Genomic DNA, 230,686 nt, shown 5'->3' on the forward strand with positions numbered 1-230,686 from the left:
TGAGCGTTCCAAAAACATTGGCTGAATTAGAGCAAATTGCCGAAACCATCAAAGCCGACGGCAAGATTCCGTTCGCGCAATCCTCCAAGGATGCTTGGATTCCGCTCATGACCACGAATAACTTGTGGAGCTATTACGCGGGGCCAGAGGTTACTTACGGCTTCAAGACCGGAGAAACGAAATGGACGGATCCGAAAGTCGTTGAAGGTGTGAAGAAGCACCAAGAATGGGTTGAGAAAGGGTACTTCAAAAAAGGCGAGCTTGGATTCGAATATGCGGACATGAGAAACCAAATGATTACCGGCGAAGCCATCATGATGATGGACGGATCGTGGGCGAACTCCGTATTTAGAGATCCGGCTCAAGCGGGTGACATGGTAGGCAAGGTCGGATACTTCAACCTGCCTCCGGTTAATGAAGGCGACCCAGTCATAGTCATGCAGGACGCAAACAACGGATATGGATTTTCGGCAGCGGTTGCGGAAGATCCTCGTAAACTTCAGGCGGTTAAAGAGTTCATCAAAAATATGTGGACAGATGAAATGCAGCTTCGCGGACTGAAAGAAGATGGTGTACTGCCGGCGATGAAGATGGATCTGGCCACCATGAACTCCACTTCGGACGACCCGCTTATGCAAGACATTTTCAAAGGCGTAAGTGAGATCAACAAATCCTTCCCTGCCTTTGATGCACTTGTTCAAGCAGACGTGAACACCGCACTGAGCATGGGAATTCAGCAAGTCATCGGCGGCGAGCTTGATGCCGAGAAGATGCTCGAGAATGTGCAGGCAGCGCAAGAAGCGGCCAATGCTTCAGAGGAATAACTACAATCCTAGACGGAAGGGCACCACCCGCTGGGGTACTTGGGGGTGCCCTTTCGCCTAAACAACATCAGACATAAATACGGAGGTTACCATGAACAAAGCGCTGAGAAATCCTCTGATTTACATCGTTTTTGTGCTGCCGGCATTCTTGCTGTTTCTGGCTTTTTTCATATACCCGATCTTTACTGCATTTGACAACAGCTTTACGAGCTGGAACGGCATCTCCAAAGATGTGAAGTATATTGGGTTCGATAACTATGTAACAGCCTTGAATGACGATGCTTTTTGGAAAGCTGTCAGGAACAACGTTTATTTCATTCTCTTTTCCTGTTTGATCCAGGTTCCGACGATCATAATCTTTTCCCTGTTAATCGCAAACGTAAAGCGTTTGAAGGGGCTTTATAAAACGGCGGTTTTCGCGCCGTCCATCATGTCGACGGCTGTCATCGGCATTTTATGGGGATTCATTTACAATCCGGACTTTGGTCTGATGAATGAGATTTTAGGGCTGGTTGGCATTGAACCCATCTATTGGTTATCGGATCGCAAATGGGCCATGATTGCCATCCTGATTACAAACGCGTGGCAATGGACCGGCTTTTACATCGTGATGGTGCTTGCCGCAATTTTATCCATACCGAAGGAGCTTGATGAGGCTGCGGCAATCGATGGAGCGACAGGCGTCCAAAGAGCAACCAAAATCACGCTTCCCTTAATTATGCCAATTATCTCTGTTGTGATCATGCTGTCGATCGCGGGAGCCATGAAAGCGGCGGACATTATTCTGGTTATGACCAAGGGTGGGCCGGCCGGCTCAACCGACGTTATGGCGACATATATGATTCGATATGCAATTACGAGCTTCAAGCATGGCTTTGGCAATTCGATCGCCGTGCTGATCTTTCTCTTTACGATTATTGTAACGGTGCTCTACCAGGTGCTGGTCGCAAGACGCAACGAAAGGATTGAATACTGATGAGAGCAATAAAGAAACTGATCCCGCACATTTTTCTGATGGCCTACTTGCTCGTCATACTATATCCATTCCTGTTCGTCCTGTTCTCTTCCGTGAAGGTGGATAACCAGTCCATTGCTACGAACCCATTTGGTTTGCCAAGCACGTTGGTATTTGATAACTATGTGAACGCATGGGTGAGCGCCAAAATTAGCACGTATTTCTGGAACAGCTTATACATCGGCGTGCTGTCAGCCTGCTTGTCGATTCTATTTGCGGCGATGCTGGCTTTTGCCGTGACGCGGATGAGATACAACCGGATCAGCGCGATTGTCTTTCAATGTATTTTGATAGGTATGCTGATTCCAAATAACTCTCTCATGCTGCCGATATATGGCATGATGAGGCAGTTGGATATTTTGAACACGCATATGGCCCTGATTCTGCCGTATGTCGCCAATGCCATCCCGTTCTCGGTTATTATACTGGCTGCCTTCATGCGGTCGCTGCCCGGTGAAATCGAAGAAGCCGCGGTTATTGATGGATTGAGGTCCGGAGGGTTGTTTGCTAGAATTATCTTACCTCTGACCGTTCCGGCCATCGTTACCGTATTTATCATCAACTTCCTGGGTAACTGGAACGAATTCTTGCTTGCTAACTATTTCCTATCGAATGATGAACTGAGAACGCTGCCTGTCGGAATGGTCGGATTCAGGGACGCCTACAATATGAACTACGCACAGATGTCCGCGGGTATCGTATTCAGCGTGCTGCCGGTCCTTATCATTTATGCCGTGCTGCAAGAGAAGATCATTGAAGGCGTTACCGCAGGAAGCGTCAAGGGGTAATACCAGGAGCAGGAGCATGCGTATGAATTTGCGGAACAAACTATTCACGGCCTTTTTGGGGCTTATTATTATTCCGTTATTTGTGCTGGGCCTATTTACATTCTTTATTACGTACAATTCGATTGAGAAAAAGTACAGCCAGCAGGCTGAATATTCGCTAAAAGCGATCAGCTACAGCATTCTGAGCGTGTTCAAGGAGATGGAGTATGTCACGGATAACGGGATTGCCACCTCCGTCTTTGCCATGGCGCTGAATGCCAAGAATCCCGATGATCAAAACCTGATTAAGGAATCCAATGCGGAACAGCTGAAACTGAACGACAGACAGCGAAACTTTCGGAATCTACTATACAATCACCCAGCCATCAGTTATGCGTTTTTATATCATTTCAATAAAGAGTCATCGCCGATTCCGATATTCAGTAAAGAGGATTTCAGAACACTGCCCTATGAGCAGTTTAAGAACAGTCCTTTATACGAAGAGGTTGTGCAGCTTAACGGAATCCCCAAATGGCTGGCTCCGCACGAATTTCCGGAATTGACGGGGGCGGAGCCGGTATTTACCCAGATCAGGCTGATTAAGGACGTGACGACACTCCGCAAGCTGGGGATCCTGGTCGTCCAGATCAAGAGGTGGGAGTTTGAAGAAATTTTCCGTCATCTGACACTGCCTAACAATCTGCAGAATACATCGTTTATGTTGGTCAACAATGAAGGCTTCATTTTATTTGATCCAAATAACGATATGGATGGCCAAAATATTAGTCAATATATGAAGCGTGACGTTGAATTTAAGCAAGGCTACCAAAGTTTTAAAGCCAAGTTTAACGGTAAGGAGAATATTGTCTCCATCTATCATCTGAATGATTACGGCTGGAATCTCGTCTCGGTGACCAGCTGGAACTCGCTCTCACAAGAAGTGACTTCTTTTGCCAAGTGGTTCTTCGTCATTATGGGCCTCTGTCTGGTTACGGCGATTGTGTTCAACCGCCTGTTCATGAATCGGATTACCGGGACGATCGCAGTCATCGTACGGTTTATGCGCCGCGTGGAAGATGGGGATTTGAATGCGAGAGTTGAAGAGAAGGGAGAGGATGAGCTGCTGCTGCTGTCGAAAGGGTTCAACAATTTGATGAACCGGATCAACAATCTGTTTGCGCAGATCAAAAAGGAGCAGAGGCAGAAGACCGACGCGGAGATGCGTGTGCTGCAAGCGCAGATTAAGCCGCACTTCCTCTTTAACACCTTGGAATCGATCAACGTTCTCGCTGTACAGAATGAAGGACGCAAGGTCAGCGAAATGGTATACCGGCTTGCCAGCATCTTGCGGATCAGTATACAGGAGAAGGAAGAAATTACGCTGGATGAAGAAATCAAGCACTTGCAGAGCTACCTTGAAATCCAGAAGTTTCGGTTCGAGGACCTGTTCGAATACGAGATTGACGTGCCGAAAGAGCTTATGCACAGCCGCATCTTGAAGCTGACGCTGCAGCCGCTGGTTGAGAACAGCATACAGCATGGCTTTGAAGGGATTTCTTATACAGGATGGATACGCATCTCTGCATGGAAGGAACTCGGTAATGTCATCATTCGGGTAGAGGATAACGGGCTCGGCATGACCTCAGAGCAGTTGTCCATGTTTGAATATATGGTGTCCGAGGATAACGGATCGGAACAGACGACGATGCAGAATCTCAAAGTGAACCAGGAACGACGGGGACTTGGACTGCGGAGCGTGGCTGACCGGCTTCGCATTCAGTACGGGGATTATTACGGTCTATTCATATGCTCAAGCCGCCCCGGCGGCACCGTTATACAATGCGTCATACCCAATTATGACAGGGGGGAAGGGCAGCATGTTGAAGGCATTATTAGTTGACGATGAGGCTCCAATCCTGAACAATCTCAGCAAGGTTCTGCCTTGGGAAGAGATGGGCATGAAGGTTGTCGGACTTGCCCGAAGCGGGATGGAAGCACTTGAAGTAGCGGATCAGTATAACCCGGATCTGATTCTGTGTGATATCCGGATGCCCGTCATGGACGGACTGACCTTTATTACGAAGATTCGGGAGAAAGGAAGCCGGGCGGAAATTTTTTTGTTAACGGGATATCAGGAGTTTGAATATGCCCGGGAAGCAATTAAGCTGGGCGTCAAGGATTATATCAGCAAGCCGATTCATTACGGTGAGCTTGAAATGAAGATTCGAGAGATCGGGGAGGAGATCCGCAAGAAGAGGGCGAAAGAGAAGTATTACAATACCGTTTCGCTAATCGATGAGGCTCCGAATCCTGAAGCGGTTAAGAAAACGCCGGAGCAATTGGTAACGTCTGCTCTGGAGTATATCAATACCCATATGGGACAGGATTTGGGGATTGAGGAGCTTTCGGAGCATTTAGGGATCAGCTCCAGTTACTTCTGTTTATTGTTCAAGAACCATGTAGGGTTTACCTTCGTGGAGTACTTGACGAGACAGCGGATGGAGGCGGCCAAGTTCCTGTTAGTGAACAGCGACAAGAACATAGCGCAGATCGGCTCCTTTGTCGGTTATCATGAGCGTCGGTATTTTACCAAGGTATTTCAAAAAGCCACCGGCATGACGCCATCCGAATTCCGGGAAATGTCCGGAGAGGCAACGGTATAGGTTTTGATAGGGCCCATGCAGGCTGCTACAGTCATCGCTAGATTAACCCGCTTGGCTTGCAAAGTCCTTTAAATGGATAGAAAGTAGGTATGAGATCAATGAAATGGACGGCAGCAGATTTATCGTTAGAACAAAAGGTAGGACAAATGTTTATATGCGGCTTCAACGCCTTGACGCCGAATGAGCACGCCAAAATACTGATCGAACAATATCAGGTCGGGGGCATCTGCTATTTTCGCCGGAACGTGAAAACGCTGCCTCAGCTTGCCGAACTGTCAGAGTCCTTGCAGCAGCTCGCATCGGACCGCCAAAAGTTCCCGCTTCTGATCTCAATAGATCAGGAGGGCGGTATGGTTGCCCGGATTGATCATGAAGGCATCAGCCGCATTCCGGGAAATATGGCGCTTGGAGCAGCGGGCAGCGCGCAGGATTCGTACAGGGTAGCGCAAATCGGGGCGCGCGAATTGCGTTCACTCGGCGTGAACATGAATTTCGCTCCTTGCCTCGACGTGAACAACAATCCTCGTAATCCGGTCATCGGCGTGCGTTCCTTCGGCGAAGATCCCCAAGCTGTTGCCGCGCTTGGGGCTGCGGCCATTAAGGGATATCAGGAAGAAGGCGTGTCCGCTACGGCCAAGCACTTCCCGGGACATGGCGATACGAGCGTCGATTCACATCTCGGGCGGGCTTCTGTACCGCATGATCTGGAACGGCTCCGCAGCGTGGAATTGTATCCGTTCGCGCAAGCGATCCGGGACGGTGTGGACGCCATTATGACGGCTCACGTCAGTTTCCCGGCGATAGAGCCGAGTGATCTGCCGGCAACGCTTTCTCATGCCGTGTTAACGGGTTTGCTGAGGGAAGAGATGGGGTTTGAAGGGCTGATCATAACGGACTGCCTTGAGATGCATGCGATCTCCAAAGAGTACGGGATTCCGGAGGGCGCGATACGCGCGATCGCAGCGGGTGCGGACTGCGTACTGGTCAGCCACAATCTATCCGAGCAGACGGCGGCGATTACGGCCGTCATTGAAGCTGTCCGCAGCGGAAGGCTTTCAGAGAATCTGATCGATACGGCTGTAGAGCGGATATTGGCGCTTAAGCAGCGTAATGCGATGCTCGCAGAGGAGCTTCCGGTCTACCCGATTGGCGAGGTGGCGGAAGAGACCAAACAATTGCTGGCTCAAATCGCAGGCAGAGGCATCACGCTGGTGAAAGACGAAGGGCAGCTGCCTCTTAAGCCGGCGCAGGCTGTGGCCGTGATCTGGCCGGAACTGCTTTCGGCAACCCAGGTTGATGAAGCATGGAGCATGAGCTATACCTTGGGGGATGCCTTAAGATGTTACGGGGTTCCGGCAGACGATCTGCGTGTCGGAACCGATATGTCCGATGAAGAGGTCGAGCAGGCCGTTAAGGCAGCCGAAGGATATAAACAGATTGTGGTAGCCACGTACACTTCCGAGAGCCGTCTTCCCGCCGGCCAGCAGAAGCTGGTGAACAAGCTGGCTGAACTTGAGGATGTGGCCCTTGTTATCGTCGCTACCCGTAATCCTTATGATATCAATGATCTTCCCCCGGTTCCGACGTATTTGTGCAGCTACGAGAACACGCCTTATTATATGAATGCAACCGCGGGCGTCTTGATAGGACAGGTTAAACCGGAGGGTAAGCTCCCGGTAGGGATCAGCGAGGCTTATCCGCTAGGTTGGAGCGGTAATCAGGACTATGTCAACAATTGAATAAGGGTTGCTCAAACCGGAGTCTTCCTACCCAGGAATGCTCCGGTTTTCCTATTTTCCAGCCATTTCTGAGCAACTTTTCGGGAAACTTCGCGTCTAATAGTATGTCCAATAGAGGCAGACAGACTATACTGAGTGTTTTAAAGGAGTAGAGAATGAATTTCAAGAGAATCTCGATGATTACAGTCCTTGCCGCGGCACAGGTATCCATGGCATTTCCCGCGGCAGCTGAATCACCGGATATTACAGCTCCGGCGCTAAATAGCCAATCAGCGCTGCAGTCCCCGGTGGAAGGACAAAGCCAGCAGAGTGGAGAACAACAGACGGACATGCAGCAAGCGGAGGAAACATCGGCAACGCCAAAGGAAACACCTTCTGATTCAGTTGAAGGCATGATTAGCGATCCGAATGCCGAACCTTCTGCCCCAAATGAACAGCAGGAGCAGGAGGACACGGATAACGATCCTTCCGATAATGAGGTATCAGAGAACGAAGAGGGCAGCCCATCCGGAGACAAGCCCGAAGTCAGCACTTCCCATGTTTCGGCTAACGAACTTGTGCTGCTGATGAACAGCAATGTGATGTACCATAACGGCAAGAAATACAAAGCGGGTCAGCCGATGGTTGTGAAGCAAGGGGTATCCTATGTCGCCATTCGCGCCATGGTTGAACGTGCAGGACTGAAGCTGTCTTACGATAACAAAACGAAGGAAACCATCATCCTTAAGGATGGCAATGAACTTCGGTTTACGACAGGAAGCAGCAATTATAAGGTCAACGGACAGGTACGCCCAATGAAAGGCCCTGCTTACCAGAGCAGCAACGTGTTTATGGTTCCGTTAACCGCGATCACGCAAGCTCTTGATATTCCATACCGGGTAAACCAGCCCGAGAAGAAGGTTGTTCTTGATTTATCCGGTATGGGCAACGGTAACGGCCAACAGCCAGGCGGAAATAACGGCGGGGGATCTGGCAGCGAGGTTCCGAATATACCGAACCTGGGTCCGAATGACCTCATCCTGATGATGAACAGCAACAAGATGTATCAGAACGGGAAAGCTTATACGGCAGGTCAGCCAATGGCAGTCAAGAATGGCGTATCCTATGTTGCTATTCGCTCCCTCGTTGATCGTGTCGGCCTGAAGCTGACCTATGACGGAAAGACAAAGGAAACGATTATTATCCGCGGTAACGATGAGCTTCGTTTTAAGACGAACAGCAGCGTATACACCGTGAACGGGGTCAGAAAATCAATGAAGGGACCGGCTTATCAGTCCAACAATACATTCATGGTGCCGCTGACCAGCATTACGCAGGCGCTGGACATTAGTTATCGGGTGGACCAGCCGAACAAACGGGTTATCCTTAGCCTGAGCTCAAAGCCGGTAGCTTCCTTCACGGTGCAGCCTGGCGAGATTCTTGCCGGACAAACAACGGTTACGTATAAGACGAATGCCTATTCTCCGACGGGACTGGCTATTGTTGACGAGCATTGGGAAGGCCGGGAAGAGATTTTTGACGAACCCGGCGTGCATACGGTTTCCTACTCGGTACAGGATTCCAGCGGGGAGTGGAGCGACCCGTATATATTGAGCATTCAAGTAACCGCACCGAATACGCCCCCTGTTGCCATGTTCGAAACGGACAAACAGGAATATAAGATCGGTGAGAAAATAACGTACATGAATATGAGTTATGACAACGATCCTGGCGATGAGCTTACGTATAAGTGGGAAAACAACGATCAGGCCTTTTTTACGGCAGGAACGCATAAGGTGCTGCTCATTGTTACCGATAAACATGGAGCGACCAGCTCATACGAGAAGATCATCAACGTAACGAGTGAAGTGTTGTATACGCGCGATCAATTCAATCAATTATTTACGGGCATCGGCGACAAATACACCTTTGACGGATCAGCTGTGCCGACATGGAAACTGATGCCGATTACGAGAAGCTCCGAACCGTATCTGTTGATTCGCAGCAACTCTCCGGAAACCGTCTATCAAGAGGGGATTGTCTACCGTGAGGTCGGCAATGCCAGCACGCGATTCATGATTCACCACTTGAACGCTACCGGGAAGAATATGAAGATGTATGTCGTCGCTACCAACATCAACACGATGACGGCGCGTCTGACCACCGAATATACCGGTTTGGGCGGTCCGATCAATATCCCGACAGCCACGGGTAAAGCGGCTGTCCAGCGTTACCTCGAGTCCATGCAGTCAGCGGATGCATTCAAGACGATCTCGCTCGCCCCTGGGGAAAGCCGGATCATTTTGCAAGACTTGAGCGCGCAAACCTTGAAGAATCAGCAGGTGCTCTCCATGTTTGCTGATCTCTATTCCGACTCGCCGATCCGATATGATGTCATCATGATTGATGAAGCCAAGGATCCGATTCAAAAGCTGCCTTACCTGAAACTCCATCCGAGCGATGGCGTGCATAACCGGGGAACGTATCCGGACTCGACGCGGATTATTGAATCCTATGACTTGGTTGGCGACACGCCTACCCGTCTCGCGCTCGGCGACAAGACAAACGATCCGAATCTGGAAGGGTATGACGGCATTAACGGTTCATATCAATCCAATGCCGGGAACTTCGGTGTGCTGTACAAAATCAAGCTGCACCGCGTAGCACCCAATACGCTGATCACGCTGAATCCGCGCGGAGGCAAGTACATGGGTGCGATGATGGTGAACGGAAATATCATTCAGACGCCGAATACAAGCGGTGGCGCCGTATCTGCGCCGAATGAAGCTGCCGTTCTCTATCGTACGGGGAATTACGAGCAGACCGTGGAAATCCTGTTTACGGCGGCGCCGGGAAGCAGTCTGCCAATCAACATCCTGCTCCAGCCGCTTCCGCAATTAAAGAACTAATCCATTCATCATGTATAGCAACGGGACAGCCTTCTTAGCCAGAACATGGTTAGGGCTGTCCTTTTTGTTGGTTCTTGCTGAGGGATCATGTCATATCCCAGGCATCTATTTTCCACTGGCGGGTACCTTGCAGGCGTTTAGCCTATACAGAACCGCTTTCATTGACGCTGCCTTATTTTTCAGGCATTATAAGAAGAGAGTATCTTCAAGTAGAGGAGGTTACCTCCGTATGCTTACGACGGAACAGATCATCGACGCCATGTCGGAACATGGGCTGCGCATTACTGATCAGCGCAAGACACTTGCCAAATTGTTTGGGGAACATCCTGGATATTTGACGGCCAAGGATGTGTACGAATATATGGGCCGGAAGTACAGCGGTTTGAGCTTCGATACGGTCTATCGGAATCTTCGGGTATTGTACGAGCTTGGCGTATTGGAGCAGGTTGTGTTCGAGGAAGGCATCAAGTTTCGAGGACGCTGTAGCGAAGAACATCACCATCATCACATGATCTGCCTGCAGTGCCAGAAGACGTACCCGATTACGTTTTGCCCGATGCAGTTGACCGATGCGCCGGATGATTTCCAGGTGGTTCAGCATAAATTCGAAGTGTTCGGCTACTGCCGGGACTGCGGCAAGGACAATGCGGATAATGAAACTTCATCAGCCAGTGCAGGAAAGCGGGATAGCCGGGCATGAGCACAGCGCGCAGGGTGGTGAAGGTGCCGATACACTTCTATCGGAAATTCATCTCTCCGTTGAAACCGGCGACTTGCCGATTCTATCCAACCTGCTCGGCCTATGCTCTTGAAGCGATTGAGGTGCACGGCGCGCTCAAGGGCTCCTGGCTGGCGGCCAAGCGAATAGCAAGATGCCATCCGTTTCATCCAGGCGGCATTGATATGGTTCCGCCGCGCAAGGATAAGATGTCGTCTTCATGGACAGAGAAATAGCGTTTTTTGGGGTATCCTAGCGGATACGAAACGGAATGCATCCTGTCTTATAGGTCATAGCCATTCGACGGACCGCGGCTCATCTTGACACGCCGCAGCCCGTTTGATTAAAATGTAAGAAATTATAGGTATATCCGAGGAAGAGATAAGTACGGAAAGCTTGCCTTGAACAGAGAGCCGGAGCTGCTGGAAACCGGTCTTGGCGAATTTCGGAAAATGGTCTTGGAGGATCCGCTTTTGAGCGCTGCAGTCGGGGTATGAAGGCTGCCGTAAAGGAGCGGCGTGAGCCAGCGTTAATGGACGGCCGGATGACGGCAGATGAGCCTGTTACCCGTAAGGGGACAGGGAATTTGGGTGGTAACACGTGAGAACAACTCTCGTCCCATGGGGACGGGGGTTTTTTGCTATTTACTGCTGTTTTCGTAAAGAGATTGCCTGATACAAACAATCCATTTCACGGTAAAGGAAGGTTACAATGGCAGACAAAAAGACGTTTTATATTACAACGCCAATCTATTATCCAAGTGATAAGCTGCATATCGGGCATGCTTATACTACGGTGGCCGGCGACGCGATGGCCCGCTACAAACGGCTTCGCGGATACGATGTCCGTTATTTGACGGGGACCGATGAGCACGGACAGAAGATTGAACGCAAAGCGGCGGAGGCTGGAAAAACCCCGCAGCAGTTCGTCGACGATATCGTGGCCGGCATCAAGGACCTGTGGAAGAAGCTGGACATATCGAACGAAGATTTCATTCGCACCACGGAGCAGCGCCACACCACGGTTGTACAGGAGGTATTTGAGCGTCTGCTGAAGCAGGATGACATCTACAAGGGCGAATACGAAGGCTGGTACTGTACGCCTTGTGAGTCGTTCTTCCTGGAACGTCAGCTTGTAAACGGCAACTGCCCGGACTGTGGGCGACCTGTTGAGCTTGTGAAGGAAGAGAGCTACTTCTTCCGCATGAGCAAATATGTGGACCGCCTGCTCCAGTATTACGAGGAGAATCCGGATTTCATTCAGCCGGTATCCCGCAAGAATGAGATGATCAACAACTTCATTAAGCCGGGTCTTGAGGATCTGGCTGTGTCCCGTACGACCTATGAGTGGGGCGTGAAAGTGAAGAGCGATCCGAAACATGTGATCTATGTGTGGATTGACGCCCTTCTGAACTATATAACGGCACTCGGTTACGGTACAGAGGACACCAGCCTGTATGACAAATACTGGCCGGCCGACGTACACCTGATGAGTAAGGAGATCGTCCGTTTCCATACGATCTATTGGCCGATCATTCTGATGGCGCTTGATGTACCGCTTCCGAAAAAGGTGTTTGCCCATGGCTGGCTGCTGATGAAGGACGGGAAAATGTCCAAGTCCAAGGGGAATGTGGTTGATCCGGTTACGATGATTGACCGGTATGGTCTTGATGCGCTTCGTTATTACCTGCTGCGTGAAGTTCCATTCGGAGCGGACGGCACCTTTACGCCGGAAAGCTTCGTGGAACGGGTGAACTCCGACCTGGCCAATGACTTGGGTAACTTGTTGAACCGTACCGTGGCCATGGTCGATAAATATTTTGACGGAGTCGTTCCTGCGTTCTCCGCCGGCGTAACGCCGTTTGATGCAGCGATCGAGGAAGCGGCTAAGTCGGTTTATGAGAAAGTCGAAACCGCTATGGAAAATATGGAATTTTCCGTTGCGCTGACGGCCATCAGTCAGTTTGTCAGCCGCAGCAACAAATATATTGATGAGACCCAGCCTTGGACACTGGCCAAAGACGAGAACAAACGGAATGAGCTGGCATCGGTCATGAGTCACTTGGTGGAGACGCTCCGCGTAGCATCAATCCTGCTTCAGCCGTTCCTGACCCGAACACCGAAGAAAATGTGGGATCAGCTTGGCCTGGCGGAAGGCGAATGGACGACTTGGGAGAGCGGACGCCAGTTCGGAGCTATACCGGCTGGAACGAAGCTTCAAAAAGGCGAGCCGATATTCCCTCGCCTGGATACAGAGCAGGAAGTGGCATACATCGCCGAGGCGATGACAGGCGGTACGAAGGCCACTCAGGAAGAGACTTCGAGCGCAGCAGCAGATTCGCCGGCCGAGAGCTCGGCGGAGCCTGTAGAGCTTAAAGAGGAAATCGGCATTGAGGATTTTGCCAAGGTCGAGCTGCGCGTAGCGCAGGTGATTGCAGCCGAGCCGGTGAAGAAAGCGGACAAGCTGCTTAAGCTGCAGCTTGACCTCGGATTCGAGCAGCGGCAAGTGGTATCCGGTATAGCGAAGTTTTACACGCCGGAGGAATTGGTTGGACGGAAAGTGATTTGCGTAACGAACCTGAAACCGGTGAAGCTTAGAGGCGAAATGTCGCAAGGCATGATTCTGGCCGCATCCCACGGCGATCAGCTGACGCTTGCAACCGTACCGGACGGCATGCCTAACGGCGCAGTTGTCAAATAAAATGCTCTCTCATTGAATTAAGTCGCGATAGACGGTGTACCCTGTTAAAGGGTACGCCGTTATTTTTTCCTTTAATACGGAGGATACAACATCTCTATTGAAAATTAATAGTAAATTTTACGATTTGGTTGACAACGGGCTTTACCTGCTTTTATAATCTTGTTAGTAAAGATTACGATTAATTGATCGGAGCGGATATGGGGAGATGAACATGAACAAGAGAAAGAGAGAGAACAAACTTACCGGTTGGACCTGGAGTGTAACCTCTATCTTATTGGCGGTACTCATCCTGTCGGGATGCGGAAGTAAATCCGGCGGCAGCATTGTAGAGGGCAAGGTAAACGTCATTACGACCTTTTATCCAATATATGAATTTACGAAGGAGATTGGCGGGGATGACGCCAATGTCGTAAATCTTCTGCCAACGGGCGTGGAGCCGCATGATTGGACACCGCGCAGCCAGGATATCGTGAATACTTCCAAGGCCCAGCTGTTTCTCTATAACGGTGCCGGGCTGGAAGGCTGGGTACCGGGATTTTTGAAGGGACTTGATAAAGACACGCAAGTCAAGCCGGTTGAAGTCAGTCACGGCATCCAGCTGATTGATGCTGTGGGAGACGATGGTCATGGACACGGGGAAGCAGCCCACGAAGAGGAACATGATCACAGCCATGAAGAAGGTGCCGAAGCGGAGCACGATCACAGCCATGAAGAAGGTGCCGAAGCAGAGCACGACCACAGCCATGAGGAAGGCGCTGAAGAAGATCATGCGGGCCATGACCACGCAGAAGAGCCCGCCGAGACTAGCACCGACACACATCATACGGACCCGCATACATGGGTAAGCCCAAAATCCGCGCTGGTCATGGCTGAGAATATCAAGAACAGCCTTGTCGAGGTGGATCCTGAACATAAGGACGGTTACGAACAGCGCTTTGAAGCCTTGAAAGAGAAGCTGGTCAAACTGGATAAGGATTTCACAAGCGAGTTATCCAAAATGCCGAAAAAAGACATAGTCGTATCCCACCAGGCGTTCGGATATCTGTGCCGGGATTACGGTTTGACGCAGCATGCGATTATGGGGCTGTCGCCAGACGCGGAGCCCAGAGCGCAGGATATTGTGAACCTCACCAAGACGGTGAAAGAGAAGGAAGTTAAATATATTTTCTTCGAAGAGCTCGTATCGGATAAACTTGCCAAAACGCTGGCAAATGAAGCAGGCGTGGAAACCTTGGTATTGAATCCGGTGGAGGGACTGACTAAAGAGCAGGCGAGCGGCGGCGAGAATTATTTCACGTTGATGGAGAAAAATTTGCAAAATCTAACGAAGGCTTTACAATAAGGAAGATGGGGGAGCATATCCCCCTCTTCTTTCGTGTTATGAATGTTTATGAAGTTCATATATTAGATAGAAAGACTACAGAGAGAAAGGCGGCCTGGTTATGGAGCCGGCAGCACAGGATTGCCACCAACCTATTGTACAAATCAAGGATGTATCCTTTCATTACCGCGAGCAACAGGTGATCAAGGATCTCAATTTCACCATAAAAGAGCGGGACTTCGTAGGTATTGTCGGGTCGAATGGGGCAGGCAAAACGACGCTGCTCCGCATGATCGTTGGATTGCTGCCTGCCGCCGAAGGTTCTATCGAACTGTTCGGTCAGCCGATCCGTAAGTTTCAGGACTGGGAGCGAATCGGGTACGTTCCGCAGAAAAATTCGTTTAATCCGCTGTTCCCGGCCACTGTGCGTGAAGTTGTCATGTCCGGGCTATATAATCGGAAGAAAATGTTTCGCCGTTTGAACCGCCTGGACCACCAGAAATGTGAGGACGCGCTGGAAGTGATGCGCATTCAGGATATTGCCGACAAGCGGATCGGGGCTCTGTCCGGGGGACAGCAGCAGCGCGTGTTTCTTGCTCGGGCGCTCATCAATCGTCCGGATCTGCTCATACTGGACGAGCCTACGATCGGCATTGATGCCGAGACCCAGGCCGGATTCTTTGAACTGATTACCCATATGCATGCCCATCATCACATGACGTTTTTGATGGTCACCCATGATTTGGACATGGTCAAAGACTATCTGGGAGAATCGCCGGTATCGCAGAACGGAAAAATTCAGTTTTTTGTAAGGCATTCTCATGAAATCGAAAACTGCGCGGAAGTGGATTTGCAGCATTCGCTCGTATAAAGTATAGAAACAAACTTTTTGAAGCAGGAGAAGGGGACGTTATCATTGCTTGATATATTGTTTAGCGATTTTTTTCAGCGGGCGCTGATCGGAGGGATTCTGATCGGCATTACAGCCCCGCTTATCGGGATATTCCTCGTGCTGCGCAGGCTGTCCATGATCGGCGATACGTTGTCGCACGTCACGATTGCGGGCGTGGCGCTCGGATTTCTGATCGAAGTATATCCGCTTGCCGCTGGACTTGTGTTCGCGGTGCTGGCCTCATTTGCGATTGAGAAGCTGCGAAAGGCATATAAAAGTTATGCCGAGCTGTCAATCGCCATTATTATGTCTGGCGGCGTTGCGCTTGCTTCGCTGTTTTTCACCCTGGGAATGGGCTATAATACGGATGTTATGAGTTATTTGTTCGGCAGCATCTACACGCTGGATTCCACGGATATTTATATGGTGGGCGGTGTAACCATCGTTGTCATTGCGGTTGTGGTGATGTTCTTTAAAGAGTTCTTCCTGCTCAGCTTCGAGGAGGATGCCGCCAGTGTCAGCGGACTGCCTGTCAAATGGATGAACATGATCATTACGGTACTGACGGCCCTTGTCGTAAGCACCGCCATCAAAATTGTGGGCGCACTTCTGGTATCCGCATTGTTAGTGATTCCGGTAGCGATCAGTTTACTGCTGGCAAGAAGCTTCCGAAGCTCTATCGTATTATCGGTCATCATCTCCGAAATTGCCGTAATCGGGGGATTGATGCTTGCGGGCGTATTTAATCTGGCACCCGGCGCGACCATCGTGCTGCTGCTGATCAGCCTGCTTATCATTACGCTTGTCGGCAAAAAGGGCTTTACGACATAAGGGGGTTCTGAAATAAAATGGCTGATATTAATATCGGCATCGCGTTTGCTGCCGGTTTTGCTTCTTTTATATCTCCATGCTGTTTACCGCTGTACCCGTCCTACTTATCGATTATTACAGGCATGTCGGTTAATGACTTGAAGAACGATCAGAACCGCAAGGAGGTCCGATTCCGGACCATGACGCATACACTTGCGTTCATCCTTGGGTTTTCTGCTGTTTATTATACCCTCGGTTGGGGGGCTGGCCTGTTCGGGGAGTTCTTCACGGAATATCAAGACTTGATCCGTCAGCTGTCTGCGCTGCTGATCATCGTGATGGGACTTATGCTCATTGGCATTTTCCAGCCCAAGTTTTTAATGAAGGACCGGAAATTCAATTTTAAATCCAAACCGACCGGATACATAGGAACATTTCTGTTTGGCATCGGGTTTGCTGCAGGCTGGTCGCCATGCGTCGGCCCGATTTTAACGGCCATCATCGCGCTGGCAGCTTCCGATCCGGGAACCTGGTTCCCGTTGATTACCTCGTACTCCCTGGGTTTTGCAGTGCCTTTTTTCATCCTGGCTTTTTTCATCGGCTCGACCCGCTGGATTCTCAAGTATTCAAGCACGCTGATGAAGGTCGGCGGCGTCTTGATGATATTGATGGGGGTTCTGCTCTTTACAGATCAAATGTACAAAATTACGATTTGGCTGCAAGGCATTACGCCGGAGTGGCTTAAATTCTAGAATCGATCGGAAGACTGGTTCAATTCATAAGTCATTATTGACATAGGATTGGGCCAGGACTTGCCAACCGGTCTCCAAAACATGTATCATTACTAGTGCAGGTAAAACAGTGTTTTGCACGGGTTATGTAATTATAGAAAAGAGGGAATAAGATGCCGACACCTAGCATGGAGGATTATTTGGAGCGCATCTACAAGTTGATCGACGAAAAAGGATATGCGCGCGTTTCGGATATTGCCGAAGGCTTGGAGGTTCACCCCTCATCCGTCACGAAGATGATTCAAAAGCTGGACAAAGACGAATATTTGATCTATGAAAAATATCGCGGTTTGGTTCTGACCAGCAAAGGCAAAAAAATGGGCAAACGGCTCATGGAACGTCATCATTTGCTTGAGGAATTCCTTGAGATGATAGGTGTACAGGATGAAAATATTTATAGGGATGTTGAAGGAATCGAGCATCATTTAAGCTGGGATTCCATTACGAGAATTGAGACGCTTGTGGAGTATTTCAAGCGCGATGAGAATCGACTTCAGGATTTGCGTGACGTTCATAACGAATTAGTCAACGAATCGTAATGTGGCATCTGTCCGCTTGTGACAGATGCTTTTTTAAACTGAACCGTCATATTTCCAGTGTTATATTAATAAGTTAGATTACCTGCAAATTTCATATTTTCGGAGGATTAATAGAAATGAAGCTTCGTAGATGGTTGTTGGTGCTGATTATGTTACTATTGTGTCTCCCGTCGGTGGTCCCAACTGCGCAAGCGAAGGCAGCTCCTATCCGTATTCAGTTGGACGGCGTAACCTTAAACAGTGACGTATCTCCTTACATATTGCCGAAGGTTAATGTAACCATGGTTCCTACGCGGATTATCAGTGAAGGCCTGGGCGCTTCGGTAGCTTGGAATCAGAAGTTAAAGACCGTAACGATCGGGCTGGACGGCTCGAATCTGCAATTGACATCCGGCAGTAAAACCGCGCTTGTGAACGGCTCATCCGTAGCACTTGATGCATCGGTTGAAATTAAGAGCGGCCGGGTTATGGTTCCGCTGCGGTTTGTCAGCGAGAACCTGGGTGTGCAAGTCGAATGGAACCAAGCGGCACAGCGTATCTCGCTGACCACAGGCACGGACGTTGTTCTTCCACCACCGGTATCCAATGGGGATGAAGTCAGAGGGGCCTGGATATCCACCGTGTTTAATCTGGATTGGCCGAAAACAAAGACCAGTGCTGAACAGCAAAAGGCATCTTACATCGCCTTGCTGGATTCGCTCCAGGAAGTCGGCATCAATACCGTGTACGTGCAGGTACGTCCGGCTGGCGATGCATTATATCCGTCCACTATGGTGCCATGGTCCAAAGTGCTGACAGGCATTCAAGGAGCAGATCCGGGGTATGATCCGGTAGCTTTCATGGTGGAGGAAACGCATAAGCGGAATATGGAGTTCCACGCATGGTTTAATCCTTTCCGGGCCAACACCGATATTTTGACGGCATCGCTTGATCCATCCCATGTTGCGCTCAGCCACCCGGATTGGATCGTGAACACAGGCAAGCAGCTGTACATCAATCCAGGGATCCCGGAAGCTCGTCAGCATATCATCGATACCATTATGGAGGTCGTGAACGGATACGATATTGACGGTATTCACCTGGATGATTACTTCTACCCATCGAATACGGTCTTCAAAGATGATGCGGCATACCGCCAATACAATCAAGGTGCTTACGCAAACCTCGCAGATTGGCGTCGCGGAAACATCAATGCATTTGTGCAATCGCTCGGTGAGAGCATTCACCGTGTGAAACCGGACGTTGAATACGGAATCAGTCCTTTCGGCGTATGGCGTAACCAGTCCATGGATAAGACGGGATCGGATACGAAAGCCGGCGTGACGGCTTATGACAGCATGTATGCTGATGTGAGGGCCTGGATCCAGAACGGCTGGATCGATTACGTGGCTCCGCAAATCTATTGGAGCATGAGTAATCCGGCCGCCGACTATGATAAGCTGGTGGACTGGTGGGCCGGCGAAGTACAAGGAACCGGCGTAGATCTCCTGATCGGGCATGCCCCCTACAAATTGGGAACCAGCGAAATCGGTTGGCAGAGCGCATCGGAGATCATCAATCAATTGAAGTACAATCAGAATTATGCCGAGGTTAAAGGCAGCATTTTCTTTAGAGCAGAGAATATTTTAAGTAATCCGTTAGGCATTAAAGATCAATTGCAATCATATTATAGATAAATCGGCACGTCCCATAGGTATGAAACATCCCCCGCGCTCATACATAGTCATTAGACCATGTGAGGCGGGGGATTTTATATGCAAATTAATGCGGTATTTGAAGGTGGGGGAGTGAAGGGGATCTCGCTTGCCGGGGCTGTCAAGGCGGCGGAGAATGCCGGCATGGAATTCAGCCGTGTTGCCGGAACGTCCTCCGGTTCGATCGTGGCATCCGTGCTGGCAGCAGGCTACCGGGCAGACGAGATCAAGCGCATTATTGAGGAGACGCCCTTTCATTCGTTTCTCCAGCGAGCGCCGATTTTTAATACGAAGTTTATCGGTCCCGCCTTGCGGGTGTTGATTAAGAAAGGGTTGTATTCCGGAGAAGCCCTGGAGAACTGGATTCGGGAAATCCTGCTTGCCAAAGGGATATTTACGTTCTCGGACATCCCGGCAGGCAAGCTGTATATCGTGGCTTCGGACATTACGAATGGAAGGCTGCTGGTGCTTCCGGATGACCTTCGCCAATATGGCATAAACCCTGCGACATTTCCCGTGGCCAAGGCTGTGCGCATGAGCTGCAGCATTCCGTATTTTTTCGATCCCGTCATTCTTCGCTTATTGGGCAGGGCCGCCAAAGGCAAGTCGTTCGGCGAACAATTTGTATACATTGTGGATGGGGGACTGCTCAGCAACTTTCCGTTATGGCTCTTTGATCGCGAGTCGAAGGGGGGACCTAAGCCGCTGCCAGTGCTTGGCTTCCAGATGGTCGGGAAGAATAGTAACTTGCCCCATTTGATTGATGGCCCGATCGGCATGTTAACCGCCATGTTTGAGACGATGCTTTCCGCTCACGATGAACGTTATATTGAACAGCAAAACCGGAATCGAACGATTAAAATTCCGACACTTGGCATTGGTACCACTCATTTTAATCTGACCAAGGAGGAAAGCGAGAATTTATACAATTCGGGGTTAACGGCGGGTACGATGTTTTTCGCCCGCTGGAAATCCGAACATTAAAAAACCGTCCGGCCGGCATGAGTTTGCACGGTTGGACGGTTTTCTTCTTAGTGATATTTAGGAACATCATCGGATGGGTCCGGTTTTCCTTTTTGCCCATCGATAACCTGAAACGGGTACTGTTTACGTTTTGCAGCTGGATTGCTCTTCCGTGCGGTGCTATGTTTAGCCGCCAGCTTAGCTGCCGTTCGCTTGGAAGGTTTCACCTTAGGCCGCTTGTTAAAACGACGAGGCGGGAACTTATAGAGCACATACACGACAGCTACAATAATGAGTGGAATCATAATATTCATTCTTGATCCAGGATCTAACAGGAATACCAGTAGCCCTATGGCGGCTAACGTGATCGCCGTCCAAAAAATGATCGCATGCCTTCTCATGGATTATCACCCTTTCGCGGGATCCAGCACACTTCCTGTCACAGATTGGTGAACTGTAACATTCTCGTATTGAGCATCTAACTCACGCATTCTGTTAAAGGATGCGATGGATACTTCAACTTGATCATCAGTAGGTTCCTTCGTCGTTAAAAGCTGCAGCCACAGACCGGGATATCCGAGGAAACGGAGTACCGGCATGTCTCGCATGGCATTGGTAAGTTTCAGGAACTCAAAGGAAACGCCAAGCACGACCGGAAGAAGCGCGATTCTTTGAATGACCCGCTGCGTCATGGTATCCCATGGCACCACCGAGTAGACGACAACGCCGAGAACAATGGTCAGCATCATGAAGCTGCTGCCGCAGCGATAATGCAGTCGCGTATATTTCTGAACATTCTTCACCGTCAGCTCTTCACCGGCTTCAAATGCGCTGATGACTTTGTGTTCGGCACCGTGGTACTGGAACAGTCTTTTAATGACAGGTGTCTGGGAGATGGCCCATAAATACACGAGCAGCAGTATTAATTTAATGACGCCTTCAATCAGGTTATGCACAATATAGTGATCAAATGTATCGCCAAAAAAGAAATCCTCTACAAAAACAGGAACGAGTGTAAACAGCAGCTTACCGAATACGAAGGAAAGCACGCTGACGGCGGCCACACCGATAATCATGCTTAGACTCCAGCCGGAGTCTTCTTTCTCCTTCTGTTTTTCACGTTCTTCCGGCTCCAGGGTATCGTCAGCATAAGCATCCGCAGAGTAATTCAAATGTTTGGAACCTTTAATTGTAGAATCTATGAGACTGACGATGCCGCGAAGAAGCGGAATCTTCCGCAGCTTTCGAACCCAAGCCTTGTCTTCGCGAGGCACCTCGAGAAACTTGATTTCGTTATTTTTACGCCGCACGGCCGTCACATTCACATGCTTGCCGCCGAACATAACGCCTTCGATTACAGCTTGGCCTCCATAGCTGATCGGGGTTGACTTATCGGACAACCAGTTCACCCTCCCTGACATGTTTTTCGTTCTATGAACTATTGTATCGAATTTTGAAAGTAATTTCTAGTTGGATTAGGGCAGGGGAAGAAGAGCATACTACGTTCAGAGATGAAATGGAGTAACAGCGGGCATTCGATAATTGAAAAAGAGGAGAATCAATAGATGCATGAACATCAATTTCGCAAGCAGAACCAAGTCACCAATCCGTTTACGTTTGCCCTGGAGCTGGGCTATTTTGCAGGTCTGATCTGGGGGGCCGTGCTTTGGATATTTTACTGGCTAAAATTCACGAAGGTGCTGCCAGGCTTTTTGCTGGAGCCGTTCTTCAAGCATGAGTTCCTGACGACGACAGCAGGCCAAATTGCCGGTTGGCTGTCCTTTATCGCGTTTTCCGTCATCGCTTCCCTCATATATGTCACCTTGTTCAGGAAGCTGAGGGGCCCATGGCCCGGGATTGCATACGGAATCGTATGGTGGGCGGTGCTGTTCGTCGCGCTCAATCCATGGCTTCGGCTGACGGATCCGGTGAAGAAGCTGCCTTGGGATACAAACATCTCTGAGTTTTGTATTTTTATATTATGGGGACTATTTATCGGTTATACGACTGCGCAGGAATTCACCGATGAGAAACTGCGCGAACCGAAGAAGGTGACGGGCTAGCCAAGAAAAACTTCTCAACCCTATCCCGCCTATGGTAAAATAGCTTTTGGTTATTTGACGAAAAGGTGGGAAGCCCTATGAAATCCATACGGGTGATAAACGGACCGAACTTAAACCTGCTCGGCTTCCGTGAACCGGGCATTTACGGTTCACTCAGCCTGCAGGCGATCGAAGATAATTTGCGTAAACAGGCGGAACTCGCCGGTATCGGTATTACCTTCTATCAGTCTAATCATGAGGGTGCTATCATCGACCGTATTCATGAAGCTATTGGACAGGCGGACGGCATACTTCTTAACCCGGGAGCACTGACTCACTACAGCTATGCTGTACGTGATGCCATCAGTTCTGCCCGTATTCCGACAGTGGAAGTTCACCTATCGAACATTCATGCCAGGGAGGAATTTCGTCATACCTCCGTCATCGCACCTGTTGCTGTCGGACAAATCGCGGGTTTTGGCGCAGCGAGTTACACACTGGGCTTGTCGGCCCTTTTGCAAGTCCTGAACGACCAAGAAGGATAGCTAATCCGATCAGATATTAGAAAGCTTTAACCGAGAGGTTGCTTTTTGTTATCAGAAGAATTACAGCTAACCGTAACTGGCTGCTTAGAAATACGTCGAAGATGTTTTTCTTGTGCCGGCTTGGACATGGGTGAGAGGAGAGGTTAGAATGAGTAACAAACGAGTGGTTAAACTGCGCGAGAAACTTCAGACTAGAGGCTTAACAGCCATGCTGGTGGCAAGCCCGATCAACCGCAGATATTTGACAGGCTTTACCGGGTCTGCCGGCTATGTGCTGATTACCCGGGATCATGCCTATCTGCTGACTGATTTCCGTTATATGACTCAAGCTCCACAGCAAGCCGTCGGCTTTCAGGTGGTTGAGCATGGTCCGAAGGTTATGGAGACGGTCAAGGAATTGCTATCTTCCGAGGGAATAACATCGCTTGGATTTGAACAGGACCATGTTACATACGGCGTATTTTCGACCTATTCGGAACAGCTAGCGCCAATTAGCCTGGTGCCGGTTTCAGGTCTTGTAGAGGATCTGCGCATATTCAAGGATGCGGAAGAATTGAGCATTATGCAGCGGGCTGCCGATTTGGCTGATCAGACGTTCAGCCATGTGCTGACGATTCTGGCTGCCGGAAAAACGGAGCGAGAAATCGATCTGGAGATGGAAATGTTCATGCGCAAGCATGGCGCAACCGCGTCTTCCTTTGATACCATTGTCGCTTCCGGCGAGCGTTCGGCTCTTCCGCACGGCGTTGCCAGCGAGCGAGTGATTCAAGGGAACGAATTCGTTACGTTTGATTTCGGTGCGCTGCTTGACGGATACTGCTCCGATCTCACCAGAACCGTTGCGCTCGGAAGTCCTGATCCTAAGCTGAAGGAGATCTATGATATCGTGCTGGAAGCGCAGCTACATGCACTGGATCATATTAAACCTGGCATGACAGGACGCGAGGCAGACGCCTTAACCCGTGATATTATTACCCGTTATAGATACGGGGAATACTTTGGTCACAGCACCGGGCATGGATTGGGTATGGAGGTTCACGAATCTCCAAGACTGTCCAAGCTGAGTGATGATGTGCTGCAGCCGGGCATGGTGGTAACGGTGGAGCCGGGCATATACTTGCCTGGGCTTGGCGGTGTCCGTATTGAAGATGATATCGTGATTACGGAATCGGGTATTCATATACTAACAAGCTCGTCCAAAGACTACACTGTGCTTTAGGAGACTGTTCAAAAAGCTAGCTTTTTGAACTTGTACTTTAGGAAAATTGTGTACTATATTAATTAGACCGCATCCTTAGGAGGGAATCTTAGTGATTTCAGTAAACGATTTTAAGACAGGTTTGACCGTAGAAGTAGATGGCGATATATTCACCGTTTTGGATTTTCAGCACGTTAAACCTGGTAAAGGCGCAGCTTTCGTTCGTTCCAAATTGAAAAACCTTCGCAACGGCAACACCGTCGAGAAAACGTTCCGTGCAGGCGAAACGATTGGCCGCGCCATCATCGACAACCGTGGGGTTCAGTATCTCTATGCCAGCGGTCAAGAGCATGTCTTCATGGACAACGAAACTTACGATCAATTCAGCTTGACGAGTGAGCAGCTGGAGTGGGAGCTTAACTTCCTGAGAGAAAACATGAACGTTAACATCATCAGCTACCAAGGCGAGATCCTCGGGATCAACCTGCCTAACAGCGTGGAGCTGAAGGTCGTTGAAACCGAGCCGGGAATCAAAGGCAACACGGCTACGGGCGCAACGAAGAATGCGAAAGTGGAAACCGGCCTGAATGTACAAGTACCGCTGTTCATTAACGAAGACGATGTGCTTCTGATCGATACACGCGAAGGTAAATACATCTCCCGTGCATAGTAGGCTTTAAAACGGGACCCTTCAACGATTCACGGGTGCCAATATCTTCTAAACAACGAGGACTCCTGTACGTAAGTACGGGAGTCTTTTTGCGATGGGCAAAAGCCGGTGCCATAAACCTGAGTCCTTTTTGCCTTGAAAAGCCTTGACGGGATGACTCACTTTCGTATTATACTGTTTTAAAGTGAGAAACCACCTGAATGCTGTTACATACTGATATTAGTGGGGAGTGAAAGAAGCATTGTCACTGTACGTCATGAAATTCGGAGGCAGCTCTGTAGGGGATACAGAACGTATGAAGCGTGTTGCCAGAAGAATTGTAGAGAAACAAGATGAAGGTCATCAATGTGTAGTCGTGGTGTCTGCTATGGGGGATACAACAGACGATTTGATTGACCAGGCAAAGCTGTTGAACGAGAATCCACCGGCACGGGAAATGGATATGCTGATGACCACGGGAGAGCAGATATCCATATCGCTGCTATCCATGGCTATTCACGGTCTCGGACGCAAGGCAAAGTCTCTTACCGGCTGGCAGGCGGGGTTCCGTACGGAAGCGGTGCATGGCAAAGCCCGTATCACGGATATTATGCCTGAACGCGTGTTTAAAGCGCTTGATGAAGGGAATGTCGTCATTGTAGCGGGATTCCAGGGAATGTCGGAAGACGGAGAGATTACAACGCTTGGACGCGGGGGATCAGATACCACGGCGGTTGCTCTTGCGGCTGCCATTCAAGCGGATGTATGTGAAATATATACGGATGTGGACGGGATTTACTCCACGGATCCGCGGGTTGTCAAATGTGCGCGGAAGTTGAAGGAGATTTCCTATGACGAGATGCTGGAGCTAGCCAATCTTGGTGCAGCTGTTCTTCACCCGCGCGCGGTTGAGTATGCGAAGCATAATCAAGTGAAGCTTGTCGTCAGATCCAGCTTTAATCATAACGAGGGTACGGTTGTTAAGGAGGAAGCAAGCATGGAACAAGGTGTGGTTGTCAGCGGAATTGCATTTGACAAGAATGTGGCAAGAATCAGTATTCTGGGCGTTTCCGATACGCCGGGCGTTTTGGCTCAAGTGTTCGGTGAGCTTGCGAAAGAAGCGATTGATGTTGATATTATCGTACAGAGCGGTGTCCAGAACGGCGAAGCAGACTTTTCCTTTACCGTTTCCTTGGCCGATCGGGAGCGTGCGTTGTCGGTTATCGAACAAATCCGCGGCAAGATTCCGTATCGTGACGTTACCTCGGAAGATCATCTGGTGAAAGTATCGATTGTTGGTGCCGGAATGGTCAGCCATCCGGGTGTGGCGGCGCAAATGTTTGATGTCATCTCCCGGCAAGGGGTCAGCATCAAGATGGTCAGCACGTCCGAGATCAAAGTATCCTGTGTCATTGAAGGAACCAATCTGGAAGGTGTCGTACAAGCGCTTCATACCGCGTACGGACTGGATACGGATCAGCAGGCTTCCGTTGGCGGACCGCAGGTGCGTCGATAACCTGTTTTTAATGGAATAATTTATGCAATCATATCGATATTAAATAGAGTTAATCCCGGTCCATATCGACCGGGATTTTTTGCGTTGTCCGAAAGATTCAAAGTTCGCTTCTATGAAATTGAAAAAATAGAGATAAAACGAGAGTGGCTCGCATATTTTTAAACATCACACTTGTGAACAAGGAAGAAGGAGGATATAGAGCATGCTGGACAAGTTTGTCGCTAGTATGGCCACGCTTCGTTTTTTCTCCGGCAGTCTCGAGATTGTGGCGGCCATCATCATGCTGCGCCTGAACCAGGTCGATAAAGCGCTGGCTGTGAATTCCGCTCTGGCTTTTATGGGCCCGCTGATCTTGATTCTGACAACAACGATCGGACTCGTGGGAATGGCGGATAAATTGTCGTGGGGGAAGATCGGCTGGATTTTGTGCGGCGTTTCCTGTCTCTTATACGGCGTTTTAAAAAAATGATAGATTCGCTGCATATTTTTCAGGTACAAGCATACACATGGGATATGAAGTTCTCTTATTAGAAGATGATCAAAAAGGACAACCTGGGGGAAATTGATATGACATTGAACTGGTTAGACCTGTTTCCCGAGACCGTAAAACGGATGCTGCTGAACCTGTCGAAAGAGCTTCTCGATCATGTGGAGGAGGTACGTATCCGGGAGGAACGTCCGCTGGAGATTAATTCGGCGGGCAAGCATCATTTTCTGGACCGGCGCGGCGGGCTCACTTTGCGGCCTGATGAAGCGTATAAGCCGACGCGTGAAGATACCCATAGGTTGCTGGATCTAATCAGTAACCATTCCCTCTACACCATGGAAGAGGAATTGCGAAAAGGGTTTATCACGATACCTGGGGGTCATCGGGTCGGGCTCACCGGCCGGACGGTGCTCAGCGGTGGTAAGGTTGAACACATTCGGGATATTAGCGGATTTAATGTCCGGATTGCCAAGGAAGTTCAGGGTGCGGCGGATGACATCATCCCGCATTTACTCGACCGGAAACGGAAAAGGGTAATGCACTCGCTGATTTTATCCCCGCCCCAGCAAGGCAAGACCACGCTGCTTCGGGATCTGGCGAGGCAGATCAGTTACGGCAAATGGGGGAAATCGGCCGTGCATTGGCCGGGAATGAAGGTAGGCATCATTGACGAACGTTCTGAAATCGCCGGTTGTCTGCGCGGAGTCCCTGGATTCGACGTAGGTCCGCGTACGGATGTGCTCGATGGCTGTCCGAAAGCTGAAGGGATGATGATGATGATCCGTTCGATGTCCCCGGATGTGTTGATTGTGGACGAGATCGGTCGGCCGGAGGATTCGGAAGCCGTCATTGAAGCCTTGCATGCGGGAATCAGCGTCATAGCAACGGCACATGGCTCGTCCATACAAGATATGCGGGGGCGACCAGCACTCGCCGGTCTTCTGGAGAACCGGATGTTTGAAATGTATGCCGTTCTTAACAGAACGGGCGACCACAGATCATTCAAGCTGTTTGACGGAGGTCAGCGAACGCTTCAGACGGCTGCAGCCGGTCCGCCGGGCGGTGATGCCTATGCTTAAACTGGTCGGGGCTGTGCTCGTGCTGGGAGCTGGAACTTTAGCCGGATTTTATCAGGCCCAGCAATTCGCGGCAAGACCCAGGCAGCTGCGAGAACTCATTCTCGCGCTTCAACGGCTGGAAACGGAGATCAGCTACGGCTTGACGCCATTACCCGATGCGCTGGAGCGAATTGGCGATTCCCTTCGTGAACCGCTCAGATCATTATTTGCCGCAGCCGCGCTTTACATGAGGCCCGACTACGGGTTATCCGCACAGGAAAGCATCCGCAAGGCACTGGGCGAATACTGGAAACGAACATCGATGAAAAGTGCCGAGCGTGAGGTGTTGGAGCAGCTAAGCGGCGTTCTTGGCACCAGTGACAGGCAGGACCAGATCAAACATATCGCTCTGGCCGTGGGACAGCTCAAGCATGAAGAAGCAGCGGCAAGGGATGACCAGGTCAAATATGAAAAAATGAGCAAAAGTCTGGGACTGCTCATTGGAGCATTGATCGTCATTTTGATCTTTTAGCGAGGTGCCAAGGGAAATGAACATTGAAGTGAACGCCATCTTCCAGATCGCCGGCATTGGGATCATCATTGCCATGATCCATACGGTCCTGAAACAGATGGGGAAAGAGGATATGGCACATTGGGTGACCCTTATCGGGTTTGTGGTTGTGCTGTTTATGGTCGTCAGACTGCTTGACGATTTGCTCAAGGAAATCAAAAGTATTTTTCTATTCCAGTAGGTGGACCTTTATGGAAATTATCCAGGTGGTAGGACTGGGCATCATCGCTACCGTGCTGATCTTGGTTGTCAAGGAACAGAAGCCGCTCTTTGCCTTTCTTCTCGCAGTGGCGACCTCGCTCCTCATCTTCCTGTTCCTGATCGGGAAGATCGGAAATGTCTTATCCATGCTGGAAGATTTGGCGGAGAACTCCGGTGTCCAGATCATCTATTTAAAGACCGTTCTGAAAATTATCGGAATTGCCTATATCGCGGAGATGGGGGCCCAGATCGTACGAGATGCCGGACAGGAATCGATCGCATCCAAAATAGAACTGGCGGGAAAAGTGCTCATATTGGTGCTCGCTGTACCGATTATCGGGATCATCATCGAGACGGTCCTGAAGCTCCTCCCGGCTTGAAAAAGGTGGGGGGACATGGTTACAGGAGTAATACTTCGAAAAGGCTTGGCCGTGTTTCGTCTACTGATCCTGATGTTGTTTATGACCGGATTGTTCTGCGGAACGGTAAGTGCGGCTGACGTGGCCAATCCAGCCGATGAGTGGGTTGAGCAGCAGACGCAGCAGCTGCCGACAGACCAGGTCGAGAAATACTGGGACCGGCTCATGAAGGATTACGGCGGTTTCTTCCCGGATGGAAAGACGCCGTCCCTGATGGATATGCTGCTTCCGGGCGGCGACGGTCTTAGCTTCAAAGGGGTTATGTCCGGCATCGGAAAATATTTGTGGCACGAGGTACTCTATAACGGCAAGCTGCTGGCAACCATCGTGATGCTGAGCATCATGAGCCTGATCCTTGAGAATCTGCAGACGGCCTTTGAAAAAAGCACCGTGAGTCGGGTTGCCTATACGATCTGTTACATGGTTGTCCTTGTCATTGCCGTTAACAGCTTCAGCATCGCGATAGGATATGCCCGGGACGCCATTACCCAAATGATCGATTTCATGATGGCGATGCTTCCCCTGCTTTTTGCACTGATGGCTTCGATGGGGAATGTGGTGACCGTCTCGGTGGCTCATCCGCTAGTCATCTTCATGGTACATACGGTAGGTACGCTGATCAGCACGGTTGTGTTCCCTCTTCTGTTCTTCTCGGCTTTGCTGCACCTGGTTAGTTCGCTATCCGAAAAGTACAAGCTAACCCAGCTTGGCAACCTGCTTCGAGGAATTTCGATGGGTGTTCTGGGCGTGCTGCTTACCGTGTTCCTGGGTGTCATCTCCGTCCAGGGACTTACCAGCTCGGTGACGGATGGGGTGACGATCCGGGCAGCCAAATATGTAACCGGCAATTTCGTCCCGGTAGTCGGCAAGATGTTCGCAGACGCAACGGATACCGTGATCTCGGCCTCATTACTCGTCAAGAATTCCATCGGGCTGGCAGGGGTCATCATTATTTTGTTCCTATGCGCATTCCCTGCGATCAAGATCTTGACGCTTGCCTTGATATATAACATCGCGGCGGCCGTCATGCAGCCGCTAGGAGACACCCCGATCGGCACCTGCCTGCAGACGATCGGGAAGACGATGCTGTATGTTTTTACAGCCTTGGCCGCAGTCAGTATGATGTTCTTCCTGGCCATAACGATTCTGCTCACGGCAGGCAACATTACCGTCATGATGAGGTGAGGCAGAACATAGAAGGCGGCCAATGCTTAGGAGGAATGGCGAATGGACTGGCTTGGAGGTTGGTTGAAAAGCGTCATCATGGTGGTTCTCTTTGCAGCCTTCGTTGATTTGATACTGCCCGGCAAGGCGCTTGAACGGTACGCCAGATTAGTCTTGAGCCTGTTGATTCTGCTTACGCTGCTTAGCCCGATTATCGCATTGATAACGGATCCCCCCGAGAATCAACTGGCGATGGAGCTGGAGCGGCAGGAGAAAGGGCTGCCGGAAGAGGTTCAGCTGGAGCATATTTTGGCACAGGCCGAGAAGCTGAAGGAAACGCAGCAGAGCCAAAGCCTTCAGTGGGCAGGCAATGAATTAGCCCGGGTGATGAAAGAAGAGATTGCGGCAGAAACGGGGGAAGCGGTCCAGGAGGTCAAGGTGGTGCTGGCTGCAGTTGCTGGACAGGACAAGGGATATGCAGGCGCTGCGATACGCTCCGTTGACGTAAGGCTGGTTGGAGGTGAATCGGAGAATGCAGAGGTAGACAAAAGGGAGGGTAAGGAGCCCATCAGCATAGAACCCGTGGATTCCGTTCAGGTGAATGTTGAATCCATGCAATCGGAACGGGATGAAAAGGCAGCGGTGAAAGAGAATGCAGAAGCAGTGAGCAAGGCCGAAGAAGCAAGAGCAGACCCGGTTCGGGATTACATTAGCCGCCGGTGGGATTTAGAGCCGGATCTGATCACGATATACATGCCAGGGCAGGAGCAGGATAAAAAGCTGTAGCGGAGGTGAGGATGATGGGAAATTGGTTGAAGCGGTTGGAGCAATGGCTTGGCGGAGGAGCTGGCGGAGCAAGAAAAATGCAAACCTTCAGATGGTTGATCATTCTAGGTCTGATCGGCGTCGCGATTATGCTGTTCAACTCCTTCGTCAATGTGAAGAAGCTGGATCATGAGAATATCGGCCGCGAGCCGCCGCCGGAGTCTGCAGCGGTCTCAACGCCCCAAAGCGGGACTTCAACCAGCGGCGGCGGTGAGTTCGAAAGTATCGAGCAGGATTTTGAAAGTCGCACCAAAACCATGCTGGAACAGATTGTTGGGGTTGGGGCCGTCGATGTCATGGTGACTGTGGAATCTACAGAAGAGCTGGTCGTCCAGCGAGATATGAAAGATACCCAGGAGCTGACGGAGGAAACCGATGCTAACGGAGGTAAGCGCCATGTAACAAGTTATCAGCGAGACGGCCAGATTGTCACCTATGAATCATCCGGGGAAGAAACCCCAATCGTCACCAAGAAGATCAAGCCTCAAGTCCGGGGTGTGCTCGTCGTAGCCAAGGGAGCCGAGAATGATGTTGTAAAGAGCTTGATCGTGGATGCGATCCAGCGAGGCCTCAATGTCCCGTCTTATCGTATATCCGTTGTCCCGCGTAAACAGGAATAACCGCAGCCAATCGAATGATCCGATCATTCGTGCCAAGGTTTTCATTTAAAGGAGGAAACGTTCAGATGAATAACAAAAGACAAACCATATGGTTAGTATCCATGCTTAGTTTGATGGTCATCCTGTCAGCTTATTATTTATTCACCGACGATTCGGGAACGAAAGCGCCGCCGGTTGCCGAGAGCACGCAAGTGGACGGTCAGAAGCCGGGCGCTGGACAAGAAGCAAACGGAACCGCAGGCGCTGGCGACGAGCTGGTTGTGAACGAAGTGCTTGAAGAAGGCACTGACGGTGACTCCGGTGCCAATGAGCAAGGCACTGATACGAGCGATACAGGTGCGGCCGGCACGGAAGATCCTGCAGAAGCAACACAAGGTGAGCAAGGGGATCAAGGAAAAGCCAGCGGTGAAGCTGGAAAAACGGAAGAGCCGGAAGTGAAGGAATCCCAAGAGGGGGCCGAGAACTCCAAAGACGCTAGCAGCACAGGCAAAGAGGGAGCCGAGGAATCCAAAGACACAAGCAGCACCAGCAACGGAAAGAAAACGGATGAAGAAGTGCTGGAGCAAGTGGCGGCCAATGCAACATCCGCAGCAGCTCAGTTGGAGTCCTATAAATTGGACCGCTCTCAAAAAAATATGAAATTATACGATGAGTTAATGACAAAGATCGACAATCATGAGAACAAGCCGGAGCAAACAGCTCAAGCAACCGAGCAGCTGAAAGCGGCCGAAGCAAAAGAGGAAGTGATTCTAAGCATCGAAGAAGCGCTGCAGCAGCAATACGGCAACGCCGTTGTGAAGGAAGAGAGCGAGAAGTATAATGTGGTCGTTCTGAGTGAAAAACTCGATGCCAAAGGTGCAGCCGGCATCGTGAGTCTTGTGATGAAGGAATTGAAGGTTTCGCCGGATAAAGTAACCGTTCAATATGTTGCGCCATAAGCTTGTCTGCAGATTTCAACATAAATCACGGATATACGATAAACCGAAAGAGTCTAAGGATTGCCTTGGGCTCTTTCTATTTCGCTCGATTGTGATATAATACTCTAAGCTATTGACTGACTGTCCTAAGCAAGGGCTTCCAAGAAAGTGAAGGAGTGAACGTCGATAATGTTTAAATTAAACGAAATCAAGGAACTTATTAAGCTGGTGGATCAAACTTCCGTGCATGAACTGGAAATTGAGAGCGAAGGTACACGCTTATCCATTAAGAAACCCAATGCAGCCGAGGTTGTTAACAACTATCAGGCAGCGCCGCAAGCGTATATACCGGCACAGCAAATGATGGCACCACAGATCGTACAGCCGAATACGGCAAATCAAGCACCTGCAGCGGCACCACAGCAGGATTCAGTGGAAGATAGCAACAGCTCATTACATAAAATCGTATCACCGATGGTAGGAACCTTCTATCGTTCCCCATCGCCTGAGGCCGGGCCGTTTGTCAGTCCCGGGGACAAGGTGACTGAGAAATCGACGGTCTGCATCATTGAGGCCATGAAACTGATGAATGAACTGGAAGCAGAGATCAAAGGCGAAATCGTAGAGGTTCTCGCTCAGAACGGTCAACTTGTAGAATTCGGGCAGCCTCTGTTTCTGGTGAAGCCGGAGTAATATGGAGGGACTCGCCAAGAACGAGAGTCGCAAGAGTCCGAAGGAGGTTACTGCATGACATTTCAAAAAGTGCTTATCGCGAACCGGGGAGAGATTGCCGTCCGTATCATCCGGGCTTGCCGGGAACTTGGCATCGCAACGGTTGCCGTATATTCAGAGCCGGACCGGGAATCCCTGCATGTTCGCTTGGCGGATGAGGCCTACTGCATCGGCCCTACGTTATCGAAAGACAGCTATTTGAATTTTACCAATATCATGAGCGTGGCCACACTGACCGAGTGTGACGCCATACATCCCGGTTACGGCTTTTTGGCCGAGAACGCGGATTTCGCGGAGATTTGTGAATCCTGCAACATTACCTTTATCGGTCCTTCCGCTGACGCGATCAACCGTATGGGAGACAAGGCTGTTGCGAAGCAGACGATGAAGGATGCAGGTGTTCCGGTTATTCCGGGATCCGACGGATTGGTCGAGGATCTGAATGAAGCCGTTATGCTTGCACGCGATATCGGATATCCCGTCATTATCAAAGCTACTGCAGGTGGCGGAGGTAAGGGTATTCGGATCGCCGAGGATGAAGAAACGCTGGTTAAACAGATTACAAACGCACAGCAGGAAGCTCAGAAGGCCTTCGGCAATGCAGGCGTATATCTGGAAAAATATCTGACCGGCATGAAACATGTAGAGATTCAAATTATCGCCGACAAACATGGCAACGCCGTGCATCTCGGGGAGCGTGACTGTTCTGTGCAGCGCCGGAGACAAAAGCTTGTTGAGGAAGCTCCTTGTCCGGTGCTAAGTGAAGAGGTACGCAGCCGGATGGGCGAAGCCGCCGTTCGTGCCGCGAAGGCCGTTAATTATTCCGGTGCAGGTACGCTTGAATTTTTGCTCGGCCAGGACGGTCAGTTCTACTTCATGGAGATGAACACGCGGATTCAGGTAGAGCATCCGGTGACCGAGATGGTGACCGGGGTTGATCTGATTCAGGAAATGATCTCCGTTGCCGAGGGCAACACGCTCTCTTTCACTCAAGAAGAAGTCGTTATTAACGGCTGGTCCATTGAGTGTCGGATTAATGCCGAGAATCCGGACAAGGGCTTTATGCCTGCCCCTGGAACCATTCAGTTCTATTTGCCGCCAGGAGGTCCTGGCGTGCGGGTAGACAGTGCGGCATATCCCGGTTATACCATTTCGCCTTATTATGATTCGATGATTGCCAAGCTGATTGTATGGGCGCCGACCCGCGATGAAGCCATCGCCAAGATGAAGCGCGCTTTGGCCGAATTCGAGATTGAAGGGATCTACTCAACCATCCCGTTCCATCAGAAACTGATGAACCATCCTACCTTCTTGAAGGGTGACTTTGATATTAAGTTTTTGGAAGAAAATGAGATTTGAAACCTTTGGCCAAGTTTGTCATAAACTTGGCCAAATGGTATAGTATGAGTAATAAGAGCGCATGCCTTATGCAGTTCAGGTGCATCCGCTAACTTATTCCGAAAGGTGTGTTGAGACAATGGCGGAAACTTTGCCTACAGAATTTGAACGTACAGATATCGGTGAGATTCAGATTGCACCGGAGGTTATTGAAGTCATCGCTGGACTTGCTACGGTAGAGGTGCGTGGGGTTGCAGGGATGAGCGGAGGCTTTGCAGGCGGCATTGCCGAACTGCTCGGACGCAAGAATTTATCCAAGGGTGTCAAAGTGGAAGTTGGACAACGGGAGGCTGCTGTTGACGTATCCGTTATCGTGGAGTATGGCCATCGTCTTCCTGAAGTAGCCGGAGAAATCCAGCGCAACGTGAAACGTTCGATCGAGAATATGACAGGGCTTACGGTAATTGAAGTCAATGTACATATTCATGATGTCCATTTCATGAAAGCCGTGGAGAAGACGGAAGAATTGGATCTTGCTCAACGCGTGAAATAGAATAGTTTCAGGCTAGCCCTGGGCAGCGATGTCGAGGGTTTCATCTAATTTTAAGGAGGCTGTGCTGAATCGTGGCCAAAATAATGGACAGACTTTTGCTGTTTATCTACAGCTTAAGTATCGGTGTTATATCCGTAGTTGCCATCCTCCTGTTGAGTGGCGCTGTTCCGTATGAATTAACGAGTGTTCAGGAACAACGCCTTTTCTGGGCTGGAATTATCGTAGCTGCGGTTTTGTTTTTACTGAGCATCCGTTTCTTCTTCATCTCCGTAAGGCGTGATCGCTCGAACTTGAATTCCATCGATCAGCGCACGGAATTTGGCGACATCCAAATCTCTGTGGAGACGATCGAGAATCTCTGCCTGAAGGCGGCTTCGCGCGTCCGGGGAGTCAAGGATTTGAAATCCCGGATCAAGGTATCCCAATCGGGTCTTGATATTGCGATTCGTGCCGTGGTTGATGGTGAGGAATCCATTCCTACACTGACAACGGAAGTGCAGAAGCAGGTGCATGACTTTGTTGAAGATACAACAGGAATACCCGTGTCATCCGTATCCGTATATATTGCTAACGTGGTTCAGGCACCAAGCTTCAAGAGCCGCGTGGAATAGAGGTGAGCTTCCCCAATGCCTTGGAAAGAAATATGGGAGAGTCACAGAGGAAGAATTGCCGGGGTGACCGGCGGGCTTGTGTGCGGACTGATTTACTTATTATCCGGTTTTTGGGATATGCTGTTCTTTGCATTAGTGGTATTTATCGGCTATATATTTGGCAAGCGCAAGGATCTGAAGGAAGGTTCCATGTTCCACTTTCAGGAATGGGGACGATGGCTTTCCGAGCGCTGGCGGCCGTTTAAATGAACCCTGTGATATGCTTTCTCCGGAAAAAATGCTGAGGACAGGTGTCGTGCGCCTTTTTTGCGGAGAGAGATATTCACAGGTTTTTTTTTGGCGTTTTAATTGTTGTCAAGTCTTGACGGCAAATGGATCATACTAATTAGAAAAATGGATTCAGCAGGGTCCACAGGAGGAACATAATGAAAAGACGTGTAGCAAGAGAGATTGTCGTTCAAAGCCTGTACCAGATGGAGATGAACGAAGTCGACAGTGTGGAAGCCGTGTCGATGCTGCTCTCGGAAGCGGCCGAAGAAAATGAGACCGAGCGGGTCATCGGCGACGAAGTTCAAATGAAGGAGTATGTGCTGCAATTGGTCAATGGAACATGGGAATCCAAGGATTCGATTGATGCACTGCTCGCTCATTATTTGAAAGGCTGGCAGGTAAGTCGTCTTTCCCGTGTGGATCGTCAAATCCTGCGTCTGGCTGTATATGAACTGACATCCCGTGAAGATGTGCCTGGCAAGGTAGCTGTGAATGAAGCGATTGAGTTGTCCAAGCATTTCGGAACCGAGGAATCAGGGAAGTTCGTCAACGGTGTACTTGGCCGGATGATTCAGGAGCTGGATCAAGTCAAGGTGAAGCTGCGTCAGTCTTAATCTGTACGCTTAAGCTAAGCTTGAATCGGCATCATTCAATCATAATGGAGGAGAGATTAGGATGACAGCAGCAACGATAATTAGCGGGAAACAGATTTCCGAAGAAATTCGCAAGGGGATTGCGTTAGAAGTAGAACAATTGTCCAAGCAGAATTTACGTCCTGGTTTGGCTGTTGTACTTGTAGGTGATGATCCGGCTTCGCATGTTTACGTACGCAACAAGGAGAAGGCATGTCAGGATCTGGGCTTTTATTCCGAGGTGCACCGTCTTTTCGCGGAATCCAGCCAGGAAGAAGTGCTGGCGCTCGTGGACAAGCTTAACGCACAGGAATCCATTCACGGAATTTTGGTCCAGCTCCCATTGCCAAAGCACATCCATGAGAAGGCCGTCATTGATGCGATCGCAGTGGAAAAGGACGTGGACGGTTTCCATCCAGTTAATGTGGGTAACCTCGTAATAGGCGATGACAGTCTGCTGCCGTGCACGCCTGCCGGCGTGATTGAAATGATCAAGCGGACTGGCATCGAGATTGCAGGCAAGCATGCGGTTGTAATCGGGAGATCCAACATCGTTGGCAAACCGGTATCACTTCTCCTCCAGCGCGAGAACGCCACCGTTACGATGTGTCACTCCCGCACGGGGAATATGGCTGAAATCGCTCGCCAAGCGGATATCCTAGTCGTTGCAATTGGCAGAGCGAATATGATTGATGCCAGTTATGTGAAGCCGGGTGCTGTTGTAATTGATGTCGGCATGAACCGTTTGGAGAACGGGAAGCTTGCCGGGGACGTGGACTTTGAGAGCGTGAAGGAAGTGTCCGGTCCGATTACTCCGGTTCCTGGAGGCGTGGGCCCTATGACCATCACGATGCTCATGCAGAATACCTTGATAGCCGCCAAAAGGCTCAATGGGTTGAGCTGATATGAAGTCGGCAGATCCAGGACGAGTATTATCCGTTAAGGATTTAAACCGTTATATCCGCATGAAAATGGAAGGCGATTCGAGGCTCTCCGACGTATGGATCCGCGGTGAAATTTCGAATTTCACCCATCACTCCAGCGGACATATGTACTTTACCTTAAAGGATGAAGGCAGCCGGATTCGTGCGATCATGTTTGCGACTCATAACCAGAGGCTCCCTTTTATACCGAAGGAAGGCTCGCGCGTCATTGCCCGGGGCAATGTGTCGGTATATGAACGAGATGGTCAATATCAATTCTATGCGGTTCAAATGCAGCCCGACGGGATCGGCAGTTTGTACCTTGCTTATGAACAGCTGAAGTCGAAGCTGGAGGAAGAGGGCTTGTTTGCAGCCGAGCGCAAGCGGCCTCTGCCGCGTTATCCCAAGACAATTGGTGTTATTACCTCACCGACGGGTGCCGCGGTTCGGGATATTATGATTACGATCCGGAGACGGTACCCACAGGCGAGAGCCATTCTTTATCCGGTGCTGGTTCAAGGCAAAGGGGCTGCTCCTTCGATCGTGAAGGGTATTCGGACGATGAATGACATGGCTGAGGCGGATGTGCTCATCGTTGGGCGCGGCGGCGGATCACTGGAAGAGCTGTGGGCGTTTAATGAGGAGATCGTTGCAAGAGCTATTTATCAATCCGATATTCCCGTCATTTCGGCCGTTGGACACGAAACGGATTTTACGATCGCCGATTTTGTTGCAGATTTACGAGCCGCAACGCCGACGGCCGCCGCTGAACTTGCGGTACCGAGCAGCGCGGAACTGAGAGGGCAGCTTGTTCAAAGACAGCGTCAGCTGAACCAGGGACTTCAGCAGCGTCTTCAGCGGAGTCGTGAACGTTTATTTTCGCTCCAGCGTTCCCCGGTTCTGGTTCATCCCCGCCGGTATATGCTTCAACATGCCGAACGTTTGGACATGCTGTCCCAGCGGCTGCAGGGGAACCTCAAATCCCGGCTATCCCTGGTCCGCCAGCGACAAAAATCACTGCATCAGGGATTAATCCGGTATAATCCGCGAACCCAAGCGGAGTTTGCCGCGAGAAGAAAAGATCAGGCCAACCGGCAGTTAATGAATGCGATGCAGTCGATCATGAAATCCAAGGTATCTCAGCTGCAAACCGAAATGAGGCATCTCGATGCGCTCAGTCCGCTGAAAATTATGTCCAGAGGATATAGCCTCGTGTACGACGAGGCAGAACAAAAGCTTGTCAAATCCATCGAAGATGTTCAGTTAGGCGATTTGGTTAACGTGAGGGTCAGCGACGGACAGCTGCAGTGTCAAGTGTGGGGAATGAAGGAGGATGAAGAGAATGGCGAATGAAACATTGGAGATCAGCTTTGAAGAAGCGATGGCGCAGCTCGAGACGATTGTAGAGCAGTTGGAAGATGGAGATGTGCCGCTGGAAAAAGCAATCGATTTATTTCAACAGGGCATGAAGCTGTCGCAGATGTGCAGCAAAAAGCTGGAGCAGGTTGAGCAAAAAATCGAAATGATCGTGGAAGAAGGCGGAGAACTGAAGCGTAAGCCTTTTGGCGGGACGCTGGATGAGACAGGTGAACTGGGTGAATAACAGACTTCCGATTCATCAATATATGAATGAGATTTGGGACAGACTGGATAGCGAGTTAACAAATCTTTTTCCGCCAGGTTGGAAAGTTCCTGAAACCCTTCGCCAGTCCATGTCGTATTCTTTAATGGCAGGCGGCAAGCGAATGCGTCCGCTGCTTGTCATTGCGGCATGCGAGGCCGGAGGCGGCAACCGTTATGCTGCTCTTCCAGTCGCTTGCGCCGTTGAGATGGTCCATACATATTCCCTTATCCACGACGATCTTCCAGCGATGGATGATGACGATTATCGCCGCGGCAAGCCAACGAATCATAAGGTTTTTGGCGAAGCGAGCGCTATTTTGGCCGGCGATGCCTTGCTGACGCATGCCTTTTACAGCGTAATCCAGGCTGCCAGAAAGCATGGTGTTCCAGCTGAGCGCGTGCTGTCGATTGTGGAGGATCTTGCGGAGTATGCAGGTCCGCGGGGGATGGTAGGCGGTCAGGTTGCCGATATGGAGGGTGAACAAGGGATAACGACGCTGGAGCAGCTTGAGTATATTCACCTGCATAAGACGAGTGATCTGATTATGTTCTCGCTTATGGCCGGCGGGCATATTGCCGGGTGCTCGGAATCCCAGATTGAATCCTTGCGAACTTTCGGGCATCATATCGGCCTTGCTTTTCAGATTCAAGATGATATCCTGGATCTGGTCGGGGATGAGTCCAAGCTTGGGAAGCCGGTACAAAGCGATGTGAAACAGGAAAAAGTAACGTATCCGTACTTCATCGGTTTGGACGCATCAAGGCGTGAAGTTGAGCGCCTGACAGCAGAAGCCAAGCGGGTCATTTCCGAAGGGAAATTCAATGATCCCTCCAGATTGCTGGAGATCGCCGATTTCCTGATGGCGCGGGATCACTAAGCACGCTTTACATGCAAACGGTTTTTTTGTGATATAATGTCTGTTAATGGCTGATTTCATATCAGCTGAAGAACGTAAACTTAATCAAGGAAAGCGGGGAGATTCTTCGTGCTTCTTCCAAATATCAAGCATCCCGAACAACTTAAACATCTATCGGTGGACGAACTCGAGGATTTAGCAGGACAAATCCGTCATTTTCTAATCGAAAAGCTGTCCGTTACCGGTGGCCATCTTGCACCGAATCTGGGAGTGGTTGAACTCACGCTGGCCTTGCACTATTGCTTTGACAGCCCTCGTGACAAGATCATATATGACGTGGGCCATCAAGCCTATGTACACAAGATATTGACCGGACGAATGGATAAATTTGATACGCTCCGTAAATACAAAGGCTTGTGCGGCTTCGTAAAGCGTTCCGAAAGCGAGCATGATGTCTGGGAAGCCGGGCACAGCAGCACCTCGCTGTCTGCCGCAATGGGTATGGCGATGGCGCGTGATTTGAAAGGTGAGAACAACCGGGTGATCGCCTTGATCGGTGACGGTGCCCTTACCGGCGGCATGGCGTTTGAAGCGCTCAACCATATTGGCCATGAGCAGAAAAAGCTGATGGTCATCCTGAATGACAATGAAATGTCGATTGCACCGAATGTGGGTGCCATGCATAACTACTTAAGCAAGATCCGATCTGATCGTTATTATCTTCGTGCCAAGGACGAAGTGGAAATGCTCCTGAAGAAAATTCCTGCCATCGGCGGCAAACTGGCCAAGACGGCAGAGAAGATGAAGGACAGCCTTAAATATATGATGGTTCCCGGCGTTTTATTCGAGGAACTCGGATTTACCTATCTGGGCCCTGTAGACGGACATGATCTGAACAAACTGATCGATACGTTAAAGCAGGCCGACAATGTGGATGGACCCGTTCTGATTCATGCCGTAACAACCAAAGGCAAGGGATACCGACCGGCTGAATCCGATTCTCATAAATGGCATGGGATCACGCCTTATAAGATTGAATCCGGCCAAGTCCTTAAAGCGGTAGGAAATCCGATGTACACGGAAGTATTCGGACAGACGCTGGTTGAGCTGGGGGAACAGGACGAGCGAATCGTGGCCGTTACGCCGGCGATGCCGGGCGGCTCCGGCTTGATCCCGTTCAGCAAGAAATTCCCTGATCGTATGATCGATGTGGGGATTGCCGAGCAGCACGCCGCGACCTTGTGCGCAGCATTGGCAATGGAAGGCATGAAGCCTGTATTTGCGGTGTATTCCACGTTTATGCAGCGTGCGTACGACCAAATCGTGCATGATATTTGCCGCCATAACGCCAACGTGATGTTTGCGATTGACCGTGCCGGCTTTGTTGGTGCAGATGGCGAAACCCATCAAGGGGTATACGATGTAGCCTTCATGCGTCATATCCCGAATATCGTCATTATGATGCCAAAAGACGAGAACGAGCTTCGTCATATGATGAAAACAGCGCTCGATTATAATGAGGGACCTATCGCTTACCGATACCCCCGGAACAATGTGCGCGGCGTTCCAATGGACACCGAACTGGTGCCGATTCCTATCGGGACTTGGGAAGTCGTTCGTCCTGGCGAAGGATACGCGATTCTGGCATCCGGTCCTATGGTTCAGTTGGCCGAGGAAGCTGCGGAGCAGCTCAAGCGGGAAGGCATTACGGTGGAAGTCGTAAATGCCCGATTCCTTAAACCGCTTGATGGAGGCATGCTGCGGAATCTGGCAGAGACGGGGACATCCATGCTGGTTCTGGAGGAAGTTTCGCAAGCAGGTAGTATGGGCAGCGCGGTACTGGAGTTCTTTGCGGAGCAGGGAATCCATGATGCGGTCGTATCTTTAATGGGGATCGAAGACCGGTTTATCGAGCATGGCAGCATACCGCAGCAGCGCGAAGAAGTAGGGCTGACATTGGAATCGGTTTGTCAGGAGATCCGGAGCTTGAAGAATGCCCGGACAGCCGGGCTCGGCAAGAGAAGTTTTATGTCTTAGTAAACCATCGGGAGTATAATATGGATTCATCTCAGAAAGAACGAATTGATGTCCTGCTCGTGGAGCAAGGATATTATGAGAGTCGCGAAAAAGCCAAGGCCGCGATTATGGCGGGTCTGGTCTATGCCGGAACCGAGCGGATCGAGAAAGCCGGCATGAAAATTCCGAGGACGTCCGAATTGAAAGTCAAAGGCTCGGTTCATCCCTATGTCAGCCGTGGAGGATTAAAGCTTGAGAAAGCGATTCGTTCATTCGACATCGATATGAAGGGGCGCACGATGCTGGATATCGGCTCTTCGACTGGCGGCTTCACGGATTGCGCGCTCCAGCACGGGGCAAGTTATGTGTATGCGATCGACGTCGGTTATAACCAGTTGGATTGGTCGCTGCGTAACGATGAACGCGTGTGTGTCATGGAGCGAACCAATTTCCGCTATATGACACCGGATGACCTGAATGGCCCTCAGCCTGATTTTGCCAGCATTGACGTCTCGTTTATATCCCTTCGCATCATTTTACCGCCTTTGAAGATGCTCCTGGGTAAACCAGGAGATGTAGCTGCTCTGATCAAGCCTCAATTTGAGGCAGGGCGGGAGAAGGTGGGTAAGTCCGGCGTGGTTCGTGATCCGAAGGTTCACAGGGAAGTCTTGACGCAAGTGCTGACTTTTGCTGATGAAATTGGGTTCAAATTAAAAAACCTGACATTCTCTCCGATTACGGGTGGAGAAGGCAATATAGAATTCCTGGCCCACTGGCGATTAGAGCCGGAGGTTTCTGAAAGCTCGGAAGAACCGACTCAAGCAGATGGACAAGAACCTGTCCATTTGAGTCAATGGATTGATACCGTCGTAACGCAAGCGGCTCATACATTCACAGGAAACTCATCGAAATGATGGGTTTCTTTTGCTGAAAAAGAGGAATTTATGTTCTCATACGCGAATACAAAATTCGAGGTGAGAGGATGAATGAGCGTTATGATTGGTTATTAATGATATTGCTTGGTGTCGTCATAGCCTTGCTTATCGGTTATAGGCTGAATCGTTGGCTAATGTCGCCATCACCGGATCGACTGCCGGGCATCCCGATAAATGAACACATTCCAGAACACCCAGCGATTGGGATGCTCGAACAAGAAGGATATGACGTCGTTGGGGGTAAAGTAAAAATAAACTTGTCATTTGAAACGGGGCATAGACCCATCTTGAGTCGGTTGTTTATCGATTACATTGCATCCGATGACAGTGGTGAGCTGTACATGGTGAAGCTGGCACGGGAACGGATGCCGGTCGACTGGACGGGCTCGGGCATTCGCGATCGGTTGATGCCGTTTTTGCTGCTGTATCCCGAATGTGCCGGGCTGCTCTACATTAATGTGAACGAGAAGTCGATTCACCGTTTAAGCATGGATTGGTCGGACGAAGAATGGATTGGTCAGGATGATTACAACAGTTAATACTCAGGAGGCTCTTTATGAAGGGACAACGCCATATTAAAATCAGGGATATTATTACCCACCAGGATATTGAGACACAGGATGAGCTTGTGGACGCATTGCGTGCGGAAGGTTTTCAGGTTACTCAAGCTACGATTTCACGTGATATCAAAGAACTGCTGCTCATTAAGGTGCCTACAGATGATGGGCGATATAAATACTCCATGCCGACAGATCAGCGTTATAACCCTGTACAGAAGCTCAAAAGAGCGCTTGTCGATAATTTTGTTTACATTGACCGTACCGGTAATCTTGTCGTCATGAAATGCTTGCCTGGAACAGCCAATTCCGTTGCCGTGCTGCTCGATAATATGGAGTGGACCCAGATCATGGGGACCATTTGCGGCGATGACACGATATTGCTGATTTGCCGAACGGAAGATGACGGAGAACATGTGGTTACCCAAATCAAAAATTTCATTTCGTAATAAATATTTGTGACTCATTGGCAATTTTAAGCAGTAGCGGAGGTGGGAAACATGTTAAACACGCTATCCATTCGGAATCTTGCGGTTGTAGAAAGCGTGGATGTGCATTTTTATCCGGGATTTCACGTACTGACGGGGGAAACCGGAGCAGGTAAGTCCATCATTATCGATGCGCTGGGATTAATTGCCGGCGGCCGCGGCTCGGCTGAGCTGATTCGCTACGGGTGCGACAAAGCGGAGATTGAGGCTCTGTTTGAGCTGCCTGCGCAGCACCCCGTATGGGAAACACTGAAGAAGCTGGGTGTTGAAGCGGATCCGGAAGAGCATTTATTGATTCGGAGAGAACTGACATCTCAAGGGAAAAGCACGTCGCGTATTAACGGACAGCTGCTGAATTTAAGCATGCTGCGTGAAGTTGGAGAAAAGCTCATTAATATTCATGGCCAGCATGAGCATCAAAGCTTGCTGCGTTCAGAGCAGCATATGAGTCTTCTGGACACATACGGAGATAAAGTCATCGGGCCTGCCAAACGGAAATATCAAGAATTGTACGGCGAATTCAGCAAAGTGGAGCGGGAGCTCAGGGACCTGCAGGAGACCAGCCAGAAGGCCTATCAAATGCTGGATATGTATCGGTTTCAGCTCGAGGAGATCGCGGCCGCGGAGCTAAAATCCGGTGAGGATGAGGAATTGTCCGAAGAAAGAACCAAGCTGTCCCACAGCGAGAAGATGATGGATTCCGTTGCCGGAGCATACGACCTATTGTACGGATCTTCGGGTCTGGAATCCGTCAGCCGTGCCCTATCCAGATTGGAGGATGTGTCCGGCTACGATGAGAAGGGGTTAAAGCCGCTTGTTGAGCAGCTGCAATCCGCGTATTATCAGCTGGAGGATGCGGTTTTCCAGCTGAGGGATTATCGCGACAGCATTGAATTCAATCCGGAACGGCTGAATGAAATTGAACTTCGTTTAGATATGATCTCCGGATTGCGACGAAAATATGGGGATAATGTTGAGCAAATTCTGGAATACTACGTGAGAATTCAGCAGGAAACCGATATGCTGGAGAATAAGGACGAGTTTATACAAGCGATGGAACAGCGCCGTGACGAGTTGTTAAGCGTGCTGCTGGTTAGCGCGAAAGAGCTTAGTATTGCCCGCAAGCAATGTGCGCAAGATTTAGCACGGCAGGTGGAGGGAGAACTAAAGGATCTTCAAATGGAACGCACCTCGCTTGAGGTTCGCATGGAACTGCAGCTGGATCCTAACGGTTACGAATATGAAGGACATAAAGTAAGGTTGACCAGACAAGGTATGGATACGGCCGAATTCCTCATATCCGCCAATCCGGGTGAACCTCTGCGTCCGCTTGCCAAAATTGCTTCGGGTGGAGAAATGTCCAGAATTATGCTGGCGATGAAGAGTATATTTGCCCGTCATGATCAAATACCGGTCTTAATCTTTGATGAAGTCGACACAGGTGTCAGTGGAAGGGCTGCCCAATCGATTGCGGAGAAGCTGTTTTTGCTGGCTAAAACCTGTCAGGTGTTCTCCATAACGCATTTACCGCAGGTCGCTTGCATGGCGGATCATCAGTATTTAATCGAGAAGAAGCTGGAAGCCTCCAGAACGATGACGCAAGTAGAAAACCTGACTGAAGAGGGGCGTGTAAAAGAGCTTGCACGAATGCTTGGCGGAGTCGAGATCACTCAAAAGACACTTCATCATGCCCAAGAAATGCTCAATCTGGCGGCAGCGCAAAAGGCTTCCAGAACGGCTCTGGGTCAATGATTGACAGTTATAAATCCTTAAGGGCAGGGTAACTTAAAGGTACGCAATTGGCGACCACCTTTTCGTCAAGCGAAAGAAGAAAAAGGGAGCGTGACAGCCATTGAAGCCCAACCTCAGGAGAAAACTGCTCGGTTTCGTTCTTGCTTTCCTTCTTTGTTTCATTGGAACTGCTGATCCAGTCCAGTCTTTTGCTTCATTGCCTAATGAGCTGAGATTGATTTCCGGTCAGCAGTCCCGCCTTGATGTAGCCATGCCTGTTCAAGCCCTCGCTTCAGTTGATCGCCCGGATGTCCTGCAGCTCAACGGCTCCCGCGAGTCAAAACTTCAAGTATCGCTAAAGCATCCACTGCAGCTGAACCCCCAGCAAAGCGGAAATGCGGAAGTAACCCTGAAATTATTTGGTAAAATTCCTCTGAAGACAGTTCATGTGAAGGTGATCCCGGAGCTCAAGGTCATTCCTGGAGGCCAAACCATCGGTGTCAAAGTGAAATCCTCCGGTATACTGGTCGTTGGACATCATCTGGTACGCGTTCAAAACGGTGCTAAAGTGTCTCCTGGAGAAGCAGCTGGCTTGAAGGTTGGCGATCTGCTGACCACGATGGATGGAATGCCGCTTAATGATGTGACTAAGGTTGCTGATATCGTCGAGAAGGCTGGTAAAGCTAATAAGCCACTGGATATCTCCTTTAAGCGGGGCGGCAAAGTAATGGCAACAAAACTGAGTCCGGCATATGATCAAGAAGATCAAAGCTGGCGTCTTGGTCTGTATATCCGTGATTCTGCAGCAGGGGTAGGAACCTTAACTTTCTATGCGCCTCATCAGAAAGTTTATGGAGCTTTAGGCCATGTTATCACCGATATGAATACTCAAACACCCATTGATGTCGGAAGCGGACAGATTGTTCAGTCCAACGTTACATCCATTAGTCGAAGTGAAGAAGGCGAGCCGGGGGAAAAACGGGCCACCTTCACAAAAGACGGCAAGATTTTGGGCAATGTCGAGCGCAATACCCATTTTGGCATCTTCGGTAAAATGAATAATCTTCCTGAACACGGTCTGTATCAGGAGCCCATTCCCGTAGCCTTATCCCATGAGGTCAAGGAAGGACCGGCAGAGATTTTAACTGTCGTTGAAGGGCAGGATGTTGAACGCTTTACAGTGGAGATTGTTCATGTGTCCAAGCAGGATGCTCCTGCAACGAAAGGGCTTGTGCTTCGTATCACCGACCCGAGACTGCTTAAGAAGACAGGCGGGATCGTACAAGGCATGAGCGGTAGTCCGATCGTTCAGGATGGCAAGCTGATTGGAGCGGTAACGCACGTTTTTGTTAATGATCCTAAATCGGGGTATGGATGCTTTATTGAATGGATGCTTCAGGACTCTGGCATACTACAATCTACAGAATCAACTCCTCAAAATCTTAAGGCAGGTTAATGCCTTGAGATTTTTTGTCGTAAAATAACGAATTAGAGATTAATTTGAAACAAAATATTTAATTATAAATCAACTTCAAAAAAAAATAAAGAAAAATAATTTTCGACAGAAGGAATTTAAATAAGCATGTCGAAAACTTTATACACAAGAAAATGTTCTAAAATAACAACTGATCTGATAAAGGAGGAGCACGAATTGCAAAAGATCGAGGTATTATTGGCAGACGACAACCGTGAGTTTACAAACCTGCTTGGTGAATACATTTCGGATCAACAAGATATGGTGGTTTCCGGAATCGCTTATAACGGCGAAGAAGTACTGAGCATGATTGAGGAATCGGGAAAAGTACCGGATGTGCTGATCCTTGACATTATTATGCCTCATTTGGACGGCCTTGGCGTACTTGAGCGATTACGCGATATGAATTTGTCTCCGCAGCCGAAAGTCATTATGCTTACGGCATTTGGTCAGGAAAATATTACGCAGCGAGCCGTACAATTGGGGGCTTCCTATTATATTTTGAAGCCGTTTGATATGGAGGTGCTCGCCAGCCGTATTCGTCAACTCGTTGGCTCGTCCAGCAGCATTTCGTCAGGCGCTTCATTTACAAGTATGAAATCCAATGTGGTTCCCATGGGCAAAGGCAAAAATCTGGACGCGAATATCACTTCGATTATCCATGAGATTGGTGTCCCTGCTCATATCAAGGGTTACCAATATTTGCGTGAAGCCATTACGATGGTATACAACAATATCGAAATTCTTGGTGCGATCACCAAAACGTTGTATCCGGCAATCGCAGAGAAATTCAAAACAACGCCTTCCCGCGTGGAACGTGCGATCCGTCATGCAATCGAAGTGGCCTGGACACGCGGTAACATTGATAGCATCTCGCATCTGTTCGGCTACACCATCAACATCAGCAAATCCAAGCCAACCAACAGCGAGTTTATCGCGATGGTCGCTGACAAGCTGAGAATTGAGCATAAGGTATCTTGAAAGGGTAAGGACTGAGGAAGGGATTTAGGGTAATGAAAGAGGTTATCCTGAATGTCTACTTGCGCGGAACATTGAAATCACTCCTTTATTGGTTGCGATGTCGTAATCTGTGAAGGAGTGATTTTATGTTTGCCATGGACTTTGAGCAAAACAAACCAGCCGCTAATCCGGCTGGTTTGTTTTTATTTAGGTAACTTAACAGGTGAACAATCTTCGGTGTTATCTACCTTCGATTGGCCTCACAGATAATACATTTTGAACTGGATATCCTGCTCGTGGTTTCCGAACTTCTTGCCGAATAAGGTGGCACCTCCCACGTGCTTTGCATCTTCCTTCACTTCAATTCGAAAGGTCCAGCGATCACAGGTTGCATCCAAATCATCTATGGAGACAGCAGAGAGCGGGTCGCCATCGATATAAGTACCATGGCTTGTAATTCGTATCGTTTTTAGCAGACCGTATTGGTTGATGTTGTGCGGCCACCATGCAGGCGTATACTTCCCCCTCGTATCCGCGAAATCCCCCGGGCTTGTCCACGTCCCAAGTTCGATCCCGTTTAAGGAGAAAGTGATGTCGGAAGGCCAAACATCATTCGAAAAAGGAAATTCCGAGGAAATCTCCAAGCTGATTTCGAACTGCTGCAGCTTTTCATCCTTTTGAAGGAAGTTCGCGATGTTGTATTGGATAAAGCCCTCCGTAAACCACAGGATTTCTGCATCCACACGTTTAGGATCCATGAAGTATTTGGGTTCGTCAACCCGCCCGATAAATTCCTTCTCGGTAGCAAGGCCGCAGGTAGGTTTCAGGTCATAGTCCGTATAATGCCCGATCGGCACGGAAGCCTCATATGAAGCAAAGGAATGAAAAATCTTTTTCGGGAAGTTGATTTCGATATGATCCACCTTCAGGATCGAGATTTTTTGCTGTCCCGATTTTCCCGGTACTTTTTCTGTCCGGATAATGCCTGCATCTTCGAGCTTTTTAATATGTTTTGTCACAATCGGACTGCTGATTTGAAGTTCTTGGGCCAAATCTTTGATATTCATTTTGTTTTTGGAGAGCAGCTGAATAATCTTGATTCGAACTTCGCTGGCCAAAGCCTCGTAAACCACAAGCGATGACTTGTCTATTTCCAATTGCATATGACCACTTCTTTCAACAAGTTTTTCATAAACCAGGTTCATTAACTTATATGCATCATAACACATGCTTTATTAACCTGTATATAAATCTAAGCATTTAATACAACAAATTTTCAATTATATGATTAATTTAAATGTTAATTAAACTAAAAATAAGTAACAAAGATTTATATATATGTTATTGACACCGTTTTCAAAACGAGTGTATACTGAACCAAAGTTAATCGTTTTCATGATCCATGTCGGTAAATGATTAACCAAATGATTAGTAATAGGAGGAGAGTTTGTTGAAGAAAAAAATGGGGGTTTCACTAATACTTGTATTGTTAGCGGTAGCGGTACTAGGGGGATGTGGCAACGGGGACAAGAACACCATTACCTTCTGGACGCCTTTGACAGGTGATGACGGGGCTTACATGGATCAGCTAGTGAAAGATTACAACGCCACCAATCCTGAATATAAAGTGAAGCACGTGATTACTTCGGATATGTATACAAAAATTTCTACCGTCCTGAATTCAGGCAAAGGCGTTCCTGATCTGTCCATTATTCACGCAGACCGCGTTCCTAGCTTCGTTAAGCAAGGTGTGTTGGAGCCGATGACGGCAGTCATGCAAGCTCAGCCAGAATTGAAAGCGGATAATTACTTGCCGCAGGCCTGGGCAACAGGAAACGTCGAGGGCACCCAATATACAGTACCCCTTGATATTCACAGCAATGCGATGTATTACAATAAAAATTTGCTCAAAAAATACAATGTTGAAAGCTTCCTGGATGATGATGTCGTGACCATTGATGAAATTTTGTCGCTGCAAGGCAAGCTGGATGAAGGCGATTACGTGATCAATGACGCTCTGTTGGGCTGGGTTGTGCTGGCGCAAATCCAGAACCTGGGCGGCGACATTCAACAAGACGGCAAGCCGGCCGTAAATACAGAATCCATGAAGCAAGCATTTACGGAGATTAAGAAAATATCGGATGCAGGCTTGATGACCCCTTTTGGTGAGGACGGCTATCTGATGTTCCAATCTGGAAACGTTTTATTTTCCACAGACGGCACATGGAGCTCGACGGCACACGCAACCGTCGATGGATTGGACTTTGGCGTTACGAACATTTATTCGACGAGTGCTGATAAGTATACGAACCGGGCCTCTTCGCACTTATTCTCCATGCTGAAGAACGATAAGAGAACGGACGAGAAAGAGCAGGCTATCGGCCAGTTCCTGGAATTCATTCGCCAAAACTCGATTGAGTGGGCAAAAGCGGGACAGATTGTAGCGAGTAAACAGGTCATTGAGAGCCCGGAGTACGGTAATTATATTCAGTCATTCTTTACCGCCAACGAAAAAGAAATCGAATCCTTGTACATTTACACCTACGAATACTATCCATACGTAGCGGAGGCTGTGGATACATATGCAGCGGATATCGTACGAGGCAATGTCGATATCGACGAGACCCTGGCGACGATGCAGAAATTTGTAGAGGATAAAATCGCGGAAGGCAACAGTGCTGCAAAGTAAATAACAGCAGAGCAGATTGAAAAAAAGAAAAGTGTCCTTCCTTAGAAGACACTTTTCTTTTCCAAAGGAGAAATGAAAGGGTATGAATAAGAAGTCGTTGACGCCTTATTTCTTTGTAGGTCCCCATCTGATACTTTTTATCGTATTTATTCTATTGCCGACCCTATACGGGATCTATGCTTCCTTTACGCAATGGAATCTGATTAATGACCCTGTATGGGTTGGCTTGGCCAACTATAAAACGATTCTGTTTGACACGGAGTCTACCTTCTATACCCAATTTATGAATGGATTAAAAAATACGCTCATCTTTGTTGTGCTAAGCGTCCCTATATTAATCATCATTCCGTTAATGATTGCCGTATCGCTGGAACACAAAAAAGTGAAAATGAAAAATGTGATTCAGTCCATCCTCTATATTCCCGGACTCATCTCGATTTCCGCAGCGGCACTGATCTGGTCTTTAATCTTCAATAAGCAGCTCGGGATTACGAATAATATTTTCGGCTCAGAAACGGTCTGGGCGGCCAACCAGCCCTATGCCTGGCTGATTATCATTGTCATTACGGTGTGGGGCGGAGTCGGTGGCAACATGATTATCTACCGTGCTTCCATAAGCGGAGTGTCGAAGGATTTGTATGAATCGGCCGAGATAGATGGAGCGGGGCCTGTCCGCAGATTTTCAAGCATTACACTGCCTTCCATTCGTTTTCCGCTGATCTATACCTTTGTTATGACGACAGCCGGAGCCTTTAACGTATTCGGTCAGCCATTAATGATGACGGACGGAGGACCCAGACAGAGCACGACGGTATTGATGATGTATATCCGGCAGCTGGCCTTCGGTCACGGGGAATCGATTGCGGGTATGGCATCCGCGATGGCGGTTTTGCTCGGACTGGTCATTCTCGTCATTTCAGCCCTTCAGTATTATGTGATGAACCGAAACGCGTCCTAGCGGCATGATCAGCTTGCAAACGACGGAAACGATAAAAGGTAGGTGTACTGTGCAATGTCGAACCCGGTAGTACATGAAGTAAACGCGGATTCCAAGCTTGGTCGCTCTGGTCCGAAGAAGGCTTCATCCAACATAAGCGTGTCAAAATATATAGCTTACGCATTTCTGATCATCCTGTGTGTGATATGGGCAATTCCGGTCATATTTGGCATTACCACATCTTTTCGGTCCCAGGCTGAGGTGGTTTCCAGCGGTTTCAGACTGCTGCCCGATAGCTGGATTTTTGATAATTATGTCACGATTCTGCAAAACACGTCGACCGCGCCCATTCTGCGCTGGTTGATGAACTCCGTGTTTATTGCAACGATGCATACGCTGCTCGTGATCGTTGTCATTTCCATTACAGGTTATGGATACTCGCGCATGAACTTTAAGGGAAGAGATACCTTGTTCTTTACCTTGCTTGGAATATCCTTCTTTCCTGGGGTAGTGAATCTGATCCCGTCTTATAAAATCATTGATGCGCTGGGATGGGTTAATACATCTTGGGCAATGATCATTCCCGGTTTGGCCGGGATGGGGAACATTTTTTTGGTCAGACAATTCATGATGGGCGTTCCCAAGGATTTGGATGAATCGGCACGCGTGGATGGAGCGGGAGATTTTAGAATCTATTACTCTATTATTTTGCCGCTCATGAAACCTGTACTGATTGTATGCGGCCTGTTTTCATTTACGGGTTCCTGGAATGATTTCCTCTGGCCCGTCATCGTGTATACCGATGTGGAGAAGATGCCGGTCACAGCAGGTTTGCTGTTGTTACAGGACATTTACGGCAATTACCGCATGATCGGACAATTGATGGGTTCTGCGATCCTGGCCATCATTCCGACGCTGCTGTTGTTCCTGTTTGCCCAGAAATACTTTGTGCAGTCGATTAACTTAAACGCAGGCATCAAAGGATAGCAAGAAGATTGGATTCAAAGAAACATTTAAAAATAGAAAGCTAGCGGAAGTCAAACTATAAGGTATAGGAGTCGTCACCATGTCTGAATTATATATAAAAAATCCCCTGATTGAACAAAGGGCTGATCCCTGGATCTATAAACATACCGATGGTTATTATTACTTTACCGGTTCCGTGCCGGAGTATGACCGTATTGAGCTTAGACGCTCGCAAACGATACATGGGCTTGCGGATGCTGAAGGAATTACGATCTGGCGCAAGCATGAGTCAGGCCTGATGAGTGCCAACATATGGGCACCCGAGATCCATTATATGGATGGAAAATGGTATGTGTACTTCGCCGCTGCCCATACTTCAGAAACGAGGGACGGATTGTTTGATCATCGCATGTTCGTACTGGAGAACGCTTCGGCGAACCCGCTCGAAGGGGAATGGGTGGAGAAGGGGCAAGTGATCACGAAGTGGGAATCTTTTGCCTTGGACGCAACAACCTTTGAGCATAGAGGCAAACGATATTATGTATGGGCTCAGAAAGATCCGGGCATTCCAGGCAATTCCAATCTGTACATTTCATTGATGGAAAATCCATGGACCCTTACAGGGGAACAGGTATGCATCTCGGTTCCTGAGTACGACTGGGAGAAGATCGGGTATCTTGTGAACGAAGGGGCCGCCGTTCTGAAGCGAAACGGGCGAATATTCATGACCTATTCCGCGAGCGCCACGGACCACAATTATGCGATGGGGCTGCTGACAGCCGATGAGGACAGTGATCTGCTGAATCCGAGCTCCTGGGTCAAGTCGCCAGTACCCGTGTTTACGACATCGGAAGCCAATGGCCAATATGGACCAGGGCATAACAGCTTCACGATTTCCGAGGATGGCTCGCAGGACATTCTGGTGTACCATGCAAGAAGTTACAAGGAGATTGTGGGCGATCCTCTATATGATCCGAATCGGCATACGCGCGTACAGGTCATCCGGTGGAACGAGGACGGGACGCCGAATTTCGGGGTGCCGAGAGCGGATGATGAACCGGTCTCCAAGCTATGATGCAATTTGTAATTGGGGTTATAGAACGAATCGATTTACAAACATCAGACCGACTGAGCTTAACAGCTTGGTCGGTTTTTTACATTACAGGAGATAAGCAGCATAATATAAAATAGGAAAAAAGAAGGAGTCTTCGATATGGATGGAGAAAAGAGGACTGATCGTTTTATGCAATGGTTAAGGATGTATAAAGTACGGTACTATTAACGATATTCTTATTTCCCGGTAAGGAGGAATTATAAATGGCAAAGATATTAGTATTGGGCGGTACCCGCTTTTTCGGTAAAAGGCTGGTTAACCGGCTGCTGGCTAAAGGCGATGCCGTTACGATTTTAACGCGCGGACATCACCAGGATTCATTCGGGGGTGCCGTTGCGCGGCTTACCGTGGATCGAAAGGATCCGGAAGGTTTAAAACAGGCAGTGGGAAGCCAGGACTTTGATATCGTGTATGATAATATATGTTATACTCCGGAAGAAGCGGGACAAGCTGCAGACATCTTTGCCGGACGGATTGGACAATACGTGCTGACCTCTACGTTATCGGTCTATGATTTTGCGGATCATCCGGTGAGGGAAGAGGACTTTGATCCTTACAGATACCCTGTCATGATGAACGAAAGCAGGGACTACAGCTATAAGGAAGGCAAGCGCCAGGCGGAGGCGGTATTATTCGGCTGCCACAACCTGAACGTTACCGCTGTCCGGCTGCCGATTGTGCTGGGACCGGATGATTATACGCGAAGACTGCATTTTCATATTGAGCATGCAGCCAGCGGAGAAGCTATTGGTTTGCCTGATCCTGACGCGCAAATCTCGTTTGTGCATGCCGAGGAAGCGGCAGCGTTCCTGGAATGGGCAGGTCAAGTTCAATTGGAGGGCCCAGTCAATGCTTGCTCCAGCGGAACGATTTCGGTCCGGGAATTGATGAGCCTGATCCAGCAGGAAGTTGGAAGGTCGGCACCGCTGCAGTCTTCCGCAGCACCTGACCACATGTCCCCGTTCGGAATTCCGGGAGATTGGACGATGGATCATGCCAGAGCGGCAGCTGCCGGCTTTAAATTTTGGGATTTGCACGATTGGATGCCGAAATTGATTGCTGAATTGTCCGCCGATTTGAAGGTTCGCTAGCGAAAGCGGCAGGATCATTATCATTTAGAAGAAAGATAGAGGGAAGTGCCCTGAAAGGAAGATCAGCATGAGCGACAAGATGGCAGCATGGAAAGAGCGTATTCGAGAGGTAGAAGCCATGGAAGGCTTATCTCCGGAAGCCCTGACGTTAATCCATGCGATGTATGACGAATTGGAAGTTTTAACGAAGCAAAATTTCAATCTGCGGAAAACCGCGCTGAAAGCGACGTCCAGAGAAACGAGAATGTCGAGTAAACTGAAGGATGCATTGATGGAATAAACGGCGGAGTTCAGAACATATGATAAACACCGGGGAGGGCTCCCCGGTGTTTTTTTGATAGGATTAGCTTTTGGATGGCGTTCCTGATTTCGGCGCTTGGCGCTTCTTTTTGAATCTTGGTCCAACGTAATTTCGCTTGCGGTCCCGGAACAGAATCCAGCCGCCCAAGAATCCGATACCAATGACAAACAGAGCTAGCCCGCCTAGAAAAGATAGCCAACCGAAAGCGGGGTTTGCCACACTGTCATCCCCATGAACGGAAATATATAGAAAAACCGCATCTTTCATCATTAAGAAACCCTTCATTGCCATAAAACCCGGGATAACCAAAATCAAGATGGCAATAAAGCGGGAAATTAACATTTTCATAGAAGATTCCTTCCTGCGACTGATGTAATGAACTACCGTTTATCATACCTTTTTCATAGGGCAATGTCTATTTCCATTATGGATGCTGATTTTGTAATCCGAAAAAAAGAGAGTACAATGAAAGTGTAAAACTGGACTTATTATGGAGGTGCCGTTTGTGGCTATAACATGTGATGTAGCAATTCTTGGCGGGGGAACCGGTGGATATGTTGCGGCCATCCGCGCAGCCCAGCTTGGTAAAAATGTGGTCATCATCGAGCAGGACAAACTGGGGGGGACCTGCTTGCACCGCGGCTGTATTCCGAGCAAATCTTTGCTTCGGAGTGCCGAGCTGTATGCAGAAATGAAGGATAGCGAGAGCTATGGCATCGAGACGGACGGGGTCCGGCTAGCGTTTGACAAAGTACAGAAGCGTAAAGACGGTATCGTCGCTCAGCTGCACCAGGGCGTTCAATATTTGATGCGCAAAAATAAAATTACCGTCGTGCAGGGCAAAGGGAGAGTTATCGGCCCGTCCATTTTCTCTCCGCGCAGCGGGGCAGTGGCGGTTGAGCTTCCGGACCGCGAGATGGAAACCGTGGTTCCCACTCATCTGATCATCGCAACCGGTTCGCGTCCGCGTCACTTACCGGGGCTAGAGCCTGACGGCATACATATACTGACAAGCGACCATGCGCTTCAACTGGATGAGCTCCCTGCATCCATCATCATCGTAGGAGGCGGCGTAATCGGCGTGGAATGGGCCTCGATGCTGAATGATTTTGGCGTTCAGGTCACGATTGTTGAAGCTTCGTCCCATCTGCTGCCAGCCGAAGACGAGGAAGTTGGACGGGAGCTGACAAAGATGCTCACCGCCAGAGGCGTAGAGGTTATCACCAACGTTTCCATTCAAACCGATAGCTGTGAGATCCGGAATCAAAGCGTGTCCATCACGATTGAGCAAAAGGACGATACCAGAACATTGTCAGCGGACAAGCTGCTCCTCTCTGTCGGGAGAATCGGTAACACTGAAAATATCGGGCTTGAAAATACCGACGTTCGGGTTGCGAACGGCGTCATCGTGGTGAATGCCAATATGCAAACAACAGAACCCCATATTTACGCAATCGGCGATTGCATCGGGGGTCTTCAGCTTGCCCATGCAGCAAGCCACGAAGGGATAGCCGCGGTGAACCATCTGGCAGGCGAGAAGACGGAAGCCTACAGAAGCGAATGGATCCCTCGCTGCATCTATACCCGTCATGAGGTAGCCAGCGTCGGACTAACGGAGAAGCAGGCCAAAGAACGCGGACATGAGATCAGGATCGGTAAATTCCCGTTCTCGGCGATAGGCAAATCTTTGATCCACGGAACGAAGGAGGGTTTCGTGAAGGTTATTGCCGATCAGAAGACGCAGGATATTCTGGGCGTGCATATGATGGGTCCGCATGTTACGGAGCTGATCGGCGAAGCGGCACTGGCGCAAGTACTGGATGCGACTCCATGGGAAGTGGGAGCGGCGGTGCATGCCCATCCATCCTTATCCGAAATCATCGGTGAAGCGATGCTTGCGGTGGATGGACGAGCCATTGGATTATAAGGATAAGTACATCCTTTTGTGGAATCCCTCATTTCTTTTTGCCGAGAAAGGGATTATAATAACATTAAGCCAAGTCTTAGTACCAGGTTTTAATACTTGATCAAATACGCCTTTAAACTTAGGTTACAAGGCGCGAAGGATCAAGCCTGAAGTCATGGCTCACATAAAGGAGGGATCTCCATGAAAGAACATGAAACGGTTATGGCAAACAACAATAGGCATGAGCAGCTTGGACTGAGCGACGGACAAGTGCTAGACATGTACAAATATATGGTGCTGGCGCGAAAATTCGATGAGCGCAACCTGCTGCTGCAGCGTGCGGGCAAAATTAATTTTCACGTATCCGGGATCGGGCAGGAGACGTGTCAGGTTGCTGCTGCGTTTGCCCTCGACCGGGAGAAAGATTACTTTTTACCCTATTACCGCGACTATGGATTTGTATTGGCAGTGGGCATGACGCCTCGCGAATTGATGCTGTCGGCTTTTGCCAAGGCAGAGGATCCGAACAGCGGCGGACGGCAGATGCCTGGACACTTTGGGAGTAAACGCCTGCGAATTGTGACGGGCTCCAGCCCTGTAACCACACAGCTTCCGCATGCAGTGGGTATCGCACTGGCGGCGAAGATGCAGAAGAAGGATTTTGTATCGTTTGTTACGTTTGGCGAGGGCTCAAGCAATCAGGGGGATTTTCACGAGGGCTGCAACTTTGCGGGCGTTCACAAACTTCCTGTCATTATCATGTGCGAGAATAACCAATACGCCATTTCGGTGCCGCTTCATAAACAGATTAGCGGGAAGGTAAGCGACCGCGCGCTCGGTTATGGATTCCCTGGCATTCGAGTGGATGGCAACGATGCGCTCGAGGTCTATGCAGCCGTAAAGGAAGCGCGTGAGCGTGCGATTCGCGGAGAAGGTCCAACACTGATCGAATCCATGATGTACCGTTTGTCTCCGCACTCCACATCGGATAACGATTTGGCGTACCGGACAAAAGAAGAGGTCGAAGAGAACTGGAAGAAAGACGGCGTCGCCCGCTTTAAGAACTATTTGGTCGACTGCGGGCTCTGGGACGAAGCACGCGATCAGGATCTGATTGCGCAATTAAACCTGGAGATCAAAGAAGCGACGGATTCTGCAGACTTGGCTCCATTTCCGAAGCCTGAAGATACGCTTCTTCACGTATATGCCGATGATGAAGGGGGCGTGTAAAAGATGGCGGTAATGGAATATATCGATGCAATTCGCCTGGCCATGAAGGAAGAGATGGAGCGTGACGAGTCCGTATTCGTGTTAGGCGAGGACGTAGGCGTCAAAGGCGGCGTGTTTACAACAACCAAGGGTTTGTTGGATCAGTTCGGCGAAATGAGGGTGCTTGATACCCCGCTCGCGGAGTCCGCGATTGCCGGTGTCGCTATCGGAGCGGCCATGTATGGCATGAAGCCGATTGCCGAGATGCAATATTCGGACTTCATGTTCCCGGCAACCAATCAGATTATTAGTGAAGCAGCGAAAATCCGCTATCGTTCCAATAACGATTGGAGCTGTCCCGTCGTGATTCGTGCGCCGATCGGCGGCGGAATATTCGGGGGATTGTATCATTCCCAGTGCCCGGAATCGGTTTTCTTCGGAACGCCGGGATTGAAAATCGTTGCGCCGTACTCGGCCTATGATGCGAAGGGGCTGCTGAAAGCTGCGATACGCGACCCGGATCCGGTACTGTTCTTTGAGAACAAAAAATGCTACAAGCTGATTACTGGCGATGTACCGGAAGATGATTACGTTGTACCGATCGGCAAAGCGAAATTGCTGCGCGAAGGGTCGGATATTACGGTGATCAGCTACAGTCTGCCGCTGCACTTTGCCATGCAGGCTGTCGAAGAGCTTGAGCAGGAAGAAGGCATCAGCGCGCATGTTCTGGATTTGCGTACGATACAGCCGCTTGACCGGGAAGCGATTATTGAAGCGGCCCGTGCAACGGGTAAAGTGCTGATCGTTCATGAAGATAATAAGACCGGCGGCGTCGGCGGGGAAGTAGCCGCGATTATTGCGGAGCACTGCCTCTATGATCTGGATGCCCCGATCATGCGCTTGTGCGGTCCGGATGTACCAGCTATGCCAATCAGTCCGCCGATGGAGAAATTCTTCATGCTTAACAAGGACAAAGTCAAAGAATCCATGCGTCAATTGGCGCTTTATTAAGAACAGGGAGTGTGAGCATGTCACAAAATCAGAAATTGACCGATGTTACAATGCCTCAGCTGGCGGAATCCCTTGTTTCGGCGACCATTGCCAAGTGGCTGAAGAAGCCGGGGGATGCCATCGAGCAGTACGAACCGATCTGTGAAGTCATTACCGACAAAGTCAATGCCGAGATTCCATCCACCTTGGACGGCGTCATGGGAGAGATTCTTGCCCAGGAGGGCCAGACCGTCAATGTTGGCGAGATCATTTGCCGGATCTCTGTCGCTTCCGGTCAAGGGGCAGATCCTTCTCCCCAGCCGGCTGCAAGTGCTCCCGTGAGTCAGCATCAGGGAAGCGGCAGCGAAGAAGGTTCGATGCGTTTCCGGTATTCCCCAGCTGTGCAAACACTGGCAGCCGAGCATCAGATTGATCTTTCGCGAGTACAGGGATCAGGCATGGGCGGCAGAATCACTCGTAAAGACGTACTGGCTTATATTGAAAAGGGAGGAGCAGCCCAAGGCCAAGGCGCTCCTGCCGGAGCAGCACCAGCCCAGAGCGCCCAGGCACCGAAAGAAACGATACAGCCTAGCGGGACTTCGCCGTTTCAAGGGCTGCAGCATCAGACGCCTGCGGAACCGTCGCCTCCACTTGGCACAGCTATTCCGGATGTGCGTCATTCCGGGCTGCATTTGACGGAATTGCCGAAAATTCCAACCATCGAAGTGGAAGGAATGGAAGGCGGCAGATCGGAATACTTTATCGATGTTACGCCGATGCGTAATGCGATCGCCAGAAATATGCGTCAAAGCGTGACGGAGATTCCGCACGCGTGGACGATGATTGAGGTCGACGTGACCAATATCGTATTGCTGCGTAATCAGCTGAAGGACGAGTTCAAGCGTAAGGAAGGGGTTAATCTGACCTACCTGGCCTTTTTGCTGAAAGCCGTTGTGAACGCAATTAAAGATTATCCGATCATGAATTCGTTCTGGGCCGTGGATAAAATCGTGGTGAAGCGCGATATCAATCTGTCCCTGGCCGTCGGAACAGAGGATTCCGTGCTGACGCCGGTCATCCACCGTGCCGACCAGAAGAATATTGCCGGCTTGGCTAGAGAGATCGAAGAGCTTGCACGTAAGACCCGTGAAGGCAAGCTGAAGCTAGACGACATGCAGGGCGGTACCTTTACGGTGAACAATACGGGATCCTTCGGTTCGATTCTGTCTTATCCGATCATCAACTATCCGCAGGCTGCGATTCTAACGTTTGAATCCATTGTTAAAAAGCCTGTGGTCATCAATGATATGATCGCTGTTCGTTCAATGGCGAACCTGTGTCTATCCCTCGATCATCGGATTTTGGATGGGGTTATCTGCGGAAGGTTCCTGCAGCGGGTTAAGGATAACCTGGAAGGTTATACCCTGGATACGAAGCTGTATTAATGTTCTTCTATGCATCTGCGGACTGATTCTTCGGAAGAAGGTTCGCAGACGCCACTCATACCAAAGTCAATTACAGGAACATTCATTGGTTAGTGGGAACCCTATGAAAGAAGGCGTTAGCACATGAATAAACCGTTAGATGTATCGTATACGCCGGTTGTAGATTATGGCATGGCTTGGGAGCTTCAAAAACAACATGTTTCCGCCATCGATCAGGGGGAGCAGCATGAATGCTTGATGCTCCTTCAACATCCTCCGACCTATACCATGGGGTCGCAGCGTCATCCGGAGCACTTGCTCTTAAGCAAAGAGGAATTGGAGAAGCAGGGCATCGGCTTGTTTGAAATAGATCGTGGCGGTGACATTACATATCATGGTCCTGGACAGCTTGTCGGGTATCCGCTGTTACTGCTGGACGGCGGCAAGAATTTGAATCTGCACGGTTTTCTGCGCGATGTGGAACAGGTCATCATCGATTACTTGGCATCATACAACATCGAAGCCGGCCGCAAACCCGAGTACACCGGGGTATGGGTAGGGGATCTGAAAATTTGCGCCATCGGCGTTAAATTCAATAAAGCCCGCCAGCATCGCGGATTTGTGACAAGCCATGGTTTTGCGTTTAATATTAAATCCGGGATCGCAGACGCGGGATTCGCTGGAATCATTCCATGCGGCATACAGGAATATGGTGTAACTTCATTGGAAGACTGTACGGGGCGGGTTTTTGAAGTAGAGGAAGTAGCCCGGGAGATCGTGCCATTCTTCACCCGGGTATTTCCATATGAGGCACGTTGGTTGTAACAGCAGGCGCTCGTAAATGCAGGGTGTCAGCGAAGGAACAATGGCTCAAGGATAACCAGCAGTGTTGATCCGATCATCGCAATCAGCATGAGGTAGATAACAATTCGAAACCACTTTTTACGTTGCATTGTGTAACTCCTTTGAAATAGGTTTAATGATGAACATACATGCAGCAGCATCATTCATTGTGATATAGATATAAAGACATTGTATCGTATCTGCGAAAGAGAGGGAAGTCCAGTGATCTCAGAAGAGCGTATCATCCAAGAGTTTATGGAATTGGTTCGTGTCGATAGTGAAACCAAGCATGAAGAAGAGATCTCCAAGGTTCTCAAACATAAATTTTCCGTTCTTGGCTTTGACGTCATCGAAGATGATGCCAAAGAGAAGACAGGGCACGGAGCAGGAAATCTGATTATTACCTGGAAAGCGGACGAGGCGGCCTCGCAAGCACCTAAACTGCTATTCACCTGCCATATGGACACCGTAACGCCCGGTAAAGGCATTAAGCCGACCTTAGGTGATGATGGCTGGATTCGAAGTGATGGAACGACTATCCTCGGTGCTGATGACAAAGCGGGCATCGCCGCACTGCTGGAAGGTATTCGGGTTATCCGGGAAAATAACATTCCCCACGGACAAGTCCAGTTTGTCATTACGGTAGGTGAGGAATCGGGTTTGGTGGGAGCTCGTGCGCTTGACCCTGATGTTTTGGATGCCGATCTCGGCTTTGCCCTGGATTCCAACGGTGAATTAGGCTCCATTGCAGTTGCCGCACCGACCCAAGCAAAAATCAAAATGATTATCAAGGGCAAGTCGGCTCACGCCGGAGTGAACCCGGAGGATGGCATCAGTGCCATTCAAGTCGCTTCAAAAGCGATAGCCAAAATGAAGCTGGGACGCATCGACAAAGAAACCACGGCAAATATTGGCAAGTTCCAGGGTGGAGGCGCAACCAACATCGTCTGTGACCATGTTCAGATTGATGCTGAAGCACGCAGTATCGTTCAAGAGAAAGTGGATAAGCAAGTAAATGATATGCGTGAGGCGCTCGAAACTACCGTGCGGGAGTACAATGCCAATTGTGAGTTCATTAGCGAGATAGTCTACCCGGCTTTCAGTTTTAATGAACATGATGAGGTCGTTCAGCTTGCGCAGCGTGCCATCGGCGGTTTGGGCTTGCCCACCCGCACGTTCCGCTCCGGAGGCGGTAGTGACGCCAACATTTTTAACGGTCTTGGAATTCCAACCGTCAATTTGGCGATTGGATATCAAGATATTCATACGACGCAGGAGCGCATTCAAGCTGCAGATTTGGTCAAGGCGGCGCAGATCGTTGTGGGGATCATCCAGGAAACAGCTAAGGCTTAGTCGACAAACAGGCAGAAGAAAAAGAATAAAGCCCGCGACGGACATTTGACGTCCCTGCGGGCTTTTAGATTTTCTATTAATTCAAGGTTGCCATGGGCGATTGGTTCTCCCGTCTTTTTTGGGCAGGCGACCAACTGGTATGCCAGTTCGTGTTCTCGACCACATGCAATGCGGCATTGATGTTGTCTATGTATGGTTCAATCTCTTTTCTCGCCACTTCCGAGGAATACTGTTCCTCAAGACGGGCAGAGAGGGAGATCAAGGCTGACTGCAAATAACAAGCAGCTTCGCCGAATCGTATCTCTGTACGCCCGGGATAAGCCACTCTAAGCTGCTCGAACAGGGATGCAGCCTCATCATATTTTCCTTGATCATATAAATGCTCTGCCGCTATAAAACATACTTTCATACAGTTGCTGTCCTGCTCTTGTAGCGGCAGCGCTTCCAATTGGTTTAATTTTGAAATTGCGAGTCCTCTGTAGCCTTCATCATAAAGAAAACAGATCAGAGCATAATAAGCATGCTCGCCGCTATGGGTAAGCAGATGTTCGGCTAGGGATATCATATTAAGCGTAACGGCAGCACGTGCTAGTTCTAAAGTATCCGACATGGCGATAAATCGGTCAGGGATCGAATGGTTTATGTTCCACTCGCAGAGCTGCCTGATTCTGGCCAGCTGAGCTCCTTCAGACGGCTTTGGACGTGGCAGTTCGCGCAGGTGGCGAGTCGAGTCGCGAAGGTAACTGTCGATGAGCTGCATGGCTTCAGATACTTGACCCGTCATGATCAGGCAAGCTACATACTGGATACAGGTATCTGGATATAAACTCCCCTGTTTAGCAAAACAATGGGCAGCTTCCGGATAAGCTCCGATGTAGAATAGTGATCTGCCAACCATGATGTTGGAAGCCGGAAAGCTCCTTGTTTCGTCCAGGAGTCGTTCACAAATCGTGTGGTCTGAAATCCCCTGCATGTGCAGGAGTGCAGCCCACTGGTTCAGAGCCTCTTGGACGTAGGTACCGGAATGCTGTACGACGGTTCTGAAAGCTTCCTCCGATTTGCCGAAGGAACGCATCCGCATGCTCAATAACCCGTATTCGAGCCAGCTTAGATCAACTTCCTTCCAGCCCGAACTCGTCTTGTCGGTCGGGGCGGATTGCGCAGCTTCCTTGAAGCTCTTTAAAGCCTTCTCAAGATACCCGCGTCTTTTGTACCACTTACCGCGCTCATATTCAGTTGAAGGTGGATTAGTGATTGGTTCGGTTTCAATAATAGGTATATGTCGCATGTCGAAGCCTCCCAATGTTATAACACCCATATAGGTGTAAAGGTCATGGTCCGTATTCGAAAAAAATAGAAAAAAGTCGAAAATCAGGTCGTAAGACCTAATTTCACCCCTTGTTTTCGTAAATATTTTTAGAAGACTTAGAAATTATATCCATAATCTTTGTTTCCGAGCCCCATTGCTGTTGCCACTGTTTCAGCATGATCCGTATCTGCCAAGCCTGTCCTACCATATGTACGGAATGATCCCCTTTGTAGCTTTTCATGGGCAGGTTCCTTCTTTCTTGTAAATTTTGATATAATACACCTTATGCAATAGCATGGTCAGTCATGCCGTTTTTAAACAAAGGAGGTCATTTTGTGAGCGATATCGGCAGTAAGAACCGAGAAGCCTCGGATAAATTGCTGGAAGAAACCACCCTATCTACCCAATCGATTTTTGAAGGGAAGATTATTTCACTGCAGGTCGATACGGTGAAACTGCCAAATGGTGAGACTGCGAAACGTGAAATTGTCAGACACCCCGGAGCAGTAGCAGTGCTTGCTATAAAAGGCGACAAAATGTTGGCCGTCAATCAATTTCGTCAGCCGCTTGGGCGCTGTGAGGTTGAAATCCCTGCAGGCAAGCTGGAGCGGGGGGAAGATCCGCTGGAAGCGGCGAAGCGCGAACTACAGGAAGAAACGGGTTATTCATGCGGTTCCATTCGTAAACTGCATTCCTTTTATACCTCCCCGGGATTTGCAGATGAGATCATTCACTTATATCTGGCAGAGGATCTGGTCAGCGGCGACATGAACCCGGATGAGGATGAATTTATAGAGATGATGGAAATCTCGCTGGAAGAGGCGTATTCACTCATACAAGAAGAAAGAATCAGCGATGCGAAGACCATTCTCGCCGTTTATGCTTGGAATATGTATAGCCTGACAGGAAAAATCTGATATGCTGCAGCCTGAAAAGAACATGTCAACCGGGGAGGAGCTTCAGTCCTATTACTGCGACATGCACATTCACATAGGGCGCACAAGCAGCGGACAAGCTGTGAAAATTAGCGCAAGTAACAATTTGACCTTTGAGAATATAGCCGTGGAGGCCTCGGAGCGCAAAGGCATCCAAATGATCGGTATCATCGATTGCCATTCTCCTTCGGTACAGCAGGATATTCTCCAATGTTTGGACAGCGGCGTCATGCAGGAGATAGATGGAGGCGGCATCGCGTATCAGGATACGGTGATCCTGCTTGGAAGCGAGATTGAAATTCGCGAAAGCGGCCGTGGGGCAGCCCATGTGCTGGCCTATTTCCCTGACCTAAACACCATTCAGGAGTTTTCTGTCTGGATGGCAAAATACATGAAGAATGTGCAGCTTAGTTCGCAGCGCATCTATGTCAGCCCTCGTGAGCTGCAGCAGGAGATTTTGGATCGCGGCGGGCTGCTAATACCTGCACACGTCTTTACGCCTCATAAAGGGCTGTACGGCAGCATGGCGGATCGTATGAGCGAGGTGCTGGACCTGAACGGGATTGCGGGAATAGAGCTTGGACTCAGTGCTGATTCCTCGATGGCGGGGCGGATAAGCGAACTGGATGCCTACTCCTTTCTGACAAATTCGGATGCGCATTCGCTTGGGAAAATCGGCAGGGAATACAACCGGATTGATATGGCGAAGCCTTCATTTACCGAATTTCGCCAGGCGCTTGGAACAAGTAACGGTCGAAGAATCAGCGCGAACTACGGGCTTAATCCCAGACTCGGAAAATACCATCGTACTTACTGCGGCGGCTGTGACAGCATTCTGGAGGAGGGCAGCGATATTCATGAATTGGTGCGCTGTCCTTACTGCGGGAGTACCAAGCTGGTGCAGGGCGTGTTTGATCGGATTCTGAACATCGCTGACCGCAAAGAGCCCATGGTACCGCAAAGCCGGCCGGCATATCACTATCAGGTTCCGCTAGAGTTCATCCCGGGCCTTGGCAAATCGTCGATGTCGAAGCTGCTGGGGGCTTTCGGCACCGAAATGCACATCCTTCACCAGGCTACGGAAGCAGAGCTTGCCGCTGTTGCTGGAGAAGGGCTCGCTGCCAGCATTGTGATGGCTAGAAACGGGACATTGTCCTTATCGGATGGCGGGGGAGGCTCTTACGGGAAGGTTCTCCGCTAAATCGATCAACTCTTTCAATCGCTAGGTCATACAAGAAGGGTGATGGTCATAGAGTAGAGTAGAGACACAGAAAGGAGACTCTATTCTATGCAATCATTCCGCCAAGCCTTTAAGGATCAGACCATGCTCTATGTGTTCGTGGGCGTCTTGTTTTTAGTTGGCGTCCTGTTTGGAGCGTTGATGGTCAATGCACTTTCATTGGAGCAGCAGCAGGAGATGGCCCGATATTTAAACCACTTTTTTGTAAACGTGCAGGACGGTGGAGAAACCATGAGTCAGTCTTCTTACTGGAGCATCGCAGCCCTTCATCTGAAATGGATCGGTTTGATATGGATTCTGGGATTGTCCGTTATCGGGCTTCCGGGAATATTGATATTGGACTTCTTAAAAGGAGTGCTTATTGGGTTTACGGTCGGTTACTTGGTCGGACAGTATTCTTGGAAAGGACTGCTGTTCGCCTTGGTATCGATTGCACCGCAAAATTTGTTCATCATCCCCGTGCTCATGATGTGCAGCGTAGCGGCGATAACCTTCTCCCTATACATCATCAGGGACCGGTTTATTATGAATCGCGGCGGGAGCATGGTAAAGCCCTTTGCTTCGTATGCGATGCTGACCTTTTTCATGGTCCTGTTAACGCTCGGAGTCGCTTCTTTTGAAACCTGGGTAACCCCGGTCATGATGCGCTGGGTCACGCCAATGTTGCTATAATCCGCGAATTTTTCCATAAAGCAAAACCGTTTGACTTTGTTTGTCAAATCCCCCTATAATGAAGGAAGTGAACAATAACGTGCAGTGATTTCCAAGGGGGAGGGAAACGATGGAAGCGCGGATCGACAAAATTAAGCAGCAGCTACAATCCCAAGGATACAAATTAACGCCCCAACGGGAAGCCACGGTAAGCGTATTGTTGGAAAATGAAGACGACCACCTTAGCGCAGAGGATGTATTTATGCTCGTGAAAGAGAAGGCTCCGGAGATCGGTCTGGCAACCGTGTACCGTACCCTAGAGCTGCTCAGTGAGCTTCATGTTGTCGAGAAGATAAATTTTGGCGATGGTGTCGCCCGTTATGACTTGCGGACGGATACTTCGAAGCATCACCATCATCATTTGATATGTACTCAATGTGGAAGCATGGATGAGATACGCGAGGATTGGCTCGGTCCATTGGAAGAGCGGTTAGAGCGAGAGTTTAACTTTACCGTTCATGACCATCGGCTTGATTTCCATGGCATATGCTACCGTTGCAAAGAGAAGGGCAAGAATGACCAGGACAAATCATAATTTTATATCATTCAACAAACCGCAGTGATGACCATCACGGCAAGCCCTCTACGGCGGTAAGCCGGGAGGGTTTTTTAGATGGTAACCAAAATATATATGGAACATGCACGAGTTCGTATCGTTCACGCAAGAACAATCTATCATTCTACATCATCCATGTACGTCGATAAGACGTTTTTTTTATTCTATCCCAATAACCGCCAAGTCCAATGACTAAAGAACATCAGAGGAAAGCGTCATAATCCAGCAGCTTGTATCATAGGATATACGTGAAGTATACCTGTAATACCCACTTTCACTTGGTGATCAAGCAAAGATGAAAGAGAGGCGCTGCCAGTGATTATATCGATCCGAAAAATAGGCTCAATGATCCGATTTATTACGATGTTTGCCGTTCTGACGATGTTTTTTTACTTTGTGCTGGGTTGGGTGGGAGATTGGCTGACCCCAGTGGATCCTTACCGTGCGCCTTCCGGTCAAGCGGTTAAGGCTTTTCAGCCTGAAAGCACCATGGACTCCCGATTTTCGCCGGCGGAACGTCTGCGATTGTACTACTGGTATGGGGAGTGATCGTGCTTGTAACGGGCACACGGGAATAGGAGCAAAAAGATCATGAAACAATATCTGGACGAATATGTAACCTATCTGGAAGACGTGAAGGGATTGTCCCGAAGTACGATTGAATCGTACCGGGCCGACTTACTAGGATTCATTGCTTTTGCAGAGGAAAGAGACGTTATCCATCCGCAGGAAGTTACACGTACCATGCTTGGATTATACATGGGAAGACTGAGGCAGCAGGGCAAGGCGGCATCAAGCCAGCTTCGCTGCACGGCTTCCTTGCGTTCCTTTTTTCAATATTTGGTGCGTCAAGCCGTTATAGGACAAGATCCGACCCAGCTGCTGGATAATCCGAAGCCGGAACGGAAGCCGCCCAAGTCGCTAACCATTGAGCAGGTGGACAAGCTGCTGTCGGCCCCGGATTCCGGCACCCCTCAGGGGGCCCGGGACAAAGCAATGCTGGAGCTGCTATATGCTTCAGGTATTAAGGTGTCGGAATTGGTGAATTTGAATACGCATGACATAAATATGGAGATGCGATTTCTTCGCTGTGCCGTTTCCGGAGGGAAGGAGCGAATTCTTCCAATTACCCAGATCGCAGCCGAGAGCGTGGCTATTTATATGCAAGACATGCGGGACAAGCTGATTCGTGATGCGGATGAGGATGCATTATTCCTGAATTCACTCGGTACGCGCTTGACACGGCAGGGATTTTGGAAAATCATTAAAAAGTATGGCAAATTGGCCGATATCGATGAGGAGATCACGCCGCATACCCTTCGCCATTCGTTTGCCATTCATTTGCTGCAGAACGGCGCCGACTTGCGTTCGGTTCAGGAGATGCTGGGTCACTCGGCATTATCCACCACCGGCATGTATCAATCCACCAAGAAAAGCATGAAGGAAGTATATGATCATTTTCACCCGAGATCTTAGCGAGACCTGCTCGACTAAGATCTACAACTTATTCTCAGTTAGGAGAGGTATGAACATGAGTTCAATTCATCAGGAAAGCATTAAGGAAGCAGCGGCATACATACGCGGGCAGAAGGGTGTCGAGCCCCAGGTCGGCCTGATTTTGGGTTCAGGACTCGGCGTGCTGGCAGAATTAATTGAGAACCCGGTCTCCATCCCGTACACGGACATTCCTCATTTTCCCGTGTCCACAGTAGAAGGCCATGAAGGAGAACTGCTGCTGGGTACGATTCACGATCGACCTGTCGTTCTGATGAAGGGCCGTTTCCATATGTATGAAGGCTATGGTCCGGAAGTGACGGCTTTCCCAGTGCGCGTCATGAAAGAGCTGGGTGTGAAAAGTCTGCTGGTTACCAATGCGGCGGGCGGCATCAACACGTCCTTCGAGCCGGGTGACCTCATGCTGATCTCCGATCATCTGAACATGACAGGCACCAACCCGCTGATCGGGCCGAATGATCCGGAGCTTGGCGTTCGGTTCCCGGACATGTCCCAGGCTTACAGCCGTCAGCTTCGCCAATTGGCAAAAGAAGTCGCGGTGGGTCAGGGCATTGCGCTGAGAGAAGGGGTCTATGCAGGTTTGCTCGGACCAACCTATGAAACGCCTGCCGAGATCGTCATGCTGCGTACGCTCGGTGCGGATGCGGTAGGCATGTCCACGGTGTCTGAGGTCATTGTGGCCAGACATGCCGGTCTTGAAGTGCTGGGCATCTCCTGCATCAGCAACATGGCAGCCGGAATATTGGATCAGCCGCTATCCCATGACGAGGTTATGGAGACCGCCGAGAAGGTCCGGGAGAAATTCCTTGCGCTTGTCATGGCCATTATTCCAAAAATGTAATAACCCATTTTAGCAAGGGGCTGGGCTCCGGCGGATTTATATCTGCCGAGTCCAGCTTTTTTGCTATAAGTTTTCAGCGAAGCTGAACCATTCTGCATTCGCATTTATACGTGTTTGGGGTCCCCGCAAAGGATTTGGAATAAGCATCGAAGCATAGGCTCCACTTTGTGGGGTTATTCTGTGTTCCTTTAAGATCAAGGTGATAATATTTCCGTAAAATACTGGAATAATTTGTTTTCATCCTGACGACAATGAATAGCAGACCCGTTATTTTCGGGATGCCATTACGAATGTCAGGAGGGGATGGAAGTGAAAAAAGCGTTAATCGCTGGATTGCTGGTTCTATTTGTAGGGTTGTCCAGTGCGGCTGTACCAAGTTATGCAGAAGAAAAAAGCAAACCCGGCGAAGGATCATCTCAAGAGGAACTGGCACCAGGTGCTCGTTCTGCTATATTGCTGGATGCGGATACCGGAACCATTATTTACGAGAAAAACAGCCATGATAAGCTGCCTCCGGCGAGCATCACCAAGATCATGACGATGCTGCTTACGATGGAGGCCATCGATGAAGGACAATTGCAGTGGACGGATAAAGTGCGTACCAGCGAATATGCGGCCTCCATGGGCGGGTCGCAGATCTTTCTTGAGCCCGGCGAAGAGATGACGGTGGATGAGATGCTCAAAGGCATAGCCATGGCATCAGGCAATGATGCCTCCGTCGCGGTGGCGGAGAAAATTGCCGGCTCAGAGGAAGCGTTTGTGAAGCTGATGAACGAGAAAGCGGCCGAGCTGGGAATGAAGGATACACATTTTGTGAACTGCAACGGACTTCCTGCAGAGAATCACTATACTTCGGCCCACGACATTGCGGTCATGAGCCGGGAGCTGCTGAAATATGACCAGATCACCAAATATACGGGAGCATATCAGGATTATTTACGTAAAGATTCAGAAAAACCGTTCTGGCTGGTCAACACAAACAAGCTGGTTCGATTCTACACGGGTGCTGACGGATTGAAAACCGGATACACGTCAGAGGCCAAATTCTGTTTATCGGCAACGGCCAAACGGGACGGACTGCGCGCTGTAGCCGTTGTCATGGGAGCTCCGGATACAAAGACTCGGAATAATGAAGTATCTCGCATGTTTGACTATGCCTTCTCCCAGTATTCGATGCATTCCATCTATAAGCCGGGTGAAGTGTTAGGTATCGTGAAGGTCCAGAAGGGGACCGTGCCAGAGATCTCGATTCAAGCGGATAAAGATTACAGCGTGCTGGTTAAGAAGGGCGTAAAAAGTCCGGATATCCGTCATGAAATTCAGATGGACCCGAATTTAAAGGCGCCGGTAGCCGCCGGACAAGTCGTCGGCAAGCTAACGGTGTATCAAGGCGATCGGGTAGTGAAGGAGTTCGAGCTGACATCTCCTGTCGAGGTGAAGAAGGCCGGATTCTGGAAGCTGTTCAAACGGACAACCGGCAAGTTGTTTCATGTAGATTAATAGGAGTTTTCTTCTAGTTTTGTCGGGATGCAGGAATGTCTTTTTCAAATGTAGAAATCTTTGTTCATGTCAGGGAGGAGAGTGAGCAAACATGAATCTGCATGTTGATATGGAGCATCACAGGCATGTACTGATTGTCCGTCTGTCCGGGGAACTGGATCATCATACGGCCGATCATGTCCGGATGCAGCTGGATGAAGCTATTCAGAGACGTCAAACAGAGCACTTGGTGCTGAGCTTAAAGGACTTGGACTTTATGGACAGCTCGGGACTTGGGGTCATCCTGGGACGCTATAAATTCATCAAGCAAAAAGGCGGAAAGATGGCGGTATGCGATGTCAAGCCGCAGGTTTACCGCTTGCTTGAAATGTCGGGGCTGTTCAAGATCATGCCGATATATGAGAACGAGAGCACGGCACTCTCGGGTTTGGAGGTAGTGTCATGAGTGAAGGAAAAGCACAGCATAATTTTATGACTCTGCAGTTTGCCGCAAAGTCGGAAAACGAATCCTTTGCCCGTGTCGCCGTGGCTGCGTTCATCTCCCAGATGGATCCCAACATGGATGAGCTCAGTGACCTGAAAACGGTAGTCTCCGAAGCGGTCACAAACAGCATTATCCACGGTTACGATAGTGATCCGGATGGGGTTGTCAAGATTGAAGCCTCCATAGACGGGGATATGATCACGCTGTGCATTGAAGATTCCGGCCATGGGATCGAAGACTTGGAGATGGCCAAGCAGCCGCTTTATACATCAAAGCCAGAGCTGGAGCGATCCGGCATGGGATTCACCATCATGGAAAATTTCATGGACGAATTTGAAGTGGTCAGCGAACCAGGCAGCGGTACTTCGATCAAAATGAAAAAGAGGATCGAATCTAAGAAAGCTTTATATAATTAGGGGTTGGACAAATGGATGCCGATGTGAAGAAAACTTCGCAGACTTATTTGGACGACGCGGAGGTCAAACGACTCATTGCACTTAGCCAAAGCGGGGATAATGTCGCCCGGGACACGCTCGTCAACTGTAATATTCGTCTTGTCTGGTCTGTCGTTCAGCGGTTTATGAACCGGGGGTATGAGCCTGATGATCTGTTTCAGATCGGCTGTATCGGTCTCCTCAAATCCGTGGACAAGTTCGATCTCAGTTATGACGTAAAGTTCTCGACCTATGCCGTACCGATGATCATCGGAGAAATTCAGCGCTTCTTAAGGGACGACGGGACCCTGAAGGTCAGCCGTTCGCTTAAGGAAATGGCCAACAAAGTCAGGAAGAAGCGAGACGAGCTGTCCAAGCAGCTCGATCGGCTTCCAACGGTGAAAGAGGTTGCCGAAGAGCTTGGGGTAACCCCCGAGGAAGTGGTGTTTGCCCAAGAGGCGAACAAACCGCCAACCTCGATTCATGAGACCGTATTTGAAAATGACGGGGATCCCATAACGCTAATGGATCAGATAGCTGATGAATCGCAGGAACGATGGTTCGACAAGCTGGCCTTGAATGAAGCGATAGGCGGCTTGACCGAACGGGAGCGGCTCATTGTATATCTGCGGTATTACCGGGATCAGACGCAGTCGGAAGTTGCCAGCCGGCTGGGCATATCCCAAGTACAGGTATCGCGACTTGAGAAAAAAATATTGCAGAGCATACGGAACGAGATCGCGCAGTAGCGGCTCGCAGCCGTTATTCTAAAGAAATGCTCAAACTGACGCCGCCCTTAGGGGACGGCGTCTTTTCATTTTTCAACAACCTCCTTGTTGATGTGCCGGATAAAGAAAGTATGGTAAATCCGAGTAGAAAGGAGAGACATTTCCCATACTAACGGTAATTTAGCAGTAAAGGAGTGTTTCGGATGAAGGTTAATCCCACTCCGACGGTGTTTCTGCAGCTAAGGAGCCGCATACAGTTACCAAGAAACCAGACCGTCAAACTAGGTGATGTCGCCTTCATTGTCTGCGAGCCCGAATGGGAGAAGCGGCTTAGAGCCCTGCCGCTTACGCAGCCGAAGGATATCGATGGCAACCGCCTTGTCATGGATCTGATACAAATCATCCCGAAGATTCAAGCATTGATTCCTGGCGCCCATATTGAACCGATGGGAAACCATCATACCCTGGTGGAGCTTATTGGTCCGGAGAGCAAGCGGTCCAAATTGTGGTTCCCGCTCATTTGGCTGCTCTTGTTTTTCGGTTCGGCGCTGACCATTATGAATTTCCATGCCGACGTCAACATGCTCGAGGTACAGATCCGAATCGTCGAGATGGTGACGGGGAAAAGAGACGAGCATCCCTATTTGTTCCAGATTGCATACTCGCTCGGGCTCGGATTCGGAATGACGGTGTTCTTCAATCACTTATTCAAGAAAAAATGGAATGAAGAACCGACCCCGCTCGAGGTGGAAATGTACCTCTATCAGGAAAATCTGGATCAGTTCGTGGTCGCCGAAGAATATCGGAAAATGAACGCCGGAGCGGATACGACAGGTAAGGAACCATGATGATGACCATTCTGCAAGGGATATTCACCTGTGTTCTTGGCGTAGCTGGGGGCATCGCCGTCGGCGGCGGAGTCATTGCGCTCATCATCGTGTTGGACATCATTCCGAGATTGTCCCAGCTGACGGCAACGTACAACCGGGTCCATTGGTATGAAGGGGCTTTAATTGCCGGATCTTTTATCGGCACGGTGGCCGATTTCTGGCGATGGTCCGTTCCTTTGGGACCGGTTGTGAGTACCGTGATCGGATTGATGTGTGGGATATTCATCGGCATGCTGGCAGCCGCATTGACCGAAGTATTGAATGTATTGCCGATTCTGGCCAAGCGGCTCCGGTTGACGGGGTATTTGTTCGGTCTTCTTATGGCCATGGTCGCAGGCAAGGTAGCGGGCTCTCTGTTCGACTGGTTTGTTTACAGCAAGTGATAGTTGAGGCTAGGAGGTAGGTTATGGACGAGAAAACAACATATAACGGCGAACGGGAGACCGATATTCCGATCATTCCACCATCGGAGATCAAAGCATTGGAGGAACAGGAGCTGGCTGAGAAGAGGGAGGCCGAGACCTCCAACAGCACCGAGGAATCCGTCATCTACTGGCAGCATACAGACCATGTCCCCGCAAAGCTGAGTGATCTGAAAAAAGTGCTTAAGGAAGTTATCGGTCTTGGGGTTTCTTTTGATGTGGTATTCCGTGAAATGAACTTTGCCGGCAGAAACGCGGGACTTCTCTTCTTAAACGGCTTCACGAATGATGCCGTGGTGACGGATATACTGACAAGGCTGACGTATCTGACACCGGAGGATGTGAGCAATCAGGCACTTACCGAGATGATGACCCGCTATATTCCCCATGTCCAAGTGGAGCGGGATACAAGGCTCAGCAAAGTGATTAACGAAGTGCTCTCGGGTATATGTGCGCTGTTCATTGAGGATGCGCATTCCGCCATCTTGTTGGATACCCGGAAATATCCTGTGCGCGGGCTCGAGGAGCCTGCGGTGGAACGTGTCGTTCGCGGCGCAAGGGATGGTTTTACGGAGACACTCGTTACCAACGTGAACCTGGTGCGAAGACGGGTTCGTGATCCGGGACTTCACGTTGAGGTCATGAAGGTCGGAAGGCGGACGAGAACGGATGTGTGCCTGGTTTTCATAGATGACATCGTGGACCGTACGCAGGTTGAGGCGATTCGCGATAAAATCAAGGAAGTGGATTTAGAGGGGCTTCCACTTGGAGATAAACAGCTCGAAGAAGCAATCGTGAACAAAGGCTGGCACCCATTTCCGCTGGTCCGATATTCGGAACGGCCGGATGTTGTATCCTCCCATCTGCTCGAAGGCCGAGTTGTTGTCATGGTAGATACTTCACCGAGCGTGATGATTATGCCAACCACGTTTTTGGATCTGTGTCAGCATGCCGAGGAGAATCGCCAAACCCCCTTTATGGGGACATATCTCCGCTGGATACGTTTTATAGGCATTTTTGCATCCATGTTCCTGCTCCCGCTGTGGATGCTGCTTGTTGTCCATCCTGAACTGAAGCCGCCGGGACTCGAGATCATCGGTCCGCAGGAGAATGCTAAAATTCCGATTATCCTGCAGTTTCTGATCGTTGAATTCGGCGTGGATTTGCTCCGCTTGGCTGCCGTTCATACGCCGACACCGCTTGCGTCGGCGATGGGGCTGATCGCCGCGATTTTGATCGGCGACATCGCCGTTAAGACCGGATTGTTTGTCAACGAGGTCGTCCTGTATATGGCGGTTGCGTCCATCGGGATGTACGCGACCCCGAGTTATGAGTTGGGACTTGCCAACCGGATGTTCAGGCTGCTCCTTCTGCTTGCAACAGCCCTGTTCGGGGTGAAGGGTTTTGTCATCGGGACGACGCTTCTGATTCTGCTCCTGACGACACACCGTTCCTATAACTCGTCTTACTTGTGGCCATTTATACCGTTTAGTGCAAAAGCGATGGGCGAAGTTTTGTTCCGCAAACCGCTGCTTCTATCAAGAAGACGCCCGGCCCACAATAAAACACGCGACAACACCAAAATGGGCCCTGAAATGAATCCGAGAGGCGAGCAATAACAATAACACAAATGTTGTGTTGAAAAATCCATTTTGATTACCTTCCGTTGTCTGCTATACTGTGAACAATTATTCGATTACCCTATTTTGAATCAATGGATCGGAGGAATTGTAAGCATGTTTTTACACGGTACAAGCAAGATTAACGATCAGGGGCATTTGGAAATCGGCGGGTGTGACACATCCGATTTGAAAGCTCAATATGGAACACCACTATATATTGTAGACGAGCAGTCTGTTCGCAATCGTTGTCGGGAATACATCGAGGCCTTCAAGGCGTCCGGCTTGAAGTTCCAAGTCGCGTATGCAAGTAAGGCGTTTTGCGTGATGGCCATGTGCCAATTGGCCGACCAGGAAGGTATGTCGCTTGACGTCGTATCAGACGGAGAGCTGTACACCGCACTTGAGGCCGGATTCCCGGCAGACCGGATTCATTTCCACGGAAATAATAAAACCCCGGAAGAAATTGAGATGGCGCTGGATGCCGAAATTGGCTGTTTCGTTGTCGATAACGTAGTTGAACTGCATATGCTGCAAGCGATTGCTGCCGAGAAGAATCGGAAGGTCAACATTCTGCTACGCGTGACACCGGGTGTTGAGGCTCATACGCATGAGTATATCTCAACAGGCCAAACGGATTCGAAATTTGGCTTTGATATCGGCAACGGCTCTGCTTATGAAGCGGTGAAGCTTGCCGAGGCTCAAGCGAACATTCATCTGATGGGTATTCATTCCCATATCGGCTCCCAGATTTTTGAGGTGGAAGGCTTTCAGATGGCTGTTCAGCGCGTAGCTGAATTCGCGGCTTCCGTTAAAGAAGGTTTGGGGGTTGTGTTCAAGGTTGTAAACCTTGGGGGTGGTTTCGGTATCCGTTACGTGGATGGCGATACGCCGCTTCAAGTATCCCAGTATGTAAAAGCGATCACGGATGCCGTGAAGACCCATTTTGCGGGCCTTGGCTCCGAACTTCCTGAAATTTGGGTGGAACCGGGCCGGAGCATTGTTGGTGATGCAGGCACCACCCTGTATACGGTGGGCACAAGCAAGGATATTCCCGGAGTGCGTAAATACGTTGCCGTAGACGGCGGAATGACGGACAACCCGCGCCCGGCGCTGTACGAGTCGAAATATGAAGCGCTGCTGGCGAACCGGGCGAATGAGAAACCGGAAGAAACGGTATCCATTGCCGGCAAGTGCTGTGAGAGCGGAGACATGCTCATCTGGGACTTGGAGCTTCCGAAGGTAGCAACAGGCGATTTGCTGGCCGTATCCTGCACAGGCGCATACAACTATTCCATGGCTAGCAATTACAACCGCATCCGCAAACCTGCAGTCGTGTTCGTGAAGGACGGACAGAGCAAGCTGGTCGTACGCCGTGAGTCGCTTGCGGACATCATCAGTCATGATGTGGTGCCGGCAAGTGTAACCAAAGAAACCGTAACCAATTAAACTGAAGTTTGTTTTACGGCTCTAAAACCCAAGAGGGCCCGCCACTGCCTCCGGCTGCGGTCAGGGCTCTTTGGTTTGCCTTGGACTTGATATAGGATGTGTAAACGGGGGACAAGATCGTTTTTGCTTCGAAGCTCATTTCATAGTAAACTATAGAATGCATTGTAAAAAAATCGATTAAAGCGTTCTAATAACGGAAGGAGATAACACATATGGCTAAAAAAGCGAAGATCACATTAGAGAACGGCAAAGAGGTAGTGCTTGATCTGTTCGAGAATGATGCACCGAATACGGTAGCTAATTTTGAGAAATTGGCGAACTCCGGTTTTTATAACGGTCTTGTATTTCACCGCGTAATTCCTGGGTTCGTTGCTCAAGGCGGCTGCCCACAGGGAACGGGAACCGGCGGTCCTGGCTATACCATCAACTGCGAGATCAACCCTAACAAGCATGAGCGTGGAAGCTTGGCCATGGCGCATGCCGGCCGCAACACGGGCGGAAGCCAGTTCTATGTATGCTACGAGCCGCAGCCGCATTTGGACGGACAACATACGGTGTTCGGTAAAGTTGTAGAGGGCATGGAGTATGTGGATGCATTCAAAGGCCGCGACAAAATGGAAAAAGTAGAAGTATACGAAGCGTAACCATTAGCTTCTGGTCAGGACAGGCTCACTCATAAGGGTGAGCCTGTTTTTAATATTCCGGGGAGGGGTTAGGCAGGGTCAGGGAATAATTGGCGGAGCTCCTCCGGAACAGGCCGGCTTTTTCGAGTATGTACATCCATCGCCACACTGGTAACGGCGGCATCCGCGCACAGCTCTCCCTGTTCGTTGTATATCGTCTGAATCAGCACATAACTCGTACGACCCATAGTCTGCGGTTCGGTCACGATCGTCAGCCGTTCGCCCTGGCCGCACTCCTTGCGGTAATTAATATTGATATTGACGGTAACGGTCTGGACGCCGATCCGTTTCAATAGGTCATATTGAAGATTTCCTGCTTCGTACCATTCCTCACGGCCCCACTCCAGATATTCCAGGTATTTGGCGTTGTTTACATGTCCGTTGACGTCGATCTCCGTAGGACGGACGACAATGTCCAGCGATGTTTTCATCGTTGCGTGCTCCTTTTCAACTGTATCTAGTTCCTGTGTTTATCCTATTTAACTGTTCTCCCTTGGGGGAGGATTCTCCTTCTACATTCAATAGACATATTGGCATTAAGTTATAAACTTTAAAAAAGTTAGTTGTTTTTCTTGCAATTTTCAAAAGGTGGTGATAAGATTCTTGATAAGATCAAACAATTTCATATGTTTAATCCTTCGGGGCAGGGTGAAATTCCCTACCGGCGGTGATGAACGCAGTGATTGAGCTTTAGAAAGCAGATGGCTGCGTCTTAGTCCGTGACCCGGATATGCGTGTGTTGTGACACACCGTATGCGGTGGACCTGGTGAAAATCCGGGACCGACAGTATAGTCTGGATGGGAGAAGGAGTGAAAGACACATAAGCAACATGTGCTATTTGTGTCTGTGCACACAACGCGATATGCGTTATGTGCAGGTTTTCACATGCAATTCAAACCTGTGCTTGCGATGATTTGATGTCGTCGGTAACGGATTTGAATCGTTTGTTATAGGCAAAACCTGCGATCATAACGGTTATTTAGTATGTCGATTATTAACTTCCATCAAGCCCTGTTAAGGATTCCCCGAATCTTTGGCAGGGCTTTTTTGTGTGAACGTTGAGAAAGGGGCATGTTTAGCATGGATATCGTCAACGATGAATTCTATATGTCACTTGCGCTGGACCTGGCTGAACGTGCTCAGGGCCAAACCGGGATTAATCCGGTTGTGGGCTGTGTCGTCGTTAAGGATGGCGCGCTTGCAGGGGTGGGAACACATCTGGAGCGCGGAACACCGCACGCTGAAATTCATGCCCTGAATATGGCTGGCACCAAGGCAGCGGGCAGTACGGTGTACGTGACACTGGAGCCCTGCAGTCACTACGGTACGACGCCGCCATGCAGCGAGAGGCTGATTGCCGAGGGTGTTCAGCGAGTGGTTGTTGCTTGCGAGGACCCCAATCCTCTTGTTGCGGGCAATGGGATCCAAATGCTGCGCGCAGCGGGAATCCGGGTTGAGATCGGTGTCCTTAAGGAACGTGCTCTTCGCTTGAACGAAACCTTCATTAAATTCATTACGACGGGTCAGCCTTTCGTAACGTTAAAGACAGCCAGCACGCTGGACGGCAAGATCGCTTCGAAAACCGGTGATAGCAAGTGGATATCCAATGAGGAATCAAGAGAGCTTGTGCATACGCTGCGTCATCGTCACCAGGGCATCATGGTAGGCGTGTCTACCGTAATCGCGGATAATCCAAGCCTGACGACAAGACTTGGCGTGGAAGGCTTGCATCCGGTTAGGATCATTGTGGATTCCAGCTTACGAATCCCGCTCGACAGCCATGTCGTGACAGACGGTTTGGCGCCGACATGGGTCTTGACGACGGAGCAGGCGGATGAGAAGAACCGGTCCGTGCTGGAAGAGCAAGGAATTCAGGTTATCCCCTGCGGGCCAGGACCGCGTGTGGATCTGAAGGCTGCACTGGTGAAACTGGGGCAAAAGGGGATTGCCTCCATTTTGCTGGAGGGCGGGGGCACGCTGAATGGCTCAATGCTGGAACAGAAGCTGGTGGATCGGCTCATCCAGTTCATCGCCCCTAAGATTATTGGTGGATACGATTCCCCGGGAAATTACATGTTCAGCGGGTATGAGCAGATGAATCAAGCGATTCAGCTGACAGGACTTGAGACCGAAAGACTTGGCGACAATATTTACGTCACCGGGATTCCGGTCTGGAAATAAGGAGAAAGAAAGGAGGGAAGCCTGTGTTTACTGGATTGGTTGAGGAGATCGGCGAGATGAGGCGGATCGGACGGAAGGGCGAAGCCATGCTGCTGAGCATTTCCGCGAGCCGGATTATGGATGATTTAAAGCTGGGGGACAGCGTATCCGTTAATGGCGTTTGCTTGACAGCTACAACCATTGACAAAGGTATATTTACGGTAGACGTGATGCCGGAAACCTATAGAAATACCAATCTTAAGGAACTGCAGCCAGGCGGAAAGGTGAATCTGGAACGGGCGATGGCGGCCGGAGGCAGATTCGGAGGCCATATCGTTCAGGGGCATGTGGATGGCGTAGGCGTCATTCGCAGCGTGCAGGCAGATCAGAATGCCGTGGTATACGAGATTGCGCCCGCGAATGGGGACATATTCAAATATATCATTCCGAAAGGCTCCGTCACCCTGGATGGAATCAGCTTGACCGTTGTCAAAACGACAGATTCCTCCTTTACGGTATCCATCATCCCCCATACGCTGGCGGAGACGGTGCTGGCTTATAAAAAAGCGGGCGATACGATTAATATCGAATGCGACATTTTAGGGAAATATGTAGATCACCTGCTGCATTACGGCTCAGAAGGGGCCGGCAGCAAAGGCGGAACAAAACCGGGGATCAGCAGGGATTATCTTGCGGAACACGGATTTGCCTAAGCCTGGTGATTCACATAGAGTCTCCATGAGGAAGAAGGAGGAGTAGCGATGGATGAGCGCTTTTCATTTCATACAATCGAAGAGGCGTTAACCGATTTGAAGGAAGGCAAGGTCGTCATTGTCGTCGATGATGAAGACCGTGAGAATGAGGGTGATTTTATCGCATTAGCAGATAAGGCAACCCCGGAGGTCATTAATTTTATGATCACCGAAGGCCGTGGGCTCGTATGTTTGCCCATGACGCAGGCCAGAGCCCAGGAGCTCGACCTCAAACCGATGGTTACCCAAAATACGGACTTTCATGGAACGGCCTTTACGGTTTCCATTGATCATAAGGACACTACGACAGGCATATCGGCCTATGAGCGGTCCATCACCGTCAAAGGCATTTTGGATTCGAATGCATCTGCGTCCGATTTCCGAAGACCAGGTCATATGTTCCCGTTGATCGCAAAAGATGGAGGCGTCCTGCGCCGGGCAGGACATACGGAGGCCGCTGTCGATCTTGCCAGATTGAGCGGCTCCTATCCGGCCGGCGTCATCTGCGAGGTAATCAAGGAAGACGGCACAATGGCACGGCTGCCGGACCTTGTGGAGATTGCGAAGAAGCATGAGCTGAAGCTGATTAGCATCAAGGATCTGATTCATTACCGCAATGAAAAAGAAAAGCTTGTCCAGCGAGAGGTAGCTGTGCGGATGCCGACCGACTTCGGCGTGTTTCAGGCCGTAGCCTACACCAACGACGTGGACAATAAAGAGCATGTTGCCTTGGTAAAAGGGGAGATCGACGGGAATGAGCCTGTCCTCGTGCGCGTGCATTCCGAGTGTCTGACAGGAGATGTGTTTCACTCCCATCGCTGCGATTGCGGTCCCCAGTTCGAGGCGGCACTCCGCCAAATCGATGAAGCAGGCAGAGGCGTTCTTCTCTACATGCGCCAGGAGGGGCGGGGCATCGGCTTAATCAACAAATTGAAAGCCTACAAGCTGCAGGAAGAGGGACTCGACACCGTGGACGCCAACCTGAAGCTCGGTTTTGCGGCGGATCTGCGCGATTACGGCATCGGAGCCCAGATCCTGAAGGATCTGGGGATCAGAAAAATCCGCTTGCTGACAAACAATCCGCGCAAAATCAAAGGCCTTGAGGGTTACGGTCTTGAGGTTGTGGAGCGCGTTCCGATCCAAATGCCGGAGAACGAGGATAACACGGGCTACCTGCATACAAAGCAAGCCAAGCTCGGTCATATGCTGAAATTCAGCGATATTGAGCAGAACGAGAGTGCCAACTAATCACCATATAACAAAAGGTCTTATTTGAGAAGACGGATTTGCCTGAGCATAATAAGCAGAGGAGCAAATCAGTTCTGGAGAAGCGGTAGCGGTCGCCTTTAAATCCTGATTTCCACCTTGAAAAAATAGATCATGAAATCAGGATTTAACAGCGATCGGAAGAACGATTTGATCCGGCAGCGACTTGTTGCGAAGCAATGCCTATGATCACCTTAAGACCTTATATAAACTCCAAACCGAAAGGAAGTCATTCATCATGACAACAATATTTGAAGGTAAATTAGTATCCGAGGGTCTAAAGTACGGGATCGTCGTAGGTCGATTCAACGAATTCATCACCAGCAAGCTGCTGAGCGGCGCACTGGACGCACTGAAGCGTCACGGCGCACAGGAGAACGAAATCGATGTGGCCTGGGTGCCGGGTGCGTTTGAAATCCCGCTGATTGCCCAAAAAATGGCAGAGAGCGGCAAATACGATGCCATCATCACCTTGGGAACCGTCATTCGCGGATCCACCACGCACTATGATTATGTATGCAACGAAGTGGCCAAAGGGGTATCCGCAATTAACCTGAAGACCGGTGTACCAACGATCTTCGGTGTCGTGACGACGGAGAATATCGAACAAGCCGTGGAGCGTGCGGGAACGAAGGCTGGCAATAAAGGCTGGGATTCCGCCATGGCAGCCATCGAAATGGCGAACTTGACGAAAAGCCTAAAATAGTGCTTATTTAATGTAGTGCTCTTTTTTTGGAGCACTGCATTTTATTTTTTTGGCGGGAGGATTCACCGTGACCGTATTATACAAGCTGGAAACGTTTGAAGGACCGCTCGATCTGCTGCTGCATTTGATTGATAAAGCGGAAATCGACATCCAGGATATTCCCGTCAGCGAGATTACCGAACAATACATGGCCTATTTGCACAACATGCAGGAGCTGGAGCTGGAAATTACGAGCGAATTTCTGGTCATGGCTGCAACGCTGCTGTCTATAAAGAGCAAGCTATTGCTTCCGAAGCCTCCGGTTATCGAAATGGACGAGTTCGATTTTTATGAAGAGGATGACATGGATCCCCGAGCAGAGCTCATTGCGAAGCTGATCGAATATCGTAAGTACAAAGGCATCGCACGCCACCTGCATGAGAAGGAATGGGAGCGCAGTCTGATTTATTCCAAGGAAGCGGAAGACCTGACGCCTTACATGCCGGAAGTGGAAGAGAATCCGGTGCAGGGATTACATATTTCGGATTTGATCGCTGCTTTTCAAAAAGCGTTAAGCAAAGCAGTCAAACGTACATCGTATGCCCGCATTCAGCGGGATGAAATATCGGTTAAGGACCGGATTCGTCAGGTCATGAATGCATTGGAGGAGGTTGGGCCTGGAGGCAGAATCCTGTTCTCCAAGCTGCTACACGAAGAGATGGTACGGCATGAAATCGTGGTGACCTTCCTGGCCATTTTGGAGCTGATGAAAATGAAGCAAATTTTGTGCTACCAAGAGAAGTTGTTTGAAGATATCGTCATGGAGTGGAGAGGGGAAGGACGCATTGATGGATTATCCGAAGCTGAAATCGATTATTGAGGGGCTTCTGTTCCTGTCGGGAGAAGAGGGCTTGTCGGTTAGGCAAATTGCTGAGATCACCGAGCAGTCGGATGGCCTGGTTGGCGAAGCGCTTGAGGACATGAAGGAGGAATGGGAGCGTCATGAGCGCGGGATTCAGATCGTACAGATTGCGGGGAGTTACAAAATCGCGACGCTGGCCGAGCACGCTCCCTATTTTGAGCGCCTGGCGTATTCGCCTTCCCGCTCCTCCTTGTCGCAAGCCGCACTCGAAACACTTTCCATCGTGGCTTATCGTCAACCGATTACGCGCGTAGAGATTGAAGACATCCGCGGCGTCAAGTCCGAACGGGCTATCCATACGCTGGTAAGCAAAGGATTGATCGAGGAAGTCGGACGCGCCGAGGCCATTGGCAGACCGATTCTGTATGGAACAACCAAGTCCTTCCTGGAATATTTCGGGCTTGCCAATATCAAGGATTTGCCGGAGCCGTCGCAATTCGAGGATAACGATAGTTTAGAAGAGGAAACGCAGCTGTTGTTCGATAAGCTTGACGGTCGTCAGCTTACGTTTGATGATGTAGAGGAAAGCTAGCCATTATACAATATTATAGGTTGCAGCAAAAAGTTGATCCTGGGCATGGTGAAATCCATCGTCCGGGATTTTTTTATGCGGCTAGCGAAAAAATTTGAATTGAAGGACTTGGAACAATTTCGCATCATTTGGAGGCGCTTTTGCCATACTAAGCCAAGCGGATTACATTTGACTAAGTTCGTGCTGGGGGTTACTTCGTGAGGATATGGATCTTTCTGGCGGCTGGTCTGGTCGTTCTCCTCATCGTATTGCTGATCGTTGTGCTGAGCTCCAAGGTAACGATTAAGCTGGATGTGGTTCTAAAAAAAGATGAATATAAAGTGTTGGCGGAAATCAAAATGATCTTCGGATTGATTAAGCGCAAGTATGCAGTCCCCTTTCACCTGGCGAACGGTGGGATCGAGTTTAAGAAGGAGACCGTTGGTGACGACGGAGAACAGGGAACTGCACACGATTCAAAAGAGGCGAAGGCTTCGAGCAGAACGATCAGATTTAAGGACTACGGACGGGCCATGCTTTCAACAAAAGGTTTCAAAAAGTGGTTGAGACAGACCATGTCGGCCGTTCATCTCATAGATGTGCGCTGGTCAACCCGGATTGCCTTGGAGCATGCGGCCGATACGGCGGTAGCGACTGGGCTGCTGCATGGCATCAAGCATACATTACTTGGATGGATGTCGTATCGCCTGGTCATGGAAGAGCTGCCCCGAATTGACGTGGTGCCGCTCTTTAACGGTCCGCCGCAAATTTCCACAGAGCTTAACTGCATAGCGAAAATCTCTTGCGGAAAAGCTATGTATGCTGGACTGGTACTTATAGTTCGCGTGTTAAAGGTGAAAGGAGGAATTAGATCATGGCAGAACACCCTATTCAAGGCTTGATGCAAACGGCTATGGAAAACATCAAGGGAATGGTGGACGTTAATACGATTGTGGGCGATCCGGTGAATACGCCGGACGGCAGCGTTATCTTGCCAATCAGTAAAGTGGCGTTTGGTTTCGCGGCCGGCGGTAGCGACTACAACGTTGAGGCGGGAGGCGCACACGCATCTACCACCGCTAACGGGACGCACAACGATCATAGTGCCCTCCCTTTTGGCGGCGGCAGCGGCGGTGGCGTGTCCATTCGACCGATTGCTTTCCTGGTCGTGGGTAAAGAAGGCGTGCACATCGTGCCGCTGGACAATCAAACCCATCTGTTTGAACGGATTATTGATGCGACCCCGTATTTACTCGATCAAATCCAGTCGATGTTTCAATCAGGAAGCAATGCCGCGAATAGCACCACGCCTCCGCCTGCGTACTGATTGGAGCAAGCAAATCCCTTTCGTCCATAACGGAAGGGATTTTTGCTGTGAAGAGAAGTGGATATATGAGCATTCAGCGAAGCTGAACTCATTCGATAATTATGAAATGGACATACCTTTAGCGCAGACGACATATACTTGTACAAGATTTCTGAACACCGGAGGATAAAATGATGAAAATGAAATGGACGAACTGCAAGTCTTTGTTATCCATGTTGATTGCCATAAGCTGCTTGCTGGTCACGGCCGTCCCCGTGCATGCAGATCATGAGAATGGCCCCGCCAACCATGCGCAGGCAGCTGCACTGATTGATGTCACTTCCGGTAGAATGCTCTACAGCAAAAACGGGGACGAGCGTTTAAGAATCGCAAGCCTGACCAAGATCATGACAGCCATTGTGGCGATTGAACACGGCAAGCTGGACGATCGCGTTAAGGTCTCCAAGAATGCTTTTGCCAAAGAGGGCTCCTCTCTCTTCCTGAAGCTAGGTGAGGAGATGACACTTGAGAATCTGCTGTACGGCTTAATGCTGCGATCAGGCAACGACGCTGCGACGGCCATTGCCGAGCATGTCGGGGGTACGGAAGAAGGCTTTGTGCTGCTGATGAACGAGAAGGCGGCCGGACTCGGTTTGACGAACTCACATTTTATGAATCCTCATGGTTTGGATCATGATGATCATTATTCTTCCGCTAATGACGTTGCCAAACTGACGGCTTATGCCCTCAAGAACCCTGTCTTTAGCGAAATTGTCAAAACGCCGACCAAGAAAGCACCGAATCCAAATGAAGCGTGGGACTACAAATGGGATAACAAAAACAAGATGCTTCGTTTCTACGAGGGGGCGGACGGCGTCAAAACCGGTTACACCAAAAAAGCATTCCGCTGCCTAGTAAGCTCTGCCACCCGAAACGGTCAGCAGATTGCGGCGGTTACGCTGAACGACGGCAACGATTGGAATGATCATTCCAAGATGCTGGATTACGGATTTAACCATTTTCCATTGAAAAAGGTTACGGAGAAAGGGCAGAAGATCCAGGGCTATCCACTGGTCACGGGCAGCTCCTTTACGTATGCGTTCGCGCATGATGAGGAAGCGCGTCTAGTGAAGAGGCTGGTCCTGCATAAAGCGAGCACACCCGACTTGTCTTTCGGACTCCGGGGTCATATTGAACTGCTGCTCGATAATGTCAGCATCGGCAAAGTTCCGGTTTATGCCGAAGGAAGCAAGTTACCTGAAGTCCCTGAGGTTTTGCAGAAGTCCAGAAGCACATCCGGACCCATCGGTTCGTTGTCGCTTTGGCAGTCTGCAGGAGAAGTGCTAAGGCATCTGTTCAGGGCCAAATCATAACTAGCCTTCGCTAAAGAGATCGTGTATTCTCACGCGAGCGAGGCAGCAAACGGGGGCGAAGAGATGATCAATTTGATTTGGATGGGGATGATACTGATCGGCTTTATCTTTGCGGCATTTAACGAGAACATCGAAAGTGTTACAAAAGCCGCATTTGACGGAGCCCAGACGGGAGTAACCGTCTCCTTCGGTCTCATCAGCATACTGGTATTCTGGCTAGGCATGATGCGCCTGGCAGAGGACGCGGGCCTGCTGAAGAAGGTTGCCAAGCTGCTGGGCCCGGTTGTCCGCTTCCTGTTCCCGGATGTACCGAAGAATCATCCCGCTATGGGTTATATATTGTCCAACATGAGCGCCAATTTGTTCGGTCTGGGGAATGCGGCGACTCCGATGGGGATTAAGGCGATGCAGGAGCTGCAGAAGTTAAACCCGGATAAAGAAACAGCGTCTCCGGCGATGTGTACCCTGCTGGCATTAAATACGGCCAGCATTACGCTCATACCGACAACCCTAATCGCGATCAGGCTGAATTATGAGTCCGCTAATCCTTCGGAAATCGTTGGGACCACGCTTTTGGCCACTGCGATTGCGACGGCGGCCGCCATTATGGCTGACCGATGGTATCGAAGAAGGACGATACGCCGCCAGAAGCCGCCGGGAGTCGGTACAAGCCTGAACCCGGATGTGAAGGGGTGATGAATCTTGCTGTCATGGATTAATCTCGTTTCCGCCTGGTCTATTCCCATTATTATCGCATTCATTCCGCTTTATGCTTATACCCGCAAAGTGCCCGTATATGAATCGTTTGTGGATGGAGCCAAGGACGGCTTCTCCACGGCGATTGGGATCATCCCGCACTTGGTGGGCATGATGGTCGCCATTAGCGTGTTCCGGTCTTCCGGCGCGCTGGAGTTTTTTGTGGGGTGGACGGGCCCTTTTCTGCAATCGCTAGGCGTGCCGAGCGAGATTTTGCCTTTGGGAATTCTCAGGCCGCTGACAGGTACAGGCTCTCTCGCTTATACAACGGAACTGATCCGGGCATACGGTCCGGATTCCATGATTGGCCGAATCGCTTCGACCATCCAGGGAAGCACGGATACGACTTTGTACGTGCTGACCGTCTACTTTGGCGCCGTCGGAATCCGCAATGGCCGGTATGCGCTGAAGGTGGGGCTGTTCTCTGATGTGATCGGTTTTATTGCGGCGATCGCCGTCTGCCTGCTGGTGTTCGGTTAATTGAGATCATTCGGACGGTCTGAGTAAGACGGAGCGTTTTTTCTATGTAACAGGACGTGTGCCCATACCCTCGATTCCCTCGCGTCATATACTGCTGCAATTACAAATTGTAGTAGGGGTGATGAAATGGAATTCGAGGGTTTTGTTATTCATCATACCGTGTGCGAGCGGGAACCGCGGAACTGGGATTTTAAAATCCATCCGGACGGCTCGGTTTCTTCTTCATCCGTGCTGGTTCACCCGGGCCAGATTCACATCTGTCTGGAGGGCGACTTTAATACCGGCTACGAGTCCATGTCGCTGGACCAGAAAACACAGCTGTTTACCGCCAGTAAAATCATTTTGGAGCTATCCAGACTCCATGATATTTCCCCGTTATACTTGTTTCCTCACTCCGACTCCTGCCCTGGGGCACATTTTCCATGGAACGCGCTTGTGATTTATCCTGTCGATGGTTATCATTAGGAATGAGGTGACCTAACGAACATGGAGAGATTACAGAAAATTATGGCACAGGCCGGAGTCGCTTCCCGCCGCAAGTGCGAGGAATTGATTCTTGAAGGCAAGGTGCAGGTAAACGGAGAGACCGTTACCGAACTCGGCACGAAGGCCGATCCAGCTCAGGATATCATTACGGTTTCAGGCAAACCGATTAAGAATGAGAAAAAGGTATACATTATGCTGAACAAGCCGAAGGGAGTTATTACAAGCGCTTCTGATCCCGAAGGCCGAAAAATTGTATCGGATTATCTTAAGGGCATCAAAGAGCGGGTATATCCGATTGGACGTTTGGACTACGATACGGAAGGACTCCTGCTGCTGACCAATGACGGCGAGTTTGCCAATCTGCTCAGCCACCCTAAATATCATGTGCCCAAAACATACTTGGCTACCGTGAAAGGGGTGCCCCATGGCACCGAGCTGGACAAGCTTCGCCAAGGGATCATGCTGGAGGATGGAATGACGTCTCCTGCCGAAGTGGAATATAAGGATGTGGACCCGGATAATAAACAATCCGTCATATCGATTACCATCCATGAAGGCCGCAACCGTCAAGTGAGAAGAATGTTCGAAGCGATTTCCCATCCGGTAACGCGTTTGAAGCGGATATCTTATGGAGATCTGCTGCTGCAAAATTTAAAACGAGGTTTGTACCGCCATTTGACAGCGGATGAAATCAACCAGCTTTTGCAGATGGCGAAAGCCGCTAAGCCGGGCGGGAAACCGAAGAGAAAACGTTAAACCCGACACATAATATTCAAAATGGCGAGCGGCGTTTATGACAAATTTCGTTATAATTGTTCATAGGATGTTCACACCCGTAGTAAACGATATGATGAATGTCATAGAAAGGAAGCTGCTGCTTTATGGGCAAATCAAAGAAAAGCGTACAGATTGTGATTCTGCTTGCCATCATCCTGGTCGGAGTTTACGCCGTTGCAACTGTTGTATTCGGCTCTGATAAGGTTCCCAAAGTGGGTCAAAAGGCAGCGGACTTTGAACTTCTAGGCATGGATGGCAGCGTACATACCATGAGCGAATACGAAGGCAAGGCCAGGGTGATTAATTTCTGGGGCACCTACTGTCCGCCATGCGTGCGGGAAATGCCGGCTCTTCAAGCCCAGTGGGAGAAATGGAGCAGTCAAGGCGTTGAGATCATCGGAATTAATGTGGGCGAGAACAAAATGACCGTTGAGAATTTTGTTGCTCAAACCGGCGTGAAGTTCCCCATACTGATGGATCCTAAACGGGATGCTGTTGCCAGCTTCGGGGTTGGGCCGATGCCGACCACCTTTTTTGTTACGGCCTCTGGCAAAATTGATCATATCCGTATAGGCGAACTGGATTTGAACACCCTTGACAAACAAATTGAACAGTTGGTGAATGCGAAATGAGTCAAGGTTCCAAGCCTTTGATCCAGAATACGAAGTGTGATTGCGGACACCAGAATCCAACGGGGACGGTCCTCTGCGAGGCATGCGGAAAGCCGCTGACCGAGGAAGCAGAGGCCCAGCCGATTCTGGAAATGCGGTATGACGGCGTTGCTCGTCGATCACAGAAAGAAAATCCCGGTATTATCGATCGGGTATGGAATTTCTTTTCTTCGGTAAAAGTAGCAATATATCTGATATTGCTTACTCTGATTGGCTCCTCACTAGGGACCATCTTTCCGCAGGAAAGCACATTCCTTAATATTGACCCCTCGGTCTATTACAAAGAGGAGTACGGGCAGCTGGGGCATATTTATTACTTGCTCGGTCTGTCCCATACATACACGTCATGGTGGTTCGTGCTGCTGCTTGTCATGATCGGCGCATCGCTTGTCATTTGCAGTCTCGACCGGGTCCTTCCACTGTACAAAGCGCTCAGCAGACAGCGGATTCCGAAGCATATGTCCTTCCTTACCCGCCAAAAGGTGGTATACCAAGGACAAGTCGAAGAGGACGGTGCCGACTGGGTTGAACGGGTGAAACCGATCATTAAGAAGAAGGGCTACCGCGTGCGAACGGATGGCGGAACCCTACTGGCGGAGAAGCAGCGGTTCAGCCGCTGGGGCCCCTATGTTCTTCATATCGGCCTGATTATTTTCCTGCTTGCGGTTCTTGGACGGAATCTTCCTGGACTGCATATGGACGAGCACATGGCCTTCCCTCAAGATGAGCCTGTGCGTATCAAGAACACTAGTTATTATTTATTGAACGATGGCTTTAAGGTGGAGTTCTATACCGAGGACGATATGCCGGAGGAATTTAAAGGCAAGAATAAAGTACTGCCGAAGGAGTTCCAAACGCAGGCGATTCTGTATATGTGCGAGGCCAATTGTGACGATCTCGGTAAAGAGCCCGAGCTCGTGGAAGTGATGCGTCATAACATCGAGGTGAATCATCCACTCAATTACAAAGGGTTAAAAGCTTATCAATTCGATTATGATCTGACCCCGATTCTCCGTTCGGTTTCGCCGGTGCTGGTTGACAGTAAGAGCGGGAAGGAATACGGCAAAATTACATTGTCTATCGACGATCCTCAAAGAGAGTATCAGGCGGGAGAATATACGTTAACGCTTACACAATCCTTTACCGATTTTGGACTTGGCGATAACGGCAAACCGGTAAATCTGTCACCTAACCCGAATGCGCCTGCATTCTTATTTCTGATAAAGGGACCTGAACTGCCGAAGGAAGGCATTCAATATTTCTACTTCCCGAAACAGATCGATAAGGAACGCTTTAACCAGGAAGCGATCAATGCACAACTGGCGGGTGGGGAAGCGCTCGTACAACTGGATGTTCTCAGCATGGACGATGTGGACTTTTCGGAATCTACGACTTATCTGAATATTCGTGTGGATAAAGCCATGCCGTTCATTTGGATTGGTTGTTTTATCGGTATGATCGGCCTGATCATGGGCTTTTATTTCACCCATCGCCGGATCTGGCTGCGTATTGATGACGGAACGCTGACGCTTGGCGCACATACGAACAAGAACTGGTTTGGGATCCGCAAGGAGGTCTCCGCGATCCTCAAGCAAATGAATATCGATGTCGATGAAAAGTCATTGGAGAATAACAGGGGGACTAAGGATGAATCTAATTGATTTTAGCGGCAACGCGTTTATCGTTGCCTTTACCTTGTACTGTGCGGCATTTATCATGTATGCACTTGCCGTTATGGGACGACGGTTCCGCAAGCGGGACCCTGAAGCCCATTTGGCTAAATGGGGGAAGATCGCATTTGTTACGGCATCGATCGGTTTGATCGGACATCTGCTCTACTTCTTTACGAGATGGGCAGGCTCTGGTCATGTGCCTGTCAGCAATATGTATGAGTTTATGACCTTCTTGTCGATGGCAATCATGATTGCCTTCCTCGTACTTTATTTTATCTACAAAAAATCGCTGCTCGGATTGTTTGCCCTGCCGCTGGCGATTCTGATCATGGCATATGCAGCCGTGTTTCCGCAGGAAGTGCAGCCGCTGATTCCATCGCTTCAGTCTTATTGGCTGGGGATTCACGTAACCTTGGCTGCGCTGGGCGATGCATTTTTTGCGGTCGGTTTTATTGCCGGCTTGATGCACCTGCTCCGTACCGTTAACTTTAGCAGGACAGACAAGGGCGCACGCAGAGAACAGCGCTGGCTTGAACTCTGCATGTTTGCCATCGTGATACTGATCGGATTTATTTTGTCGGTGTACAGCTTCCGTGCAAGCGGATATCAGGCTGAGTTTAACCAGACTTTGGTTGACCCGAAGACAGAAAATAGTACAATAGTAAAAGTGGAATATAACATGCCACCGCTTGTTGCACCTTATAAAAGCGAGACGGAGAGCATGCAGTCCTTCTTGGGCATGAAATCTCCACTCATGGAAGCTCCGTCCTGGATGCACGGCGTGAATGCGGGGCGTAAGCTGAATACGGTGATATGGTCGCTGATCACGGGGGTGATCCTGTACGGATTGCTCCGCCTGATTCTGCGTAAGCCGCTGGCAAAATTCATTCAGCCTGCACTGAATAGATTGGATCCGGACGATCTGGATGAAATCAGCTATCGCGCCATTGCGATTGGTTTCCCGGTATTTACGCTGGGTGGTCTCATATTCGCCATGATCTGGGCAGAAATTGCATGGGGCCGGTTCTGGGGCTGGGATCCGAAGGAAGTGTGGGCGCTTATTACATGGTTGTTCTACAGCGTGTACCTTCATCTACGGCTATCGCGCGGCTGGCAGGGGAAACACTCGTCCTGGCTGTCCGTTATCGGCTTTATCGTGGTCATGTTTACGCTGGTCGGCGTCAACTTGATTATCGCGGGTCTGCATTCCTATGCGGGAACCGATTAATTGTCAATAGAATAGCAGTGAATGATCAATCAGAAGGGCCCTTTCTTAACCAAGAGGGCCACTTCTGATTTTCCCTATAAAAATGAAGGAGTTGGCCGCCAATGTCAGAGCACGGAAATCGTATTCTTGTTGTTGATGATGAAGAACGGATTCGCCGCTTGTTAAAAATGTATTTGGAGAAGGAAGGTTATGAAATCGAAGAGGCGGAAGATGGAGAAACTGCACTTCGCAAAGCAAGCTCGGAAGATTACGGGCTCGTTATTCTGGACGTCATGCTGCCCGGCATGGACGGCGTCGAAGTGTGCACCCGTCTCCGCCAGGTGAAGTCTACCCCCATTCTCATGCTGACTGCCAAGGGTGAGGAGATAAACCGCGTACAGGGATTTGAAGTGGGAGCCGACGATTATGTTGTGAAGCCGTTCAGCCCGCGCGAGGTGATCTACCGCGTGAAGGCGATTTTGCGCCGCTCATCCGCTACGGCCTATTTGAGCAAGGAACCAAACCCAAGCAACAGCATTGTTTTCCCGCATTTGATCATTGAACATGATGCTCACCGCGTGACGGCCGGCGGGCATGAAATCAGTTTGACGCCGAAGGAGTATGAGCTTCTGCACTACCTGGCCTCGTCCCCGGACAAAGTATTCTCCCGGGAAGAACTGCTTAAGGACGTATGGAATTATGAATTTTTCGGCGATCTTCGCACAGTCGATACTCACGTGAAGCGGCTGCGCGAGAAGTTAAATAAGGTATCCGCGGAGTCCGCAGCGATGATTACTACCGTATGGGGAGTAGGCTACAAGCTGGAGGTCCCGAAGTAACGTGAGTTTCTGGAGATCACTCGTCGGCAAGCTGTGGATTACGATAACCTGTTTAGTCGCGTGCGTGCTGCTGACGCTCGGATTATTTTTGCTCCCCTATATCGATACCACGTTTGCGAATTCGGATGCCATCAAACGTTTATTTACTTATGTAGCCATTATCGGTTTTTCGATGACCACCTTTTTCGGGTTGTTTCTGTTAACGAAGATTACCCAGCCCATGCAGCAGCTCATTGAGGCCGCCAATGACATCCGTAAAGGGAAATATGGCACTCGGCTAAATCTTGTGACCAGTGACGAGATTGGCGAGCTGGCCAATACGTTCAACCATATGGCAGCAGAGCTGGAAACGAATATCCGCAACTTGAACCATGAGAAGGAGCATCTGTCCAGTGTGCTGAGAAGCATGAGCGACGCGGTGATTACTTTTGATAATCACGGTCAGGTCATTCTGGTGAACCCGCCAGGGCAGGAAATCATGAAAACCTGGAAAGGGCTGGAGTGGGATGATGAGCTGCAGGGCGGAGGCTGGGCGGCCGATGTCATGCCGAAACCGCTCAGTGAGCTCTATTATGCCACCGTGAACGAAGGGAAGGACCAAAGCGCTGACCTGCATGTGAAGCAGGGAATTTGGTCAGCACATATGGCTCCCTTATATTCGGATGAAGTGATCCGCGGCGCCGTTGTTGTATTAAGAGATATTACCGAGCAGGTCACGCTGGAGAAGATGCGTACGGATTTCATTGCCAACGTGTCGCACGAAATCCGGACGCCGCTGTCCATGATGCAGGGCTACAGTGAAGCGCTGCTTGACGGGATGGCGGCTTCACCGGAGGAGAGCAGGGAGCTGATACAGGTGATTCATGAGGAATCCCTGCGGATGGGCCGGCTGGTGAAGGATCTGCTTGATTTAACACGTATGGAAGCAGGGCACGCAGAGTTGTCCCTGCGGGAGATGGATGCAGGTGAATTGTGTGAAAGGGTATACCGGAAGTTCACCGTTCGTGCGAAGGAACGCGATATTGATCTTCAGCTCAACAAACTTCACCCGAATCTTCTGCTCGAAGCAGCGGATGAAGATAAGCTTGAACAGGTGCTGACCAATCTGCTGGACAATGCTTTTCGTCATACGCCTTCAGGCAAGCAGATCCGAATCATTGCCGATCGGATTACCGTATCGAATACAGAGGCGCTCCAGGTGAAGATTAGCGACCAAGGCGTCGGTATTCCGCCTGAAGATCTGCCTTTTGTTTTTGAGCGATTCTACAAGGCCGACAAAGCGCGTGTGCGGGGGGAGACGGTGGGAACCGGCATAGGCCTCGCCATCGTGAAAAATATCGTGACAGCGCATCATGGCACGATTAACGCAACAAGTGAAGTAGGCGAAGGAACGGTGTTTACGATGATCATTCCTACAAAATCGGCAGAATCTTAGGGAATGTCTCCGCAAAAGACAAAACACGCTCGCAAGGAGCGTGTTTTTTTGTTGAAATAAAGGGGTTAATCTTGTTCTACGTGGAACAATGATTAACCCCTTATTGTTTTATATTTGGCCTGAATTTAGCCCAGCGCGATTTGCTGCGCGGTGTTCAGTTCCGACAGCCCGGCAAGCTTGACCAGAACGTCTTTAGGAACGTCTTTATCGACCGTCAGAAGCATGATGGCTTCACCGCCGATGACTTTACGTCCAACCTGCATGGAGGCGATATTGACATCGTTCTCGCCGAGCAGGGTTCCGACACGACCGATAATGCCCGGTTTGTCGTTATGGGAGATCAGAATCAGATGACCTTCCGGAGAAATATCGACCGGGAATTTATCCAGACGGACAATCCGTTCGCCGTAACCCAGCAGGAGTGTACCTGCGACAATTCGCTCCAAACCGTTTTGCGTTTTAAGCGTAACGGTAACGAGGTTGGTGAAGTCTTTGGTTTTTGGTGTCTGGGACACAACGACGTGAAGATCACGGCTTTTTGCCAAATGCATGGAGTTTACGATATTCACTTCGCTTCCGAGATGGCGTTCCAGCACACCCTTCACGATGTATCGGGTAAGGGCCTGCGTATCGACTTCAGCCAGCTCGCCTGCATAGTCAACGTGAATCTCCTTCACCGCGTGTGCGGTGATCTGAGCCGCTACACTACCCAATTTCTCGCCGAGCGAGAAGTAAGGCTGCAGCTTGTTCATTACGCTGGCCGCTACAAGCGGGAAGTTGACCGCATTTTTAAACGGCTCGTTGCGCAGGATATGAAGCACTTGTTCCGACACGTCAATCGCAACGTTCTCCTGAGCCTCAACGGTAGATGCACCCAAATGCGGGGTCACGATAACCTTTGGATGGTTCAGGAATGGATGATCGCTTTCAGGCGGCTCATGTTCGAATACGTCAAATGCGGCTCCGGCAACGATGCCTTCATCGATCGCTTCCACAAGGGCGCGTTCGTCGATGATGCCGCCGCGGGCGCAGTTCACGATCCGCATGCCGCGCTTCATCACTTCGAATTGCGGTCTTGCGATCATATGGCGGGTTTCCGGCGTAAGCGGAGTATGGACCGTAATAAAGTCGGCGCTGCGGATAATGTTATCCACCGAGGAGAGTGTCACGCCCAGTTTGTCCGCACGCTCTTCCGTCAGGAACGGATCGAAAGCAAGAATGTTCATGCCGAAAGCCTTGGCGCGTTTAGCCACCTCGCTGCCGATTCGGCCCATTCCCATGACTCCCAGCGTTTTGTTACGAAGCTCAACGCCGAGGAAGGATTTGCGGTCCCAGGATCCGCCCACCGTTTTGGCATAGGCCTGAGGGATGTGGCGGGCGAGGGCAATCATCATGGCAAACGTATGCTCCGCTGTTGTAATCGTGTTACCGTCTGGCGCATTGATAACAACGATCCCGCGCTTCGTAGCAGCCTCAAGATCAATGTTGTCAACGCCAACGCCAGCACGGCCGACAACCTTGAGATTGGTTCCTGCATTCATAATGCGTTCTGTCACACGTGTCTGACTCCGTACGAGGAGTCCGTCGTATTCACCGATAATGGCAGTGAGCTCATCCTCGTTGAGCCCGGTTTTTTTGTCTACCTGCACATCGGCGGCATCCATTAACTGCTGGATCCCCAAATCACTGATCGGATCCGATACCAATACTTTAAACATGGTTTCTCTTCCTCCTTAAAATCCTCTATAAAATGCGGTACTGCAATATTGAATAAGGATTACGCGGGGCGTATTCCGTTATACACCAAAGATTCCAATAAAGCTGCAAGAGGTCTATACAGGTTTGACGCGGTGTCGTGGCAAAGAGACAGGAACATAAAAAAACTCCCAATCCGCATACTACCTCCGTAGTAAGGGACGAGAGTTATTCGTGGTGCCACCCTTATTCGCTGCCATGTTGCGGCAGCCTCAAGCGGTCTGTTCAGACCATGATTGGTAACGGATATCATCCGATTTGCGCCTACTCCAAGTTTCAGCGAAATATCTCAGGAACGCTCAAGAATACTTTTACGCCACCGATTTACACCAACCATCGGCTCTCTGAGGACGTTACAGCATCTCTTTTCCATCATCGGTTTTCACAGATTAATTTTTTCATAATGTATCATGGCTCTAACATTGTGTCAATAGGTGTTTATTTCGCTCATAGGCCTTAAAGTAGGGGAAGAAACAAGGGATAGCCTTGAATGTCATGCCGTTAATTTGCTATGATGCATATGCCCGCCTATGATTCAATGATTCTGAAATTACTATGGTTGTATACGATGATAATCTTAAAAATCAAGATGAAAGACAGGCCCATCTTCTATGAAAAAATTTAAAATACGCGTAAAAAGAATCGAAGCCCACCAATTAAACGATCGGCTGCTGCTTATTAATCTGTATCTTACCCAAGCATTGACACTTATTGCAGGGTTGATCTGGATCCTGTTTCAGCAGAGGAATCCGTTTGGGCTCTTTGTCATTCCGAAGGATATCGAGTTCGTTTATTGGGGGCTCGGACTTGCTGCCGCCATGCTCGTAGTGGATTTTGTTTTATCCCGGTTTGTATCAGAGGATAGTATGGACGATGGCGGAATCAATGAAATGCTGTTCCGAAAAAGGCCGGTTTGGCATATTTTTGTTATAGCTTTGGTTGTATCCATCTGCGAGGAGTTATTGTTTCGAGGAGCTATCCAGCATGCGTTCGGACCGTACTGGACGAGTATTTTGTTCGCGCTTATTCATGTCAGATATTTAAAGCATTGGCTTCCAACCGGGTGGGTTTTCCTAAGCAGTTACGGTCTGGGCTACGTCTATATTCAAACGGGTACCATTTGGGCACCAATCCTGTGCCATTTTCTGATTGATTTCATATCAGGAATGTTGATTCGGTTTCGGAGGAAAGAGGAACATGAACGAACTTAGTAGAATGCAGCGACATCAGAGCCGAAATAAAAGCCGCAAAAACAAGTCAACGGCTCAATCAGAAAAAAGAACGGCAGCGAAGCCGCAACAAGCGGATGAAACGCGGAGTCGATCTAAATCGCCACCCCGAGCAAGCTCCGTGGAGCAAAAGCCCCAGAGCAGCACAACAGCGGACGGCTTGAGCCGTTCGAGATCGACCCGGTCACGTCAGCGTCAAACAGAGGAAGAAGCGTCTGCTCCTAAACGCACGAATACATATTCCTCGTACCGCGTAAGAATGAGCAAATGGTTTGTGAACTCATTGATCGTCATTTTCATATTGTTAATGGTAGGTCTTCTGTGGTGGGGACTTATCGGAGCACCTCCATTAAAGGAATTGTTAAAGGAGTTATTATGAGTGTGTTGATGTGGATAGCAGGTGCTGCGGCACTCGGTGCAGGCGCTATCGGCTGGATGAGGGCTGAGGCCAGGGGCTATCGGGTGCGTGAGGAAGAAGTCGTATCCGAACGTATCCCTCACTCGTTTGACGGGTTTCGGATATTGTTCATCACCGATATACATCGCAGACAATTGTCAGAAGAGAAGCTATTATCCAATCTTTCATCGGTGGATTGCGTACTGCTTGGCGGAGATATCACGGAAAGAGGAGTGCCCCTTCAGCGGTTGAGGCATAACATGTCGGTGCTGGTCCGTATCGCACCCGTCTATGCCGTCCTGGGGAATCATGATCTCAATGCAGGCAAGGACGCTGTCCGTAAAGCGTTGCGGGAGAGCGGCGTTATGCTGCTGAATGACAAGACCGTTACGTTACAACGGAGTAACGAGTTAATTGTTCTCAGCGGTGTAAGGCAGCCAGCCAGCCGGAAACACCCTTACACAAGATTTCGGGGGAATGCAGCCGAAGACCAGTATCACATCATTCTGGTGCATGATCCGATATGGATCAAGGACAAGGATGTGGTGCATGGGGATCTGGTGCTTGCAGGACATACCCATGGGGGACAGATCGTGCTGCCGTTGGCCGGAGCCGTTCGTCTGACGCGCTTCTACAAGAAGTTTAAATCCGGATGGTATGCACTGCCGAGAAAGACGGGCGAAACCGAACATTCTTCCAGGATGCTGATCAGCCGGGGATTCGGTACTTCCCATATCCCGCTGCGCTTGCAATGTCCCGCAGAATACCATGTGATTACATTACGCAAAAAACCTTAATTCGATCGTCAGATGGTGACGGCAGAATTAAGGTTTTTGTGTTTTCCCGGATTATCTTATTTTAGGTTCGATTTGTCGCGGATCCACGAAGCCATATCCTTTGGCTTCAAGCTTGGTAAGTAAGGTATCGAGGGCCTCTACGGTCCACGGAAGCTCGTGCATCAGAATGTTGCTGCCGGGGTGAAGCTGCTCGAGCACATTGCTGACTACGGCTTCGGGCTTGTTTTTGCTTTTGCTTTCCCAATCCAGCGAACCGTTGGACCAGGTCATGAACAGCAGGTCATGACTAAGGGCAACTTCCTTGACGATATCTCCGCCTGAGCCGAACGGAGGACGGAAAAACTTCGGTTCCGATCCGGTCGCTTCCTTGACGATTTGCTGCACATCGCCGATCTGTTTCTTTACCGTCTGTTTATTTTCTTTTTTCAGGTCGATATGGTCCCAGGAATGATTCCCAATGATTTGACCGCGGTCATGGATCAGCTTCAGCAGTTCAGGATGTTCCTTTGCGCGGTATCCATTCACGAAGAAAATCGCTTTGGCGTTATGTTTGTCGAGCGTATCGATCATTTGGCTGATCATTTTTTCTTCCTTGGGACCGTCGTCAAATGTGAGCAGCACCACTTTTTCGGGTACGGTATCATCATTGGGGACGATGCGATACACCTTATTCATGTGATACTTCGGTTCAGTCGGCGCCTCGGCATCGGGACTCTTGACAGCTTCATCCGATGGGTCCGCGGGAGTATCTACTTCAGGCTCGGCTTCAGGCTTGTCCGTGTCGGTTGACTTGTCGGTACCTTCTTTCGGAGCGGACGCCTGTCCAGAGGTTTCATTTTGCTGCGTTGCTCTGTCATTACCGACTTCCGTGGCCGTGCCTTGCTTCTGATCAACTCCGTTGTTGCCGCAAGCGCTGAGCATAAGGCAGCAAGCCAGCAGAAGTACTGTTCGTGTTCTAACCATGATTCCATCTCACTTTCCTGTATTTATGTAGCATGAGTTCCTGGCGGTGCGAGAACAATAATCTCGAGTTTATCATAGAAGGAGGTATCATTTGTGAAGACTTCGTCATTTCTATATGGTGTCATTATCGGCGCCGTTGCATGCCGGATGATTTCCCGTAATAACAGCAGGTTCTTCTCCTCAATGATGAAAGATGCGAATCTTGGTCGATTCGCGGATACCGCGATGAGTAAAATTCAGGGCACGAAGAGCCAGCAGTATTCCGGCTCGAGCCAAGAAAGCGTGTCTCCCAGTTCAGGCCGACATGATTCCACTCATTCCAATGGAACTGCAGGGGTACAGACATCGACTCATTCGAAGGCTGCCAACCTGAAGCAAGTCAAGGATTTTATCCGAAACAACCCTGATGTCAAGAACGAAGTCGAACAGATTTTGAAAGAAACCCACACCGTCATACCGGGTTTGTAAACGGCATGAACCATTTTGAATCATTCTCGGGGAGCGGCCACACGAATCCCTGTGAATGATTCTTTTTTCTTCAGTTACATATTTACGTGCATTTGTGGGTATTAAATGATAAAATCAATTATATAAAACCATTTTTATCACGTCATAATCCAGACATCATAATTTGTTATAAACTTTTGTTTACGTAAGGAGGATCCTGTCATGAAAATAGAGCGTTTGAGTCAAGATAAGATACGGATTTTCCTCACGTTTGACGATCTGAGTGAGCGTGGGATCCAGAAGGAAGAGATGTGGCAGGAAATACCGAAAGTTTATGACCTGTTTACGGAGATGATGGATCAGGCATACAGTGAGCTCGGATTTGATGCCACCGGACCTCTTGCCGTTGAGGTGTTTGCACTGCCTGCCCAGGGCATGGTGGTTATTGTGACGAGAGGGAAATACGATCATCATTTCGGCGGCTTGTCCGAAGAAGATATGCCGGACGAGATTTATGAAATGGAAGTAACGCTGGATCAAAGTGATACTATCGTCTATGTTTTTCAGGATTTTGAAGTGCTCATTGAAGCATCGCATATGTTGAAGGACCTTGTAGGCGGAGCGGGTAAGCTCTATCACTATATGGATAAATGGTTTTTGTACTTCGATCCTGAGGAATTGGATAGCGAGAAGCTGCCGGCGGTTATTGCAATGCTGGCTGAATTCGGTGAATCCTCTTCAGTAACGGAGGCTATGCTGGATGAATACGGTAAGAAAGTAATGCCTCAGCACGCGATTGAGGTTATCTGTACACACTTCCAGCGTCAGCAATAATTAAGGTGGGCGTGCGTGCCGGACTTCAGGCCCGCAACTAACGGAAGGGGAATTTTAGTGCTGGTGTTCTCGGTAATTGCGTCAGCTTTGGCGCCGGGAATCGCATTGCTCACGTATTTTTACCTGAAAGATAGGTATGATCAAGAGCCCCTGCACATGGTGATCAAGGTGTTCATGTTAGGGGTTCTGATCGTTTTCCCGGTTATGATTTTGCAGCGGGGAATGATACTATGGCTTGGCGACAATCCGGTAGTCAACTCATTGCTCGTTTCGGCGGGTGTTGAGGAATTTCTGAAATGGTTCGTAATGTATCATATTATTTTTAACCATACGGAATTTGACGAGCCTTATGACGGCATCCTTTATGCAGTGGCGATATCGCTTGGATTTGCTACGGTAGAGAATTTGCTTTACGCTTGGTACAGCCAGGCAGCCTTTGGACCGATGTTCCTGCGGGCACTGCTGCCCGTATCGGGACACGCGATGTTTGGCGTCATCATGGGATACTACATGGGACATGCGAGATTCACGGAAGGAAAACGAAGAAGGTTCTTCCTCGTTCTATCCTTGTTCCTGCCTTGGATGTGGCATGGTTTGTACGACCTGATTCTGAGTCTGCTGACCCACACATGGGTATGGTTCATCGTACCGCTTATGGTGCTGCTATGGTATGGCGGCATGGGCAAAATCTCTAGAGCTAACAACCGTTCTCCTTTCCGATTCATTAAGCGGGAGGAAGAGGTTAACACTTAACAAATCAGGGCACACTTCATTCTATAGACCTCGGCTGACAGCCAGGGAATCATAGAAAGGGAGGTGTCTTTTTTTGCGTGTAAAAGTGAAAATTCTTTGCAAAGATTGCGGTGAACGTTTTGTGCTGCGGGGAAAAAAGGAACAGGGCCGGATCGAAACCGGATTTAAGCAGTGTCTGTGCAACAACCGCGATCACTTCGAGATTGAGGAAGATTTCTGAGGGATGAAGGAATTATACAGAAATGCATAAGACTTCTTTCTTCTAGTCAAACTAACGGCAGTGAGTAGAAGAAAGGAGACTATCGCATCATGTACAAACGATTAAGCGCTATCCTGTTTCCTGTGGCCACAATTTTATTGATCGGGGCTCTGGTATGGGGTTATCAAGAGAATAAAGAGAAAAACGCCATATTGATTAATGCCGAGAACCAATACCAACGGGCATTCCATGACTTGTCGTACAATATGGACAGGATTCATGCCGAGCTCGGCAATACGCTCGCGGTGAGCTCTACCTCCCAAGGGATGCATCGCAAGGGCTTGATGAATGTATGGCGCCTAACCAGCGAGGCTCAAAATGAGATCAGCCAGCTGCCGCTTACGCTCCTTCCCTTCAACAAGACCGAAGAGTTCCTTTCCCGAATTTCTAATTTTGCTTACAAAACAGGTGTGCGTGATTTAACGAAGGAGCCGCTCAGTGAGAATGAGGTCAAAACGTTGAAATCCTTGTACGCCAACTCCGGCGAAATCACGAAGGATTTGCAGCATGTGCAAAACAAGGTTATCACAAACAGTTTGCGCTGGATGGATGTAGAGACGGCACTGGCTACCAATAAAGTCGAAGATAATTCCATTATTGACGGCTTCAAAACGGTGGATAAGAAGGTGGAGTCCTACCCTGAGCTTGACTGGGGACCATCGGTAAGCAGCATCTATAACCGCCGCTCCGTGAAGCAATTGGCAGGCATGCCGATATCGGAAGAGGATGTGAAACGCAAAGCGCTGAAGTTCTCGGATGGAGGCAATGATGCCAAAGTGCAAGTGACGAAGAACGGAAACGGCACCGAGTGGGTATCGTATACAGCAAAGGTACAGCATCCGAATGGTCATATGCTCAGCATGGACTTTACCGAAAAAGGCGGCCAGCTGATCTCCTATACGGATGAGCGGAATGTGGGTGCCAAGCAAGCGTCCGTTCAAACTGCAATCGACAAAGCCCAGCAATTTCTGACGAAAAAAGGCTATTCCGACATGACGGTGGTTTCGGCGGACCAATATGACAACCTGGCTAACTTTTCCTTTGTTCGTGAAGAGGATGGCGTGCTGATTTATCCTGAGAAAATCACGGTTCGTTCGGCTATGGACAATGGGGATGTCATTGGATTCCAGGCCAGCGACTTTGTATACGAGCATCAGATCAAGCGAGAAATCCCGCAGCCGAAACTTAGTCTTGCCGAAGCGGAGAAGGTCTTGAATCCTGAGTATAAAGTGCTCTATCACCGTAAAGCCTTAATCAAAAACGACCGCTCCGAGGATACTCTGTGTTATGAATTCGGCGGGCGGATTAATGGAGCCCAGTATCGGATTTACATTAACTCGGATACCGGCCTTGAGGAAACGGTCGAGGTCGTGAAGGATGCACAGTCAGGAATTAAATAAGTAAAGCACTGTATGATGCAAGCCGGGTTCAGGAGATTTCCTGAACCGGCTTTTTTTGTTTGGATGAAGTAACTAAAAGCAAGGTGGAGAGTCCCGAGTTCCCGAGGATGGACATGAATCGACCTTGATTTGAAGATTTTGTCCTATGGGCCGTGGGATCCCGTGATATAATGGAACATAATGATTATGATGAATTAGTGGGTGAGCGCATTGTATCCAAAGATTAACGATGTCCTCTATATCCAGTTGGATACGGGGGATGAGAAGGAAGCTAATATTGTTTATAAATCCCGCATTTCCGACATGGATGACGAATCGATGTATATGGAGGTTCCGCTGCAGGAAGGGACGGGCAAGCTGAAAAAGCTGTATATCGGGGACGAGCTGTCCGCATTTTTTTTAACGGAAGGCGGAGTCAAGAATTTCTTCAATTCCCACGTCCTTAGCCACCATGAGGATATTATCCGTCTGGTTCGCATCAAGAAGCCGGAGCAGGATCAAATTACGAAGGTGCAGAGAAGAAGCTTCCTACGGGTGCAAGCCGAGCTCGAGGTAGCCGTTATGACCAAAGACGGCGGCCAGTTTTTAGCCAAAACCGACGATGTTGGCGGCGGTGGCGTATCCTTTCATCTGCAGCCGGATCAAACGTTTGCGGAAGGGAGTATATTGTCTTGCTGGATCCTCATCCCGTTTAAGAACGGATCCGTGGAGCATGTCCCGTTTGAAGGCGAGGTTGTAAGGGTGAAGGAGCTCCCAACCAACCGAAGCATCGTAATGCTGAAGTTTAATCAGATTGCAGATATGGAACGCCAGAAGCTGATTCGTTATTGTTTTGAGAGACAATTTGATTTTCGCAACCGTTAATGCATAAAAGGGACAAGCCGGTGGCACACTATCCGAAAATTTTGTGCGGGAGGAACTGTCAGCCATGTCAGAAGTCGTAAACGATCACGACCAATTGCTCGAAAAAACAGGACTGGAAGTTAAGGAATCCGAGCAGGGACAAGCCCTGCATGACCGCTACGGGCACATGCTGCTTAAGCTGCTAATCGGACTAGTGCTTGCTTTGGTGATCACCCAGCTCCTATTGCATTATGAGCCTAGCCGGCCCTATATCTCGCCAATTCAGCAGATGGAGGGTGTTCCCGTTAACGAGCCAAATGTAAACGATTGGATGGGGGAAAACACCCCTTCTCTTTTGCATCACTCTAGCTAGTGTGGTATAATTTTCACGTCGCAGGCGGGCGCCTGCTTTTTTCTTGAAATATAAGATTACGCCTTAGTTTCATCTGCGCTGTCTTATATATTTTCACTAGAGAAACGGTGATCCCGTCCGCAACGGATGGTAAGCCCTTTCGATTTCGAGGTAGATGTTTGAGGAGGAATGCCCCGTTGGTTACGCAGGGGACAGGTTATCGCGACAGAATTAATATTGCCATCGACGGTCCGGCAGGCGCGGGTAAAAGCACCGTAGCGCGTATGGTAGCCAGCAGGCTGCAGTACATCTACGTGGATACCGGAGCCATGTACAGGGCAGTCACCTGGTTCATGCTGAACCAAGGGATTTCTCCAGAAAATCCCGAAAAAGTGCTTCAACATGCACAAAATATGGTGATTGAATTAAAACCGCATGAAAATGGTCAAATGGTCTGGCTGAACGGGGAAGACGTCACGCCGTATATTCGTTCACATCAGGTTAGTGCAGTGGTATCCCAATATGCACGAATCGAGGGTTTGCGGATAAAGCTTGTCCGTTTACAGCAGCAAATGGCGGAAGATAAGGGCGTTGTCATGGATGGACGTGACATCGGCACAACCGTTTTGCCGGATGCTGAGGTGAAGATTTTCATGACGGCCAGTGTCAAGGAACGAGCTCTCCGCCGCTTCAATGAGTTGAGTGATGAAGGCATATCGCTGGAACAACTGGAAAGAGATATCGCAGAACGTGACAGGCTTGACCAGGAACGTGAAGTGTCGCCCCTCCGATGCGCAGAGGATGCCATCATACTGGATACGACACATATGGATATCAATCAGGTTGTGGAGGCAATTCTTTCATATTGCGAAACTTAAGTGGGATGGGGAGAAATGGGCATGATTTATGTTTTTTGCAGAGCGGTGGTCCGCGGTTTGTTCGCTATTCTCTACAGATTTGAATCTGTCGGCGTACATAACATTCCTTCAGAAGGCGGCGTGCTAATCTGTAGCAATCATATTAGCATTCGAGATCCGATATCTGTGGGCATTCACGTCAAGCGCCAGGTTAAGTTCATGGCCAAAGCGGAACTGTTCAACATTCCGGTGTTCGGATGGCTGGTTCGTCAGCTTGGAGCATTTCCGGTCAAGCGCGGGGGAGTAAGCAAAGATTCGATCAAAACCGCCCTCACGATTCTGCGTACGGGCGAGATCATGGGTATCTTTCCTGAGGGTACGCGCAATTCCGATTCGACTGCGGCCAAACGGGGTGCAGCTAGTTTCGCTCTCCGCAGCGGGGCGACGGTCATACCGGCTGCGATCATTGGAGATTACAAGCTTTTTCGCAAAGTGAAAATCATCTATGGTGCCCCTGTGGATCTATCACGGTTTGAAGGTGACAAGTCACCGGAAGCGCTGGATGCAGCAACCGAGTTGATCATGGCCAAGATTCACGAAATGCGCGCAAGCGGCAAGCCAACCGTGAACTGATTTATTTCGTTCCATGCATAAAAAGCATGGGGAGATTGGAAAGATACTACAGCAATTATGTTTTGAACTTCGCGAATGCGAGTTTAAATAAATGGGGTTTGAATTGAGGAGGTTATTTGACATGTCGGAAGAAACAAGAAATGAAGAGGCTGTAGAAAACCAAGAGCAGCTGGACCAAATCGTATCCTTGAAAAAAGGGGACACCGTGAAAGGGACGATCGTCAAACTGGAGGACAACCAAGCTTATGTAAGCATTGGATATAAATATGACGGCGTAATTCCTGTTCGCGAACTGTCTTCTGTACAGCTTGATAACGCATCTGATGCGGTTCAGGTTGGCCAAGAGGTAGAGTGCAAAGTCGTTAGCATTAACGACGATAAGGAAAGCCTGGTTCTTTCCAAGCGCGCGATCGACACTGAGAATTCGTGGGAAGAGCTTGAGAAGCATTTTGCGGATCAGGACGTATTCGAAGTAACGGTGGCTGACGTTGTTAAAGGCGGACTCGTAGCCGATGTGGGTGCACGCGGATTTATTCCTGCATCCATGGTAGAGCGTCATTTCGTTGAAGATTTCAGCGACTACAAAGGCCGCACGCTTCGCGTGAAAGTGAAGGAACTGGACCGCGAGAACAACAAAGTGATCCTTTCCCAGAAGGATGTTCTTGAAGAAGAGTTCGAAGCCAACAAACAAAAAGTGATGTCCGAGCTTCAAGATGGCCAAGTGCTGGAAGGTACAGTACAACGCCTTACGCAATTCGGAGCATTTGTTGATGTTGGCGGGGTAGACGGTTTGGTTCACGTATCCGAGATCGCTTGGAGCCACGTCGACAAGCCTGCCGATGTACTGTCCGAAGGCGATCAAGTGCGTGTGAAGGTACTGAAAGTAGATCCTGAAAAAGGCAAAATCAGCCTCAGTATCAAAGCAGCCGCTCCAGGTCCTTGGGAAACAGCCGGCGAGCAATTCAACACGGGCGACATTGTAACAGGCGTTGTTAAACGTTTGGTTACTTTCGGTGCTTTCGTTGAACTGGCACCAGGTGTTGAAGGTTTGGTTCATATCTCCCAAATCTCCCACAAGCATATCGGTACACCGCAAGAAGTATTGAAAGAAGGCCAAGAAGTTCAGGTTAAAGTGCTTGATATCAACACTTCTGAGCAGCGTATCAGCCTGAGCATCAAAGAAACGGAAGAAGCGCCTGCTCAAGCTCCACGCGCTGAAAAACCGTCCAAAGGTCCTAAAATCGACCTGAAAGACAACCCGAACGTTTCTTTGAACAATCAAGGCATGAGCGTTACGCTTGGAGAGCGTTTCGGCGATAAGCTGAGCAAATTCAAGTAAGCCCGGGAACAGTTTTGTTCGGTCTATTGACCTATCATAACGAAGTCGGCGAACCCAGAAATCTGGGTTCGCCATTTGTTTTTTTAGGGGACGAACGTTTACGGATGTTGTAACATGGGGTAGAGCATAATAGAAATAAAGATGAAAGGTTAGCCAATTGTAACGTTTTTTGCTATGATGATAATCGTAAGAATTGACAGGAGGAGTGACTATGGCAAGACCCGTAGTGGCTATCGTTGGACGGCCTAACGTCGGTAAATCCACCATATTTAACCGATTGATTGGCGACAGATTAGCCATCGTTGAAGATAAACCGGGTATTACCCGTGACCGGATTTACGGTAGTGCCGAATGGAATGGTAAAGCGTTCAGCGTCATTGATACCGGCGGTATCGAAATCGACGGCGATGACATGATATTGAAATCCATCCGCATGCAGGCCGAGCTTGCAATTGAAGAAGCGGACGTCATCGTATTTATGTGCGATGCCAAGACAGGGGTTACCCAATCGGACGAGGAAGTTGCACAGATTCTGTTCCGTTCAGGTAAACCTGTCATACTAAGCGTAAACAAAGTGGATAATTTGAAGCGTGTTGATGATATCTATGAGTTCTATTCCCTCGGATTTGGCGATCCTGTCGGAATATCGGGCAGTCACGGCACAGGGATCGGCGACCTGCTGGACGTTGTGGTCGAGAATCTGCCGGAACTCGAAGACGATGGATATGACGAGGATGTTATTCGAGTTGCCCTGATTGGCAGACCGAATGTGGGCAAGTCCTCTCTGGTCAATGCCATTTTGGGAGAAGAGCGCGTCATTGTCAGTGACGTAGCCGGTACCACTCGCGATGCTATTGACACGCCGTTTGAGAAGGATGGGCAGCGGTATGTGCTCATCGATACGGCTGGTATGCGCAAACGCGGGAAAGTTTATGAGACCACGGAGAAATACAGTGTCATGCGCGCCATGCGTGCCATCGAGCGTGCGGATGTCGTTCTCGTCCTCATCAACGGGGAAGAAGGCATCATCGAGCAGGACAAGCATATTGCCGGTTATGCCTATGAGGCCGGTAAAGCCTCTTTGTTCGTTGTGAACAAATGGGATATGGTCGAAAAGGATGACAAAACGATGCAGCAGTTCGAGAAAAAGATCCGCGATCATTTCTTGTTCATGACCTATGCGCCGGTTGTTTTCCTGTCGGCCAAAACAAAGCAGCGTTTGCAGAAGCTGCTCCCTGTCGTTAAGCATGTGGCTGATCAGCATTCGCTGCGCGTGCAGACGCATCTCCTTAACGATGTCATATCCGATGCGATTGCCATCAATCCGCCTCCAACGGATAAGGGAAGAAGATTGCGTATTAACTATTCGACACAGGTTGCAGTCAAGCCGCCGACCATGGTCGTATTCGTCAACGATCCGGAATTGATGCACTTCTCATACGAGCGTTACCTTGAGAACAAGATTCGGGCCGCGTTTGACTTTGAAGGTACACCCATCAGGATATTTACTCGAAGAAAGTCTGATGAGAGTTAGGGGAGAATAGCTTGATTTTGGAGATCGTAGCGATAGTAGTGAGTTATTTACTCGGATCAGTAAGCTTCAGCGTACTGCTTGCCAAAATCCTGAAAGGGATTGACATTCGTCAGCATGGCAGCGGCAACGCCGGGGCAACCAATACCCTTCGCGTCCTGGGAAAGGGACCTGCCATACTGGTATTGGCTTTGGATGTAATTAAGGGCATCGCTGCGGTTTGGATCGGACGATGGCTCGGGGGAGACAATGCGTGGCTGCCGGGATTGTGCGGTATTGCGGCCATTATCGGTCATAACTGGCCTCTATACTTCCGCTTTCGAGGCGGCAAAGGGATTGCAACAGCCATTGGGGTGCTTGCTACGCTTTGCTTTATACCAGCGTTTATAGCAGGCATTATCGCAATTCTATCCATTGTTTTTACCCGTTATGTATCTTTGGGTTCCCTTATATTTGTAGTGCTTACCCCTGTTTTTCTATTGATCGCGGATTATTCGTGGCCGATCTTTTGGACGAGCTTGATCATATGCATATTCGCCTTCTGGCGGCATCGCTCGAACATCGTGAAGCTTGTGCAGGGGCGTGAAAACAAGCTGGGTTCTGGAAAAGGAAAGGACAAAGGAGGGAAGCGCGTTGTCTGACAAAGTCGCTGTTCTGGTGGCAGGCAGTTGGGGAACCGCTTTGGCAAGTGTTCTCGCTTCAAATGATCTGGATGTGGTCGTCTGGACAAGAACGGAGGAACAGACTCGTGAAATCAACGAGTCGCATACCAACACCCGTTATTTACCCGGAGTGGAGCTACCACCGAATATTCGCGCTACGACCGATATGAAAGAGGCGGTCACTTCGGCTGCAGCCGTAGTTATTGTTGCGCCTTCGTCCGCGATGCGGGAGGTCACGGGCCAGCTGAAGCAGTACTGGACCGAAGACATGCTGGTGATTCACGCAACCAAAGGATTTGAGATCGAATCCTTGAAGCGGATGTCCACGGTCATATCCGAGGAGCTTGGCTGCGAGGAAGGCCGCGTAGTGGTATTATCAGGACCAAGCCATGCGGAGGAAGTGGTCAGACGCTGCCCGACAACGGTTGTTGTGGCGTCTTTGGATGCCGAGGCGGCAGTAGCCGCCCAGGATTTGTTCATGAACACGTATTTCAGAGTGTACACGAACCGGGATATGATCGGTGTAGAGCTGGCCGGGGCTTTGAAGAATATCATAGCTTTAGGGGCCGGGATGTCCGACGGACTCGGTTTTGGTGACAACGCCAAGGCAGCGCTTATTACGAGAGGTTTGGCAGAAATTTTGCGAATCGGCATGGAAATGGGCGCGAATCCGCTGACGTTTGCCGGGCTTGCGGGAATCGGTGACCTCGTGGTTACCGCCACCAGCCAGCACAGCCGAAACTGGCGAGCTGGTTCGATGCTTGGTCAGGGGAAGAAGTTAGATGAGGTTCTGGGCTCCATGGGTATGGTTGTGGAAGGAATACGCACGACCCAAGCCGCACATGCCATTTCCGAGAAATACGGCGTACAGATGCCGATTGCCGACCAACTGTACCATGTGTTGTTTAAAGACCGGAATCCCCGGATCGCCGTAGAAGCCTTGATGGGCCGGGATCCCAAAACAGAGATGGAAATGATGCCGCTTGAAACTTGGGAGCAATGGCACACCTAGCTTATTCACCATTCCGATGATTGACTCATATATTGATGTGAGGATGTCGGAGGAGGGGTGGAAATGAGCAAAAGCTTTCACAAGGATGTACTCAATGCGATTAACAAGAAAAGCGGCAAGAAAATTTCTTCAGGGGCTGTCAATAAGCTGGCTAGCACGGTTAAGCCGTCTACAATGCAAAATGAAGCCCAGCTCCGCCAGCTGATCAAGCAGGTATCTTCGATGGCGAACATACCTGTTAGTGAGGACACGATCCAGGAGATTGTCGGCGCGGTGAAGAAGAGTGGCATGAATCCGAGCAATATGGAAGCCTTGATGAAAATGATGATGAACAAATAAGATACGATGATGATGTTGAACAAAAGACGCTCCGGATTGGATAGCGGCTTTTGTTCTTTTTTTCGACATACCTGAGGTGAGGCGCTATCATTTTCGTGATATAATAGGTTGAAATTGATGAGAGATTGGAGAGTTTCGTGACATGGATCCGATGCAAAAGATGTGGCTGTCCCTAGTCGCGTTATTGATTATGGCACTGTCCGTCATAGTGGTTACGCTTGCGCGAAGCAAGACCAAGGGGTTTCTGCGCGGCGCGCTGTCATTCGTGGCCTTTATGATGATGATTTTCGGTTTTATTATTGGACTGGCCTCCATCATATAACGTAGGAAGCCAATCCGGGACGATACGGTAAAGGGGTGCAGCATGACGCTGAATGATCTGCCGGAATTGGAGAGTGTGTTAGCTACCGCCATTCACAAGCTGAATCAGGTACCTGTGGCTTGGCTGCTCGGTGGAAGCTGCAGCTTGCTCCTTCAGGATGTAACTTTGGACAAACCGCCGAGAGATATCGATATATATACCGATACTGGGGGCGTACAGCCTTTACATGAGTCGCTGGCTTCTATGGCCGTGGATGCTCCCCGCTTGGACCAAGAAGGGATATATTCTTCGATTCTGAGCCACTATGAAATAGAGAAAGTCCCGATTGAACTGGTCGGCGGATTTGAAGTGAAATCAAACGGATCCTCCTACTGTGTTGAGATCGATCAATTGCTGTATCCTGCAGCACCAGAGAGTCAAATACAGGGCGCCACGGTACGGCTGATGCCGTTATCCCATGAACTTGTGTTTAATGTGCTTCGGGACAGGCCGGATCGATACGACGCCATTGCGGAAGTGATTCTGCGGGACATGGACCATCATATGCCGCTTCTTCTGCAGTTATTAAGCCGGAACCAGCTGCATGGGGAACATCGAATGGTTTTGAAACGATTAACCGGACTTTAACCGGAGTACTGAGTAAAAGCAGCCAAGGAATATGGCAGAAGGTGTACATAAGAAAAGGAGCGCGTTTATCGTTGGACTACGAGGTAATATTTCAACCGGATCAGAAAAAGGTCAAGGTTCGTCCGCACACAAACGTTCTGGATGCCTCGCGTCGGGCCGGTGTACGTATTCCTACCCGCTGCGGAGGCAAGGCCGGTTGTTTGATGTGCAAGATCATCGTCCCGAGCGAGGAACGCGATCATTGCTCCGCTCCGGAGCCCAAGGAAATCAGGAAGCTGGGGACCTCGATGATTGAACAAGGCTACCGGCTATCCTGCCAGACGAGAATCACGAATCATATCAAGGTAATGATTCCCGAGGATCCGCTCAAAGCTGCGATACGCAAACAGCTGGAAGCGGCGAGAAATCGGGAGTCCGATGACTTTATTTAAAGCGCGAGTTCAAAAAGATCGGTTTTCAGCACCGAGGCTTATGCTTCCGATGTGCGTTTTTTCAAAACGCTTCAGTTGAGTGAAGCTAGGGACGTCAGGAGCGGAGCGTACGTTGTTTGTACGTGAGCACCTGAAATGTTTCCGCAGGAAACATACTTCGAAAGCATCTGCGTAGGCCCGGCTGAATTCAAGATTCGATGCCGAGTGGCTTCTTGATTCACTTCGTGTTAGATATAGGATTTATAAGTTATCAACGGAGTTGATGAAATTCTATATCGCAAGAAAACCTACTTCTGAATCGCGGTCGCTCTGCCTTGAATTTGCCTCGATTGGTTTTCTAATCAAAATCCGACTTTTTGAACAACCTCTTATAGCGAAGGATGATGTTAGTTGAGTATGAACACTTGGATGACCCAAGCGGCAGGCCGTTCGAAGCGGATGTCTGCCGTCTTAGTCCTGGTGCTGTTTCCGATGTTGCTGACAGGCTGTCTATATCCTGACGAGAAATTGCAGGAGAACAAGGTTTCATATAGGGAAAGTGTCAAGCGGATACAATCGGCCGTAGATGATTTTTATAAAGAACAGGGCATTTTGCCGATGATTACGGCAGGTCCGGAAATTCCACGGTATGAGAAATACCGGGTCGACCTTGATCAGCTGAAGAACCGGGGATACATTGACCAAATCCCGGATACGGCATTTGAGAAGGGCGGCAGTGGATATTTTCTCATTATTAATGAGGAAACGGAGCCAACCGTGAAGGTTATGGACTTGAACACGGCCCAGAAGGTGAATGACGTTCAGAGAGCCGTTAATTTGTACAAAATGGCGCATGACAACGCGCTTCCCGCAGGGGAAGCCCTCTACCCGGGATATACCGCGGTGGACCTGTCCAAGACCGAAGCCAAATCCGTTAGATTAATGAGTGTATACTCAGGTCAGGAGATGACCTTTATGATGGATGAAGAGGGAACGGTGTACGCCGATTATGCCTTTGATATTATGCAGGCGATCCAGAAGAACGGTTCCGATCCGCAAGAAGGAGAGGATTTGCGGGTGTTTCTGGAGAAGGAATCCTATTATGTCCCGGTAAAATCCGTACCTTATACATGGAAGGATGGGCAGCCCGTTGCTCAGCCGCTATCCTAAACCTATACCCGCCGTTATCGGCGGGTATTTTTGTTGACCCTGTATGGTTACCGATATATGCCTGAAGAACGAGCACACGAAAGCATAGAGGCGGTTTGCATTTTTTCCTTGAGAACCTTCTTTGATAGATATTTTTGAAAATGGTTGAATCTCTTTGGAATATCTATTAAAGTGCGCGCATATTCATAATCTGAAAGAGTAGTGCGGGCAAGAGCCGGTTGCCCACATCATGAGGCATACGAAAACGTCTGAAGGCGCGCAGCATGAAGACAAACCCGCGCCCCAGCGGTAGTTTTTCTTTACGGTATTCGATGGCGGTGTCTAGTTGGTATAGGCCTATTCGATATCTTAAAAAAAACTGGACGGACTTTAAGGGGCAACCGTCATATTTTTGAACCCGGTACATATGATGTTACTAGTCCAAATGCATGTACGAGTTACGCCGCTTTGCCGTTTCCATCAAAACTCATGGAATACCGGCGGCGGGATGCTGGCGACATTGTAAAGGCTGCTCATCTGTTGCAATGGCTTTGGCTATGAGTGGAACACGAAGCGGATGCTCTTAAAGCATTTTTCCTTCGGAGTAATTTGAGGAGGGGATCTCTTTTGGAAAAAGTGGACATTTTTAAGGACATTGCCGAACGGACCGGAGGGGACATTTACTTAGGTGTTGTCGGTGCCGTCCGTACGGGAAAATCAACCTTCATCAAGCGGTTTATGGAGACGGTTGTTCTCCCGAACATTACGAACGAGGCGGATCGAGTAAGAGCTGTCGATGAGCTGCCTCAAAGTGCTGCTGGGAAAACAATCATGACAACCGAGCCGAAATTCGTGCCGAACAACGCGGTACAGATCAAAGTTACGGAAGGTCTTGAGGTCAACGTCAGACTGGTGGATTGTGTAGGCTACGCCGTTGAAGGCGCTAAGGGCTATGAAGATGAGAATGGTCCGAGAATGATCTCGACGCCATGGTTCGAAGAGCCGATTCCGTTTCAGGAGGCGGCAGAAATCGGAACCCGCAAAGTCATTCAGGAACACTCCACGCTTGGCGTCGTTGTCACCACAGACGGAAGCATTGCGGAAATTCCGCGCAGCTCTTATGTTGAGGCTGAGGAGCGCGTCATCGAGGAACTGAAGGAAGTCGGCAAGCCATTCGTGGTGGTCATTAACTCGACGCGTCCACGCAGCGAAGAAGCGCTTCAGCTGCGCAATGAGCTGGCAGAGAAATACGACATTCCGGTGATGACACTGAGTGCAGCCACGATGACCGAAGATGATGTAACCGGCGTTCTTCGTGAAGTATTATATGAGTTCCCAGTGCATGAAGTGAACGTTAATCTTCCTAGCTGGGTTATGGTGCTTAACGAGAACCACTGGCTGCGCAGCAACTATGAGAACTCGGTCAGAGATACCGTGAAAGATATCCGCCGTCTGCGTGACGTGGATCGGGTGGTCAGCCAGTTCATGGAGTATGACTTCATCAACCATGCCGGCCTTAGCGGCATGAATATGGGTCAGGGCGTTGCCGAGATTGATCTCTTTGCACCTGACGAACTGTATGACCGGATCTTGATGGAGGTTGTGGGTGTCGAGATTCGCGGTAAAGATCATTTGCTGCAGCTGATGCAGGAGTTCTCCCACGCCAAACGGGAATACGACCGCTTCGCAGAAGCGCTTGAAATGGTTAAAACGACAGGTTACGGTATTGCTGCTCCTTCCCTGGCTGAGATGGCGCTGGATGAGCCTGAGCTTATCCGTCAAGGCACTCGCTTCGGGGTAAGATTGAAAGCGACCGCGCCTTCCATCCATATGATTAGAGTCGACGTGGAATCCGAGTTCTCGCCGATTATCGGCACAGAGAAGCAGAGTGAAGAGCTTGTGCGCTATCTGATGCAGGATTTCGAGAACGATCCGATCAAAATTTGGGAATCCGACATCTTCGGACGCTCGCTGCACTCGATCGTTCGTGAAGGAATTCAAGGCAAAATCGCGATGATGCCTGACAATGCAAGATATAAATTACAAGAAACTTTGGGTCGCATCATCAACGAAGGTTCCGGCGGTTTGATCGCGATTATTCTTTAAGTGAGTGCAGGTAAGGTGTTGAATACGCAGTCGCTAACGGGTCTAAAGTCCCGATTAGCGGCTGTTTTTCGTGTTTTCTTTGGTCTGGCAAAGCAAAACGCTTGAAATTATGAGATGGCTGTATTACTATAAATTTGTTCCGCGTCATGCATTCTAAACGCGAGATAGGGGTAAAATACCCGATTGCACGTATAATTTGCGGTAAAACGGAAACAGTGAATAGCAAGTGGAGCACATTCCTTGTTAGGGAGGTGAAAGAATGAATAAATCGGATCTGATTACACAAGTAGCTGAATCTACTGAGCTTTCCAAGAAGGATGCAACTAAAGCGGTTGATGCCGTTTTCGATGCAATCTCCGAAGCATTGCAAAGTGGAGATAAGGTACAGCTGGTCGGCTTTGGCAACTTCGAGGTTCGCGAGCGTTCCGCACGCAAAGGCCGCAACCCGCAAACAGGTGAAGAAATCGAAATCCCTGCGAGCAAAATTCCTGCATTTAAACCTGGTAAAGCGCTCAAAGACGGAATCAAATAAAGATTTCTACATATTACCTAAGAGCACAGGTCGTGAATTCGTTCACGGCCTTTTCTTTTAGCTTACGGTGAGGAGGTCTGAAAAATGGAAAACGTTCAAAACGGGGATTATTTTATCGTCAAAGCGCTGGACCATGGCGTGCAGGTGATCGGCCTTACCCGCGGTCAGGACACCCGGTTTCATCATACCGAGAAGCTGGACAAAGGCGAGGTCATTATCGCCCAGTTCACGGATCATACGTCTGCGGTGAAAATACGCGGCAAAGCAGAGGTCATGACCAAGCACGGGAAAATTGAATCCGGCATCTGAATAGGATTAATATCTATGGCTAAGCCCCACCAAATTGGTGGGGCTTTTTTATGTTTGATGTTTCTATGGATGAATTGTGTGTTAACGAATTGTTAAAGGTATCCTTGTTGGATACGAGAACGTTGTATATACTAGCGGAAATGAATAAAAATACGAAAGGATGTTTGAAGAAATCATGGCTAAACAATACAGAGACGGACAGTATATCGTGGTCCCTGAAAATCCGGTATCCATGTTTTTGTTCAGCAGTACGCGCTCGGCGTGGATATGGCTGCTTGTGAGGCTGTATCTCGGATACGCCTGGTTAACGTCGGGATTGAAAAAGCTGACGGCTGAAGCCTGGACGGGAAGCGAAGCCGGAGCGGCCATTCAGGGATTTGTCGGGGGAGCGCTGGCTAAGGCGGAAGAGGGGAAGGACGTCACGGGATGGTATGCTTCTTTTCTCGAAGGATTTGTGCTCCCTAACGGCAAGCTGTTTTCGTATATGGTGGCCTTCGGTGAGGTATTGGTCGGACTCGGGCTGATATTGGGTCTGCTGACGGGGATTGCCGCGTTTTTCGGTGGATTAATGAATGCCAGCTTTTTATTCGCGGGCACGGTAAGCTCCAATCCATTATTGTTTATCCTGGCTACCTGGCTCGTAATGGCCTGGAAAGTGGCGGGCTGGTATGGTCTGGACCGCTGGGCGCTGCCGCTGCTGGGTACGCCTTGGAGCCGCAGGCGGAAGGATCAGAAGATCCCGGAATAAATGTGATCTTGCTCCAAAAGTAACATTCGTCACATTTGTAAACTCGTTTGTCAAGTACAATTCCAACAGACCACGGCCATGAAATCCTTTAATCTGAAATCAGATCAATTGGATAAAGGATGATGGTCATGGGAATCCGGGCTTTTTTTAAACTGGTGGAAATACAGACAAAGGTAGCCAGCATGATTCCGTTCCTGTTCGGCACTTTGTATGCATTGTTTCGTTTTCAGCAGTTCGATGGGTATCATTTTGCCCTGATGCTGGCATCATTGCTGTCGTTTGATATGGCAACGACGGCCATCAATAACTATTACGACTATAAAAAAGCGATTAAAAAGAACGGGTTCGGTTACGAGCAGCACAATGCCATTGTACGTTATAACCTCAAGGAGCCTGCGGTCGTCTCCGTCATCATCGTACTGCTATTGACAGCCGTTGGTGCAGGGATTGCGCTGTTCTTATCTACGGGCTGGTTAATCCTGCTGCTGGGGGGATTGTCTTTTGCCGTAGGGATATTATATTCGTTCGGACCGATTCCGATCTCGCGGATGCCGCTAGGCGAGCTGTTCTCCGGATTGTTTATGGGATTTGTCATCCTATTTATTTCGGCATGGATCCATGCCGAGGGTGGCCATCTGGCGGTTCTGGATCTCCAGGGCGGCGTTCTGTCCCTTCAGGTGAACCTTCCCGAGGTACTGCTGCTGCTGGTGGTATCACTGCCGGCCATTCTGGGGATTGCCAACATCATGCTGGCCAACAACATCTGCGACATGGATGAGGATATGGAGAACAAGCGGTATACGCTGCCCGTATATATAGGATTCAGGCCATCTCTAAAGCTGTTCCGAATTCTGTACTGCCTTGCTTATCTGGATCTGGTGGCTCTTCTCCTGATGAAGGTGCATCCCGTGTTAATTCTTCTGGTGTTCGTCACCCTTGTCCCGGTTTATAAAAAAAGCGCACTGTTCACCGCCCATCCTTCCAAAGAGAAGACATTTGTGATCGCGGTGCAAAATTTCGTCCTCATGAATCTGGCGAGGATCGCTGCGCTGGGAGTAGCCGTGGCATGGACATCTCGATCGTTATTCTAAACCGAATCGGCTCGTTTTACCTGAAGCAGGCATAGCCTGCTTTTTTTCTTTATACAATGAGGTATGGACTCATGAGGAGCAGAAGAAACTAGGAATAGAGGAGGTTTAGGACATGAAGCACTGGCAATCCGTACGAGCCGTACTCCTGCCCGCGGCGATAGCATTTATCATGCTCGCAATGTTAATGGGGCTTCAATCGCAAGCCCGTTATAAGGTCGGCGCTGTGGCAGCGGCGATTCCCTATCACAGTCGGGAGTTAAGCGATGCCAAACTCGTGGACTCCCTAATGAATCTTCCTCTTCATCTGAAAATAAGCCGGGCAGATTATGATGAAGGCGCCCTGACGCTGGATATCAAATTAAGCGACCCCCCGGAAACGGCCGCCGAGGTATATGAGGATATCGCCAGCATTATGTCATTTACCTTCGAAGGAACGGATAATGTGCAGCAGTTGTATCTAAGGGTGGTAGCCATCGATCGCTGGGGAGGGAAGCGGTATCTGCTGCTGGCTTCGAACATGAGCAAGGATGCCTGGGACTTGCGCAATGCAGAAGCTCTAACCCAGCTTGAGAACGGCGATGTTCCGCCATCCGTTGCGGCCCCTCTTAACCTGACATTTACGAATCTTTGGCTAAAGCAGTTCAGCAGGCCTTGAAAGGGGTAAAATAGTAGATGACAGGGCATGTACGTGCCTTGAACATGTGTTATAATAGATTGGATTGTGGGCTCAATTGGACAAAAGAACATCAAGTGCACGGAGGCTGAGAATGAAATCGTATCGCGTACCAGAACTGGCAGAGAAATATTTAAATTATGATATGATTCAGAACCACACGGAACTTCCGAATTTTCCGGATGCCCGTGTTCATTTGCTATACATATTTTTAAAGGATTCGGGACGAAATCTTGCCGGACATGAAGAATTGTACGCACTGGTTACCTCACTGGTTCAGGTGGGACTCGATACGCATGAGAGCATCGACGTTACGGAGGGCAATCAAGGAGAGGCGATGATGCGATCCCGGCAGTTAAAAGTGCTTGCAGGGGATTATTTCAGCAGCCGTTTTTATCAACTCCTTGCCTTAAAGGGCGAAATTGCTGTCATCTCGCTTCTTAGCAAGGCTGTCAGCGATGTTAACGTGATGAAGATGAGATTATACGGCAAAATGAAAAAAACGCTGCTGCCTTCTGAAGAATATCTACGGCTAACGGTACAGCTGAATATGCAGCTGTTTCTTTCTTTTACTCCGCTGCTTGAAGTGTCCGTACAAGAAACATGGGAGAAGCTGCTCAAGGAAATTACGGAATGTGAGACGCTTGTGCAGGAGATGGAACGCTGTGCGACGCCTGAAGTCGGCAGATGTGGTTACGTGTACTGGCATCTGATCGAGTCAGGGAGCGACGAGGAACGGAAGATGCTGGTTGGCAAGAAAACGGATATGAAGGACTGGAGGAAGCTGATCCTGAAGCACAAGGTTTCGGAGAAACTGCTGGACAAGCTGCGCGAGTCCGTAAATGCCGTACAGCTGCTGCTGGCAAACCGTGTAGGAGAGAGCCCGTACGCCGGTATGCTGGACCCGTTCCTGAAACGGCTAAGCACGTACCGGTCCGTAGTAAGTGAAGGGTAGGGGGATGCTGTGGATAATCAAACAACCAAGTTAGACATGAGTAAGCATGACGGCAAAAATCCAAAAGAGCAATACGTCCATTCCGTCTTTGAAAGCATTTCGGGAAAATATGATATGATGAATGATATTCTCAGCTTTCGAAGACATAAAGCTTGGCGCAAGTTTACGATGAAGAAGATGAACATGCGCCATGGCGATACGGCCATCGATCTATGCTGCGGTACTTGCGACTGGACGATTAGTATGGCACAGGCAAGTGAATCCGGACACATAGTTGGACTCGATTTCAGTGAGGGGATGCTGAATGTCGGCCGGGGCAAGGTTGCCAAACATGGGCTGGACCAACAGGTGGAGCTGGTTCAGGGAAACGCCATGAGCCTGCCGTTCGAAGACAATCAGTTCGACTACGCGACGATCGGTTTCGGTCTTCGCAATGTACCGGATTACATGCAGGTTCTGCATGAGATGAAACGCGTGGTTAAGCCTGGCGGGATGGTTGTATGTTTGGAACTGTCCAAGCCGACTTGGCAGCCGTTCAAAGGCATTTATTATTTCTACTTTCAACAAGTGCTGCCTCGGATGGGGAAACTGGTAGCCAAGCGTTACGAGCAGTATAAGTGGCTGCCGGAATCGCTGGCGTTGTTCCCAGGACGAGAGGAGCTTGCCGAAGCTTTCCGTCAGACCGGACTTCAACAGGTTCAGGCCTATCCCTTGACTGGTGGCATAGCAGCCTTACATATTGGGATCAAGGAGAATCTGGATGTTTAAGAAAATAGGAACTTATCTTGAAATGATTAAAGTGGAGCATACACTGTTTGCTCTGCCTTTCGCTTTTATGGGGGCGATTCTAGGATCGGCCGTCGTGTTTGACCAGCTACCATCCTGGGGAGATATCGGATGGATCTTTCTTGCCATGTTCGGTGCACGCAGCGCTGCGTTCGGATTGAATCGGCTCACGGATCAGCATATCGATGCCAAGAACCCCCGCACCGCAAGTCGCGCCATTCCGGCAGGCCTGCTAAAACCGCTGGAAGTTATCTTATTCATTATTCTGTCTTTCGCGGTGTTTTTCTGGGCCACTTACATGCTGGATCCGTTTGCATTCCGTTTGCTGCCTATCGCTATTTTTATGCTTATTATTTATTCATATACCAAACGGTTTACTTGGCTTTGCCATCTGGTGCTCGGGCTTACAACGGCGCTTGCTCCGCTTGGCGGATGGGTTGCGGTAACCGGTCAAATCGACTGGAAGGCCATTGTATTCTATATCGCGCTTGCGTTCTGGACGGCGGGATTTGATATTGTTTACGCGTGCCAGGATGAGAAGTTTGATGCAAAAGAAAAGCTGTACTCGATTCCTTCCCGGTTCGGTTTGCATAAAGCGTTGTGGTTCGCACGCGGTTTTCACGTAGTAACGGCTATCGGCTTTATCATTCTTTTCTTTGTCACACCGGTTGGCTGGTGGTATCTGATCGGCATGGTCATCGCCTGCGGAATTTTGTTCTATCAGCATTACATCTTGTCGCCAAACGATATGAGCCGTCTGCAAACCGCCTTTTTTACGATGAACAGTACACTGAGCATCATTCTGTTTGTATTCACTCTGATTGATTTGGTGGTGCGGTATATCTGATGAAATCCTTGCGCAGAAAAAGCTGGGTTGTCGGGATAACGGGAGCCAGCGGCAGCATATACGGAGTTCGCCTTACGGAGAGCCTGCTCTCGCTGGGCTATGATGTGCAGTTGATCATTTCCAATGCGGGATGGCGTGTTCTGAAGGAGGAAATGGGCTTTCAGGCAGGCAACCGCGAAGAAGTGCTGGCCGAGAAATTCGGCGGATATGAGGGGAGTGTCATCTACCATCCGATCTCCGACATCGGGGCAACGATAGCCAGCGGCTCTTACCTGGTGGAAGGCATGATCATCATGCCATGCTCGATGGGCACGTTATCCTCGGTGGCGCACGGATCTTCGGACAACCTGATGGGCCGCGCCGCCGATGTCATGATGAAGGAGGGCCGTCCCCTGGTGCTTGTCCCGAGAGAAACGCCTCTGCATGCGATTCACCTGGAGAACATGCTGGCGCTGGCCAAACTTGGCGTCAAAATCATTCCCGCGATGCCCGCGTTCTATTACGGACCGAAGACCATTGATGATATCGTGAATTTTCTGGTCGGCAAGGTATTGGACAGCTTGCGCATTGATCATCAATTGTATACGAGATGGGGAGAATAGCAGGCCGGGCCGCATCCAAGGAGCTAGCGCTGTTGTTATGACGACTTAACGAACCTGTGCTACGATTTGGACGAACGACAACAAAGAAGGGTTACGCTTATATTTCAAGTTCGTAGGTGAGCTAGGCCTGCTAAGATCGCAAGGTAGTGCCGGAGTGATGGAATGAGAATCTAAGCATACGGGTGAAAAGATGAAACGATTTGACATATTCGGAACCTTAAAAAAAGATATGGACGTTATTGAGAAGGAACTCTATCTCAGCGTCGAAGGCGACAGCCCCGAGCTAACCGAGACTTCCTTGCATCTGCTTAGAGCAGGAGGCAAGCGACTCCGTCCTGTTTTTGTGCTGATGGGCGGTAAGTTCGGCGACTATGACATTGACAAGCTGAAGCATGTGGCCGTCCCGCTCGAGATGATTCACAGTGCATCGCTCGTTCATGATGACGTGATCGATGATGCGGACACGCGGCGAGGTAAGCCAACGGTAAAGGCGAAGTGGGACAACCGGATTGCCATGTATACCGGCGACTATATATACGGCAAGGCGCTGGAGTTGACGACCCAACTGAAGCAGCCAGAGATTCATCAAATTCTCGCCAAGGCCATGGTCGAGATGTCCATCGGGGAAATGGAGCAGATTCGTGATTTCTTTAATACCGATCAGGACGTCAGAAGGTACCTTCTGCGTATTCGCCGCAAAACGTCGCTCTTGATTGCCGTCAGCTGCCAGCTCGGAGCACTGGCTGCGGATGCGGACCGCAAGGTCGCAAACAGCCTGTATCGATTCGGATATAACGTCGGCATGGCCTTTCAGATTCAGGATGATCTTCTGGATCTGTGCGGGACGGAGAAGCAGATTGGCAAACCGCCGGGGAGCGATATGAGGCAGGGGAATATTACGCTGCCCGTTATATTTGCTCTCGAAGATAGCAAACGGAGGGAGTCGCTGCTGCAAGAGCTGGATCGGATTCATGCACTGAATGGCCAGTGTGATGTGACTGACGCCGTGAAGCTTGTAACCTCAAGCGATGGTATATCGAGATCTGAGGCGCTCGCTGATCGGTATATCCGTAAAGCATTGGCCGCATTGGATACATTGCCTGACATCAAGACCAAAAAACAGCTTAGAGATATCGCAAATTTTATTACAAAGCGGTCATATTAGCCTTAACCATGAGGTTGCTTTCTGTTAAAATACGGGTACAAACATGTAACATCACCTGAGCATGGAATGATTGTTCAATATCCTAGAATGAGGGGAAGCGTGATGAGGCCAATGGAACGTACTTTTTTAATGATTAAACCGGATGGTGTACAACGTGGGCTGATCGGCCGAATCGTCGGCCGTTTGGAGGATAAAGGATTCAAGCTGGTTGCAGGCAAGTTCCTGCAGATTTCAGACGAGCAGGCCAAGCGCCATTATGCGGAACATGAAGGCAAAGATTTTTTTGAAAACCTGGTTGGGTTTATAACGTCCGGACCGGTGTTTGCGATGGTTTGGGAAGGGGACGACATCATTGCTTTGTCCCGCCAAGTGATTGGCAAAACGAATGTGAAGGATGCGCTGCCCGGGACGATCCGAGGGGATTTTTCAGCTCATACGCCGCACAATCTGATTCATGGATCGGATTCACCGGAGAGCGCGCAACGCGAAATTGCCAATTTCTTTGAAGAGAAGGAATTGGTTGAATATAACAAAACGCTGTCCCCTTGGCTGTAAGCTAAGGAAGCGGAATAATCTGATTAAACAGGATGATACGATGACGGAACATGAACCTGTGCTGGATGATCCGGATTATATCGGCTTTGTTCGCAGCATCGAACGAAGCACGGGGATCAATCTCGCAGATTATAAAGAGGCGCAGATGAAGCGAAGGCTGACAACGCTGCGTTTGAAGAAGGGCTTTGAAACCTTTTCGGCCTTCTACGACGCAATGATGAAGGACAAGCCATTATTTCATGAGTTTTTAGACCGGATGACAATTAACGTCTCGGAGTTTTGGCGCAATCCCAACCGGTGGGAGGTTCTCCGTGACAAAATATTGCCGGAGATATCCCAGCAGAATCCCGGGGTATTGAAAATATGGAGCGCCGCCTGCTCCACGGGTGAGGAGCCTTACACGCTTGCTATGATACTGTCCGAACAGAAGATGCTGAGCCGTGCGCGCATCGCGGCGACAGATATTGATGACGGCGCATTACATAAAGCGAAGGAGGGCCTATATGTCGAGAGGTCATTGAAGGATGTGCCTCCGGATGTAGCCGCCCGCTATTTTAAGGAAGAAGGTTCGGTGTATCGCTTCAGTGAGCATTTGAAGAAGGAAGTAACCTTTCATAAGCAGAATCTGCTGACGGACCGCTTCGAGACGGGATATGATCTGATTGTTTGCCGAAACGTGATGATTTATTTCACGGAAGGCGCCAAGCACAAGCTGTACCAGAAGTTTGCCTCAAGCCTAAAGCCAGGCGGATTCTTGTTTGTGGGCAGCACGGAACAGATCTTTAATCCGGGACAATATGGCCTGGAGAGCAACGAGACCTTTTTCTACCGTAAAATTCAATAGAGACAGCTAATCATAACGCATAAGCGCTTTTCAATCCGAAGGATGAGAGGCGCTTTTGCTTGTCTTGAGGCATTCTTGTCAAAGCGTTAGACCTATACTATAATGAGCAGAAGATATTTACGGAGTTTAGCGGTTTAACGCTTAAAAGTTTAAAGGGGGAAAAGCATCATGAGCTTACGCTTTTTAACTGCCGGGGAAACGCACGGTCCTCAGCTGACAACTATAATCGAAGGACTTCCAAGTAATTTGGAGCTTGATTTCGAAGCATTGAACTTTCAGCTTCATCGGAGACAGAAGGGATATGGCCGGGGACGCCGCATGCAGATCGAGAAGGATACCGCGCAAATCCTAGGAGGTGTGCGTCACGGCTATACAACCGGTGCGCCCATCGCGTTGGTCGTGCAGAATAATGACTGGAAGCATTGGCAGAACATTATGAACGTGGAGCCGATTGAGGGCAACGACGAGGTGAAAAGACGGGTACACCGTCCAAGACCGGGACATGCCGACTTAAACGGCGGTTTGAAATACAATTTGAAGGATCTGCGTAACGTGCTGGAACGCTCCAGTGCCCGTGAAACCACAGTTCGCGTAGCGGTAGGTGCTATCGCGAGACAATTCCTGGCACAATTCGGCGTTAAAGTGGCAGGCCAGGTCATCCGGATTGGCGAGATCGAAGCTCCCCCGCACAATCTTTCGATCGATGAGCTGATCGAGCGTACGGAAGCCTCCTCGGTTCGCGTGGTGGACGAAGAGACCGAGAAGAAAATGGAAGCCTACATAGACCAGATCAAAAAAGAAGGCGACTCCATCGGCGGCATCGTGGAATGCATCATCGAAGGCGTGCCGGTCGGATTGGGCAGCCATGTCCAATATGACCGCAAGCTGGATGGCCGCATCGCACAGGGCGTGATGTCGATTAATGCCTTTAAGGGCGTTGAGGTCGGAATCGGATTTGAAGCGGGCCAATTGCCCGGTTCCCAGGTACATGACGAGATTATGTACAGCGAAGAGCGCGGATACCACCGTGCAACCAATCGCCTGGGCGGATTTGAAGGCGGGATGACCAACGGCATGCCGATCGTCGTTCGCGGCGTCATGAAGCCGATTCCGACGCTGTACAAGCCGCTCCAAAGCGTGGATATCGATACAAAGGAAGCTTTCACGGCTCAGGTTGAACGCTCGGATGCCTGTGCGGTTCCGGCCGCCAGCGTTGTCATGGAGCATGTTGTGACATGGGAAGTAGCGAAGGCTTTCCTTGAGAAGTTTGGCGGTGATTCGATGGAAGAAATTCATGCGAATTACCAGAACTACCTGAAGCAGCTGGAGAACTACTAATATGAGAACACTTCAGGTAGAGCTGGGAGAGCGTTCCTATCCGATTTATATCGGAGCTGGCATTTTGGATACCATCGGTGAGCTGAGCGCGAAGCATGGAATTACACGCAAGAGCCCGCATTTGATTGTAACGGATGATAAAGTAGCGCCTCATTATTTGTCTCAAGTGGAGGAGCAGTTAAAATCGGAAGGATACACGGTTATTTCCCATATTGTCCCTTCCGGTGAATCCTCCAAATCGCTTCAGGTCTATGAAGAGGTAATGACTACAGCAATCAACGGCAAGCTGGATCGCAGCTCGGCAGTATTTGCGCTGGGTGGAGGCGTTGTTGGTGATTTGGCCGGATTCGTCGCGGCAACGTATATGCGCGGCGTGACGTTTGTTCAGATCCCGACCACCATCCTGGCCCATGACAGCAGCGTTGGCGGCAAAGTGGCGGTCAACCATACGTTAGCCAAAAATATGATCGGCGCGTTCCATCAACCCGTTATGGTGGTTTACGATGTGAACACGTTGATGTCATTGCCTCCGCGCGAGGTGTCTTCTGGTCTTGCAGAGATGGTGAAGCATGGTTTGATCCTGGACCGTGATTTTGCCTATTGGTGCCGGGAGAATGGGCAAAAGCTGCTGAGCCTGGATCCTGATACGTTGATATATGGCCTGGAGCGCGGCTGCGCGATCAAGGCGAACGTCGTATCCCAGGATGAGCGGGAAGGCGGTTTGCGTGCCATCCTTAATCTCGGGCATACCATCGGTCATGCCATTGAAGCCGTTGGCGGCTACGGACGCTTCTTGCACGGCGAGGCGATTGCCATCGGCATGGCAGGCTCGGCCCGCCTTGCCGAAAAGCTTGGCAGACCGGCGGATCTGCACAATGAGACGGTGAGCATGCTCAAGGCGGTGAATCTGCCGGTAACCTTGCCGGGTGACGTCTCGGTTGAGCGAATTATGGACGCTATGCAGCATGATAAAAAGTTTGCCGAGGGAAATATGGTATTTATCGTACCGGAATCCATCGGCTCCGTCAGCATCGTTAAGGATGTACCGGTAGAAGCTGTTCGATCCGTGGTTGAACAGTTGAAGGGAGAGGGATAGTTCATGATGAATCGGGGAATCCGGGGGGCGACAACCGTCACCCGCAACGATGAGCAGGAGATTGTACAGGAAACGCTGCGGCTCCTTGAAGAGATGGTGAGACGCAACGAGCTTCAGCCGGAGTATATCAGCAATATATGGATTACGATGACACAGGATCTGGACGCGACGTTTCCGGCCAAAGCGATACGCCAGCTGGAAGGCTGGGATCTGGTCCCATTGATGTGTTCGGTTGAAATACCGGTTCAAGGCAGTCTGCCGCGCTGCATCCGGTTTATGATTCAGGTCAATACGGATAAAAGCCAGAGCGAGATTAAGCATGTGTATTTGAATGAAGCCAAGCGGCTGCGACCGGATTTATCAGGCTCCAACGCCTGATGTAGAAATTTAGGGTTGCAGTAACAGGGCTTCATCCTGTATAGTGATATCAGAATAGCTGAGTAGAGTTAGGTTTTACAGATGAGTTGAGTTGAGAAGAGCTGAGGCATTTTAGGCAATAACATAATCGGGATTAAGGATGAACTTGATTTCATGATGAATAGTACAGCATGTTCACGGCTGGTTACAAGCCTATTTCTTGTATCCGTCAATGGAACAATAGCCGCTGTAGTTCGTCGTTGAATGGGCTCTGAATTCCTTGACCGCGCTCTTTTTTCATAGACTTATTCTGAACGTTAACCTCTACTTCGGTAGAGGTTTTTTTGTTGTATACCATCAATTAAGGAGGGATTGACATGGCGAATCCATCAATGGAGCAAGTGGTGGCTATGGCAGGTGAATATAACCTGATTCCGGTAGCGATCAGACTGTTAGCCGACATGGAAACCCCGATTCGCATTTTTCAACGATATGCGGAACGGAAGCGGGCATTTTTACTTGAAAGCGTTGAGGGCGGAGTACAGTGGGCACGGTATTCGTTTATTGGAACAGACCCCTTCTTAATGATTACGGGTAAAAAAGGAAAGATCGAAATTGAAAGGAACGGAGAGCGTTCCCTGCTGAAAGGAAAGCCTGTCGAGGAGTTAAAGGCGCTGCTGCGAACGTACCGCAGCCCGCAGCTGAAGGAGATGCCACCTTTTACCGGAGGGGCTATCGGATTTTTTGGATATGACCTGCTCCAATATTATGAGAAGCTTCCGGCACATGCGATGGACGATCTCGGAATGGATGATATCCGGTTCATGTTTTGCGATCAAGTCATTGTCTTCGACCATGTGAAGCAGCAGATCATGCTGGTTGGCAACGTACATGTGAAGCCGGGGGATTCGGACGAAACCATCCGGCAAAGCTATCGGGATGTATGCCGTACCTTGGAAGCCGCAGCCGAGCAGCTGCAAGAACAGGGACCGCGGGAGAACGTGAACTCCAAAGGCATTCCGGCGGATGTTGATATGGGCGACATTAAATCCAATATGACAAAAGAGAAGTACCTCTCCAATGTGGAGCAAGCAAAGGAATACATTCGCGCTGGTGATATTTTTCAGGTGGTATTGTCCCAGCGCTTCCATATTGAGACCGAAGTATCGCCGCTTCACGTATACCGGGTGCTGAGAACGCTAAATCCTTCACCGTATATGTACTACCTTAAGATGGACGACGACATTATCGTAGGAACCTCCCCGGAAGCCCTGGTGAAGGTGGATGGACGAAGATTGGAAACAAGACCGATTGCAGGTACCAGACCTAGAGGCAGCGATGAGGCCGAAGACCAGGCGCTGGCCGATGATCTGCTGCAGGACGAGAAGGAACGAGCCGAGCATTTGATGCTGGTGGATCTGGGGCGCAATGATCTGGGCCGCGTGTCAGAGTTCGGCACAGTGAAGTGCGACACGTTCATGGAAATTGAGAAGTATTCCCACGTGATGCATATGGTATCCAGCGTTTCCGGTCAGCTGAGAGAGGATAAGGATTTCTTCGATGCTTTTCTGTCCTGCTTGCCGGCAGGAACGGTATCCGGTGCTCCGAAGCTAAGGGCCATGGAAATTATTGCGGAGCTGGAACGGGAAGCAAGAGGCGCGTATGCGGGCGCCATCGGTTATCTCGGCTTCGGCGGCAATATGGATTCCTGCATTACGATCCGTACGATCATTTTTCGTCAGGGCAAAGCTTATGTCCAGGCGGGGGCCGGCATCGTATGGGATTCGGTACCGGAGAAGGAATATGAAGAAACCATCAACAAAGCCAAAGGGATGCTGAAGGCGATCCGCGTCGCGGAAGCGATGTTTCCGTCCAGCACGGGGGCTAACGATTTAATTAATCAGGATTACCTGTACCAATACACACCTTAAACCGAAGGAGGAGAACGTAATGAACGTCATGGAAACGATGCAATCCAGCCTTACGAAGCTGATTCAAGGTCAAGATCTGAGCCGGGAGGAAGCGCGCGGGGTCATGCAGTCCATTATGGAAGGCCAGGCAACCCATTCCCAAATCGGGGCGCTGCTTACGGCCTTGAGAATGAAGGGGGAGACGGTCGAAGAGATCACCGGCTTCGCCGAGGCGATGCGTGGTGCGGGCGGGCGCGTCGTTACCGAGCGAAACCAGCTGCTGGATACGTGCGGCACTGGAGGATCCGGGATTCATAAGTTTAACATTTCTACCGTATCCGCCATTATCTCCTCCTCGGTTTCGGTCAGAGTGGCCAAACACGGCAACCGCTCGGCATCGGGACGGGCGGGCAGCGCCGATGTGCTCGAGGCGCTGGGCGTGAATATCCACTTGACGGCAGAGCAAGCGACAGCCTGTCTGAATGATATCGGAATTTGTTTCCTGTTTGCCCAGATCTATCACCCTTCGATGAAATATGCCGCAGCTCCTCGCAAAGAGCTCGGGGTTCGAACCGTATTTAACATGCTGGGGCCTTTGACAAACCCGGCCGGCGCAGATCGGCAGATGCTCGGGATATACGATATGAACAAAACGGAAACCATCGCACAGGTGCTTAAAGAGCTTGGTTTAAAGCGGGCCATGGTGGTAACCAGCCATGACGGCTTGGATGAAATTAGCATCTCTGCACCTACGCGCGTATCCGAGCTTCGTGGCGGAGAAGTCCGAACGTATGACATTCATCCGCATGACCTGGGACTGTCGGTTCATCCGATGAGCGATATTCTGGGCGGCGATGCAAAAGAGAACGCGGCTATCATCGGATCCGTGCTGCGCGGTGAGCGCAGTGCTTATCGGGATATCGTGCTTGCCAATGCCGGTGCCTGCATCTATGTGTCTGGGCTTGCGGATAGTTTGGCCGAAGGTGTGCAGCGCGCTGCGGGAGCGATCGATTCAGGGCTGGCTCAGTCCAAGCTGGAGCAGCTGATCTCAAGAACGGGGGAAATGAGTTATGTATCTTGATCGAATAGTAGAAACGAAACGTAGAGAAGTTGCTCAGCTGCGAGATACATTCAGCATCTCGGAGGCAGAGAGGCAAATAGCGGATTTACCGCCGACTCTCGGCTTTGGGAAGGCGTTGTCGACGGGGCGTAAACGCAGCATGGGGTTAATTGCCGAGGTGAAGAAGGCTTCGCCGTCCAAAGGGCTAATTCGTCCGGACTTTGATCCGGTTATGATCGCCAAAGCATATGAGGCAGCCGATGCCGACTGTCTTTCCGTGCTGACCGACAAGGACTATTTTCGGGGTAGTGGAGAGTATTTGAAAGCGGTAAGGGCAACCGTCAACATTCCTTTGCTGCGGAAGGATTTCATTATCGACGAGACTCAGATTTACGAGGCGCGACTGTTAGGTGCGGACGCGGTTCTCTTAATAGCGAGCATACTGGAGCCTGAGCGAATTGCGGAGTTTATAGACATCGCCGGCTCGATTGGCTTGGATAGCCTGATTGAGGTCCATGATGGACAGGAGCTGGAATCGGTTCTTGGGCTGGGAACAGCTCAGCTGATCGGAATAAATAACCGCAATCTGCGGACCTTTGAAACATCGCTGCAGACAACAGCCGATATCGCGGCACAAGTACCGCAGGGAATTACCTTGATCAGCGAAAGCGGAATATCAGGTCCCGCCGATATTTCCTACTTGCATTATGTTGGGGCACGTGGTGTTCTGGTAGGGGAGCATTTCATGCGCCAGCAGGACGTGTTCCGCGCGGTAAACGATCTAATGGGACCCTTGCCGATCGCTGCAGACGTAGAATAAAGGGGATATTGGGTGATGAGTACAGCGCTAAAAATATGTGGACTTCAAAGCGTTGAAGTGCTAAAATCTATGATAAACTTACCTGTGGATTATATCGGATTCGTATTTGCCAAGAGCCGGCGGAAGGTATCTCCGCAGCAGGCTGCACAGCTTATGCAAGTATTGCGGGAATGGGATCATAACAAGATTCCCGCCGCTGTCGGCGTCTTGGTTAACCCTGATTTGAATGAGCTGGAAGAGCTTCTACGAGAAGCAGCGCTCGACATCGTGCAGCTGCATGGTCAGGAATCGCCGCAATTTTGCCGGGAAGTGAAGGAGCGCTTCCCGGTTTCCGTTTTTAAGGCGATATCGATCGAGAGTGACCGCCCGGAATCGGAACGTCTGTCAGCACTGGATCCGTATGCGGGCTGCATCGACGGATTGCTGATCGATACCTATGATCCGGTGTATGGTGGAGGTTCCGGCAAGACATTTGCCTGGGATCTCATCCCACCTTACCAGCAATGGGCGAAACGGCAAGGGATCCCCTTGTTTGTAGCCGGCGGATTGGATTCGGATAATGTATCGCATTTAATAGGCCAATACGCTCCCTACGGCGTGGATGTATCCAGCGGCGTTGAGAGCGAGCCTGGCGTGAAGGACATAAACAAAGTGATGGCATTCATAGAAAGGGTGAAGGGGAAATGACGCAACTTCCTGACCGTAATGGACGTTTTGGAGTGTTTGGTGGCCGGTTTGTGCCGGAAACGCTCATGAACGCTTTAATAGAGCTTGAACAAGAGTATATTCGCTTTTCGGAGGATCCTGCCTTCAAAGAGGAGATCGCTTATTTGCTTAAACAGTATTCCGGACGGGAAACGCCCTTATATTATGCTGAACGACTCAGCAAACACCTCGGCAAGGCTAAAATTTATCTGAAGCGGGAGGATTTGAACCACACAGGCGCCCACAAAATCAACAACGCCATTGCTCAAGGCGTGCTAGCCAAGCGTATGGGCAAAGGCAAGGTCATTGCCGAAACGGGCGCCGGGCAGCATGGAGTTGCCACTGCAACCGTAGCCGCTCTGCTCGGTCTCGAATGCAAGGTGTTCATGGGCGAAGAGGATACCAAGCGGCAGCAGTTGAATGTATTCCGCATGAAAATGCTCGGAGCCGAAGTGATTCCGGTGACGTCGGGAAGCCGAACGCTGAAGGATGCCGGCAACGAGGCGCTTCGCTACTGGGTCAGCAACGTTGAGGATACCTTCTATGTGCTTGGTTCCGCAGTAGGTCCGCATCCGTATCCGATGATGGTCCGGAACTTCCAGCGGATCATCGGTGACGAGACCCGCAAGCAGATTCTGGAGACGGAAGGAAGACTTCCAAACGCGATTCTTGCACCAATCGGGGGAGGAAGCAACGCGATCGGCATGTTCTACCCGTTCCTGGAAGATAAGGAAGTCGGTCTAATCGGTGTCGAAGCGGCCGGGAAAGGGATCGATACCGATTATCATGCGGCCACCATGTCCAAAGGGACCCAAGGCGTATTCCAGGGATCGATGAGTTATTTGCTTCAGGATGAGTATGGACAGGTTCAGGAGGCGCATTCCATTTCTGCCGGTCTGGATTACCCCGGCGTTGGGCCAGAGCATTCCTACTTAAAAGATATTGAGCGCGTGCAGTATGTGCCTATAACCGACCAAGAGGCATTGGATGCCTTGCAGCTCTTATGCCGAACGGAAGGCATCATTCCTGCGCTGGAATCGGCGCATGCCGTGGCGCAAGCCGTAAAAATGGCCTCCGCGTGGACTGAGGACGATATCGTCGTCATTAATTTGTCCGGTCGCGGTGACAAGGACGTGGAGTCCATCATGGCTTACACGGGAGGGAAATCCGAATGAACCGAATTGACCAGACCTTTGCGTTGTTGAATCAACAAAACAAGACGGCCCTGATTCCTTATCTGACCGTTGGGGATCCGGATGTGAAAGCGACGCTGGATATCATACATGAGCTTGAAATGGCGGGAGCCGACATTATCGAACTCGGCGTTCCTTATTCTGATCCCCTCGCCGATGGCCCGGTCATCCAGCGTGCTTCCGAGCGTGCCCTGAAGAGCAAGGTGAACATCCGCACTTGCATGGAGACCGCGCGCCTGGCGAGAGAACGAGGCAGTAAGCTGCCGTTCATTCTGTTCACCTATTACAATCCGGTTCTGCAGACCGGACTGGATGTGTTCTTCGAAGAAGTGGTAAGGCATGATATCAGCGGGCTGATTATTCCAGATCTGCCGGTGGAAGAATCCGAAGAGGTTCGGAAACGGGCTCATGCTGCGGGCGTTCACCTGATTCCACTGGTGGCACCTACTTCCCATGAGCGGATTGCGAGCATCGCTTCGGAAGCGACCGGCTTTGTGTATTGCGTATCCTCGCTTGGCGTGACAGGCGAGCGCAACGATTTTTATGCAGGAGTGGAGTCATTCCTTGAAACGGTGAAGCAGTACAGCAATGTGCCCATCGCGATTGGTTTTGGCATTTCGTCCGGCGAACAGGTTGCCAGATTCTCTAAAATCTGCGACGGCGTCGTTGTTGGCAGTGCCATAGTACGTCAGATCGAGTCTACTATTCCCCTCCTTGAGAAGGAAGAGACAAGACAGCAGGGACTTTTGCAAATCAGGGAGTTTGTGGCACAATTAAAGGGATAGTGTTGTGTTTAAGCAGTTATGAAAGGTGAGGCGAATATCGAATGAAACCGAAAGCGCAAATTGTTAATCTTCCTGTATATCAACCCGGGAAGCCCATCGAAGAAGTCAAAAAAGAACTAGGCCTGGATGTGGTCATTAAGCTGGCCTCCAACGAGAATCCGTATGGCTGCTCACCGCGCGCAACCGAAGCCATTACCGCTGAGCTGGCAACGCTCAGCCTGTATCCGGATGGAAGTTCGGCCGATTTAACGGCGGAGCTTGCTGATCAGCTTGGTATTGAACGCAATCAGATTATTTTCGGATGCGGATCCGATGAAATCATCGCCCTCATTATTCGTGCGTTCCTGGAGCCGGGAGACGAAACCATTATGGCCGATCAGACCTTCTCGGTGTATAAAACGAATGCGGATATTGAAGGTGCGACAAGCATTGAGGTGCCACTGGTTAACGGGAAGCATGATCTGCCGGGCATGGCAAAAATCGTTACGGACAAAACCAAAATCATTTGGGTGTGCAATCCGAATAATCCGACCGGAACCATCGTTTCCGAGAACGAGCTGGTATCTTTCCTGGATGAAATCCCTGCTCACGTGATGGTTGTGCTTGATGAAGCTTATTATGAATATGTAACGGACGCTTCGTATCCGGCCAGCATCAAGTTAATGGAACGTTATCCGAATCTGGTCGTTCTGCGTACCTTCTCCAAAATATACGGCCTGGCTGCTCTTCGCATCGGCTACGGCATCGGGCAACCTGAGGTTATCTCCTTGATTAACCGAGTGCGTGAGCCGTTTAATACAGGACGCCTGGCCCAAGTGGCCGCGAAGGCCGCCTTGAAAGATCAGGAATTCGTAGCTAAATGCCGTCAATTGAATGCTGAGGGAATCACTTATGTGCAGCGGGAGTTTGATCGTCTTGGATTATCCTATTTTCCTGCGAACGGGAACTTCATCATGGTGGATGTGAAGAGACCAGGCACCGAAGTGTTCAAATCCCTGCTGAGCAAAGGCATCATCGTACGTCCGGGTTTTGAGGTTTACCCGAACTATATTCGCGTAACCGTTGGCTCTGAAGAACAAAACAAGGCTTTCATCGGCGCATTGGAACAAGTGCTCCAAGAAGTGAATGCTCCAGCTTGATCTAATAACATAACAATAATCGCAGCTTGAAACGAGTGAGAGAGAACATGACCATGCAAATTTCTATTTTCGGCGTCGGCTTGATCGGCGGTTCGTTAGCATTAAACTTCAAAGGTAAACCAGGCATAACCGTTACCGGTTATGCCCACACGCAGGAATATGCCGACCAGGTAATCGCCAAGGGCGTTGTCGATAAGGTTACGCTTTCGGTGGAAGAAGCTGCCCAGGACGCGGACGTCATATTTTTGTGCGTTCCGGTAGGAAGTCTCGAGATGTACATAAAACGTCTGAGTGAATTGCGGCTTAAACCCGGATGCATTATTACGGATGTAGGCAGTACCAAAGCAAGTATTGCCGAATGCGCATCCCAACTTGCCCTTAAGGATGCCTATTTTATCGGTGGACATCCGATGGCCGGCTCGGAAAGATCCGGTGTCGGCGCTGCCTCCACCGTCTTATTCGAGAATGCATATTATGTGCTTACTCCGCCGGATGATGTCCCTCAGGAGAAGCTGGACATCCTTGTGGAGCTTCTGTCATATACGCGTGCTCACATTGTAAAAGTGGAGCCAAGGCTGCACGATGAGATTGTTGGAGCCATCAGTCATCTGCCTCATGTGATCGCAGTGGCCTTGGTGAACCAGATCAGCTCCTACAATGACGATAATCCGTTGTACCGTACGCTGGCTGCAGGGGGCTTTCGGGATATTACCCGTATCGCGTCCAGCGACCCGGTCGTTTGGCGGGACATTCTATTAAATAATCGCAATGTCATGCTGCCGCTGTTACGAGACTGGAACGAAGGAATCCAGCGATTTATGGACATGCTGGAGTCGAAGGACGGGGCTGCTATTGAAGAGGCTTTCCGCAGAGCGGGGGAATTCCGCAGTGTGCTGCCGGAGCGAAGGAAGGGAATGATCGTTCCCCAATATGATTTGTATCTGGACGTGCCTGACCATCCGGGTATCATTGGCCGCATAGCGACGGATTTGGGGACGAACAGCATCAACCTCAGCAACATGCAGATTATCGAGAGTCGGGAAGATGTGCCTGGTGTGATGAGGCTTTCCTTCCGCAATGAAATCGAACAGGAGCGGGCGAAAGAGCTTCTGCTGTCGCAAGGACACTCGGTGTACCAGTAATTTTCCGGTTGTTTTTAAACAACCGGAAATAAATGCGTTTTCAGTGTTGACAAAATGAAAACGTATACATATAATAAAAGTACAGTATGGTTTCTCTCCACTCCTATCCAAAATATTGCACTGTGTGCAACCGCCTTCAATGTTGAAGGCGGATTTTTTTTGTCTTTTTTCCTATCCGTGGCAAAGCTGCTGCCACAAACCTGAACTTTTCTCCAATATGTGCTATAATGCTAGAGTGCTAGTGTAGAAGATTTGGGGAAATTGCCAAATACATAGAATAGTCAGACATCTTGTGGCGTAACTATATATGGTTTGACGGTACTTTTGCACAAATCCTTGAACATTGCATCCGGAGGGAGATGTAATGGACAGGGAAGAGGCACCGGATGGTGAAGGAGGAACGAAAAATCATATGACGGATTCCCAACTAATCCAAGAAATTAAGCAAGGCAATACCGAACTTTATTCCGAATTAATGCGGCGTTATCAGAGAAAAATATTAGCATTTGTCTATCATATGTTAAAAAGTTCGCACATGGAGCTTATGGCTGAAGATTTATGCTCGGAAACATTTTATAAGGCATTCCGGAGTTTGCACTCATTCCGGGAAGTGGATGCATCCTTCTCGACCTGGCTCTATACCATAGCCCGCAACACCGTTCTCAGCGAACTGCGCAAGCATCGGAGCGGCACATTGCCGCTGGAGGAGAGCGGGGTCGTGCCTGTGGCTCCGCTGGAGGTTGCTCCGGAGCAGGCAATCCTACGCAGTGAACGAGTACATATGGTAAGGGAAGCAATTAATAATTTGCCGGAGAAACAGAGATCGGCGCTGATTCTGCGGGAATATGATCAACTGGATTATCAGGAAATCGCGGATATTTTAGGTCAAAGCGTCAGTTCGGTTAAGTCATTGTTGTTCAGAGCTCGCGGCAGTGTCAAAATTCAGCTCGAACCCTATTTTTATGAGCCGGTTATTGAGGATCTGAGAGGGATGAAGAACAGATGACTTGCGATGAAGCCCAAGAGCTGATGGAAACTGTCTGGGATTTGCCGGACAATGATCTGCGGCGACAACGGCTGATAGCACATGTTCAAACCTGCAGCTCGTGTGCAGCGGAGTACGAAATGTGGGTGGAAAGCCAGAACATGGTTCACGTTCTGGAACATGAGATCCCCGACATGGACGCTGAACAGATCAACCGCAACGTGATGGACCGCATCTATCGGGATTTCCCATGGCTGGTGGAGGAAACGTCTAAGAGTCGGGCGGTAAGCCGAGTGTTCCGCAAGCGGCTGACACTTATGATTGCCGGTTTTTTGGCTCTGTTTGTATGCAGCTTCGTTTATTTTGCAGCAACCGGCAATCAGCCGGAGCCAGTTCCGGAAGCGGTAACGACAGGGATCATTCCTACGGGGGTGGCTGATACGGCCCAAACCATGAACTCTCAGGACGATTACAAGATTCCGAAAACCAACAGCGGCATTATTGATCCTTTTGTGGTTGATATGAGCCCGACCCAGCCAGAATATTGGATGATACTATCCCTATTGGGCATTGGATTCGCCATGTTTTTCCTGAAAAAATTAAATCGAGTCAGAAGATAAAAAAGAGGTTAGGATGGAGGAGATGCGGCATGCAAATCGGCTTGGTTCGTCATGGTTTAACGGATTGGAATGCGTTAGGCAAAATCCAAGGTCAAACGGACATTCCACTGAATGAGGAAGGTCGTCGTCAAGCCCGTTTGCTTGGGGATCGACTACTGCAGGAGCCATACCGGTGGGACTTTGCCGTTAGCAGCGGACTTTCCCGTGCTGAAGAAACCGCTAGGATCATCTCGTCCATGCTGAACATTCCATTGATGCCGCCCGATGACCGTTTGCGCGAGCGCAAGTACGGTCAGGTGGAAGGTCTGACAGCGGAAGAACGTGAATCCCGGTTCGGTGCCGATTGGCACCTGCTCGATTTGGGACAGGAGACGGATCTGGAGCTTCAATCCAGGGGTCTTGTCTTTTTGGATGATATGTGGCATAAACACCCAAACGCTAATATTCTGGTTGTCAGCCACGGTGGTTTTTTAGCGCAGCTCTACAAGCTGGTGTGCCGCGGCGTTCTAAGCGAGCGGATCGGCAATTTGTCGCTCACCGTCCTGGAGAGAAAAGATGATGACTGGTCGCCCCTGCTGTTTAACTGTACCAAGCATCTGTTGACAAAACAGTCGTAACATGGAGATTCATTAATGAAGTAAGAGCCTTCCCCGCGGGAAGGCTCTTTTTTGGTATTAGGATGAAGTTTTACGCTTGCGCTATTAAAATAAACCGATGCTGCTGCACCTCGAAATAGCCCTTGGTCCGGATTTCCTGATGAATCTGATATAAAGGCTCAAGGTACCGTTCCATCGTGAAATCGGGAATCTGCCAGGGAATCGCTTGCAGGTAATAGACCAGTGCACCGATGTCATAAAACCGTTGCGGTGAAAAGGCTTCCCGGCTGAAGGTGACGTTGAAACGGTGATCCTGCAGTTCTTGGACAGCGGTTGCCAGATCCCAATGCGCGAACTCTTCATTTAACGGAACGCCAAACCATTCGTTGATTCCATAACAGTCGGTTCCCCCAGATTGCTGGGTTATGAACACGCCCTGATCGTTAAGAATTCTTTGGATTTCCGCTGCGGAATAGGACTCGTGCTGATTGATGATCAGATCAAAAAAATGATCCTTCAAAGGCAGCGAGGAATCCTCTTCAAAATAGACGACCTTTACGCCAAGCGGCTCAAGTTTTTGTCGTGCAATCGGTACGTTTGGTTTATACCCTTCAGTGGCATAAACCGTTTTCGGCAGTGGATGAAGGGAGGATAGGAACTCTCCTCCGCCTGTCCCCATATCCAGCATCGTAGCGGCATCTCGCATGAACGGAATGACCATGCTGCCTAAAGACCAGGGGAGGGCATGGGACTGCATGCGGCCTGATGCTGTAATTCGCGAGAAGTCCCATCCTGAAAAATGTTGATCGATATCTTGAATTAAGGCCATAAACGCTGTATCTTTTATCATTTCACATAACCTCCAAGCTTTTATTAAGAGTGTTGTTTCATTGTTGAAAAGCTCTTGATGGAGGTCCACGGATTCGATTCGCACCTAGTTATATTTCATGTTCTGGGGTTCTCATGATCCTATCCTCCTGTAGTGATTCAATCATTTCCTTCATATAAAGCGGTTTTTTCATTTTATTTAGATGTAATTCATCATAAGCGAAATCTCTGCAGCAATCAGTAAGTATTCTATCATTTAATAAGAGAGCATAGTCATTTCTATATACAAAAAAAATAAAAAATATTTCGTTAAACCGAAGTGTATCAGGTATCAAATGTCCAAAACCTTCCCATAATGGTTGTAAAACGGCGAGGCGATGGAAGATGAATCTAGCGGATATGCTCACATATGCCGATATTGGACAGCTTAGCAATATAGCGAATCACTATGATTGTGACGCTAAGCGGAATTCAAAGCATGAACTGATCCAGAGTATTCTGTCCAAGCTCGGACGCAGAGAGTTTTTCGAGGAGCAGGTCAGCAGCTTGTCACCAAGCGATTTGCGTTTTCTGAACAACCTGGCATTTGACACCCGAACAGGCTATAGCCTGGAAGAATTGACGGCTGCGATCCGTCATTCGGCGGAATTGGAGGAGAAAGAGGAACAAGCTTCTTCAAACAAGAAAGCTGCCGCCGCCAAAACGGAAAGTCCGCGTGAGGCGGTCGCACGTTATCGCCGAAGCGGCTGGTTGTTTAACGGCTTTACCCATTCCACCAAGTACTTGTTTCAAGTGCCTTCGGATATGAAGGAGCGGTTTCGTGACGTGCTGCGTGAACGGCTTCATCAAAATCTGGAGCGATTAAGTGATGACCCGGAAGTGTACCGGGATGAGCAGGGGCTCGCCGCAGAGGATCTCATGCTGATTCTTAAATACGTCGGCAGACATGATATCGAGTTGAATCAGGAAGGATTCATGTATAGGCGAAATCAGCAGCAGCTCATGAGTACACTGCATATTTCCGAGCCATTGATTACCAAGGGAGCGTGGAGGTTCGGGTATGGACGCTCGTGCATTGAATATCCCAATCGCTTTGCGCTGCTGTACGATTATGCTTACGCTAAAAAATGGATCAGGGAAAACAACGCCCGGTTGATCCTGACTGAAAGCGGAACTGCGCTTATGGAAGAAGGAAATCAAGTTAGCGTGATACAGATATTCCGCTTTTGGTTAAGACTTTATAAAGGCGCAATTCCCAATATCAATTCTCTTGTATACTGGATCAGTCAATGCGCAAGAGATTGGGTCACCGCAGCCTCTCTTTACGAATCGCTGGGCTGGCTAATCCGTCCTTTCTATTATGACAGTCCACAAAATATTTTGGAGCAGCGGATTATCCGCATGCTGATGCATTTGGGGATGCTCAGAATAGGAGAGAGTCAGACTATGGGGACTACGTACAAAATGACGGCGCTTGGCTTGAAGGCCGCGGAAGCCGGCTTACATATCAGCGATTCGAATGATTTGATTCTCTAGGTTGTTTGGTTACATTCGCAGCAGCCGCAAAAAGTTTTGGAAGTAGAAGCATTTAAAGGGAAAGAATATAAGGTATACGCAAATTTAGTTTGGAGGTGCATCCTAATGGATAAGATGAAGGTTACTTACGAGGTTATGTTAGGTCTGGCGGCCGAAATGGTGTGGGACGAAGCATTGCGCAAGCATCGGAGTGAAGAGCTGTATAAAGAAATTGACGAAGCGCTGGCTTCCGGCGACGAAGTGGCTTTCCGAAACCTGACGGATGAACTGAGGACTTTGAATTGAAGAAATGCTTTAGCGCATTTCTTCTTTTTTTTGCTTTACCCGCCCTTGCACTCGTATAATGATAACGAAATGATGATGAGTGAGCAGAAAGGATGTACCTTGCATGAAATTTAGTGAAGTGGACGAGCAGACTTGGCCGGAACTTAAACCTTTTTTTGATACCTGCCTGATTCCGTTTACCGGATTATCGGGTATGGAAACGCCGTGGGAGGCGACAGCTGCGCTTGAACGGCTGCGGGATTTTATGGATTTGGCTGAAATTCCGTTTAAGGGAAGATTGGTTACATATCCTGCTGTACAATATGGAAATACTGAAGATATAAAGCTTCTAAATGAAGTTTGTCACAATGTCAAATCCAGCGGGTTTAAATTTGTTGTTATTATGACTGCGGATGTTGAGCTCTCCAAAGAGGATGTGCCTGATAGCACGCTGGTCCTGTCCCGGCGCAGGTTGGAAGGCAGCGAAGGCATCCCACTGTCAGCCATCGTTGCCGGGCAAATCAGTGAAATGTGGCAGCAGGAAAGCTGAGTCTAAATGTGACAAAAAACCAACAATTTATGAAAGGGCTATTGGAAGCGAACCCAAATTTGGGGTTCAAATTCTTGACGGTCTTGGGAGCCTAAGATATTATTAGTATGTCCTAGTAAGTCGTGTGATTTTAATCATTGATGACACTTAAGAACGGTTGACAAAGGGGGTTGAACACAGAATGAGCAGCAACCACAATGACGAGCATGAAGAATCGCACAATCCACCCCGACAGAAAGAGATGTCCCGCAGACAATTTCTTACATACACGTTGGGCGGTGCCACAGCTTATATGGCTGCTGGAGTAGTTTTGCCAATGCTTCGCTTTGCCGTTGATCCGATTCTTCAAAATAAAGAAGAAGGGTCTTTTGTAAAGGTCGCGGAAGAGAGCAAAATTACCAACGATCCACAGGAATTCCATTTCGAGCTCAAACAGCAGGACGGCTGGTACAACAGTACAGCTACTTTGACGGCGTGGATTCGTAAGAACGATCAGGGTGAAATTGTAGCGCTTTCACCGATCTGTAAGCATTTGGGATGCCTTGTTGGATGGAATAACAACAAAAATTTCCCTGATGAATACCACTGCCCTTGCCACGGTGCGCGTTATACACCGGACGGTAAGAACCTGGCAGTAGCGCCGAAGCCGCTTGACCAGTACGAGACGAAAATCGAGAACGGCTGGATTTACCTCGGCGCCATCGTGCCAAATACCGTAGTTAAATAGGAGGCGTAGATTCAGATGTTGAAGAATGTCTACAACTGGATTGATGAACGTCTCGATATCACGCCGATTTGGAGAGACGTTGCAGACCACGAGGTACCGGAACACGTAAACCCGGCGCATCATTTCTCCGCGTTTGTGTACTGTTTCGGCGGCTTGACGTTTTTTATCACAGTCATCCAGATTCTGTCGGGGATGTTCCTGACGATGTATTATGTACCGGATATCATAAACGCTTACAACAGTGTTGAGTACCTGCAAACGCAGGTTGCTTTCGGACAGATTGTCCGCGGTATGCACCACTGGGGCGCAAGCTTGGTAATCGTGATGATGTTCTTGCATACGATGCGCGTGTTCTTTACCGGCTCTTACAAAGCGCCGCGTGAAATGAACTGGGTTGTTGGTATGCTCATTTTCTTTGTTATGCTCGGTCTTGGTTTGACAGGTTACCTGCTGCCATGGGATAACAAAGCTTACTTCGCTACAAAAGTTACATTGGAGATTGCGAACTCCGTACCTTGGCTTGGACCTATCATTAAAGAATTGCTGCAAGGCGGTACGATCGTAGGCGCCGAAACGTTGACGCGTTTCTTCGCGATTCACGTATTCTTCCTTCCGGCTGTCCTTCTTGCTCTACTGGTAGGACACTTTATCATGATCCGCAGACAAGGTATTTCCGGTCCACTATAAGAAGAAGGGAGGCGCATATTTATGGCACATGGTCATAAATCTGATGAGAAAGTAGTTTATGTCGGCGATTCACGTGTGAAAAAAGGCAGCGGTTGGGTTACGCCGCCGGATTACACCGCTTATCCCGGCAAATCAGAAGCGTTCATTCCTAACTTCTTGTTGAAGGAATGGATGGTTGGTGTAGTTGTACTGGTCGGTTTCCTTGTGCTGACCATCTCGGAGCCGGCTCCGCTCGGTTATCCGGCGGATCCGGGAGCTTCAGTAATCCCGATGCCGGACTGGTACTTCCTGTTCCTGTATGAATACCTGAAGCTTCCATACGCTTCCGGTGATTATGTAGTACTGGGTACGATTGGTGTTTCGGGTGTTGCCTTCGGCGCATTGCTCCTTGTTCCTTTCCTTGATACGGGGAAAGAGCGGCGGTTCTACAAGCGGCCTATTACTTCGGCCCTTATGATTCTGTCGTTATTTGCAGTCATCTATCTGACGAACGCAGCCTGGACGCACTATGTGCATGAGCTGGAAGCTACTGGACAGAAGCCTGAGCATATTCAGCGTGAAGAAGAAGCTCACGAGAAACGTGCAGCCGGTCTTCCGACCTCAAATGCGAAGCAGCCAGAAGACAGCATTGTAGCGATCGTTGATAAGGATAATCCCGCGATGGAAACCTTTAAGACAGCTACCTGTATCTCTTGTCATGCTGCAGATTTGAAAGGGGCATCCGGTCCGTCGCTTCGCGGTGTCGGGGATACCCACACAAAAGAAGAGATCATGGCTATTATTGAAAATGGCCAAGGCGGCATGCCGGCTATGAAAGACATAGCTCTTGGTGCTGGAGTAACCGAAGAACAACTCGATCAGCTGGCTGATTGGCTTGCAAGCCAAAAGGCAGAAGCAGCTGCAGAGTAAGATGCACAGACGAACCTGACCGCATGGCGGTCAGGTTTTTTTAAATGTTAAATATAGATGAAATGTATGTGGGGATTAGGTATAATCGGCATTAGTCGTAAAATGAACAATACAAGGAACAGGACAGGAGGACGGAGCTTGTCGATTTCGTATTTTTGGAGCCGGGAATTTCTAAGCAAGCGATCGATTCTCTGGTTGCTGCTCATATGCAACATCCTTGGAACGATTTATGGATACATATGGTATGGTGGTCAAATGGTCGATACCGTGGATCATGGCTTGCTATGGCAGGTCATATTCGTACCGGACAGCCCGACGGCCAGTTTATTCTTCAGTTTAGCGCTTCTGCTGCTCCTTTACCCGCCTCGGGGGCTTGGGGGCTCTTTGTTTCAGCAATTCATTGAGGCGCTGGCGGTCGTTACTTCGGTAAAGTATGGAATATGGGCTGTTGCTATCATATTTGCCGGACAAGCCCAAGGGGATGTGCTGGCATGGCAGGATTGGATGCTCGTTGCTTCACATACGGCGATGGCGGTGGAAGCGTTATTGTTCGTACGATTGTTTCATTATCGCTGGACAGCGCTCACCGGGGCCATTGCCTGGACACTGTTGAATGACACCGTAGATTATACGTACGGCGTATTTCCTTGGCTGCCGGGTCAATTATATGATGACCTTTCAGCAGTCGAGTTGTTCACCTATCTTTTGACTCTCTTCAGCGGTTTTGCCGGCTGGATCTTCATGAAATACGGGAATTCCAAACACCGTTAGCCGTGTAGGCAACGCGGTTCTATGAGCATCCCTTCTGCCATACATATACGGTAGGAGGGATGTCCCATGTTTCGAACCTTTCCGAAGCTCCTGCTGTGCCTGTCTGCACTGCTTATGCTGGTTACCGTCAGCATGGGTGATTCTGTATGGGCTACCCCGGCAAATGAACAGTCGGAGACTTCGCCCGCCGCATCCATACAGGCCAAAGCGCTGAACAAGGAAGTAGAGCAGCTATACCGTCATGTGGAGGAAGGCAATGTACAAGCCGTGCTGGAGGATATTCGCCGGGTATCCGGGTTGTTTGAGGCTTCGTCATTTCAGGGGTTGACCGGTGTAGAAGGTATTCATGTCTTGGCGGAGAGTATTTTGGAGATGAAAGAAGCCACCGCACGGGCTACACAGGAGCCGCAGCACTGGATGGTGTCCGCAGGTAAACTCCGTATGGCAACCGATAGCCTGATCCATGTCAAAGATGCGTTATGGCTGCAATATTACAAGGTCATACGTGAAGACCTGAGGGTCATGGGGGAATATGCTGCTCAGCAGGATCAGGCTGGCATGAGACGAGCGTATGCCAGCCTCAGTGAACATTATGAACTCATCCGTCCTTCCGTTGTCATACAGCGAAAGCCTGAGGATGTCAACATGATGGAGTCCTGGATATCCTATGCAGGGGGTCTGGTGTCATCGGGGGACACGGCACAGGTGCAAAAAGTGGTTTCGCAGGGCGAGGAAATGATCAACACGTTGTTTGGCAAGAAAAAGGATGAACCTGCCCTAGCTCCGCTGGGAGAGGTCAAGGAGCCATGGACCTGGCAGCTGGTCATCGGCGCTTTCATTTTGGCGGCATTAACGTTTGCGGGATACCGCAAATACCGTGGTCAGCTGTATAGCTCAAAACCGATGTTCCCTCGCAAAATGTAGGCGGGAATCCATAGCAGTTCCGATTGTGGCCCGGTGCGAACCGGGCTATTCCTCTTTAAATCCTTCGCCATGCACATCATTGACATCATTAATGATAATAAATGCCCGAGGGTCTAACGATTTGGCGATTCCCGTTAAGCGGCGAATTTCCTGCCGGGATACGACGCAGTATACCATATGCTTGGCTTGCTTGGAGTAGGCGCCGATGGCGGGGATTAGCGTAACCCCACGATCCATCTCGGTTGATATGCGATGGGCAAGTTCGGGCGCCTGATCGCTGATGATGGTGAAGGCTTTGGCGGCATAAGCGCCTTCCTGAATGAAATCGATGACCTTGGAAGCGATGAATACGGCGACGAGGGTATACAATATCCGCTCGAGCGGGATAAAGAATAAGGATAGCCCGATGATCAAGATATCCAGGGACAGAATAATTTGGCCCATGCTGAAGCCGAATTTCCGGTTAATGATTCTGGCAATAATGTCTGAACCGCCCGTCGTACCGCCAAACCGGAACACAATGCCAAGCCCAGCCCCCAATGTGACACCTGCGTAGAGCGCAGCAAGAATATAATCCTGTTCGGTGTGAAACGGCACAACATAACCGCGGTCGATCAACGCTTCAAACAGCCACAGAAACAGGGTTAATGAGGCAATGCCGAGACCTGTGTAAACAGACTGGCGTTTACCGAGAATTTTCATGCCGACCAAGAATAACGGGATATTGAGCGCCATGGTTGAGATGGACGGCGATATGTTAAAGGCATAGTTAAGCAGTACGGTAATGCCGGTGACGCCCCCCTCCATGAGCTCATTCGGAATGATGAAATACATAAGGCCGAATGCGTAAATGGCGGAGCCGGCGATGATCGGAATGATCGTTTGAAGCTGATGGAGCAATTTGGACGTTTTCATAAGACCCCTCGCATTCCCGATGGTGGATATTACCCTTATGTCTGGGTTGCTCGTACACCTACCTAGTATGTGCCGATCATGTCCCAGCCATAAAAAATTATTTGTTTTCAAATCCGCTTTACGATAACATAGGTTTAAAACCAATCGCTCGTCATGAGAGAATGCTGCTTGCAGCTTGGATTTACAAGTTGAGGCAGACTGTGCAGTGAAGGGAGTTATAGAGTCTTGGGAAAATCAATGGCTGAAATGCAGCAGGAAGTCGATCAATACATATCACAATTCAAGGAAGGTTATTTCAGTCCTTTATCCATGATGGCCCGGATGTCCGAAGAGGTGGGCGAGCTCGCCAGAGAGGTTAATCATCAGTTCGGAGAAAAACCGAAGAAAGCGGATGAAGCAGACAATTCCATCGAAATGGAACTTGGAGATATATTGTTTATTACGATTTGTTTTGCCAATTCCCTTGGCATCGATCTCGCGGAAGCGCACGCGAAAGTCATGCATAAATTTGCGACGCGTGATGCCGATCGTTGGACGAAAATAAACACCGATTAGGCTGTTGCTACATATGCTGTACCAAACCCGCTGTGGGGAGGGACAGCCCGTGAAACCTGAAAGTTATATACAAAAAGCATATCGATGCATACTTCAGAATGATTTCGAAGAGGCGTTACGTTGGTTTGAGCAAGCGATCATTGCGAATCCGGGAGATGCGGAAGTGCATTACCGATGCTCCATTACCTACGGCAGAAGCAACAAACTGGAGATGGCGATTACACACGCGGAAGAAGCCGTCAGGCTGCAGCCGGACAAACCGGAATATGCGCTTCACTTACAGCATATCAAGGCGGCGGAGCTGGTGCAGCGTGCCAGAAAAATGGTCGAGAATCGCAAGGATGTAACCAAGTCTGAGCTCTATCAGGCCGTGTCTCATCTGAAATCAGCCGTAGCGATGGACCCTTTATACGCCCAGGCCTACGTATGGCTTGCTCTGGTCTACAGCGAACTTGATGAGCATGCGCGCGCCATTTCCACGCTAAAAGAGGTCATTTCATTGTACCCGCAGGAGAGTGGGCTTCAGCATATTATGGAGGAACTCAAACAGCGTTTGAAATCATATATGCAGGATACAGCATCGGATTGAAAGTGAGGACATGTAGAATGGCAAACAAATGGACAGTTGCGGTCGTCGGTGCCGGCGGCCGTATGGGTAAAGAAGTAGTGAAGCTTGTTTTGGGCGATGATGAACTGGAACTGGTTGCCGCTGTAGGCCGATCGGATGCGGGTGCTGATGCAGGGACGCTTGTGGGTCTTCCTGCCTGCGGCATTACGGTGACCTCCGATCTGGAGATGGCGCTGGTTGAATCGAAACCGGATGTCATGGTTGATTTTACAGCACCGCAGTTTGCCTATATCAACACGGCTCTGGCCATTAAGCACGGCGTGCGTCCGATCATGGGCACAACCGGCTTCACGCCAGAGCAAATCGAAGAGTTGGACAAGCTGTGTGTGGAGCAGAATATCGGCGGTTTGATCGCACCGAACTTCTCCATCGGAGCGATCCTGATGATGAAGTTTGCTGCTGCGGCTGCCAAATATTTGCCTCATGTTGAAATCATTGAAACTCATGGTGACCAGAAGCTTGATGCGCCTTCCGGAACATCGATCAAAACAGCAGAAATGATTGCCGCAAACCGCGAGGAGATCCGGCAGGGCAATCCGAAGGAAGAAGAGGTCATCGAGGGCGCCAGAGGCGGGTATTATAACGGCTTCCGTATTCACAGTGTTCGTCTGCCGGGTGTATTTGCCCAGCAGGAAGTTATATTTGGCGGTTACGGGCAGAGCTTGAAGATTCGACATGATTCCTATGAGCGTGCAGCTTACATGCCAGGCGTGAAGATGGCTATAGAGAAGGTAATGGGATACACCGGCTTGGTTTATGGATTTGATCATTTTATCGACTAACATAGGGGAGAAATTACTATGAATATTGCATTTATCGCTCATGACCGTAAAAAAGAGGAAATGGTCAATTTTGTTATCGCGTATGAAAATGTATTCGAAGATCATAATCTTTACTCAACGGGAACGACGGGAACCCGTATTATGGAGCAAACCAAGCTTAGCATTCACCGTTTTGCTTCAGGGCCGCTTGGCGGCGACCAGCAGATTGGCGCACTCGTTGCGGACAATGAGATGGATCTGATCATTTTTTTGCGGGATCCTTTGATGGCACAGCCTCATGAACCGGACATTAACGCACTGCTTCGTTTGTGTGACGTGCAGGGAATTCCGCTTGCTACCAATGTGGCAACGGCCGAGATTCTTGTTAAAGCGCTGGACCGTGGCGATTTTGCATGGCGGGAACTCGTTCATAAATACAAACCGGGTGTGGATAGCTAATGAACAGCCAACTGGATATTTTAATCTTCGGAGCACACGCAGACGATGCCGAGATCGGGATGGCAGGAACGATTGCGAAGCATACGGCAGCGGGACTGTCTGTCGGGATCTGTGATCTGACGCAGGCCGAGATGTCGTCCAACGGCACGGTCGACCTTCGCAAGAAGGAGGCAGACCAAGCTGCCCGGATTCTGGATCTCAAGGTCCGTACGAATCTGGGACTGCCGGACCGCGGCTTATTTGTGACGCCGGAGAACATTGAAGCGGTCACAGCCGAGATTCGCAAGTTTGCTCCCTCGATTGTGTTTGCTCCTTACTGGGAGGATCGCCATCCGGACCATGTGGCTTGCAGCCGATTGGTTGAGGAAGCGGTATTTAATGCCAAGCTTCGTCGTTACATGCCCGAGCAGCCGCCGGTTAAGGTGGACGAGCTTTATTTTTATTTCATTAATGATATCGGAAGAACGGACCTGGTCGTTGACGTTACGGATCATTACGCCGTTAAGGAGCAGGCCCTGTCTTGTTACCGTTCCCAGTTCCAAAAGGCTGAAGAAGATGCAGTCTCTACCCCGCTGACCGAGGGGTACATAGAGCGTGTGCGGGCCAGGGATTCACTGCTTGGAGCGCGCAGGCTTATTCCTTATGCAGAAGGTTTCGCTTGTAAAAGTCCGTATGTTGTTCATCTATTCGGCTCCAAGCAGGCATAATATATAGAGGCGTACGTAAAGGAGGCCTGACATGAATCAACAACCATTAAAAATCGGCATTACCTGTTACCCTTCATTGGGCGGGTCGGGCGTGGTGGCGACAGAGCTGGGGAAACTCCTAGCCGAGCAAGGCCACCAGGTTCATTTTATTGCTCACAGCATTCCGTTCCGGTTAGGAACTTTCCATAAAAATATTTTTTATCATGAAGTTGAAGTAAACGACTACTATGTGTTCCGATACCCGCCATATGATTTGTCGCTAGCGACAAAGATGGCTCAGGTAGCCAAAATGCAGCAGCTTGATGTGCTTCATGTGCACTATGCGGTGCCGCATGCCGTGTGTGCCTTCTTGGCAAAGCAGATGGTCGGAGATCAACTGAAGGTCGTCACGACGCTGCATGGAACCGACATCACGGTTCTGGCGCAGGATGAATCGCTGAAGGACCTGATTCGGCTCGCCATTAACGAAAGTGATGCCGTTACGGCTGTCTCTCAGGATCTCATTCGAGAAACGCGGGAGCTGCTGGATATAAGCCGGGATATTGACCTTACCTACAATTTTGTGGATCCCCGGGTGTATTATCCGCGGGATTCGAAATCGCTGCGTAAAGATTATGCAGATGAGAATGAAAAGATTTTGATGCATATTTCCAACTTCCGTCCGGTTAAACGGGTAGCAGACGTGCTGGAAATATTCGCCCTGGTCCAGGAACAGGTACCGGCGAAGCTGCTCCTTGTCGGGGAAGGGCCGGAGCTTCCGAAAATCCAATGCCGGATCAATGAGCTGGGACTCGGCAGCAAGGTGCATTTTTTAGGCAAACAAGATGAAATTGCGCACGTGATATCGATGGCCGATGTGCTGCTGCTTCCTTCCGAGAAAGAAAGCTTTGGCCTGGTCGCTCTGGAAGCGATGGCCTGCGGAGTGCCTACCGTCGGCTCCACGGCAGGCGGGATTCCCGAGTTGATTACCCATGGCGAAACCGGCTATTTGGCTCCAATCGGAGACACCTATTCAATGGCCCAGCATGTGCTTGAAATATTAAAGGATGAAGCGCTTAGTGAGCGGCTTCGCAAGGCTTGTCTCCATCGTTCCAAAACGATGTTCTGCAATGAATTGATACGGGGCAAGTACGAAGAAATATATTACCGAGTATTGGGACGGGAGGTTAGCGAGCTGAAGCCGGTCTGCGGCTAAGCTCGACCCTCTCGTTGTTTTTCGGATAAAGGAACGGGAAACTATGGCAGATATGTTTAATTCAATACGATGGCGCAACGCGGATCCTGATATGTCTGAGCGGAGTGCGGACGTGGTCCGGACTCTGCTTCGGCATGGACATGAAGCGTATTGGGTCGGAGGCTGTGTCCGTGATGAATACATGGGACGCAGGGTCAGTGATATGGATATAACTACCTCCGCCTTGCCCGAGGTCACCTGTTCCATCTTTCCCAAGGTTATTCCTACAGGAATCAAGCATGGGACCGTGACGGTGCTGATGGAAGGCCAGTCTTTCGAAGTGACGACCTATCGCGTGGAGAGCGGTTATGAGGACCACCGTCATCCAACGGAGGTTGCTTTCGTCGAAGAAGTAACGGAGGATTTGCGACGACGTGATTTTACGATGAACGCAATGGCCCGAGGGATTGATGGCTCCTGGGTGGATCCGTTTGGCGGACGGGCGGATATTGACAGGCAGGTGATCCGCTGCGTGGGCGATGCACGCCTCCGTTTCCGCGAAGACGCCCTGCGCATGGTTCGCTGCATCCGTTTCGCTTCCGTATTCGGGTTCTCCATCGCTGTGCATACTTGGAGAGGGATTCTCTCGGAGAGAGACACCTTAAGCTGGATTGCGATGGAGCGCATTCGCAGTGAATTTGAAAAGATTCTAACAGGTCCGGCCCCCTTGCGCGGGCTGGAGCTGTTTGTCCGCAGCGGCCTGTACGCCCGAATGAAGGCGCCCTTTCCATATACCGGACATGACATGAAAGCGATAGAAGCCATGAATGGGATCAAGCCGGAGCAACCTACGATCCGCTGGGCGCTGCTGCTGCTTGCCTGCGGCATTTCAGCCCTGGAGGCAGAGGAGCTGCTACGATCGTGGACGTTCTCCAATAAGCAGCGGGAAGCCATCGTAAAGCTGTTAGCGCTTCATGAGTCTTATCGGCAAAAGCAGGAAGTGGAAGCTGCCGAGAGTCACAGGCACCGATGGATTAAGCTGGTCCTCGTCCACGGAGCCGAGGCAGCTCAAGGCTGGTTGCAGCTGCAGAAGGCCTTGAACCAAACGGGAGCAGCCTCAGCTTCATTAAGCGTAATTGAACAGCTTGACGGTTGGCTCCGGGAACTCCGAATTCGGAGTTTGAAAGATTTGGCCATCACCGGAAACGAACTGCTTGAAACGCTGGACAAGCGTGGAGGCCCATGGCTCGGAGAACTTCTCGGGCAATTGCTGGAGAAAGCGGCGGCAGGTTTAATTAACAACGATAAGGAATCGTTGATTGAAGAAGCAAAGCGGGTGGTAATTCATAATGAAGGATTATGATCAAGACAATACGCTTCTGAAAATGTTCCAGGAGCATTCCGGGCAATTTTTGTCCGGAGAAGAGATCAGTCGTAAATTGTCCATCAGCCGGACAGCCGTATGGAAGCAGATCAATAAGCTCCGTCAATGGGGATATGATTTTGAGGCCGTTCCGCGGCTTGGCTACCGCATGATCGATGAACCGGACAAACTGAGCGTGGAGCAACTGACAGCGGGGATGACCAGTCAAACCTTCGGTAAACCGCTGAAGCTCCTTGACAAAACGTCATCTACTCAGGAAGATGCCCGTCAATTGGCGGAAGAAGGGGCAACCGAAGGCACGCTTGTGATTTCGGAAGAGCAGACAGGCGGTCGCGGGAGGATGGGAAGAAAATTCCATTCTCCAAGAGGCAAAGGCATATGGATGAGCCTGGTGCTCAGACCGAAGCAGCCGCTGCATTTAACCCAGCAGCTGACCTTATTGACAGGCGTAGCGGTATGCCGTGCGATTGCGAAGTGCGCCGGTGTGCAGACCGATATTAAGTGGCCAAACGACATTCTGTTTCAGGGCAAAAAGGTTTGCGGCATTCTGCTGGAGTCTGCAACAGAAGACGAAAGGGTGCGCTACTGCATAGCCGGAATCGGAATCAGTGCCAATCTGAAGGAATCGGATTTTCCGGAGGAGCTGCGCGGCGTTGCGACTTCGATTCGCATGGCTGGCGGAGCAACCGTCAACCGGACAGGGCTGATTCAGTCCATTATGGCGGAGATGGAGGTTTTATATGAATTGTACAACGAGCAGGGCTTCGAGCCTATTGCCTCTCTCTGGGAAGCATTATCCGGCACGGTGGGCAGGGAAGTTCAAGTGCAGACGGCCCGTGACCGTTTTAGCGGGATTGCCACAGGACTTAACCGGGACGGCGCGCTGCTGGTTCGCAATCATGATGACGAGCTAATCCCCGTATATTCCGGTGAAATTCTTTTTGATACCAGGTAAATGAAACATGGTGAAATCGTGGCTCAAATTTGTTATACTATGACCAAGAGGCGGTATCGCCATGAGCGAATTGCACTCTTCAGCAAGTGGCAATGAACATTTTTTTAGAACACCTTCATAACTGTTATGCCGGTTACGTTGGATTCTGCTCTGAGCCGAAAGGACCGAGACAGAAGGGACGATCGCGAGTGACTCTTTTTTGCCTTTCGGACTTTTTAGCAAGTATGTGCTAAAAGGTTTTTTTATTGTGTCTAACTTATTTACACAAAGGAGGCTGTGTCACAATGGCAGGCAAACAACCACTGAACATCGTAAAGATGAAGAACATGAAGAAGAAGGGTGTACCGATCACCATGCTGACCGCGTATGATTATCCTTCTGCCAAGCTGGCGGAGGAAGCGGATATTGATATGATATTGGTAGGCGATTCCCTCGGTAATGTCGTGCTTGGCTATAACTCCACCATTCCGGTAACGCTTGACGACATGGTATACCATACCCGTGCAGTCGCTCGTGGAGCGGAAGAAACGTTCATCGTAGCGGATATGCCGTTTATGACCTACCACGGAGATATTGATGAAAGTCTCCGCGGGGTGCGGAGATTGATGCAGGAAGGCCATGCGCATGCCGTCAAAATGGAAGGCGGAGAAGAAATCGCCGGCACCGTGAAACGGATTGTACAGTCCGGCGTACCGGTGCTGGGCCATATCGGGCTGACGCCTCAGTCGGTGAATCAGATTGGCGGCTACCGCATACAGGGCAAGGATGCCCAAGACGCGCAGCGGCTCATGAATGATGCGAAGGCACTTGAAGCGGCAGGAGCATTTGCCATTGTATTGGAGCTGGTTACGGAAGAGGCGGCAGCAGAAATATCCAAAGCGCTGAGCATACCGACGATTGGCATCGGAGCGGGCCGCTACTGTGACGGTCAGGTGCTGGTATTCCATGATATATTGAAGTACGCGTCCCCTTATCGGGATAAACGTTTCGTGAAAACCTACGCCGATGTCGGTTCCATCATCCGTGAAGGCATCACGCAGTACGTGAAGGAAGTGAAGGACCGCTCATTCCCGGCCGAGGAGCATGTTTTTAAGGCCGAGAATCATGCAGCTTCCGAAACGGCAAGCACATTATATGGGAGTCAAAAGGAGAAGGTGGGCACGACATCATGAAAGTGATTCGCACCATTGCGGAATTAAGATCAGAACTTAAGGACCGCCGAGAATCCGGCAGTGGTCCGGTAGGACTTGTGCCTACGATGGGTTATTTGCATGAAGGGCACGCCAGCCTGATGCGCAAGGCGCGGGAAATGGCAGGTACGGTGGTCGTCAGTATCTTTGTCAATCCGATTCAATTCGGACCGGGTGAGGATTATGAGACCTACCCTCGGGATGAGGCACGCGATCTGGCGTTGGCGGAATCCGAAGGGGTGAATGTGGTTTTTATTCCCACGGTTCAGGAAATGTATCCCCAGCCGACCAAAACGAAGATTGCCGTATCGGAAATTACGTCATTATTGTGCGGGGCCTCCCGTCCCGGGCATTTTGACGGTGTTACCACGGTTGTTAATAAATTGTTTAATATCGTAAAACCTGACTATGCTTTCTTCGGAATGAAGGATGCCCAGCAGGTGGCCGTGATTGAGCAAATGGTGCAGGACTTGAACATGGACGTGACCATCGTGCCTTGTCCGATCATTCGCGAAGCTGACGGCCTCGCTCTAAGCTCGCGCAACGTGTATTTGCAGCCGGAAGAGCGGAAAGAGGCACTTGTGCTGTCGGGCTCATTACGGACGGCTCAGGAGGCAATCCGGCAGGGACAAGCGACGACGGCAGGAGAGATCCGTGCGTTTCTTCGGGATTATATATCCCGGTCCCCGCTCGCAGACATTGATTATGCAGAGTTGCTCACTTTCCCGGAACTTGTTCCTGTGGAAGATTCATATCGCATTGCGGATGAAGGCAGAACCATCATTATGGCGCTGGCCGTACGATTTGGCCGTACCCGCCTCATTGACAATGCGTTACTTCAACCAAAAGTAGGGGGATCCCATGTTTAGAACAATGATGAAATCCAAAATCCACCGCGCAACGGTGACGGAAGCCAATCTGAACTATGTGGGCAGCATTACCATTGATGAGGATCTGATGGAGGCTGCAGATCTTCTGGAGAATGAAAAAGTTCAAATCGTGAACAATAACAATGGCGCCCGTTTGGAAACGTACGTGATCAAAGGCGAACGCGGCAGCGGCGTGATTTGCCTGAACGGGGCAGCTGCAAGGCTTGTACAGCCTGGCGACAACGTCATCATCATTTCTTACGCCATGATGTCCAAAGAGGAATACGACAATCACACCCCAACGGTCGTGATCGTTGACGAATTGAATAAGCCGGTAAACACGAAATACCGTGAGGTTCACGCCGCGGTTCTCTAAAGGACTCCTAAGAACCAAAATGTGTCGGGACCTTAAAGGGATGAAAAGACCGTCTTCTACAGAAAATGAGTGCAGGTCGACGCACTGATCTCATTTTTCCGCTAAGGGTGGGATGCAGCTATGTTTCAACATGTATTCGCTGAAATGAACAACATGTTAGATGAAATTGTGAAGCATTACCCTTCTGCTCAAGGTCCCCAAAAACAGGCGCTGGTACAAAACTGGAACATGCTCAAAAGCATGAGCGAGGGCATTATCGAGGAATGGCTCCATTTTGAAGAGAAGATGGCCATCTTCCGCGAGAGTGCCGCCTCGCCTCCTGTTTTTCCACCGACCGAAGCGCCTGAATTGCAGCTTGATGCATTTATTCGCGGTCAAGGTTATTACAAGTTGTTGATGTTCCAGCCGGCCATACAGCAGTTTGAGGCGGCCGCCACCGTATTTCCGGATAGCCTTCTGATCAAGCTGTATATTGCGATGTCCCATCTTTATTTGGGGCAAACCATACCGGCATCCGATGTATTGGTGTCCATCCTACCCCTGGCAGACAACAAAAAGATGCGGGCGATGATTTACAATGCGCTTGGATGCATCGAGGTGTTGAATGGACAGCAAGGGAAGGCCGAGGAGCATTTCGCACTGGCGATTCACAGCGACCCGACGCTTCCTGACCCCATTATCAATTTGGAGGTCTGCAAGCAGAAGCGAGGGGAACTCCAGTACGGCAGCCAATTGATCTCTTTGCTGTAAAAATCAAGCCAAAACAAGAAGCGATGTCAGAGCTCATCCTTGAGACTTTGGTATCGCTTTTTGCCGTATGGAGCTTACGGAGGAGAGCGGGGATTTTTTACCCGGAATGTTCAAAACCCGCAACTTCTGGTATGCTGTTAATTAGTCTGGAGGAAAGGGATTTTATCGAAATGAAATTTGCCGTATTGGATTTTGAAACCACGGGCAACCAGTCAGCAGATGAGATCATTCAGGTTGGACTGGCCATCATCGAAGAGGATCGAAGCATCTCCCGCGTATACGGCACCTATGTCAATCCCGGGATTCCGATCCCTCCTTTTATTACCGGTTTGACCGGCATTTCCGACAGTGATGTAGCGGATGCTCCGTCATTGGAAGAAATGATGATGGAACTCGTGCCCATGCTCGACGATGTTGTATTGGTTGGGCACAATGTCGCTTTTGATTTTAACTTTTTGCAAAATGCACTCGATCGCTGCGGCTATTTACCGTTCAGCGGCCGAATTCTAGATACGATGCACTTCTTAAAAATATGTTTTCCCTCGCTTCCTTCTTATCAGCTTGGGATGGTGTCCTCTCATTTCGGCCTGGAGCATGACCGTCCGCATCAGGCGGACAGCGATGCACTTGCCACAGCCTATGCGCTGCTGAAATGCCTGGAGGAGATCGATGAGCTTCCTCTGCTTACCGTGCAGCGGTTAAGCGACCTGTTTGCCGACGAGGACAGCGACTTGGCCTGGTTCTTTGACGGCATCCGTGCCGACAGGGAGCTCCAGGCAGTACAAGCCGGAGACACCCATACGTACTATCGTCAATTCGCCCTAGCTGTTGACGATTGGAACGATATAACGCCTGCCAGGGATGAGACGGAGCCTAATCCCTTGGCTGATGTAAGCTTTGAGCAATACATGAATGATGTCCGTGAACGTCTAAAGGAAACGCTGCCTCATTACGAGAGCAGGGATGCCCAGGACATGATGTTCCAGGAAGTGATGCAGGCACTCGATAACAATAAACATTTATTGATCGAAGCCGGCACGGGAACAGGCAAATCTCTCGGGTATTTGCTGCCGTCGATTTATCAAAGCGTGAAGCAGGAACAGAAGGTTATGGTGAGCACGCATACGATCAACCTTCAAGAACAGCTGCGTGACCGGGATATTCCCCTGCTCACCCAGGTTGTTCCTTTTCCTTTTAAAGCGGCTATTTTCAAGGGAAGAGGCCATTATTTGTGTTTGAGAAAATTTGAACATAAAATAAATAGAAGAGATTTTCATTCCCCGAAGGAAGATGTGATCACCGCAGCGCAAATGCTGGTTTGGTTGACCCAGACGGAGAACGGGGATGATGAGGAGCTGAACCTTGGCGGCCGTGGAGGGGATTTCTGGGAAACCATCTCCAGCGATTCGGATTCCTGCCTGGGCCGTGCCTGCCCATGGTTCCGCAAATGCTATTATCACAGGGCCAAACATGAGGCGGGCATCGCGGATGTTGTCATTACGAACCATTCGAAGCTGTTCACCGACGTGAAAGCGAATCACCAGCTGCTTCCGAGTTATGAGCGTCTCGTCATCGATGAAGCGCATCATCTGGAGGACGTCGCGGGCAAGCACCTTGGCTTGCAGATGAAATATTTTTCGGTTGTCCATACGTTGACCCGTATGTACAAAGACAGCCGAAGCGGTCAGCTTCCGGCTCTTCGCCAGCTGCTGCAAGCGTCGTCCCATGAGAAGGCTGTCGAGTGGTCTTCCATCATCGACCGGATTTATCCGGATCTGATCACCGTCAAAGAGAATTGGGACCGGCTCAGCGACCAATTGTTCGGACTGCTTCCGGAGCGCGGAGACGCGACTCCGGGGGATGCCGGACAATTCTCGCTTCGCTTATCGCCTCTGAAAAAGCCGAAGGATTGGAATTCGCTGGCCGAGCTGGAGCATCAAATTCATCTGGCGCTCGGCGATGTCGTTCGCAAGGGTGACAAGCTGATTGCCGAAATGAAGGAAGATCTGGACGACTACAGCGCGGACAGTCTGTTAACAGACCTATCGGGTCTATTTAAGGACCTGGCCGCACACCGCGAGGACCTGAGGACCTTCATGTCCCTGAATGATGAGGGCACGGTATACTGGATGGAGGCGAACGGCAACTTCCGCGGCAAATCGCTGCAGCTTTATGCGGTGCCTGTCGACGTCAGCACCCATTTAAAGGAATTGTTTTTTGACAAAAAACAAAGCGTGATCCTGACATCGGCGACCTTGTCGGTGGACAAATCGTTTCAGTTCATGATCGAGAATTTGGGTCTTCAGGAAGCGGCAGATAGCGGCAACCTGAACACGGTCCTGCTGCCGTCCCCGTTTAATTACAGGGAGCAGGCTCTCCTTGTTGTGCCGCGCGATTTTCCGAGCGTGAAGGGCTCGGTCGGGGATGCACTCTTTGTGAATACACTTGTGCAATCATTGGCTGATACGGCCATCGCAACGCATGGTCGCATGCTTGTCCTGTTCACCTCGTACCGCATGCTGCGTCAGGTGCATGAGCCCTTGAAGGAGGCGCTGGGATCCAGCGATATTACGGTACTGGGACAAGGGATGGACGGAACCAGCCGTACCAAGTTAATCCGGAGATTCCAGGATAGCAGCGCTTCGGTTCTGCTGGGCACCAGCTCCTTCTGGGAAGGAGTAGATATACCCGGTGAGGCGCTCACCTGCCTTGCCATCGTCCGGCTGCCGTTCCAGCCGCCGAATCACCCTCTGGTCGAAGCCAAGAGCGAGCTTCTGCAGCAGCAGAAGAAGAACCCGTTCATGAAGCTTTCGGTTCCGCAAGCGGTCATTCGCTTCAAACAGGGATTTGGCCGACTGGTACGGACCGCGCAGGATAAGGGGATTGTCATCGTTTACGATACTCGGGTCATTGAATCCTATTACGGGAAGTATTTCTTATATTCCTTGCCTGGACCGAAGATGGAGCACATGCCGACAGAGGGGATCGTTCCCCGAATTTCGAAATGGCTGCAGGAAGAGGCAGGCATAGGGAACCAAGCTGAATAAAGTGAAACCATGAACGAGCACAAACAAATGTAGTTATTAACCTATTATTAGGGGGAGCATGCATGAAATCGGAAAAAATTTCGGAAGCCGTGGTCCGCAGATTACCTGTATACTTGCGCTATTTGAATGAGCTTCAGAAAAGGGAGGTCTCCACGGTTTCCTCCCAGGAACTGGGGCAGAAACTGGACCTCAATCCTGCTCAAATTCGTAAGGACCTAGCGTATTTCGGTGATTTTGGACGGAAAGGGATCGGATATGACGTATCTTATCTGATCGAGAAAATTCGCCAGATTCTAAAGCTGGACCAGAAGATCAATGTCGCATTGATTGGGGCCGGTAATCTTGGACATGCATTATCGAATTACAATGCATTTCTGAAGGACAATATGAAGATTGTGGCGGTTTTCGATTCGTATTCTCCCAAAGTTGGTATGAAAATTAACAATTTGGTCGTACAGCCGATGGAGGAACTGGAGAAGACGGTTCATGAGTACGGCATTCGTATCGGGATTATCACCGTTCCGGATTTTGAGGCGCAGAATGTAGCGAATCAACTTATCGCGGCAGGCATCGAGGCTATCCTGAATTTTGCGCCGACCATCCTGAAAGCTCCACCCCATATCCGGATTCATACGGCAGATTTTACTACGGATTTGCAGAGTTTGGCCTATTATTTGGATAACGGCAAGGAGGATGCAGCACATGACGACAACGAAGTGGATGGTTAAAAACGGAACGTTCGTGGTACTAGAGGAAGGCAGATCCGTGTTACGCGGATATATGGTCGTGGAGAACGACCGGATCACTTACCTGGGTGAAGAAGAGCCGACTGTCCAAGAGGGAACAGAAATCATCGACGGAACCCATCTGTTTTTCCTGCCTGGATTGGTGAATACGCACGGACATGCGGCCATGTCGCTTCTTCGCGGGTATGGCGACGATCTGGCACTGCAAGTATGGCTTCAGGAAAAAATGTGGCCGATGGAAGCCAAATTCACGGCCGACGATGTATACTGGGGAACCTCACTCTCCGTGCTAGAGATGATCAAAGGCGGAACCACGACATTTGTGGATATGTATGATCATATGGATCAGGTTGCAAAGGTGGTGGAGGACTCAGGCATGCGCGGCGTTCTGACGCGCGGTGTCATCGGATTATGTCCGCCTGAGGTGCAGCAGCAGAAGCTGGAAGAGGCGGTTGCATTCGCGAAAGACTGGCATGGTCAGGCTGACGGTAGAATTACGACGATGATCTCACCGCATGCACCCTATACGTGCCCGCCGGATTTCATCGAAAAATTCGTGCAAGCGTCACATGATTTGAATCTGCCTTTGCATACGCATATGTCCGAAACGGAAACGGAAGTAGCTCAGAACGTAAATGACTACGGACTTCGCCCTGTTGCCCATCTAGAGAAGCTTGGCATGTTCTCCCGTCCAACGCTGCTTGCGCATGCCGTCCATCTGACCGATGAAGAAATCGAAATTCTGGCCAAACATCAAGTTATGGTTTCGCATAATCCAGGCAGCAATTTGAAGCTTGCCAGCGGCATCGCTCGCGTGCCTGCACTGCTGAAAGCCGGGGTCACCGTGTCTTTGGGTACCGATGGACCTGCCAGCAATAATAATCTGGATATGTTTGAAGAGATGCGGCTGGCCGCACTGATCCATAAAGGAGTAAGCGGGGATCCAACCGCGATTCCAGCATCCGAAGCGCTTCGGATGGGTACAGAATATGGAGCCAAGTCAGCCTTCCTTACGGATATTGGTACGCTTGCGGTAGGCATGAAGGCAGATATGATCGCACTGAACACGGATCAGGCGCACTTCCTTCCGAAGACGGATTACATTTCTCATGCTATCTACTCCGCCAGTGCGAAGGATGTAGAGCATGTATGGGTTGACGGCAAGCAGGTAGTGAAGAATGGCGCGAGTCTCACTCTCGATGAGGAACGTATCCGCCGGGAAGCGCAGCGTGCCTTTGAGCGTCTTACAACCCTCTAGGGAATAATCAAGGGGAGCGAGGAAGACGGATTTGAAGAAAAAAACGAAGTGGATATTGCTGAGTGTATCCGGGGTGCTGCTGTTACTGCTTGGTTTACAGCTCTATTATTCATATGTGATGAAAGATGCTTGGAATGAAGAAAGAATGGCAATTGCTGCCGCCAAACAGCATGGCCAATTGGTTACGTCCGGGAAGACCTATAAATCGGTGTGGGGCGAGGACAATAACTATTGGGTGATAAGCGGGAAGGATCAGGACAATCAAGATCGTATGGTATGGGTGAAATTTACGGATGACAACGTACCTGTTGAAGGTGCCGACGCTGTCCAATCCGTTTTGTTGAATACGGGGTTGTCAGAAGACCAGATGCGGGAGCAGATTTATAACGAATTGTCTGGCGCAGAAATTAAGCGGCTGCTGCCTGGAATGTATGAGGGCGAGTATGCCTGGCAGCTGCAGTATGAACACAACGGTCAGCGCGGTTATCGGTTTTATCGTTTTCAAGACGGTAACACCATCGGTAATGACATTATTCTTCCAAATCAATAAATAAGAAGTAGAGAGGGGCCCTTTAATATTCGCGGGTTCCTCTCTTATTTTCTCTATAATTGTAAGCGTATTCAGAAATAATATGGAAAAACTGTTCTAAATATTTTCACAGACATGCATGAAAAAGTATATAAGATGTGATATACTCATACTTGTACAAAATGAGTATATAAACTACATGCATCCCTATATATCGTTGTTATATGTATTGTTGTGTTGCAACATGACAGACAAAATTTCATACTGAAATGAAGGAGGAACTTCATGAAACTACGCATTGTACCTATCGTGCTGACTGTCGTGATCTCAGCATCGGTTCTCTTTGGCGGATGGTTTCTGTATCGGCAGATGGCTTTGCAAAATCCGCTGGCCAATGTTGTGTCACAATATGACGGCGTGAAGGATTCACATATAGATATTAAACAGAATACCGTTACTTTGAATCTTGATTTGGCTCCGGATACCAATTTGCAAGGCTTGGTCCAGCATATTAAGAAGGAAGGCAAGTCTGTGATTGGCAATCGGGAATTGAAAATCCAGGTGGAGGATCATTCCTCGGAAGCACTGGATCAATGGTGGGAGAAGGCGATGCTGTCAGTCGCTGAAGCGATGGATAATAAGCAGTATACCGATATTCAATCATCGCTCGAGCAGCTTGCTGCCCAGTCTCCGAATTTGAAAGCAAAAGCAACGATTGATGACACCAACGTCTATGTCAGCTTGTCAGACGGCAAGTCTGGTAAATTTATAATCTTGCCGCGTCAGTCTGGCAACATGGAGGTGTGGAATCATGCCTAAATTAGCTAAAGAAATCATGTTAGGCTTTATTCCGGTTTTGCTGGTATTCCTTGTGTTTGTCGGCGTGAACATCGTGCCCTTGCTCATCGCTGCAGCACTTGTAGGCGGCTTGTTGTTTATCGCGAAGATGAAGGGCGGCATCGCTGTAGGCGCAGCGAATGAGCGGAAGCGGAAAAAGAGCGGACCTGCCAAGCTGACGTTCGAAGAAATCGGCGGGCAGGATAATGCCAAGCAAGAGCTGCGTGAAGCACTGGATTTTCTGATTCGTCATGAAGACATTAAGAAATTCGGGATTCGTCCATTGAAGGGCATTCTTCTCACCGGGCCTCCGGGAACAGGGAAAACGTTGATGGCTAAAGCCGCTGCCCATTACACCGATTCGATCTTTGTCGCTGCATCCGGCAGTGAATTTGTTGAGATGTATGTCGGTGTTGGTGCAGGGCGCATCCGGGATTTGTTCAAGGATGCCCGTAACCGTGCGGCAAAGGAAAACAAGCAAAACGCCATTATCTTCATCGATGAGATCGATGTCATTGGCGGTAAACGCGAAGGCGGCCAGCAGCGCGAGTACGACCAGACGCTGAATCAGCTGCTAACCGAGATGGATGGCATCTATTCGCAGGATACTCCTCGTATTCTGGTAATTGCCGCGACAAACCGGAAAGAAATGCTGGATAGCGCACTGCTGCGTCCAGGGCGTTTCGACCGTCACATTCAGGTCGATCTGCCGGATAAGAAGGGACGCACTCATATTTTGAATCTGCATGCGGGCAATAAGCCGCTGCATGAAGATGTCGACTTGGAGAAAATCGCCGAAGAAGCATACGGCTTCTCGGGCGCACAACTCGAGAGCGTCATGAATGAAGCGGCCATTTACACGATGCGCGAGAACGAACAGTTTATCCATCAGCGTCATTTGTCCATGGCGATTGACAAGGTAATGATGGGTGAGCGTTCCGACCGTGAATCGAATTTGGAAGAGAAGAAGCGCGTTGCCATACATGAATTGGGACATGCAATTATGGCAGAGCTTGTGCGTCCCGGCAGTGTGAAGCAAGTTGCACTCAGCCCGCGTGGTAAAGCGCTAGGTTATGTTCGTCATAATCCGCAGGAGGAACAATATCTATACACGAAAACCTTCCTGGAAGAGCAAATTATGATCGCGCTTGGCGGTGCGGCCGCCGAAGAGATCTTTTACGGAGGCCGAAGCACAGGCTCAAGCAATGACTTTGAGCAATCGCTGAACATCGTGGAGACGATGATGAAGTCAGGTTTGACGTCGCTGGGCATTGTTAACATGAACATGGTAACAACTGAAGAGTTAATGAAAGAGAATAATGTGATTTTGGAAGAGTTAATGAACCGCACCAAGAATCTCTTGGAACAGAAACGGCCAATATTCGACAATTCACTTGATATCCTGTTGAAGGAAGAAATTCTCTCGGGGGAACAATTTCGTTGTCAATTTCGTGAAAACGCGCTTTTACCAGCATAAATTGTTATGCTGGTTATTTTTTTTTACTTTTTTGTCGTGCTAAGATATTATTATACTTTGTGCTCTGAAAATGTATTTTTCGACAAATGGGGTACAATAAAGTATAGAGATAAGGAAAGGGTGGAGTAGAAACCATGTACTTCAAAAAAATCGGCGTCGTAGGCGGCGGGACTATGGGGCAGGGCATTGCGGAGATGCTGGCAGCCAAAGGTCTTGACGTACTGCTCGTAGAGAAAACTCCAGAGAAACTGGACTATTCATACCGAATGATCGAGACCAGTCTAGATAAACAATTGGAGAAGTGGGGAATTACCCAGGCAGAGAAGAAATTGATACTGAACCGGATTCAAAAAGTAACTCATTTTGCCGAGCTTAGCACCTGCGATATGGTGATTGAGACCATTATAGAGGACTTGGAAGCGAAGAAAGAGGTCTTTACACAGCTTGATCAAGTATGTCCGAGCCATGTGATATTAGCAAGTAATACATCCACGCTTAGTTTGACGGAGCTCGCCAGCTCTACCAAATATCCTGAGCGTGTTATTGGCATGCACTTCATTCATCCTGTTTCCAAGGTAGACCTTGTTGAAATCATCCGCGGTCTGAAAACTTCCGATCATACGTTTACGGAAACGAAGCGTTTTGTTGAAGAAGTTTCGGATAAAAAAGGCATCATGGTATATGAGTCTCCAGGTTTCGTTACAACCCGCATGATTACCCTCATGATCAATGAAGCGATGCACTTGCTGCAAGAGGGCGTGGCTTCGGCGGAGGATATCGATGACGCAATGAGAATCGGATATAACTTCCAGCATGGACCGCTTGAGATGGCCGACCGTTTCGGTTTGGATTCCATTCTCGCTGCGCTGGAGCGCATGTTCCGCGAGTACGGCGAACTGAAATACCGTCCATCGATTGTCTTGAAGAAACTGGTCCGCGCAGGGCAACTGGGCGTTAAAACCGGAGAAGGCTTTTTCAAGTACGATAAGGATGGTGATCGGGTATGAATATTCTCGTAATTAATGCAGGGAGTTCTTCACTGAAGTATCAACTGTACAACATGACGGATGAATCCGTGCTGGCAAAGGGCTTGGTCGAACGGATCGGCATGGATTCCTCGATTCTGACGCATAAGCCGACGGGAAAACAGGATGTAACCGAAGTCAGCGAAATTCTGGAGCATACCACGGCCATCCGCAAAGTGCTGGGCATGCTCACGAACGAGGAGCACGGCGTGATCGATTCCATCGACAGCATTCAGGCTGTTGGACACCGCGTCGTGCACGGCGGGGAGTCTTTTAAAGAATCCGCGCTCGTTGACAGTGACGCCAAAGCGGAAATCCGCCGCTTGTTCGATTTGGCTCCGCTTCACAATCCTGCATCGATGATGGGGATTAAGGCAGCAGAAACCAATATGCCGGGCGTCCCGCAGGTCGTTGTATTTGATACGGCGTTCCATCAGACGATGCCGGAGAAATCATACCTGTACGCTATTCCGAGAGTACTTTATAATAAATATAAAGTACGTCGTTACGGTGCGCACGGCACGTCCCATGCCTATGTCAGCCAGGCAGCGGCAGAATTTCTGAACCGACCGCTGGAGGATCTGAAGATCATAACCTGCCATATCGGTAACGGTGCTTCCCTGACAGCAGTAAAAGGCGGGAAATCCATCGATACCTCCATGGGGATGACCCCGCTGGAAGGGCTCATGATGGGTACGCGTAGCGGTGATTTGGACCCTGCAATCGTACCGTTTGTCATGAATAAGGAAGAGCTGACCGTCAATGAAGTGAACTCCATGCTGAACAAGCACAGCGGCTTGCTGGCGATTTCCGGAATCAGCAGTGATATGCGTGAGATTACGGAAGGCATGGAAAAAGGCGATCCGAACTCCACATTGGCCTTTGAAATGTATGAGTATCGCCTTCGTAAATACATCGGATCTTACGCTGCCGTCATGAATGGCGTGGATGTCATTGTATTTACTGCGGGCGTCGGCGAGAATTCGGTCGTTCTTCGTCAAAGAGTGCTTGAGCAGCTTACCTATCTCGGAGTAGAATTGGATGAGGAGCTGAACAGCATTCGTTCCGGCGAGCCGCGCCGTATTTCTGCGGCAAATTCGAAGGTCGAGGTACTAGTGATCCCTACCAACGAAGAACTGGTTATTGCTCGGGATACGCATCGTATCGTACAAGCTTCCAACCGTTAAATAGTAGTGATATAAGGGAGAGATTTAAGCATGGCCACCAAAAGTGTGATTCGTAACGTCAACCAGCATGTCGGCGAGACCGTCACGATCGGCGCCTGGATCAACAACAAGCGTTCCAGCGGCAAGATCCAATTCCTGCAGCTTCGCGATGGATCCGGATATATCCAGGGTGTTGTTGTGAAGAGCGAAGTATCCGAACAGGTATGGGATGACGCGAAAAGCCTGACACAGGAAAGCTCGTTGTACGTGACGGGTGTTATACGTGAAGAGCCGCGGAGCCAATCGGGTTACGAGATGACGGTTACCGGCATTGAGATCATACATCTTACGGAAAACTATCCGATTACGCCTAAAGAGCATGGCGTCGATTACTTAATGGACCATCGTCATCTGTGGCTTCGCACCCAGAAACAACGTGCGATCATGGTAATCCGTGCTGAAATTATCCGCGCGGTTCAAGATTACTTTGATTCCAACGGATTTACGCTGGTGGATCCGCCGATTTTGACCCCAACTTCCGCGGAGGGTACAACGAATCTGTTCCACACGAAGTATTTTGATGAAGATGCTTATTTGACCCAGAGTGGGCAGTTATACATGGAAGCTGCCGCTATGGCGCTCGGTAAGGTATACTCTTTCGGTCCGACGTTCCGTGCCGAGAAGTCCAAAACTCGCCGTCACCTGATCGAGTTCTGGATGATTGAGCCTGAGATGGCCTTCACGGACCATGAGGAGAGCCTTCAGGTACAGGAGCAGTTCATTAGTCATGTGGTGCAGTCCGTGGTTAAAAACTGCCGCCAGGAGCTTGAAACGATCGGTCGCGATATTTCGAAGCTGGAGGCGATCCAGGCACCATTCCCGCGGATCACGTACGATGAGGCCATTGAATTCCTGCATACGCAAGATTTTGATATTCCTTGGGGTGAGGATTTTGGCGCGCCTCATGAAACGGCCATTGCCGAGAAGTATGACAAGCCGGTCTTTATTACCCATTACCCGGCGGGAATCAAGGCTTTCTACATGAAGCCGGATCCGAATCGTCCGGAAGTCGTTCTGTGTGCGGATATGATCGCTCCGGAAGGTTATGGCGAGATTATTGGCGGATCGCAGCGGATCGACGATCCGCAGCTGCTTGAAGAGCGCTTCAAGGAGCATGATCTGTCGATGGAAACCTATCAATGGTATATGGATTTGCGTAAATACGGCACCGTTCCTCATTCCGGCTTCGGTCTAGGTCTTGAGCGTACCGTTGCCTGGATTTGCGGTTTGGACCATGTGCGTGAAACGATTCCGTTCCCACGTACTTTGTACCGGTTGTACCCGTAAGCCGTGAGAGGTGAGTCTATGGACCACGACGGTAACGTGGACACAGGCGTGAATGGGTGGACGGCCGGCGCCGCTGCCGGCATGAGCCAAGGAATGGCGATCATTCCTTATGCCTTGCTCAAGCATTATCGGTCACTTGGTTTAAGCGACCGTGAAGCCATGCTGGTCATTCATTTGATTGGTTATCAGCAGGTGGAGTTCAAGGCGTTTCCTTCGCTGGAGGAGCTTGCGGAAGTGACGGGGGCTCCCACCGAATTCATCGCTACCAGCTTGCAGCGCTTGATGAAGGTAGGGCTGATCGGGATTGATGAGTATGTGGACGAAACCCAGGGGATTCATTACGAGCGCTACAATCTCCACGGATTGTATGAAAAGCTCGCTTCGTGCCTGGCTGAAGAGCACAAAGCAAAGACCCCAGAAGGAACCAAGTTTGCGTCTCCGCTTTTGAATGCCCGCCCTGCTACCAGCAAATCAGCTTTTTCGGGGAATTCTGTTCCTGAGAAGGAAGAGCGGAATTTGTTCACCATTTTCGAAAAAGAGTTTGGCCGCCCGCTGTCGCCCATGGAGCTGGAAACGATCTCCGGCTGGGTTGATGCGGATCGCTATCCGGACGAGTTAATCCTATTGGCTCTGAAAGAAGCGGTATTTGCGGGCAAACTGCATTTCCGCTACATTGACCGGATCCTGCTTGAATGGAGCCGCAACCGGGTGCGTACCGCACAGGACGCCAAAGCCTATACGCAGAAATTTAGAAATATCGGAAGATAGATCAGAAGCACGTCCGCTACGGGCGTGCTTTTTTGTGTGCATGATCTGTTCAATTCATGCAGTTTAAGTCCTATGATTAGCAGGAGAACTTCCCGGGATCAACGAATGGATATAGGTGCAGCACGCTAGAAGGGGAGTTGGAGATGCGATACAAGGCCATTATTTTTGATCTGGATAACACGTTATTAGACTATAGTCAGAGTGAAAGGACATGCATGCAGCAAGCACTGGAGCACTACCGGCTGCATGAGGATCTGACGTGGGAGGAATTCTGGAGCACGTTCGGACCGATTAATTTTAATTATTGGGTGAACCGAATTCAGAACAATCACGATATTAGGCAGGTGCTGGAGCATTCCTTCACGGATACCTTCCTAAGGTTGAAGCGGGAGTTCAATCAATTCCGGGAGATATCGGAAACTTACTGGGGATTATTTTGCAGTTCCAACCATATGGAGCCTAATGCCGACCTTATTTTGGAGCATCTGCATGGTGACTTTGCGCTAGGGGTCATATCCAACGGCATTGGCGAAGCACAGCGTAAACGCCTGACAACAGGAGGATTGTTTCATTATTTTGACTCCTTCATCATTTCGAATGAGGTGAAGTGCTGGAAGCCGGACCCGCAGATCTTTGAACTCGCATTGCAGGAATTGGCGGTAGGTCCAGGCGAGGTGTTATACATAGGGGATTCGCTTACGGATGATTATGAAGGAGCAACGAGAGCCGGAATTGATTTTTGTTATTATAATCGCCGGGGTACCCCTTTAAGTGATCATCATCGTCCTGCTTATAGGATCAGGGATCTCCTGGAGATTAAGGATCTGGCTTAGGAATCATGCATGGAGGAGGATAATCTAATGGGATACAATCATATTTTATTTGATTTGGATGGCACCTTGACTGATCCGCGTGAAGGCATTACGAAAGCCGTAAGTTATGCACTCGGTCAGCATGGGATTATCGTAAACGATCTATCCGAGCTGGAATGTTTTATCGGTCCTCCGCTCCAGGCGACCTTTACCGAAAAATATCATTTTAGTGAAGCCGAGGCTTGGGGCGCCGTATTGAGCTACCGTGAATATTATAAGGACACCGGCCTTTATGAAAATGAGGTGTATGGTGGAATACGTGAGTTATTGGGTTTGCTGTTATCCCAAGGGCGCCGCTTGTATGTCGCTACCTCCAAACCTACGGTTTTTGCCGAGACAGTCCTTGAGCATTTTCAGCTAACCGCTTATTTTTCCATGGTGTGCGGGAGCGAACTGGACGGTTCCCGGTCCGCCAAGACTGAAATCATTCAGCACGTTCTGGATACATGCCGGATTCAACCACCTGCAGCCGTTATGATTGGAGACCGGAAGCATGATCTGATTGGAGCGCGGAACTGCGGGATACACAGCATTGCTGCAGGGTACGGGTATGGTTCCGAAGAGGAGCTGGCGGCATGCGAGCCCACCTATTATTTTAAAACCGTGGAGGAAATGCTTCGGTCGTTTGCAAGCTTAGCGGTTTAATATCGGCTTATCAGGATGAGACTGAGCCCTTCGATTTTTCGCCTAACATCGGTTATAATGGTCATAACCAGTCGGAATGTCATAATTTGTGAAGGGAGGGGTAAGATCATGATGGGAAGATTGCAGATGTGCTCTATGCAAAGTCTATATGATGAACAACGGCGGTTGTTTGCATGGAGCGATGAGAAAGTTACCGCCTGATTACCTCGTGTAGAGAGGCCGTTTATCTAATGGACTTTGCATCCTTAAAACCTTTATCTTAATTTTAAGGAGCAGAGCTACCATGAAATATATAAACGCGGATATTATCCTTCCAGAGGAATTGTTGAAGGAAGTACAGAAATATGTACAAGGCGGGATGGTGTATATCCCGAAACCTGAAGGGTTACGCAAGAAATGGGGAGAAAACTCGGGCAGCCGGGTGTATTTGAAAAAAAGAAACCTGGAAATCCGGCAGTTGTTTGCGTCGGGCGCTACCATTGACCAGCTTTCTTCTCAATTTTGTTTATCCTGCGATTCCATCAAAAAAATTGTATATACCAAAAACAAGTAATGCAAAGTCACATTGGAACTGATTCTGATGTGGCTTTTTCTTATGTATAAAAGTCATTTTAAACCAACCGTTATATAGGAAGTACAGCTGCTGAGCAATTATAATCATTCAAGAACGTTCAAACCATGAGGTGAGTACATGAATGATTTTTTTCAATTTGTAACAGAAGAACAAAGATGTTCGCTGCTCGCAAAAGCCAAAAGGGTTGCAATATCGGCACTTCAGCAATATAACCTGAGATGGGATGAGATTGAATATATCGGTATTTCGGACACGATTACATATCGAGTTCGGACGAGCTTAGATAAAACATACTTGTTGAGAATCCATTCGGATCGACGGTGCAGTCATGAAATAGACTTAGAGCTTCAGTTCCTGGATGCCCTTATTACAGCAGGTATCAAAGTGCCGACAGGTATAACCACTCCAAGTGGGTTAAGATGGTTGAAAATCGGTACGGAGGATGGATTCACCTCCACCCATGTCACCGTGATGAAATGGGTGGAGGGTGTGCATGCCCATGAAGCACTTACAGAAGATCAAGCTTATCAGGTAGGTGTCTTGATGGCCAGAATGCATGAAACTGCATTTGACTTCAAAAGTTCTTCTGATCTTCGTAAGCCCGTATGGGGGATGAACAGTTATAAAGAAGCGCTCGCCAAGCTGGAACGATATGCGGGAACTTTTTTGTCGGAAGTTTCATGGTCACTGTATCAACTCGCAGCTGAAAAAGTTATATCCCAGCTTGATCATATGAAGGCTGATGATTGCAACTACGGTCTCATTCATGCCGATTTACATTTGGGGAATGTAGTATTTGAAGGGGAAGTTCCTCATCCGATTGATTTTGGTAGATGTGGCTACGGTTTTTTTCTTTACGATCTGGCGGCGGTTATGTTATCACTTGTTCCGTACCAACGATTTAAAGTGCTTCAAGGATATGAAAGCATACGATCGTTGGGATCGGATTATTTTCAGTCTCTGGAGTGTTTTTTCATCATGATCATGATGGAGAATTATAGCCACCATGCCTCCAATCCAAGAGAGACAGAAAGTATAAAGGGTGAGCAAATCTATGCGCTAGCTTATATTCATGAATATTTGCACGGACGCCCGTTTCTGCTGAATGTGGTAGAGCCCATAGAAATAGACGATGCACCAATCTCCAGTTGATCCGGCCATAATAGAAGGGTATCATGATATCATAATACGTGTTACAGAATGGGAGAGAATTGCTTGCAAGTTACGAACCGCCCAGGTGAACATATCACCTGCTTGATCATCATGATTGCCACCATCGTATGGGTTCAATGGACATCATTCCTTCTATCCGCGGCGTGGGGAATCGGACTGATCCTGTTAATATATACATTGTGCAAGCTAAGAAGCGTACGCAAGATATCGACTCAAATAAATGACACGGCCATCGTGGCCCTTATCATGGTGATCGGTTATATACTCTATCATTCTTCTGGTGAAATCATCAAACATGGATTAGCGGGGGACGATGCCTGGGCCATCATCCTATCGAGGTTAAGCCTGATATTATTTGTATTACCCTTTGCACTGGCGGCCATGTTAACGAAGAAAAAACCGTTATACCTTGCCACGGGTTCATGGGGAACAACGATTCATTTTCCATGGATATTCAAAGGCCCGGTACAAGACCCGATCTGGCGTTTCATGCTCATTTTCCTGGTTGTCGTCTGTTCCATTTTTTCATTCTTTATTGACTGGGGACAGCCGCATTTTCTCGTTCTTATCGGTTATGCACTATCATTTGCGCTGATCAATGCCGTCCTTGAGGAGCTGCTGTGGCGGGGATACATACTTAGTCATTTTGTAAGTGGATTTGGTGAGCTGAAAGGGCTCGTCATCGCCGGAGTTACCTTTGGTTTATACCACTACCACCTTGGTTTTTCATGGCCGGTTTGTCTGCTGTTTTCAATCTTTGGGATCATGATGGGTGGCGTGGCTATTCGTTCCAAAGGGTTGATTCCCGTGATGGTTATGCATTTTGTGATGAATGTTTTATTTGTTCTTAGCGGCATGATCCTGTAACTTCCTAAGAAGGGCGTCGATAGACGTTCTTTTTTTGTTTTGACCGGTATGGGTAGACTATGGGACGAGCAATGTTGCTCTTGCTTTATATTTATTAAAAATTTTTTTAAAAAAGTGCAGGGGCAGCTTTCAGAGCTGACGTCTATGTATTTGGGAAGGAGGGGAGAGTTATTGATGCTGAAACGTTAATCACGCGTATCCTGCAAGGTGATCAAGAAGCCTTTCGGGAACTGGTGAACCATTACAGCCAGCACGTGTTCCATACGGCATACTCGGTCCTGCGGGATGCCAAGGAAGCGGAAGATGCGTCGCAGGAAGTGTTTATTCAAGTATACAAAGCTCTCCCCCAGTACCGATCTGAAGGCTTTAAAACCTGGATTACACGCATCACGCTAAATAAAGCGATTGATATGAAGAGGAAGCTTTCCCGTAAACCGCCGGAGCAGCTGCATGGCGAACATGATGAAGTGCTGGATAAACTCCCTTCCCGGGACGAAGACGTGGTTTCTCTGCTCGTACATAAGGAGAGAAGAGAGGAACTTCGAGAGAAAATTAAACAATTGCCGGACAATCACCGCGCCATTATAACGGCTTTTTATTTGGAAGAGAAAAACTACGAACAAATCGCAGCCGAGCTGGATGTCACGGTCAAGACGGTGGAATCGAAATTATACCGGGCCAGACAGTGGATTCGGAAATCATGGAAGGAGGAGGAATGGAAATGAACGTAAAGGATTACGAGCTTAAGATGCTGACGGCACGATATGTTAGAGGAGAAGGCTCGGCAGAAGAACGGTCTTCTTATGAAGAGCTCATGTTATCGGATGACAGCGTGCTGGAGATCTACATGCAGGTACTGGCGGAGCTGGAATCCGAACTCCCTGGCCTGTCAGACCCGGAAGCTTTTACGCAGCAGGTGGTGGAACACGAACAAATTAAGCCATACACCCATAGAGCATCTCTGCGGATTCAGGAACGCCCGAAGCGATGGTACGAACGCGCGATCGTTCACTACACCATTGCCGCCTCCATTACCATGCTGTTTCTCTTCACCGGGGCTTTTGACCGACTTCTTCCCGGGGAAATGAATCATGATGTTCCATTATCCGAAACACCTTCCTACAGTGAGCAATGGGTAGAAAAAACAACGGGCTGGCTTGACCAGCTATTGTCCAGATAAGAAAAAGAAAGGAAGATGCCAAGTGCAACCACAAAAAAGTAAAGGGTTTGCCTTTATATTAAATATCCTTCCGGGCCTCGGCCATTATTATTGGGGGAGAAAGGGACGCGCCCTGCTATATCCGTTCTTGTTCTTCGGAAGCCTGTTCGGTGGATTTGTGCTTGGGATCATGACGGCTTCTGACGCGGTTTTTGCGCTGGGAATTATCGGAGCCTTAATGATCTGGGGAATCAGCATGCTTGACCTGCTAATTGCATTGATCCGGTATACGCCTGTAACGATTATCCACGATGAATATGGACGTCCGATGGAGATTCGTCAGGAAAAGAGTGATGAGTCAGAACGCTTTTATACCATATTGCTGTCCTTCATACCCGGTTTGGGGCATTTTCAACTGGGATTGATGCAGCGAGGGTTGTCATTCCTGATCGCATTCTTCGGACTTGGAACGATTTTGCTGTTCTTGACGGGCTTGACTCACGAATCGGTATTCCTGCTGTTTCTGGGCATGCTGCCTATTATTTGGCTCTACTGCATGTTTGATGTGGTTCAGCTGGTTCACCGTAAGCAAGCTGGAGAATTTCTTATCGATCGCACGCTGTTTGATGAGCTCGAGAGCGGCAGAGAGAGCGGACGCCGGAGTAAAGTGTTTGCCACCTTGTTATCGGCGTTTCCCGGAGCGGGTCAAATGTATTTGGGATTGCAAAAACGCGGACTGCAGCTCATGGTCCTATTTCTTGGCAGCATTTATGTGTTGGATGTACTCAAGCTGTCGCTGTTCCTGTTCTTGATTCCGTTGATCTGGTTTTATGCATTCTTTGACGGTCTGCAGCAAGTAAGCCGTTACGGCAGGGAGCCGCTGCGCGATCGACCGATCATCTCGGGACTTGGGAATCAGCAGCGCTGGCTCGGACTTGGACTGCTTGTACTCGGTATCTATTTCGTATTTAGCAGTGTTGTGATGCCTTATATCGATACACATTTTCCTCATCTGCAGCTGGATTACCGCATTCGTTCCTACTTGAAGACCGCGATTATCGCCGTTCTTCTTATCGGAGGAGGAATCAAGCTGATGACTGGCTCGAAAAAGGATTCGTTAAGGGGAGAGCGCTCATATTATGATACCGACAACGAATGAGATGTCCATTCATGATTTGGGAAACATTCATCGAAGTCTGAACGGCAATGGCGAGTAGGTACACTCTCCAGGGGACTATCCTTGCTCGTACCCGGTATATATTCAGCATTCTTCTCATCGGGTTTCTGACCTTCTGCACAGAACCAAAAATAGATATGAACGAGATATGGAGGGAGATATCGTGGCCAAGAATCTGTATTACCTGTTGTATATTGCTCTATTTGTTGTGACTTGTTTGTTTATCTTCAATGCTTATGCATCACCGGATCAGGTACCTGCGCCTTCGATCTCTTTAACGGAGCATGAGCAGAATCGGCTATAGTTTATATAAAGAAAAAACCTGTAAACGATTATGAATCGTTTTACAGGTTTTTTAATTTTCGTTCAACGAGTATGTATATCAGGATAAAAACGATCACGGTCGCAATGCCTGTCGTCATGAAATGGCCGGTAAGCCTGGCGATCAGCAGCAGGATGACTCCAAAAATCATCAGCAGCAGACTGACATAGGCGTTGGCAACTTTAAAGTTCCGTTCATTTTTGAGAGATGATGTCGTTTTATAAGCATAGAAACTCTTGGAACTTTTGGGCGGAATCAAAAAGAGGACCAAACCATACAAAACAAATACGATGCCAATGGCTAAACTTTCGAGCATCCTTACACACTCCTAACGGAAATATAACGCCGGATGCACCCCAAGAACGCTGGATAAGGGAGCATCCGGCTGTTCAAGCCCTATATCTGTATTACTTGGATCCGGCTGCATTCAGAAGCAGACGACGGTAGGCGTATTCGAATATAAACTCAAAAGCCTCCAGATGTTTCTTGGCTTCGAATGCATTTTTGCCCCAGGCATAGATGCCGTGGTTGCGCAGCAATATGCCGGGTACCGCCGGATCGAGCGCATCCGGAACGAGCTCCGCAATCCGTGGAATGTCTGCATAGTTCGGCAGGATCGGAATGCGAATCGCCGCGTCCTCTTCCCAAATGTTAAAGGCTTTGATCAGCTCGATTCCTTGGGCAGGGACATAACCTTGTTCCCCATACCAATCGCTGATCAGATTGTTGTCAATGGTGTGCACATGGAAAATGGCACCGCAGCCGGTCTTGCGATAAATTTCGCAGTGAATCAAGGTTTCCGCGCTAGGTTTTAAGCCGGTTGCTTCGCAAGGCACGCCGTTCTGATCCACAAAAAGATAATCTTCAGGCGTATGTACCGACTTGTCTTTTCCGCTGGCCGTCACCGCAAAATAAAACTGCTCCGGGTTGAACTCGCCAACACGGACAGATAGATTACCGCTGGTGCCGGGGAACCAGTTTCTAGAAGCGAACAGTTCCTTGATCCCTCTAAGATCCTGCAGGGCAGCCTGTTTCTGTTCAAGCTGGATATCTGAAAATGCCACTTACAGCACCTCCTGTTTAAACTTGTCTTTCATGTCATTCTGGATTTCGGTAAAGGTCTCGAAGGGTACATGATGTACGCCTAGCTTCTTGCATTGCTCGGTGAGCGAGGAGCGGGAATAAACCAGATCCGCTTGCTTGGCACCTTCAAAATCGGTCAGGCTGTCACCGATCAGAATGCGGTAATACCGGTCGGCCGGAAAACGGTCCATCACCGTGACCTTGCACATGCCGCAGTCGTTATGGCAGGATTCCTTGCAAGGATGAGGCCAGGTAATCTCAATGCGGTCCCCTTCGAAATTGGAGCCGTTGCAGAAGATATGGTCTGCCGGGATGCCAAAAGGCTTCAGCAGAGGATCGACAAAGAAATCGATGCCGCCGCTTGTAACGTAGAATTCAATCTGTTCGGATTTTAAATAATCCAGGAATGCACTGAAGCCTTCCCGAATCCCTGCATGGTTTAGAACATATTCGGTAATTTCTTCTCTCATGGAGGAAGGGAAGAGCGCGAACATGCGGCCTACGCCTTCCCGAATTGAAATGGCGCGGTCAAGCGTGTCCTGCATGATCGACTCAAAGCCTTCCGGTTTGAAGTGCTTCATAATGGCGACGATGTTATCGTTGTTTGTGATGGTTCCGTCGAAATCGCAAAAAATGATCGGCTGTTTATCTCCAGATGTCATACTTCTCCTCCCCAGGTGTCCAATGCGGCTTTCAGCTCTTCGTGTTCCTCGGCAAAGTGGGCGAGTGGCACGGATTTCATCGTCGCCTCGATCGCTTGTACAAAGGCTTTGCCGCCCGCTTCGGTTCCCATCGGATGTCCGTGGATTCCGCCGCCAGCGTTAACGACCACATCGGTGCCAAAGTCCCGGATGATGCGGGGAACGAGTCCAGGATGAATTCCTGCGGATGGTACCGGCATGCTTCGTTTCACGCCAAGTTTAGCGCTGTGCAGCTCGTCGCGTATCGCGAGATTCTCTTCTCTCGGCATCGTTACCGATCCGTAAGGAGAAGGGAAGAGCACCAGATCCGCGCCGGCAATCCGCATCAGCTGGCCGAGCAGCAGCGGAGCCGTTATCCCATAGTACGGAGAAGGATAAATGGCCCCGGCAAGCGCAGGGTGAGCCGCAATAGGCACGGTGATATCCGGATCACTGCTTAACTCTTGCAAAACGTCATACCCATAGGACAGCACATTAAAGAGCAGGGCGTTAGCGCCGGCATCAATCGCACGCAGCGCTTGCTCACGCAGCCTCGACGTCCGTCCGGTCAGATTGGCTGCATACAGCAGTTTTTTGCCTGTCTGTTGTTCCACGTCGGCAGCAGCCTGGATGCACATGCTTACCCGTTTTTCGATTGGGGTGAGGTCGTTCTCGAACAGGATTTCATCATCTTTGATAAGATCCACCCCACCAAGCGCCTGACGGATAAATTGGGCTCTAAGCTCGTCCGCATTCAGTCCGATTACTGACTTGAATATGCTCATGAGCAGAGGGCGGTCATGGACGCCGAGTAGATCGCGGACTCCGTCGATGCCATATTTCGGTCCGGGAAACGCACTCAAGAAGTCGGGAGACAAATCCAGGGAAGTCAGTTTGATGCGCCCGTCCATGGAAATTTTGCCGAACACGGTCACCAGCAGGGCTGGGATATCCCGGCTGAAATTAATGTCCGGATAAGCAATGCTGACGTCCGCATACCGGCTGCCTGGCTCCCAGCCCTCGTGAACCTGAATGTCAACAACTTCGCCAAGATGCTTCTGCATCGCTTCACGCTTGGCTTGCGGCAGCTCGGTCCAGCTGCCGACCGTCATGCCAACGGCGATGGAAGTCGCCTTCTTACGAAAATCCGCCTGGTCGTCATAGATTCGGTACGTTGCGATACAGCGGCTCATGAGATCTGCTCCTTGAGCATGGCGCCCATTTCTTTGGAACGCTCAGCACAGCGGTTCACGGCGGCAATGACGGTTTCGAAGAAATCGCCTTTATCGAGCGTTTCGAGGGCCGCTTGCGTTGATCCGTTCGGCGATGTAATTTTCGCACGAAGCGATGAAGGCTGTTCCCCGGTCTGCTGCACCATCCGGGCGGCGCCCAGAATGGTTTGGAGTGTCAGCTCGCGGCTTTGTTCCGGCGTCAAGCCGCCGCGGATCCCTGCGGCCGTCATGGCTTCCATCATGTAATAGAAGTAAGCCGGACCACTGCCGGATATACCGGTCAGGATATCCATCTTCTCTTCTTCAATGACCGTTACATTACCAACAGCTTCGAACAAGGTCATGACCAGTTGGCGCTGTTCTTCGCTGATTTCCTTCGAGAACGCGATTCCTGTGGAACCAAGCCCGATGGAGGCGGATGTATTCGGCATCGTACGTGCAATGGGCTGCTGGGTTCCAAGCAGCGTCTGCGTCGTATAAATCGAAAGTCCGGCAATCACGGAGATGATCAATTGATCGCTTGAGAGCTTCGGTCCCAGTTCTTTTAACGCTTTAGCAGCATCCTTCGGTTTCATGGCAAGCACGATCACCGGCGAAGTTTTCAGAATTTCGATTTTAGCGGCATCGTCGTTATTGATCTGGACACCATAGCGCTCACTCAGTTCCTGAAGGCGCTGAACATTGCTCCGATTAAGCATCGTAATATTCTCAGGAAGCACGACAGAACGGCTGACTAATCCTCGTACGATCGCTTCGGCCATCGAGCCGGCGCCGTAGAAGGTGATTGCTTTATCTATTAAAGGTCGGTTCTGCGGGGATTGGCACATCGTTATTTCCTCCTTTATGGCTTTAGATGAATGATTTATTCGCGTATTTGACCACTACCGATAATAACATATTTGGAGGAAGTAAGCGCGGGTAATCCCATAGGACCTCTGGCATGCAGCTTCTGGGTGCTGATCCCGATTTCGGCGCCGAAGCCAAATTCAAAGCCATCGGTGAAACGGGTCGAAGCGTTATGATAAACAGCAGCTGCGTCTACTTCCTGCAAGAAGCGCTGCGCATGATCCTTATCCTCCGTAACGATACATTCCGAATGCTTTGTGCCATTAATCGAAATATGCTCAATGGCCTCATCCAGGTGATCCACGATTTTGATGTTTAAGATATAGTCGTTGTACTCGGTAGCGTAATCCTCAGACGTCGCTTTTACAGCCCAAGGAACGTAATCCAGGGTACGCTGACATCCTCGCAGCTCGACGTTACGCTCGCGGAATGCTTCAGCCAGCACGGTCAGATGTGATTTGGCATAATCAGCATGGACGAGCAGGGTTTCCATGGAATTGCAGACCGAAGGGCGCTGCACCTTGGCATTGAGACTGATGGCAACTGCCATGTCCGGCTCTGCCGATGCATCTATATAGGTATGACATATCCCGGCTCCGGTTTCGATCACGGGCACCGTGGCATTTAACACAACGTTCTGGATCAGCGAGCTCCCGCCGCGAGGGATAATGACATCCAGCAGTCCGTTGAGCTTCAGCATTTCATCCACGGAGGAACGGTTCGGGTCCTCGATAAGCTGAAGCGCATCCTTAGGCAGTGCGGTGCGTTCCATAGCTTCGTGAAGCACCTCGATGATTTTGCGGTTGGAGGAGAGGGCGGAAGAACCCCCGCGGAGTACGACCGCGTTGCCTGTCTTCAAGCACAGTCCGGCTGCATCGACCGTCACATTTGGACGTGCTTCATAAATGATGCCGATCACGCCAAGGGGAACACGTTTCTTGACGATGTTCAGTCCGTTCGGGCGATTGATCGTTTCCAAGGTGTCGCCGATTGGGTCCGGCAGCTTAACGATTTGACGTAAGCCTTCGGCAATGCCCTCGATTCTGGTTTCATTCAGTGCCAATCGGTCCAGGAGGGAGGCGGAGGTGCCAAGCTCCTTCCCGCGACGTAGATCCTCCGCGTTTGCTTCCATAATATCAGCTGTCCGTTGGATCAGTGCGTCTGCCATGATGAGCAGAGCCTGATTTTTCTCCTCGGTGCTCAGTCTGCCAAGACCGAATGCGGCCTGTTTGGCCAGCTTGGCTTTATTGCGAACCTCACTCATAATAATTCCTCCTTAGATGGATGATTAGGAAAAGCATTATTGGTTATGGGAACCAGATTATTTTAACGTGATCCATTCATCTCGGTGAATGACCTCAAGCCGATGGATTTCCCCGATGATGCCGATTACTTGACTGCTCGGCAAACCGAGTACGGCTTGCAACTGGTCCTCATCGTAATTGACGATCCCCCTGCCGAGCCTTTCGTTGTTCATATTAACGACTTCCACCACGTCCCCGGCATGGAAGCTGCCTTCGATCCGTTTAATGCCAACGGGAAGGAGGCTGTGGCCTCCGTGAATCAGCGCCTTCTCGGCGCCCGGATCGACAACGATCCGGCCTAGCGGCGAGGACATAAAGCCGAGCCACTGCTTTTTCATCGGCAGAGAGGATAGGTGGGTAGCAAAATAGGTGCCTTTACCTGCATGCTCAAGCGCCTTAAGCAAATCGCCGGTCTCGCTGGCTTTGCCAACGAAGACGGGGACACCGCCGCGGGTGGCGATTTTGGCAGCATCGATTTTCGATCGCATGCCGCCTGTACCTACGCTGGAACCAGCGCCTCCTGCCATGCTGTAAATCTCATCGGTAATTTCATCAATTTCCTCATATTTCGTTGCATCCGGCGACTTGCGTGGATCAGCCGTGTACAAACCATCCGTATCGGTCAGGATGATTAATTGCTGGGCGCGGACCAAGTTCGCAACCAGCGCGGATAACGTATCGTTATCGCCAAATTTCAGTTCGTCAATGGAAACGGTGTCGTTCTCATTAATAATCGGAATAACGCCTTGCTTCAGAAGCTCCGTAATCGTCATGTTGGCATTATTCATGCGTTTGCGGTTCGCGAAGTCGCCTCTCGTCAATAGAATTTGCGCGGCCTTCAATTGATGGGTGGCCAGCGCATTCTGGTAAGCACGCATCAGCAGCGCTTGGCCCAGTGCGGCGGATGCTTGCTTCTCATGCAGCAGCTTCGGTCTGCTCTCGTAGCCGATCTCTCGAAACCCTGCTGCGACGGCGCCGGATGTCACGAGCAGAACCTCATGACCGGCTTTGCGGAGAGCGGCAAGCTCTCCGGCAAAGAAGGCGATGGAATCAAGATTAAGTCCGCCCTCGTCTGTCGTAAGGGAGCTGCTTCCGATTTTTACGACGATGCGCGATAGCATCGTGATCACTTCCTTGTATTTATGATGGGTAGGTATAGCTGTAACGAATCCATTTCCTGAAAACAAAAAAACTTTCGTCCTGTATGAAAAAGGACGAAAGTTTGACTTCCGCGGTACCACCTTTGTTGATGAGCGCAGCTCATCCGGCTTTAACCCTGTAACAGAAGGCACTGTCCTGGCAAGCCAGGCCGCTCGGGGGTAGGTTTCGGAAAGGGGGTCACGGCAAATTCTTTCAGCCCATGGAATTCGCTCTCTGGTCATCGTGCCATATGCTTTCGTACTGGTCCCGTCATTGCGTTTGTGAAAACTGCATTCAATTGTTATTGCAAGAATAGCACATCGTTTTTGTTTTTTCAAAAGGAAAAAGGTTAACCGAACAGGTTCAGCTTGCCGATTCGGTAGGCGGCTTCCTGCATTCGCTCTTCGCTGCTTAACAGGCCGACGCGGACATATCCTTCGCCGTGATCGCCAAAGCCGACACCAGGCGCAACCGCGACCTTGGCCTCCTCAAGCAGCAGATCGGCAAAGGATACCGAAGTAAAGCCCTTCGGTACCGGCAGCCAGCTGAAAAAGGAGCCAGCCGGTTTTTGAGCTTCCCAGCCGATTTCGGACAGGGCGCCATAGAAGGCATCCCTTCTCGATTGGTAGCGTGCCACCAACTCCTCAACGCAGTCTTGCGGCGAGGTGAGAGCCGTGGCCGCTGCTGCCTGAATGCCGCCGAACAGGCTGACATATATGTGGTCCTGCAGCATATTGATCAGCGAGATGATTTTTTTGTTCCCCAGGGCAAAGCCAACGCGCCATCCGGCCATATTATAGGTTTTGGAGAGCGTGTAAAATTCCACGCCAACTTCTTTGGCTCCTTCTGCCTGCAAAAAGCTGACTGGACGATCTCCATCAAACCCGATCGCTCCATAAGCAAAATCGCTGGCTACAACGATCCCGTGTTCGGCGGCGAATGCTACCGTATCCTCGTAGAAGGACAGGGGAGCGACGGCGGATGTCGGATTATTCGGGTAATTTAAGAACATCAGCTTCGCTTTTTCTCTGTCTGCTGGTGTGATCGCGCCATAGTCGGGAAGAAACCGGTTCGCAGCGGTTAACGGCATGAATTTCATCTGGGCACGGGCCAGTGCAACGCCTGACCAGTAATCCGGATAACCGGGGTCTGGGACAAGACATACATCGCCCGGATTCAGAAGCACTTGCGGAAGCTGTACAAGCCCTGTTTTTCCTCCAAACAGAATCGCTACCTCCGTCTCCGGATCCAGATCCACGTTGTAGTCTTCCTTATATCGATGCGCAATGGCTTCTTTAAGAAAGGAAAAGCCGGTAAAAGGCGAATATTTGTGAAACTGCGGATTGTCGGCCGCTTCCTTCAAGCTGGATACGATATGAGGCGGTGTGGGCTGATCGGGATTTCCCTGTCCGAGATTGATCACATCATGTCCCTGCGCCACTTGGCGGTTTACCTTGGAGACCAAGGTCGCGAAAAATTGCGTGGGCAGCTGGGACATCATCTCGGCCGGCTCTATTTGGAATTCGTTTAATTTGTTGTTCATTGCAGTTTCATCACTCCGTTATCTAATTACGCTCGAATACAGCTGATATTGAAAACAATTAGGATTAATTTAACACGATTTATAAGGGGTGTATAGAGGGAAATGGTGCTTGGGTGTTGCAGCAACAGGGCGGGGGAGGCTATGATGATGACATATAGAGAACGGATGAATTCCTGAAAAAGAGCCCGATCATGGATTTCATGATTACATCGGCGCTGGTGCTGGATTCAACCGGAATAACAGGAGGCTGCAAGATGACTGGAGAAGCAAAGGCTCAATTGAATATCGCACTTATCCAAGCCGATATTGAAATAGGAAACGTAAAGGCCAATATGAGTAAAATGCTCGGCATGATGGAGCTGGCCGCAGCGGCTGATAGGAAGCCGGACGTCATCGTGCTGCCGGAAATGTGGAATACGGGGTATGCGCTGGACCGAATTCAAGAGCTTGCCGATCCCATGGGACAGGAAACCTCTCGCATGCTGAGCGAATTTGCACGAAAACATCGTATCCAAGTCGTAGGCGGGTCTGTAGCCGAACGAATCGAAGATCGGATTTATAACAGCATGTATGTATTTAACCGGAGCGGGGAGCAGATCGCCAAATATTCCAAAATTCACCTGTTCCGCCTGATGGATGAAGAGAAGTTTCTGCAAGCTGGGCAGCAGCCCGTAACCTTTGAGCTGGAACAATTAAAAGCGGGCGCGTCGATCTGTTACGATATACGGTTCCCCGAGCTGTCCCGCACCCTCGCACTCGGCGGCGCTCAAGTGCTGTTTGTGCCAGCGGAGTGGCCGCATCCGCGACTGCATCATTGGAGAACGCTGCTCATGGCCAGAGCGATCGAGAACCAAATGTACGTCGTTGCGTGTAATCGAGTAGGAACCAGCGGAGAAACGGACTTTTTCGGTCACTCCATGATCATCGATCCATGGGGGGAGGTCATTGCCGAAGGGGATGAGCAGGAAATGATCCTGACCGGTACGCTGGATTGCGGTCTTACGGATGAAGTGAGAGGACGCATTCCGGTTTTTGAAGACCGTCGTCCGAATTTGTATTTTCAATAAAAGTGATGATGGTTAAACTCCTCTAAAAAATGAAGTTTCATCTGGGCAGAGGCGGGTATACTATGGGTAATCCGTCTGAGAGGAGGCTTTGAATGATGGCAGACAACAACCAATTCGACAGCCAAAACCATGAGCAGGAAGAAGAGCAGAAACAACAGTTCCGCAACTTTGTGGAAAACGTTGCCGGGGGCGGCAACGGAAAGAACGAGTCGATTCAGGACCAGTCCCGTACTGCGGATGAACAGAACCGATTGATTGACCAGCATAATTTGCGCAAATAAAACTCCGTTTAAAACGGAATGGGAGTGCTATAATTTCACGTTGAAAAGAAGCTCAGCTTGGTCTTGTTCATTGACCTTGGCTGAGCTTCTTCTCTTTATTTATGGGGCAGCATGCACTAGTCCTGAACGCTCTCCACAACCAGCTTGTCCATGACCTGCTTAAAAGTATCGATGAACGCATCCGCCGCTTTGGACAAATAACGGCCGTTTCGGTAAGCCACAACCAGCGTGCGGCTCGGAACCGGATCAGCGAGCGGCAAGTAGACCGGAATAAACTCGCTGCGTTTCGCACGGGCGATAAAACGAGGCACCAGCGTTATGCCCATTCCGGTTGCGACCAGCGATTGGAGCGTCTCGATGTTGCTGCTCTCGAATACAACGTTCGGTTCAAAGCCTGCCTCCCGACATATATCAAAGGTGAGCTTCCGGAAGCCCTGTCCTTTTTTGAGGACAACAAACGCTTCGTTCCGGATTTCATCGATTGTGATGGGCCGTACGGGATCGGAGGCTGCCCGCAGCGCAAGCGGATGCTGCGGAGGAACAGCCAAGTCGATCATTTCCTCACCGATGGGAATCCAGGACAGCGACGGCTCGGCCAGCGGCAGCGCCAGGAGGCTAAGATCGGCCTTGCCGCTGGCCGTCAGCTTCTCCAGGTTCATGGAGGAGTCTTCCAACAGGGTGATCTCAATATCCGGATATCCCTTTTTAAAGGCAGGCAAAACCCGTGGCAGCAGGTGAGAACCTGTAATCGGCATGCTGCCGACTACGACCTTACCCTTTCGAAGCTGGGAGATGTCCGACATCTCCTGCTTCAGCTGCTCGACGGCGTCCATGATCTTCTGGGCATGCTCGACGAAGCTGGCTCCGGCATGGGTAAGCTCAACGTTGCTCGTATTGCGCTGGAACAGCAGCACGCCGAGCTCTTTCTCCAGCTTGGAGAGCTGCTGGCTCAAGGAAGGCTGGGCGATATGAAGCTTCTCCGCGGCTCGGGAAAAATTTTTATCCGCCGCGATTTGCAGCGTATATTGCAGTTGTCTCAGTTCCATTTAAGCATCACTCCGTTATAGCTGAATCCTATTACTTTTATAGATATTATATCTTGGAACAATGAAGAAGGAAATGATATATTACTATCAACGTAAAGATGATGCGTTGTAGATCTTCCTTATATTTAAAGAAGATAACAAGCAATTATCTTCTCATGGACGTAAAGAACAATGGGGTGATGATGATGAGTAAGAAGACAATGTTCGAAAAAATTTGGGATAACCACGTTATTCATCAAGAGGAAGGCAAGCCGGGTATTTTGTACATTGACCTGCATTTGGTTCACGAGGTAACTTCACCGCAAGCATTTGAGGGTTTGCGTCTTAGCGGCCGTAAAGTACGCCGTCCTGAACTGACCTTCGCAACGATGGATCACAACGTTCCAACGAAAGACCGTTTTAACATTACGGATCCGATTTCGAAGCAGCAAATCGATACACTGACCAAGAACTGTCAGGATTTTGGCGTTACCCTGTATGATCTCGATACGATTGATCAAGGCGTTGTGCACGTCATGGGGCCGGAACTTGGCTTAACGCATCCGGGCAAAACGATTGTATGCGGCGACAGCCATACATCTACACACGGTGCATTCGGCGCCCTTGCGTTCGGTATCGGAACAAGCGAGGTTGAGCATGTTCTGGCAACCCAATGTTTGCAGCAGGCCAAAGCAAAGACCATGGAAGTGCGCTTTGTCGGTCGCCGCAATCCGGGCGTAACGGCTAAGGATATGATCCTTGGCGTCATCGCGAAATACGGAACGGATTTTGCAACAGGCTATGTTATTGAGTATACGGGTGAAGCGATCCGCGAATTGTCGATGGAAGAGCGCATGACCGTGTGCAACATGTCCATCGAAGGCGGAGCCAGAGCGGGCATGATCGCTCCGGATGAAACGACGTTTGAATACTTGCGCGGACGTCAATATGTTCCGCAAGGCGAAGCTTTTGATGCTGCAGTAGCCGCTTGGAAAGAGCTTGTGACAGACGAAGGCGCCGAGTTCGACGTGGTGGTTGAGTTCGATGTAGAATCTCTGATCCCGCAAGTAACTTGGGGAACGAGCCCGGGTATGGGTACTGACATTTCTTCGACGGTTCCTAACCCTGCGGATTTCAAGACCGAGAATGAGCGCAAGGCAGCGGAGAAAGCGCTGGAGTATATGGCGCTTGTGCCAGGGACGCCAATGTCCGAAATTCCGATCGATTATGTCTTTATCGGTTCTTGCACGAATGGACGCATTGAAGATTTGCGTGCGGCAGCAGCCGTAGCGAAGGGCCATAAAGTGTCCAGCAATGTGACAGCCATCGTTGTTCCCGGATCAGGCCGAGTGAAGATCCAGGCTGAACAAGAAGGGCTCGACAAAATTTTTGTTGAAGCGGGTTTCGAATGGCGTGAAGCAGGCTGCAGTATGTGTCTCGCGATGAATCCGGATGTACTGAAGCCGGGACAACGCTGCGCATCCACGTCCAATCGTAACTTCGAAGGACGCCAAGGCCGCGGCGGCAGAACGCATCTCGTGTCGCCGGCAATGGCAGCGGCAGCTGCGGTTAAAGGACGCTTTGTGGATGTACGTGACTGGAACTTTGCAGCCGAAGAAGTTGTGAGCTAAGAAGGACGGAGGAGAACTTTATGCAAGCATTTACGAAATTACACGGTATTGTCGCACCTGTAGACCGGGTGAATGTAGATACGGACGCCATTATTCCGAAACAGTTTTTGAAACGGATTGAACGTACAGGATTTGGACAGTTTCTGTTTTACGAGTGGCGGTTTGATGAAGAGGGAGGCAATATCGACACCTTCTCGCTGAACCAGCCTCGTTACCAAGGCTCGACCATTCTGATTTCCCGTGCCAACTTTGGCTGTGGTTCTTCCCGTGAGCATGCCCCTTGGGCGATTCTCGATTACGGATTCCGCGTGGTCATCGCTCCATCGTTTGCTGACATTTTCTACAATAACTGCTTTAAGAACGGGATTCTTCCGATCAAACTGTCGGAGGAGCAGGTGGAAGAATTGTTCCAGCGCACAGAAGGTAATGAAGGATATAAGCTGAACGTCGATCTGGAGAGCAAAACGATAACGGATGATCAAGGACTCCATATTGACTTTGATCTTGACGAGCACCGCCGTCAATTCCTACTTCAAGGGCTGGATGACATCGGTTTGACGCTGCAGCATGAAAGTGCAATCGATGCATACGAGAAGAAGCATGGGGAGCGTCTGTTCGCTTAATCTCGCAATTCCACTGCAAAAGGTTACAAGATTATTAAACTTCCATTTCCTGTGTAGGAAATGGAAGTTTTTTTTGGTATTATGGAATTAATATGCAGCGGCAGCCAAGAGGAATCATTGTTTTATGTCAGTATTTGTCCGGCAGCGTCTGTCGGGAATGTGCTGATTTACATATTTTTAGTTTTATTGCTAGATTTGCTTTTCAAATTTAATCATGGGATGATCGAGGTGGATTCATGAAGAAGTTAGGGTTTGTAATGATGTTGATAGTCTTCTTGCTGGCGTTTCCGAAAAGTGGTGAAGCCAGTTCTTCAAATGCGGCCATTTTTCTTGACGGGGAACCATTGAATTTGTCTTCGGGCGTCCAGGTAGCCAACATGAAAGGTAACGTGATGATTCCGATCCGCGTGGTATCCGAGAATCTCGGCTTCAAGGTAGGTTGGGAGAAGGCCAGCCAAACCGTTACCGTTGAGAACAGCGAGAAGACGGTCCGCATGGTGGTCGGCAGCCATCAGGCAGAATTGAACGGTGCTCAGGTTGATCTGAATTTACCACCTGTCTTGAATGGGAAGAGCACGCTTGTGCCGCTTCGGTTTGTTAGTGAACAGATGGGGCTTGATGTGAAATGGGACAACCAGACGAAGGCAGTGTTCCTCTCCAGCTCCCTACCACCGGTCTCTGAAGGAGAGGTCGATCCAGGTGCCGGAAACAATCCGGGCAGTCAAACACCTCCGCCTGTCGAAACAGGGAACCAGGCAGCCATGACGGGGCTCAGCTTTAGCGACAATCGGTTGATGATTGCTACAGAAGGTGCGGTTACGCCAAATGTCTTTAAAGTGACAGGACCCGATCGGATTGTTATCGATCTTCCCGATACCGTATTCTCTTCTGCATTCCTGGCTGGACATGCTGTGAATCCGCAAAGCGGCGGCGAGATGGAAATCACGGATTATCCCGATGTTATGAAAGTACGATATGCCATGTTCAGTGACAATCCGTCAACTGTGCGTATTGTCATCGACCTGACAGGACCTACAAATTATGGAGTAACCCAAGAAGCGGGGCTCATTATTGTTGACCTGAACGCAGAGGGAGAAATCCTCGTACCGCCCGTTCCCCCGGTGACCGGCAACGGCAAGAAGACGGTTGTTATTGATGCCGGTCACGGCGGCAGTCAGCCGGGCGCGATCAGCGCGAACGGCAATCAGGAGAAGGTTCTTAACCTTAATATTGCTTTGAAAGTGGAAGCCTTGCTGAAAACAGAAAAGAATATTAATGTCGTGATGACGCGGAGCGACGATTCAACGCTGGGTCTTAGCGATCGCGTGAAAGTGGCGAATTCCATAAAGGCCGATATATTTGTATCGATTCACGGTAACAGCAACAATTCCAGCAGTCCGCACGGCACAGAGACTTACTTCACGAGAGATGCCAGCAAACCTTTAGCGAACGTGATGCATAAACATCTTGTCAAGGCGACTGAACTCATGGATCGGGGAGTCAAATATAGCAGTCTTCATGTGACGAGAGAAACGACGATGCCGGCTGTCCTGCTCGAGATTGGCTTTTTAAGCAACAAGGGTGACGAAGCCCAGTTGTTTGAAGACGATTTCCAAAATCGTGTTGCACAAGGTATTGTAGCGGGTATTAAAGAATATCTTCAAGTACAATAATGTGTACAAGATTTGATGAACTTAGAGGGGGACGAAAGTCATGAACAAAAAATATTGGATGACAGGATTGCTGGCGCTGCTGCTTGCATTTAGTGCCGGCTGTGGACAGAAGCCGACTGCAGCCCCTGCCGAGACAAATCCGGAGACCGCAACAGAAGAAGTACAAACGCCGCAGGATAATCCGGAAGAAACGGCGGCTGATGATCATAAGGAAGATGAAGCAATACCTGTAAACGCGGGCGAGGGAGCAAGCACACCACCGCAGAGCACAACTGGTGAAAGTACTGGAACCCCTGTGGATACAAAGGATGTGAAAGCTACGGAGGATCAAGCGAAGAAGGCTAATATTAAAGTCTATTATACGGATCCCGAAATCATGGACTTGAAAGAGGCAAGCAAAGAGATCACGTATTCAGGTGAAGAGGATAAATATAAGAAAGCCTTTGAAGGACTTCAAACGAGCGGTGATGCCGAACTAAGTCCACTATGGTCGGATAAAATCACGTTGAAATCTCTCAAGTTTGAAAATGGAGCTTTGACACTGGATATCACCAAACCTGCGGAAGCCAATCTCGGAGCTGGAGGGGAAATGTTTGCGATTGATGCCTTGCAGAAAACCTTCTTCCAGTTCGATGAGGTGCAGTCCCTGGAATTGCTGGTAGATGGTAATCAGATCGAAAGTTTAATGGGACATGTTGAGCTGGAGCATCCAATGACTCGGAAGTAGTTATAAGGTACTATTAACGAAATTCAAATGAAGGACTAAACACCTATTTCAGTTTTTGAAATAGGTGTTTTTTTGGTAAAAAGGGAACAATTTCGCAACTTTCATCGTGACTTTGCGTCTATAGGTTGTCAGGTAATGTCGGACAGGCTGAGTGCAGAAACGCCAATCTGTGGCAAAATAATAGGATGGTAGGGGTGAAGGATGAAGAAGTTCGGTTTTTTAATGTTTCTGGTTGTCATTATGATTGCGTTTCCTAAAATGGCGGATGCGAGTTCGTACAGCGCAAAGATTTACCTGGATGGCCAACAAATCAATCTGTCATCTGGCGTGAAGGTCGAGAACAATAACGGCACCGTCATGGTTCCGATCCGTGTCATATCCGAGAATCTGGGATTTGACGTGTACTGGAACAAGGCGACCAAGACGGTAACTGTCCAAGACGGCTCGCAGACAGTAACGATGGTGATTGGAAGTCAGCAAGCTGACATCAACGGTCAGCGCGTACAAATGACCAAGGCACCTGTTCTACGCGGTGGAACAACACTGGTTCCCATCCGGTTTGTAAGTGAGCAGATGGGCCTTCAAGTAAGATGGGATAACGCGCAGAAGTCCGTCTATCTGACCTCGTCCTACGACGGGAGTAACCCTAGTGAAGAGCCTGGCGTAACTACGTCGACTGTGGACGGCATCAGTTTCAGTGAAAACAGGCTGATGGTCGCCGTTACGGGCAATGCCAAGCCGAATGTATCAAAGCTTAGTAATCCGGACCGTATCGTCATCGATATGGTGAACACGAATTTCTCGGATACGTTCAGCAGCAATGCCAGCTTTGATGACGTGATGAAGACCGGTCAGATGGACGTAACGGGATATCCGGATGTCAAATCCGTACGTTATTCCTTGTACAACAGCAACCCGATGACCGTGCGCATTGTCATTGATCTCAACTATGGCAAAAATTACACCGTTTCAGGCCTTGAGAACGGATCGGGCCTATTCATTGTGGATTTGAATACGGGCTCCAACCCTACACCTGGTACAGGCGGGAAGAAGCTTGTGGTCATAGATGCGGGTCATGGAGACCACGATCCGGGAGCAATCGGGGTAACGAAGAAGAGGGAGAAGGATTTCAACCTCGCGATGGCGCTGAAAGTTGAGAAATTGTTGGCCAAAGAACAAAATATCGAAGTCGTTTTGACTCGCAGTAACGATACTTTCCTCGAGCTGAAGGATCGCGCAAAAATTGCGAATGATCTGAAGGCTGATGTTTTCATATCGATACATGCTAATAGCGGCCCTTCCACTGCAAGCGGAACCGAAACCTATTACTACCATGAATCTGACAAAGCGCTGGCGAATGCACTCCATAAAGAGATCGTAAAGGCTATGGGCTTAAAGGATCGCGGAGTGAGATACGGCAATTTCCATGTCATTCGCGAGACCAAAATGCCTGGCGCTCTGCTGGAAGTCGGGTTCCTGAGCAACAAGACCGATGAGAGCAAGCTATTTGATCCGGCAACGCAGGATCGGGTAGCCGAGGCCATTGTCAGAGGGATCAAAAATTATTTGAAGGTTGATTAACGATACGACAGGGATCGTGATTGCAGGAGGTGGCTACTTTTGAATAAAAAAATATGGTCGGCTGGCCTACTGGCAGCCGTAATGCTGATTGGTGCCGGTTGCGGGCAGAAACCCGGAGCAGCTCCGGACAATACGCCTGGGCAAGTAACGCCTGCACCTGATGATCAGACAGGACAGGATCATAGTGGAGCGTCGAACGGATCAGGCGGATCGTCTACGGGCAGCGGCAGCGAAGTGACAACGCCGGAAGCAAAAACAGAGAGCATCAAAGCCTATTACACGGATCCAGATTTGATGGAGCTGGTAGAAGGTACGGCCGAAATTTCGTATAAGGAAGATCAAGAAAAATACGAAGCGGCGTATCAAGCATTGCAAAAGAGCGATAAGGCCGATATGGTTCCCCTGTGGGAGAAAATCGGACTGAATTCGTTGAAATTTGAAAACGGAGCTCTGACGCTCGATTTGACGGTTCCGGACGAAGCTAACCTGGGTGCAGGCGGCGAGTCGTTTGCCATCGATGCGATCAAAAAAACCTTTTTCCAGTTTGACGAAGTGAAATCACTTCAAATTCTGGTGGATGGTCAGCAGACCGAATCGTTAATGGGTCATGTCGATTTGGAAAATCCGATGACTCGGTAATGATGGTTGAAGGAGATCACGATCTGCTGTCGAATATTAGTATATGATGAAGCAGTAGTTATTGAGAGGGGAAAGAAAATGGTACTTAGACACAGCAAACATGTTCATTCCAAAAAAGTGGTCTCCGCCGTCATGGCCGGACTTATAGCATTCGGAGGCGGGGCTTCGATCGTCTCGGCAGATGAAGAAGCGTCAAATGCGACAACGGCAAATGCATCCCAAACGGCCATAAACGCATTCAGTGACGTTAATGCCGGATATTGGGGAGAAAAGTATATTTATCAGTTAGCAGCACAGGGGATCGTGACCGGGAATAACGGAAAGTTTCGTCCGAACGATCCCGTAACGCAGCAGGAAGCCGTAACGATGGCGATCCGGTTCTTAAGCATGCAGGATCAATTAAGCAACGGCGCTGCGACATTACCGACAAATATTAAAGTGAATGATTATTTTACGAAGTATGTTGAACTGGCTTTTCAGCAAAACCTGCTCGACAAGCAAAAAGAATCCGGATATACGGACGAGAAAGTCATTTGGGGCGCGCAGAAAGCATCCCGGGAATGGATAACCGAAGTCCTTGTCCGTTCCATTGGACGTACGGCGGAGGCTGATGCAGCTAAAAATAAAGCGACAGGCTTTGCGGATAACGCCAAGATATCCCCGGATCGTCTGGGATATGTCAATGTAGCCGTTGAGTTAGGTCTTGCAAAAGGCTTGAACGGCAACAAGTTCGATCCGCAAGGGGCCGTTACCCGTGCCCAGCTTGCAACGTTCCTCAGCCGTGCCCAGGCCTACATTACCACAAATTACGAGAACCAATACAAAGGTTCTATCGCTTCGATCGAGAACGGCAAGCTGGAGCTTTATGCCGATGGCAAGCTGAATTCATTCAAGCTGGATAATTCGACAGCGTATTTCACCTCGGATTCGGAGAAGAGATTGCAATTCTCGGAGATCAATCCTTACACACAAGCAGTGGTCATCGTGAATAACGGAACGGCTGCTTACGTAGAAATTACGGATTCGACCCAGCAAGTGGAGCGGCTTGACCGCACATATGCACGTTTGTCGCCGAACAACGTCATTTGGCTGGATACTGGCAGCACCTTTGAAGAGTTGAGTTACGAGCCAAGCACGGTGTTCCTGGATCAGAACGGAACCAAGATCGATCCAAAGACGCTTGCTGCCGGCAGTCTGCTTACCATTGAGCGTGAAACTTACAGCCCGCAGAAGAAAATTGTATCTATCCGCGTCAAAAGCGGCTTGGTTAACAAGACGGGAGCAGGCATCGTCCAGAACGTGGATACGGTTAACAAAAGAGTAACCCTTAAAGATAGCACCGGTTATGAGGATACGTACACGTGGGATGATGCCACCGTCATTCGATATCAGAATCAGATTTTGGCTCCGGCTGAATTGAAGAGCGGCTACACCGTGAACTTTTCGGTAGAAAACAGCGTTCTGCAGACGATGGAAGTTACGCAAAGCGTCGATCGTACCGTGCAGGCAATGCTTTATTCCGTTGAAGAGAACGGGAAGACCATCACATACAAGCGAAGTGGAAGTACACAGCTCGAAACGAAGTATCTGGCAGAGAAGCCGGAAATCTTTATTAACGGCGTGGCTAAACCTGTTCTGTCCGATTTACTCGCTGATGCCGTATCCGGTGACCAGGTAACACTGACCATTAACGCTGAGGAAAAAATTTCGAAAATCGAAGTAACGGGTCGTCAAATCGAGCAGTTGGATGCCGTTACCGTCGTAAATTACGACGGGAAGACACACTGGCTGACCGTCAAGGATGCGAACAACCAGCCTCGTGTAATCGTCTTGGATGACAAGACGAAGCTGGACTCGAGCTACGGAACCACGCTGGATAAAGTTGGACCACTGCTTGTCTCGGGACGCAAGGTAAGTGTCTCCCTGATTGGTACCCGCGTACTCTCACTAGAAGTGGTATACAAAGTAGAAGGTAAAATTAACAGCATTAATACATCCAAGCAAGTGATTTCGATTATGACCGCTAACGGTAAAGCGGAAGAAATCTCTTACTACAATAGTCCGATTGTGGAAATCTTCGGCAGATCAGGCGCATCCCTGGCAGATTTGCGGATTGGTGACGAAGTGTTAGCCCAGCTGTCGAACAATCAGGATTACTTACAGAGCTTAAAACTCAAAACTTCCGCACAATTTGAGGTTGTTTCAACGGAACCCACAAGGAACCGTATTCGAGTGAAAGCAAACGGCTCCACAAGCGATATTTATACCGATAAATCCATATTGACCGGCGAAACCGGACAAGCAATTCTGCTCGGTGATTTGCGTCCGGGAGCACTCGTTAATATAACGTTCCAAGGCTTAACGCCTGTAGCGGTAGCTGAAGTTAAATTGACGCTTGGCGAAGTGACAAGCGTTGATGTTTCCGCAAATGCATTGACCACGAAGGATTATTCAGGCAATAGCCAGACGTTAGGTGTAAGCGGCGGAGTTAAAGTCGTTAAGAATGGTTCAACGGCTTCGAATTTAAGCGCATTGACCTCAGGAGATCGCGTAGAGATTCGAAAGGACATTCAGGGCGTTACCATTATCCAGGTTCTGGAGAAGGTTGAACGTGCATTCTGGCAGGCAAGCAATACGGAAATTCAAGTAAAACGCAAATCGATTAACGATAATTTCCGGTATGTATTATCGGATAAAGTATTTGTTCATCAAGGTGACACTACTTTGTCCGTGCAATCCCTTAAGGAAAATGATAATATTGTACTGTACTTAAACAACGGTGTCGTTGTTGAGATCGTAAAACAGTAAATTATCGACCAGGGATTGCTCGAGAAACACCGTCTTGATGCGGGGATTTCCGCATCAAGATTTTTTTTTGCGGGAGGGAAATCATATGAATGCGGCAACGGTACGGCATATTTTGGACACGATGGAGAGCATGTTTCCGGATGCACATTGCGAACTGCATCACAGCAATGCGTTTGAGCTGACCATCGCCGTGCTGCTGTCCGCCCAGTGCACGGATGAAACGGTTAATAAAGTGACAAAGGATCTGTTTCAGAAATACAAAACGCCTCTGGATTATGTATCGGTACCGATCGAGGAACTTGAGCAGGATATTAGGCGGATCGGATTATACCGGAATAAGGCCAAACATATTCAGAATTTGTGCAGGATTCTGATCGAACAGTATGGCGGTGAGGTACCGGAAGCTCATGATGAGCTGGTCAAATTACCTGGGGTTGGACGTAAGACAGCCAATGTCGTCGTTTCCAATGCCTTTGGTGTGCCTGCCATCGCGGTAGACACGCATGTGGAGCGGGTTTCCAAGCGACTTGGACTGGCCGCCTGGAAAGATTCCGTGCTGGAAGTGGAGAAAAAGCTGATGAAGCGGGTACCGCGTGAAGAATGGACGCTGACCCATCATCGGATCATTTTTTTCGGACGGTATCACTGTAAGGCTCAAAATCCGCAATGCCCGGTATGCCCATTGCTGGATGTTTGCCGTGAAGGAAAGAAACGTATGAAAACCTTAGCAGTCAGGAAGAATAAGGAACAACTGTAAAACAGCAAGAAATAGACAAAAAAGAGGTTCATCTGATTCGTTGGAAACACGGTACTTTAATGAATAGCTAGCGAAATGGACATAATTGCAAGCAAGCGCAATGCTTGCCTTTGTCTCCGGATTTCTATCTTTAGCCGCATGGGTGAATGGAAATCTGGAAACAACAGTGGTCAAAAGTCGGTTTTTCGCGAGGTAAAAGAGACGGTATCCTGGATCGGCATGAGCTAAATTTAAAAGAGGATGGGATTACACATGAAATGCATCTCTGTTTACACCGACAATTTTGAATTGTTCTCAGATATTTTTGAACATGTGGTGGAGAGCCAAAGCCAACTGAGTGAGAATGAAGAGCAAGAAGTCGAAGGCGTGACGTTCAGTCATTCCGGGGATGCTCCCGAGCATTATCTGGAGCGTATGTCGCAGAAGCCTGAAGTGGTGGTCATGCGCGATAAATCACGCGGGTTAACCATTCTGCAGCACGGAAATGTATTCGAAATTTTAATTCCGGCAGAAGAAAACACCGTTGTATCTTAAGTTCTTCAAATTTGATGTTTTAAAATATGAGATAAACCTGGTTCTTCAGGGTGATCGAGTGTGTACTTTCAGCTCATACCTCCTGTATGTGCTGGCATCAAGAAGGTTTGGACCCATGGCAGGCAAGGAAGATCACTTCCTTGACCTGCCATTTTGCATAGATAAAGGACTGTTATATCAAGACAACGGCCGAAAATGAAATGCAATGATTCCTTTACAGTGCAAGCGGTGATAAAATAAAATGATGTGAATAGAATGTGTCAGAAATTGAGAGATCAATGGACAGGAGCGAGAAATGACATTGAAGTTGATGGCTGAGCATGAAATCGGATACAGTGTTACGGAGCTAACCAGAGTTCGGGACCGTTTTTTGGAGTGGAATGACGAATCTTCCTCCGCTTTGACGGAGGATTTAATACGCAAGGGTACAGGTGGTGAGCTGACGCTGGCCTTCTGCGGACATTTTTCCGCAGGGAAGTCGAGCATGATTAATGCGCTTTGCGGCAAAAAGGTACTGCCCTCGGGTCCGGTACCGACCAGTGCGAATGTGGTTACAATCCGAAGCGGTGAGCCACGTGCGTTGATTCACCGATCTGCTGCGGAGCCTGGAGAGCCTTTAACGGTAACAATCGACGAACTTGCCGAATACTGCAAGGAGGGCCGGGAGTATTCCGCGATTGAAGTGTGGGATGATGTGCCGCTGCTTGGCGAAGATGGCGTCTTGATGGATACCCCCGGGGTTGACTCAACGGATGACGGGCACCGGCTTGCCACGCATTCTGCCCTCCATATGGCTGACATCGTTTTTTACGTCATGGATTATAATCATGTGCAGTCCGAGAGTAATCTGATGTTTGCCAAGAGTTTGTCCGATTGGGGCAAACCGCTGTATCTGATCGTCAATCAGATCGACAAGCATCGTGATGACGAGTTGACGCTTTCTGCTTATCTGAATGACGTGAAGAAGGCGTTCGCCCAGTGGAAGATCACGTATAAGGGGCTGCTATGCACTTCGCTTAAAGCTCAGGATCATCCCTATAATCAATGGGGGCTTCTAAAGTCCTTGATCGGTGAACTGATATCTCATAAGGAGCCGTTGCTGCGCTACAGCGTATCCTGCTCCATTCGTCATGCTGCCGATCAGCATGTGGAGGCCTATACCAGAAGCCATCAGGAAGAGAAGGAGCGGCTGCTGGAGGAAATGGGCGGCGAGGAGGCCGCAGCGGCGATGAAAGCACGGCTGCAGGAGCTGGAGGATCAAAAAAGAACCGTCCAGCTGCTGCCAGAGACCGTTCGCTCGGAGCTGCGCAAAGAAGCGGATATCCTTCTGGCAAACGCCAATCTGACCCCGGCGGATGTTCGGGATTTAAGTCTGGCCTTTCTGGAAAGCCGCAAAAGCGGGTTTAAAGTCGGGTTTCTGTTCACAGGCGGCAAGACGGAGGAGGAGCGTCGGCGCCGACTGGAGGCTTTCTATCATCGATTGGAGGAACAGACCGCATCGCAGATCGATTGGCATCTGCGTTCGCTGTTCCGTAAAAGCGTGGAACAGCATACGAAGTGGAATACCGAATGGGAGAGCCTGATGGACGCTGAGCTTCCCGGTGTGCGGGAGGATATGATTACGCGGATCGTGAATCCGGAAGCGACGGTGTCCGGCGAATACGTACTGAACTATAACCGGGAGCTGGCCGAGGAAATCAAGGGCAGCTACCGCAGGGCCGTGTTGGTGCTGGCCGACCGGCTGAAGGCGGTATTGACGGACGCTGCGGCCGTCCGTCTGCAGGACCTGGAGCGCCAGGGTGCCGAGCTCCTGGCGCAATCTGCGGCTTCCGCCAGCTATGCAGCCCTGCAGCAGGCGGAAGCCGCCCGTGCGGCCGAGCTGGCGCAGCTGCTCCCGTCGCGCACCTCCCTCACTCCCGGCCTCCTGCCAGAGGTGAGGGAGCCGGAAGGGCAGCCCGCGCCAGCGGCTGCCCAGGGCGGTGCCCCGGCGGCGCAGCCGGGGCACGGGCGCACGGCGCCCCGCGCCGCCGGGACGCAGGCGGCGGCACCGCAGCGGCGCCAGCGGCTGGATGCCGCGGCAGCCGAGCTGCGCGCGGCGGTCGCGCTGCTGGCGCCGCATCCCGCGCTGGCATCGGCCGCGCGGGATATAACCGCCCGCGCGGATGCGCTTGCGGGCGGCTCGTTCACTTTGGCGCTGTTCGGCGCGTTCAGCGCCGGGAAGTCCTCCTTCGCCAATGCTCTGCTTGGCGAGTCGGTATTGCCGGTATCACCGCACCCGACAACGGCGGCGGTGAACCGGATTGTGGCACCGGCAGAAGGGAAAACCCATGGTACCGCAGACGTGCGCATGAAGAGCCGCGAGATGTGGTGGGACGATTTGAAGTACTCCTTCAGCGTGCTGGGTCTCCAAGAACCAACTCCGAGCAATTGGCGAAGCGCGGCAGAAGCATTGAATCCGGCCGGTATTCATCCGGCAGGATTGCCGCATTATGGGTTTCTGAAGGCTGCGGCAGCCGGCTTTGACATGATGGAGACCAAACTGGGTAAGACAGAAACCGTAGAGCTGGCGGAATATCGGGGCTATGTGGCCGACGAAACCAAATCCTGTTTTGTTGACGGGATAGATCTGTATTACAGCTGTCCGATGACAGAGCAGGGGATCGTGCTGGTGGATACGCCTGGAGCCGATTCCCTTCATGCCCGGCACACCGGCGTAACGTTCAATTATATTAAAAATGCGGACGCTATCGTATACGTAACGTATTACAACCATGCTTTCTCCAAAGCGGATCGGCAATTCCTGTCCCAGCTGGGCAGGGTTAAAGACAGCTTTGCGCTGGATAAAATGTTTTTTATCGTCAATGCCGCAGATCTTGCACAATCCGAAGAGGAACTGGATGAGGTGGTGAAGCATGTTCGTACCAACCTGACGTCCAGCGGGGTAGGCAGCCCGCATATCTTCCCTGTTTCCAGTTTGGCAGCGCTGGATAGTAAGCTGTATGGGGATGAAGCGAAATTGCAGGAATCGGGGTTCCCGGTATTTGAAGATGCGCTTAGCCGTTTTGCGGTTGAAGAGCTGCCAAGGCTTTCAGAGCGCGCCGGTTATGATGAACTGGCTTCGGTGAGGGATCGAATCAGAGCTTGGGCCGATATGGCAGCCCAGGATGAGACCACGCGTGAGCGTAAAATCGTGGAGCTGGAAGAGGTTCACAAACGAGCCTTATCCCGTCTTGCGGTTTTAACGGAGATTAACATGTCCCGTGATATCGCGCAGGAAAGCAGCGAGCTGCTGTTTCATGTACGGCAGCGGCTGGATTATGCCATGAACCGTTTCTTTCAGGAGTCGTTTAATCCTTCCGTGCTTCGGGAGGACGCAGGTCACCTGAAATCGGCCTTTGCGGCTTGCGGGCGTGATTTGATGCGGACGATGTCCACGGAGCTGGATCAGGAGTTATGGGCAACAACGCTTCGATTAGAGATGGCCGGCCGCAAATTAACCGAAGACGCAGCGCTTAAAGCAGCAGCGGATATCAACGGTATGGCCGAGGGCTTGTCCCTTGCCATCCGGCGGGATAAGGACTGGTCACCGCCGGAGCTGGAAGAAACGGAATTGCAAATACAAGGGGATTGGTTGGCCTTCTGGTCGACATTTAAGAACCCGAAGCATTTCTTTGAGGGCAGCGGAAGCTCCAAGCTTCGAGAAGCGGCAGAGCCGAAGGTGAAGGAAGCCGTGGCGAGTGTGGTGAGCATTCGGGAAGAGCAGCTGACGGACCACTATGTTCGGATGAGTGTACGTTCATTGCAGCATCATGTATCGGTGTTGGAGGAACAGCTGAAGGAATCCATGGCTGCCATCCTCGGTTCGCTGCAGGACGGTCAATCTCCGTTGATGTGGAGTAAGCTGGCGAATGAGCTGGAAGCTATGATTCAGGCGGCTCGGTAATGGCGGATCTTATGCCATAACATGTGCACACAACGAAAAGTGTAGATGTTGGAGTCTGAAGCTTCCATACGAATAACGATGCTATGCAGGTCTAAACTCCAATCGCATACTTTTCCATCAAAGGGCGTCCCAAATGCCATCCTGGCGGGGCGCCTTTTTTCCTATGCTCGTTCGGGTGGATAAGGTCAAGAGGATGGTATGACGTATTTTAATCCGTTACAACGTTCGCACTGGGGTGAAAACGGCTTAGGATTTTACCCTTTTTCAAGCATGTTCAAAAAAGTCGGAAATCGTGGATGAAGCCTGATGGTTGAAGGGACTGACAATGTGATTATATCCCCTAGTATTAATGAGAATTTCCGATGATTTCATTATGAAACAAAGATAAGTTATACTATTTGCCCCCTTTAGGTCCTTTTGGCTCATTTATGGCGGTTTTCCCTCTTTGCCGCGGGTTCAGGTCGATGATAAACTTCATAAATGCTACATAACCTGAACGAAAATAATCCAAAGGAGGATAAACATGAATGTTCTCAGGCAACTGCAGGGCTTCTTTTGGGAGAAACGAAGTTATCTTTTTCTTTCCATGCTGTGTCTGGCGATTGCAACCGCTTTAGGACTTGTCTATCCGCATCTGTTAAAAGTGCTGATTGACGATGCAATCAAGCTGGAGAATTACGGTATCGTACCGCAGCTGGCACTCACTGTACTGGGTGTGGTCATCCTTAAAGCTTTCATGCAGTTTTTGCACGGATTTTTTGGGGGGAGGCTGGGGAACTACCTGGCTTATGCACTACGAAACGCCTGCTATGAAAAATTGCAATTTCTATCGTTCCGTTACTATGACACGGCTCGGACCGGGGATTTGATGTCACGGCTGACGGGCGATTTGGAAGCGATTCGAATGTTTATCGGCTTCGGTTTTGCTCAGCTGCTCAATCTGGTATTGATGGTGACTTTCGGTTCCATTATGATGTTTACCATTAGCTGGAAATTGACGCTCGTAACTTTGGTAGCGATGCCATTTTTGGTTGTGGCGGCTCTAAAGTTCGAATCCAAGATCCATCCGGCGTTCCAGGAGATGCGTCTGGCACTAAGCTCGCTGACGACCGCGGTTCAGGAGAATATCACGGGTGTTCGTACCGTAAAGTCTTTTGCTCGCGAGCCTCACGAAGTGGAGAAATTCTCCGAACGGAATGAGCGTTACAAAACCAACCAGATATTTGCCTCTTCCCTATGGGCCCGTTACTTCCCGATGATGGAGCTCTTCGCGAATATCAGTGTCGTCATTTTGCTAGCCGTCGGCGGAGCGATGGTCATCCAAGGTTCCATGACGGTAGGGGAACTGGCAGCTTTCTTTACTTTGATCTGGTACATAATCGGCCCGCTTTGGGGAATCGGGTTTCACATTAATAACTACACGCAGTCCAAGGCATCGGGTGAACGGGTATTGGAGCTGCTGAATCAGCCGATCGATGTCGAAGACCGTGAGCGTGCGGTAGATTTGGTGCCAAGCGAGGTGAAGGGTCATGTCGTATTTGATAATGTCACCTTTGCTTACGGTAACAAGATGGCGGCCGTCAAAGATATTAATCTGGATGCTCGTCCCGGCTCCGTGATTGGCCTGCTTGGGGGAACGGGGTCTGGTAAATCGACCATTATCCAGCTCTTGATGCATGCCTACAATGTGAATCAGGGCAGCATCAAATTAGACGGCATGAACATTAATGATATAAAGATCCGGAGTCTGCGCAGCCAGATTGCCACGGTCTTTCAGGAGACCTTCTTGTTCTCGTCCAGCATCCGCAACAATATTTCTTACGGCATGAAGGACGTTAGCATGGAAGAAATTATCCGTGTTGCAAAGCTGGCCAAAGCCCATGACTTTATTATGGAAATGAAGGATGGTTACGATACCATTGTCGGCGAACGGGGGATGGGACTTTCCGGCGGACAGAAGCAGCGGATTGCGATTGCACGAGCCCTTCTGAAAGATCCGAAAATCCTGATCCTGGATGATGCCACCAGTGCTGTAGATATGGAAACCGAGCATGAAATTCAGTCCGGCTTCCAGGAAGTCATGAACGGCAGAACGACATTTATTATCGCTCACCGGATTTCTTCTTTGCGTCATGCGGATGAAATTCTCGTTCTGGATGAGGGAAGAGTTGTGCAGCGCGGCAAGCATAACGATTTGATTGCAGTGCCGGGGCCTTATCAGGATGTATACAAAATACAATATGCGGACCTTATTGCGAAGCAAGCTCAAGCAGGAGGCACGCAAGGGCAGGTGCAAGCATGAACGCCAATGTAAATACTGAACCGCATCAAAAGCAAAAGATTCCGAGGCCGCGGAAGCCTTCGGAAGAAACGAATGAACGTTTTGTATACAAGGACGACGATGCGATTGAAAAGCCGTTTAACTGGGCGCAGCTGACGCGTCTGATCTCGTATATGAAACCTTACGCCAAACAGATTCTCCCGTTGATCGGCCTTATGATGGTCATCGGTACCATAACGAAGCTGGCCATTCCGTTCTTGACCAGTTTGGCAATCGACCAGGCCATAGACCCGAGGGATGGCAACCCGAGCTTAACCCTATTGTATCAGATTACAATCGCGGTTCTTGCGATGTATATCATTCAATGGGTTGCAGGAATATTTCGTATCAGATTTACGAATATCATCGGTCAGCGGGTCATTTATGACCTGCGAGCAGATCTGTTCCAGCACATTCAGCGCTTATCCTTCAATTTCTTCGACAAGCGTCCGGCTGGATCTGTGCTGGTCCGGGTTACGAATGATGTTAACTCCCTGCAGGATTTGTTTACCAACGGGGTTGTCAACCTGATCATCGACTGCGTGCAGTTAGTAGGTATTGTCGTTATTCTTTTGTTAATAAACTGGAAGCTCGGTCTTGCTGTTATTGTCACGGTACCGATCATGTTCTTCATCTCGACGAAACTCCGTGTACGCATCCGGCGTGCATGGCAGGATGTACGGATTCGGAACTCGCGGATTAACTCTCACTTGAATGAATCGATTCAGGGGATCCGCGTAACCCAAGCTTACACGCAAGAAGAAGAGAATATGAAGTTCTTTGATAACATGAACATGGACAGCAAAAAGTCCTGGGATAAAGCGTCCGCCATGAACCAAGGGTTTGGGCCTCTTATCGAAATTACCGGCGGTTTCGGTTCATTGATCTTGTTCTGGCTCGGTGCCGTGTTGATCCAGCAAGGCGAGCTCACCATCGGTCTGTTAATTGCCTTCACCCAATATGTCGGAAACTTCTGGGAGCCGATCAACCGGCTTGGCCAAATGTATAACCAATTGCTTGTCGCCATGGCTTCCTCTGAACGTATTTTTGAGTTTATTGACGAGAAGCCGAGCATTGATGATCAGCCTGGGGCGAAGAAATTGCCAACGATTAAAGGGGACATCAAGCTGGAGAATGTGGTGTTCGAATACGAAAAAGGACGTCAGGCTCTCAAAGGGATCAATCTGAATGTAAAGGCAGGCCAGTCGATTGCGCTTGTCGGTCATACCGGATCAGGCAAGAGTACCATCATTAATCTGCTCAGCCGATTCTATGATATTACCGAAGGTAAGCTAACGATTGACGGATACGATATCCAATCGGTGACGGTGGAAAGCCTCCGCAATCAGATTGGCATCGTGCTGCAGGATACCTTTATATTCTCCGGCACGATTCGCGATAATATCCGGTTTGGCCGTCTGGATGCGACCAATGAGGAGATTGAGGATGTAGCCAAGGCGGTCGGCGCCCATGAATTCATCGTTCAGATGCCGGGGGGTTACGATACCGAGGTTGAAGAACGCGGGAATATGCTGTCTATGGGTCAGCGGCAGCTGCTGTCCTTTGCCAGGGCGCTCCTTGCCGATCCGCGGATTCTGATTCTGGATGAAGCAACGGCGAGTATCGATACCGAGACGGAGTTGAAAATTCAAGAAGCTCTTAAAGTGCTGCTTCAGGGCCGAACCTCCTTCATCGTGGCGCACCGTTTATCAACGATCCGCCATGCCGATCATATCGTTGTGCTGGATCACGGTAAGATTATCGAAGAAGGAAATCACAGCCAGCTTATGCAGAAGCAGGGTACGTACCATGGGTTGATTGAAGCACAATACCGATTTTTGTAAAAACGGCTTAACAAAGGTTTAACAAAACCGACACAAATGTAAAAAAAATGTCGCTCGATACTTGCAATCTTCTTCATAAACTTACAAAATAGAAGTAGAGTTTACTCAGAATTCATAGAAGAAGGGAAGCATGAGGGTATAATGAGCATCGAAAGCGTATTATCTGCGCCTGCACTGCTGATTCGAAACTTTGAGAAGAATGATTTGGAAGCTGTCACATCCTTGATGCGCGAACTGAATTATCCGACCACGCTGAATGTCATGCGTGAACGGATGGAAGCGATGAACGACAATCCTTTGTACGGCAATCTGATTGCTGAAGTTGATGGTGTTGTTGTTGGTATGATCATGCTTCGTCAAGTCAAATCCTTCACTATGACCGAACCGGTCACTCAAATTACTTCGGTTATTGTAACCTCAAGCTACCGCGGCCAAGGAATTGGCAAAAGATTGATTCGCGGTGCAGAGACATGGGGAAGACAGCATGGTAGCCACCTCTTGTTTCTCACAAGCGGCAACCGGGAAGAACTTGCTCCCGCACATGCATTTTATGAGCATATTGGATTTGAAAAGGCTGGATATCAGTTTAGTAAAAAGCTGTAATCCAGGGGCTTTTCATGAACCCATCCCATTTTTGGGATGGGTTTTTTCTTTGTCATGGCCTAAAAATCGATCGAAAGACCACCGATATAAAAAGAGATTCATCGCTTGAATCAGGCATCGACCACTACATATGATCTGGGACAAGTGCCGACTTGATCACCTATGTATAGGTAGGAATTCAAGGTCGCTTTTCCAACAATTGTAGGATTGCCCAAGGTATCAAATGTGTTACAATGTGTTCGTACGAGATTACAAAAATGTAACTATTGTTTGATCGTCCAGCACCCTTGAAATTCATCTTAGAACGGGCGGTCAAGCAAACTCACAACTATGAGCATAGGAGATGAGCATTTATGAACAACCATTGGATAAAGAAAATCGCAGGCGGCAGCATTGCTGCTGTACTGGCTGTCGGTATCATGCTGCCCACTACGGCATCCGCAGCACCTGCTGAGAGCAATAATTATGTAAATTGGCAGCAAAAGATCCAGAAGTTCCTGGAAAGCCAAGGTTTTGAATCCCAGTTTAAATGGGTGGTTCAGAAGCCGCAAACGGAAAAACCTCAGGCAGACAAACCTGTTGAAACTCCGCAAACCAGCAAGCCAGAAACCACTAAACCAGAAGCGACGCAACCTGAAACCAGCAAACCGGAAACAAGCAAGCCTGAGACTAGCACTCCAACTACAAAACCGTCCCAGCCTTCCGAGCCGGCGGGTACAACGGAACAATCGAATTTTGCTTCCGAGGTTGTCACATTGGTGAACAAAGAACGTGCGAATGCAGGTCTGAAGCCGCTCACGGTCCATGCTAAGCTAACAACCGTAGCGCTGGATAAAGCGAAGGATATGAGTAATAACAATTACTTCAGCCACACTTCACCGACACATGGTTCGCCATTTGATATGATGAAAGCTTACGGTATTTCTTACGGCTATGCCGGCGAGAATATTGCTAAAGGGCAACGTACGCCTCAAGAAGTAATGAACTCCTGGATGAATAGCCAAGGTCATCGTGAAAACATCCTGTCTCCGAATTTCACCATGATCGGTGTTGGATATTATAACGGATATTGGGTTCAAGAATTCATCAGTCAATAAGCACTTATCTTGTTTCATATGAAGAGGCTGCCCCGGTCACGCATCGAAAGATTGCGTCCGGGGCAGTCTTCTTTGCGTGTTTTGATTTGCAAATTTTATATAGAAGTCTTAAGGTAATGTAATGAGGAGTTTTGTAGGGGGAATGTCATGAAATCATCTGCATGGATATGGCGAATCACTGCCTCCGTGTCGGTTATTGTAACGATTGTGCTCATTATCGGTTTTATGTATGCGTTCAAAGATATTAATGATCCGCAAGGACAGCCCTTGCTGACCGGTGGCGGATCCGAGGCGTCCGATGAAGAGACAGCGCCGGAACAGCCGGGGAGCGATCCGTCACAACCGGTTTTGCCCCATGATTTAAAGGTAACTGCGATTGGAGATTCACTGGCCAAGGGAACAGGGGACAACACCGGGAGCGGTTTTGTCCGCCGAAGCGTGGATCAATTAAATGGCGATGGACGAACAGCGAGCCTGCTGGCAAATCTGGCCATAAACGGAATGACTACCGAAGCACTGCTTCCCAAGCTGGATGACAAGGGAATACAGTATGCCTTGAAGCAAGCCAATGTGATTATGCTTTCGATCGGAGGCAATGATATATTTCAAGGCAGCGGGCTGATGGACGGGGCGGCGGATTCCGATGAGCTGGAGCTTGAACCTGCCAAGCTGATGGCCGCATTGCCGCAGGCCTCTGAACGCCTGCAGGCGATTCTGGAGAAGATTCGCGCCATTAATCCGGATGCCCGAATCGTTTATATCGGTCTCTATCATCCTTTTTCCGATTTGGAGGATTTGCTCATACCCGGCAATATCGTGGTCTCTGCCTGGAATCATTCGGTCATGGAGATTGTGAACCGGGATCCCAATATGACATTGGTCCCTACGTTTGATCTGTTTCAGCACAAGCTGGGCGAGTATCTGTCCTCGGACCATTTTCATCCGAACGGGGAAGGATATCAGGCTATAGCGGATCGAATTGTAGAGGGGATGCTCTAGGCATGATGAGGATGTCATATGGGGAGTTGGAAAACGATGAATGAACAAGCTCAAGAAATCGTGTTATCTGTCCAGCATGTAAAAAAGAAAATCGGTCGAAAATGGATTATACATGATGTGTCGTTCGACGTGCGCGCAGGCGAAATTTTCGGGTTCTTGGGGCCGAACGGGGCAGGAAAGACGACCACGATCCGGATGCTGGTTGATCTGATCAAACCGACCTCCGGCAAGATCGAGGTCTGCGGTTATGATGTGAACCGCCAGCAGGAGCAGGCGCTGCGTTATATCGGTTCCATCGTGGAGAATCCTGAAATGTATTCATATATGACGGGGTGGGAAAATCTTGAGCATTTTGCGCGAATGCAGCCCGGCATTGACCAGCAGCGAATACAGGAAGTTGTGGATACGGTGAGATTGGATCGAAGAATTCATGACAAGGTGAGCACGTATTCTCTGGGAATGCGGCAGCGGCTCGGGATAGCCCAAGCCCTGCTCGGCAGACCGAGGCTGCTCATTCTTGACGAGCCGACAAACGGTCTTGATCCGAAAGGGATCAAAGAGATGCGGCAGTTCATCCATCGGTTAGCCGAGGAAGGGTTGGCTGTTTTTGTCTCGAGTCATCTGCTGAGCGAAATCCAGCTGTTATGCGATCGCGTGGCGATCATCAGCAGCGGAAGAGTGCTTGCGGTTGGCGAGGTCGAAGAATTGATTGCCGGCAACAGCGATCATGTGATATGGGATCTGAATCCCGCCGTGCAAGGGAAACGGATATTGCAAAAGCTGGATTATTGCCACATCGTCGAACGCCCCGAGGACGTGCTCGACGATAATTTGCTCGCAGGCATGTCTCCGGACGCTGTTGTGACCCGCATGAGCACTACATACACGTCAAGAGCTGTGGAACGGCTGGTAGCTGCGGGAGTACAGGTCCGGGAGGTTCATCGGATCAATCCTACGCTGGAGCAGCTGTTCCTGCAGATGACGGAGGGTGAGAGTATTGAGTAACCTGTTGCCCCTGATCAAAAACGAGTGCATCAAAATTATCAAACGAAAGCGGTTTTATGTTGTCCTTCTCGTTCTTCTTGTTCTGGTTCCTATGTTTACTTATGCGCAGATGAAGTCAGCTGAACGGAGCCGGGAGAAGTTCAACAGTGATTGGCGGCTTGAACTTCAGCAGCGAATCACGGATAATGAGAATTCGCTTAGCAGTGACAGGGTGCCGGATGAATGGAAACGATATAGGCAAATCTTTATTCAGCAAATGCAGTATTATTTGCAGCATGATGTGAATCCTAATCAACCAAACGGGGTTACGTTTACACGGGAATTTTTGAATAATGCGATATCCCTGTTTATCCCGCTGCTCATTATGGCTATCGCCTCGGATATCGTCTCTGGTGAACGGACGACCGGTACTATCAAAATGCTGCTGACAAGGCCTGTGAAGCGATGGAAGGTGCTGCTCAGCAAACTGATCGCCTTGATCATGTTTACGTCTCTTATTGTCGTTTCCACCTTTGTCATAGCCTATCTGATCTCCGGCCTAGCCTTCGGATACAAGGGATTTGACATACCGGTATTCACGGGATTCCAAATTGTTGGGTCTGATGTGGATATGTCCGGCGTTCATGCTGTTCCACAGTGGAAGTATTTGCTGATGCAGGGTGGATTGGTGTGGTTTGTCGGCGTATGCGTCGGTATGCTGGCTTTTATGGTGTCCGTGCTGGTTCGAAGCACGGCGGCGAGTATTGTGATCATGATGGCCGCATTGATTGCCGGAAATATTCTGACGAATATGGCATCGGCCTGGAGCAGCGCGAAATATTTGTTCATGGTAAACCTCAATTTAACGAATTATTTAGCAGGCAATTTGCCGCCAATTGAGGGGATGACTTTGAATTTTTCTCTTGCCGTATTGGCCGTCTGGGCCATTTGTGCGGTTATTGTTTCATTCAGTGTCTTTACGAGAAGGGATATCTTGAATTAAAATGGACAAAGCATGAAACATTTGTTTGCATTTTTTAGGGAACAGCGTTCTTCTAAAATATTGAAATGTAGAAATAGAAATACACGAGATACGTGAAATTGAAGGAGGAGCATGAATGGTCGAACAGATCGATATGTTTGCAGAGTCATCGAAGAACGGCGGTAACAACCGTTCAGGATACGATGCTGACGACATTCAAGTGCTCGAAGGCCTCGTTGCGGTGCGCAAACGGCCAGGCATGTACATAGGGAGCACAAGCTCGTCAGGCTTGCATCATCTGGTATGGGAAATTGTGGACAACGCCGTAGACGAGCATTTGGCCAAGTACTGCTCGAGAATTGAAATTACATTGCATAAAGACGGATCCGCGACGGTGTACGACAACGGACGCGGTATTCCAACCGGAATGCACAAGACAGGCATCCCCACCCCGCAGGTTGTATTTACGATTTTGCATGCCGGCGGTAAATTCGGTGGTTCCGGATATAAGAAGTCCGGCGGTCTTCATGGCGTTGGCGCATCCGTAACCAATGCGCTGTCCGAGTGGCTGGAGGTTGAAATTTACCGTGACGGTAAAATTCATCGCCAACGATTTGAATACTGGCAGGACAAAAAAGGAAAAGAGCATGTCGGGGAACCTGTAACGGGTCTTGAGGTGCTTGGCAATACGAACAAAACAGGGACGAAGATTACGTTTAAACCGGATGCGCGCGTGTTTACCGCGGGAACACATCTGAACTACGACACGCTTGCAGAGCGCTTACAGGAAATTGCCTTCCTGAACTCCGGACTCCGGATTGTATTGAAAGACGAGCGCAGCGGCAATGGGGAAGAGTTTTTCTATGAAGGCGGCGCAAGCCAGTTCGTTCAGTTCCTGAATGAAGGCAAGGACGTGCTGCATGATGTGATCCATTTTTACGCGGAGAAGGATGATATCGAAGTTGAAATCGCCCTTCAATATAATGCGGGATATACCGAAACGTTGGCTTCTTTCGTTAACTCCATCCCGACGCGCGGGGGGGGTACGCATGAGACGGGTTTTAAGACAGCTTACACCCGTGTCATGAATGATTATGCCCGCAAGAACAGTCTTTTGAAGGAAAAGGACAAGAACCTGGAAGGCAATGATCTTCGGGAAGGCATGATGACCGTGATCAGCGTCAAGATGGCTGAGGTCGAATTTGTCGGACAGACCAAGGACCAGTTGGGAAGCGCTTCTGCGCGCAGTGCGGTTGACAGCATTGTCACCGAGAAGATGCAAATCTTCCTCGAGGAGAATCCGCAGATCGCACAAACGCTGCTGAAGAAGGCCATCCAGGCTTCCAAAGCGCGTGAAGCCGCCCGTAAAGCAAGGGATGAGATGCGCACCGGCAAGAAGCGCAGCGAAAGCTCCAATCTGGGCGGCAAGCTGACGCCTGCGCAGTCCAAGGACTTTACGAGAACCGAATTGTTTATAGTCGAAGGGGACTCCGCTGGCGGTTCTGCGAAGCAGGGACGGGATTCGAAAATCCAGGCTATACTGCCTCTTAAAGGGAAACCGATGAATCCGGAGAAATCGAAGCTGGCCGACATCCTGAAGAATGATGAATACCGAGCAATTGTATCTGCCATTGGTGCAGGGATCGGTACGGAGTTTACCGCCGGGGACAGCAATTATTCGAAAATCATCATCATGACGGATGCGGATACGGATGGCGCTCATATTCAGGTGCTGCTGCTTACGTTCTTCTACAGATACATGAAACCTTTAATTGATGAAGGCCGCGTCTACCTTGCGCAGCCTCCTCTGTATAAAATCGCCAGCAAATCCGGGAAGCTGGAAACCGTTCGGTATGCCTGGACGGATGAGCAGCTGGCTAATTATTTGAAGGAATTCAAAAACTTTGAGCTGCAGCGTTACAAAGGTCTGGGCGAGATGAACCCGGAGCAATTATGGGAAACGACGATGAACCCGGAAACACGGACATTGCTGCAGGTACAAATCGATGATGCTGCCAAAGCGGAGCGTCGTGTGTCTACGCTGATGGGAGATAAAGTAGATCCCCGCAAACGGTGGATCGTAGAAAATGTAAACTTCGCAGAGTTTGAGGAATAGAAGGTGAAGGAATGAGTTTATCTGAGCAATTTTTGCCGGCTTTTCTGGAAGAGGTCGTAGGTGATCGATTTGGCCGGTATTCCAAGTATATTATTCAGGACCGGGCGATCCCGGACGTTCGTGACGGGCTGAAGCCCGTTCAGCGCCGGATCCTGTATGCCATGTACGATTCGGGTAACACACCGGATAAACCATACCGTAAATCGGCGAAAACCGTCGGGGATGTCATGGGTAATTACCATCCGCACGGGGACTCATCGATTTATGAAGGTATGGTTCGGATGGCTCAGCCATGGAAGATGGGACATGTGCTCGTGGACGGCCACGGAAACTGGGGTTCCCAGGATGATGATCCCGCCGCAGCGATGCGTTATACCGAGGCAAGGCTATCGCCGATTGCCATGGAGCTGCTTCGGGATATCGAGAAGCGGACCGTACTGTTTAAGGATAATTTTGATAACACGGCCAAGGAACCGGTTGTGCTGCCTTCACGGTACCCAAACCTGCTTGTGAACGGAGCTAGCGGGATATCCGCGGGCTTTGCCACTGAAATCCCGCCTCACAATCTGCGGGAAGTGATCGATGCTTGTATTGCCGTTATGCAGAAGCCGGAGATTGAGCTGGCGGAGATTATGACCTTTATCAAAGGTCCGGACTTCCCGACCAGCGGAATCATCATGGGCGGCGAAGGCATTTTGGACGCCTATCGGACAGGCAAAGGCCGCGTTTATCTACGGTCGAAGACGGACATTGAATCGCTTCGCGGCGGCAAGCAGCAGATTGTCATCACGGAAATTCCTTATCAGGTCGTTAAGTCACGGCTTGTTACCACGATGGAGAACATACGACTGGAGAAAAAAGTCGAGGGCATCGCCGAGGTTCGCGATGAGAGCGGACGAGAAGGACTTCGCATCGTCGTTGAGCTGAAGAAGGATGCCGACGCAAACGGGATTCTTGCTTATTTGTTCAAGAAAACCGATCTGCAAATAACGTACAACTTCAATATGGTTGCAATCGTGAATAAAACCCCTCAACAGCTGGGGCTTAAAGACATGTTATCTGCCTATATCCAGCATCAGCGTGAGGTCGTCACGCACCGGACCCAGTATGAGCTGGAGAAAGCAGAGGATCGGGCGCATGTATTGGAAGGCCTGGTTAAGGCTTTAAATATCCTGGATGAGGTCATTGCGGCGATCAAAGCGTCCAAGAATCGCCAGGATGCCCAGAACAATCTGCAATGGATGTTCGGTTTCACGGAGAGACAAGCCGATTCCATATTGACCTTGCAATTATACCGCCTTACGAACCTTGAAATTCATTCCCTGCAAAAAGAGCTGGACGAGTTAATGAAGAAAATCGAGGGCTTGCGTGCGATACTGGACAGCGATAAGAAGCTGATTGCCGTCATTCGCAAAGAGCTGCTTGAAATTCGCGAGAAATACGGCATCGACCGGCGTTCTGTCATTCAGGAAGAAGTGGAAGAGATCAAGGTTAATCTTGAAGTGCTGGTGAACGCAGAGGACGTGCTCGTAACTCTGTCTAATGAAGGCTACATCAAGCGCACCAGCATGTTATCCTTCACCCGAAGCGGCGGTGAGCTGGAAAGCTCAGGCGTTAAGGAAGGGGATTACATCACACGTCTGTTTGAAGTCAATACCCTGGAGAATCTGCTTATATTCACGAGCCGTGGGCAGTATTTCTTATTGCCGGTTCACCAGATTCCGGAATACAAATGGAAAGATGCCGGTACGGCCATCGTTAACGTGATTCAGGTACCGAAAGAGGATCACATCGTATCGGTCATTCCGGTTTCGAACTTTGAAGAAGAGGGCAAGTCGCTTGTGTTTGTCAGCCGCAAAGGTCAAGTGAAGCGCACAGAGCTCAAGGAGTATGTTACCAAGCGGGCTGGCGCTGTTGCTGCAGCCAAGGTCGCTGCGGAAGACAGCATTATCCAGGTCGTTGTGAGTGATAACAATAAAGATATTGTGCTAATCTCGAAAGAAGGGATGAGCATCCGGTTTAATGAGCAGGAAGTCAACGCGATGGGACGCGTTTCCGGCGGGGTTCGAGGAATCCAGCTCCGTGACGGGGATGAAGTCGTTGCGGCATTATGGGTGGAGAACGATGAGGGTGAGATTTTGACTATCACGGATCTTGGCTATGGCAAGCGCAGCTTGCTGTTGGATTACCAGACGCAAAGCCGCGGCGGAAAAGGCATGGCCACGTTTGAGTTTAAGGAAGGCAAGCGGGTGAAGCCTAACGGCAGCGCCATTGTCGGAGCTTTCTATTGCCGTGAACCGCTGCAGATTATGGCGTACAGCGAAGACGGGCAAGCCCATCTGATTCACACCGAAAAAGTTCCGATCGCGGAACGTAAATCGATAGGCAAACTGCTTGCCGATGTTGGCAAGCAAGGACGGATTGTCGATCTGGTAACTCTTCCGCATGCGGAGTCAGGTAAAGAAAGTTAAACAAGATTGCGTAACATCCTTTTCTTGGAGATTTCCAAGTTTGGACAAGATAAGATAGACGGACGAACAGCACCTTCGATGATATTTGTCGAGGTGCTTTTGCTATATTTTGCGTTTCCCGCAACATTTGAGCTGTTATTTATACTATTTGACATATGCCTGACTGTGTCGAAGTAGGATGAACCTTGAAAAACGCCGTCATATAAGGGTTGGCGGGTTTTGTCGCTTGATTGGAAATTATATTTTTTAACGAAAAAAGAAGGATATTGAGAGGTTGCCCGCGAAAAGTTAATCCTATAAACTATTATGGAATCATGACTAGGGTTCAAACGAAACCCATTCACAAAAAGTACAGCGCAACATCCACGGACGGTATCCGATGTTTGATCATGACAGCATTATTGAAGGGACGGGATAAATATGCATACTGCCGAATTCGCCAAGGTGTGGTCCAAGCTGGCCAAGGATTATAAGCTCCATATGGAAGCCGGATTAGCACCGACATTGACGGAATCGCAACTGATGGTGCTGGAGGTGCTTGCTGAATTAAAGCGAATGAAACCTTCCGATTTCATTCCTTACCTGGCCACAAGTCCGGCAGCCGTAACCATGCTATTGGACCGGATGGAGAAGAATGGATTGATCAAACGGGAACGGGACGCAAGTGACAGACGGATCGTCTGGGTGACGATTTCCTATAAAGGGCGTGAGGAATATACACGCGGATTACAGGTTAGGGATGAGTACCTTTCCCAAATTTTGAACCGCATATCCTCGCATAATCAGCAGCTGCTTGTCTATCTGTTAGGAAAGATTAGTACAGCTCCAAAGGAAGTTCTGGTTGAGGTATAGGTATAGTTCTAAAGCTAAAGCTAACGTTCTAAACGTAGAATAGCCCCCTGGGCGGCTGCAGACGGCAGCTCACCCTTGAGGGCTGTTACATATTTTTATACTTATGGAACATTATCGTTATATCACGTTTCGAATCTTTACCATGACGTATTGAGATTATGACTTAAGCAACCATAAAGCCGGCACGTTGGAGGGTTCCCAACCAGGCAGGGACGTGTGGGCTTGCCGGCACTCATAGGTGTTGCCGCCATATGTGACTAAGGCTCCTAGCTGGTATGAAGTGTTTGGTGCCCAGGCCGGAGTTTCCGGTGTGGAGCCGTCCGCCGTGGTAACTTGCAGTTCATTGCTTGCAGCGGAGACGTTGCCAGCCGCATCACGAGCTTTAACGGTGAAGCTATAGGCTGTGTTGGGTGATAACCCGCCGACCGTATAGGAAAGCGTGCTGCCGGATACCGTGGTCACCAGCGTTGTGCCCCGATAAACCTCATAGCCGCTAACGCCGACATTATCCGTGGAATTGTTCCAGGCTAATGATACGCTGGATGAAGTAGAGCCGACTGATCGTAGATTGGCGGGAGCCGTCGGAGCTTGAGTGTCGGGTACCGGATTGGATGTGGCAATCGTTAACGGATTGCTCGCCGTGGAGACATTGCCTGCTCCATCGCGTGCTTTTACCGTAAAGGTATAGGAGGTTGACGCTTGCAGACCGGTGACGGTATGGCTTAAGGTTGATCCTGATACGGTTGTTACTAGATTAGATCCTTGATAGATTTCATAACCTGTTACCCCCACATTATCCGTGGCAGCGTTCCAGGAGAGCGAGATGCTGGTGCTGGTGACGCCTGTGGATCTTAAGTTACCGGGTACGGTTGGAGCTTGCGTGTCCTGATTTCCGCTGCCGTTATTCAGGTTCACATCGATTACGTTATAGAAGGCGTTGCCTGTATCGGCGATCTCCCACACGGCCAAGATCAGATAGTAGCCGGTGCGGTCGGTAGGAACATTACAGGTGTGGGTTACGGTGTTCGGCGGACGTTTGCCACCGTCATTGAAGGAGCAGAACAATTCGAGATCTGCGCGTGCGAGGGGTTTGCTGGAATCCCAGCCTTTTTTCGTAATATAATATTTCCAATCGGATGTGGCGTGTGCTGCGGTCAGCACCCATTTAAATGTATTGGGTCCGCCGTTCATGTTCACTTTACTCCAGCGGGTAGGTGATTGTTCATTGAGCTCGTGAAATATTCCAGCACCAGCAATCTGACCATCCGCCGGTCCACCGATGGGGAAGTTACCTTTTCCCTCGAGGGAATGCGGTTCATATATGATTCTGCCGCAGTTGGTGTTCTCTCCGAGCTTACACTTATAACCACGACTGGCTGGTGATTCAATATACCCATGTGCGGAGACGCTGCTTGCCGTGATGATCATGATGGTGAAGAACAACAGCGTGCTTCCTAAAAAAATCCACAGCGGTTTCAAATGCAAGCGGCGATTTGTTTGATATTGAACCTGATCCATAACAAATACCTCCTTGAATATTTAATGTGAAATTCAGCGGACACTTGTTGCTGATCAAACCTCCCTGAGCTGTGAGTTTTCTTGCCCTGTTACACATCATAAACAACTGAGTCGACCGTGTAATCATTCATGAACAGCTTTTGATCATCCTCCTCCTTGGCACCATTGATCTATATAAACTCGCAAGCAGAGTTTATACCATGATTGTACAAATAATCTAAAAAATGTTAAACTATGTAGTTTCTATTTTTCGGCATTCTTTGATAAAAGTAAAGGGGTAATATATTATCGTAGAGGGATACAATATTACAGTATTTGCCATCATGAAACAGAAGTATATAAAAACCGAAATCCAAGGCTGGATTTCGGTTTTTTTGAGTTCTATGGATAGGACCAATCATGTGGACGCCAGCTTCTCCATCGAGAACAGGCTCCAGGGATAGTCGGAGGGCGGCATGGAACGAATGGAGATCTCCTCTTTGGTAACGGGATGAGGAAATCCGACCAATACGGACCATAAGGCAATCTGCTGGCCGGCTTTGTTCACCTTGCTTCCATACTTCTGATCTCCGAACAGCGGATGTCCCGCATGGCTCAGCTGTACACGGATTTGGTGCGGCCTGCCCGTGTGCAGCTCGATCAGGACGAGGCTGAAGCCTTCGGACGTTTGGAGCACGGTGTAATCCAGAATGGCCTCCTTGGCCCCGTCCGTACCTTTAGAGGTGACATGAACGGAGTTGGTTTTTACATCCTTATACAGCATATTTACGAGCCGGCCTGACGTTTTCGAAGGAATCCCATGAACGACCGCCACATATTGCTTGCGGAAGCTGCGACTGCGGACGGATTCCGATAATCGGGATGCGGCTTTGGAAGTCTTGGCAAACACCATCGCTCCGCCAACCGGACGGTCCAGACGGTGCACCAATCCCAAAAATACATTGCCCGGTTTATTGTAGCGCTCCTTAATGTCCTGTTTCAGAATGGTCAGCATGTCGGGATCGCCGGTAGCATCCTCTTGGGAGGGGATGTTTACCGGCTTGGTTACTCCTAACACATGATTATCCTCGAACAGAATCGGCACAACCGGATATGCTGCTGGTTCCCGCTTGTTCATTGAATCAGGACTCCCATCGACCCAGGATGCCGCACGGCAGGTTCATGCCGGAGCGGGTAATCGGCAATCCGATCTCTCCCGCACTGATGGTACCGCCGTATTTCGGCTTCATGGTCATGGTCAGCATGTTATTCAGAACGGTAGGGGAGATTCCGGTTGTATAGGAGTTAATCAGCATGAACAGCGGATTATCCGATACGATGCTCATGCAGCTTTCGAGGAAGGGATACAAGCTTTGCTCAAGCTTCCACGTTTCTCCGCTTGGTCCGCGGCCATAAGATGGAGGGTCCATAATGATCGCATCGTATTTGTTCCCCCGGCGCTGCTCCCGTTGCACGAATTTAAACACATCATCCGTGATATAACGGATAGGACGGTCGGCAAGTCCGGACAATGCCGCGTTTTCCTTGGCCCATTGAACCATCCCCTTCGCAGCATCCACATGAACAACCTGAGCTCCGGCCGAGGCGGCCGCGACGGTTGCTCCGCCGGTATAGGCGAACAGGTTCAGCACGCTGACCGGACGTCCGGCAGAAGCGATCTTATCCATCATCCAGCGCCAGTTGGCTGCCTGCTCCGGAAACAAACCGGTATGTTTAAAATTGGTTGGTCGAATATGAAATTTCAATTGGTCGTATGAGATGGTCCACCGGTCCGGAAGCTGCTTTTTCATGTCCCATTGCCCGCCGCCCGATGAGCTGCGATGATAGTGTCCGTGCACACTGCGCCACTGTCCATCTTCGCGTTCAATCGGCCATATGATCTGCGGATCCGGACGTCTGAGAATCACGTCGCCCCAGCGTTCCAGCTTCTCTCCGCCTCCGGTATCGATGACCTCGTAATCTTGCCAATCCTGAGCTACATACATGTTGAAAACCATCCTTCAAATAGTCATTTAGATTTTATTGTACAACATATCAGAAGCTGAATGCCACCAAGGATTCCCCGGCTTGATCAAACCTATTCGGATGATATGGACTTTGAAGCTCGACTTACCCCAAATCTTCGAAAGCGGAGTGGAAACGGAATTCGCCATGCAGGTGATCGAGCGAGCCCGGCTGAAGCTCGGCAACCATGAACACCTCATCGGAAACCGTAAATTGGGTGATGTCGATTCCATAGGCTCTGGCCTGCACAAATTCGTAACGGGGGTAATATGCCGGATGGCCGAACAGAAAAACAAGTGGATAGCCATGCGAGAGACACCGCCGTTTGCCTTCTTCAATCAATTTCCCGCCGATCCCTTGTCGTTGATAATCCGGAAGCACGGCCAGCGGCCCTAGCGCAGCCACGTGATGGTTATGAACCCCGTCAAAAAGGCTAGACCGGCTGAACATAATATGTCCTTTAATGATCCCATCTTCTTCCGCTACGATTGACAATTCCCGTTGAAAGTCTTTATCTTCCCGCAGCCGCCGTACTAGTATCGCTTCTTCCTGTCCGGGAAAAGCCTGAGTGAGTAGGTTTTGGACCTTCTCATAATCGTTCTTGGTTTCTGTACGTATGTTCATCGTAATCTCTCCTCCGAAAATCCTTAGCATTCTTATTGATATCCTGATCAACCCACCGTCAAGAGTTTCGTTATTCCGGTTTCGTTTCGATCTGCAGTCCTTCAACGTGCTTGCGGTTCATCAGTTTACGCTTCTTCCGGTTCTCTTTGCTCTCAAAAACAATATCAAGATCATAATCCTCCGGATAAAGATCCTTGGCTGCAATATAAGGCTTCAGCCGTTTATGGTTAATTTTCAGTCTATCCTTCTGAATCATCACACCGATATTACCTCTACCGTCGATGGTTTCATACACGGTTCCGCTTCGTTTCAAATAAGGCACATAGACACGATCGCCTAATTGATAGAGGGAAGAGGGAGAATCTTCTTCTTGATGATCTTCATCATTCATTAGCTTATCCTGTTTGTCTGTCGGCAACGTACCGTATTCTTCCGGACGTGTTTCTTCAGCCTTATCATCGGACTCTGAGCTTACCTTTTGGATAAGGGCCGTGTTAGCTCTTGCCGCTCCAGCTTCCGTGATTTCCCGCGATCTGGCAATGATCGACTCCGGTATGCCCAGCTTCGCTGCAATGACAAAGGCATAACTGTGCCCGGCTTCACCAATCCGCAGACGATAGAGCGGCTCGAGTGTGTCGGCATCAAATTCCATGCGGGCATTCTCAAAGCCGGAGGTGCGCTCGGCAAAATTTTTGATTTCGGTAAAATGGGTGGTTACCACAACCGTTGCTTGACGTTGACTCAACTCCTCCAGGATGGCGATCGACAATCCAACGCCTTCACCGGGATCCGTTCCCGACGCCATTTCATCGAGCAGTACAAGCGTAGACCGGCCGGCTGTCTGCAAAATGTCGCGGATGTTGCGAATGTGCGCAGAGAACGTGCTGAGGGCATGCTCCAAACTCTGCCCATCTCCGATATCGACGGAAACCTCGTCAAAGATGGCGCAATGGCTGCCTTCCGCGACAGGAACCAGCAGACCGGATTGCACCATAACGGTGATGAGACCAACCGTCTTCAGAGCAGAAGTTTTGCCGCCGGTATTAGGCCCTGTAATGATCAAGGTTTTATACCGCTCCCCGATAAAGAAGTCCAGCGGTACCATCGTGGAGCCGATTAAAGGATGCACCGCGGATTTTAGATGGATGACCCCCTCCTGGTTCAGGCTTACATTGCGCCCGCCGATGGAAACGGCGTACTTGCCCCTGGCTATGATGTAATCGTAGATTCCAACAATGTCGGCATTGGTTCTCAGTTCGAATTGATATTGCTCGGCAAGTGCAGTCAAATCACTCAGCACCTTCGTTTCTTCGCGGACTTCATCGGCGTGCAGGAAATTCAATTCCATCTGAAGTCCCTGCAAGTCGGAGGGCTCGATGAATACCGTCTGCCCGCTGGCCGATTCATCCAGAATCGAGCCATTCACGGATTTACGGTGCTCCTTCTTGATGGGCAGCACGTAACGATCTCCGCGTTTGCTGATGACATGCTCTTGCATGATCCCTTTGTAACGGCTTATCAGGCTGTCGAGCTTACGCTTGATCCGTTCCTCGGCTACGATGATTTTTTTGCGGATTTTGGCCAAATCTTTGCTGGCGCTATCCACAACACGCCCCCCGTGAATGCTGCGTTCGATTTCGGACAGAAGTGGACGCAGTTCATGCATGGATGAGGCGTAGGAACTGATCAATGGAGCAATGCCCTCCTTGGCTTTCATATATTGAATGAGCTGACGGCAGCTTCTCAGATATTGGACCATATTCCCGAAATCGCGCTCAGACAGCACATAACCGGTGCCGAGCAGATCCAGGATCATTTCAATGCCCTCCAGTGAAGGAATAGGTACGCTAGCTCCGGTCTGGAGCAGGGTTTTGGCTTCCTCCGTTTCATTCAGTTTGTTGCGGATGGCTTTTATCTGGGTGAGGGGGGCCATCTTCCGGATATGCTCGACGCCCAGATACGATACGGCAAAGCGTTCAAGTTCGGTGCGTATTTTCTCGTACTCCAATTTGTTTAATGCGAAGGGTTTCATGGGTTACATTCTCCTTTGACTATAAAATGGATGGTATACAACACAAAAAGGGCGGAAAGCGAACTACTAAGGTTCGCTTTCCGCCCATAGATCGTTATTCTGATGGCATGGCGTTATGGGACAGCTCCAAATAACCCTTTTGAATAAAAGGAGGGGGAGACCCAAAAAATCCGTGCTGAACTCAGCACGGATGACCATATCATATCTGAATAAACCCTAAAGGGGCTTCCATTGATATCCGCAGTTCTTAACTAATTCAACGGACGAAATGAAAATCCATCAAAAAATAAACATATCCCTTTACAGGGAATGCCCAAAATTTTACATTTCGATCCATATGAAATTTGGTTAGTTAAGAACGACCACCGACATCAAAATCTCTCCTTTAGATAAGAGTATGAAATAACTATATCCATAAATAGGGTCACAAGTCAAGGTCGAAAAGCGAATACGATCCCTTAAAAAACTGTGATATGATGGAATTGTTATATAGTTGCTATTCCATAGTAACTGCTGGCGTCAATCATGAGAGGACAAGACACGAGAGGAGTTATATCCATGGGGAAATTGCTGACACGAAGTGAGGTTCCAATCGAGGCTACTTGGAATCTGGATGATTTGTTTGTCTCGCAAGAAGCATTCGAAGCGGGATTAAAAGCGATTGAATCGCAAGCTGCTCAATTGACTCGATTCAAGGGCAGGCTGGGAGAGGGTGCAACCGTTCTTCTGGAGTGCTTGAATGAACAGGAAGCTCTGATGGAGAGCATTAGCAGAGTCGGGGCGTATGCCAGATTGCGACAATCGGAAGACGGAACCAATCCGGCTAATTTGGCAAATTCGGCCAAAACGGGCGATGTTCTCTCACGCATCCAATCTTCCCTGACGTTTATTGAATCGGAGCTGCTGGATCTCGAGGATGGAATCATCGAACAATACATAACGAAGGAAGACGGGCTTGTTCCTTATGCCCGAAGTTTGACATTGCTGCTGGAATCGAAGCCTCACCGCTTGAGTCCTGAGACGGAAAGCGTGTTGGCATCGCTGGGAGAGGTGCTCGGTTCCCCTTACCGCATCTATTTGCGGAGCAAGCTGTCGGATATGACTTTTGACGATATTCAAGTGAATGACGGAAGCAAACCGGTCTCGTTCCGCCTGTACGAGAATTCTTACGAAATGTCAGAGGATACGCAGCTTCGGCGCGAGGCCTATGCCTCGTTCACGAAGTCACTGCAGGGATCGCGCCATACATTTGCCGAGGCATACGCCACCGAAGTGAAGAAACAGGTGGTGATGTCCCGGCTTCGCGGGTATGATTCCGTAACGGACATGCTGCTGAAGCCGCAGCAAGTGACGATGGAGATGTACAACAACATTCATGATACCATTCTGACGGAGTTAGCTCCGCATATGCGAAGACTGATGAAGCTGAAGAAGCGCGTGCTCGGGCTGGATCAAATGCTGTTCTGCGATTTGAAAGCGCCGATGGACACGGATTTCAATCCAAGCATTACTTATGAAGAAGCGTGCTCCACGATTTCCAGTGCCTTGTCGATACTGGGTTCTGAATACGGCGAGATCGTTCAATCCGCGTTCTCCAAGCGCTGGGTGGATTATGCCGATAATATTGGTAAGTCTACAGGAGCTTTCTGTTCCTCCGTATACGGAGTGCATTCTTATATCCTGATGGCATGGGCGGATAATATGCGAAATGCCTTCACGTTAGCGCATGAAGTCGGGCATGCTGGTCATTTGATGATGGCAGCGGACCATCAGCGTATCACCAATGCCCGTCCTTCCTTGTATTTTATCGAGGCGCCTTCCACGATGAACGAGCTGCTGCTGGCAGACCACCTGCTCAGTCAATCCGAGGATAAGCGGATGCGGCGCTCTGTTATTCTTCAGCTTCTGAGCACGTATTACCATAACTATGTGACTCACCTTCTGGAAGCGGAAATGCAGCGACGGGTATACCGCCATGCGATGGCCGATGAGCCGATTACCGCAGATAAGCTATCTGAGCTAAAAGGTGCTGTGTTATCCGATTTCTGGGGTGACGTGGTTGAGCTCGATGAAGGAGCAAAGCTTACCTGGATGCGACAGCCGCATTATTATATGGGTCTTTATCCATATACGTATGCCGCTGGACTAACCGCATCAACAGCTGCAGCACAATTGATTCGCGAGGAAGGTCAACCGGCTGTAGACCGCTGGCTCCAAGTCCTCAAGGCCGGAGGCAGCAGGAGTCCGCTGGAATTAATGGCTATGGCAGGGGTCGATATGTCCACTTCCGAGCCGATCTCCAAAGCGGTTGCATATGTTGGATCGCTTGTCGACGAACTGGAGTCCCTGTACGAGGAATAATACCATTTGCATATATGGGAAAAGGGTGGTCCACAGCTCATCGCTGTAGATCACCCTTTTCTTGTAGAGAATAGGGGAGAGACGCCTATGCTTGTTTGTCCGTGACATCCTCCTGCAGCGTACGGGTCGGGATCGTAAAGTAGAAGGAGGATCCGACATTTTCGCGACTCTCGACGCCGATGACCCCACCCATCAGCTCGACCAGTTTTTTACTGATTGCCAGCCCCAATCCCGTACCCCCATATTTGCGATTCAAGGATGGGTGAAGCTGCGAGAAGGAGGTAAACAGCTGAGGCTGCTGTTCAGCAGGGATGCCTATTCCCGTATCCTTTACTTGAAAAGCAAGCGTGATTTCCTGGGTCCCGGTCCTGCGCAGTCCCTCGACACTCATTGTGATGCTGCCCTCATGCGTGAATTTGATGGCATTGCTGATGAGATTAACAAGCACTTGCCGCAGCCGCAGAGCATCGCCGATGATTACATCGGGAACAGTGGAGCTATTGATGCTGCAGGATAATGATAATCCTTTTTCTTTTGCTTTGGCCGAGAATAAATCAACGACGACTTCAAGCAAGGAACGTAAATCGATCGGTTCCTGAATGAGTGTCATATTGCCGGTCTCGATTTTGCTGAAATCGAGAATCTCGTTCAGGATGTGCAGCAGCGAGCTGCTGCTCTCCATCAAAATATCGGTATAATTCAGCTGATCCTCGTCAAGATGGGTCGTTCGTAATAGCTCAATCATGCCGATGATGCCGTTCATCGGCGTGCGGAGTTCGTGACTCATCATGGTCAGAAACTCCGTTTTCGCTTGATCTGCCCGCTCGGCATTCTCCTTCGCCCGGATGATTTCTTTCTCGTCGGTGATATCGCGGAATACCATAACGGCGCCTTTGCGCTCGCCTTGGTCCCAGATTGGATTGACCTGATAATCTGCCAGAAAGCTGGTGCCGTCGCCCCGCCAAAGCACGATTTCGGCTCTGGACAGCGGTACGCCTTGTTGGACGGCTCGAACAAGCGGAGAATCATCCCCCCGATAAAAAGTGCCGTCATGGCGAATTTCTTTGATGATCTGGTCGCAAGGTCTTCCGATGGTGGTGGCCGGTTCATAATCCAGCATCGCTGCGCCTGCCGGATTGATAAATGCGACGTGTCCGTGAATGTCCAGCCCGATAATGCCTTCGGACACCGTATTCAGCAAAAGGGTGAGCTCCCGGCTCAGCTTCTTGATCTCTTCCATGGTTCGTATGCGCTCGGTGATATCCCGGGTAATGCCATAGACGCCGACGACTTCGTCATCTACGAAAATCGGGATGTTAATCGTATTGATGTCGATGGGATGTCCATCCTTATGGATAATCGTTAGATCATAGCTCTGAGGTATGCCTTCAGTTGCCTGGTTAAAATGAAACAACGTGCGAGCCATGTCCTTTTCCGCTACAATCGGTCCGAAATACATCCCGATCAGCTCGTCCAGTGTATATCCCGTCAGTTCCTGCAGATTCTGGTTGGCCGTTAAGTAGTCGCCATCCAAATTCATGGAGTATACGGCCGACGGATTATATTCAAAAAGAGAACGGTATCGCTGCTCGCTTTCCTTTAGCTTGAATTCCATCAGTTTTCGTTCGGAGATGTCGCGGGCAATCGAAATGATCTCGTTCTTTTGGCCGTCCTGCGTGCTGATGTACTTGCAATTGACTTCAAACCAGATGTGCCTGCCATCCTTATGTATATAACGGAAGGTGATCGGTGTGAGCAGTTTGCCGTCCAGGCAATTGTTAAAATAGTCCTGTAGCGGTATGATATCCTCCGCGTATACATAATCGAATATACTGGTGCCAACCATCTCATCCGGACGATATCCAAGCAGTGAATAACAGGAAGGTGAACAATAAAGAAACGTTGAACAGTCTATGGTGCTGCTCGATATGAAATCAAGGGAATTTTCGGTTATGAGCTTGTACTTGTTTTCATTCTCCAGCGACTGCTGTTCAATCTGCACCTGCTCGGTGATGTCCTGCGCCATACCGACCATCTCCATGGGTCTGCCTTCCTTCGTAACGGAGACTTCCCATTGAGCTCGAATGGTTCGGATTTGACCGTCCTGAAGCTGGATCCGATAGATGATTTCATCCGCCTTTCCTAGCATGGCTCTGCTCACGGTTGCCTCCAGCCGCTCACGGTCCTCCGGGACGACCAATGACAGCAGCGTGTTATGGTTTGGTTCAGTGGCACGGATCTGATATCCGTAAATTCGCCTCATTTCATCGCTGTAGGTGAGCGTATGCGTGATCAAGTCCCAACGCCAGGAACCGATCTTGGCAATCCGCTGCGCATGGGCCAGCGTATCCTCATCCGTTTTGCGCTTGGTAATGTTTCGTCCAATGGCCAGAACCTTGTTAACCTCGCCGTGAGCTCCCCGAATTAACTGAAAAGACGTTTCAAACCATAAATAATGCCCGTCCTTATGGCGAATGCGTCGAACGAAACTATCTTCCTCTGAAAATAGCTTGCCCGGTTCTTTCATTTGCTCGGAATCCACCTGGTGATAGTAATCGATCCGGCATTGGCCCGTCATTTCTTCTTGGGTGTATCCGAGTATTTCCGTCACAGATGGTGAGATGTATTCGATGATGCCATCAGCGCTGCTGATGGATATAAGATCTTGTCCGCTCTTAGAAATGAGTGCAAGGAGTTCATCATTCTTAATGGTCGGAGGCAAAGACGATTTCTCCTGTACGGTCCCGGGCTCTATACAGCATAATATCCATGGAGCCTCTCCAGGGGCGGGATGGTTCAGCAGGGAAATCGAGACAGAGACATGGACTTGCTCTCCGTTACGGCGGATAAAATATGAGTCTCTCTTGAGCGTGGACGTTTGTTCATATGTCAATGATTGCAATATTTGTTGAATCGATAGATTAGATAGAACTTGGATTTCGGAAGGTTTGAGCTGAAGCAGGTCTGAACGTTTGGATTCGGTAAGTTCGCAGAAACGATCATTAACCTTCGCCACAGGCTCGTCAACCGCAGAGATCAGGATCGCCCCCATAGGCAATTTATCAAACATCTGTTCCCAGACCCAATGTTCCGCTGTTTGCCTCATGATTATATAGATGCCTCCCTAACTTAAGCTATACCCTTTGATCATAGAGGATAGGATCACTCTATCGCAATAGTAAATACCAGTGCTGCATTTGAACTTGGACATCAAGGCGCGTGAAAGCCAACCGATAAGAGGAGCATCCTTATGGCTGGCGAGATTAACCTTACGGTACATCCGTTTACGAATGATGTTTTAATCCTCTTTTTTATTTGTGCAGCAGGTCACGCTCGTCGACGTTTTTGTCAAAATAATGCCCGGCATAAGAGCAAGCGGGGATGATTTTCAAATCTTCTTTCCGAGCGTATCCTATTACTTTTCGCACGAGTTCGTCGGCGATTCCTTGCCCTCGCAGGCTGGGTGAGATATAGGTATGATCGATACTGATCACTCCGTTTCCTTGAGGCGAGTAGGAGATTTTGGCTACCGTTTTTCCATTGTTTTCAATAAAAAAGCTGCCGGGCTTTGTCTGTATATTTCGATTGTCCATGATGTTTAACCCTCCTTCATCTGGTTGTACTATACCCGTATCCGCTATGCATTAAACGGATTTCACATAGGCGAACACCCTTGACGGGACATTTGCATACAATGCGGGTAGAAGAGAACGAAGGAGGAGCATCATGAACAATTATTCAACGCAACCGCAAATGCTGTTTCAATGCGATCACCATCTGGTACATTCCATGAAGAAGCATAGAGAAAGCGCCCATGCTGCTATGAAAAATGTGGTGAATCGCAAGGTAAGAGTGCATACGATGGATGATGAAGCTATCGAAGGCGTCGTTATAAACGTAGACGCAAAAAATGTGTACATTCTTGTAGAACAAGGTAACAGAGGATTCTTTCCCGGATATCCGCCCTTTGCGCCATACGGACCTAATCCTAATGTAATATTGCCGCTAGCATTGTTTAATCTCTTGGCTGTCAGCTTGTTGTGGTAGCAAGCGAAGAACCTGCACTCTGGACTGCAGGTTCTTTTTTTTTGTGGAAATTTTCAAAAAAAAAAATCATTTACATACATTCTGTTTGTATGTTAAATTGGATTCATCCCATTTAGAAGGAGATGTTTTCCAGATGAAACTGCAAGGATTTTATCCCGTTATCATGACAGAGAAGGTTGCCGAGAGCACAGAGTTTTACACACGGTTGTTTGGATTTGAGGTTGTTTTTGAAGCGGATTGGTATGTAAGCCTGAAGAATGGAGACCAGGGACAAGGCGCTTATGAAATGGCCCTCTTGTCCAAAAATCATCCCACGGTACCGTCTTCCTTTCAGAAACCAGTGCAGGGATTGATTCTTAATTTTGAGGTGGAGGATGTGGATGCCGAGTATCAAAGGCTGATCATCCACGAAAAGCTGCCGCTTCATCTGGATCTACGGGATGAGGAATTTGGGCAGAGGCATTTTATTACCAGTGACCCGAATGGGGTGCTGATCGATATGATTAAAGTCATTCCGCCTTCACAAGCATTTATGGAGCTGTATAATGAAGATGTGTGGTCCACGGATGATGACCAACCCGGTAAATGAGTACATTCACCGCATTAAAGGACTACTTTGGAAGAGAGCTGGCGATTCTTTTATCAGATCGAATTAAGCCGCTTGCTCCGGAGTTTCACTCGGAGGTTTTCATTGAAGCCGTAAGCCGCAAGACAGCGACGCTTGAATTGAAAGGAAGGGTAGCCGTTATTGCGGAAGAATTGCAGCAAGCCCTGCCCTTTGGTTATCCGGATAGTTTGGAGATTTTACTCGGCATCATAGGACCAGAGAATGAAACAGAGAAAGGAATGTTCACGGACGGGTATTTTCTCATGCCGATTGCATGTTTTGTGGAACGTTATGGGCTTGATCACTTTGAAATATCGATGAACGCGTTATATGAAATTACCAAACGGCACACATCGGAGTATGCGATCAGGCCCTTTCTGCTCCATTATGAAGATCAGTGTCTTGAAATTTTGAAGGACTGGCTTTCGGATGATAATTCGCATGTCCGTCGCCTGGTTAGTGAAGGTACCCGGCCTCGTCTGCCGTGGGCAAAGCGAATTCCAGTGATCAAAGGAGATCCCGCTCACAATTTGGCGCTGCTAGAGCCCCTTCTGCAGGATTCCTCTGGCTATGTCCGCAAATCGGTTGCGAATCATCTTCATGATCTAAACAAAGATTACCGGGATACCGTCCTTCCCTGGCTGCTTGAACATCTGGAATCGTGTGGGGTGTACGGTCCTTGGATACTTCAGCATTCGCTAAGATCCATGGCCAAGAGCGGAGATCAGGAAGTGCTGAAGCTACTAACGTCCATGAGAATAGCATCCGAATGATGCATAGGAGAGAGAAACGCGAATTATGAGAAGAACCAAAAGCGAAGCTAACGAAACTATACAGCTGCTGCTGAAGGTAGCCAGAACACATTTCACGGAAAAAGGTTATGCCAATGCGGCACTAGAGGAGATTGCCGACGAAGCAAAAGTTACCCGCGGTGCGCTGTATCATCATTTTAAGAATAAACAAGGGCTGTTTCTTGCCGTGCTAGAATTAGTGCAGTCGGAAATTGGGCAGCGCGTGGAGGCGGAAGCAGATAGCTCTGAGGATCCTTGGGAGCAGCTTCTGTATGGCTGTCGGGCTTTTATTGCGACCGTGGTAGAGCCGCAGAATAAGCGCATTATGCTCATTGACGGTCCGAGTGTCGTAGGGTGGGAGTCTTGGCGCGAGATGGACGAGCAAAATTCGATGAGTCACCTAAGGGAGCAGCTAGCCTTCATGCAGAATCAGGGAATGATGAAGACCGTTCCGGTTGATGCTATGACGCATGCCTTGTCCGGCGCTTTAAACGAATGCTCGCTGTGGGTTGCTCAAATGCCGGAAACGGATAAGGGCATCGAGGAAACGATGGATGTGATTACCGGCATGTTACAGGGGTTTAGAGTATGTTGATCCCTTGATAACTAAACTACGGTGTGATTCGGATCCGGGCATGATGTTACGGCGGCCTACATATCCGTATGAGATTAAAGCACTAGAGAAGGTTTTTCCCCTAATATGGACCGGATATCCAGCAAACCTTACAATTTGCATGAATGTTGTATGCTGGAGAAGTACATCCAAAATCCATGAAATGGAAGGGGTTAAACATGAAATCAATGAAGCCGCTGCAGGAGTTTTTGGAAGAACAACAGGATAACCCGATCGAAGCCATCGGAAGCT

General features: G+C 49.6%; 237 protein-coding genes, 1 riboswitch and 3 other annotated features (2 of these 241 only partly in view). Of the genes, 209 read left to right on the forward strand and 28 right to left on the reverse strand.

All coding sequences use genetic code 11. The features are described from left to right. The 17 genes from MKY82_RS11055 to MKY82_RS11135 all read left to right on the forward strand — a co-directional run. Positions 1-824: the 3' portion of an extracellular solute-binding protein gene (locus MKY82_RS11055; RefSeq protein WP_071223821.1), read on the forward strand. 535 nt of this gene lie to the left of the window's left edge; 824 of the gene's 1,359 nt are visible here — the last part of the coding sequence; its start codon lies beyond the left edge, outside the window; its stop codon occupies positions 822-824. Positions 825-915: 91 nt separating this feature from the next. Beyond that, a complete protein-coding gene (locus MKY82_RS11060; RefSeq protein ID WP_194541849.1) occupies positions 916-1,800 on the forward strand; it encodes a sugar ABC transporter permease in 885 nt (294 codons plus the stop codon). Then, positions 1,800-2,627 (forward strand): carbohydrate ABC transporter permease, encoded by an 828-nt coding sequence (locus MKY82_RS11065; RefSeq protein ID WP_071223823.1) that lies wholly within the window; start codon positions 1,800-1,802, stop codon positions 2,625-2,627. The genes MKY82_RS11060 and MKY82_RS11065 overlap by 1 nt, the downstream gene beginning before the upstream one ends. A gap of 22 nt (positions 2,628-2,649) precedes the next feature. Continuing rightward, complete coding sequence (locus MKY82_RS11070; RefSeq protein ID WP_220687473.1) at positions 2,650-4,506, forward strand: sensor histidine kinase; 1,857 nt, start codon at positions 2,650-2,652, stop codon at positions 4,504-4,506. Then, positions 4,484-5,269 carry a response regulator gene (locus MKY82_RS11075; RefSeq protein WP_339296100.1) on the forward strand — a complete coding sequence of 262 codons (786 nt, stop codon included), beginning with the start codon at positions 4,484-4,486 and terminating at the stop codon, positions 5,267-5,269. The genes MKY82_RS11070 and MKY82_RS11075 overlap by 23 nt, the downstream gene beginning before the upstream one ends. A 98-nt stretch (positions 5,270-5,367) precedes the next feature. Next, positions 5,368-7,008, forward strand: coding sequence for a beta-N-acetylhexosaminidase (gene nagZ / locus MKY82_RS11080; protein WP_339296662.1), 1,641 nt, complete (start codon positions 5,368-5,370; stop codon positions 7,006-7,008). A gap of 155 nt (positions 7,009-7,163) precedes the next feature. Further along, on the forward strand, positions 7,164-9,896 hold the full coding sequence (locus tag MKY82_RS11085; RefSeq protein WP_339296101.1) for a stalk domain-containing protein: 2,733 nt from the start codon (positions 7,164-7,166) through the stop codon (positions 9,894-9,896). Positions 9,897-10,125: 229 nt separating this feature from the next. Next, on the forward strand, positions 10,126-10,596 hold the full coding sequence (locus MKY82_RS11090) for a Fur family transcriptional regulator (RefSeq protein WP_339296102.1): 471 nt from the start codon (positions 10,126-10,128) through the stop codon (positions 10,594-10,596). Next, complete coding sequence (gene yidD / locus MKY82_RS11095; RefSeq protein WP_194541853.1) at positions 10,593-10,850, forward strand: membrane protein insertion efficiency factor YidD; 258 nt, start codon at positions 10,593-10,595, stop codon at positions 10,848-10,850. Before MKY82_RS11090 ends, yidD begins: the two co-directional genes overlap by 4 nt. A gap of 128 nt (positions 10,851-10,978) precedes the next feature. Next, positions 10,979-11,238 (forward strand) — a binding site (T-box leader). A gap of 87 nt (positions 11,239-11,325) precedes the next feature. Then, entirely contained in the window at positions 11,326-13,314 is a 1,989-nt protein-coding gene (metG, locus tag MKY82_RS11100; protein ID WP_339296103.1) for a methionine--tRNA ligase, read from the forward strand. Positions 13,315-13,525: 211 nt separating this feature from the next. Continuing rightward, the gene (locus MKY82_RS11105; protein ID WP_339296104.1) at positions 13,526-14,656 is read left to right on the forward strand and encodes a zinc ABC transporter substrate-binding protein; all 1,131 of its coding nucleotides are present in this window, start codon (positions 13,526-13,528) and stop codon (positions 14,654-14,656) included. Positions 14,657-14,756: 100 nt separating this feature from the next. After that, positions 14,757-15,506: a metal ABC transporter ATP-binding protein gene (locus MKY82_RS11110; protein ID WP_071223831.1), complete on the forward strand. Its 750-nt coding sequence runs from the start codon at positions 14,757-14,759 to the stop codon at positions 15,504-15,506. Positions 15,507-15,551: 45 nt separating this feature from the next. Then, entirely contained in the window at positions 15,552-16,358 is an 807-nt protein-coding gene (locus MKY82_RS11115) for a metal ABC transporter permease (RefSeq protein WP_194545121.1), read from the forward strand. Between the two features lie 17 nt (positions 16,359-16,375). After that, positions 16,376-17,089, forward strand: a complete 714-nt coding sequence (locus tag MKY82_RS11120; RefSeq protein WP_194541856.1) for a cytochrome c biogenesis protein CcdA — start codon at positions 16,376-16,378, stop codon at positions 17,087-17,089. Between the two features lie 152 nt (positions 17,090-17,241). Then, on the forward strand, positions 17,242-17,667 hold the full coding sequence (mntR, locus tag MKY82_RS11125) for a transcriptional regulator MntR (RefSeq protein ID WP_009591262.1): 426 nt from the start codon (positions 17,242-17,244) through the stop codon (positions 17,665-17,667). A gap of 116 nt (positions 17,668-17,783) precedes the next feature. Further along, positions 17,784-19,343 carry a family 10 glycosylhydrolase gene (locus tag MKY82_RS11130; RefSeq protein WP_220685919.1) on the forward strand — a complete coding sequence of 520 codons (1,560 nt, stop codon included), beginning with the start codon at positions 17,784-17,786 and terminating at the stop codon, positions 19,341-19,343. Positions 19,344-19,421: 78 nt separating this feature from the next. Beyond that, a complete protein-coding gene (locus MKY82_RS11135) occupies positions 19,422-20,345 on the forward strand; it encodes a patatin-like phospholipase family protein (protein WP_071223835.1) in 924 nt (307 codons plus the stop codon). 47 nt (positions 20,346-20,392) lie between these two features. On the opposite strand, the gene MKY82_RS11140 is transcribed toward MKY82_RS11135, so the two are convergent. Continuing rightward, complete coding sequence (locus MKY82_RS11140) at positions 20,393-20,725, reverse strand: hypothetical protein (protein WP_071223836.1); 333 nt, start codon at positions 20,723-20,725, stop codon at positions 20,393-20,395. Positions 20,726-20,731: 6 nt separating this feature from the next. After that, the gene (locus MKY82_RS11145; protein ID WP_220685918.1) at positions 20,732-21,724 is read right to left on the reverse strand and encodes a DUF1385 domain-containing protein; all 993 of its coding nucleotides are present in this window, start codon (positions 21,722-21,724) and stop codon (positions 20,732-20,734) included. A 165-nt stretch (positions 21,725-21,889) separates the two neighbouring features. Between MKY82_RS11145 and MKY82_RS11150 the strand changes: the two genes are divergently transcribed. From MKY82_RS11150 to spo0A, 31 genes are all read left to right on the forward strand, one after another. Continuing rightward, positions 21,890-22,387, forward strand: coding sequence for a YqhR family membrane protein (locus tag MKY82_RS11150; protein WP_220685917.1), 498 nt, complete (start codon positions 21,890-21,892; stop codon positions 22,385-22,387). Positions 22,388-22,464: 77 nt separating this feature from the next. Then, the gene (gene aroQ, locus MKY82_RS11155; RefSeq protein ID WP_220685916.1) at positions 22,465-22,911 is read left to right on the forward strand and encodes a type II 3-dehydroquinate dehydratase; all 447 of its coding nucleotides are present in this window, start codon (positions 22,465-22,467) and stop codon (positions 22,909-22,911) included. Positions 22,912-23,059: 148 nt separating this feature from the next. Then, positions 23,060-24,130, forward strand: coding sequence for a Xaa-Pro peptidase family protein (locus MKY82_RS11160; RefSeq protein WP_220685915.1), 1,071 nt, complete (start codon positions 23,060-23,062; stop codon positions 24,128-24,130). Between the two features lie 91 nt (positions 24,131-24,221). Further along, complete coding sequence (gene efp / locus MKY82_RS11165) at positions 24,222-24,779, forward strand: elongation factor P (RefSeq protein WP_009591242.1); 558 nt, start codon at positions 24,222-24,224, stop codon at positions 24,777-24,779. A gap of 241 nt (positions 24,780-25,020) precedes the next feature. Then, on the forward strand, positions 25,021-26,274 hold the full coding sequence (locus MKY82_RS11170) for an aspartate kinase (RefSeq protein ID WP_071223842.1): 1,254 nt from the start codon (positions 25,021-25,023) through the stop codon (positions 26,272-26,274). Positions 26,275-26,476: 202 nt separating this feature from the next. Further along, the gene (locus tag MKY82_RS11175) at positions 26,477-26,743 is read left to right on the forward strand and encodes a YqhV family protein (protein WP_071223843.1); all 267 of its coding nucleotides are present in this window, start codon (positions 26,477-26,479) and stop codon (positions 26,741-26,743) included. Positions 26,744-26,841: 98 nt separating this feature from the next. Continuing rightward, positions 26,842-27,840 carry a stage III sporulation protein AA gene (gene spoIIIAA, locus MKY82_RS11180; protein WP_339296105.1) on the forward strand — a complete coding sequence of 333 codons (999 nt, stop codon included), beginning with the start codon at positions 26,842-26,844 and terminating at the stop codon, positions 27,838-27,840. Then, positions 27,833-28,351, forward strand: a complete 519-nt coding sequence (gene spoIIIAB, locus MKY82_RS11185; protein ID WP_194541864.1) for a stage III sporulation protein SpoIIIAB — start codon at positions 27,833-27,835, stop codon at positions 28,349-28,351. The genes spoIIIAA and spoIIIAB overlap by 8 nt, the downstream gene beginning before the upstream one ends. A 16-nt stretch (positions 28,352-28,367) precedes the next feature. Further along, positions 28,368-28,571: a stage III sporulation protein AC gene (gene spoIIIAC, locus MKY82_RS11190; RefSeq protein ID WP_007129715.1), complete on the forward strand. Its 204-nt coding sequence runs from the start codon at positions 28,368-28,370 to the stop codon at positions 28,569-28,571. Between the two features lie 10 nt (positions 28,572-28,581). Beyond that, complete coding sequence (gene spoIIIAD, locus MKY82_RS11195; RefSeq protein WP_071223846.1) at positions 28,582-28,971, forward strand: stage III sporulation protein AD; 390 nt, start codon at positions 28,582-28,584, stop codon at positions 28,969-28,971. A gap of 15 nt (positions 28,972-28,986) precedes the next feature. Beyond that, positions 28,987-30,195: a stage III sporulation protein AE gene (gene spoIIIAE / locus MKY82_RS11200; RefSeq protein WP_339296106.1), complete on the forward strand. Its 1,209-nt coding sequence runs from the start codon at positions 28,987-28,989 to the stop codon at positions 30,193-30,195. Between the two features lie 42 nt (positions 30,196-30,237). After that, a complete protein-coding gene (gene spoIIIAF, locus MKY82_RS11205; protein WP_220685913.1) occupies positions 30,238-30,960 on the forward strand; it encodes a stage III sporulation protein AF in 723 nt (240 codons plus the stop codon). 14 nt (positions 30,961-30,974) lie between these two features. Beyond that, complete coding sequence (gene spoIIIAG, locus MKY82_RS11210; RefSeq protein ID WP_194545123.1) at positions 30,975-31,619, forward strand: stage III sporulation protein AG; 645 nt, start codon at positions 30,975-30,977, stop codon at positions 31,617-31,619. A gap of 65 nt (positions 31,620-31,684) precedes the next feature. Then, on the forward strand, positions 31,685-32,557 hold the full coding sequence (locus MKY82_RS11215) for a SpoIIIAH-like family protein (protein WP_194541866.1): 873 nt from the start codon (positions 31,685-31,687) through the stop codon (positions 32,555-32,557). 168 nt (positions 32,558-32,725) lie between these two features. Next, a complete protein-coding gene (accB, locus tag MKY82_RS11220; protein WP_071223851.1) occupies positions 32,726-33,229 on the forward strand; it encodes an acetyl-CoA carboxylase biotin carboxyl carrier protein in 504 nt (167 codons plus the stop codon). Between the two features lie 54 nt (positions 33,230-33,283). Then, positions 33,284-34,627, forward strand: a complete 1,344-nt coding sequence (gene accC, locus MKY82_RS11225; RefSeq protein WP_194541867.1) for an acetyl-CoA carboxylase biotin carboxylase subunit — start codon at positions 33,284-33,286, stop codon at positions 34,625-34,627. A gap of 118 nt (positions 34,628-34,745) precedes the next feature. Then, complete coding sequence (locus MKY82_RS11230; protein WP_071223853.1) at positions 34,746-35,159, forward strand: Asp23/Gls24 family envelope stress response protein; 414 nt, start codon at positions 34,746-34,748, stop codon at positions 35,157-35,159. Between the two features lie 71 nt (positions 35,160-35,230). Further along, positions 35,231-35,770: an alkaline shock response membrane anchor protein AmaP gene (gene amaP / locus MKY82_RS11235; protein WP_113057003.1), complete on the forward strand. Its 540-nt coding sequence runs from the start codon at positions 35,231-35,233 to the stop codon at positions 35,768-35,770. Positions 35,771-35,785: 15 nt separating this feature from the next. After that, positions 35,786-36,019 carry a DUF2273 domain-containing protein gene (locus MKY82_RS11240; protein WP_113057002.1) on the forward strand — a complete coding sequence of 78 codons (234 nt, stop codon included), beginning with the start codon at positions 35,786-35,788 and terminating at the stop codon, positions 36,017-36,019. Positions 36,020-36,195: 176 nt separating this feature from the next. Continuing rightward, entirely contained in the window at positions 36,196-36,654 is a 459-nt protein-coding gene (nusB, locus tag MKY82_RS11245) for a transcription antitermination factor NusB (RefSeq protein WP_194541868.1), read from the forward strand. A gap of 61 nt (positions 36,655-36,715) precedes the next feature. Next, positions 36,716-37,576, forward strand: a complete 861-nt coding sequence (folD, locus tag MKY82_RS11250; protein WP_339296107.1) for a bifunctional methylenetetrahydrofolate dehydrogenase/methenyltetrahydrofolate cyclohydrolase FolD — start codon at positions 36,716-36,718, stop codon at positions 37,574-37,576. Between the two features lies 1 nt (position 37,577). Continuing rightward, positions 37,578-38,948 carry an exodeoxyribonuclease VII large subunit gene (xseA, locus tag MKY82_RS11255; protein ID WP_220685911.1) on the forward strand — a complete coding sequence of 457 codons (1,371 nt, stop codon included), beginning with the start codon at positions 37,578-37,580 and terminating at the stop codon, positions 38,946-38,948. Next, positions 38,938-39,198, forward strand: a complete 261-nt coding sequence (gene xseB / locus MKY82_RS11260; RefSeq protein WP_009591232.1) for an exodeoxyribonuclease VII small subunit — start codon at positions 38,938-38,940, stop codon at positions 39,196-39,198. Before xseA ends, xseB begins: the two co-directional genes overlap by 11 nt. Further along, positions 39,173-40,096 (forward strand): polyprenyl synthetase family protein, encoded by a 924-nt coding sequence (locus tag MKY82_RS11265; RefSeq protein ID WP_339223014.1) that lies wholly within the window; start codon positions 39,173-39,175, stop codon positions 40,094-40,096. The genes xseB and MKY82_RS11265 overlap by 26 nt, the downstream gene beginning before the upstream one ends. A 108-nt stretch (positions 40,097-40,204) precedes the next feature. After that, positions 40,205-42,112: a 1-deoxy-D-xylulose-5-phosphate synthase gene (gene dxs / locus MKY82_RS11270; RefSeq protein ID WP_339223016.1), complete on the forward strand. Its 1,908-nt coding sequence runs from the start codon at positions 40,205-40,207 to the stop codon at positions 42,110-42,112. Positions 42,113-42,132: 20 nt separating this feature from the next. Then, entirely contained in the window at positions 42,133-43,005 is an 873-nt protein-coding gene (locus MKY82_RS11275; protein ID WP_216530922.1) for a TlyA family RNA methyltransferase, read from the forward strand. A 68-nt stretch (positions 43,006-43,073) separates the two neighbouring features. Beyond that, positions 43,074-43,565: a hypothetical protein gene (locus tag MKY82_RS11280; protein WP_339296108.1), complete on the forward strand. Its 492-nt coding sequence runs from the start codon at positions 43,074-43,076 to the stop codon at positions 43,563-43,565. 17 nt (positions 43,566-43,582) lie between these two features. Then, positions 43,583-44,032 carry a transcriptional regulator ArgR gene (argR, locus tag MKY82_RS11285; RefSeq protein WP_071223861.1) on the forward strand — a complete coding sequence of 150 codons (450 nt, stop codon included), beginning with the start codon at positions 43,583-43,585 and terminating at the stop codon, positions 44,030-44,032. 51 nt (positions 44,033-44,083) lie between these two features. Then, positions 44,084-45,823 (forward strand): DNA repair protein RecN, encoded by a 1,740-nt coding sequence (gene recN, locus MKY82_RS11290; RefSeq protein WP_194541874.1) that lies wholly within the window; start codon positions 44,084-44,086, stop codon positions 45,821-45,823. Between the two features lie 100 nt (positions 45,824-45,923). After that, positions 45,924-47,258 (forward strand): SpoIVB peptidase, encoded by a 1,335-nt coding sequence (gene spoIVB / locus MKY82_RS11295; protein WP_194541875.1) that lies wholly within the window; start codon positions 45,924-45,926, stop codon positions 47,256-47,258. A gap of 195 nt (positions 47,259-47,453) precedes the next feature. Further along, entirely contained in the window at positions 47,454-48,257 is an 804-nt protein-coding gene (spo0A, locus tag MKY82_RS11300; protein ID WP_194541876.1) for a sporulation transcription factor Spo0A, read from the forward strand. A 239-nt stretch (positions 48,258-48,496) separates the two neighbouring features. Here the strand turns inward: spo0A and MKY82_RS11305 are convergent, their stop codons facing one another. Beyond that, the gene (locus MKY82_RS11305) at positions 48,497-49,399 is read right to left on the reverse strand and encodes an ArsR family transcriptional regulator (protein WP_194541877.1); all 903 of its coding nucleotides are present in this window, start codon (positions 49,397-49,399) and stop codon (positions 48,497-48,499) included. Positions 49,400-49,683: 284 nt separating this feature from the next. On the opposite strand from MKY82_RS11305, the gene MKY82_RS11310 reads away from it, so the two are divergent. The 6 genes from MKY82_RS11310 (at position 49,684) to MKY82_RS11335 (ending at position 55,313) form a co-directional block, all read left to right on the forward strand. Then, the gene (locus tag MKY82_RS11310; RefSeq protein WP_339296109.1) at positions 49,684-50,925 is read left to right on the forward strand and encodes an extracellular solute-binding protein; all 1,242 of its coding nucleotides are present in this window, start codon (positions 49,684-49,686) and stop codon (positions 50,923-50,925) included. 82 nt (positions 50,926-51,007) lie between these two features. Continuing rightward, on the forward strand, positions 51,008-51,883 hold the full coding sequence (locus MKY82_RS11315) for a sugar ABC transporter permease (RefSeq protein WP_194541879.1): 876 nt from the start codon (positions 51,008-51,010) through the stop codon (positions 51,881-51,883). 54 nt (positions 51,884-51,937) lie between these two features. Continuing rightward, complete coding sequence (locus MKY82_RS11320) at positions 51,938-52,849, forward strand: carbohydrate ABC transporter permease (RefSeq protein ID WP_216530927.1); 912 nt, start codon at positions 51,938-51,940, stop codon at positions 52,847-52,849. Between the two features lie 79 nt (positions 52,850-52,928). Further along, entirely contained in the window at positions 52,929-53,903 is a 975-nt protein-coding gene (locus MKY82_RS11325; protein WP_194541881.1) for a family 43 glycosylhydrolase, read from the forward strand. Positions 53,904-54,145: 242 nt separating this feature from the next. Beyond that, complete coding sequence (locus MKY82_RS11330) at positions 54,146-55,033, forward strand: NAD-dependent epimerase/dehydratase family protein (RefSeq protein WP_216530929.1); 888 nt, start codon at positions 54,146-54,148, stop codon at positions 55,031-55,033. Positions 55,034-55,100: 67 nt separating this feature from the next. Further along, positions 55,101-55,313: a hypothetical protein gene (locus tag MKY82_RS11335; RefSeq protein ID WP_194541883.1), complete on the forward strand. Its 213-nt coding sequence runs from the start codon at positions 55,101-55,103 to the stop codon at positions 55,311-55,313. Between the two features lie 63 nt (positions 55,314-55,376). Here the strand turns inward: MKY82_RS11335 and MKY82_RS11340 are convergent, their stop codons facing one another. Then, positions 55,377-55,682 carry a DUF2627 domain-containing protein gene (locus MKY82_RS11340; protein ID WP_071223872.1) on the reverse strand — a complete coding sequence of 102 codons (306 nt, stop codon included), beginning with the start codon at positions 55,680-55,682 and terminating at the stop codon, positions 55,377-55,379. A gap of 157 nt (positions 55,683-55,839) precedes the next feature. Between MKY82_RS11340 and lpdA the strand changes: the two genes are divergently transcribed. The 5 genes from lpdA (at position 55,840) to lipB (ending at position 61,688) form a co-directional block, all read left to right on the forward strand. Then, entirely contained in the window at positions 55,840-57,261 is a 1,422-nt protein-coding gene (gene lpdA, locus MKY82_RS11345; protein WP_339296110.1) for a dihydrolipoyl dehydrogenase, read from the forward strand. Between the two features lie 180 nt (positions 57,262-57,441). Then, positions 57,442-58,470 (forward strand): thiamine pyrophosphate-dependent dehydrogenase E1 component subunit alpha, encoded by a 1,029-nt coding sequence (locus tag MKY82_RS11350; protein ID WP_339296111.1) that lies wholly within the window; start codon positions 57,442-57,444, stop codon positions 58,468-58,470. 3 nt (positions 58,471-58,473) lie between these two features. Beyond that, on the forward strand, positions 58,474-59,460 hold the full coding sequence (locus MKY82_RS11355) for an alpha-ketoacid dehydrogenase subunit beta (protein ID WP_339296112.1): 987 nt from the start codon (positions 58,474-58,476) through the stop codon (positions 59,458-59,460). Positions 59,461-59,477: 17 nt separating this feature from the next. After that, entirely contained in the window at positions 59,478-60,884 is a 1,407-nt protein-coding gene (locus MKY82_RS11360) for a dihydrolipoamide acetyltransferase family protein (RefSeq protein WP_339223030.1), read from the forward strand. Positions 60,885-61,007: 123 nt separating this feature from the next. Then, a complete protein-coding gene (lipB, locus tag MKY82_RS11365) occupies positions 61,008-61,688 on the forward strand; it encodes a lipoyl(octanoyl) transferase LipB (RefSeq protein WP_071223877.1) in 681 nt (226 codons plus the stop codon). A gap of 26 nt (positions 61,689-61,714) precedes the next feature. On the opposite strand, the gene prli42 is transcribed toward lipB, so the two are convergent. Beyond that, a complete protein-coding gene (gene prli42, locus MKY82_RS11370; RefSeq protein WP_162487679.1) occupies positions 61,715-61,816 on the reverse strand; it encodes a stressosome-associated protein Prli42 in 102 nt (33 codons plus the stop codon). Between the two features lie 112 nt (positions 61,817-61,928). Here prli42 and MKY82_RS11375 point away from each other — a divergent pair, with 112 nt between their 5' ends. Next, a complete protein-coding gene (locus tag MKY82_RS11375) occupies positions 61,929-63,059 on the forward strand; it encodes a tripeptidase T (protein WP_220687471.1) in 1,131 nt (376 codons plus the stop codon). A gap of 76 nt (positions 63,060-63,135) precedes the next feature. Here MKY82_RS11375 and MKY82_RS11380 read toward each other — a convergent pair whose 3' ends face one another. Continuing rightward, on the reverse strand, positions 63,136-64,347 hold the full coding sequence (locus MKY82_RS11380; RefSeq protein WP_339223033.1) for a tetratricopeptide repeat protein: 1,212 nt from the start codon (positions 64,345-64,347) through the stop codon (positions 63,136-63,138). 103 nt (positions 64,348-64,450) lie between these two features. Continuing rightward, positions 64,451-64,609 (reverse strand): Z-ring formation inhibitor MciZ, encoded by a 159-nt coding sequence (gene mciZ / locus MKY82_RS11385; RefSeq protein ID WP_194541891.1) that lies wholly within the window; start codon positions 64,607-64,609, stop codon positions 64,451-64,453. 94 nt (positions 64,610-64,703) lie between these two features. Here mciZ and MKY82_RS11390 point away from each other — a divergent pair, with 94 nt between their 5' ends. The 16 genes from MKY82_RS11390 (at position 64,704) to MKY82_RS11465 (ending at position 78,336) form a co-directional block, all read left to right on the forward strand. Next, positions 64,704-65,285 carry an NUDIX hydrolase gene (locus tag MKY82_RS11390; RefSeq protein ID WP_339296113.1) on the forward strand — a complete coding sequence of 194 codons (582 nt, stop codon included), beginning with the start codon at positions 64,704-64,706 and terminating at the stop codon, positions 65,283-65,285. A 1-nt stretch (position 65,286) separates the two neighbouring features. After that, complete coding sequence (locus MKY82_RS11395; protein WP_194541893.1) at positions 65,287-66,504, forward strand: endonuclease Q family protein; 1,218 nt, start codon at positions 65,287-65,289, stop codon at positions 66,502-66,504. Positions 66,505-66,591: 87 nt separating this feature from the next. Beyond that, positions 66,592-67,215 carry a stage II sporulation protein M gene (gene spoIIM / locus MKY82_RS11400; protein ID WP_194541894.1) on the forward strand — a complete coding sequence of 208 codons (624 nt, stop codon included), beginning with the start codon at positions 66,592-66,594 and terminating at the stop codon, positions 67,213-67,215. 109 nt (positions 67,216-67,324) lie between these two features. Further along, positions 67,325-67,789 (forward strand): Fur family transcriptional regulator, encoded by a 465-nt coding sequence (locus MKY82_RS11405; RefSeq protein WP_006209405.1) that lies wholly within the window; start codon positions 67,325-67,327, stop codon positions 67,787-67,789. Between the two features lie 336 nt (positions 67,790-68,125). Further along, positions 68,126-68,359 carry a YqzK family protein gene (locus tag MKY82_RS11410; protein WP_194541895.1) on the forward strand — a complete coding sequence of 78 codons (234 nt, stop codon included), beginning with the start codon at positions 68,126-68,128 and terminating at the stop codon, positions 68,357-68,359. A gap of 42 nt (positions 68,360-68,401) precedes the next feature. Next, positions 68,402-69,286 carry a site-specific tyrosine recombinase gene (locus MKY82_RS11415; protein WP_194541896.1) on the forward strand — a complete coding sequence of 295 codons (885 nt, stop codon included), beginning with the start codon at positions 68,402-68,404 and terminating at the stop codon, positions 69,284-69,286. Positions 69,287-69,341: 55 nt separating this feature from the next. Then, on the forward strand, positions 69,342-70,166 hold the full coding sequence (locus MKY82_RS11420) for a purine-nucleoside phosphorylase (RefSeq protein ID WP_071223885.1): 825 nt from the start codon (positions 69,342-69,344) through the stop codon (positions 70,164-70,166). A gap of 309 nt (positions 70,167-70,475) precedes the next feature. Next, positions 70,476-71,666, forward strand: a complete 1,191-nt coding sequence (locus tag MKY82_RS11425) for a D-alanyl-D-alanine carboxypeptidase family protein (RefSeq protein ID WP_269468909.1) — start codon at positions 70,476-70,478, stop codon at positions 71,664-71,666. Positions 71,667-71,757: 91 nt separating this feature from the next. Next, positions 71,758-72,111: an anti-sigma F factor antagonist gene (gene spoIIAA / locus MKY82_RS11430; RefSeq protein ID WP_071223887.1), complete on the forward strand. Its 354-nt coding sequence runs from the start codon at positions 71,758-71,760 to the stop codon at positions 72,109-72,111. Next, positions 72,108-72,566 (forward strand): anti-sigma F factor, encoded by a 459-nt coding sequence (spoIIAB, locus tag MKY82_RS11435; protein WP_071223888.1) that lies wholly within the window; start codon positions 72,108-72,110, stop codon positions 72,564-72,566. Before spoIIAA ends, spoIIAB begins: the two co-directional genes overlap by 4 nt. Before the next feature lie 11 nt (positions 72,567-72,577). Continuing rightward, positions 72,578-73,333 (forward strand): RNA polymerase sporulation sigma factor SigF, encoded by a 756-nt coding sequence (sigF, locus tag MKY82_RS11440; RefSeq protein ID WP_006209412.1) that lies wholly within the window; start codon positions 72,578-72,580, stop codon positions 73,331-73,333. A gap of 182 nt (positions 73,334-73,515) precedes the next feature. Continuing rightward, entirely contained in the window at positions 73,516-74,160 is a 645-nt protein-coding gene (locus MKY82_RS11445) for a stage V sporulation protein AA (protein WP_339296114.1), read from the forward strand. After that, a complete protein-coding gene (locus tag MKY82_RS11450) occupies positions 74,157-74,585 on the forward strand; it encodes a stage V sporulation protein AB (protein ID WP_339296115.1) in 429 nt (142 codons plus the stop codon). Before MKY82_RS11445 ends, MKY82_RS11450 begins: the two co-directional genes overlap by 4 nt. 23 nt (positions 74,586-74,608) lie before the next feature. After that, a complete protein-coding gene (locus tag MKY82_RS11455; protein ID WP_071223891.1) occupies positions 74,609-76,243 on the forward strand; it encodes a spore germination protein in 1,635 nt (544 codons plus the stop codon). A gap of 117 nt (positions 76,244-76,360) precedes the next feature. Further along, on the forward strand, positions 76,361-77,692 hold the full coding sequence (gene lysA / locus MKY82_RS11460; RefSeq protein WP_194541901.1) for a diaminopimelate decarboxylase: 1,332 nt from the start codon (positions 76,361-76,363) through the stop codon (positions 77,690-77,692). A gap of 212 nt (positions 77,693-77,904) precedes the next feature. Continuing rightward, positions 77,905-78,336, forward strand: coding sequence for a peptidylprolyl isomerase (locus tag MKY82_RS11465; RefSeq protein WP_009595227.1), 432 nt, complete (start codon positions 77,905-77,907; stop codon positions 78,334-78,336). A 68-nt stretch (positions 78,337-78,404) separates the two neighbouring features. Here MKY82_RS11465 and MKY82_RS11470 read toward each other — a convergent pair whose 3' ends face one another. Next, positions 78,405-78,806, reverse strand: a complete 402-nt coding sequence (locus MKY82_RS11470) for a thioesterase family protein (protein ID WP_339296116.1) — start codon at positions 78,804-78,806, stop codon at positions 78,405-78,407. Positions 78,807-79,005: 199 nt separating this feature from the next. Beyond that, positions 79,006-79,189: riboswitch (FMN riboswitch) on the forward strand. A 267-nt stretch (positions 79,190-79,456) separates the two neighbouring features. Between MKY82_RS11470 and ribD the strand changes: the two genes are divergently transcribed. The 18 genes from ribD (at position 79,457) to MKY82_RS11560 (ending at position 95,675) form a co-directional block, all read left to right on the forward strand. Beyond that, entirely contained in the window at positions 79,457-80,557 is a 1,101-nt protein-coding gene (ribD, locus tag MKY82_RS11475) for a bifunctional diaminohydroxyphosphoribosylaminopyrimidine deaminase/5-amino-6-(5-phosphoribosylamino)uracil reductase RibD (RefSeq protein WP_339296117.1), read from the forward strand. A 23-nt stretch (positions 80,558-80,580) separates the two neighbouring features. After that, positions 80,581-81,249 (forward strand): riboflavin synthase, encoded by a 669-nt coding sequence (ribE, locus tag MKY82_RS11480; RefSeq protein ID WP_194541904.1) that lies wholly within the window; start codon positions 80,581-80,583, stop codon positions 81,247-81,249. A gap of 48 nt (positions 81,250-81,297) precedes the next feature. Beyond that, a complete protein-coding gene (locus MKY82_RS11485; RefSeq protein ID WP_194541905.1) occupies positions 81,298-82,536 on the forward strand; it encodes a bifunctional 3,4-dihydroxy-2-butanone-4-phosphate synthase/GTP cyclohydrolase II in 1,239 nt (412 codons plus the stop codon). Positions 82,537-82,792: 256 nt separating this feature from the next. After that, on the forward strand, positions 82,793-83,260 hold the full coding sequence (gene ribE / locus MKY82_RS11490; RefSeq protein ID WP_220685900.1) for a 6,7-dimethyl-8-ribityllumazine synthase: 468 nt from the start codon (positions 82,793-82,795) through the stop codon (positions 83,258-83,260). 67 nt (positions 83,261-83,327) lie between these two features. Next, positions 83,328-84,119, forward strand: a complete 792-nt coding sequence (locus tag MKY82_RS11495; protein ID WP_213645147.1) for a segregation/condensation protein A — start codon at positions 83,328-83,330, stop codon at positions 84,117-84,119. Then, positions 84,088-84,693, forward strand: a complete 606-nt coding sequence (gene scpB / locus MKY82_RS11500; protein WP_071223899.1) for an SMC-Scp complex subunit ScpB — start codon at positions 84,088-84,090, stop codon at positions 84,691-84,693. Before MKY82_RS11495 ends, scpB begins: the two co-directional genes overlap by 32 nt. A gap of 197 nt (positions 84,694-84,890) precedes the next feature. Then, positions 84,891-85,574 carry a DUF2953 domain-containing protein gene (locus MKY82_RS11505; RefSeq protein WP_339223051.1) on the forward strand — a complete coding sequence of 228 codons (684 nt, stop codon included), beginning with the start codon at positions 84,891-84,893 and terminating at the stop codon, positions 85,572-85,574. Further along, positions 85,547-85,999 (forward strand): GerW family sporulation protein, encoded by a 453-nt coding sequence (gene ytfJ / locus MKY82_RS11510; RefSeq protein WP_339296118.1) that lies wholly within the window; start codon positions 85,547-85,549, stop codon positions 85,997-85,999. The genes MKY82_RS11505 and ytfJ overlap by 28 nt, the downstream gene beginning before the upstream one ends. 170 nt (positions 86,000-86,169) lie before the next feature. Then, positions 86,170-87,351, forward strand: coding sequence for a D-alanyl-D-alanine carboxypeptidase family protein (locus MKY82_RS11515; protein WP_220685897.1), 1,182 nt, complete (start codon positions 86,170-86,172; stop codon positions 87,349-87,351). Between the two features lie 63 nt (positions 87,352-87,414). Further along, on the forward strand, positions 87,415-88,047 hold the full coding sequence (locus MKY82_RS11520) for a nucleoside recognition domain-containing protein (RefSeq protein WP_339296119.1): 633 nt from the start codon (positions 87,415-87,417) through the stop codon (positions 88,045-88,047). Between the two features lie 6 nt (positions 88,048-88,053). Further along, positions 88,054-88,587, forward strand: coding sequence for a spore maturation protein (locus tag MKY82_RS11525; RefSeq protein WP_071223904.1), 534 nt, complete (start codon positions 88,054-88,056; stop codon positions 88,585-88,587). Between the two features lie 126 nt (positions 88,588-88,713). Further along, complete coding sequence (locus MKY82_RS11530; protein ID WP_216530951.1) at positions 88,714-89,052, forward strand: N-acetylmuramoyl-L-alanine amidase; 339 nt, start codon at positions 88,714-88,716, stop codon at positions 89,050-89,052. Between the two features lie 21 nt (positions 89,053-89,073). Then, positions 89,074-89,829: a pseudouridine synthase gene (locus tag MKY82_RS11535; RefSeq protein ID WP_071223906.1), complete on the forward strand. Its 756-nt coding sequence runs from the start codon at positions 89,074-89,076 to the stop codon at positions 89,827-89,829. A 125-nt stretch (positions 89,830-89,954) separates the two neighbouring features. Beyond that, a complete protein-coding gene (locus tag MKY82_RS11540; RefSeq protein WP_071223907.1) occupies positions 89,955-90,482 on the forward strand; it encodes a redoxin domain-containing protein in 528 nt (175 codons plus the stop codon). Then, a complete protein-coding gene (locus tag MKY82_RS11545; RefSeq protein WP_339223057.1) occupies positions 90,479-92,182 on the forward strand; it encodes a cytochrome c biogenesis protein ResB in 1,704 nt (567 codons plus the stop codon). The genes MKY82_RS11540 and MKY82_RS11545 overlap by 4 nt, the downstream gene beginning before the upstream one ends. Then, a complete protein-coding gene (ccsB, locus tag MKY82_RS11550) occupies positions 92,169-93,422 on the forward strand; it encodes a c-type cytochrome biogenesis protein CcsB (protein ID WP_339223058.1) in 1,254 nt (417 codons plus the stop codon). Before MKY82_RS11545 ends, ccsB begins: the two co-directional genes overlap by 14 nt. A 101-nt stretch (positions 93,423-93,523) precedes the next feature. After that, positions 93,524-94,240, forward strand: a complete 717-nt coding sequence (locus tag MKY82_RS11555) for a response regulator transcription factor (protein ID WP_009595176.1) — start codon at positions 93,524-93,526, stop codon at positions 94,238-94,240. Position 94,241: 1 nt separating this feature from the next. Continuing rightward, positions 94,242-95,675 (forward strand): ATP-binding protein, encoded by a 1,434-nt coding sequence (locus MKY82_RS11560; protein ID WP_220685892.1) that lies wholly within the window; start codon positions 94,242-94,244, stop codon positions 95,673-95,675. A gap of 125 nt (positions 95,676-95,800) precedes the next feature. On the opposite strand, the gene serA is transcribed toward MKY82_RS11560, so the two are convergent. Continuing rightward, positions 95,801-97,393, reverse strand: a complete 1,593-nt coding sequence (gene serA, locus MKY82_RS11565) for a phosphoglycerate dehydrogenase (protein ID WP_071223911.1) — start codon at positions 97,391-97,393, stop codon at positions 95,801-95,803. Positions 97,394-97,584: 191 nt separating this feature from the next. Then, positions 97,585-97,815 (reverse strand) — a binding site (T-box leader). A 226-nt stretch (positions 97,816-98,041) separates the two neighbouring features. Between serA and MKY82_RS11570 the strand changes: the two genes are divergently transcribed. From MKY82_RS11570 to MKY82_RS11580, 3 genes are read left to right on the forward strand one after another with little or no spacing between them, the layout of a single operon-like run. Further along, on the forward strand, positions 98,042-98,641 hold the full coding sequence (locus MKY82_RS11570; RefSeq protein WP_071223912.1) for a CPBP family intramembrane glutamic endopeptidase: 600 nt from the start codon (positions 98,042-98,044) through the stop codon (positions 98,639-98,641). Then, positions 98,628-99,038: a hypothetical protein gene (locus MKY82_RS11575; RefSeq protein WP_220685891.1), complete on the forward strand. Its 411-nt coding sequence runs from the start codon at positions 98,628-98,630 to the stop codon at positions 99,036-99,038. Before MKY82_RS11570 ends, MKY82_RS11575 begins: the two co-directional genes overlap by 14 nt. Then, a complete protein-coding gene (locus MKY82_RS11580; protein WP_220685890.1) occupies positions 99,035-99,853 on the forward strand; it encodes a metallophosphoesterase in 819 nt (272 codons plus the stop codon). Before MKY82_RS11575 ends, MKY82_RS11580 begins: the two co-directional genes overlap by 4 nt. A gap of 51 nt (positions 99,854-99,904) precedes the next feature. Here the strand turns inward: MKY82_RS11580 and MKY82_RS11585 are convergent, their stop codons facing one another. Continuing rightward, positions 99,905-100,816 carry a polysaccharide deacetylase family protein gene (locus tag MKY82_RS11585; protein ID WP_339223065.1) on the reverse strand — a complete coding sequence of 304 codons (912 nt, stop codon included), beginning with the start codon at positions 100,814-100,816 and terminating at the stop codon, positions 99,905-99,907. Positions 100,817-100,909: 93 nt separating this feature from the next. Here MKY82_RS11585 and MKY82_RS11590 point away from each other — a divergent pair, with 93 nt between their 5' ends. The 45 genes from MKY82_RS11590 to MKY82_RS11810 all read left to right on the forward strand — a co-directional run bounded on the left by MKY82_RS11590 (position 100,910) and on the right by MKY82_RS11810 (position 139,565). After that, complete coding sequence (locus MKY82_RS11590) at positions 100,910-101,284, forward strand: hypothetical protein (RefSeq protein ID WP_194541920.1); 375 nt, start codon at positions 100,910-100,912, stop codon at positions 101,282-101,284. Between the two features lie 201 nt (positions 101,285-101,485). Beyond that, positions 101,486-102,097 carry a genetic competence negative regulator gene (locus MKY82_RS11595; RefSeq protein WP_194541921.1) on the forward strand — a complete coding sequence of 204 codons (612 nt, stop codon included), beginning with the start codon at positions 101,486-101,488 and terminating at the stop codon, positions 102,095-102,097. 57 nt (positions 102,098-102,154) lie between these two features. After that, positions 102,155-102,850 carry a glutamic-type intramembrane protease PrsW gene (gene prsW, locus MKY82_RS11600; RefSeq protein WP_194545126.1) on the forward strand — a complete coding sequence of 232 codons (696 nt, stop codon included), beginning with the start codon at positions 102,155-102,157 and terminating at the stop codon, positions 102,848-102,850. 73 nt (positions 102,851-102,923) lie between these two features. Continuing rightward, entirely contained in the window at positions 102,924-103,070 is a 147-nt protein-coding gene (locus MKY82_RS11605; protein ID WP_181469710.1) for a hypothetical protein, read from the forward strand. Between the two features lie 89 nt (positions 103,071-103,159). Then, positions 103,160-104,509 (forward strand): germination protein YpeB, encoded by a 1,350-nt coding sequence (gene ypeB / locus MKY82_RS11610; RefSeq protein WP_194541922.1) that lies wholly within the window; start codon positions 103,160-103,162, stop codon positions 104,507-104,509. 201 nt (positions 104,510-104,710) lie between these two features. Then, positions 104,711-105,373 carry a flagellar brake domain-containing protein gene (locus tag MKY82_RS11615; RefSeq protein ID WP_233354810.1) on the forward strand — a complete coding sequence of 221 codons (663 nt, stop codon included), beginning with the start codon at positions 104,711-104,713 and terminating at the stop codon, positions 105,371-105,373. 64 nt (positions 105,374-105,437) lie between these two features. Beyond that, a complete protein-coding gene (locus tag MKY82_RS11620; protein ID WP_194541923.1) occupies positions 105,438-105,725 on the forward strand; it encodes a DUF5359 family protein in 288 nt (95 codons plus the stop codon). A gap of 176 nt (positions 105,726-105,901) precedes the next feature. After that, entirely contained in the window at positions 105,902-106,582 is a 681-nt protein-coding gene (gene cmk, locus MKY82_RS11625) for a (d)CMP kinase (RefSeq protein ID WP_071223922.1), read from the forward strand. A gap of 21 nt (positions 106,583-106,603) precedes the next feature. Beyond that, a complete protein-coding gene (locus tag MKY82_RS11630; protein ID WP_127594155.1) occupies positions 106,604-107,194 on the forward strand; it encodes a lysophospholipid acyltransferase family protein in 591 nt (196 codons plus the stop codon). Between the two features lie 121 nt (positions 107,195-107,315). Next, positions 107,316-108,533 (forward strand): 30S ribosomal protein S1, encoded by a 1,218-nt coding sequence (gene rpsA / locus MKY82_RS11635; protein ID WP_071223924.1) that lies wholly within the window; start codon positions 107,316-107,318, stop codon positions 108,531-108,533. Between the two features lie 211 nt (positions 108,534-108,744). After that, complete coding sequence (gene der, locus MKY82_RS11640; RefSeq protein WP_071223925.1) at positions 108,745-110,067, forward strand: ribosome biogenesis GTPase Der; 1,323 nt, start codon at positions 108,745-108,747, stop codon at positions 110,065-110,067. An 11-nt stretch (positions 110,068-110,078) separates the two neighbouring features. Beyond that, positions 110,079-110,705: a glycerol-3-phosphate 1-O-acyltransferase PlsY gene (gene plsY / locus MKY82_RS11645; protein ID WP_071223926.1), complete on the forward strand. Its 627-nt coding sequence runs from the start codon at positions 110,079-110,081 to the stop codon at positions 110,703-110,705. Further along, the gene (locus MKY82_RS11650; RefSeq protein ID WP_220685887.1) at positions 110,698-111,738 is read left to right on the forward strand and encodes an NAD(P)H-dependent glycerol-3-phosphate dehydrogenase; all 1,041 of its coding nucleotides are present in this window, start codon (positions 110,698-110,700) and stop codon (positions 111,736-111,738) included. Before plsY ends, MKY82_RS11650 begins: the two co-directional genes overlap by 8 nt. Positions 111,739-111,801: 63 nt before the next feature. Beyond that, a complete protein-coding gene (locus MKY82_RS11655) occupies positions 111,802-112,077 on the forward strand; it encodes a stage VI sporulation protein F (protein WP_006209456.1) in 276 nt (91 codons plus the stop codon). Between the two features lie 142 nt (positions 112,078-112,219). Continuing rightward, complete coding sequence (locus MKY82_RS11660; protein WP_071223929.1) at positions 112,220-112,399, forward strand: DUF2768 family protein; 180 nt, start codon at positions 112,220-112,222, stop codon at positions 112,397-112,399. A 42-nt stretch (positions 112,400-112,441) separates the two neighbouring features. Then, positions 112,442-113,026, forward strand: a complete 585-nt coding sequence (locus tag MKY82_RS11665) for a hypothetical protein (RefSeq protein ID WP_220685886.1) — start codon at positions 112,442-112,444, stop codon at positions 113,024-113,026. A gap of 71 nt (positions 113,027-113,097) precedes the next feature. Further along, entirely contained in the window at positions 113,098-113,457 is a 360-nt protein-coding gene (locus MKY82_RS11670; protein ID WP_220685885.1) for a 2Fe-2S iron-sulfur cluster-binding protein, read from the forward strand. A gap of 396 nt (positions 113,458-113,853) precedes the next feature. Next, positions 113,854-114,606 (forward strand): hypothetical protein, encoded by a 753-nt coding sequence (locus tag MKY82_RS11675; protein ID WP_220687470.1) that lies wholly within the window; start codon positions 113,854-113,856, stop codon positions 114,604-114,606. 606 nt (positions 114,607-115,212) lie between these two features. Then, a complete protein-coding gene (gene spoIVA / locus MKY82_RS11680) occupies positions 115,213-116,691 on the forward strand; it encodes a stage IV sporulation protein A (RefSeq protein ID WP_071223935.1) in 1,479 nt (492 codons plus the stop codon). A 259-nt stretch (positions 116,692-116,950) separates the two neighbouring features. Next, positions 116,951-117,223 carry an HU family DNA-binding protein gene (locus MKY82_RS11685; protein ID WP_006209463.1) on the forward strand — a complete coding sequence of 91 codons (273 nt, stop codon included), beginning with the start codon at positions 116,951-116,953 and terminating at the stop codon, positions 117,221-117,223. A gap of 84 nt (positions 117,224-117,307) precedes the next feature. Then, a complete protein-coding gene (mtrB, locus tag MKY82_RS11690) occupies positions 117,308-117,532 on the forward strand; it encodes a trp RNA-binding attenuation protein MtrB (protein WP_071223937.1) in 225 nt (74 codons plus the stop codon). Between the two features lie 175 nt (positions 117,533-117,707). Then, positions 117,708-118,280, forward strand: a complete 573-nt coding sequence (locus MKY82_RS11695) for a DoxX family membrane protein (RefSeq protein WP_339296120.1) — start codon at positions 117,708-117,710, stop codon at positions 118,278-118,280. A 128-nt stretch (positions 118,281-118,408) separates the two neighbouring features. Beyond that, the gene (locus MKY82_RS11700; protein WP_194541928.1) at positions 118,409-119,371 is read left to right on the forward strand and encodes a 1,4-dihydroxy-2-naphthoate polyprenyltransferase; all 963 of its coding nucleotides are present in this window, start codon (positions 118,409-118,411) and stop codon (positions 119,369-119,371) included. A 112-nt stretch (positions 119,372-119,483) separates the two neighbouring features. Beyond that, entirely contained in the window at positions 119,484-120,026 is a 543-nt protein-coding gene (locus tag MKY82_RS11705; RefSeq protein ID WP_220685883.1) for a hypothetical protein, read from the forward strand. 112 nt (positions 120,027-120,138) lie between these two features. Then, on the forward strand, positions 120,139-120,999 hold the full coding sequence (locus MKY82_RS11710; RefSeq protein WP_216530968.1) for a heptaprenyl diphosphate synthase component 1: 861 nt from the start codon (positions 120,139-120,141) through the stop codon (positions 120,997-120,999). Between the two features lie 36 nt (positions 121,000-121,035). Further along, complete coding sequence (locus tag MKY82_RS11715) at positions 121,036-121,767, forward strand: demethylmenaquinone methyltransferase (protein WP_194541931.1); 732 nt, start codon at positions 121,036-121,038, stop codon at positions 121,765-121,767. Continuing rightward, a complete protein-coding gene (locus MKY82_RS11720; RefSeq protein WP_194541932.1) occupies positions 121,760-122,632 on the forward strand; it encodes a UbiA-like polyprenyltransferase in 873 nt (290 codons plus the stop codon). The genes MKY82_RS11715 and MKY82_RS11720 overlap by 8 nt, the downstream gene beginning before the upstream one ends. Continuing rightward, the gene (locus MKY82_RS11725) at positions 122,632-123,234 is read left to right on the forward strand and encodes a flavin prenyltransferase UbiX (protein WP_194541933.1); all 603 of its coding nucleotides are present in this window, start codon (positions 122,632-122,634) and stop codon (positions 123,232-123,234) included. The genes MKY82_RS11720 and MKY82_RS11725 overlap by 1 nt, the downstream gene beginning before the upstream one ends. Before the next feature lie 190 nt (positions 123,235-123,424). Then, a complete protein-coding gene (locus MKY82_RS11730; protein WP_194541934.1) occupies positions 123,425-124,399 on the forward strand; it encodes a polyprenyl synthetase family protein in 975 nt (324 codons plus the stop codon). Positions 124,400-124,510: 111 nt separating this feature from the next. After that, a complete protein-coding gene (ndk, locus tag MKY82_RS11735) occupies positions 124,511-124,954 on the forward strand; it encodes a nucleoside-diphosphate kinase (protein ID WP_098743022.1) in 444 nt (147 codons plus the stop codon). A gap of 40 nt (positions 124,955-124,994) precedes the next feature. After that, on the forward strand, positions 124,995-125,798 hold the full coding sequence (locus MKY82_RS11740; protein WP_071218407.1) for a protein-glutamate O-methyltransferase CheR: 804 nt from the start codon (positions 124,995-124,997) through the stop codon (positions 125,796-125,798). Positions 125,799-125,966: 168 nt separating this feature from the next. Next, complete coding sequence (gene aroC, locus MKY82_RS11745) at positions 125,967-127,136, forward strand: chorismate synthase (RefSeq protein ID WP_194541936.1); 1,170 nt, start codon at positions 125,967-125,969, stop codon at positions 127,134-127,136. A 1-nt stretch (position 127,137) separates the two neighbouring features. Further along, positions 127,138-128,232 carry a 3-dehydroquinate synthase gene (aroB, locus tag MKY82_RS11750; protein ID WP_339296121.1) on the forward strand — a complete coding sequence of 365 codons (1,095 nt, stop codon included), beginning with the start codon at positions 127,138-127,140 and terminating at the stop codon, positions 128,230-128,232. 3 nt (positions 128,233-128,235) lie between these two features. Beyond that, positions 128,236-128,610 carry a chorismate mutase gene (aroH, locus tag MKY82_RS11755; RefSeq protein ID WP_194541938.1) on the forward strand — a complete coding sequence of 125 codons (375 nt, stop codon included), beginning with the start codon at positions 128,236-128,238 and terminating at the stop codon, positions 128,608-128,610. A 356-nt stretch (positions 128,611-128,966) separates the two neighbouring features. After that, positions 128,967-130,520: an anthranilate synthase component I gene (gene trpE / locus MKY82_RS11760; protein ID WP_220685881.1), complete on the forward strand. Its 1,554-nt coding sequence runs from the start codon at positions 128,967-128,969 to the stop codon at positions 130,518-130,520. Between the two features lie 19 nt (positions 130,521-130,539). Further along, the gene (gene trpD, locus MKY82_RS11765) at positions 130,540-131,580 is read left to right on the forward strand and encodes an anthranilate phosphoribosyltransferase (protein ID WP_100536321.1); all 1,041 of its coding nucleotides are present in this window, start codon (positions 130,540-130,542) and stop codon (positions 131,578-131,580) included. Continuing rightward, a complete protein-coding gene (gene trpC, locus MKY82_RS11770) occupies positions 131,570-132,379 on the forward strand; it encodes an indole-3-glycerol phosphate synthase TrpC (protein WP_220685880.1) in 810 nt (269 codons plus the stop codon). Before trpD ends, trpC begins: the two co-directional genes overlap by 11 nt. Positions 132,380-132,391: 12 nt before the next feature. After that, positions 132,392-133,066 carry a phosphoribosylanthranilate isomerase gene (locus tag MKY82_RS11775; RefSeq protein WP_220685879.1) on the forward strand — a complete coding sequence of 225 codons (675 nt, stop codon included), beginning with the start codon at positions 132,392-132,394 and terminating at the stop codon, positions 133,064-133,066. Continuing rightward, positions 133,063-134,259 carry a tryptophan synthase subunit beta gene (trpB, locus tag MKY82_RS11780; protein ID WP_071218400.1) on the forward strand — a complete coding sequence of 399 codons (1,197 nt, stop codon included), beginning with the start codon at positions 133,063-133,065 and terminating at the stop codon, positions 134,257-134,259. Before MKY82_RS11775 ends, trpB begins: the two co-directional genes overlap by 4 nt. Continuing rightward, on the forward strand, positions 134,256-135,062 hold the full coding sequence (gene trpA / locus MKY82_RS11785) for a tryptophan synthase subunit alpha (protein WP_194541943.1): 807 nt from the start codon (positions 134,256-134,258) through the stop codon (positions 135,060-135,062). The genes trpB and trpA overlap by 4 nt, the downstream gene beginning before the upstream one ends. A gap of 41 nt (positions 135,063-135,103) precedes the next feature. Next, complete coding sequence (gene hisC, locus MKY82_RS11790) at positions 135,104-136,201, forward strand: histidinol-phosphate transaminase (protein ID WP_194541944.1); 1,098 nt, start codon at positions 135,104-135,106, stop codon at positions 136,199-136,201. 47 nt (positions 136,202-136,248) lie between these two features. Then, positions 136,249-137,343 carry a prephenate dehydrogenase gene (locus MKY82_RS11795; protein ID WP_194541945.1) on the forward strand — a complete coding sequence of 365 codons (1,095 nt, stop codon included), beginning with the start codon at positions 136,249-136,251 and terminating at the stop codon, positions 137,341-137,343. Between the two features lie 412 nt (positions 137,344-137,755). Beyond that, a complete protein-coding gene (locus tag MKY82_RS11800; RefSeq protein ID WP_194545129.1) occupies positions 137,756-138,349 on the forward strand; it encodes a sigma-70 family RNA polymerase sigma factor in 594 nt (197 codons plus the stop codon). Further along, positions 138,346-138,948 (forward strand): anti-sigma factor, encoded by a 603-nt coding sequence (locus tag MKY82_RS11805; RefSeq protein WP_339296122.1) that lies wholly within the window; start codon positions 138,346-138,348, stop codon positions 138,946-138,948. Before MKY82_RS11800 ends, MKY82_RS11805 begins: the two co-directional genes overlap by 4 nt. Before the next feature lie 29 nt (positions 138,949-138,977). Beyond that, entirely contained in the window at positions 138,978-139,565 is a 588-nt protein-coding gene (locus MKY82_RS11810) for a histidine phosphatase family protein (protein WP_339296123.1), read from the forward strand. Positions 139,566-139,635: 70 nt separating this feature from the next. On the opposite strand, the gene MKY82_RS11815 is transcribed toward MKY82_RS11810, so the two are convergent. Then, entirely contained in the window at positions 139,636-140,394 is a 759-nt protein-coding gene (locus MKY82_RS11815) for a class I SAM-dependent methyltransferase (RefSeq protein ID WP_339296124.1), read from the reverse strand. A 362-nt stretch (positions 140,395-140,756) separates the two neighbouring features. On the opposite strand from MKY82_RS11815, the gene MKY82_RS11820 reads away from it, so the two are divergent. The 8 genes from MKY82_RS11820 (at position 140,757) to MKY82_RS11855 (ending at position 146,740) form a co-directional block, all read left to right on the forward strand. Next, positions 140,757-141,908 (forward strand): hypothetical protein, encoded by a 1,152-nt coding sequence (locus MKY82_RS11820; RefSeq protein ID WP_339296125.1) that lies wholly within the window; start codon positions 140,757-140,759, stop codon positions 141,906-141,908. Positions 141,909-142,013: 105 nt separating this feature from the next. Continuing rightward, positions 142,014-142,193 carry an IDEAL domain-containing protein gene (locus MKY82_RS11825; RefSeq protein ID WP_006209497.1) on the forward strand — a complete coding sequence of 60 codons (180 nt, stop codon included), beginning with the start codon at positions 142,014-142,016 and terminating at the stop codon, positions 142,191-142,193. A 103-nt stretch (positions 142,194-142,296) separates the two neighbouring features. Next, entirely contained in the window at positions 142,297-142,722 is a 426-nt protein-coding gene (locus MKY82_RS11830) for a DUF2487 family protein (protein ID WP_220685833.1), read from the forward strand. Between the two features lie 181 nt (positions 142,723-142,903). Then, positions 142,904-143,449 (forward strand): ubiquinol-cytochrome c reductase iron-sulfur subunit, encoded by a 546-nt coding sequence (locus MKY82_RS11835; RefSeq protein WP_015734548.1) that lies wholly within the window; start codon positions 142,904-142,906, stop codon positions 143,447-143,449. 15 nt (positions 143,450-143,464) lie between these two features. Continuing rightward, positions 143,465-144,136: a cytochrome b6 gene (locus tag MKY82_RS11840; protein ID WP_006209500.1), complete on the forward strand. Its 672-nt coding sequence runs from the start codon at positions 143,465-143,467 to the stop codon at positions 144,134-144,136. A 21-nt stretch (positions 144,137-144,157) separates the two neighbouring features. Then, positions 144,158-145,045 (forward strand): menaquinol-cytochrome c reductase cytochrome b/c subunit, encoded by an 888-nt coding sequence (locus tag MKY82_RS11845; RefSeq protein WP_194541951.1) that lies wholly within the window; start codon positions 144,158-144,160, stop codon positions 145,043-145,045. 138 nt (positions 145,046-145,183) lie between these two features. Then, the gene (locus tag MKY82_RS11850; RefSeq protein WP_194541952.1) at positions 145,184-145,816 is read left to right on the forward strand and encodes a DUF1405 domain-containing protein; all 633 of its coding nucleotides are present in this window, start codon (positions 145,184-145,186) and stop codon (positions 145,814-145,816) included. Between the two features lie 66 nt (positions 145,817-145,882). After that, on the forward strand, positions 145,883-146,740 hold the full coding sequence (locus MKY82_RS11855) for a sporulation protein YpjB (protein WP_339296126.1): 858 nt from the start codon (positions 145,883-145,885) through the stop codon (positions 146,738-146,740). 45 nt (positions 146,741-146,785) lie between these two features. Here MKY82_RS11855 and MKY82_RS11860 read toward each other — a convergent pair whose 3' ends face one another. Beyond that, on the reverse strand, positions 146,786-147,655 hold the full coding sequence (locus tag MKY82_RS11860; protein ID WP_071218388.1) for a YitT family protein: 870 nt from the start codon (positions 147,653-147,655) through the stop codon (positions 146,786-146,788). 225 nt (positions 147,656-147,880) lie between these two features. Between MKY82_RS11860 and MKY82_RS11865 the strand changes: the two genes are divergently transcribed. The 31 genes from MKY82_RS11865 (at position 147,881) to MKY82_RS12015 (ending at position 176,434) form a co-directional block, all read left to right on the forward strand. Next, positions 147,881-148,210: a nucleotide pyrophosphohydrolase gene (locus MKY82_RS11865; RefSeq protein ID WP_071218387.1), complete on the forward strand. Its 330-nt coding sequence runs from the start codon at positions 147,881-147,883 to the stop codon at positions 148,208-148,210. A 49-nt stretch (positions 148,211-148,259) separates the two neighbouring features. Further along, on the forward strand, positions 148,260-148,799 hold the full coding sequence (locus MKY82_RS11870) for a tetratricopeptide repeat protein (protein ID WP_071218386.1): 540 nt from the start codon (positions 148,260-148,262) through the stop codon (positions 148,797-148,799). A 17-nt stretch (positions 148,800-148,816) separates the two neighbouring features. Further along, positions 148,817-149,620, forward strand: a complete 804-nt coding sequence (gene dapB / locus MKY82_RS11875; protein WP_194541954.1) for a 4-hydroxy-tetrahydrodipicolinate reductase — start codon at positions 148,817-148,819, stop codon at positions 149,618-149,620. 18 nt (positions 149,621-149,638) lie between these two features. Beyond that, on the forward strand, positions 149,639-150,058 hold the full coding sequence (mgsA, locus tag MKY82_RS11880) for a methylglyoxal synthase (protein ID WP_071218384.1): 420 nt from the start codon (positions 149,639-149,641) through the stop codon (positions 150,056-150,058). Beyond that, on the forward strand, positions 150,058-150,765 hold the full coding sequence (gene bshB1, locus MKY82_RS11885; RefSeq protein ID WP_194541955.1) for a bacillithiol biosynthesis deacetylase BshB1: 708 nt from the start codon (positions 150,058-150,060) through the stop codon (positions 150,763-150,765). The genes mgsA and bshB1 overlap by 1 nt, the downstream gene beginning before the upstream one ends. Positions 150,766-150,796: 31 nt before the next feature. After that, positions 150,797-151,960, forward strand: a complete 1,164-nt coding sequence (gene bshA, locus MKY82_RS11890) for an N-acetyl-alpha-D-glucosaminyl L-malate synthase BshA (protein WP_339296127.1) — start codon at positions 150,797-150,799, stop codon at positions 151,958-151,960. Positions 151,961-152,003: 43 nt separating this feature from the next. After that, a complete protein-coding gene (locus MKY82_RS11895) occupies positions 152,004-153,302 on the forward strand; it encodes a CCA tRNA nucleotidyltransferase (RefSeq protein WP_339296128.1) in 1,299 nt (432 codons plus the stop codon). Continuing rightward, a complete protein-coding gene (locus MKY82_RS11900; RefSeq protein ID WP_194541958.1) occupies positions 153,289-154,278 on the forward strand; it encodes a biotin--[acetyl-CoA-carboxylase] ligase in 990 nt (329 codons plus the stop codon). The genes MKY82_RS11895 and MKY82_RS11900 overlap by 14 nt, the downstream gene beginning before the upstream one ends. Before the next feature lie 284 nt (positions 154,279-154,562). Next, a complete protein-coding gene (gene panB, locus MKY82_RS11905; protein ID WP_339223100.1) occupies positions 154,563-155,450 on the forward strand; it encodes a 3-methyl-2-oxobutanoate hydroxymethyltransferase in 888 nt (295 codons plus the stop codon). After that, positions 155,447-156,337, forward strand: a complete 891-nt coding sequence (panC, locus tag MKY82_RS11910) for a pantoate--beta-alanine ligase (protein ID WP_339296129.1) — start codon at positions 155,447-155,449, stop codon at positions 156,335-156,337. The genes panB and panC overlap by 4 nt, the downstream gene beginning before the upstream one ends. After that, positions 156,330-156,713 (forward strand): aspartate 1-decarboxylase, encoded by a 384-nt coding sequence (panD, locus tag MKY82_RS11915; protein ID WP_339296130.1) that lies wholly within the window; start codon positions 156,330-156,332, stop codon positions 156,711-156,713. Before panC ends, panD begins: the two co-directional genes overlap by 8 nt. Positions 156,714-156,833: 120 nt before the next feature. Then, complete coding sequence (locus MKY82_RS11920) at positions 156,834-157,463, forward strand: hypothetical protein (protein ID WP_339296131.1); 630 nt, start codon at positions 156,834-156,836, stop codon at positions 157,461-157,463. 170 nt (positions 157,464-157,633) lie between these two features. Further along, positions 157,634-160,510, forward strand: a complete 2,877-nt coding sequence (gene dinG / locus MKY82_RS11925) for an ATP-dependent DNA helicase DinG (RefSeq protein WP_339296132.1) — start codon at positions 157,634-157,636, stop codon at positions 160,508-160,510. Positions 160,511-160,572: 62 nt separating this feature from the next. Continuing rightward, positions 160,573-161,238: a redox-sensing transcriptional repressor Rex gene (locus tag MKY82_RS11930; RefSeq protein WP_194541963.1), complete on the forward strand. Its 666-nt coding sequence runs from the start codon at positions 160,573-160,575 to the stop codon at positions 161,236-161,238. After that, positions 161,213-162,514 (forward strand): amidohydrolase, encoded by a 1,302-nt coding sequence (locus MKY82_RS11935; RefSeq protein WP_339296133.1) that lies wholly within the window; start codon positions 161,213-161,215, stop codon positions 162,512-162,514. Before MKY82_RS11930 ends, MKY82_RS11935 begins: the two co-directional genes overlap by 26 nt. Positions 162,515-162,545: 31 nt before the next feature. Then, complete coding sequence (locus MKY82_RS11940; protein WP_339296134.1) at positions 162,546-163,064, forward strand: DUF5590 domain-containing protein; 519 nt, start codon at positions 162,546-162,548, stop codon at positions 163,062-163,064. Between the two features lie 264 nt (positions 163,065-163,328). Beyond that, positions 163,329-163,862, forward strand: a complete 534-nt coding sequence (locus tag MKY82_RS11945) for a hypothetical protein (RefSeq protein WP_071218371.1) — start codon at positions 163,329-163,331, stop codon at positions 163,860-163,862. Beyond that, positions 163,855-165,357 carry an AAA family ATPase gene (locus tag MKY82_RS11950; RefSeq protein ID WP_071218370.1) on the forward strand — a complete coding sequence of 501 codons (1,503 nt, stop codon included), beginning with the start codon at positions 163,855-163,857 and terminating at the stop codon, positions 165,355-165,357. The genes MKY82_RS11945 and MKY82_RS11950 overlap by 8 nt, the downstream gene beginning before the upstream one ends. A gap of 134 nt (positions 165,358-165,491) precedes the next feature. Next, positions 165,492-166,364 (forward strand): 3-hydroxyacyl-CoA dehydrogenase NAD-binding domain-containing protein, encoded by an 873-nt coding sequence (locus MKY82_RS11955; protein ID WP_071218369.1) that lies wholly within the window; start codon positions 165,492-165,494, stop codon positions 166,362-166,364. Beyond that, complete coding sequence (locus tag MKY82_RS11960) at positions 166,361-167,569, forward strand: acetate kinase (protein WP_194541966.1); 1,209 nt, start codon at positions 166,361-166,363, stop codon at positions 167,567-167,569. Before MKY82_RS11955 ends, MKY82_RS11960 begins: the two co-directional genes overlap by 4 nt. Positions 167,570-167,599: 30 nt before the next feature. Further along, positions 167,600-168,895, forward strand: a complete 1,296-nt coding sequence (gene asnS, locus MKY82_RS11965) for an asparagine--tRNA ligase (protein ID WP_194541967.1) — start codon at positions 167,600-167,602, stop codon at positions 168,893-168,895. A gap of 18 nt (positions 168,896-168,913) precedes the next feature. Beyond that, positions 168,914-169,663, forward strand: a complete 750-nt coding sequence (locus MKY82_RS11970) for a DnaD domain-containing protein (RefSeq protein ID WP_339296135.1) — start codon at positions 168,914-168,916, stop codon at positions 169,661-169,663. A 143-nt stretch (positions 169,664-169,806) separates the two neighbouring features. Further along, positions 169,807-170,496, forward strand: coding sequence for an HAD family hydrolase (locus tag MKY82_RS11975; RefSeq protein WP_339296136.1), 690 nt, complete (start codon positions 169,807-169,809; stop codon positions 170,494-170,496). Between the two features lie 27 nt (positions 170,497-170,523). Then, positions 170,524-171,180, forward strand: coding sequence for an HAD family hydrolase (locus tag MKY82_RS11980; RefSeq protein ID WP_339296137.1), 657 nt, complete (start codon positions 170,524-170,526; stop codon positions 171,178-171,180). Between the two features lie 283 nt (positions 171,181-171,463). Further along, on the forward strand, positions 171,464-171,733 hold the full coding sequence (locus tag MKY82_RS11985; protein ID WP_071218363.1) for a CD3324 family protein: 270 nt from the start codon (positions 171,464-171,466) through the stop codon (positions 171,731-171,733). A 138-nt stretch (positions 171,734-171,871) separates the two neighbouring features. Continuing rightward, the gene (locus MKY82_RS11990; RefSeq protein ID WP_339296138.1) at positions 171,872-172,906 is read left to right on the forward strand and encodes a phosphotransferase; all 1,035 of its coding nucleotides are present in this window, start codon (positions 171,872-171,874) and stop codon (positions 172,904-172,906) included. A gap of 63 nt (positions 172,907-172,969) precedes the next feature. After that, positions 172,970-173,794 carry a type II CAAX endopeptidase family protein gene (locus MKY82_RS11995; RefSeq protein WP_339296139.1) on the forward strand — a complete coding sequence of 275 codons (825 nt, stop codon included), beginning with the start codon at positions 172,970-172,972 and terminating at the stop codon, positions 173,792-173,794. A 233-nt stretch (positions 173,795-174,027) separates the two neighbouring features. Then, positions 174,028-174,519 (forward strand): sigma-70 family RNA polymerase sigma factor, encoded by a 492-nt coding sequence (locus MKY82_RS12000; protein ID WP_071218426.1) that lies wholly within the window; start codon positions 174,028-174,030, stop codon positions 174,517-174,519. After that, positions 174,516-174,974 carry a hypothetical protein gene (locus MKY82_RS12005; protein WP_339296140.1) on the forward strand — a complete coding sequence of 153 codons (459 nt, stop codon included), beginning with the start codon at positions 174,516-174,518 and terminating at the stop codon, positions 174,972-174,974. Before MKY82_RS12000 ends, MKY82_RS12005 begins: the two co-directional genes overlap by 4 nt. 22 nt (positions 174,975-174,996) lie before the next feature. Further along, a complete protein-coding gene (locus MKY82_RS12010; protein WP_220685820.1) occupies positions 174,997-176,112 on the forward strand; it encodes a hypothetical protein in 1,116 nt (371 codons plus the stop codon). A 181-nt stretch (positions 176,113-176,293) separates the two neighbouring features. Further along, positions 176,294-176,434, forward strand: coding sequence for a hypothetical protein (locus tag MKY82_RS12015; RefSeq protein WP_194541975.1), 141 nt, complete (start codon positions 176,294-176,296; stop codon positions 176,432-176,434). 40 nt (positions 176,435-176,474) lie between these two features. Here MKY82_RS12015 and MKY82_RS12020 read toward each other — a convergent pair whose 3' ends face one another. The 8 genes from MKY82_RS12020 to MKY82_RS12055 form a co-directional block, all read right to left on the reverse strand. Next, positions 176,475-176,768 carry an SdpI family protein gene (locus tag MKY82_RS12020; protein ID WP_071218358.1) on the reverse strand — a complete coding sequence of 98 codons (294 nt, stop codon included), beginning with the start codon at positions 176,766-176,768 and terminating at the stop codon, positions 176,475-176,477. A 91-nt stretch (positions 176,769-176,859) separates the two neighbouring features. Further along, positions 176,860-177,516, reverse strand: a complete 657-nt coding sequence (locus MKY82_RS12025) for a methylthioribulose 1-phosphate dehydratase (protein ID WP_113056887.1) — start codon at positions 177,514-177,516, stop codon at positions 176,860-176,862. Continuing rightward, entirely contained in the window at positions 177,517-178,197 is a 681-nt protein-coding gene (locus MKY82_RS12030; RefSeq protein WP_339296141.1) for a 2-hydroxy-3-keto-5-methylthiopentenyl-1-phosphate phosphatase, read from the reverse strand. After that, positions 178,194-179,408 carry a 2,3-diketo-5-methylthiopentyl-1-phosphate enolase gene (locus tag MKY82_RS12035; protein ID WP_339296142.1) on the reverse strand — a complete coding sequence of 405 codons (1,215 nt, stop codon included), beginning with the start codon at positions 179,406-179,408 and terminating at the stop codon, positions 178,194-178,196. The genes MKY82_RS12030 and MKY82_RS12035 overlap by 4 nt, the downstream gene beginning before the upstream one ends. Continuing rightward, positions 179,405-180,274 carry a pyrroline-5-carboxylate reductase gene (proC, locus tag MKY82_RS12040; protein WP_071218354.1) on the reverse strand — a complete coding sequence of 290 codons (870 nt, stop codon included), beginning with the start codon at positions 180,272-180,274 and terminating at the stop codon, positions 179,405-179,407. Before proC ends, MKY82_RS12035 begins: the two co-directional genes overlap by 4 nt. A gap of 35 nt (positions 180,275-180,309) precedes the next feature. Next, positions 180,310-181,557 (reverse strand): glutamate-5-semialdehyde dehydrogenase, encoded by a 1,248-nt coding sequence (locus MKY82_RS12045; protein WP_339296143.1) that lies wholly within the window; start codon positions 181,555-181,557, stop codon positions 180,310-180,312. 57 nt (positions 181,558-181,614) lie between these two features. Further along, positions 181,615-182,718 carry a glutamate 5-kinase gene (gene proB / locus MKY82_RS12050; RefSeq protein ID WP_220685815.1) on the reverse strand — a complete coding sequence of 368 codons (1,104 nt, stop codon included), beginning with the start codon at positions 182,716-182,718 and terminating at the stop codon, positions 181,615-181,617. Positions 182,719-182,804: 86 nt separating this feature from the next. Beyond that, positions 182,805-183,020: a binding site (T-box leader), on the reverse strand. Positions 183,021-183,086: 66 nt separating this feature from the next. Continuing rightward, positions 183,087-184,280, reverse strand: a complete 1,194-nt coding sequence (locus tag MKY82_RS12055; protein WP_194541981.1) for a pyridoxal phosphate-dependent aminotransferase — start codon at positions 184,278-184,280, stop codon at positions 183,087-183,089. A gap of 254 nt (positions 184,281-184,534) precedes the next feature. On the opposite strand from MKY82_RS12055, the gene MKY82_RS12060 reads away from it, so the two are divergent. Continuing rightward, the gene (locus MKY82_RS12060; protein WP_339296663.1) at positions 184,535-185,347 is read left to right on the forward strand and encodes a carbon-nitrogen family hydrolase; all 813 of its coding nucleotides are present in this window, start codon (positions 184,535-184,537) and stop codon (positions 185,345-185,347) included. Positions 185,348-185,439: 92 nt separating this feature from the next. Then, positions 185,440-185,628 (forward strand): hypothetical protein, encoded by a 189-nt coding sequence (locus MKY82_RS12065; protein ID WP_233354816.1) that lies wholly within the window; start codon positions 185,440-185,442, stop codon positions 185,626-185,628. Positions 185,629-185,744: 116 nt separating this feature from the next. On the opposite strand, the gene MKY82_RS12070 is transcribed toward MKY82_RS12065, so the two are convergent. Beyond that, a complete protein-coding gene (locus tag MKY82_RS12070; protein ID WP_339296144.1) occupies positions 185,745-186,674 on the reverse strand; it encodes a LysR family transcriptional regulator in 930 nt (309 codons plus the stop codon). Between the two features lie 185 nt (positions 186,675-186,859). Here MKY82_RS12070 and leuC point away from each other — a divergent pair, with 185 nt between their 5' ends. The 20 genes from leuC (at position 186,860) to MKY82_RS12170 (ending at position 215,837) form a co-directional block, all read left to right on the forward strand. Continuing rightward, positions 186,860-188,284: a 3-isopropylmalate dehydratase large subunit gene (leuC, locus tag MKY82_RS12075; RefSeq protein ID WP_071218348.1), complete on the forward strand. Its 1,425-nt coding sequence runs from the start codon at positions 186,860-186,862 to the stop codon at positions 188,282-188,284. A 20-nt stretch (positions 188,285-188,304) separates the two neighbouring features. After that, positions 188,305-188,907: a 3-isopropylmalate dehydratase small subunit gene (leuD, locus tag MKY82_RS12080; RefSeq protein ID WP_194541983.1), complete on the forward strand. Its 603-nt coding sequence runs from the start codon at positions 188,305-188,307 to the stop codon at positions 188,905-188,907. A gap of 236 nt (positions 188,908-189,143) precedes the next feature. Next, positions 189,144-190,580, forward strand: a complete 1,437-nt coding sequence (locus tag MKY82_RS12085) for an N-acetylmuramoyl-L-alanine amidase family protein (protein WP_339296145.1) — start codon at positions 189,144-189,146, stop codon at positions 190,578-190,580. A 40-nt stretch (positions 190,581-190,620) separates the two neighbouring features. Next, positions 190,621-191,307, forward strand: coding sequence for a GerMN domain-containing protein (locus tag MKY82_RS12090; protein ID WP_339296146.1), 687 nt, complete (start codon positions 190,621-190,623; stop codon positions 191,305-191,307). Between the two features lie 201 nt (positions 191,308-191,508). Then, the gene (locus tag MKY82_RS12095; RefSeq protein ID WP_194541986.1) at positions 191,509-192,888 is read left to right on the forward strand and encodes an N-acetylmuramoyl-L-alanine amidase family protein; all 1,380 of its coding nucleotides are present in this window, start codon (positions 191,509-191,511) and stop codon (positions 192,886-192,888) included. A gap of 39 nt (positions 192,889-192,927) precedes the next feature. Continuing rightward, positions 192,928-193,527, forward strand: a complete 600-nt coding sequence (locus MKY82_RS12100) for a GerMN domain-containing protein (protein WP_339296147.1) — start codon at positions 192,928-192,930, stop codon at positions 193,525-193,527. A gap of 78 nt (positions 193,528-193,605) precedes the next feature. After that, positions 193,606-196,335: an S-layer homology domain-containing protein gene (locus MKY82_RS12105; protein WP_339296148.1), complete on the forward strand. Its 2,730-nt coding sequence runs from the start codon at positions 193,606-193,608 to the stop codon at positions 196,333-196,335. A gap of 85 nt (positions 196,336-196,420) precedes the next feature. Then, positions 196,421-197,092, forward strand: a complete 672-nt coding sequence (gene nth / locus MKY82_RS12110) for an endonuclease III (protein WP_071218341.1) — start codon at positions 196,421-196,423, stop codon at positions 197,090-197,092. A 252-nt stretch (positions 197,093-197,344) separates the two neighbouring features. Then, the gene (locus MKY82_RS12115) at positions 197,345-197,626 is read left to right on the forward strand and encodes a hypothetical protein (RefSeq protein ID WP_006209564.1); all 282 of its coding nucleotides are present in this window, start codon (positions 197,345-197,347) and stop codon (positions 197,624-197,626) included. Positions 197,627-197,921: 295 nt separating this feature from the next. Beyond that, entirely contained in the window at positions 197,922-201,569 is a 3,648-nt protein-coding gene (locus MKY82_RS12120) for a dynamin family protein (protein WP_339296149.1), read from the forward strand. 523 nt (positions 201,570-202,092) lie between these two features. Further along, positions 202,093-203,871 carry an ABC transporter ATP-binding protein gene (locus MKY82_RS12125; RefSeq protein WP_194541990.1) on the forward strand — a complete coding sequence of 593 codons (1,779 nt, stop codon included), beginning with the start codon at positions 202,093-202,095 and terminating at the stop codon, positions 203,869-203,871. Next, positions 203,868-205,733 (forward strand): ABC transporter ATP-binding protein, encoded by a 1,866-nt coding sequence (locus tag MKY82_RS12130; RefSeq protein WP_233354817.1) that lies wholly within the window; start codon positions 203,868-203,870, stop codon positions 205,731-205,733. The genes MKY82_RS12125 and MKY82_RS12130 overlap by 4 nt, the downstream gene beginning before the upstream one ends. A 141-nt stretch (positions 205,734-205,874) precedes the next feature. Then, positions 205,875-206,336: a GNAT family N-acetyltransferase gene (locus MKY82_RS12135; RefSeq protein ID WP_071218337.1), complete on the forward strand. Its 462-nt coding sequence runs from the start codon at positions 205,875-205,877 to the stop codon at positions 206,334-206,336. A gap of 353 nt (positions 206,337-206,689) precedes the next feature. Next, a complete protein-coding gene (locus MKY82_RS12140; RefSeq protein WP_339223131.1) occupies positions 206,690-207,433 on the forward strand; it encodes a CAP domain-containing protein in 744 nt (247 codons plus the stop codon). A 147-nt stretch (positions 207,434-207,580) separates the two neighbouring features. Continuing rightward, a complete protein-coding gene (locus MKY82_RS12145; protein ID WP_339223133.1) occupies positions 207,581-208,432 on the forward strand; it encodes a GDSL-type esterase/lipase family protein in 852 nt (283 codons plus the stop codon). Positions 208,433-208,468: 36 nt separating this feature from the next. Then, a complete protein-coding gene (locus MKY82_RS12150) occupies positions 208,469-209,437 on the forward strand; it encodes an ABC transporter ATP-binding protein (RefSeq protein ID WP_194545132.1) in 969 nt (322 codons plus the stop codon). Continuing rightward, positions 209,430-210,419: an ABC transporter permease gene (locus MKY82_RS12155; RefSeq protein WP_071218334.1), complete on the forward strand. Its 990-nt coding sequence runs from the start codon at positions 209,430-209,432 to the stop codon at positions 210,417-210,419. Before MKY82_RS12150 ends, MKY82_RS12155 begins: the two co-directional genes overlap by 8 nt. A gap of 115 nt (positions 210,420-210,534) precedes the next feature. Further along, the gene (gene parE, locus MKY82_RS12160; RefSeq protein WP_220685806.1) at positions 210,535-212,514 is read left to right on the forward strand and encodes a DNA topoisomerase IV subunit B; all 1,980 of its coding nucleotides are present in this window, start codon (positions 210,535-210,537) and stop codon (positions 212,512-212,514) included. A gap of 11 nt (positions 212,515-212,525) precedes the next feature. Continuing rightward, positions 212,526-214,985 carry a DNA gyrase subunit A gene (gyrA, locus tag MKY82_RS12165; RefSeq protein WP_220685805.1) on the forward strand — a complete coding sequence of 820 codons (2,460 nt, stop codon included), beginning with the start codon at positions 212,526-212,528 and terminating at the stop codon, positions 214,983-214,985. A gap of 420 nt (positions 214,986-215,405) precedes the next feature. Next, the gene (locus tag MKY82_RS12170; RefSeq protein WP_220685804.1) at positions 215,406-215,837 is read left to right on the forward strand and encodes a MarR family transcriptional regulator; all 432 of its coding nucleotides are present in this window, start codon (positions 215,406-215,408) and stop codon (positions 215,835-215,837) included. A 156-nt stretch (positions 215,838-215,993) separates the two neighbouring features. On the opposite strand, the gene MKY82_RS12175 is transcribed toward MKY82_RS12170, so the two are convergent. From MKY82_RS12175 to MKY82_RS12195, 5 genes are all read right to left on the reverse strand, one after another. Continuing rightward, positions 215,994-217,355: a lytic polysaccharide monooxygenase gene (locus MKY82_RS12175; RefSeq protein WP_220685803.1), complete on the reverse strand. Its 1,362-nt coding sequence runs from the start codon at positions 217,353-217,355 to the stop codon at positions 215,994-215,996. 397 nt (positions 217,356-217,752) lie between these two features. After that, positions 217,753-218,472 (reverse strand): RNA pseudouridine synthase, encoded by a 720-nt coding sequence (locus tag MKY82_RS12180; protein WP_339296150.1) that lies wholly within the window; start codon positions 218,470-218,472, stop codon positions 217,753-217,755. Positions 218,473-218,476: 4 nt separating this feature from the next. Beyond that, entirely contained in the window at positions 218,477-219,340 is an 864-nt protein-coding gene (locus tag MKY82_RS12185; RefSeq protein WP_071218328.1) for a class I SAM-dependent methyltransferase, read from the reverse strand. Between the two features lie 124 nt (positions 219,341-219,464). Further along, on the reverse strand, positions 219,465-219,983 hold the full coding sequence (locus tag MKY82_RS12190; protein WP_339296151.1) for an N-acetyltransferase: 519 nt from the start codon (positions 219,981-219,983) through the stop codon (positions 219,465-219,467). Between the two features lie 70 nt (positions 219,984-220,053). Then, positions 220,054-222,015 carry a DNA mismatch repair protein MutS gene (locus MKY82_RS12195; RefSeq protein WP_339296152.1) on the reverse strand — a complete coding sequence of 654 codons (1,962 nt, stop codon included), beginning with the start codon at positions 222,013-222,015 and terminating at the stop codon, positions 220,054-220,056. A 558-nt stretch (positions 222,016-222,573) separates the two neighbouring features. On the opposite strand from MKY82_RS12195, the gene pepF reads away from it, so the two are divergent. Continuing rightward, positions 222,574-224,376 (forward strand): oligoendopeptidase F, encoded by a 1,803-nt coding sequence (pepF, locus tag MKY82_RS12200; RefSeq protein ID WP_339296153.1) that lies wholly within the window; start codon positions 222,574-222,576, stop codon positions 224,374-224,376. Between the two features lie 85 nt (positions 224,377-224,461). Here the strand turns inward: pepF and MKY82_RS12205 are convergent, their stop codons facing one another. Then, entirely contained in the window at positions 224,462-227,482 is a 3,021-nt protein-coding gene (locus MKY82_RS12205) for a PAS domain S-box protein (protein WP_339296154.1), read from the reverse strand. A gap of 205 nt (positions 227,483-227,687) precedes the next feature. Next, on the reverse strand, positions 227,688-227,969 hold the full coding sequence (locus MKY82_RS12210) for a GNAT family N-acetyltransferase (RefSeq protein WP_339296155.1): 282 nt from the start codon (positions 227,967-227,969) through the stop codon (positions 227,688-227,690). A 133-nt stretch (positions 227,970-228,102) separates the two neighbouring features. Between MKY82_RS12210 and MKY82_RS12215 the strand changes: the two genes are divergently transcribed. The 5 genes from MKY82_RS12215 to MKY82_RS12235 all read left to right on the forward strand — a co-directional run. Beyond that, positions 228,103-228,423 carry a hypothetical protein gene (locus MKY82_RS12215; RefSeq protein WP_213645066.1) on the forward strand — a complete coding sequence of 107 codons (321 nt, stop codon included), beginning with the start codon at positions 228,103-228,105 and terminating at the stop codon, positions 228,421-228,423. A gap of 133 nt (positions 228,424-228,556) precedes the next feature. Then, positions 228,557-229,012: a VOC family protein gene (locus MKY82_RS12220; protein ID WP_339296156.1), complete on the forward strand. Its 456-nt coding sequence runs from the start codon at positions 228,557-228,559 to the stop codon at positions 229,010-229,012. Further along, entirely contained in the window at positions 229,009-229,803 is a 795-nt protein-coding gene (locus MKY82_RS12225; RefSeq protein ID WP_339296157.1) for a DNA alkylation repair protein, read from the forward strand. The genes MKY82_RS12220 and MKY82_RS12225 overlap by 4 nt, the downstream gene beginning before the upstream one ends. 25 nt (positions 229,804-229,828) lie before the next feature. Further along, entirely contained in the window at positions 229,829-230,416 is a 588-nt protein-coding gene (locus MKY82_RS12230) for a TetR family transcriptional regulator (RefSeq protein ID WP_339296158.1), read from the forward strand. 197 nt (positions 230,417-230,613) lie between these two features. Beyond that, on the forward strand, positions 230,614-230,686 hold the start of the coding sequence (locus MKY82_RS12235; RefSeq protein ID WP_339296159.1) for a DUF6022 family protein. Its footprint extends 470 nt past the window's final position; the window shows 73 of its 543 coding nt (coding positions 1-73); its start codon is at positions 230,614-230,616; its stop codon lies off the right edge, out of view.

This window comes from Paenibacillus sp. FSL W7-1279, from assembly GCF_037969845.1.
In the GTDB taxonomy this organism is placed as follows: Bacteria; Bacillota; Bacilli; order Paenibacillales; family Paenibacillaceae; genus Paenibacillus_AQ.

Excerpts from the sequence above, each read along its gene's own strand:
- MKY82_RS11060 (WP_194541849.1), top strand. The coding sequence starts at position 916 with ATGAACAAAGCGCTGAGAAATCCTCTGATTTACATCGTTTTTGTGCTG.
- MKY82_RS11065 (WP_071223823.1), top strand. The coding sequence starts at position 1,800 with ATGAGAGCAATAAAGAAACTGATCCCGCACATTTTTCTGATGGCCTAC.
- MKY82_RS11070 (WP_220687473.1), top strand. The coding sequence starts at position 2,650 with ATGAATTTGCGGAACAAACTATTCACGGCCTTTTTGGGGCTTATTATT.
- MKY82_RS11075 (WP_339296100.1), top strand. The coding sequence starts at position 4,484 with ATGTTGAAGGCATTATTAGTTGACGATGAGGCTCCAATCCTGAACAAT.
- nagZ (WP_339296662.1), top strand. The coding sequence starts at position 5,368 with ATGAAATGGACGGCAGCAGATTTATCGTTAGAACAAAAGGTAGGACAA.
- MKY82_RS11085 (WP_339296101.1), top strand. The coding sequence starts at position 7,164 with ATGAATTTCAAGAGAATCTCGATGATTACAGTCCTTGCCGCGGCACAG.
- MKY82_RS11090 (WP_339296102.1), top strand. The coding sequence starts at position 10,126 with ATGCTTACGACGGAACAGATCATCGACGCCATGTCGGAACATGGGCTG.
- yidD (WP_194541853.1), top strand. The coding sequence starts at position 10,593 with ATGAGCACAGCGCGCAGGGTGGTGAAGGTGCCGATACACTTCTATCGG.
- metG (WP_339296103.1), top strand. The coding sequence starts at position 11,326 with ATGGCAGACAAAAAGACGTTTTATATTACAACGCCAATCTATTATCCA.
- MKY82_RS11105 (WP_339296104.1), top strand. The coding sequence starts at position 13,526 with ATGAACAAGAGAAAGAGAGAGAACAAACTTACCGGTTGGACCTGGAGT.
- MKY82_RS11110 (WP_071223831.1), top strand. The coding sequence starts at position 14,757 with ATGGAGCCGGCAGCACAGGATTGCCACCAACCTATTGTACAAATCAAG.
- MKY82_RS11120 (WP_194541856.1), top strand. The coding sequence starts at position 16,376 with ATGGCTGATATTAATATCGGCATCGCGTTTGCTGCCGGTTTTGCTTCT.
- mntR (WP_009591262.1), top strand. The coding sequence starts at position 17,242 with ATGCCGACACCTAGCATGGAGGATTATTTGGAGCGCATCTACAAGTTG.
- MKY82_RS11130 (WP_220685919.1), top strand. The coding sequence starts at position 17,784 with ATGAAGCTTCGTAGATGGTTGTTGGTGCTGATTATGTTACTATTGTGT.
- MKY82_RS11135 (WP_071223835.1), top strand. The coding sequence starts at position 19,422 with ATGCAAATTAATGCGGTATTTGAAGGTGGGGGAGTGAAGGGGATCTCG.
- MKY82_RS11140 (WP_071223836.1), bottom strand. The coding sequence starts at position 20,725 with ATGAGAAGGCATGCGATCATTTTTTGGACGGCGATCACGTTAGCCGCC.
- MKY82_RS11150 (WP_220685917.1), top strand. The coding sequence starts at position 21,890 with ATGCATGAACATCAATTTCGCAAGCAGAACCAAGTCACCAATCCGTTT.
- aroQ (WP_220685916.1), top strand. The coding sequence starts at position 22,465 with ATGAAATCCATACGGGTGATAAACGGACCGAACTTAAACCTGCTCGGC.
- MKY82_RS11160 (WP_220685915.1), top strand. The coding sequence starts at position 23,060 with ATGAGTAACAAACGAGTGGTTAAACTGCGCGAGAAACTTCAGACTAGA.
- MKY82_RS11175 (WP_071223843.1), top strand. The coding sequence starts at position 26,477 with ATGCTGGACAAGTTTGTCGCTAGTATGGCCACGCTTCGTTTTTTCTCC.
- spoIIIAA (WP_339296105.1), top strand. The coding sequence starts at position 26,842 with ATGACATTGAACTGGTTAGACCTGTTTCCCGAGACCGTAAAACGGATG.
- spoIIIAB (WP_194541864.1), top strand. The coding sequence starts at position 27,833 with ATGCTTAAACTGGTCGGGGCTGTGCTCGTGCTGGGAGCTGGAACTTTA.
- spoIIIAC (WP_007129715.1), top strand. The coding sequence starts at position 28,368 with ATGAACATTGAAGTGAACGCCATCTTCCAGATCGCCGGCATTGGGATC.
- spoIIIAD (WP_071223846.1), top strand. The coding sequence starts at position 28,582 with ATGGAAATTATCCAGGTGGTAGGACTGGGCATCATCGCTACCGTGCTG.
- spoIIIAE (WP_339296106.1), top strand. The coding sequence starts at position 28,987 with ATGGTTACAGGAGTAATACTTCGAAAAGGCTTGGCCGTGTTTCGTCTA.
- spoIIIAF (WP_220685913.1), top strand. The coding sequence starts at position 30,238 with ATGGACTGGCTTGGAGGTTGGTTGAAAAGCGTCATCATGGTGGTTCTC.
- spoIIIAG (WP_194545123.1), top strand. The coding sequence starts at position 30,975 with ATGGGAAATTGGTTGAAGCGGTTGGAGCAATGGCTTGGCGGAGGAGCT.
- MKY82_RS11215 (WP_194541866.1), top strand. The coding sequence starts at position 31,685 with ATGAATAACAAAAGACAAACCATATGGTTAGTATCCATGCTTAGTTTG.
- accB (WP_071223851.1), top strand. The coding sequence starts at position 32,726 with ATGTTTAAATTAAACGAAATCAAGGAACTTATTAAGCTGGTGGATCAA.
- accC (WP_194541867.1), top strand. The coding sequence starts at position 33,284 with ATGACATTTCAAAAAGTGCTTATCGCGAACCGGGGAGAGATTGCCGTC.
- MKY82_RS11230 (WP_071223853.1), top strand. The coding sequence starts at position 34,746 with ATGGCGGAAACTTTGCCTACAGAATTTGAACGTACAGATATCGGTGAG.
- MKY82_RS11240 (WP_113057002.1), top strand. The coding sequence starts at position 35,786 with ATGCCTTGGAAAGAAATATGGGAGAGTCACAGAGGAAGAATTGCCGGG.
- nusB (WP_194541868.1), top strand. The coding sequence starts at position 36,196 with ATGAAAAGACGTGTAGCAAGAGAGATTGTCGTTCAAAGCCTGTACCAG.
- folD (WP_339296107.1), top strand. The coding sequence starts at position 36,716 with ATGACAGCAGCAACGATAATTAGCGGGAAACAGATTTCCGAAGAAATT.
- xseA (WP_220685911.1), top strand. The coding sequence starts at position 37,578 with ATGAAGTCGGCAGATCCAGGACGAGTATTATCCGTTAAGGATTTAAAC.
- xseB (WP_009591232.1), top strand. The coding sequence starts at position 38,938 with ATGGCGAATGAAACATTGGAGATCAGCTTTGAAGAAGCGATGGCGCAG.
- MKY82_RS11265 (WP_339223014.1), top strand. The coding sequence starts at position 39,173 with ATGAGACAGGTGAACTGGGTGAATAACAGACTTCCGATTCATCAATAT.
- MKY82_RS11275 (WP_216530922.1), top strand. The coding sequence starts at position 42,133 with ATGGATTCATCTCAGAAAGAACGAATTGATGTCCTGCTCGTGGAGCAA.
- MKY82_RS11280 (WP_339296108.1), top strand. The coding sequence starts at position 43,074 with ATGAATGAGCGTTATGATTGGTTATTAATGATATTGCTTGGTGTCGTC.
- argR (WP_071223861.1), top strand. The coding sequence starts at position 43,583 with ATGAAGGGACAACGCCATATTAAAATCAGGGATATTATTACCCACCAG.
- recN (WP_194541874.1), top strand. The coding sequence starts at position 44,084 with ATGTTAAACACGCTATCCATTCGGAATCTTGCGGTTGTAGAAAGCGTG.
- MKY82_RS11305 (WP_194541877.1), bottom strand. The coding sequence starts at position 49,399 with ATGCAATTGGAAATAGACAAGTCATCGCTTGTGGTTTACGAGGCTTTG.
- MKY82_RS11315 (WP_194541879.1), top strand. The coding sequence starts at position 51,008 with ATGAATAAGAAGTCGTTGACGCCTTATTTCTTTGTAGGTCCCCATCTG.
- MKY82_RS11320 (WP_216530927.1), top strand. The coding sequence starts at position 51,938 with ATGTCGAACCCGGTAGTACATGAAGTAAACGCGGATTCCAAGCTTGGT.
- MKY82_RS11325 (WP_194541881.1), top strand. The coding sequence starts at position 52,929 with ATGTCTGAATTATATATAAAAAATCCCCTGATTGAACAAAGGGCTGAT.
- MKY82_RS11330 (WP_216530929.1), top strand. The coding sequence starts at position 54,146 with ATGGCAAAGATATTAGTATTGGGCGGTACCCGCTTTTTCGGTAAAAGG.
- MKY82_RS11335 (WP_194541883.1), top strand. The coding sequence starts at position 55,101 with ATGAGCGACAAGATGGCAGCATGGAAAGAGCGTATTCGAGAGGTAGAA.
- MKY82_RS11340 (WP_071223872.1), bottom strand. The coding sequence starts at position 55,682 with ATGAAAATGTTAATTTCCCGCTTTATTGCCATCTTGATTTTGGTTATC.
- MKY82_RS11350 (WP_339296111.1), top strand. The coding sequence starts at position 57,442 with ATGAAAGAACATGAAACGGTTATGGCAAACAACAATAGGCATGAGCAG.
- MKY82_RS11355 (WP_339296112.1), top strand. The coding sequence starts at position 58,474 with ATGGCGGTAATGGAATATATCGATGCAATTCGCCTGGCCATGAAGGAA.
- MKY82_RS11360 (WP_339223030.1), top strand. The coding sequence starts at position 59,478 with ATGTCACAAAATCAGAAATTGACCGATGTTACAATGCCTCAGCTGGCG.
- lipB (WP_071223877.1), top strand. The coding sequence starts at position 61,008 with ATGAATAAACCGTTAGATGTATCGTATACGCCGGTTGTAGATTATGGC.
- prli42 (WP_162487679.1), bottom strand. The coding sequence starts at position 61,816 with ATGCAACGTAAAAAGTGGTTTCGAATTGTTATCTACCTCATGCTGATT.
- MKY82_RS11380 (WP_339223033.1), bottom strand. The coding sequence starts at position 64,347 with ATGCGACATATACCTATTATTGAAACCGAACCAATCACTAATCCACCT.
- mciZ (WP_194541891.1), bottom strand. The coding sequence starts at position 64,609 with ATGAAAAGCTACAAAGGGGATCATTCCGTACATATGGTAGGACAGGCT.
- MKY82_RS11395 (WP_194541893.1), top strand. The coding sequence starts at position 65,287 with ATGCTGCAGCCTGAAAAGAACATGTCAACCGGGGAGGAGCTTCAGTCC.
- spoIIM (WP_194541894.1), top strand. The coding sequence starts at position 66,592 with ATGCAATCATTCCGCCAAGCCTTTAAGGATCAGACCATGCTCTATGTG.
- MKY82_RS11405 (WP_006209405.1), top strand. The coding sequence starts at position 67,325 with ATGGAAGCGCGGATCGACAAAATTAAGCAGCAGCTACAATCCCAAGGA.
- MKY82_RS11415 (WP_194541896.1), top strand. The coding sequence starts at position 68,402 with ATGAAACAATATCTGGACGAATATGTAACCTATCTGGAAGACGTGAAG.
- MKY82_RS11420 (WP_071223885.1), top strand. The coding sequence starts at position 69,342 with ATGAGTTCAATTCATCAGGAAAGCATTAAGGAAGCAGCGGCATACATA.
- spoIIAA (WP_071223887.1), top strand. The coding sequence starts at position 71,758 with ATGAATCTGCATGTTGATATGGAGCATCACAGGCATGTACTGATTGTC.
- spoIIAB (WP_071223888.1), top strand. The coding sequence starts at position 72,108 with ATGAGTGAAGGAAAAGCACAGCATAATTTTATGACTCTGCAGTTTGCC.
- sigF (WP_006209412.1), top strand. The coding sequence starts at position 72,578 with ATGGATGCCGATGTGAAGAAAACTTCGCAGACTTATTTGGACGACGCG.
- MKY82_RS11445 (WP_339296114.1), top strand. The coding sequence starts at position 73,516 with ATGAAGGTTAATCCCACTCCGACGGTGTTTCTGCAGCTAAGGAGCCGC.
- MKY82_RS11450 (WP_339296115.1), top strand. The coding sequence starts at position 74,157 with ATGATGATGACCATTCTGCAAGGGATATTCACCTGTGTTCTTGGCGTA.
- MKY82_RS11455 (WP_071223891.1), top strand. The coding sequence starts at position 74,609 with ATGGACGAGAAAACAACATATAACGGCGAACGGGAGACCGATATTCCG.
- lysA (WP_194541901.1), top strand. The coding sequence starts at position 76,361 with ATGTTTTTACACGGTACAAGCAAGATTAACGATCAGGGGCATTTGGAA.
- MKY82_RS11465 (WP_009595227.1), top strand. The coding sequence starts at position 77,905 with ATGGCTAAAAAAGCGAAGATCACATTAGAGAACGGCAAAGAGGTAGTG.
- MKY82_RS11470 (WP_339296116.1), bottom strand. The coding sequence starts at position 78,806 with ATGAAAACATCGCTGGACATTGTCGTCCGTCCTACGGAGATCGACGTC.
- ribD (WP_339296117.1), top strand. The coding sequence starts at position 79,457 with ATGGATATCGTCAACGATGAATTCTATATGTCACTTGCGCTGGACCTG.
- MKY82_RS11485 (WP_194541905.1), top strand. The coding sequence starts at position 81,298 with ATGGATGAGCGCTTTTCATTTCATACAATCGAAGAGGCGTTAACCGAT.
- ribE (WP_220685900.1), top strand. The coding sequence starts at position 82,793 with ATGACAACAATATTTGAAGGTAAATTAGTATCCGAGGGTCTAAAGTAC.
- scpB (WP_071223899.1), top strand. The coding sequence starts at position 84,088 with ATGGATTATCCGAAGCTGAAATCGATTATTGAGGGGCTTCTGTTCCTG.
- ytfJ (WP_339296118.1), top strand. The coding sequence starts at position 85,547 with ATGGCAGAACACCCTATTCAAGGCTTGATGCAAACGGCTATGGAAAAC.
- MKY82_RS11515 (WP_220685897.1), top strand. The coding sequence starts at position 86,170 with ATGATGAAAATGAAATGGACGAACTGCAAGTCTTTGTTATCCATGTTG.
- MKY82_RS11520 (WP_339296119.1), top strand. The coding sequence starts at position 87,415 with ATGATCAATTTGATTTGGATGGGGATGATACTGATCGGCTTTATCTTT.
- MKY82_RS11530 (WP_216530951.1), top strand. The coding sequence starts at position 88,714 with ATGGAATTCGAGGGTTTTGTTATTCATCATACCGTGTGCGAGCGGGAA.
- MKY82_RS11535 (WP_071223906.1), top strand. The coding sequence starts at position 89,074 with ATGGAGAGATTACAGAAAATTATGGCACAGGCCGGAGTCGCTTCCCGC.
- MKY82_RS11540 (WP_071223907.1), top strand. The coding sequence starts at position 89,955 with ATGGGCAAATCAAAGAAAAGCGTACAGATTGTGATTCTGCTTGCCATC.
- MKY82_RS11545 (WP_339223057.1), top strand. The coding sequence starts at position 90,479 with ATGAGTCAAGGTTCCAAGCCTTTGATCCAGAATACGAAGTGTGATTGC.
- ccsB (WP_339223058.1), top strand. The coding sequence starts at position 92,169 with ATGAATCTAATTGATTTTAGCGGCAACGCGTTTATCGTTGCCTTTACC.
- MKY82_RS11555 (WP_009595176.1), top strand. The coding sequence starts at position 93,524 with ATGTCAGAGCACGGAAATCGTATTCTTGTTGTTGATGATGAAGAACGG.
- serA (WP_071223911.1), bottom strand. The coding sequence starts at position 97,393 with ATGTTTAAAGTATTGGTATCGGATCCGATCAGTGATTTGGGGATCCAG.
- MKY82_RS11570 (WP_071223912.1), top strand. The coding sequence starts at position 98,042 with ATGAAAAAATTTAAAATACGCGTAAAAAGAATCGAAGCCCACCAATTA.
- MKY82_RS11575 (WP_220685891.1), top strand. The coding sequence starts at position 98,628 with ATGAACGAACTTAGTAGAATGCAGCGACATCAGAGCCGAAATAAAAGC.
- MKY82_RS11580 (WP_220685890.1), top strand. The coding sequence starts at position 99,035 with ATGAGTGTGTTGATGTGGATAGCAGGTGCTGCGGCACTCGGTGCAGGC.
- MKY82_RS11585 (WP_339223065.1), bottom strand. The coding sequence starts at position 100,816 with ATGGTTAGAACACGAACAGTACTTCTGCTGGCTTGCTGCCTTATGCTC.
- MKY82_RS11595 (WP_194541921.1), top strand. The coding sequence starts at position 101,486 with ATGAAAATAGAGCGTTTGAGTCAAGATAAGATACGGATTTTCCTCACG.
- ypeB (WP_194541922.1), top strand. The coding sequence starts at position 103,160 with ATGTACAAACGATTAAGCGCTATCCTGTTTCCTGTGGCCACAATTTTA.
- MKY82_RS11620 (WP_194541923.1), top strand. The coding sequence starts at position 105,438 with ATGTCAGAAGTCGTAAACGATCACGACCAATTGCTCGAAAAAACAGGA.
- MKY82_RS11630 (WP_127594155.1), top strand. The coding sequence starts at position 106,604 with ATGATTTATGTTTTTTGCAGAGCGGTGGTCCGCGGTTTGTTCGCTATT.
- rpsA (WP_071223924.1), top strand. The coding sequence starts at position 107,316 with ATGTCGGAAGAAACAAGAAATGAAGAGGCTGTAGAAAACCAAGAGCAG.
- der (WP_071223925.1), top strand. The coding sequence starts at position 108,745 with ATGGCAAGACCCGTAGTGGCTATCGTTGGACGGCCTAACGTCGGTAAA.
- MKY82_RS11655 (WP_006209456.1), top strand. The coding sequence starts at position 111,802 with ATGAGCAAAAGCTTTCACAAGGATGTACTCAATGCGATTAACAAGAAA.
- MKY82_RS11660 (WP_071223929.1), top strand. The coding sequence starts at position 112,220 with ATGGATCCGATGCAAAAGATGTGGCTGTCCCTAGTCGCGTTATTGATT.
- MKY82_RS11665 (WP_220685886.1), top strand. The coding sequence starts at position 112,442 with ATGACGCTGAATGATCTGCCGGAATTGGAGAGTGTGTTAGCTACCGCC.
- MKY82_RS11675 (WP_220687470.1), top strand. The coding sequence starts at position 113,854 with ATGAACACTTGGATGACCCAAGCGGCAGGCCGTTCGAAGCGGATGTCT.
- MKY82_RS11685 (WP_006209463.1), top strand. The coding sequence starts at position 116,951 with ATGAATAAATCGGATCTGATTACACAAGTAGCTGAATCTACTGAGCTT.
- mtrB (WP_071223937.1), top strand. The coding sequence starts at position 117,308 with ATGGAAAACGTTCAAAACGGGGATTATTTTATCGTCAAAGCGCTGGAC.
- MKY82_RS11695 (WP_339296120.1), top strand. The coding sequence starts at position 117,708 with ATGGCTAAACAATACAGAGACGGACAGTATATCGTGGTCCCTGAAAAT.
- MKY82_RS11700 (WP_194541928.1), top strand. The coding sequence starts at position 118,409 with ATGGGAATCCGGGCTTTTTTTAAACTGGTGGAAATACAGACAAAGGTA.
- MKY82_RS11705 (WP_220685883.1), top strand. The coding sequence starts at position 119,484 with ATGAAGCACTGGCAATCCGTACGAGCCGTACTCCTGCCCGCGGCGATA.
- MKY82_RS11710 (WP_216530968.1), top strand. The coding sequence starts at position 120,139 with ATGAAATCGTATCGCGTACCAGAACTGGCAGAGAAATATTTAAATTAT.
- MKY82_RS11715 (WP_194541931.1), top strand. The coding sequence starts at position 121,036 with ATGAGTAAGCATGACGGCAAAAATCCAAAAGAGCAATACGTCCATTCC.
- MKY82_RS11720 (WP_194541932.1), top strand. The coding sequence starts at position 121,760 with ATGTTTAAGAAAATAGGAACTTATCTTGAAATGATTAAAGTGGAGCAT.
- MKY82_RS11725 (WP_194541933.1), top strand. The coding sequence starts at position 122,632 with ATGAAATCCTTGCGCAGAAAAAGCTGGGTTGTCGGGATAACGGGAGCC.
- MKY82_RS11730 (WP_194541934.1), top strand. The coding sequence starts at position 123,425 with ATGAAACGATTTGACATATTCGGAACCTTAAAAAAAGATATGGACGTT.
- ndk (WP_098743022.1), top strand. The coding sequence starts at position 124,511 with ATGGAACGTACTTTTTTAATGATTAAACCGGATGGTGTACAACGTGGG.
- MKY82_RS11740 (WP_071218407.1), top strand. The coding sequence starts at position 124,995 with ATGACGGAACATGAACCTGTGCTGGATGATCCGGATTATATCGGCTTT.
- aroC (WP_194541936.1), top strand. The coding sequence starts at position 125,967 with ATGAGCTTACGCTTTTTAACTGCCGGGGAAACGCACGGTCCTCAGCTG.
- aroB (WP_339296121.1), top strand. The coding sequence starts at position 127,138 with ATGAGAACACTTCAGGTAGAGCTGGGAGAGCGTTCCTATCCGATTTAT.
- aroH (WP_194541938.1), top strand. The coding sequence starts at position 128,236 with ATGATGAATCGGGGAATCCGGGGGGCGACAACCGTCACCCGCAACGAT.
- trpE (WP_220685881.1), top strand. The coding sequence starts at position 128,967 with ATGGCGAATCCATCAATGGAGCAAGTGGTGGCTATGGCAGGTGAATAT.
- trpD (WP_100536321.1), top strand. The coding sequence starts at position 130,540 with ATGAACGTCATGGAAACGATGCAATCCAGCCTTACGAAGCTGATTCAA.
- trpC (WP_220685880.1), top strand. The coding sequence starts at position 131,570 with ATGTATCTTGATCGAATAGTAGAAACGAAACGTAGAGAAGTTGCTCAG.
- trpB (WP_071218400.1), top strand. The coding sequence starts at position 133,063 with ATGACGCAACTTCCTGACCGTAATGGACGTTTTGGAGTGTTTGGTGGC.
- trpA (WP_194541943.1), top strand. The coding sequence starts at position 134,256 with ATGAACCGAATTGACCAGACCTTTGCGTTGTTGAATCAACAAAACAAG.
- hisC (WP_194541944.1), top strand. The coding sequence starts at position 135,104 with ATGAAACCGAAAGCGCAAATTGTTAATCTTCCTGTATATCAACCCGGG.
- MKY82_RS11795 (WP_194541945.1), top strand. The coding sequence starts at position 136,249 with ATGACCATGCAAATTTCTATTTTCGGCGTCGGCTTGATCGGCGGTTCG.
- MKY82_RS11800 (WP_194545129.1), top strand. The coding sequence starts at position 137,756 with ATGACGGATTCCCAACTAATCCAAGAAATTAAGCAAGGCAATACCGAA.
- MKY82_RS11805 (WP_339296122.1), top strand. The coding sequence starts at position 138,346 with ATGACTTGCGATGAAGCCCAAGAGCTGATGGAAACTGTCTGGGATTTG.
- MKY82_RS11810 (WP_339296123.1), top strand. The coding sequence starts at position 138,978 with ATGCAAATCGGCTTGGTTCGTCATGGTTTAACGGATTGGAATGCGTTA.
- MKY82_RS11815 (WP_339296124.1), bottom strand. The coding sequence starts at position 140,394 with ATGATAAAAGATACAGCGTTTATGGCCTTAATTCAAGATATCGATCAA.
- MKY82_RS11820 (WP_339296125.1), top strand. The coding sequence starts at position 140,757 with ATGAATCTAGCGGATATGCTCACATATGCCGATATTGGACAGCTTAGC.
- MKY82_RS11825 (WP_006209497.1), top strand. The coding sequence starts at position 142,014 with ATGGATAAGATGAAGGTTACTTACGAGGTTATGTTAGGTCTGGCGGCC.
- MKY82_RS11830 (WP_220685833.1), top strand. The coding sequence starts at position 142,297 with ATGAAATTTAGTGAAGTGGACGAGCAGACTTGGCCGGAACTTAAACCT.
- MKY82_RS11835 (WP_015734548.1), top strand. The coding sequence starts at position 142,904 with ATGAGCAGCAACCACAATGACGAGCATGAAGAATCGCACAATCCACCC.
- MKY82_RS11840 (WP_006209500.1), top strand. The coding sequence starts at position 143,465 with ATGTTGAAGAATGTCTACAACTGGATTGATGAACGTCTCGATATCACG.
- MKY82_RS11845 (WP_194541951.1), top strand. The coding sequence starts at position 144,158 with ATGGCACATGGTCATAAATCTGATGAGAAAGTAGTTTATGTCGGCGAT.
- MKY82_RS11855 (WP_339296126.1), top strand. The coding sequence starts at position 145,883 with ATGTTTCGAACCTTTCCGAAGCTCCTGCTGTGCCTGTCTGCACTGCTT.
- MKY82_RS11860 (WP_071218388.1), bottom strand. The coding sequence starts at position 147,655 with ATGAAAACGTCCAAATTGCTCCATCAGCTTCAAACGATCATTCCGATC.
- dapB (WP_194541954.1), top strand. The coding sequence starts at position 148,817 with ATGGCAAACAAATGGACAGTTGCGGTCGTCGGTGCCGGCGGCCGTATG.
- mgsA (WP_071218384.1), top strand. The coding sequence starts at position 149,639 with ATGAATATTGCATTTATCGCTCATGACCGTAAAAAAGAGGAAATGGTC.
- bshB1 (WP_194541955.1), top strand. The coding sequence starts at position 150,058 with ATGAACAGCCAACTGGATATTTTAATCTTCGGAGCACACGCAGACGAT.
- bshA (WP_339296127.1), top strand. The coding sequence starts at position 150,797 with ATGAATCAACAACCATTAAAAATCGGCATTACCTGTTACCCTTCATTG.
- MKY82_RS11895 (WP_339296128.1), top strand. The coding sequence starts at position 152,004 with ATGGCAGATATGTTTAATTCAATACGATGGCGCAACGCGGATCCTGAT.
- MKY82_RS11900 (WP_194541958.1), top strand. The coding sequence starts at position 153,289 with ATGAAGGATTATGATCAAGACAATACGCTTCTGAAAATGTTCCAGGAG.
- panB (WP_339223100.1), top strand. The coding sequence starts at position 154,563 with ATGGCAGGCAAACAACCACTGAACATCGTAAAGATGAAGAACATGAAG.
- panC (WP_339296129.1), top strand. The coding sequence starts at position 155,447 with ATGAAAGTGATTCGCACCATTGCGGAATTAAGATCAGAACTTAAGGAC.
- panD (WP_339296130.1), top strand. The coding sequence starts at position 156,330 with ATGTTTAGAACAATGATGAAATCCAAAATCCACCGCGCAACGGTGACG.
- MKY82_RS11920 (WP_339296131.1), top strand. The coding sequence starts at position 156,834 with ATGTTTCAACATGTATTCGCTGAAATGAACAACATGTTAGATGAAATT.
- dinG (WP_339296132.1), top strand. The coding sequence starts at position 157,634 with ATGAAATTTGCCGTATTGGATTTTGAAACCACGGGCAACCAGTCAGCA.
- MKY82_RS11930 (WP_194541963.1), top strand. The coding sequence starts at position 160,573 with ATGAAATCGGAAAAAATTTCGGAAGCCGTGGTCCGCAGATTACCTGTA.
- MKY82_RS11935 (WP_339296133.1), top strand. The coding sequence starts at position 161,213 with ATGACGACAACGAAGTGGATGGTTAAAAACGGAACGTTCGTGGTACTA.
- MKY82_RS11945 (WP_071218371.1), top strand. The coding sequence starts at position 163,329 with ATGAAACTACGCATTGTACCTATCGTGCTGACTGTCGTGATCTCAGCA.
- MKY82_RS11950 (WP_071218370.1), top strand. The coding sequence starts at position 163,855 with ATGCCTAAATTAGCTAAAGAAATCATGTTAGGCTTTATTCCGGTTTTG.
- MKY82_RS11955 (WP_071218369.1), top strand. The coding sequence starts at position 165,492 with ATGTACTTCAAAAAAATCGGCGTCGTAGGCGGCGGGACTATGGGGCAG.
- MKY82_RS11960 (WP_194541966.1), top strand. The coding sequence starts at position 166,361 with ATGAATATTCTCGTAATTAATGCAGGGAGTTCTTCACTGAAGTATCAA.
- asnS (WP_194541967.1), top strand. The coding sequence starts at position 167,600 with ATGGCCACCAAAAGTGTGATTCGTAACGTCAACCAGCATGTCGGCGAG.
- MKY82_RS11970 (WP_339296135.1), top strand. The coding sequence starts at position 168,914 with ATGGACCACGACGGTAACGTGGACACAGGCGTGAATGGGTGGACGGCC.
- MKY82_RS11975 (WP_339296136.1), top strand. The coding sequence starts at position 169,807 with ATGCGATACAAGGCCATTATTTTTGATCTGGATAACACGTTATTAGAC.
- MKY82_RS11980 (WP_339296137.1), top strand. The coding sequence starts at position 170,524 with ATGGGATACAATCATATTTTATTTGATTTGGATGGCACCTTGACTGAT.
- MKY82_RS11985 (WP_071218363.1), top strand. The coding sequence starts at position 171,464 with ATGAAATATATAAACGCGGATATTATCCTTCCAGAGGAATTGTTGAAG.
- MKY82_RS11990 (WP_339296138.1), top strand. The coding sequence starts at position 171,872 with ATGAATGATTTTTTTCAATTTGTAACAGAAGAACAAAGATGTTCGCTG.
- MKY82_RS12005 (WP_339296140.1), top strand. The coding sequence starts at position 174,516 with ATGAACGTAAAGGATTACGAGCTTAAGATGCTGACGGCACGATATGTT.
- MKY82_RS12020 (WP_071218358.1), bottom strand. The coding sequence starts at position 176,768 with ATGCTCGAAAGTTTAGCCATTGGCATCGTATTTGTTTTGTATGGTTTG.
- MKY82_RS12030 (WP_339296141.1), bottom strand. The coding sequence starts at position 178,197 with ATGACATCTGGAGATAAACAGCCGATCATTTTTTGCGATTTCGACGGA.
- MKY82_RS12035 (WP_339296142.1), bottom strand. The coding sequence starts at position 179,408 with ATGAGCCGCTGTATCGCAACGTACCGAATCTATGACGACCAGGCGGAT.
- proC (WP_071218354.1), bottom strand. The coding sequence starts at position 180,274 with ATGTGCCAATCCCCGCAGAACCGACCTTTAATAGATAAAGCAATCACC.
- MKY82_RS12045 (WP_339296143.1), bottom strand. The coding sequence starts at position 181,557 with ATGAGTGAGGTTCGCAATAAAGCCAAGCTGGCCAAACAGGCCGCATTC.
- proB (WP_220685815.1), bottom strand. The coding sequence starts at position 182,718 with ATGCTATCGCGCATCGTCGTAAAAATCGGAAGCAGCTCCCTTACGACA.
- MKY82_RS12055 (WP_194541981.1), bottom strand. The coding sequence starts at position 184,280 with ATGAACAACAAATTAAACGAATTCCAAATAGAGCCGGCCGAGATGATG.
- MKY82_RS12060 (WP_339296663.1), top strand. The coding sequence starts at position 184,535 with ATGACTGGAGAAGCAAAGGCTCAATTGAATATCGCACTTATCCAAGCC.
- MKY82_RS12065 (WP_233354816.1), top strand. The coding sequence starts at position 185,440 with ATGATGGCAGACAACAACCAATTCGACAGCCAAAACCATGAGCAGGAA.
- MKY82_RS12070 (WP_339296144.1), bottom strand. The coding sequence starts at position 186,674 with ATGGAACTGAGACAACTGCAATATACGCTGCAAATCGCGGCGGATAAA.
- leuC (WP_071218348.1), top strand. The coding sequence starts at position 186,860 with ATGAGTAAGAAGACAATGTTCGAAAAAATTTGGGATAACCACGTTATT.
- leuD (WP_194541983.1), top strand. The coding sequence starts at position 188,305 with ATGCAAGCATTTACGAAATTACACGGTATTGTCGCACCTGTAGACCGG.
- MKY82_RS12085 (WP_339296145.1), top strand. The coding sequence starts at position 189,144 with ATGAAGAAGTTAGGGTTTGTAATGATGTTGATAGTCTTCTTGCTGGCG.
- MKY82_RS12090 (WP_339296146.1), top strand. The coding sequence starts at position 190,621 with ATGAACAAAAAATATTGGATGACAGGATTGCTGGCGCTGCTGCTTGCA.
- MKY82_RS12095 (WP_194541986.1), top strand. The coding sequence starts at position 191,509 with ATGAAGAAGTTCGGTTTTTTAATGTTTCTGGTTGTCATTATGATTGCG.
- MKY82_RS12105 (WP_339296148.1), top strand. The coding sequence starts at position 193,606 with ATGGTACTTAGACACAGCAAACATGTTCATTCCAAAAAAGTGGTCTCC.
- nth (WP_071218341.1), top strand. The coding sequence starts at position 196,421 with ATGAATGCGGCAACGGTACGGCATATTTTGGACACGATGGAGAGCATG.
- MKY82_RS12115 (WP_006209564.1), top strand. The coding sequence starts at position 197,345 with ATGAAATGCATCTCTGTTTACACCGACAATTTTGAATTGTTCTCAGAT.
- MKY82_RS12120 (WP_339296149.1), top strand. The coding sequence starts at position 197,922 with ATGACATTGAAGTTGATGGCTGAGCATGAAATCGGATACAGTGTTACG.
- MKY82_RS12125 (WP_194541990.1), top strand. The coding sequence starts at position 202,093 with ATGAATGTTCTCAGGCAACTGCAGGGCTTCTTTTGGGAGAAACGAAGT.
- MKY82_RS12130 (WP_233354817.1), top strand. The coding sequence starts at position 203,868 with ATGAACGCCAATGTAAATACTGAACCGCATCAAAAGCAAAAGATTCCG.
- MKY82_RS12135 (WP_071218337.1), top strand. The coding sequence starts at position 205,875 with ATGAGCATCGAAAGCGTATTATCTGCGCCTGCACTGCTGATTCGAAAC.
- MKY82_RS12140 (WP_339223131.1), top strand. The coding sequence starts at position 206,690 with ATGAACAACCATTGGATAAAGAAAATCGCAGGCGGCAGCATTGCTGCT.
- MKY82_RS12145 (WP_339223133.1), top strand. The coding sequence starts at position 207,581 with ATGAAATCATCTGCATGGATATGGCGAATCACTGCCTCCGTGTCGGTT.
- MKY82_RS12150 (WP_194545132.1), top strand. The coding sequence starts at position 208,469 with ATGAATGAACAAGCTCAAGAAATCGTGTTATCTGTCCAGCATGTAAAA.
- parE (WP_220685806.1), top strand. The coding sequence starts at position 210,535 with ATGGTCGAACAGATCGATATGTTTGCAGAGTCATCGAAGAACGGCGGT.
- gyrA (WP_220685805.1), top strand. The coding sequence starts at position 212,526 with ATGAGTTTATCTGAGCAATTTTTGCCGGCTTTTCTGGAAGAGGTCGTA.
- MKY82_RS12170 (WP_220685804.1), top strand. The coding sequence starts at position 215,406 with ATGCATACTGCCGAATTCGCCAAGGTGTGGTCCAAGCTGGCCAAGGAT.
- MKY82_RS12175 (WP_220685803.1), bottom strand. The coding sequence starts at position 217,355 with ATGGATCAGGTTCAATATCAAACAAATCGCCGCTTGCATTTGAAACCG.
- MKY82_RS12180 (WP_339296150.1), bottom strand. The coding sequence starts at position 218,472 with ATGAACAAGCGGGAACCAGCAGCATATCCGGTTGTGCCGATTCTGTTC.
- MKY82_RS12185 (WP_071218328.1), bottom strand. The coding sequence starts at position 219,340 with ATGTATGTAGCTCAGGATTGGCAAGATTACGAGGTCATCGATACCGGA.
- MKY82_RS12190 (WP_339296151.1), bottom strand. The coding sequence starts at position 219,983 with ATGAACATACGTACAGAAACCAAGAACGATTATGAGAAGGTCCAAAAC.
- MKY82_RS12195 (WP_339296152.1), bottom strand. The coding sequence starts at position 222,015 with ATGAAACCCTTCGCATTAAACAAATTGGAGTACGAGAAAATACGCACC.
- pepF (WP_339296153.1), top strand. The coding sequence starts at position 222,574 with ATGGGGAAATTGCTGACACGAAGTGAGGTTCCAATCGAGGCTACTTGG.
- MKY82_RS12205 (WP_339296154.1), bottom strand. The coding sequence starts at position 227,482 with ATGAGGCAAACAGCGGAACATTGGGTCTGGGAACAGATGTTTGATAAA.
- MKY82_RS12210 (WP_339296155.1), bottom strand. The coding sequence starts at position 227,969 with ATGGACAATCGAAATATACAGACAAAGCCCGGCAGCTTTTTTATTGAA.
- MKY82_RS12215 (WP_213645066.1), top strand. The coding sequence starts at position 228,103 with ATGAACAATTATTCAACGCAACCGCAAATGCTGTTTCAATGCGATCAC.
- MKY82_RS12220 (WP_339296156.1), top strand. The coding sequence starts at position 228,557 with ATGAAACTGCAAGGATTTTATCCCGTTATCATGACAGAGAAGGTTGCC.
- MKY82_RS12225 (WP_339296157.1), top strand. The coding sequence starts at position 229,009 with ATGAGTACATTCACCGCATTAAAGGACTACTTTGGAAGAGAGCTGGCG.
- MKY82_RS12230 (WP_339296158.1), top strand. The coding sequence starts at position 229,829 with ATGAGAAGAACCAAAAGCGAAGCTAACGAAACTATACAGCTGCTGCTG.